The sequence below is a fragment of the Pantoea sp. XAF26B01_ASV70 genome, assembly GCF_054512635.1.
The window spans coordinates 2,342,947-2,573,632 of the sequence record NZ_CM137251.1 but is presented as its reverse complement, the minus strand read 5'-3'; the positions used below and the strand labels follow the sequence as shown (position 1 = coordinate 2,573,632).

The window sequence follows — 230,686 nt, the reverse complement described above, 5'->3', positions numbered from 1 at the left end:
CCGGAAAATAGCGGGCGTCATCATACTGTTCTGAACAGACGCCGAAAGTGATAAAAAAATCACTCATCAGAATGGCAAAGTCCACTTCACTCAGCGGTAACTGCTGCAGATGAAATCCCGCCCGATCCACTTTCCGGAACCAGCCCAGTGCGGTTGGCTGATTGTGGTGCTCAATCAGCGCAATGATGGATTGAGAAAGGTCGTTCATTACCCCACCAGTTTCGCCACGGCCTGCCCGACCTCATCGGCCTTGATCGTTGCCATCGGATGCTGTGAGGCGGTTTTATCCGGGCGGTGAATAATGATGTGCCGATCGCTGTCCTGGCAGGGACCGGTATAACGCGGATTGGCGGTCGAGAACAGGCTGACCGTCGGCGTTTGCGCGGCCACGGCGATGTGCAGTGGACCGGTGTCCCCGGTAACCAGCACATCCAGCGTGCGAATCAGGCTAATCAGGCCGCTGAGATTCGTTTTACCCGCCATCGGGGTCACACGCTGACGGTAGTGCAGGGGCAGGCTTTCAATAAATTCCTGCTCAAGAGGCTGCTCAGCGGCGGTGCCGGTAACGATAATTTCCGTGTCAGGCCAGCGTTCAAGCAAGGCTGTCGCCAGCTGGCTGAAGGAGGCCAGTGGCCAGCGGCGAATATCTTTTGATGCCCCTAACTGAAAACCGATACGGCAATGGTCAGCCTTTGCAGTCGGACTGTTGTTCAGTGCCGGAAGGTGCATCCGGGTCTGCTCTGTCTCTGCGCCCAGGACTTCAATCAGTTTCAGCTTACGCTTGATGGTATGGTCATCGAAATAGCCTGAATAGTGATCGAGATATTTATTTAGCAGAGGCGATTCGCGGCCGTAATGATCGCGCACAATCACCTTACTGCCGGTCAGTACCGAGCTCATAATATCGTAGGGGAAATGGGCGTGTAATATTACTGACAGGTCAGGTTTCTGGCGGCGCAGTTTGAAAAAAAGTGGCAGGAAATTCGCCAGTTTGTTATCCCAGATATAGATCTGATCAAACCAGTTATAACGGCTGACGAGATCCTTATTTTTCTTGCTGGAAACCAGAATAAACTTGCTGGCGGGAAAGCGATTTTTCAGGCTCCAGATAGCCGGCGTATTCATCAGAAAGTCGCCCAGTGCCGTGGTGGAGTAAATCACCACTGTTTGTGGGGCCAGGTCGTGCAAGGCCTGTGGTTTTGTTCTGCTGGAAAATCGAGAATAGAGCGTTAAAAGTCGGTCTATCAGATAAATCTTTTTTTTCTTCACGTCTGAATTCTCTTAAATGTATCAATAATATTTAACAAAAGGTGTTGTGAGTTATTAGAGAATATTTCTGCGACTAAAGTTCATTATTAAGGTTTATTTTTCGCTGCCGTAGAAATTTCGTTTAAATTGTTTCCACAATTTTAATGTTGTTTATTCTGGGTATATATACAGAATTGTGTAAAAGAAGTAAGAGATTATTAAAAAGAGATGGGATGATTCTTATAAAAAGGAAAGTATGGAAAATACTCTGATTTCGGCCATAACTAATAGCAGGTTAATTATTAGCGGAATTATTCTATGACTTCTATCTATTAAAAAACATGCGATAAAACAAACCCCGGCACGTGTGCCGGGGCAGGGTATTACGACTGTGGCTGACCCACCGGGCCTGAACCCAGCGTACCGCCCGGTGACGACTGACCGCTTGGTGCATGAGGGCGGCCATCATCTTTAATTGCGTCGCTCTTCTGCGAGCAGCCCGCCAGAGAGGTTAAGGTCGCTGCAACCAGCAGCAGGGCAGGAATTGTTTTCATAAGGTCACCTTGATGTTGTCAGAAAGAGACGAAACCAGACTAAGCATAGATACTTACCGCATTCTGGCCTGAAAAGGCTTATCTTTCAGATGTTTCTCAGCCGGCGGAGAGAGTCCAGGCAAAAAAAACGGAAGCCAGTGGCTCCCGTTCTGTTGACGTTCAGCGCGATTACTTGCGGCCCAGCAGGAAGCCGATAAATACGCCAACGCCTGCAGCAACGGCCAGACCTGCAACAGGATTGGATTGAACCTGATCCTTGATACAGTCAGCAGCATCGCGGGCAGCATAGCTTGCCTGGTTGGTGTAACGGCGTGCTGCGCCTTTAGCCTGATGCTCAGATGAACCGGTTGCTGCACCCCATTGTTCCTGAACTGCGCCAGCGGCTTCTTTTACTTTATCTTCGATTTTTCCTGACATTTATTGCTCCTTGGTTTTGAGTGAGACCCTCAAAGCGTAGCAAAGATAGTGAATTCTGCTCCTCCAGCGGAGGAAAATGGGCTAAAAAATCATTCCTGGCTGTTAATGGCGCTGCGTTTGCGGGTAAGGGATTTACTGTCTAGCCTTTGGAAAGAGAGGCGCACTCAGGCGCTGCCACAGCCATAGCCAAAGCTACAGCCGGAGGATAAGCAATGAAACGTGATGCACTGAATGATGACGACTATGATGAAGTCTGCCGGGTCATTGGCGATGCGGTCATTGTGCTGTCGGAGCGCGGCCATGACACCCGCCGTGGCGAAATCTACGACCTGCTTAAACGTATACGTCAGCAGCGCGCGCACAGTGAACGGGATGAGCAGCGGATGCTGGATCATGCTATCCGGCTGATTAAGCCAGAGGTTTAGCATAGTGCGGAAACGCTGCGCTACTGCAGCAGCACGCCCTGAATCAGACTGGCCTCAACAATCGTAACCTCATTAATTTTCAGCGCCTGCATATAACCTTCAACCAGTAAGAGATTGCTGACATCAGTGGCCCGGTAGTCGCCCGGGAGTTCACTGTCGCCTTTCCAGACCTGCTGCTGCGACAGCTGACTTAATGTCGTCAGGCTGTAGCGATGGGGTTTGCCCGGTAACTGATTGCGGATTGAAAAACCATGTACGCCGCCGATGCCAATGACCCGACGGCTCGCCAGATCCTGTTTAATCTGCGGACTGACCTCATTAGCGGCATAAAATTGCACAAAGCGCAGTACCGACTGCCGCCAGGAGCCAATCGGATTAGGGGATTTGGCCTCCGGGCTGTTCTTCAGCACCGTCAGAATAAAGTTTTTCAGCGTCACCGAGGCCAGTTTGCCCTGATAGATATCTGCAACCGGCTGACCCGCCTGCTGTCGCCAGGCAGTCATCTGCATCGATCCCCCACCAATATCCCAGACCAGCAGCTGCTCATCACGGATCGCCGGATCGTTAAGCGCGGCTTTAGCGGAGAGGAAACCGAGTTTCGCTTCCTGCTGCTGCGAGATGATGCTGATTTGCGCACCGGTCTGGCGCTGCAACTGATCGATGACCGCCTGACCGTTGCTGGCGTTGCGGAACACCGCCGTGGCAACGCCGCTGATCCGCTGTGGATGAAAGCGCTGTGCCTGCGTTAAAAGCTGCTGCAGGGCGGCGGCACCTTCATGAGTCATTGCCGGGCTGAGCTGATTATCTGTTGAATGCGCTAAGGCCTCGTTCCATGCCACGGCGCGCTGATCCTGATACAGCATCTTTTCGATGCGCAGCTGGCAGACATTGACACGGGCTACCGCAATTTTGGTGGTGCCGGAACCGATATCCAGACCGGCGCGGATTTGCTGGCAGCGATCGGCCTGGGCAGCAGCGGCAAAAAACAGTGAGCAGAACAGCGTGACAGCAGACAGCGCAGCAGAACGCATAGCGACTCCGGGGGCAATGAGGATCAGAGTGAACGGGCGGCGACGCAGGCCGGATAGACGCTCACCAGGAAGTGACGCAGATGATCAAAACACCATTCGGCGTCATCCGCCTGCGGACAATAGAACTGAATAGTGATCTTTTCATAATCGCGCTGACGCTGGCGCAGCGGCGACCAGCTCCAGTCGAGTACCGAGCGGGCATAATTGACCAGCGTCTCGGCGGGCATCTGATGTTGCTGCTCCTGCCCGGTCAGATAGCGATAAAAGTTCGCTTCCAGCTGCAGCGCCTCCTCAAAGCCGTGTTGCGGCAGATCGGGACGAAAAGCCACATCGATAAAGCCACAGACCGCATCTGCCTGCTGCTGCCAGTCGCAGGCCAGGGTCATAAACAGCCCCTCCTGCAGATTGATCTCCTCGACCAGCCGCCGCAGATTCACTGAATGGTTCAGCACCGCGATCTCCTCAAGACGACCGGTTTCCAGCGTCAGATCAAAGCCACAGGGATTCACGGAGCCATCCGCATTGCGGGTGGCGGGGAAGGGGAAGTCGATATAACCGTTGTTATCCAGACGCTTTTCCATCGGGGAGACCTGCTGCTTGACGTTTCCTGACAATAAACCATCTGGCAGCAGGATTCATCCCTTATGGACAGGTCCAGGTGATTTGGGTGTCCTGGTAAGGGTTGATCAGGCGGAACTGCTTATCTGACAGGCGCTGCGCGTAATAGCCCTCAGGCGTGACGGCGGAGGGAACATATTTAAACCGATCCAGCGACTGCAGCGGGCCACTCTTAACGCTGACCTTATCCCGGGTCACGGTGAAGCTATTAACCAGATCAAAAATCACGCCCTGGGTATGCCCCATCGACTGACCATAAATTGTCGAGACCTCACCCGGACATTCCACCCCTTTCGGGCCAGATGAACATCCAGTCACCATCGCGATGAGGATAAAAATGCTGAGACGCATCATGATTTTCTACCTGCTTCAATCCCTGGGAGTTTCGTGGCGCAGAGTCTATCCTGCTGCGTCACTGATTACTTAATCATAGCAGTTTACGCTGCGCTTCCTGTTTGTGATTTGTTTAATCGTTAAGCAACAGGAATGTAAAAGGGTGACTTTGCTTATCAATAAACGTTATTCTTGGCTCCTTTGCGCACCACTTAGGCAAATTCAGGGATAAATGATGAACGAAGAAGAAGCAAGTCTAATGATTATTCGCCATGCGATTGACCAGTTAGAAGCCGATAAGAAGCAACAGGTGATCGCTTGTTCAGCGGATATACGTGCAGCAATGCAGGCTTACGATAGCGAGAATGCCGGGCTGGCACTGATGTTAGTGGCCGCCGAGGTAGCAGCCGAATAATCATATCCGGTCAGTGTGGCAGCCTGTTACGCTGGCCGGATTACTTTATTTTTTCTCAACTTTCAGATTTCTTCGCACGCCGATTCTATCTTTCAATGGTCTTGCTGCGGGTTGCCCCGCGTCCCTTCTCCGTCCTGTGATGTGTTAAGCTAAAAAATCTCAATAAAATCAGCGGAGAAAAAGCATGAAGGCAGCATTAATTGCCCTGGGCCTGCTGGCCTGTCACATCGCACCCGCCTGGAGCGAGACGGAATTTCAGCTTAACTGTCCCGGCCGGACAACCATGACCGTTTCGCGTGCCGAATATGGTTTAACCACGTTAATGTGGCCGCCGGGGCATTTCCAGATTGCTGCCGGTCAGCAGCGTACCCGTTTAGAGGCGGGTGATAAGGTGGCGATTACTCGCTTTCGCAATGGCGATCAGCTGATTGTGAACCAGCGCAGCCAGGCGACCTTTTTTGTCTACCGCGACAGCGATAAACTGCTGCCCTGCAGCCGCAGCGAAAAACGCGATGTTGATGCGTTGAGCCTGGAGCGCTACGACGATCGTCAGCACTCCGATACTTAACCCACGGAGCCACTATGCAACCCGAGATTACCGATAAGGTCACAACGCAGGATCTGGATGAAGTCAGGCTGGGTCTGACTGCGTTCAACAGCAAATATATTAATATTGATGAGATCAGATCGATCGGCGTGTTTATTCGTGATGACCAGGGCAGAAAGCTGGCCGGACTGACCGGATCAACCGCCGGAAACTGGCTGCGGATTGATATGCTGTGGGTGAGTGAGGCGCTACGCGGGCAGGGGGCGGGCAGTAAGCTGATGCAGGCGGCAGAGCAGGAGGCGCGGGATCGCGGCTGCCGCTTTGCCCAGGTGGATACCGCCAGTTTTCAGGCGCGGCCGTTTTATGAAAAGCTCGGCTATACGCTGCGCTTTAGCCTGGATAACTATCCGCGGCATCATCAGCGCCACTATCTGACGAAAGCCCTGTAATCAGAACAACGGTTGCTGACGCAAATCCAGCGGATGCTGTTCTGCTTCATCAATCGCGGCCAGCCAGCTCTGCAGCGTAACTTTTTTCCAGGAGAGATGCCCGCGCGTGGTACTCATCAGCACCACGTCGGGACGCAGGGAGCGGTAAAACTCCAGCGTCTGGCTCAGCTCAGCCGGATTACTGTCCGGCACCAGCACCGTGATCCAGCGGTCATGCGAACGCGTCACGGTATCGCCAACAAACAGATAGGTCAGCCCCAGCGGCGAGGTGTAGAGATAGCTGCAACTGCCCGGTGTGTGTCCTGGCGTTGGCAGCAGATGGAAATCCCCGAAGTGCGTCTCCTGCTGCGAAAAGGTGTCATCAGGCTCAGCAAAACGGCTGATGGGGCCCAGCGATCGGCTATGGCAGTAAAGTGCGCTGCTGAAGCGCTGCTGGATCAGCGCCGCACCGGGCGCGGATTCATGCCAGTGGGTGAGGTAGTGGCGGATCACGCCGCCGGTATCGGCCATGACTTCATGATCGAGCGGATTTTCTACGCGGCCAATCAACAGATTGCCGCGAGGGTGACGCAGCATAAAGCCATGCATCATCAGGTCATTAACGGCATCTTCCACCGGAAATTCCGGGGTTGAGATCCACAAATCGTCATACAACGGCTTCAATGTCGATCTCCTGAAACAAACGCTATTCCCGCAGGACGGGATGCCCGGTCGCCTGCAAACGTGCGTGGCCCTGGCTGACCGCTAATCGTGCGCTGGCACCCAAAGGCAGTGTTACGGTGTCAGCGGCATGACCAAAATCTAATCCACAAATCAGCGGCAGACCGGTGGTGTCACGCAGTCGCTGCCAGACGGTGCTGAAGTCAAACCCGTTGTCATATTCTGTCAGGGCTGTACTGGTGAAGCTGCCGGTAACGATCGCCCGCTGTCGCGCCAGAATGCCGCTCTGCTGCAGCTGAATCAGCATGCGTTCAATGCGGAACGGATGCTCATTCACATCCTCAATCACCAGAATGCCGTTCTCAAACTGCGGCATCCACGGCGTGCCAATCAGTGAGCAGATCATCGCCAGATTCCCGCCCCACAGCGTACCCTGCCATTCACCCTCGTCAGGCGTTTCGCTTTGCCATCTCACCTCTACTGTAGGTGAAGTCAGTGCCTGCCAGAAGTGGTGAAGGGTAAATTCAGATAAGGTCGCGGCGCCGAAGTTACCGGCCAGCATCGGTGCGCTGAAGGTAATCAGGCCGACCTGCGCCAGCAGCGCCAGCTGAATCGCGGTGAAGTCGCTGTGGCCGCACAGCGCCAGCGGCTGATTCAGCAGACGGCGTTGCAGGCCGATGTAGTCGATGGACTCCAGTAACCGGCTGGCACCATAACCGCCACGCACCGCCAGCACCACATCGGGCAGCGTGCTGAGGCTGGCAAGCTGGTTGATATCCGCCAGGCGCTCCGCGTCCGTACCGGCGAAGCGCTGAAAACGGCGGGTGATCACCTGCTCGTTCTCTACCTGATGGCCGGCCGCACGCAGTCGTGCAATGCCCTGCAGCGCCGCAGGCTGATTGTGACAGTAACCGGAGGGGGAGATAAGACGAACTGAACGTGAAATCATCATACTTTCCTGCTGTTAGCGCCTGACTGACGGCGATGATGGCGAAAAGCGCCGCTGAAGTCACGGTACGCGCCGCATTTTCATGCATTTAGGATAAACGGTAATTTTGCTCTCAGGCTGCCTGGGTATGATAGCATTCGCCACAACAGCTACGAGATGAAAAATTGCTGAAAATCCGACACCTTATACTCTCAGCGTTACTCCTGACCGGCTGTGCCAGCGAGCCACCGCACCATGCCGTTAAGCAGCGCAACACGCCATTAACTCAGGCACCGCCGTCCAGCGTCAATGGCACCTGGGCGATGTTTACCGAAGATGCCGCCAGTCATTATGGCGTTGATGAGAAGTTGATCAGCGCCATTATCAGTGTCGAGTCGGGTGGAAATCCGGGCGTGGTGAGCCGTTCAAATGCGGTGGGGCTGATGCAGATTAAAGCTTCGACCGCCGGGCGCGAAGTTTATCGCACGCTGGGCCGTCGTGGTCAGCCGTCGAATGCCGAGTTGCGCGATCCGGCCAAAAATATTGATATCGGCACCGCCTATATCCGCATTCTGCAGAACTCCGCGCTGTCGGGCATCCGCGATCCGCTGACCCTGCGCTATGCCACCATCGTCTCTTATGCCAACGGCGCAGGGGCGTTACTGCGGACTTTCTCCAGCGATCGCGATCGGGCCATTGCGATGATCAATGCGATGTCACCGGATGAGTTCTATCAGCATGTGCAGAACAAGCATCCGGCGGCGCAGGCCCCGCGCTATCTGTGGAAAGTCACCACGGCTTACCGCACTATCTGACCGGTTGTGATGAATCCTGCGGCGTGAGTAGTAGCCGCGCCGTGGGATAGTCGATGATCAGCACCTTGATGTAGCCGCCCAGCAGCGCACCGCGAATCGCCTGCGCTTTCTCTCTTCCGCCTGCCAGCCCGACCACCTGTGGACACTGTTTTACCTGTGCCAGCTCCATACCAATCACCGGATCTTCTTCTGCTTTCAGCACCGGCTGTCCGCAGGCGTCGAAATAGTGCAGACAGATATCGCCTACCGCACCGCGCGCCGCCAGCGTCTGTAGCATCCTGCCATCGTAGTAGTTGCCCGAATTACGTAACAGCGCCGACGGCTCCAGATCGCCAATGCCGACAATCGCCAGGTCGACCTGCTCAAATTTACTCAGCACCTCGGCGACCTCTGCGTTGGCAGAGAGCCGCTGGCGATCGCTGACCGAATGCTCAATCGACTGCGACGGCAGCAGCCAGGCGGGGCAGTTCAGCAGCGCCGCCAGATTTTGCGTCAGAATCGTGGCCTGCACATTGCCGTTAGCCCCGACGCCACCCAGCAGCTGGATCACCCCTTTGCAGGCGCTGTTGAGCGGATGCAGCGCATCCACCATCGCCCGGATTGTGCCGCTCCACGACGAAATACCAATCAGCTCATCGTTTCGCAGTCGGGTCTCCAGATAGTGAGCGGCCGCCGATCCAATCGCCTGCTTAATCTGCAGCGGCGACGCCTGGTCCGGCACATCCACCACAATCGCCTGCGGCAGGTTATAGGTCTGCTCAATGGCCTTTTCCAGCTCAGGATAAACGTTGGCTGGTGGCACCACGCTGATCTTGACCACACCTTCTTTCACGCTGCGATTAAGAATGCGTGAGACAAACGACTGCGATAAGGTCAGCGACTCCGCAATCTCTGACTGCTTCAACCCTTCGACATAGTAAAGGGTGGCAATCTTTACCATCAGTCGCTGTTCATCCTGTTTTGCCATCGGTTTTTCCCTCTCTGATTCTGCCCGGTATTGTTAACCAGGATGATCAAAATCACAACGCAGGCTAATTTGTGATCGTTTTCGCTTTTTAACGATCGCGCATTGGACGGCACGTCAGCGCGGGCGCATAGTCATTATGCATATAAAATCGCGTGTGAATATATATTCAAGCGGAGAAAAATAATGACTCGTCCTCTGATCAAACTGACCCTGCTCGCATCGATGCTCGCCTTTTCAGCGACCGCGCTGGCGGCAGAGCAAGGCCTGCTGGCGATTATCACCCCATCCCATGACAACCCGTTCTTTAAAGCCGAGGCGGAAGGGGCCTTAGCGAAAGCCAAAGAGCTGGGTTACGCCACGCTGGTGGCGTCGCACGATGATGACGTAAACAAGCAAAACCAGCTGATTGAGACCGCGATTGCGCGCAAAGCCAAAGCGATCATTCTTGATAACGCTGGTGCCGACGCCACCGTCGGGCCGGTGCAGAAAGCCAAAGATGCCGGGATCCCGACCTTCCTGATTGACCGGGAGATCAACAAAACCGGCATCGCGGTAGCGCAGATCGTCTCTAACAACTATCAGGGGGCGCAGCTGGGCGCGGAGAAATTTGCGAAATTGCTGGGCGGCAAAGGGGACTATGTTGAACTGCTGGGCAAAGAGTCTGACACCAACGCGGGCGTGCGGTCGCAGGGCTATCACGATGTGCTGGATGACTACAGCGACATGAAAATGGTGGCTCAGCAGAGCGCCAACTGGAGCCAGACCGAAGCCTTCAGCCGCATGGAGACCCTGCTGCAGAAACACCCCAACATCGTTGGCGTCATCTCCGGTAACGACACCATGGCGCTGGGTGCCGAAGCCGCGCTGAAAGCCGCCGGGAAAACATCGGTGATCGTGGTGGGCTTTGATGGCAGCGACTACACCCGCGATTCGATCCTCAACAAAGGCAATATTAAAGCGACGGTGCTGCAGCCGGGCTGGGATCAGGCGCAGATGGCGGTCACGCAGGCGGATTACTACCTGAAGAACGGCAAAGCGCAGAAACAGGAGAAGCAGCTGATGGACTGCGTGCTGATTGACGACAGCAACGCCGCTAAGCTGAAAAACTTCAACCTGGCGAAATAACCATGAAACGGATGCTGGCGGTATTGACCGGTATGGCGCTACTCAGCGCCTGCACCGTGGTGGATCTGGATGCGGACGGTAAGCCGATCCTGCCGAAGGATCCGCACGCGAAACCCAGCTATACCACCCAGACACCGCAGCAGATTGCGGAAGAGACCTGGCAGCCGCGCGTGATGACCACCGCGAACAGCCATGCGCTGAGCTGGGCCGACATGGAGGCGAAAAGTCAGACGGTCAAACCCGGCGGGCGCGAAAGCGTCTTCGTGCGAGCCGGGGGTAAAGCCAGCGCCTTTGATGAGAGTAACCCGCGTGAACGCACGCTGACGCTGATGATTAACGGCAAGCCGGTGGCGGTCAGTGTCGGGCCGGTGCTGCGCAGTAACGCTATCCGGGATGCCGCCGGTTTCCGTTTCGAAGAGTTTACCAATCAGGTGCAGTACGCCCAGCTGACGCGGGCGCTGAACCGTCACGCGGTGAAGCAACTGCCACCGCTGGATGCCAGCTGGGTCAACCAGCCGGTGCAGGCGCTGCTGGCCGTAACCATCGGGCAGAACAGCGTTGAAGATGTGGTAGCGGTTGAGCTGAAGCGGGGGACGCCCTGATGGACGATGAGATCATTCTGCGGGCCGAACAGATATCGATGCTGTTTCCCGGCACGCTGGCGCTGGATCGCGTCGATTATCGGGTCTGGCGCGGCAAAGTTAACGTCATCATCGGTGAGAATGGGGCGGGAAAATCGACCCTGATGAAAATTCTGGCCGGGGTACAGCAGCCCACGGCCGGTTCGCTGTTCCTGAATGGCGAGCCGCTGACGCTGAGCAGCACCCGCGACGCCGCCCGGCACGGCATCGGCATGGTGCACCAGGAGCTGAATCTGTTTGAGAACCTGACGGTGGCTGAAAACCTGTTTCTGGGCCGGGAGATCCAGCGCGGTCTGGCCCCGATCAACGAGGCGGAGCAGGCACGCCGCACCGCCGCGCTGATGGCGCGCCTGGATCAGCCGATTTCACCCCATGAGCGGGTCGGTAATCTCAAAGTGGGTCAGCAGCAGCTGGTCGAGATTGCCAAAGCGCTGGCGGAAGATGCGGACATCCTGATCCTCGACGAGCCGACCTCGGCGCTAAGCAAAACCGAAGTGGAGATCCTGTTCCGGGTGATCCGCGACCTGACGCAGCAGGGCGTTACCGTGATTTACATCTCCCACCGGCTGGAAGAGCTGATGGCGATTGGCGACGTGATCACCATTCTGCGCGACGGGCGCTTTCAGGCCGAAGCGCCGGTCAGCAGCATCGATGTGCCGTGGATCGTGCGTGAGATGCTGGGCAGTGAACCGGTCACCACCTTCCTGCCGGAAGCGCGTGAGTTTGGCGCGCCGGTGCTGGAGGCGCAGCACATTACCTGCGTCAGCCCCAATGGTAATACCCTGGTGGATGACGTCAGTTTTCAGGTGCGGGCCGGGGAAATTGTCGGGATTTACGGGCTGATGGGCGCAGGCCGCACCGAGCTGTTTGAGTGTCTGCTTGGCAGTCAGCGTCACTATCTGGGCAAGCTGTGGCTCGACAGCAAACCGCTGCCGACCCGTCTGGCCACCGCTGACCGTATTCGCATGGGCATGAGTCTGGTGCCGGAAGATCGCAAACGTGCCGGGATTTTCCCGGTCTCATCGGTTGCCAGTAATCTCACCATCGCCAGCCTGTGGCGGCGTCTGTCACATCGCTTTGCCATTGCCCACCAGGCGGAGCAGCAGGCGGTGAGCCAGACGGTGGGCAACCTGGCGATCAAAATCTCCTCGCCGGACGTGGCCATTAGCGCGCTGAGTGGTGGCAACCAGCAGAAAGTGGTGATTGGCCGCGCGCTGCTGACCAATCCGCGTCTGCTGCTGCTGGATGAGCCGAGTCGCGGCATTGATGTCGGTGCAAAAGCAGAGGTGTTTCGCATGATGGTGGCGCTATCGCAGCAGGGCATTGCAGTACTGTTCTCCACCTCGGACCTGAAAGAGATTATGGCGGTAGCCGATCGCATCCTGGTGATGTCGGGCGGCAAACTTACGGCTGATCTTCCCCGCGACCAGGCGGAAGAGGCAGCGCTGGTGAAAGCAAGTGCGCAGGGGTTCTGAGCATGAAAAGCAATGACAGCGTCGCGCTGACCACACTTCCGGCTAAGGCGTTCAGTTCACGTGAAAGCATTCTGCTGCTGCTTCTGAAGCTGCGCACTTTTATTGCGCTGATTCTGATCGTCGGCTTCTTCGCCATCACCGTGCCGGACTTTCTCGCCACCGGCAGCCTGGTGATCATGGTGAAACATATCGCCATCAACGCCTTTCTGGCGCTGGGCATTACCTTTGTCATTATCACCGCGGGAATTGACCTGTCGATTGGGGCAACGCTGGGACTGTGCGGCATGATCGCCGGCTGGCTGATTACCAAAGGCATTGTGCTGCCGATGTTTGGCATCGCCATCTTCCCCAGCGTCTGGGTGATAGTGCCGGTGGTGCTGCTGATCGGCGCGCTGATTGGCGCGGGCAACGGCTGGATCATTACCCGCTACAACGTGGCCCCCTTTATCTGCACCCTCGGCACCATGTACATCCTGCGCGGCGCGGCGATGCTTACCTCCGGTGGCGAGACCTTTCCCGGTCTGCAGGGGAATCCGCTACTGGGCAATACCGGTTTCGATCGGATTGGTGCCGGAACCTTTCTCGGGCTGCCCTACGCCATCTGGATGATGGTGGTGCTGGCGCTGGTGATCGCCTACATCGCCCGTCGCCTGCCGTTTGGCCGTCAGGTCTATGCCATCGGAGACAATGAACGTGCCGCTGAACTGTCGGGTGTGAAAACCCGGCAGGTAAAAATTCTGGTCTACACCCTGTCGGGATTCTGCGCGGCGATTGCTGGCATCGTGGTCTCATCGCAACTGGTCGCCAGCCATCCGGCTAACGGCACCGCGTTTGAGATGAATGCCATTGCCGCCGTGGTGCTGGGTGGCACGTCGCTGGCGGGCGGACGCGGCACCATCCTCGGTACGCTGATTGGTGCGTTCGTCATCGGCTTTCTGGCGGATGGCCTGATCATGATGGGTGTCAGTGAATTCTGGCAGATGGTGATCAAAGGCATCGTGATTATTATCGCGGTGATCATCGATCAGACCCAGAGCCGGATGCAGCAGAAGGCGGCCGTGGTGGCTCAGAAAGCGTTAATCGAGGAGGGGACACCGGCAAAACTCTGACGGGGAAGTGCGTGGAACCAGACAGCGGGTGCCGCTGTGTGATTCTTTCAGCGGACGGCCTGCCCGGTTTAATGAACAGAGTAGCGAACAAAGGGCGGTTCAGTTTATTAGCCCTTTTTTTCAGGCACAAAATTTTTTAACCGACGTGAATATATATTCATAACCGATTTAAAATTCAGAGGTAGTGTATGAATCCTTTCAATCTTCCGGTCGATGACCTTGAGCGCCGGGCGCGGGCAATCCGCCGCCGCATCATCCAGCTTAACGCGGGCAGCCCGGCAGGCGGTCATACCGGCGCTGACCTGTCACAGGTAGAGATCCTCACTGCGCTCTACTTCCGCGTTCTGAACTGCGCCCCGGATCGCACAGACGACGATCAGCGTGACATCTATATCCAGTCCAAAGGGCATGCGGTGGGGGGTTATTACTGCGTGCTGGCGGAAGCGGGCTACTTCCCGACCGACTGGCTGGCAACCTACCAGCATGCCGACTCGCATCTGCCCGGCCATCCGGTACGGCAGAAAACGCCGGGCGTTGAGCTGAACACCGGCGCGCTGGGTCACGGCCTGCCGGTGGCGGTGGGCATCGCTATCGCGGCGAAAAAAGATAACAGCCCGCGCCGCATCTTTGTGGTGACCGGCGATGGTGAACTGGCTGAAGGCAGCAACTGGGAGGCGGCGCTGGTGGCGGCGCATTACGGCCTCGACAACCTGATCATCATCAATGACAAAAACAAGCTGCAACTGGCGGGCGCGACCCGCGACATCATGAACACCGATCCGCTGCCGGAAAAATGGCGCGCCTTCGGGCTGGAGGTCACCGAATGCAACGGCAATGATATGGCGGCGGTGGTCGACACCATTGAAAACCTGCCGAAGAACGGCAAACCGCAGGTGATTGTGGCGCATACCGAGAAGGGATTTGGCGTCTCCTTTATCCAGAGCAAGGCGGAATGGCATCACCGGGTGCCGAAAGGCGAAGAGATCGCACTGGCACTGGAGGAACTGAAAGATGAGTAATGCACAACATTTAGCAAGCGTCATGGTCACGGCCTTTATCGACGCAGTGAATCGCGGTGTGGATCTGGTGCCGGTGGTAGCCGACTCCACGTCGACGGCCAAAATCGCCCCCTTTATCAAGGCCTTTCCCGACCGGCTGATTAACGTCGGCATCGCTGAGCAGACGCTGGTGGGCACGGCGGCCGGTCTGGCGCTGGGCGGCAAGGTCGCAGTGACCTGTAACGCCGCACCATTTCTGGTGTCACGCGCCAATGAGCAGGTAAAAGTCGACGTCTGCTACAACAACACCAACGTCAAACTGTTCGGGCTGAATGCCGGGACCAGCTATGGCCCGTTAGCCAGTACCCATCACAGCATTGATGACATTGCGGTGATGCGTGGTTTCGGCAACATCGAGATCTATGCGCCTTCCTGTCCGCTGGAGTGCCGTCAGATCATCGATTACGCCCTTGAGCATGTCGGGCCGGTCTATATCCGTCTGGATGGCAAAGATCTGCCGCAGCTGCACGAAGAAAGCTACCAGTTCAGGCCGGGCGCGATCGACCTGCTGCGTGAAGGCAGCGACATCGCACTGGTGGCGATGGGCTCAACGGTTCACGAGGTAGTTCACGCTGCTGAGCAACTGGCTGAGCAGGGCATTTCAGCCGGTGTGATCGCGGTTCCATCGATTCGACCTTGTGATACCCAACAGCTGCGCAACCTGTTAAATCACTACCCAGCGGTGATTACCGTAGAGGAGCATAACGTTAATGGGGGTGTCGGCAGCCTGGTGGCCGAAGTGCTGGCGGAAGGCGGCTGCGGCATCCCGCTGTTGCGGCTCGGCATTGCAGATGGGGAATATGCGATTGCCGGCGATCGCGCCTCGACCCGCGCCCATCATGGCATTGATGCCAGTAGCGTGGTGAACAGTGCAGCGCGCATCTGCGCAGGAGCATAAACATGGTGGGACCCCTGATTCTGGCGATCGACGAAGGCACCACCAATGCCAAGGCGATTGCGGTTGATCGTGATGGCCGCGTGGTGGCGCGCGGCAGCCAGAGCTTAACCCTGCAACACCCGCAACCAGGACTAGCTGAGCAGGACCCTGTGGCGATCTGGCAGGCGGTAAAAGAGGCCATTACCCATTGCCTGGCAGCCTGTGGTGGCGCGCCTGTCGCGGCAGTGGCGATCAGTAATCAGCGCGAGTCGGTGCTGATCTGGCAGCGGCGTGACGGCAAGCCGCTGACGCCGCTGGTGAGCTGGCAGGATCGACGATCCGAGTCACTCTGTCGCGACCTGCGTCAGGCGGGCAAAGCACCTCGCATCACCGGTTTGACCGGCCTGGCCGTTGACCCGATGTTTCCGGCCGCCAAGCTGACCGGGATGCTGGCCGCCATTCCCGACGGCGCGGCGCGGGCGGCGGCGGGTGAACTCTGTATCGGCACGGTCGACAGCTGGCTCAGCTGGCAGCTCAGCGCGGGCGAGGTATTTATTACCGATCATGCTAACGCCTCCCGTACTCAACTCTACAGCCTGAATCTTAATGACTGGGACGACGAGCTGCTGACGCTGTTTCAGCTGCCGCGCGCCGCGCTGCCGCGCATCACCGCCTCAGCCAGTGAACAGGGCGTGGTCGCTGTGAGTGATATTCCCGGCTTAGCGCCAGGCACGCCGATTCTGGCGCGCATCGGCGACTCTCATGCCGCCTTACAGGCGCAGCGGCGCGGCGAGTCTGAAGTGGTGAAAGCCACCTACGGCACCGGATCTTCCCTGATGATGTCCATGGCGACGCCGCTGCTGACGGAAAATGGCCTCAGCACCACCGTGGCCTGGCATGACGGCACGCTGCGTTATGCGTTTGAAGGCAACATCACTCACACCGGTTCCGGTGCCGCCTGGCTGGGCAGAATGCTCGGCGTGCAGGAGCCGCGCGAGCTCACCGCGATGGCGCAGCGCTGCGACGACAATCAGGGCATCTATTTTGTCCCGGCGCTCTCTGGCCTGGGCGCGCCCTGGTGGGATCTGCAGGCGCGCGGCATGGTGTGCGGACTGACGGATGCCGCCACACCCGCCGTGCTGGCGCGGGTGGCGCTGGAGTCGATCGTCTGGCAAATCGCCGACGTCTTTTTTGCCATGGAGCAGGCCAGCGGCCAGCAGCTTCCGGCGCTCTGTGTGGATGGCAGCTCCACCGAAAATAGCTGGCTGATGCAGTTACAGGCGGATGTGTTACAGCGGCCGTTGCAGCGGGTGCCTACCGCCGAGGTCTCCGCGCTGGGCGCGGCACTGCTGGCAGGCAAAGTACTGGGATGGTGGCAGCAGGGCAGTGATATGCAGGCGCTGCAGGGCGGCAGCGTCATCATGCCGCGTGAAGAGCACGCGCAGCGTATGCAGGAAAACTATAAAGGCTGGATTGACGCCGTTGCACGCTGTCGTTATCAGCCACATTAATCCTTATCCGGAGCAGAGCCATGTCAACACTTCCTCAGCAGTTAACCTTCGGCGTCATTATTGGCAACCGGGGTTTTTTTCCCAGCTATCTGGTGGGCGAGGCGCGCCAGCAGGCGGTCGCGCTGTTTGAAAAGATGAACATTAATACGGTGATGCTGGATGAGACCCAGACCAACCTGGGCGGCGTCGAGACGCGTCAGGAGGCGAAAACCTGCGCCGCGCTGTTTCGCCAGCATCGCGAAGCGATTCACGGCATTGTGGTGCTGCTGCCTAACTTTGGTGATGAAAAAGCCATCGCGGAAGCGCTGCGTCTCGCCGGGCTGAATGTGCCGGTGCTGGTGCAGGCCGAAGAGGACAATCTGGATAAAATGGGGCTGGCAACCCGCCGTGACAGCTTCTGCGGCAAAATTTCACTCTGCAACAACCTGCGGCAATATGGCATCCCGTTTACGCTGACCCGTCAGCACGTCTGCGCACTGAGCGGCGACGTGTTTATGCAGGATCTGCAGCGGTTCAGCCAGCTCTGTCGGGTGGTGAATGCCATGCGTCGGGTACGCGTCGGGGCAATTGGTGCCCGGCCCGCCGGATTCAACACCGTGCGCTACAGCGAAAAGCTGCTGGAGAAGATGGGCATCGCGGTGGAGACCCTGGATTTATCGGAGATCTTTACCCGCACCAACCGGCTGCGCGATGACGATATCCGCGTGGCAGAGAAGCGTGAAATCCTGGAGGCCAACGCCGATGCGCGGGGTATTCCGGGTGAAAAACTGGTGACCATGGCCAAACTGTTTGTGGTGATCAGCGAGTGGATCAGCGACAACGATATCGATACCACCGCCATCCAGTGCTGGACGTCGTTGCAGGAGAACCTGGGCATTAACGTCTGCTCAATCATGAGCGTGATGTCGGGCCAGCTGATGCCCAGCGCCTGCGAAGTGGATGTGATGGGGGCGCTGTCGATGTATGCGCTCGCCAGTTGCTCGCTGAACCCCGCCTCGCTGGCAGACTGGAACAACAACTTTGGCGACGAGCGGGACAAATGTGTGCTGTTTCACTGCGGTAATTTCGCCAGCGCCAGCCTGGAGTCACCGACCATGGGCACGGCGGATATCATCGGCACCACCGTGGGCAAAGAGAACACCTGTGGCGCAGTGCATGGCCGCATGAAGCAGGGCGATCTGACCTATTTCCGCCTCTCTACCGACGACTTCAGCGGCGAAATCAAAGCCTATGTGGGAGAGGGAATGTCGGTCACCGATCCGCTGGACACGGTAGGTTGCCGTGCGGTGATCCAGGTGCCGCAGCTGGAGACACTGCTGGCGTGGATCTGCCGTAACGGCTTTGAGCATCATGTGGCGATGAACCACTCTGCCACGGCTGGTGTGCTGCAGGAAGCGTTCAGTGAGTATCTCGGCGTGAGCTGCTACCGGCATCAGTAAGCGGTAAGGCGGAACGGCTGAAGGCAAGGGGTGAAGCAGCCGATGCGGTCACGATTCCGCCCGCACCGGCCTGTATGCCCGCCACGCCTGAAAAGGAAGGCGGGCTCTGACTTAGCGCGCCATTCTGCGCACATCGTCATCGTCATTCTGCACCGCAACCAGATCCACCGGCGGCAGATTGCCGCCGCTGAACTCCACCTGACGAATCGGGAAGGCGAAGCGGATATTCCGCTCTTCCAGTGCCGCCATCAGCTGCAGGTTAATCTCCTGCTGAATATCCATGTACTTGTTGTAATCCGCATCCAGCACAAAATAGACCACTTCAAAGGTCAGTTTTGAGTCCTCAAAGGCCAGAAAGTGGGCGCGGTCAAAACGGGTGGTCTCAACGCCCTGGATAATCTCTTTCACCAGCGGGCTGATCTCCCGGACCTGCTCTGACGGCGTGGCATAGCTGATACCAAACTTAAAGACGATGCGGCGCTGCTGCATGCGCTTATAGTTGTGGATCGTCTGCTGCAACAGAATGGTATTTGAGCAGACAATCTGCTCGCCACTCAGGCTGCGCAGTCGGGTGGTTTTCAGGCCGATATGCTCGATGGAACCGGCAATGTCACCAAAGACAATAAAATCGCCATGCTCAAACGGCTTATCAAAGCCTATCGCCAGTGAAGCAAATACATCGCTCAGTACGGTCTGAATCGCCAGCGCAATCGCGATACCCCCGACCCCGAGACTGGCGACCAGTGCGGTAATGTTGATGCCCATGTTCGACAGAATGGCCAGGAACATCATGATCCAGACCACCACCCGCAGCAGAATCCCCAGGATCACCGTAGTGACCGGGTTGCGCACGTGCAGCGGGTCACGCAGCAGACTTTTCAGCCATAGCCGGATGCCACAGTCGAGCCACAGAGCGAGCTGCACAATCAGCGCCAGGAACCAGCCGTGCGCGATGGTGACACTCCACGACGCGGGCAGATCGACAAACTTCAGGGCAATCAGCAGCGAAAAGATCAGCAGCAGGGTCTGGCTGGTACTGCGCAATATCTCCACCAGAATCGCGGTGGCGCGAACATGCCGATGTTCGCTGTAAAGGGCAATCCGGTTGGAGATAAAGCGAATCAGGGTACGTAATATCCAGTAAATCACCAGCGTGGATACCACCACGATGGCGCTGTTTAGCCAGAGTTCCTGATTAAAAAAGAGGGAGTGAAAACGACGTGAAGAGAGCCAGTTTTCCATTGGGGAGGGTCTCCTTGCTGGGTTCCGGTTTAAAAGAAAACAAGCAAGAAGCATAGCCTGGATGCGGCCCACCTGTGTGGCGCATCCGTAAAGCGGTTACTGGAATCGGGTCGATTTATCGCGAGCCAGGCGCTCAAGGGCAAAAATAATCTGCTGAAGCTGCCGCTCCTGCGCCGGGTTCAGCGTGGCAAAACGAAAGCTCAGTCGCGGTGTGATGCGGGTTTCATTTTTGCCGGTTACCACGCTACGCTCGCCAATGCTCAGCAGCTTTACCGGTACGTCAAAATGGCCATACTCGCCCAGCTCGACCCGGAACGGGTTGAAGCTGTCACCATCCTGCAACCCGTCCGGCAGCGCTTCATCCACCAGCACGCCGATACCGCCCAGCGACAGATCCTGCAGACGCAGGCGCGTTTTCCTGCCATCGGGCCACACGGTATAGCACCAGAACTGCGGCTCAAGCGGGGCGCAGACCCGGAAAAACTCACGTCGCTGGATCTGCCACAGCAGGTCTGGCAGCGGCGCGCTGAAAGCGGGTAACCCTTCAAACTCCACGATTTCCAGCGCGGCGAGGCTGAACTCCACCTTAGCGCCGTAGGTTTCCGCAGTGATACTGAGATCGTCGCTGGTCAGGGCATAATCGTTATCCAGATTATTACTGCCGAGGTCAAACAGCAGGCGATCTTCATCGGCAGCCAGCATCCGGCTGATAAACTGCCCACGCGGAAAGCGCACCAGTAATGGCGTCTGCAATCGCAGCAGATCTTTCATAACGCCAAGAACCGCCAGCGTACCACGTTTTAGATATTGTTCCTGGTCGGCTTCTTTCACGTCCTGCTCCACAAGGGGGGTTACTTTATTGATGCTGTTTTTTTTGCCTCGTCTCGGTTATCGGCGCCGCAAAAAAAAGCTTTAGCATGCCATTCATCAATAATAACTGTGAGCAGGCAGGCATTTTTTGAAAAGCGGGTTATACTTATCGCGGTAAACCGCTTGATTAATCAGGCGTTCACGATTTAATCATAAAAAGGAAGGAGTAACAGATGGGTATTATTTCCTGGATCGTCTTTGGCTTAATCGCAGGTATTCTGGCGAAGTGGATTATGCCGGGTAAAGACGGTGGCGGTTTCATTCTGACTATCGTTCTGGGTATTATCGGTGCAGTAGTGGGTGGCTGGATCAGTACGCTGTTTGGCTTCGGCCGCGTCGATGGGTTTAACTTCGGCAGTTTTGTGGTCGCTGTTATCGGTGCCATCGTGGTGCTGTTTATCTACCGCAAAGTACGCAGTTGACCGTAAAGGTTTAAACGAAAAAGGGGACGAAGCGATTCGTCCCCTTTTTTTATCTCTTATTTTGCTATCAGAAGTCGTAACCGACTGTCGCCATTACACTGCGCTCTGCGCCCCAGTAGCAATAGCCCGTGCCGTAACAGCCCGCTACATAGGTACGATCGGTCAGGTTATTGGCATTGACCTGCACCCAGGCACCTTTCAGGCTGCTGTTCCAGACGCCGAGATCGGCCCGCACTGACGCATCAAACAGCGTAACAGACGGCACACGCGTGGTGTTTTCATTGTCCGCCCACTGTTTGCCGATGTAACGCACGCCCGCACCCGCACTCAGACCGTAATCAAACTGATAGTGACCCCAGAGTGCAGCCATGCTGTTGGGTGTGACATATGGCGTATGTCTGTCGTTGCCGTCTACCGACTCTTTAAAGCGCAGATGATTCAGCGTATAGCTCGCCACGGTGCTCAGACGCGGGGTTAACTGATTATGCGCTTCCAGCTCGATGCCCTGTGAATGCACTTTGCCCGATGGCGTATAAGTCGCCGTCAGCACGTCGCGGTTCGCCACATCTTTCTGCGTCAGGTCATAGACCGCCACGCTATAGAGATCGCGGGTGCCGACCGGCTGATATTTCACCCCGGCTTCATACTGCTCGGCGGTAGTCGGCTTCAGCAGGTTGTTGTTGGGATCGGTGAGCGCGGTCGGAGTAATCGCCTGGCTCCAGCTGACGTAAGGCGAGATACCGTTGTCGAAGGCATAGAGCAGTGCTGCGCGGCCGCTGATGTGATCATCCTGACGGCGGTCGCTGCCGCTGTTATTGGCGACAATGCGGTCATAACGACCGGAGAGATCCAGATGCCAGCGATCCAGCTTCATCTCATCCTGCAGATAGAGGCCGGTCTGATAGTAGCGACGGGTTTTATCGGCCCAGGTGTAATCAGGCATGTCGCCAACCTGTTCACCAGTCCGTGCATTAAGCTGGTTGGCCGAGCCGCCAGCGGCAGTGATCTCATTTTTATAACGATGATACTCAGCACCCAGGGTGACGCGGTGCTCCAGCTCGCCGGTATCGAACTCCGCCTGTAAGCGGTTATCGGTGGACCAGGCCGAGAGCGACGAGCGCTCGCCAGAGTAATATCGGTTCAGCAGATCGGGATTCACGCTGTCCCAGCCAATCTGATAGACCTGATCGAGATCGACATTCGAGTGGCTGTAGCTGCCGGTCGAGGAGAATGACCAGACGTCGTTAAAGCGATGGGCGAAATCGAAGCTGTAGATCTGCTCGCGACGCTTGAACTGATCGAGATCGCTGTTGCCCTCATAAAAGCCGTTGCTCAGCTTGTAGCCGTTGTGTTCGGTGAGGCTGCCGTCACCCGGTACCGAACCGTGATAGCCGCCCGACGGATCCTTCTGCAGATAGGCTTTCAGGATCAGATGCGTATCTTCATCCGGCTGCCACATCAGCTGCGGCATCAGCGCATATTTCTCTTCGCGGGTGTGATCGTACTGGGTATCGCTGTTGCGGGTCACGCCGGTCAGGCGAAACGCCCACTGATCGTTGATGGCATTGGTGTAGTCAAACATCGTGCCGGTGGTGGCGTTGCTGCCCGCCTGCAACTGGATGTGACCCTCTTCGCTGAACTGAGGACGCTTGGTCACCATGTTCACCAGTCCGCCCGGCACCGTCTGACCATAGAGCGCAGAAGAGGGGCCTTTGATCACGTCGATGCGCTCAAGGAAGGCGTTATCCACCTGCAGGCCGTTGAAACTGCCGCCGTCGCTCATCAGCCGCATGCCGTCGAGGAAGGTGTTATCGACATCGCCGCCATGGAAGCCACGCAGGGCAATGGTGTCGTAACGGGTCGCGGCGCCGCCGAAGTTGGTGAAGACGCCAGAACTATAGCCCAGCGCCTGATTCAGGGTCAGCGCGCCCTGATCCTGCATCTGCTGACGGGTGACCACGGAAATCGATTGCGGCGTGGTGATGAGCGGACGATCGCTTTTGGTTGCGCCCTGGCTGGTCGTCGCCAGATAGCCCTGGGTCGGCGAGGTCGAATCTTCCTGCGGTTGCGCGGTTACCACCATATCGGCAGCATAACTCAGAGCAGGCGCGGTCAGCGCCAGGGTGCATAGGGGAACATAACCTTTCAGCGACAATGACAGTTTCATCAAAATTCCTTTCTTGGCAAAGGTTCAGGCAGGTGAATAAAAGCTTTGATAGGCAATCTCATTATCATAATGAGAATTATTACCTTTTGTAAATTGGCTGCAATTTTGCCTGTTGATGAAAGAAGGTCAAGTAAAATTCGCGGAAATGAAGTGGGGATACCCCGGCAAGGCCAGAGGTATCCAGAGTGGATTAAGGTTGTGAGGCAGACGCCTGCGGAATATCGTGGGCGCTGTTACAGGTTTTATCTTTCGGGCAGTACTTATCCAGCAGTTTCAGCGTGACGCCGTTGGTCCAGCCGAAGCCATCCTGCAGCGGATATTCACCGCCACCGCCGCCGCCGAGATTTTTGCCATCAACGACATATTTCTCCACCAGCTTATGCTCACGGTCATAGGTGTTCTGAACGTTTTGCAGGAAGCGTAATCCCACCTCTTTCGCCAGTTTTGGCTGGTTGTAATGCTCCAGACCTTCCACAGCAACCCACTGCAGCGGTGCCCAGCCATTGGGTGCATCCCACTGCTGACCGTTGTTCACGGTGGTGGTCACCAGACCACCAGGTTTCAGCAGCTGTTTTTCCACTGCGCTGGCGGTGCTTTCAGCCTGCTTATCGCTGGCGACCTGCAGATAGAGCGGGAACAGCGCGGCAGCAGTCAGCTGAGGATGGACCTGCTTTTTCTGCCAGTCATAATCGGCGTACCAGTTCTGTTTGCTGTCCCACAGATAACGGTTGATTGCCGCCTGGCGCTTCTCCGCGCGATCGGCAAACTGCTTCGCCAGATCGCTCTGCTTGTTCATCTGATAGCCTTTCGACAGGGTCTGCTCCAGATGGAACAGCAGGCTGTTGAGGTCAACCGGGGCCAGCTGCGTGGTACGAATTGTCGACAGGTTATGCGCATCGGTAAACCAGCGCGAACTGAAATCCCAGCCCGACGCCGCACCGGAACGCAGCTCACGGTAGAGTTCGGCTTTATTGCGCTGCGGCGCTTTCTGCGCGGTGGCAATGTCATCCATCCAGGATTCTGTACGTGGCACGTCGCGCGCATCCCAGTAGCGGTTGAGCAGGCTGCCGTCCGCCAGCTTAATCACGCGCTTGCTGGCTGCGCCCGCCGCGACTTTATCGCTGTCTGCCATCCAGTAGTCATACTCTTTCTGCAGCTGCGGCAGATAACGGGTATAGGCTTTGCCGTTATCGTGCGTCGCCAGCAGATCGACCATCAGGCTGAAGAACGGCGGCTGTGACCGGCTCAGATAGTAGCTGCGGTTGCCGTTGGGAATGTGGCCATAGCGGTCGAGCAGCGAGGCGAAGTTATCCACCATATCCTGCACTTTATCCCAGTGCCCGCTCTCGGCCAGCCCCAGCATGGTGAAGTAGCTGTCCCAGTAATAGACTTCGCGGAAGCGCCCGCCTGGCACCACATAGGGTTTGGGCAACGGCAGCAGCGAGTCATACTGACCGGCGCTGCTGGTGGTGCGCGTCAGCACCGGCCACAGGCCATCAATGTGGTCACGCAGGTTTTGTCCGGCTGGCGGCACATATTTGTCACCGGCCGCGGGCAGGGTAAAGTTGGCATCCACAAAACGCTTAAGATCGAAATTGCGCTGTTTCTTCTGCATCTGCCAGTCGGCAAGAATTGAGGCGGGATCGAATTTCGGCACCGCATCCGCAAAGGTCTTTTGATCGGGATAGAACTTCGCCTGTTGCACGGCATTAAACAGCGGTCCTAAACGAACGTCAGGCGGCTGCGGCTGATTATTCAGCATGCGAATGTTGTCGTCGGCCTGGGCAGTGAAGGCGGGTACGCTCAGCAGCAACGTGAGCAGAAAGGGCGCATAACGCTGACGCCGTGGAGCGGCGTTTACCTCAATTTTTGTCATCGGTTTTTCTCCTTGTCCGAAACGCGGCCGCGCGTAACGCATTGACCACAGGACCAACTTTAGACCTTATCTGACCACTTCACCCTGAAGCGAGCCGGAAATGTGAAGCCACGGGAATTATTTTTATGGAAAAAACCGCTTTATTACGCTGGTTTTTTCTTGCTCTCACCCTACTTTTCCCTGACGCTGAAAGAAAAAAAGGAGAGCAGGATGGAGATCATCTGGTATCACCCGTCGCAGTCTGCAGCGGCCTGGATTAACGGTTTACAACAGCGGCTGCCCCAGGCGCGGGTGCGTGCCTGGCAGCCAGGCGATAAGGGTCCGGCTGATTACGCGCTGGTCCGTTCGCCCCCCACAGAAATGCTGCAGGGACGCGCCACCCTGCGCGGCGTCTTTGCGCTGGGGGCAGGCGTGGACGAGATTCTGAAACAGCTGCAGCAGAACCCTGAGATGCTGCCCGACAGCGTGCCACTGTACCGGCTGGAAGATACCGGCATGGCGCGGCAGATGCAGGAGTATGCGGTTCACAGCGTACTGAGCTGGTTCCGTCGTTTTGACGACTACCGTCTCCAGCAGCAGCAACAGTGCTGGCAGCCACTGCCCGCTTACACGCGTGAAAACTTTACTATCGGCATCCTGGGGGCGGGCGTGCTGGGGCAGAGCGTGGCGGAAAGCTTTAAACCCTGGGGATTCCCGTTACGCGTCTGGAGCCGCTCGCCCAAAGCGATCGATGGCGTGACCAGCTTTGCCGGTCGCGATGTATTGCCTGCCTTTCTGCAGGAGACGCGGGTGGTGATCAACCTGCTGCCGAGCACGCAAGAAACCATTAATCTTATCGACCATCACTTTTTACAGCAGCTGCCGCACGGCGCTTTCTTCCTCAACATCGCGCGTGGCGCGCAGGTGGTGGAAGAAGATCTGCTGGCCGCGCTCAATAGCGGGCAGCTGAAAGCGGCGGCGCTGGATGTCTTTCAGGTTGAACCGCTGCCCGAAGCGCATCCGCTCTGGTCACATCCGCGCGTCACGATCACGCCCCATAATGCGGCGGTAACCTTGATCGACGAAGCTATCGACTACATCGCTCGCGCCATCACCCAGGACCAGGCAGGCGAGCCGCCGCAGGGCAGGGTGGATCGTCAGCGCGGCTATTAATGAACCGGCCCCGTCAGGGGCAATCAGCAGGAGAAGAGGATGTATCCGGTAGATCTGCATATGCATACCATCGCCAGCACCCATGCTTACAGCACGCTGCACGACTACGTGACTCAGGCGAAGCAAACCGGCATGAAACTGTTTGCTATTACCGATCACGGCCCCGACATGGCCGACGCGCCGCACTACTGGCACTTCATTAATATGCGCGTCTGGCCGCGCGTGATCGATGGCGTGGGTATTCTGCGCGGTATCGAAGCCAATATTAAAAATCAGCAGGGCGAAATCGACTGTTCCGGCCCGATGCTCGATGCGCTGGATTTGATCGTCGCCGGTTTTCACGAGCCGGTTTATGCGCCGCGCGACCGGAAACATCACACGGATGCGATGATCGCTGCGATGGCGGGCGGGCTGGTCCATATCATCAGTCATCCAGGCAACCCGAAATTCCCGGTCGATATCCCGGCTATCGCCGAGGCAGCCGCGCACTACGATGTGGCGCTGGAGCTGAACAACTCCTCCTTTACCCATTCGCGTCCGGGCAGTGAACCGAACTGCCGGGCTATCGCTGCCGCGGTGCGCGATGCCGGTGGACGGCTGGCATTTGGCTCCGATTCCCATACGGCGTTTACGCTCGGAAATTTTGAACATTGCCTGCGCATCGCCCGCGAGGTGGAATTTCCTGAGGATCGGGTGTTAAATGTCACGCCGCGTCGCCTGCTCGACTTTCTGGAGCTGCGCAGCGGCAAATATATTGCTGAACTGGCTGACTTTTAGCGCCATGCCAGGTAAGCAACACGCTCACCATGATGAAAATCCCCGCTTTTATCTGCGGGGATATAATGACTGAGGCGAGTATTTTACCGTAACGTGTTCTCTTATCAGCCCGGAAAGGGCGTGTGGCAAGACCTGAAGCTTAAAGCTGAGAGAGCACTTAATAACTGAAAAATGGTCTCAATCGTTCGGGTTAGCAATGTCAACGGGGCGGTTCGTCCGGGCGGGTAATGGCGTAAACTTTAAGTTCTACTCTGCTCTTTATTGATCGCGTTAGATCAAAGCGTAGAATTACCACGCCTGGTAACGCGCTTTACTAATTTAATAGTTAACCATGCTAATAGCAAAGCTGAAATTATTATTGCTATGAATAATGCATTCGCTGTTGAAGGGAAAATTTGAAATGGATTTACGATTTCACCGAGCTTCATGTAAGCATCTTCCGAAAGGGTTCTGAAGATGATTTCCGGGATCACTATAAGATAAAATAGAGTAAATACGGTGTATAAAGCCAGCCACTTGATCCTTTTCATAAGCCATTCTCTTTGCATACCTTTCACTTCAGTATACAATCGTTGCATAAGGAATTCTACACAAAGGGATGAGTATGAGCATGTCTTATCTTAAGATTAAACTTCAGGCAGAGCGAACCATTGCGCTTAACTTTGAGAAGGCACTTGCTGAGTTACATCAAACAATGCTTGATACAGGAAGGGGGATTGTGTCTGGCGCTCAACGTGCAAGCGGCTATGGTTCATGCTTTTTTGATGACTACAAGGATGTTTGTAATCAACTTAAGCAGGAAGATTTGCGATACCTGAAGCAACTCAGAATGCTGTTTACCCGGCAGGACGTGGTTTTAGAGATGGTAGAAATATACTTCAGAAAAAAACTGAGCCGTATTGGTGATACAGGCATCCAGAACATACAGAGACTGTTAGCTGAAAAAGCGTCTGATTATGCTTCTGGTAAATTCTCTAAACTTGCTATAGCACAGTTAATCGCGCTCGTTATTACACAATCCCGGGATTTCAAACAGTCACATATTAATGTAATTAATGCTACAAGTTCGTATGCCGTAACCGCTTTTAAATTTTATGGTAAGTTTGAGATTGCCACAAAAGCAGCAAGAAAATTACGCTTCGATGATGCGGAGTATTACTTCGACTTATATAATGCTAATTTAGAAATGTTCTATTATTTGATTGAGCCGGAAATGTCTAAAATAATCTATTTGAAAAATTCAGGTTCCACTAGCGAAGAGCAGATTTTAAATCTACTAAACAAGATTTTAATAAAATGAAGGCGATCCTTCGCTGGCTATATGCCTGGGTAAGTCAATCCTTCTTTGGACTTATACCACCAGCGGCCGGTCTGGTCGGGGCCATTTTTTTTGTAAGCGTTTTTCCTACATATGGTCTGCTGTTCGCTTTTCTATGGATCCTTTTAATTATTTATTTTTGTGGAAAATATTTTCGCTATTACTAGTGGAGGTAAGCCCCCGTATGAAAAGTGCTTTTTATTTTATTCTATTTTTTTATGAAAATTTACGAGTTTGATTAGCCTGTTATTGCATATCTTCATTCCGCCTGGCTAATAGTTCATCAGAATCAGAAGTTGCTGGATGATGTATTCTGAAGTTTTCTATGCAAAATTAACCAGTTGCTTTAAGATTTTTTCTGAAGTATGAACTCACTTTCTGGCTGAGATAGCCAGGTGTAAGGGTGGATTACTCAGAGTCCCGGTCATCGCCGTTGTTAAGACCGCCGATGCCGGTGGACGGCTGGCATTTGGCTCCGATTCCCATACGGCGTTTACGCTCGGAAATTTTGAACATTGCCTGCGCATCGCCCGCGAGGTGGATTTTCCTGAGGATCGGGTGTTAAATGTCACGCCGCGTCGCCTGCTCGACTTTCTGGAGCTGCGCAGCGGCAAACATATTGCTGAACTGGCTGACTTTTAATTTACTTGCCTCAAGGAAATCTGACTCATGAATGAGTTTTCCATTCTGTGCCGCGTGATCGGCTCACTGTTTAATCGTCAGCCGCAGGACCCGCTGCTGGTGCCGCTGTTTACGCTGCTGCGTGAAGGCAAACTGCAGTCGCAGTGGCCGCTGGAGCAGGATGAGCTGCTGACCCGTCTGCAACAGAACAGCGATCCCCAGGCGCTGGCCGCCGATTACAACGCGCTGTTTGTTGGCAGCGATTGCAACGTGCCGCCGTACGCCTCACAGTGGCCGGAAGGCAAAACGGAGCCAGAAGTGCGTGCGTTTTTAACGTCACGCGGAATGCCGCTGAGCGATGCGCCTGCTGATCATTTTGGTGTGCTGATGCTGGCTGCGTCATGGCTGGAAGATCAGTCAGCGGAAGATGAGAGCGCGGCGCAGATGGCGCTGTTTGAAGAGTATCTGCTGCCGTGGTGCGGTGCTTTCCTGGGTAAAGTGGAAGCGCACGCGACCACGGCCTTTTATCGTACTCTTGCCATGCTGAGCCGCGAAGCGATCCAGGCGATGTACAACGAACTGCTGGATAGCAGGGAAGAGACGCCTGACGCCTGATTCACCACGTCGCCGGGTGCGTACCCGGCGCACAGTGCTGAATCATCTTTCTCAATGGGTTCTGGGGGGATTCTCTGGATACGGCGTGCTTTTTTTCGGGCACCTGAACCCTCTCAATCGGCTTACAGGATTAACTGCCCGGGTCGGCAGCCATACAGTTTTGCGAGACGTTCACGCGTCTTTTTCTGCGGCTTACTTTCAATACGCTCCAGTTGAGAGATCGCACTTTGCGTGGTCCCCAACTGCTGAGCCACATCATGCTGGCTAAGCCCCCGCCAGATGCGCCAGGCCGCCTGAAGACTCACTTCCTGCTCAATCATGATCCCTGCAACGTCGTGCGGGATCGTCTCATCGTCGTGCTCGTCAGCCTCCACAGGAATAGTCTCCCATTCGCCATCGCTGGCCGAGAGCAGCCTTTCATATTCCGCCACCGGCAAGACCACAAACTGGGGTTTGCCTGCTTCATCATAGATGTACTGTTTTGACATAGTTTATCCGGGTAATTGTGTGTCGCAGCAGAGGTCGTGAGTGCGTAAGGCTATGCCGGTATCCAAAAAGCTTTAGTAAGTGACGGATGTTCTTCTTGCTACCTCTGTAATTTCCAGAATCACCGGTTCGCCACCGGTTAACGTAAAAAGGACCCGGTAGTTGCCAACCCGCAGCCGATAGTGGTTATCGCTGCCCTGCATTTTTTTAATGTCCAGTGTGACGACCGGGAAACTGACTAACTCACCCACCTTCTGGTAAATGATTTTCTGGTAACGTTTGTCGATCTTCATAAGGTGCTTCAATGCCCGCCTGGACCAGTCTACCCTGACCATTCTGCACCCCGTTTCAATGAACTTCGTCCCTGAGTCATGTGTAAATAATAAGATGTAAATCTAATGCCATCAACATTATTTTTCTAATTATCTAATGACTTGCTTCACCACGTCGCCGGGTGGGTACCCGGCGCACAGCCAGGCGTCGCACAGAGCTGTGGGGTGCCGGGCAGCCAGGCGGCCGCTCGCAGCCTCACTCCAAACCCCCACGGCGTTAATTCGTAACAGGGCAGGTTATCCTTAACCTGCGGCGCAATGCCGGAGCCTGTGCGCTGATCGGTGGGATGCTGCTGCAACAGCCACGCGGTGCGCGCCAGCGACAGCCGGACCTGGCTGCCGTGGCCCTCAGTAATGCGTCGTCGTAATCCCTCCAGCACCGCCGCCGCCAGCAGATAGCCGCTGGCATGATCCAGCGCCTGCACCGGCAGCGGGACCGGTTTGTCGCTCTGCTGCCACTGCATGCCTCTTTCAGCAATGCCGCATCCCATCTGCACCAGACTGTCAAAACCCCGGCGATTGCGCCACGGACCCTGCCAGCCCCAGGCATTGAGGCCGGCATCAACCAGACCGGGTGAGAGGGACTGAAGGGTCTTCGCGTCAAACCCGAGCCGTTCCAGCGCATCTGCCCGATAGCCATGCACCAGCACGTCTGCTTCACGCAGCAGGTGGATAAACTGCTCGCGATCGGCGGGCTGAGTCAGATCCAGCACCGCTCGTCGCTTGCCGCAGCTCATCTCTTCATCCAGCATCGGCTCCTGCCAGCCGGGCGGATCGATGCGCAGCACGCTGGCTCCCAGGCTGGCAAGAAAACGGGTAGCGACCGGCCCGGCAATAATCCGCGTCAGATCCAGTACTTTAATGCCCAGTAAAGGACGAGCTTCGGCCAGCGACCACGCCGGCGCCGCTGCCTGTTGTGTGGTCTGCCAGCTAAACAGCGGTTCGCGCTGCACGGCCTGGCCCTGCGGATGCTGCTGCCAGGCGGCGGCACTGCGCATCTCTGCGGCACAGCCACCCGCATCAATAACGGCCTGCTCCAGTTCGCTGGCCTGCCACTGTTGCACCTGCTGCGCCAGTGCTGCGCGATCGGCGTGCGCGCCCAGCACCCGCTCCATCGCCAGCCGGTGATGTGCGGCGTTGGTGTGCAGACGGATCCAGCCATCCCGGCTGCGATAGTCACCGGCAAACGCATCCCACATCGCGGGTGCCGCGCGATTCAGCGGATGAAAGCTCTGCTGAAACCAGCGTGACGCCAGCCGGACGTTAACGGTGACGGGCGGAGAGAGTTCAGGGCGGGATGTGGCGATAAGCGCAGCAGCAGCCTGCGTTGCCAGACCGATGCTGGTGGCCGCCAGTTCACTGACGGCAAAGGCAGAAGAGAAGGTGGCGCGATCGACGAAGGCGGGGAGAGGCCAGACGACGTCGGGACCTCGCAATCCCTGCTGCATCTGCTGCCAGAGAGAGGCGGCAAGCGGTGAGTCCATGTTGTGCTTCCTGAGAGAGGTAATTTCTCAAGCATAGCACGCGGGATTAACGACGCCGCAGGCGCGGGAAGCGGGCATGCATCCGCAGGCTACGCAGGTTGATTACGGCAATAGCGGTACCAAGGATCACCAGCGACGCACCGATAATCTTGAAGCTGTTAAGGCTGTCGCCCAGCACCACAATGCCCATCAGCACGGATAATACCGGCGTCAGCAGCGAGTAGGGCATGATCAGGTTGACGTTATATTTCTTCAGCAGCATATACCACAGTGTATAGGCGACAATTGACGAGGCGATAGCGCTGTAAAGAATGGCAAACCAGCCGTGCCAGCCCGCATTTTGCAGGGCGTAGAGCTGATGTGATTCCATCAACAGACTGGATGCGCCGACGACAGGAATGGCCAGAAACGCAATCCAGCCGGTCATGGTCAGCGGTTTAATCGGCGGTGACTTTTTCACAATCAGGTTGCTGACAGCCCAGCCGGTGGCGCTGCACAACAACAGACAAAGCACCCACCACGACGGAATCGTCGGGCTGCCGGAGAGCACGACAACGCCGCTCAGCGAGATCATAATGCCCATCAGCTGCACCAGCTTCAGCTTCTCTTTCAGCACCACCATCGCCAGCAGCATGGCAATGGGTGTACCGAGCTGAACCACAATCGCGCCGGTACCGGCATCGGTATAGCGCAGGCCGACAAACAGCAGCGAAAAGTGCATAAAACCGAACGTGAAAGCCAGCAGCAACAGCCAGGGTAGCTGCTGACGGTTAATCCGGCAAAACGGTACCAGTACGATGGCGACGACCACAAAGCGCATAAACGTCAGGAAAAGTGGCGGAAGCTCCAGCAGGCCCCATTTCACCGCAACGTTGTTGAAGGCCCAGATTGAAACCACCATCAGAATCAGAAAAAAATGCCGCACAGCCACGATAATATCCTTTCGATGTTTTTTTGCTTAGCCCGCTAATGATGGCACGAACTGCGGCATTGCAGCCAATCGCAGGGAGAAATTTTCTGCGATTGCGGCGCAGCCTGATGAGACTTTCGGGCGCGTTGCTGGCAGACTGATTTGAAACGACTTCTTAAAGGAACTGATTCGGTATGACCTACACGTCCGCCTTACCCCTTGCGTTAATTCAGCTTGAAGTCCCACCTGCAAACGTTGTCTCAGAGATTGGTGAACAGCCGCGCTGGTTCATCGACGCGTTAAACCTGCAAACCGATGAATACCTGATTGTACGGCCCCATCTGGGCGAGGCGCTACCCGCTTTCGACCAGATTTCCGGGGCGATCCTCAGCGGTTCCTGGGCGATGGTCACCGATCACGCTGAATGGAGCGAACGCAGCGCCGTATGGATTCGCGCAGCGATGGATCACGGCTTGCCGCTGCTGGGGGTCTGCTATGGCCACCAGCTGATGGCCTATGCGCTGGGTGGCGAGGTGGCTGACAACCCCAACGGCTGGGAACGCGGGCTGTTACCAATCAACTGCATGCCGGAGGCGCAGCGCGATCCGCTACTAAAGAAATTGCCACAGGACTTCAGCGTCTGGCTGTCACATCGCCAGTCGGTGATCAGCGCGCCACAACAGGCGCAGGTGCTGGCCGCCTCTGCGCGCGATGGCTGTCAGATTGTCCGTTATTCGCCGCAGGCGCTATCGGTGCAGTTTCATCCTGAATTTTCACGGCACATCATGAACGTTTGTATGCCCAAAGGCTGTACAGAAGATGGGGCAAACGAGATGGAGGGGAAAGACTGGGCGCGTGAGTTGCTGGTGGCGTTCTGGCAACAAACGCGCCCTGCAATGGCGCAAGCTCAGGGTGCGTAGTGACGCGTGCAGCGATAGACCCAGGCGGGTGGCACGTTTTTCATCACCCGCTGTCGCTCCCAGGTGAAGTAGCGCGACAGGTCTGGCTGAGTCAGCGAGGTATACTGGAACTGTACAAAGACGCCGTTGGGCCCGAGCGCGTTATACACCGCACGCAGAATCGCCTCACGCAATTCAGTGGGTAATGAGAGCAGCGGCAGGCCGGAGAAGATCACGTCATATTCTCCGCTCAGGTATTCCGCTGAACAGGTGCGCACCGTCATGCGCGGATCGTTCAGCGCATTAAGCTTATCGGCCAGCGTGCTGCTGATCTCAAAGGCATCCAGCGTGGCATCGGGTGACATCTGCGCCAGTATCTGCCGCGTCAGTACACCGTCGCCAGCGCCGAGTTCGGCAATACGTAACTTTTCAGGCCATTCCACCGACGCAATCATGGTGCGGCACAGCGCCTCTGACGAGGGCGTAATGCTGCCCATCTTGCGCGGGTTGCGGATAAACTGATGCACGAAATTGGCTTTAGCGCGCATCAGGGTAAAAGCTGAAGCCAGCATGCTCATCTCCAGAATGAATTCATCCTCACGTTGACCCCTTTGTGCCGCACAAGTTTCTCTCTGACCAGCCTTTTGGGTAAAAGTCGGAATTATCTAAAGACGAAGCGTAAACACCCATTCCTTCGGGGCGGTCACAGTTTCCGGTTAACAGAACTGACAGGCTCTTGATGATGCTTCATGTTAATAATAAGTTTCATCATTGTTACATCAGTCACCTGTCAGGAGAATGATCATGCGTTATGCCGCCCCCGGAGAACAGGGTTCTCTGATTACCCTACAAAAGAATTATGGCAACTTCATTAATGGTGAATTCGTCGCGCCGGTGAACGGCAACTACTTCACCAATACCTCCCCGGTGAACGGCTCTGCGGCCGGTGAGTTTCCGCGCTCAGACGTTGCCGATGTTGATAACGCTGTGGCTGCTGCTGCGGCGGCGGCGGAAGCCTGGGGCAAGACCTCGCCGCAACAACGCTCGCTGCTGTTACTGAAAATCGCCGATCGGCTGGAACAGCATCTGGAGACGATGGCGGTCTATGAAACCTGGGATAACGGTAAACCGGTTCGCGAAACCCTGGCGGCCGATATGCCGCTGGCCGTCGATCACTTCCGTTACTTTGCCGGTTGTGTCCGGGCGCAGGAGGGCAGTGCCGCCGAGATTGATGAGTTCACCGCCGCCTATCATTTCCATGAGCCGCTGGGCGTGGTAGCGCAGATCATTCCATGGAACTTTCCGCTATTAATGGCGGCGTGGAAACTGGCTCCGGCACTGGGCGCGGGTAACTGTGTGGTGCTGAAACCGGCTGAGCAGACCCCGCTGTCGATCACCGTTTTTGTCGATCTGATTAAAGATCTGCTGCCGCCGGGTGTGCTGAACGTGGTGCATGGGTTCGGCAAAGAGGCGGGTGAAGCGCTCGCCTCCCATTCCGGCATCGCCAAGGTAGCCTTCACCGGCTCTACCGCAACCGGCGGTCATATTCTGGAGCTGGCAGCAAAAAGCCTGATCCCCTCGACCGTTGAGCTGGGCGGTAAATCACCTAACATCTTCTTTGAAGACATCATGCAGGCGGAGGAGAGCTTTATAGAGAAAGCCGCCGAAGGCGTGGTGCTGGGTTTCCTGAATCAGGGCGAAGTCTGTACCTGTCCGTCGCGTGCGCTGGTACAGGAGTCGATCTACGAACCTTTTATGGCAGCCGTGATGAAGCGGGTAAAAACCATCAAACGTGGCGATCCGCTGGATACCGAAACCATGGTGGGCGCGCAGGCGTCGCAGCAGCAGTTTGATAAAATTCTCTCTTATCTTGAGGTTGCCCGACAGGAGGGCGCGGAAGTGCTGGTGGGCGGTGGTGTAGAGAAGCTGGATGACTCACTTAACAGCGGCTACTACATTCAGCCGACACTGCTGAAAGGCAACAACAGCATGCGCGTTTTCCAGGAGGAGATCTTTGGCCCGGTCATTGGCATCACCACCTTTAAAGATGAGGCAGAAGCAATCAGTATCGCCAACGACTCCATCTATGGGTTAGGTGCTGGCGTCTGGACCCGCGATATCAACCGTGCTTATCGGGTGGGCAGGGCGATTAAAGCCGGGCGCGTCTGGACCAACTGTTATCACCTCTATCCGGCGCACGCTGCCTTTGGTGGCTATAAGAAGTCGGGTATCGGGCGTGAGACCCACAAAATGATGCTGGATCACTATCAGCAGACTAAAAACCTGCTGGTCAGCTACAGTATCGAGCCGCTGGGCTTCTTCTAGTTCTGGCCCGCAACCTGCCAGGATAACCCTGCACTCTTCCCTAAGAACCACGCTACGGCGTGGTTTTTTTTGCTCAACATAGCCGGGCATGCTGAGAAGCATCAGAAGCGTGGCGATGGCTGCAATGCCGATAAAGAACAATTAATCAGTCCTTTCTTAAAGCGACGCCGGGCCGTTTTGCGCTTCGCTTATCTCGCTTCACGACCACCTCATCCTCAGCCCTTTCTGAACCGTCCCATATTGAATCAACTTGCTGATTTGTAACCATTATCTCACTTTTTCTTACGCTAAAAACTGCCACGTATTACGGTCACCTCGCCGTTAACCTTCATTACGGTCTGGTGAAGCAGCGCCATTTTTTACATGAGTTTTTTTAATGCTGACTACAGGGGTGTCTGTTTTCTGTGTAAGAATACTTCATAGTTGCTCATCTTGTTAGGAATAATCCTAAGTGAGTGATTAAAAGTAACACATATTTGCACTAAGTAAATTACTTAAACTTTACTTAAGTAAAATCTTATGAAAGTGGCCCGTTGAAATTTTGTCAATCTTCTGTAAACTCGCAGCTTATGTTTACAAAGGAATTGTGATTTCATACCTACGGGCAGGATATACCTGGCTCGTGCGGTAGCTATGAGCTTATACGCATCTTGTAACTTACTGAATGTGATCGTGAAAACAGGAAAATCAGTCAATGCGCTGCGCTTTTTCCTTTTGTCAGCGAATAGCGTCACAACTGTAAATCTGAGTCAATATGTCAGTTTTTCGGCCAGGGATGGCATAAGTAAAGCTTGGGTTTTGCCTTCTTCATCCAATCTGACGCAAAAAAATAGATCATGTTTCTGATCATTTCTTGCCAGCTCAGATTTCTCGCTGCACCTGTCCCGGTCGCCATAGTTGCTTTTTAATAGTTAACGTTAGTTGATCTTTTAAAGTGCCTCGCCATGGCACTTTAACGCTATTTGCTTAAGGTTTTTCTTTTAGGCTGGCACTAAGTGGCGCTCTATCAGCACCACATTCCCGATTTTCATTACTGACAACCGGCCTCTGGCCACTCTCCAGGATATGAATGGAACACAACATGAAAAAAATGGTGAAGCTCCGTATTGCGTTAGGCCTGATGTTTGTTTTTTCTGTCGCGGGTTGTAAAACGCCGCCAAAAATGACGGATGACACGCTGGTCACCAGCACCGTGGATGGCGTGGTGATCAGTCACCGTTATGCGGTTAAACCGCCTGCGCAGTTCAGCCCGGTCAATGAAACCTACCGTGCGCTCTATCCCGCTTCAGTGATGAGCCATCCGAGTTTTGGCGGCAAGGTGGTGGAGACGCTGAAAACCGGCGAAAGCTATACCGTGATTGGTCAGGTAGAGAACAACTGGCTGGCGCTGGGTGAACCCGCTCAGGCGTCAGCAGAACCTGAACCGGGTAAAGCCAGCAGTGCCGTTAAAGAGTCAGCGCCCTCCGCAGCGCCGCAGGCAACCGTTCAGCTGACCGGCTATGTGCCGTTTCGCGCCGTGGTGAAAAGCGAGCTTTACGATCAGACGATCAAGGCTGACCAGCCGAAGCGCCGGGTGCGCAGCAGCAAGAAGAAAACCTGTGTTGCGGTAAACGGTGACAGCACCGCCTGCCAGAACAGCACTAACGGAACCTGGATTATTAACTAATCGCACTAAGCAGGGAGGGCGGGATGATGACAACAACGCAATGGCGTGGGGCGCTGATAGTGCTGCTGACGTGGCTGATGACCGCGTGCAGCAGTACTCCACAGCCCGTTGCCTGGTACAACCTGGACGTTCAGGCGCAAAACCAGGTTAACGGCGGTGCGCCGCTGAAAGTCCGGGTGGTATTACTGACCTCCGATGCGGAGTTTATGTCGGCTGACTTCTACTCCCTGCAAAACCAGTCCGCTACCGCGCTGGGTAATGCTCAACTCAATACGCAACAGTTCTTCCTGACTTCCACTCAGCCCCATAAAACGCTGCGGATTAAGAGTCTGCCCGAGGCGCGCTTCATCGGCATCATGGCGGAATATCAGGCGCTGGATGGCAAGGTCTGGCGACTGTCGCTGCCGGTTCCTGAAGGCGAATCACCCTCATTCTGGGCATTCTGGAAGCGTGACGATGGTGAGCTGAATGCGCGCATCGTGGCGGGGATTAACGGCCTTCGCGTGGAAAAACAGTGATGTCTATGAACAGAGCCGAAAAGGTGGTCTGGACCGAGGGGATGTTTCTGCGTCCTCACCATTTCCAGCAGTCAGAAAATTATCTTCTCAGCACCCTGCGTGAGTGGGGCCAGTCGCAGCGCGCCTATACCTGGGGTTTTTACGATCTGGAGTTCGATGAAGCGCTGCTGCGCCAGGGGAAACTGGCGTTGAGCGCCGCCAGCGGTTGTCTGCCTGACGGCACGTTTTTTGCCTTCAGCCAGCCACAGCACGGTCCGGCCCCGCTTGATCTGCCTGCCTCCGTTGACCGCAGCAAAGTGGTGCTGGCCATTCCGGCACGCCGCAATGGCCGCGAAGCGGTGGCCTTTCAGGAGTCGCAGGATTCTCTGGCGCGCTACCTCGCCTGGGAAGCGGAAGTGGAAGATGACAATGCCCAGGCCGTGGGCAGCGCCACGGTGCAGTTCGGCAAACTGCGTCTGCGGCTGATGCTGGAACAGGATCTGACCGCCGAGTGGACCGCCATGGGCGTGGCTCAGGTGATTGAAAAACGCAGCGACAACCACATCCGGCTCGACAGTGACTACATCCCGCCGATGCTGACGCTTAACAGCAGCCGTCCGCTGCAAAACATGTTCAACGATCTGCACGGGCTGATCCAGCAACGCAGCCAGCAGCTGAGTCAGCGCGCGCCGGGCACCGGTCGTTTTAACAGCGCGGATATGGTCGATTTTATGCTGCTGGCGCTGCTGAATCGTCAGCTTGGCCTGCACACTCATCTGCAACATCTGCCGCTGCTGCATCCTGAAACGCTCTACAGCCACTGGCTGCAACTGGCGGCGGAGCTCAGTACCTGGACGCCAGCCCGCGCGCCCGATGGCCTGCCGCTCTACGATCATGACGATCTGCACAGCTGTTTTAGCCGCCTGTCACTGCTGCTGCGTCAGGGGCTGTCCCAGGTGATGGAAGAGAGCGCGATTCAGCTGCCGCTGATTCAGCGCTCGCACGGTCTTAACGTCGCGACCGTGCCGGAGAGCAGTATGGTGCATGAGTTTGGCTTTGTGCTGGCGGTGAAAGCCAGCGTGCCAGCCGACACCCTCAAAACCCACTTCCCGGCGCAAATGAAAGTCGCCCCGGTCAGCAAAATTCGCGATCTGGTGCAGTTGCAGTTGCCCGGTCTGGCACTTCGGGCCATGCCCGGCGCGCCGCCGCAGATCCCGTGGCATGCCGGATACAGCTATTTCGAACTGGATAAGAACAGCGAGCTATGGAAAGAGATGGAGCGCTCGGGCGCTTTTGCGCTGCATCTTGCCGGTGAGTTTCCAGGTCTGAACATGGAGTTCTGGGCCATTCGTAGTCAGTCAGAATCATAAACTGAGCACGCAGCATGATGCAGGAACAACAAAAATCACACAGCGATCTTGCGCCGGAGGCCAGTCATCAGAATGTGCTGGTCGCGGCGGCCAACCCCCTGATTAACGCCATTCCTCAAATCCGTCACTCGGTATCACATGAAGACCCGGCGCAGCTGCGTCAGCAGCTGATCGATCAGATTCGGCGCTTCGAGCTGAGCTGCCAGCAGTCAGGCCTGGGCTATGAAGTGATCATCGGCGCACGATACTGTCTCTGTACCGCGCTGGATGAGGCGGCGGCGCTGACGCCGTGGGGCAGCCGCGGCGTCTGGACCAGCAATGGTCTGCTGGTCACCTTTCACAATGAAACCTGGGGCGGCGAAAAGTTTTTTCAGCTGCTGGCTAAGCTGTCGCAGAACCCCAGGCGCCACATTCTGATGCTGGAGTTGATCTACTTCTGCCTGCTGCTGGGGTTCGAAGGACGCTACCGGGTGCTGGACAACGGGCGCTCGCAGCTGGAGACCATCAAACAGCGCCTGCTGCAGATGATCAAAAGCGTGCGTGGCAATTATGCAGCGGCGCTGTCTCCGCATCCCACCGATCAGCCGGTCCTGCGCAAATTGTGGCGGCCAATGATCCCGCTGTGGGCCTGTGCGGCGGTGGCGGGGCTGGCGGCCTGTCTGTTCTACATCGTGCTCAACTGGCGTCTCGGCGATTACACCTCGCCGGTACTGGCCCGTATCTATCAGACGGCGCTGCCGGAAGTGAAGATCGGCAACCCTGCGCCACCACCGCCCGCCACGCTGAACCTGCGCGCTTTCCTGAAACCGGAAATTGATGCCGGGCTGGTAGCGGTGCGTGACGAAGCGGACCGCAGCGTGGTGACGCTGAAAGGGGACGGACTATTTGCCTCGGCGGCCACCGAGGTGCGCGGACGTTACACCGACGTAATCCAGCGCATCGCTGCCGCCATGAACAATGTCAGCGGCCAGATTCAGGTGATTGGCTACAGCGATAACGTGCCGATCCGCAGTGCCCGCTTCGCCTCCAACTTTGAGCTTTCGCTGGCGCGTGCCCGGTCAGTACAGACCCTGTTGCAACAGCAGCTGGCGCAGCCGTCACGGGTGAAAGCGGAAGGGCGCGGTGAAAGCAATCCGCTGGTGCCTAATAACAGCGCAGAAAATCGCGCACGTAACCGTCGTGTTGAAATTACCCTGCTGGTGGCGCCGGATGCGACGCATGCCGAACTCAACGGCCTGGCGAGAGGGAACTGATCCATGCTGAATATTCTGTTTGCGGTGCTGACCAGCCGCCTCGCGTGGGGCTTTGTCGGCATTACCGCGCTCTCTTTTATCATCTGGGTAATTGGCCCGGTGTTCTCAATCGTCGATTCGCGCCCGCTTGAGCCGGAGCAGAACCGCATTATCAGTATCGCGCTGCTCTATCTGGTATGGGGCTTAGGCCAGGCGATTCCGCGGCTCTATAACATCTGGCTCAATCGCAAGCTGATGTCGAGCCTTGAAACCGGCAAAAGCGATGCGCCGGAAGCCGATCGTCAGCGCCTGACCAGTGAAGAGCAGGTGCTGGCAGGGCGTTTCTCCGAAGCCACTGACATGCTGAAAAAGGCGCACTTCCAGCGCCACAGCAGCAAGGGCACGCCGTTCTGGGCACAGCGCTTTGGCCGTCAGTATCTCTATCAGCTGCCGTGGTACATGATCATCGGCGCGCCCGGAGCCGGTAAAACCACCGCGCTGGTCAACTCGGGCCTGCAGTTTCCGCTGGCAGATAAGTTCGGCAAGTCGGCGCTGCGCGGCATTGGCGGCACCCGCAACTGCGACTGGTGGTTCACCAATGACGCGGTGCTGCTCGATACCGCCGGGCGCTACAGCACCCAGGAGAGTCAGCAGGAGCGTGATGCCAGCGAATGGCATCATTTTCTCGACCTGCTGCGTAAATATCGCGGACGTCAGCCGATCAACGGCGTGATCGTCACGCTGAGCGTTTCCGACCTGCTGTCGCAGTCGCCTGAGGCGCTGCGTAATCAGGCGCTGGCACTGCGTCAGCGGTTAATGGAGCTGCACGATCGCCTCGGCATCCGTTTCCCGGTCTATGTGCTGGTCACCAAAGCGGACTTGCTCAAAGGGTTCCGCAGCTACTTTGCCTCGCTGGATAAAGCGCAGCGTGAACAAATCTGGGGATTCACCTTTCCCTGGGCGAAAGCGTCCGCCGCCGATTTCGAACTTAACAACCAGTTCCAGCAGGAGTATTCCCTGCTGCAACAGCGTCTGGATGCCGGGCTGGCCGATCGGCTGCTGACGGAAAGCGACGCGCAGGCGCGGGCAGAGAGCTATCTCTTCCCGCAGGAGTTTGCGGCGCTGCGGCCGTTGCTGGCAGACGCGCTGGATACGCTGTTTGCCCGCTCCGATTTTGAAACCCAGTTCGCGCCGCGCGGTATCTACTTTGCCAGCGGCACCCAGGAGGGACTGCCGTTTGACAGGGTGATGGGCGAGCTGAACCGCGCACTGAATCTGCCGGGGCAGCAGGCTGGCGAGTCAGGAAGCTGGGATAAGGTCGATAAAGAGTCGCCCATCCCGCAGAACAAAGGGCAGAGCTTCTTCCTGAAAGGGGTGCTGGAAAATGTGATTTTCCAGGAGTCCGGTCTGGCGGGCAGCAACCGCTGGTGGGAGCTGCGCAACCGCGCCGGACTCTGGTCGGGTTATCTGGCGCTGCTGCTGATATTGCTGGTGGCCGGGGCGCTGTGGCTCACCAGCTACAGTAAAAACAAAGCTTATCTGCAGGAGATGGCCGCTAAAGCGCCGCAGGTTGAACAACTGGGCGATCAGCTTCAGCAGCAGGTCAATGGCGATCTCTTTGCGCTGGTGCCTTATCTCAACACCCTGTTGCACCTGCCGGAGAGCGCCGACTTCTCGCTGGAAGCACCGCCGCTGACGCGCCGCATGGGGCTTTATCGCGGCACCGAGGTCAGCGATGCCACCCGTGCGCTCTACGACAAGGCACTGAAACAGCTGCTGTTGCCGCAGGTGGCGCAGAACATCACCCGCTGGCTGCGTAATGACAACGGCAGTGATGCTGACTACAGCTATGAAGCGCTGAAGGCGTATCAGATGCTCTATCAGCCAAAGCACTATGATGGCAAATTCCTGCAGGCGTGGCTGATGCTCAACCTGTCACGCGAACTGCCGCAGAACGTTACCCAGCAGCAGGTGAAACAGCTGGCATGGCACCTGCAACAGTTGCTGGAGACGCAGATTCACTCGTCGCCGTATGCGAAGGATGAAGCGCTGGTAAAGCGCGAGCAGGCGCTGATTAATCAGATGCCGCTGTCACAGCGCGTCTATGGACGGCTGAAGCGCCTGCTGCAACGTGATGACAGCCTGCAGCCGGTGACGCTGGCGGCGCTGGGTGGCCCCCAGAGCGAGCTGGTGTTTTCCCGCAAAAGCGGTAAATCGGTCAATGACGGTGTGGCGGGTCTCTATACGCCAGATGGCTACTGGCAGCACGTGGATAAGCAGATTGCCCCGGTGACCCAGGCGTTGTATCAGGACGATCTCTGGGTGCTGGGCGGCGCGGCGCCGCAGCAGAAAAGTGAGCAGACGGATCTTGCGGTGCGCCAGCTCTACGTGCAGGACTATATCGGGCAGTGGGAGCAGTTCCTCAGCGACATTCAGCTCAACAGCAGCGCCGATCTCTCGCAACGCATCAACACCGCCCGTTTGCTGTCGGGCAACCATTCGCCGCTGCGCCAGCTGGTGATCAACCTCGGTGGTCTGCTGACGCTGAACCGGGCGCAGCCGGATGAGAAAACCGCGCAGGCAGCAAAGCCGTCGGATAACAGCGCCACCCGCACCCTTGAAGCGCTATTTACCTCGCCCGAGGCCAGTGCCGCGCGCGGACAGGCCGCTACCCAGGCATCCCCGGAGCAGGCCGTCGCGCTGCACTTTGCGCCGGTTCTGGAGCTGGCCCAGCCGCTGCAGCAGGGCAGCAAGGTGCTGGCGGTGGATGACTTCCTGCATCAGATTGACGATCTCTATCGCTACCTTACCGCCGTGCAGGATGCGGCGAACAGCGGGATGCCGCCACCGGCCAGCGATGCCATCAGTCGTCTGCAGGCCAGTGCCGGCCGTCTGCCGGGTTCATTGCAGAACATGGTTTCCAGCATGGCGGTGGGTGCCAGCAGCGACGCACAGCGCCGCGATATGGATAACGTCCGCAAGCGCATCACCATGGAAGTGGGCAGTTTCTGCCGCCAGGCGATCGCCGGTCGTTATCCGCTGGTTCGCTCTGCGCGCAGTGAGGTCACACCAGACGATCTGGCGCGGATGTTTGCACCCGGCAGCGGCATGATGGACAGCTTCTTCCGCGACAACCTGGCCAGCAAAGTCGACACCACCAACGCGGCGTGGCGCTTTACGCCGGGCATTGACGGTAAAACCCTGCCGGGAGGCGAAGCCCTGCTGCGGCCTTTCCAGCAGGCGCAGTCAATCCGCGATGCCTTCTTTGCCAACGGTGCGACCACGCCCGGCTTCCGCGTCACGCTGCGCACGGTAAAAATGGATAACGACATCCTTAACCTGACGCTGGATGTGGATGGGCAGATTTTACGCTACAGCCACGGACCGCAGGCGGTGCAGATGGTCAGCTGGCCCGGCCCCGGCGGCACCAGCCAGGTGCGGATGCAGCTGGGTCTGACCAACGGCACCACCTCCACGCTGGTCACCAGCGGTCCCTGGGCGCTCAATCGCTTCTTTGACCGCGCCCGGCTGACAGCGGCAGGCGGTCTGACCCGCGAAGCGAGTTTCAGCGTGGACGGTCATCAGGTCACGCTGTCGTTCACCCCTGGCAGCATTCGTAACCCGTTCCAGCTTCCCGGCTTTAGCTGCCCCTGAAACAGGACCCGACAATGACTCATTACGCTGCACCCTGCTGGTACGGCAAAGTGCCCAGCGCGGGTGACTTTGTGAAGCGCCGCTTCCCGGACGTGCTCTATCGCCAATGGTCCAGCTGGTTTCAGGTGGGCCTGCATCACTGGCAGAGCAGTCAGGAGAGTGATAACGCCCCGTCGCGCCCGTTCCTTAACGCGCCGGTCTGGAATTTTGTGGTGCCGCCGATGCTGGGCAGCCAGCTGATTCAGATGGGCTGCCTGATTGCCGCGCGTGACAGCGTGGGCCGTAACTACCCACTCTGCGCACTGCGCCACTTCACGCCCGCCGAGTGGTCGCCAGCCCTGCTGGCGCGCTCCGGCGAGTGGTATCAGCAGGTGGGCAATACGCTGTTGCGGGTGGTGCAGGGCGGCGGGTCACCGGAGCAGCTGGATCAGGCGCTGATCAGCATTCCTCAGCCGCAGCCGCCGCAGGAGTCGGACGAGACGTCAGACATTCTCAACGTCATCGGGCATGGCGATACCCCTTCGACACTGAACTGGACACTGCCGGGCGAGAACTTCGACCCGCAGTTCTACACCAGTTTCTGGTGGACCAATCAAAGCGACGGTTTCCCGCTTTATACCCAGGTTCACAGCGGTAATTTTACCGCCCAGCTCTTTTCATTGCTGTTTGATCCGGCCGGTGGGGCAAAGCCGGGACGAAACGGACTTTATCCCCCGATGTTTGAATCCTGAGGCGACACGCATGACGATGAATACAGAGGCTCTGCTGGCTCCGGTCAGCGAGGACAATCCCGGCGGCGATAACCTGGAGTACCACGCTGATTTTCAGGCGATGGAGCAGGCCAGCGCCGGTAAAGCGGAGCAGCAGTTCGGTAATACCATCATTCCGGCAGAACCGGCCGACTGGAACAGAGTCGAGAAGCTGGCGATAGCGCTGCTGGCGCGCAGCAAAGATTTGCGGGTAATGCTGGCGCTGACCCACGCCTGGACCGAACTGAAAGGGCTGCCGGGCTATGCCCAGGGCCTGAAGCTGATTGAACAGGCGTTGTTGCTCTACTGGGAGCCGCTGTGGCCCCGGCTGGAGGAGTTCGGCGAGCAGGATCCCTTCTACCGCATTAATGCGCTGGCGTTGCTGGGTGACAAAACTGATCTGAGCGGCGCGGTGCGTCAGTGCTGGCTGCTGCGCTATCCCTCTGACGGCATCACGCTGCGCGATGCGGCCGCCCTGTGCGACGGCAGTAAAACCGAAGTCGCGGACTATCCTGGCGGCCTGCCGCGTCTGATCGACGAACTGGCGCGCGGCGACCAGCCTGGTATTGAGGCGGTGCTGCAGATTCATGAGCGGCTGCAGACCATCTGCGAAACCGTGACCGAACGACTGGGCGAAGCCGCGGTGCCGGAGCTCACACAGCTGCGCAGACAGATTGCGCTGATCGCTGAACGTTGCCAGGCCACCGATCTCAATGCGCTGATCCCCACAGCCGCCGTGGAACAGCCCGCAGAAACAGCGGCATCGCCTGCACCAGCCAGCCCGCGCGCTGCCGCTGACTGGCGCACGGTGCAGATCAGTTCCCGCGCCGACGCGCAGCTGATGCTGGAGAAAGTGAAGCTCTACTTCACCCAGCATGAGCCGAGTCATCCGGCCCCGCTGATGATCGACCGTGTACAGCGCTTAATCGAGCGCGACTTTCTGGAGATCATCCGCGAACTGGCACCCGACGGCGTACATCAGCTGGAAACCATTTTCGGACGTCGCGATTAAGCAGGCGTGACGCACACACACTCAGCGGGACCTGCGCGCCTGCTGTGACACTTTATCCGCGCATCATGTATGGAGAAAACCATGGCAACAAGCAAATCCAGTGGGCAGAAGTTCATTGCCCGCAATCGCGCGCCTCGCGTTCAGATTGAATATGACGTGGAAATTTATGGCGCGGAACGCAAAATCCAGCTCCCGTTTGTAATGGGCGTGCTGGCGGATCTGGTGGGTAAACCGCTGGAGCCACAGCCAGGCATTGATGACCGTAAATTCATGGAAATCGACATCGACAACTTCGATGAGCGCATGAAAGCACTGAAGCCGCGCGCCGCGTTCCAGGTAGACAATACCCTGAATGGCGAAGGCAAGCTGAACATCGATCTGACCTTTGACAGCATGGATGACTTTTCGCCGGACGCGGTGGCCCGCAATGTGGAGCCGCTGAGCAAGCTGCTGGAAGCGCGTACCCAGCTGGCTAACCTGCTGACCTATATGGACGGCAAAAATGGCGCAGAAGAGCTGATTGGTAAGGTGCTGCAGGATCCTACGCTGCTGCAGGCCCTGACCCATCTGCCAAAGCAGGATGAGGCCACTGAAGGTAAGGAGCCGCAGGCATGACGCAGACTTCACAACAACCGCAGTCGCAGGGCGCAGCCAGTTTCAGTCAGGATGAATTCAGCGCGCTGCTGAATAAAGAGTTCCGGCCAAAAAGCGATCAGGCGCGTGCCGCGGTCGAAAGCGCGGTGAAAACTCTGGCGCAGCAGGCGCTGGAGAACACCGTCACCGTCTCCAGCGATGCCTATCGCACCATTCAGGCGCTGATCGCGGAGATCGACGAAAAGCTGTCGCAGCAGGTGAACCAGATTATTCACCATCCGGAGTTTCAGTCGCTGGAAAGCGCCTGGCGTGGCCTGAGCTATCTGGTGAACAACACTGAAACTGACGAGATGCTGAAAATCCGCTTTATGAGCATCTCCAAGCAGGAGCTGGGTCGTACTCTGAAGCGCTACAAGGGCGCTGGCTGGGATCAAAGCCCGCTGTTCAAGAAAATTTATGAGCAGGAGTATGGTCAGTTCGGCGGCGAGCCGTTTGGCTGCCTGGTGGGCGACTACTACTTCGACCACAGCCCGCAGGATGTTGAGCTGCTGGGTGAGATGGCGCGTATAGGCTCAGCCGCGCACTGTCCGTTTATCACCGGCACCGCGCCCGAAGTGATGCAGATGGAGTCCTGGCAGGAGCTGGCGAATCCACGCGATCTCACCAAAATCTTCCAGAACACCGAATATGCTGCCTGGCGCAGCCTGCGTGAGTCGGAAGATGCACGCTATCTGGGTCTGGTGATGCCGCGCTTCCTGGCGCGTCTGCCTTACGGCATCCGTACCAACCCGGTCGACAGCTTTGACTTTGAAGAGCAGACCGATGGTTCCGATCATGGCAACTATACGTGGAGCAATGCGGCTTACGCGATGGCCGCCAACATCAACCGCTCCTTCAAAGAGTATGGCTGGTGCACCGCAATCCGCGGCGTGGAGTCGGGTGGGGCAGTGGAAAATCTGCCGTGCCACACCTTCCCGAGCGATGACGGCGGCGTGGATATGAAGTGCCCGACCGAAATCGCCATCAGCGATCGTCGTGAAGCCGAACTGGCGAAAAATGGTTTTATGCCGCTGGTACATCGCAAAAACTCTGACTTCGCTGCCTTTATTGGTGCGCAGTCACTGCAGAAGCCGATGGAGTATCACGACGCTGATGCTACCGCCAATGCCCGTCTGGCCGCACGTCTTCCTTACCTGTTCGCCTGCTGCCGTTTCGCGCACTACCTGAAGTGCATCGTGCGCGACAAGATCGGCTCCTTCCGTGAGCGTGATGAAATGGAACGCTGGCTGAACGACTGGGTGATGAACTATGTCGATGGCGATCCGGCTAACTCCTCGCAGGAGACCAAGTCACGCAAGCCGCTGGCGGCTGCCGAGGTGAATGTGGAAGAGCAGGAGGATAATCCTGGCTACTACTCCGCGAAATTCTTCCTGCGTCCGCACTACCAGCTGGAAGGGCTGACGGTTTCTCTGCGTCTGGTCTCTAAGCTGCCGTCGCTTAAAAATGATAATGCATAAGGGCTGAAAGGGAGGCGTGATGCCTGGGATGACCTGGCATCACGTATCCGCTGAGTCACAGAGTTAACAGGAGCAAAGGGTTTTGCGCCTGATGACTGGCAGAAAGGTTGCTGAGATAAATGTCAGGGAGGATGACAGGGTGCTTAAAAAATCAGCTTTGCACTTGCTGCATTATCTGCTGGTTTTTATTTCTTCTCTTATTTTAATCACCTGTGCAGGTTATTACCTTTTCTTCTGTGACTGGAATGTCACGATGATGGGGAAAATAATTAACGGCTTTGTGATTACTATTTCAGTTACTGCATCGTTCGGTTTTTACTGGGCGGCTGAAAAAATAAGAGAAATTTATTGAGTGTTTCTCTTCTTCTCTGTCTCCTTAACCCCTGATCAAAATCCCGATTTTCGTCATGAGAGTTTTATAGATAAATTGCCCGGCCCGGTGCCCGGCAACGCAATATCTGAAATATGGTTTATGACGATATTTCAGAAGCAAGGCAAAGGTAAAATATGGACTGTTTTATTCAGCCCCATGCTTTTCTTTTTGCCATATCCTTGCTTTTTTTGAAAGCAATAATCTCAACCAATAAAGAGTGAAAGATAATGGCTATTGATATGTATCTGAAGGTAGACGGCATTACCGGTGAGTCTAAAGATTCAAACCACACGGGATGGATCGATATTGACTCCTTTTCCTGGGGTGCCAGCCAGCCAGGCAACATGAGTGTGGGTGGCGGTGGCGGTGCGGGTAAAGTTAATTTTAACGACCTGCACATCAACGCCAAAATCGATAAGGCTGTCACCGCGCTGCTCAAGAACTGTGCCAGCGGTAAGCACGTCGCTAAAGTTGAAGTGTCCGTTTGCAAAGCGGGCGGCACACAAATTGAATATACCCGAATCACCCTGGAAGATGTGCTGGTCACTAACGTTCAGTTTGTGGGTTCTGAGCACGACGACACCCTGGGCGTAACCTATGCCTTCCAGGCTTCTAAAGTGAAACAGCAGTACTGGGAGCAGAGCTCTTCCGGTGGTAAAGGCGCAGAAACCAGCGCTGGCTGGGATATCAAAGGCAACAAAGAAGCGTAAGAAGCGATACGCCTCCGGACAGGGGGCGTATCTCTCCTGGCCAGAGAAGTCAGCGTCGTCATGCGCATTCTCCAGCCGGTTTACAAGGACTCTCTGAATCAACAATATTGTGCGGAGATAGTAGATGAGTATTACTGGCTCGGTTGGTGTAGGTGGCCGTAATCAATACGGTGACGTGAAGACAGTACAGCAGTTGTTACAGCGCAATGGATATCCTCAGCTTCGTGCCGATGGCCGAATGGGACCAAAAACCATTGAAGCGATCAAACAGTTTCAATCCCGTTTTATGTCTCGCCCGGATGGCGTTGTCGATATCCATGGGAAGACGTGGAATACGCTTTCTAAACTGTCAGATAGTAATAAAATAAACCCTGCGTCTAATCCACCAGAAAATATAAATAACAATTCTGGTCGCCTTACTGTGAGTGCCGGACAGGTCACGTTCGATGCCGAAGGTAATGACAATCCTCACAGTCCTTATTTTAGCAGGCACATACACTGGCCTGGGGGTAAGTCAGGCGTAACCATTGGTCGAGGTTATGATATGGGGGGAAGAAGTTCAGATGAAGTCTACCTTGATCTTATCCGAGTCGGGGTTGAAGAGCAGCAGGCGAGAACGCTATCTTTAGGTGCCAATAAAAAAGAAACTGCAGCGCAAGTATGGGTAAGAAAAAATAAAATAGAGTGTGGTGTAATTACGCGTGAATCGCAGGCCAGGCTTTTTGAAACTATCTATCCTATATATGTAAGCCGGGCAAGGTCAGTTTATTTATCAAAAACTGCAGAGAATGCTGAAAGAACAAACTGGGATCAGTTAAAGCCGCCGATAAAAGATATCGTTGTAGATTTGGTTTATCAGGGCGCTGGTTTTAAGCTTAACATGCAAGCCGCTATGTATAATGATATTGACAAGCTTGCTGATTTTATTGATAGTTCAAGCATTCTTCAAAAGTATGAGAAAGGCCGTAATCGTGCTCGTTATCTTCGAAGCCGGAAATGAAATGGGAGACTTATGAAAAATTTGTTATTTATCTCGATGTTCGCAACAGGTTTTTTTGCGTTACAGCCTGCGTATGCAACAACGGACTGCGCACAAGGTAATAACGATCAGGAAGTTTATACCTGTGCCCAGAAAAACAGAAACGAAACTGAGCTTGACTTAAATAAAGAATATAAACTCGCTAAAACCAGAGTTGAAACGCTTTTTAAAGGTGACGATAAAGAGTTAAGTCAGTATATGGATACGTTGACTGAAGCTCAACGAGCCTGGCTGAAATATCGAGATAATGACTGTAAGCTGGCTTCTTATGCTGCAGATAAGGGAAGTGATTTAAGTAACGCTAATATTAATATGTGTACTTCTGAACTTAACGAGCAAAGAATTAAAAAGCTGAAGTTAATACCCTATCACTGATAGTAAAAGTACTGTTAACAGTGTTGAGGATTTCACTCTGTGAAGCAGAAAGAAAGCGTTATATGATTTCTTAAAGTTATTTATCAGCCCAGATAAATTCGGGGCTGATAAAAATTTTATTTGCATTAAAAGTTGCTGAGAAAAATATGAAGAGACTACATAAATTGGCTTTAATCACTGTGTCTCTTTGTATCAGCGCTTCAGCGCTCGCTGAAGATACCTGTGCAAAACAGCCTTCAGACGGTGCGCTATTTCAGTGTACTGTTCAGCAGAAGAAGCTGGCGGAAGATGATCTCAACAAAGAATACCAGACGGCTAAAAAACGCATTGTACAGATGTACGGCACGCAGAAAAAACTGGCTGATGACTATGTCGCCACGCTGGTGGATACCCAGCGTAACTGGCTGAAGTATCGTGATGGTCAGTGCAAGCTGGAAGCCTTTGCCGCTGAAGAAGGCAGCAATGCGAATGCGGTTGCCACCAACCTCTGTGTTATCCGCATCGACAAAGAACGCACTGCTATTCTGAAGCAACTGCCTTACTGATTATGTCGTCGTGCTCAGGGTTTACAGGCTGGGCACGATATTCTCTATGAATTTCACTCTCTGCATTACGCTGTAATCCCGTTTTTTCAATGCCGGTAAATAATTCTGTATAAATGATATTTCAGCAGAGTGGTTTCTGGTGATTGTAATGCAATCATCTTTGCAACTATTTTGATGTTTACCCTGTATGTTAATTAAAGATAAGCCGTTAACGCAGCTTCATATTCTTAAATAAATATAATTTTTCTCTGTTTAAAGGATTGAATTAATCCAGTGGCAGAGTATTTAAATAGACAACTCCCAAAATTAAATCCCCCCGCTCTCTATACCCCGCGCCTTTCCCCGAAAGGTGCGCGGTATAGATGCCGAACCGCTAACCGCAGGAATCCGTTATGCGCTTTACGATAATAACGACTAAACCCGGCCAACAGCCGCCGCAAACTCATTGTGATTTCTTTCCGCCTGGCGGCACCATTGGTCGTGGTGTAGATAATAATCTGGTGCTGCCGGATGACGATCGCACACTCTCCCGCCTGCAGGCGATTGTGCATATCACGGCAAATGGCGAATGTCGCCTGACCAACCGTGGCAATGTGACGCGCGTGTTACTCAACGATATTCCGCTGGAACGCGGACGTCAGGTTGAGCTGCAGGATGGAGATATACTGGGCATCGATGATTACCAATTGCTGGTCAGCGATCTCAACAGTGCGCAGCAGCCGCAGAGTGAAAGGGCTGTTCCTCGTCCTGAGCCGGTGCAGTCCGTAGCACCCGCTCGTGAACCGGCAGCGGAAAAAGCCAGCACCACCGCCGCCATTCCCAGCGAAATCTGGGACAGCCTGGCGAAAGAGTTTTCGATTTCGGACGATCTCTCTAAACGCAAAGCTGCGCCAGAGATGCCTGAGGCCCATCCGCTGACTGCGCCCGCTCGTCCTGACCGAAATCCGGAAGATCCGCTGGCTCAGCTGATTAACGATGCGCCGCTGGATTATGGTCAGCAGCCAAAAAACAGCAGCCTGTTTGATGAAGGCGATGCGCTGTTCGGGCAGCAGAGTATTTTTGACGATCGGACGCCAAGCACGCTGTCTGCTCAGCAAAGCACGGCGCCACCGCAGGCTGAAACGCCTGCCGCTGAACTTGATCCGCTGAGCCTGTTTGACGGCGAGAGCAGCACGGATGCGCGCAACCATGATGATCCGCTGGGTCTGATGATGGGCAACGCGGTGCCGCTGGCGCAGCCGGAGCTGACGACGCCGAAACCGGCCACGTTGCATGTGCCACCTCAACCGGTGGCAAAAAATGAGCCGATGGCCGCACGTCCATCGGAGCAGGATCCCGCCAGCCTGAACGACACCGATCACTCACCGTTGTTCAGCTTCGACGAATCACAGCATGAGACTCACAGCCAGCCTCACCCTGAGGCACAGCAGCAGACACCGCTGATTGACGAGGAACTGCCCGGCCAGTCTGACGCGGTAAATCCACAGATCGATTACGGCGGAATTACGCTGCCCACGCCGCAGGCGGTACAGCGTACGCCATCACCGACGCCGAAAGGGCGGTTGCGCATCGATCCCGTAGCTTCCGGTCGCCATCATGCCGCCGCTGCGCACCCGACGACACCCAGCGAAAGCAGCGGTGATGCCCTCAAGGGCGAACTACTGGATGCGTTGCTGGAGGGAATGGGTCTGCGCGACCTGCAACCGACGCCGCAATTTGACCGTGAGCAGATGCTGCAATTCGGACAGATGCTGAGCATGTTTTCTCAGGGTACGGTGGCGCTGCTCTCATCGCGTTCGATCCTCAAGCGCGGGGTGAAGGCAGACATGACGGTGATCCTCGACGACGCCAACAACCCGTTCAAGCTACTGCCTTCGGGCAAAACCGTCTTAATGCAGATGTTTGGCAGCCGGATGCCGGGCTTTATGCCGCCGCGTCAGGCTGTGCGTGATGCGCTGATCGATCTGCAGGCGCACCAGCTGGGCATGATCGCCGGTATCCGCGCCATCATCGCCTCAATGCTGCAATCCTTTAATCCGGAGCAGCTGGAGGAGGAAGCGCGTCAGGCGGGATCGGTGTCACGTATCGGCCTGCCGGGCAGCCGTAAAGCGGCGCTCTGGGAGCATTTTGTTGAGCGCTACGGCGAGACGGCGGGCGAGATTGAAGACGATTTCCATACCCTGTTCGGCGAAGCGTTCCTGCACGCCTATGACCTGGAAGTTAATCAGTACAAAGACTCACAAACCCACACGGATGACGCATGAATATCACTATTGCCTCGACGTCGAATCAGGGCGATCGCGCCAGTAACCAGGATCAGATCGGTGATGTCATCGGTAAGCGCTCGGCCTGCTTTGTGGTCTGCGACGGTGTAGCCGGGTTTCCCGGCGGGGATATCGCGGCATCGATTGCCCGTAGCAGCCTGCTGCAGTCGTTTGATGGCGATGCGCATCTCAATGCGCAGTCGATTCGTAACTACGTCAATCAGGCGAATCACGCCATCCGCCAGCAGCAGAAAGCCAGCAGCGAACACAGCCGGATGGGCACTACGCTGGTCAGCCTGTTCATCGACCGCGACTACCATCTGGCCTGCTGGGCCCATGCAGGCGACAGCCGCCTCTATCTGTTCCGTCGCGGCTATCTCTATCTGGTCACCACCGACCACAGCCTGGTGCAGCAGATGAAAGATGCCGGACATCGCACCGAAGGCATCAACAGCAATCTGCTCTATTTTGCGCTGGGGATGGGCGATGAGCAGCGCGACGCCAGCTACAGCGAGGTGGTCGGGATTGAAGATGGCGACGCCTTTTTACTCTGCACCGATGGTTTCTGGCACGGTGTGACGCTGGAACAGATGCAGCAGTCGCTGCACATGGTGAATACGCCGGAAGAGTGGCTGACGCTGATGCAGCAAATCATCAGGAACGATCAGCCGGATCAGGGGCAGCAGGATAATTTCAGCGCGCTGGCCGTCTGGATTGGATCACCTCAGGACACCACCTTGCTGCACTCGCTCTCTGAAGCGGCGCAGTTCTTCCCTCTGCGAGATTGAGAACGCCAACATGAAATATGGATTACTGGGTCTGGCTGCGCTGCTGCTCAGCACGCAGGCTTATGCTGAAAACTATCGCATCGTACAGTCCCCGGCACAGAAACTGGATGTCTGGATTGATGACGTAAAAAACAATCAGCTGTCGAGCTGGTGTAACAGCACCATTAACCTGCGCATCGTCACCCTGGGTGAAAAAAACGCCGCGGTGTTGAAAGATTTTCTGCCCCGCGTTGCCGGACTGATGGCGTCGCAGTGTAAACCGCTGCAACAGTTGCACTGGCAACTGACCGATGCGCAGGGGAGTGAAATTGCTACTGGCAGCGCCGCCCGTGCGCAGCAGTGGAAAACCGTGGTGACGCCGCCCGCGACGCAGCCGCTCCAGCCGACGGCTACGGCGGTCCCCGCAGACGCACTACGCAACGCCGCTCAGGCCGACACGTCGCCGTGGCTGCAATTCAGTCTGCTGGACGGCTGCCATTTCCGTACCTGGTGGCAGCACCCGGCACAGGGCAGCGCGCTGTTTGTTCCGGCAAATCAGGGGCTGATCTGTGGTTCGGATGGCTGGCTCAGCGGACACAGCCGACTGACGCAACAGGGTAACGGCGCACCAGCGGCAGTCGGCGTGACCTTCCTGCAGGGTTTTCCGGTGATGGGGTTGAGCAATCAGTCGCCCACTGCCGAACTGCACATCACCACGGTCAACAGTGAACGCATGGTGCTGAGCAATGAAAAATCCCCGGACAGCTGGCTGATTCTGCCGTTCAGCAACCGCTTTAACGGCTGGCAGGCAACGCGTCAGGTGGTGGTGCAGATGCCCGTCAGCGAAGCCGCCGATCAGAGTGCGCTGCAGGCGCGTCTGCAGGAAGTCCGTAAAGTCTGGTCGCCGTGGATCAGTGGCGATGCCGCACTGAGCGTGCAGCTGGTGGAAAAACTCCATCCTGAACTGAAAGATCCCGCCGCTGCGGTCTACCGCACTCTTAACTGACGCAAAAGGAGTTTGCATGGAATCCTTACAACACCGTCTGGCCAGCGCCACCCTCGGCGAGACGCTCGCTGACGTGACCCGCCAGATTCAGGCAAATCCGGCGAATGCTGACCTGCGGGCCGCCTTTGTGCAGCTGCTCTGTCTTTCAGGCAACTGGGCGCGCGCGCAGACGCAGCTGCAATCCTGGCTGGCGTTAAGCCCGCAGGCGCAACCGACAGTTAATCTGCTGCAACAGGCGATCGCCGGTGAGCTGCAGCGTGACGCGGTGTTGCGTGGCCAGGCCGACCCGGTGCTGCCGGGCAGCGCCTGGCACTGGTGCGACACGCTGCTGGCCGCCTTGCAGGCCGAAACCGCGGGTGATGTCGCGCGCGGCAGCACGCTGCGGGCTGAAGCGCTTGAGCTCGCGGCGGCCAATCCCGGCACCGCAACGCAGCAGGATCAGCCCACTGCATTCAGCTGGCTGATGGATGGCGACAGCCGTTTCGGGCCAGTGTGTGAAGTCATCAGTCAGGGCCGTTATTACTGGATCCCGTTTGCCGCCATTCGTGAGATGCAGTTTCAGGCACCCGCCAGCGTCACCGATCTGGTGTGGCGTCACACGCGTGTGCAGCTGGTTGATGGCAGTGAGCAGGTGTGCCAGATCCCGGCGCGCTATCCGCTGCTGGCGGCATCTGACGAACGTTTTCTGCGCGCCAGCGTCACCGAATGGCAGCCGCTGGGTGAGGATCCGGACCAGTTTATCGGCCAGGGACAAAAAATGTGGCTCAGCGACAGCGCGGAATTCTCGCTGCTGAGCCTGCTGCAGGTCGCGTTTGACAGCGTTGAGTCCGCCGATGAGCCATGATTCAGGCGCGCAAAACGACGGCTATGCCCAGCTGCATGGCGGCTTTCGCGCGCGTAAAAAACGTGATGCGTTAACCGCCCGCGACAAGCTGCAATCCTCGCTGCTGGATCGCCTGACCGACAACGCGCCGGATAAACAGCAGGAAGCGGACAACAGCATGCTGATCACTCACAGCACGCTGCGCCGTCACGTACTGCGCGATCTGCAGTGGCTGTTCAACACCATCAACAATGAAGCGCAGCAGGATCTCAGCGGCTTTGACCAGGTGCAGCGCTCTGTCTGGAACTTCGGTGTGGCACCGCTGGCCGGGCAGAACGTCTCCGATATCGAATGGCAGGATATGCAGCGCAAAATGACCAACGCCATTCTGCACTTCGAGCCGCGCATCCTGCCGCAGGGTTTACAGGTGCGCTGCGTCAGCGATCTCGGCTCGCTCAGCCTGCACAACGTGCTGTCGATTGAGATCAAAGGGCGGCTCTGGTGCGTGCCTTATCCGCTGGCGTTTCTGTTCCGCACTCAGGTTGATCTGGAGAGCGGCCATTTCGAACTACAGGATGCAGGGTAATCATGGACAGCAATCTGCTCGACTATTACAACCGTGAACTGGCCTACCTGCGTGAGATGGGGGCCGAGTTCGCTGCGCGCTACCCTAAAGTGGCAGGACGTCTTGGCATGCGCGGCATTGACGTGGCGGACCCTTATGTCGAGCGGCTGATGGAAGGTTTTGCCTTCCTGACGTCGCGCGTGCAGCTGAAGATGGATGCGGAGTTTCCGCGTTTCTCGCAGCGTCTGCTGGAGATGATTGCGCCATCCTATCTCTCGCCAACGCCGTCAATCGCGATCGCTCAGCTGACGCCGGACAGCCGCAAAGGCGACATCACCCAGGGCTTTCGCGTGCCGCGCGGCACCATGATGGAGAGCCAGAACCTGAAAAAAACCGGCGTGACCTGCAGCTATACCACCGCGCACGATGTGGTACTGCATCCGCTGCGCATCAGTGAAGCCAGTCTCGGCGGCGTGCCCGGCGATCTGCCCTCTGGCGAGCTGAAACTCGGCGGTCTGGGCGCGGTCAGTGCGCTGCGTATGCGCATCAGCTGCGAAGGGATCTCCTCGCTGAGTCAGCTTAGCGTGGACGATCTGATGCTGTTTCTCAGCGGCCCGGATATCCAGGCACTGAAACTGCTGGAGCTGCTGATGCAGCACCGGGTGGGCATCGTGCTGCAGTCGGTTGAGAAGCGGCCACAGCGTCAGGTGCTGACAGACGACGCGTTACAGCAGCAGGGCTTTGCGCCGGAGCAGGCGCTGCTGCCGGACGATCTGCGCAACTTCGACGGCTATCGTCTGTTGCAGGAGTATTTCGCCTTTCCGGCGCGCTTCCAGTTTATCAGTCTGAGCCAGTTGGCCCCGTTTCTGCGCCGCTGCGACAACGCCATGGCGTTCGACATCATCATTCTGCTCGATAAAGCGGACAGCGCACTGGAAAGCGTGGTCGATCACAGCCATCTGGCGTTGCACTGCACGCCTGTCATCAATCTGTTTCCGAAAACCGCCGAGCGCCTGAAGGTCAGCGACAGCCAGCATGAATATCACCTGGTGGTGGATAACATCCGGCCGCTGGATTATGAGGTGCACTCGGTGCAGCGGCTGTTCGCTACGGTAGAGGGCAAGCGCGAAGAGCAGGTTTTCCGTCCGTTCTGGAGCACCTTCAGCGGTGACCAGGGCGATTACGGTGCCTATTTTTCACTGCGCCGCGAACAGCGTACGCTGTCCGAGCAGGCGCAGCGCTACGGCACGCGCACCGGTTACATCGGCTCAGAAGTCTTTCTGTCGCTGGTGGATGAGCACCACGCGCCGTGGCACGACGAGGTGCGCTATCTCTCCGCTGACGTGATGTGTACCAGCCGCGATCTGCCGCTGATGCTGCAGCAGGATCAGGGCAACTTTGTGATGCCGGACTCCATTCCGGTATCGGAGCTGAAGCTGTGCAAAGGGCCGACGCCTCCGCGTCCGGCGCTGGCCGAGGGACTTTCCGCGTGGCGGCTGATCAGCCATCTGCAGATGAACTACCTCAGCCTGATGGACAGCAGCGACGGAGAAGGCGCGGCGGCGCTGCGTCAGCTGCTGAGCCTCTACGCCAACCTGGCGGAAGCGCCGGTCGCACGTCAGATTGACGGCATCCGCCACTGCACGCTCAGCGCGGTCAACCGCCGCGTGCCGGAGCCGGGCCCGGTGGTGTTTGCGCGCGGTGTCAGCATCACGCTGGAAGTGGATGAGCAGGCGTTTTCGGGTGCCAGCCCGTGGCTGTTCGGCAGCGTGCTGGAGCGGGTCTGTGGCCGCCTTGTGGCGCTCAACAGCTTCACGGAGTTCACCCTGAACAGCCAGCAGCGTGGAGAAGTGGGCTACTGGCCGCCGCGCATGGGCCGGAAAGCGCTGATATGAGTGGCGAAAAGGTGATTTCGCTGCCCCGGCTCACCCGTCTGCCGGATGATTTCTGGCAGCGGGTGATGGCCGCGCCGTGGCGCTACGATCTGTTCCAGCTGCTGCGGCGGCTGGATGCGCAGGGCGGTCAGCGCTATCCGCTGGGCCGTGCGCCGCTGCCGAAGTTCGAATCGGTGCGCATCAGTCAGACACCGTCACTGGCGTTTGCGCCCGCCACCGTCGCCAGCGCCACGCCGCGTGACGAAGCGGGACGTCATGAGCTATCCATCTACAGCTTCGGTCTGTTTGGCCCCAACGGTCCGCTGCCGACCCATCTGACCGAATATGTGCATGAACGTATCGTGCATCATCAGGATCACAGCCTGTCGGCGTTTGCTGACCTGTTTCACCATCGCGCCACGCTGCTTTTTTATCGTGCCTGGGCCGATGCGCAGCCGACCGTGTCGCTGGATCGCCCCGACGACAGTCGCTTCCTTAACTATCTCGCCTGCCTGGCCGGCATCGGTTTACCGGCCCAGCAGCAGGCCAGCTCGCTCAGCCTCCATGCCCGACTGATGCTGGTGGGTCACCTCAGCCGCCACGGCCATGATGCCGAAGGGCTGGTGCGGATTCTGCGCCACTATTTTGGTGTGCCGGTCAGGCTGACGCAGAACCTGCCGCACTGGCTGACGCTGGACAGCCGCGATCAGGCCCGACTGGGCGCGGGACGCCATATGCCCCGGCTGGGCGCTTCTGCATTTCTCGGCGTGGCGGTGCGCGATGTGCAGCACCGTTTTCGCCTGCACCTGGGACCGCTCAGCGCCGCGCAATATGCCCGTTTTCTGCCGGATGCCCCCGGCGCGTGTGAAGTACGCGACTGGGTGCGTCACTACCTCGGCATCGAAATGCAGTGGGATCTCAGCCTGATCCTGGCCGCTGACGAGGTACAGGGTGTGACGCTGGGTGGAGGTGCCCGACTCGGCTATACCAGCTGGCTGGGGCATGCGCCGCAGCCGCAAGATCGTGAAGATTTTATGTTTGAGGTTGAGGCTGCTTCGCGCTAGCCCAGCCGCTTTTCCTGTTACACAGCCTGCGTCTTTCATTGAAGAGAGCCCCCTATGTCAGAAATCAGCCGTGCCGTGCTATTCGGCAAACTGGATACGCTGTTATTTACCTCGCTGGAAAGCGCCACCGCCTTTTGCAAACTGCGCGGCAATCCCTATGTTGAGCTGGTGCACTGGCTGCATCAGCTGATGCAGCAGCAGGATGGCGACTTACAGCAGGTCATCACACATTTTTCACTGGATGAAAAGGCCCTGACTCAGGATATCGTTGCCGCGCTGGATCGCCTGCCGCGCGGTGCCAGTGCGGTCTCCGACCTCTCCGAGCATATCGACAGCGCCGTTGAACGGGCGTGGGTTTACGCCTCGCTGAAATATGGCGCGACCCGCATTCGCGGCGGCCATCTGCTTATCGGCATGCTGAAAACCTTCAACCTGGCCAGCGTGCTGAAAGGCATCTCCGGTCAGTTCAGCCGCGTCAACGCCGATGCGCTGCTGGCGGAGTTCGACACGCTGCTCAGCAACAGCAAGGAAGCACAGCAGGTGCTGAGCGCACCGGCGGATGCTGGCGGCGCACCGCCCGCCGCCAGTGGCAGCACGCTGGCACAATATGCGCAGGACCTGACGGCGCGCGCCCGTGAAGGCCGCATTGATCCGGTAACCGGACGTGACGACGAAATCCGCCAGATGGTCGATATCCTGATGCGTCGCCGCCAGAACAACCCGTTGCTGACCGGCGAAGCGGGCGTCGGCAAAACCGCGGTGGTCGAAGGCCTCGCGCTGCGTATCGCGGCGGGCGATGTGCCTGCGCCGCTGCGCGATGTGCAGCTCTGGCTGCTGGACATCGGCATGCTGCAGGCGGGTGCCGGCATGAAAGGGGAGTTTGAAGCACGACTGCAGGCGCTGATCAATGAGGTGCAGTCCAGCCCGACGCCAATTGTGCTGTTTGTTGATGAGATCCACACCCTGGTCGGTGCAGGCGGTCAGCAGGGCACCGGTGACGCCGCCAACCTGCTGAAACCGGCGCTGGCGCGTGGACAGTTGCGCACCATCGGCGCGACCACCTGGGCGGAATACAAAAAGTACATCGAGAAAGATCCAGCGCTGACCCGTCGCTTCCAGACCGTGCAGGTGCAGGAGCCGGATGAAGCCAGAGCGATTCTGATGCTGCGCAGCACCGTCAGCGCACTGGAGAAACATCATCGGGTGCTGTTGCTGGATGATGCGGTCAGTGCGGCGGTGAAACTGTCGCATCGCTACATTCCGGCGCGCCAGCTGCCTGACAAAGCGGTGGCGCTGCTGGATACCGCCTGCGCCCGCGTGGCAGTTAGCCAGGGCGCGCAGCCCGCGGCGCTGGAAGATTGTCTTCACCGTCTGGCGGCGCTGGAGATTGAAGCGGAGATCATTGAACGTGAAATCCGGGTGGGCCTGGGCGACGCCACCCGCCAGCAGGCGATTGCAGCGCAGCGCACTGCGCTGGAAGCCGAGCGGGATGCGCTGCAACAGCGCTGGCTGCAGGAGCGCGAACTGGTCGAGACGCTGATTGCGTTGCGCGCCCGCTGTGTGACAGAAGAGGATGCGGCGCTGCGTGAACAGCGTGATGCGACGCAGCAGCAGCTTACTGCGCTGCAGGGCGACACGCCGCTGCTGTTTGCCGCCGTCGATGCAGGCGTGGTGGCTGCCGTGGTCTCTGACTGGACCGGTATTCCGCTGGGCAGAATGGTGAAGAATGAGATCGACGCGGTGCTGAATCTGGCCGACACCCTGAACCAGCGGGTCATCGGCCAGCGTCACGGCCTGGATCTGATCGCCAGACGGGTACGCACCTCGCGCGCGCGCCTTGATAATCCCAACAAGCCGGTCGGTGTGTTTATGCTGTGCGGGCCTTCCGGTGTCGGCAAAACCGAAACCGCGCTGGCGCTGGCCGAGTCGCTGTACGGCGGCGAGCAGAACATCATCACCATCAACATGAGTGAGTTTCAGGAGGCGCACACCGTCTCGACGCTGAAAGGCGCACCGCCGGGCTACGTCGGCTACGGCGAGGGCGGCGTGCTGACCGAAGCCGTTCGCCGTCGTCCCTACAGCGTGGTGCTGCTGGATGAGATTGAGAAAGCCCATCCGGATGTGCATGAGCTCTTCTTCCAGGTGTTTGATAAAGGCTGGATGGAGGATGGCGAAGGCCGGCACATCGATTTCCGCAACACCATCATCATTCTGACCTCCAATGTCGGCACGCAGTTAATCAGCGCGATGTGTGCCGATCCTGAACTGATGCCCGATCCCGACGCCCTGAGCACCGCGCTGCGTAAGCCGCTGCTGGAGGTGTTCCCGCCTGCGCTGCTGGGCCGTCTGCTGGTGGTGCCGTATTACCCGCTCAGCGACGCGATGCTGGCGGAGATTGTGCGGCTGCAGCTGGCGCGCATTGTGCGTCGTCTGGCCGAGAACCACGGCATTGAGGCGCAGATCGACGAGTCAGTGGTGAGCCAGATCGTTCAGCGCTGCACCGAAGTCGAGTCGGGCGGTCGCATGGTGGATGCCATCCTCACCAACACGCTGTTGCCACAGATGAGCCAGATCCTGCTGAGCGCCCACGCCCGTGATGAACGCTATCGCCGCGTCGATGTGCGTTGTGAGCAGGGTGAATTTGTCTGCCAGTTCGCGGTTTAAAGCCTGGCTATCAGAGAGTAATCGAATATGTCGGAACATGATCAACCCCTGAATGTCCCCAACGCCTTGCCGCTGGGTTACCGCTTCAATGAGTTTGAAATCAAAGAGGTCATCGGCGGTGGCGGCTTTGGCATCGTCTATCGCGCCTGGGATCACCAGCTGGAACGTGATATCGCCATCAAAGAGTTTATGCCCGCCTCACTGGCAGTGCGCAGCGATGACCTCAACCTGGTGCTGCGCAGCGAACGGTTCAGCAAAACCTTTCACGCCGGACTGAACAGCTTTATCCAGGAGGCGCGGCTGCTGGCGCGCTTTAACCATCCCAACCTGCTGCACGTACTGCGTTTCTGGGTGCAGAACGACACCGCCTACATGGGCACGGTGTTCTACAGCGGCACCACACTCTCGAACTTCAGCGAACGTAATCCGCAGTCGGTAAATGAGGCCTGGATCCGTCGCATGTTGCCACCGCTGCTGGGCGCGATCAAAACCATCCATGAAGCGGGCTATCTGCACCGCGATATCTCGCTGGATAACATCCAGATCCAGAGCAGCGGGGAGCCGATCCTGCTGGACTTCGGGTCGGCGCGTAAAACCATCGGCAATCTGTCGGATGAGAGCGAGACGATGCTGCGTCCCGGCTATGCGCCGATTGAGCAGTACAGCGACAATGATGAGAGTGAGCAGGGCGCGTGGACCGATATTTACGCGCTGGGCGCGGTGCTGCATACCCTGATCACCGGTGCGCCACCGCCGGTCAGCGTGGTGCGCAGCATCGAAGATAACTACCAGCCGCTGGTGCAGCGTCGTATTGCGGGCTACTCGACGGCACTACTCAGCGCCGTCGATCGTGCGCTGGCGCTGAAACCGGAAGATCGTCCGCAGAGCATTGATGATTTTGCTGCGCTGATGGCGCTACCGGAACGTGAACCGGAACCGCTGCTTAGCGCAAAAATCAGCAGGCCGGGCACCATGCTGGTGCCGATTGAAGAAGAAGAGGAGGTGATCAAACCCGCCTCGAAACTGAAAACGCTGCTGGGACACCGCTTTGCACTGCCGGGCCTGGTTGCCGCTGGCGTGCTGGTCGGCCTGGGCGCCGGTCTGCTGATGTCACGCGGTAACGAACAGACACCGCCGGCTGAGACCGCGCAAAACGACGCGCCTGCCGTCACCGTCGCGCCGGTTAACCAGCCGGTTGCCGCGCCTCCGACTCAGACTGAGGCCCCGCCGGATACCGTTGCCAGCACTCCGGCTCAGACGTCTGAGCCCGCGCAGACCGCCGAGCGTGAACCCGATCCACAACCGGCACCACCACCCGCGCCGGTCGCCCAGGTCTATATCCGTCTGCAGCAGGGTGAACGCGTTCAGGTGAACGGTCAGCCGCAGGCGCTGGTGCCGGCGGTGAATGGCTTCGCCACGCTGCAGCTGGCGCCGGGCAACTACACCTTTGCCATCAGCGGCCAGAGTGGCACCCGCGAACAAACGCTGAACATCAGTGAAGAAGGTGTCTGGTTGCTCGATCCACACAGTTAATAGTCAGGGATTACTTATGTTCTCACGCATTACCGCACAGCTGCCGGCGGACGGCCTGCTGTTCCATACGCTTAAGGGCACCGAGACGCTGTCCCGTCCGTTTGTGCTCACCGCTGAACTGCTGGCCACCGACGCGCGCATCGACCGCCACGCCCTGCTGGGGAAGCCGGTGACGTTTACGCTGCCGACCGACGGGCTGATGAACGCGCTGAGCCCGCGCTACCTCAACGGCAAAATCACCCGGGTGGCGGTGCGCAGCCAGGAGCTGAGCGGCACCCGCTACGCGGTCTATGAGCTGACGGTCGAGCCGGACCTGTGGCCGATGAAGCGCGACCGCAACCTGCGCATCTTCCAGAGCCAGACGGTGCCGCAGATTGTGCAGACGCTGCTGAAGGAGTACGGGGTCAATGTGGAGACGCGCCTGGCGGGCAGCTACCGGGTGTGGGAATACTGCGTGCAGTATCAGGAGAGCAGCCTGGACTTTATCAGCCGCCTGATGGAGCTGGAGGGGATTTACTATTTCTTCCGCCACGAGGCGGACAGACACACGCTGGTGCTGTGCGACGCGCCGGACCAGCATCAGGCGTTTCCGGGCTATGAGACCATTGCCTATCACGTCACCCCGTCGGGCGGCGTGGTGACTGAAGAGGGCATCAGCCAGTGGTCGCTGGCGGAAAGCGTGACGCCGGGCATCTACAGTACCGACGACTACGACTTCCGCAAGCCGAACGCCTGGATGCTGCAGGCCCGGCAGAATCCGGCGTCGCCGGTGCCGGGCTCGGTGGACGTTTACGACTGGCCGGGCCATTTTGTCGACCACAGCCACGGCGAGTCCTACGCGCGCATCCGTCAGGAGGTGTGGCAGGCCGAGCACCACAGCGTCAGCGGGTCGGGCACGGCCACCGGCATCGCGCCGGGCTTTACCTTCTCGATCATCAACGCGCCGCACTTCAGCGACAACGGCGAGTATCTGGTGACCTCGGCGATCTATGACTTCGCTGAAAATTCCTACGCCAGCGGCGACACCGGCGACAGCCGTCACAACATCCACTTCACGGTGCTGCCGTCGTCGGTGACTTACCGCACGCCGCCGGAAACGGCGTGGCCGAAAACGCACGGCCCGCAGACGGCGAAGGTGGTGGGACCGAAAGGCGAGTCGATCTGGACCGACCGCTATGGGCGGGTGAAGGTGAAGTTTCACTGGGACCGGCTGGCGAAGGGCGATGACACCAGCTCCTGCTGGGTGCGCGTCTCCAGCGCCTGGGCCGGCCAGGGATTTGGCGGGGTGCAGATCCCGCGAGTGAACGACGAAGTGGTGGTGGACTTCATCAACGGCGATCCGGATCGTCCGCTGATCATCGGCCGGGTTTACAACGAGGCAAGCATGCCGCCGTGGGCGCTGCCGGCGGCAGCGACGCAGATGGGCTTTTTGAGCCGGTCGAAGGATGGCACGGCGGACACCGCGAACGCGTTAAGGTTTGAGGATAAATCGGGTGAGGAACATCTGTGGATTCAGGCGCAGAAGAACATGGATACCCATGTTAAAAACGATGAATCACATAGTGTTGGTGGGGAACGAAGCCACTATGTGGCTAAAAATGAGCTCAACAGGGTTGAAGGTAATCAGATTCAGGCCATAAAAGGCGGAACTGAAATCCTCACTGGCCTGAGTAAAGTTGATGCAGTAGTCGAACAGTATGTTCTGGCGTCGGGATCGCAGTTGAGACTTGTTTCTGGTGAAAGTGCCATTGAGCTCAATGCTAATGGCACAATAAATCTTATTGGAAAAGATTTTAACTTCTTTGTTGAGAACGACGGACATATCACCACTGGCGGTAAACTGAATCTAAATACTTCGGGTGCTAAACCTGGTACGTCTGCGCCAGGTGCAGGTCATAAAGGTGATATTGATGCGGCTGTAAAGGAGAAATTTACGCCGGGAAAGGAGAATAAGGCAGGTGCATTAGCAAGCGCGCCTGCCGACGCGTCACAAAATGCCGGCTTAGCTACGAATACTCAGGGTCCTTCTTTTAGTGGCTTTGGCGCAGATGTAGACAATATGGTTGAGAAATCACCGACCATGAAACAGGACATCACGACCCTCAAAAAGCGCGGCTGGGTTTTTAAGGAAGGGGCTGCAGGTAAAGGTACGTTTGCCGATCGTCAGAGCCGGATTATTACTGTTGATAAAAGTCATATGAACGATGCCGCAAAAGTGGTGCAGTCACTGTCACATGAGAGTGGACATGCATTGTATAAGCCTGATATCAATGTAACCACACGTGAAGCCTACCTGAATAGTGCACTTAGTGATGAAGGGGCAGCAACACTTAACAATATTCGCGTACAGCGCGAAATTATTGCAAATCAGGGCAGAGATATTGGTATAGCTGGCAATTCAGCAAATCAGAAAGGGTACAACGGAATCTATGATTCCCTGAGTAAAGGTGACATAAGCGAAAGCGAAGCCAGGACGCAGATTGGTCGTATATTCGGTAAAGGTGAAAAAACCTCAACTACCAATCAACTTTACGAAGATTACTATGGGGGCTGGTATGATAAAAATTATCCGACAAAGTAAGGTATTTATTTTATTAATGGCTGGTTTCATGTTAAGCGGAATAGTGGAAGCGAAGATGCAAAAAGAAGATATATGGGGTTTTGTTACAAAAATGAGTACCTCCATAAAGAATCTATCTGTGGAACGTATTCATCACGTACCACTGGCGTTTACATTAAAAAGTCAAAATGAGTACATTAATTTCTATCAGGCTAATCCTGTAAAACTACAAGATGCTTCGGAGATTACGGATATTGAATTGCGTTTAAGTAAAACATCTGATGGCATGCCCCCTTTCCTTAGCTTTATTCCTCATGGGAAATGCCTCTCGCTCGATGATGTCAAAAAGCACTATCAGAGTGTTAAGTTAACCGATTATCCTCGGGGGCAGTCTGAAAACGAAGTGACCAGCTATACATCATCCCCAGATATTAATGGACAGGTCATCACGTTTTCATTTTCTGCCAAAAACCCTGATTGCCTGAATAAAATTATTATTACTGCCGATGAGTAAAAGAACGTGATGTTGAATCCATTGCCTCATATTTGAGGCCCTTATGCCTTTACTCCGATAAAAACACAATGATTGTAAATCGTTTTTTCACCAGCCTTATATTTGTGTCTGTTCTCATGGTTTTATCCTGCATTGCCAGGGCCGAATCCAGCACGGAATCGTCTGTTCCTGCCCTTAACGAGGGCGATTTTTCCGTTCTGCTAAACGACTATGCTTTCACTCCCGGAGACACATGGAGCAATGAAAGCTTCGTACGGGCTGGTAAGGCTCTGAGTTCAGTTCTGGCCGGAGAAGTGGCTATCAATAACCAGCAGTACAACTACTTCCAGCATAGCTATGACGGCTTTGAGTTGTTCAGCGCGGCGGCGGTGGGAGATGCCAGCCACACGGTTCTGGCTGAGATCCTACTGGAAAATGCCAATGTGCCGACGTCCCGAAATATAAAGGTAGGCGATAGTCTGGAACAGGTTCAGCAAGCCTATGGACCCGGAAAAGAAGATAACAGTGATAATCAGCACTGGCTTGTCTACCCGTCTGGCGGGAAACAGTTGATGTTTCAGATTGACCAGGGAAAGGTCAGCTGCATCATGTTGAAAACAGACATGGGGGCAGAGCAAAGCGAAATCAGCGCTGACCAGGCTATCAGCGCTGCAACCAAAGCAATTCATACCTGGCAACTGACCACCCTCGATGAGAAATGCCTGCGATACGATCTTGACGACAGCAGTGATGAAAGTTTCTTTGTTATTACGGTTCGTGAAGATAATCACGACGCCAGTTGCGGTGGCGATCCTGATATTACGCATCGACTTTTCGACATTAAAGTTGCGCGTGATAATACACAGATACTCACTAATGCCGATAACGTTGATGGCGAATATCATAGCCTTATTCCACCCGCCACAAACAATTAATAAAACGGATACCCAATATGCATTACCAATTCAATGAGGGCGCCTTTGCGCTTTTTCCTGCTGCCTGGCAGGACACCACCATGAATATTCTCCGCGATGAAGCCAGTGGGCTGGCCTGGGTTGTGAGCCGTGGCGTTATTTCTGAGGGCAGTGATGCGGAAAAAGAGTTCCAGCGTCAGTGGGACACATTGCGGAGTCAGATGGGCCATATCCAGCAGACTGAATTTGTACGTTTGATGGCAGGTGTGGATAACACATTACACGCGGTTGAAGTTGAAACCGTATTTGACCGTAACGGGCAGGCAGTGTGGCAGAAACAGCTGGCTACACAGGTCCCGGATACCAACATCTTAATGATTTTTACGCTCTCAGCCATGCGTCCATTCAATGAAGAGGATGGACAGCGCTGGAGTGCATTTAAACAAAGCCTGAGTCTGAACAATCCACGGAAAGCATAACCTATGGATAACCCTGCTGCCCGCGTGGGCGACGAGATCATTCACTCCAGCATTTTCGCTGATATCACAAGCATTGTTGCGGAAGGTGCGGCCTATGCCGTCATTGGTGCCGCAGTGGGTGCTGCTATCGTCTCGGCAGCGCCCCTGCTGGGTACAGGGGCGGCAGCGGCGAGTGTAGCAGCCGTGGGTAACAGTTGCCTGCTCAGCGGTATTCTGGGTGGTGTACTGGCCAATGCCGTTGGTCTGTCACAAGAGATCAGTAAAGCGGCCGATGGGCTGGGTAACATGATATTCCCGCCGTCACCTGCCGGAGTAATCGCCAGTGGATCAGTGGATGTCTACGTTAATGGTCTTTTAGCCGCACGCGCGGCCGGGATGCTCACGCCTGGCGAGACACCGCCACCGGAACCACAATCGCCGCAGAGCTTCGCGGACTATGGCGGCATGTTGCTCTCTGCGGTCGGCCAGTTTGGCAGTGCAATGTGGCAGCCCACGGTAGCCTCCGCCGATGCGGGCACCTCTCCGCTGGAGCAGGACAAAGTGGCCTGTGAAAAACACAGTGCACCGCAATATCTGGCTCAGGGATCGAAAAGCGTCTTTATCAATGGCCAGCCTGCAGTGCGCGCAAAGGATAAAACCACTTGTGACGCCACCGTGAGCGACGATGTTTCCCCCAATGTCATCATTGGTGGTGAAACCGTCACGGTCAGAGAGATCAAAAGTGGCAAGGTGCCAGGTCTGGCCGTGATGATGATCGGCCTTTCCCTCATCCGTGGTCGCCCCAGTCAGATCATCAAAAACATGCCCTGCGCGCTGGCCGGTGCCGTGGGCGGTATGGCGGCGGACATGGCTATCAATGCGGCCTTCTCGTCGCTGTTTCCGGTTCATGCGGCGACCGGCGTCAAAGTCCTTAATGATGATGCCGAGCGTGATTTTTCCCTCCCCGGACGTTTCCCGCTCAGTTTTCAGCGCAGCTATAACAGTCTGACCCAGCGCGCTGGCCTGTTTGGTCAGGGCTGGGCCACGGTGTTTGACAGCTACCTGACGCTGGAAGGGAATCGGGCAACCTGGTTTGATGACAACGGGCGCGAGCTGAGCTTTGACGTTCCCGGTGACAAAGAGGTGCTTTACAGCATCAGCGAAGGGCTGATGGTACGGCGCAACGAGTCTGGCGATATCGCCATTGCCGATGACGACGGTGCGGTATGGCGTCTTTACAGGCGCACGGCCGCTGATCCGCAGGTGCTGCGCCTGGCTTCACTGAGCGACGAGTACGGTAATGCGCTGGAGATGGGCTGGGATGAACAGGCCCGCCTGGTGCGTATCCATGACGCGCCGCTGGCGATTGACGTCACGCTGCACTACGACGACAAACAGCACGCGCGGCGTCCGACATCAGCCAGCCATTTTGATGGCGATCAGCACTGGCCATTAGCGCGATGGACCTACAATGATCGGGGCCAGCTTACCAGCGTTACTGATGCCGCAGGCGTTGTCTCACGACGCTTCCGTTACAACGACGATGGATTGATGGTCTGGCACCAACTGCCGGGCGGGCTGGAGAGTGAATATCGCTGGCAGAAGCTGGATCACTGGCGCGTTGTAGAAAACCGCACCAACAGCGGTGATGGCTGCCACATGCATTACGATCTTGAGGCGGGCATCACCCGCGTGTCGACCTATGACGGTCAGCAGCGCGAACACCACTGGAATGCCGCGGGCCTCATCACCTGTTTTATCGACGAGCGCGGCGAGAAGTGGCGCTACGAGTGGGATGAAAACGAACTCCTGACGCGTCGCATCGATCCGCTGGGCAACGCGGTGAGCTTCACCTATGACGATCTGGGCAACCGTGTTGAAGAGAAGGATGCTGACGGTGGTGTGCAGGCGGTGCAATGGCTGTCACACCGTTCGTTGCCCACGGTTGTTGCCGGAGCAGACGGTTCCACAACGAAATACTATTACGATCCCCATCACGGCCTTGAACGCGTTGTTGATGCGCTCGGGCAAAGCACGCTCTATCAGCGGGATGAGTTCGGACTGGTTGTCGAAGAGACTGACGCAGCAGGTAATAGCTACCGCCGTGAGTTTAATGATGCCGGCCAGGTTATCCGTGAAACCGACTGTTCAGGGCTGACCACGCGCTACCGTTATCATCCCCTGGGCTGGCTCAGCTGTGTCATCGCGCCGGATGGTGAAGAAACCCGTTATCACTATGATGCAGCAGGCCGTCCTCTTCAGCTGGAACGCGCAGAAGGATGGGAAGAGCGGTTGCACTGGAGTGAAAACGGACTGCCGCTGGCCTATGAGTCGGCTGATGGCAAGCGCAGTGAATTCCGTTACGACAATGTCGGGCGATTGATCGCCAACCGTAATGCACAGGGTGAGACGGTTCAGCGAAGCTGGGACAGCCGTGGCCGGTTGACGGCGCTGCAAAACGAGAACGGCGAGCAGTATCAGTTCGAGTGGGGCGCAGATTCTCTGTTGCTGGCCCAGGTCGGGCTGGATGGTGTTGCCACACGATATGACTATGATGCGGCGGGCCGCACGGTATCACGCACCTTTGCCGCCGGACATCCTCAGTCCATTACCCATCGCTATCACTGGAGCCGTGCGGGGCAACTGCTGGCGCAATCCACGCCGGAAGGCCAGACGCGCTATCACTACAGCGGTGGGGGGCAACTGGGCAAAGTGTCGCAGCATTTGCCGCTGTCTGACACCGAGTGGAGCCAGCAGGCCGAGCAGGAGATTACCTTTGAGTATGATGTGCTGGGCCGCATCGTTGCTGAGCAGGGGGAGCAGGGCGAACTGGCGTGGGAGTATGACGCGCTGGGCAACTGCACTGCCCTGACGCTGCCGGATGGCCGCAACCTGAAGCAGCTTTATTATGGTAGCGGGCATCTGCTGAGCATCGCATTAGACAACCTGCCGGTCACGGAATTTACCCGGGATACACTGCATCGGGAACTCAGCCGGACGCAGGGCGGCCTGACCATGCGCAGTGAATACGATCGCTTAGGCAGACTGCGCCGCCGTGACGTGTTTAAGGGTGACTCACAGCGTCCTGCACCGCGCGTCTGGTCCCGCCGGCGCGACTTCGATTACGGCAACAACCTGATCCGTGAAGAGCGCGACGATAATGCGTTCAGCCAGACATTATGGAACTACGATAACGCCGGCCGGCTGTTGTCACAGGACGGTGCGCAGCCGGGTAATGAACAGTGGCGCTGGGATGGCGCAGGCAACCCGCTGGATCGCCATAGTGCCGCTCATGTCATGCATAACCGCGTCACCGGACTGAACGGTATCCGCTGGCAATATGACATTCATGGCCGTACCACTGAGAAAGATGACGGGCATACCCGCTGGCGATATCGCTATGATGGGGAGCATCGCCTGACGGATGTGATCAGCGAGCCACGGGACCGTAACAAGCCGCGTACAAAGGTGAGTTTCCGCTACGATCCGCTTGGGCGCCGCATCAGTAAAACCAGCCAGCAGCTGTTGCAGGGAAGACCGTCTGGCAACGCCGTCACGACGCGCTTCGTCTGGGAAGGCTACCGCCTGCTGCAGGAAATCCACGACGGCACTCCGCTGACCTACGTTTACAGCGACAGCCAGAGCTATGAACCGCTGGCCCGTATTGATGGCGTGGAAAGCCCGGAGATTTACTGGTTCCATAATGCGGCCAACGGAATGCCGGAGCTGCTGACTGACGGTGAAGGGCAAAAAGCCTGGGAAGGTATCAACAGCCCGTGGGGCAAGCTGCTGCGCGAGTCCAGCCAGCGTGTTCCTGTGGTGGAGCAGAACCTGCGTATGCAGGGCCAGTACCTGGACCGGGAAACCGGACTGCACTACAATCTGTTTCGTTATTATGACCCGGACAGCGGACGGTTTACCCAGCAGGACCCGATAGGGTTGGCGGGCGGGATCAACCTTTACCAGTATGCGCCGAATGCACTGGGTTGGGTGGATCCATGGGGGCTGACAGCATGTGGTGATAAACCAACAAAGCGGTTACCCGAGGCTGAGCAAGGGCAATATAATTACAGAGGGATACATAAAGGTCATCCTGAATGGGATAATGCTTTGAAAGGTAAGGTTGTACCGGGTAATGTAAATTCTAAAATATCTCCTGAAGAGCATAACTTCGGCGGTGTGTCTGGAGATAGTCCATTTACTTCATGGACTGATGATCCTGCTGTTGCGCGAGGGTTCGCTGGTGCAGAGGGTGTTGTGCTCAGAGTTAAAACGGGAGCACCTAAACCAGGTGATGCCTGGTCGTGGGAATATTCCTTTGATGAATGGATGGAGCGAGAGATATTAATGAAAGGAGTTCGGTTTGGTGATGTGGAGGTATTTCTGCCGTGATTGACTTAAAAGCATCCAAGCTTATAGATGAGCATTTTCCTGAGATTTACAAGGGCTTATTGAACAATAATGGCAATAATAAAATTGCTGCCTTTGAATGCAATAAAGAAAATGAATTGCGCTTGATGAAAGTTCATTATGAGAATGCTAAACGCTCAGGATTAAATGCGATAGGCTTAGAAAAGCTAATAACAGAACTGGAGAAAAACCATGAGGATACAGTGTTCCTTATTAACATAAGGAATGAAGGGTATTTTTTTAAATTGTATCTTGGCCAAAATTTACATGAGTTATTAGGATATGTCATTTTAGAGTTAAGGAAGAAAACTGAAGAAGAACTACGCTGGGGGCGTGAAGTTTTGGGTATTAAGAATAAAAATTCTGATATTTAAAAGATTATTTCCGTTTTGGGATTTTCTGTTGCGCTGATATAAGCCGGCCGGGTCGCTGGCATTCGTCATGAATGTCTCGCCAGCGGCCCGGCGTTAAATATTCTATAAGCCATTTTACCTTCTCCTGCTCCAGTCCATAGCCCATCCTTTCTGCCTGCATAAACATCTCCTTTTCCTATGGCTCGCCCCATATTTTAATCTGACCTCCCTCCAATCCTCCTGAAAAACCCATCCATCATCACTATTACCTCTGGCTATAACCTGCCGTTATACCCTCCAGCTAAACAAGCATTCGTCACCTTTCAGAGCGCATGAAATAGTGGTTTCAGAACCTGATCTTTTGGCTGAAACGAGAGACAACATGCTAATCCCACAACCCTATTTACTCTTTCTTGGCGATGTTACCGATCCCCTTGCGGCAAAAACGGCGCGCGGTATTCATATCTGGCGGCCGGAGCAGTGCGTTGGCGAAATTAAACTGCCGGGCTGCACGGTCAGTCTGGGTCTGGATGAACTGGATATTCCCGGCGCCAAAGCGCGCGGAGCGAAAACGCTGGTGCTTGGCACTGCCAATGCCGGGGGCTATCTGCCAGCGCACTGGCTTGAAACGATCAAAGGTGCCATTAAAGCAGGCATGAATGTGGCCAGTGGTCTGCACCATCGGCTGGTAGACGAACCGGAACTGGTGACGCTTGCGCAGGCTTCGGGCGTTGAGCTTTTTGACCTGCGTCATATGCGTCCAGCGCTCAATGTGGGCAGCGGTAAGAAGCGTTCAGGTAAGCGGATACTGACCGTGGGTACAGACTGCTCAGTGGGCAAGATGTACACCTCACTGGCGCTGGAAGCGGCGATGCGTGCGCGCGGCCTGAAAGCTGATTTTCGTGCCACGGGGCAGACCGGGATTCTGGTCGCAGGGGAGGGCATCGCTGTCGATGCGGTCATCGCTGATTTTATTGCCGGTGCAGCAGAAGCGCTTTCACCGGCGAATGACGAGGACCACTGGGACATCGTTGAAGGCCAGGGCTCACTGTTCCACCCCTCTTATGCGGGCGTCAGTATGGGGCTGATGCACGGTGCGCAACCACACTGGCTGGTCATGTGCCATGAAATGGGACGACCTCATATGCGTCATTTGCCACACCAGCCCATGGTCAGCCTGCAGGCGTGCGTTGAAGCCAATCTGCGTGCCGCGCAGGTGACCAGTGAGTCGGTTCAGCTGGCTGGCTTTGCTATCAACACCTCCAATTACAGTGAAGAAGAGGCGCTCGCTTATTGCGCCGAAATCAGCGCTGAGTTTGGCTTACCGGCCACAGATCCGGTGCGTTTTGGTATTGATGAGATCGCCGCACTGCTTCAGGAGCGTGGCTGAAATGAGAAAGTTGCAGATTGATGTGGTGGAGTTGCCGCTGGCGCGACCCTTTGCTATCGCACGCGGTACCCGTACCGCCGTGACGGTCATCCGTGTCACGCTGGAGCAGGAGGGATTCATCGGGCAGGGCGAATGTACACCAACGGCTCGCTACGATGAGACGCCGGATAGCGTTAAGGCCATGCTCGAAGCGGTACGCACTGACATTGAGTCGGGCCTCAGCCATCATGATCTGCAACACCGCTTACCCGCCGGTTCAGCGCGCAACGTGCTGGACTGTGCGCTGTGGCGACTTGATGCCGCACGGGCTAATCAGACGCTGTGGCAAAAGAGCACCTGCTCTCAGCCAGAGTCGGTCGTTACGGCAGAAACCCTTAGCCTCGATACGCAGGAATGTATGGCTCTGGCGGCGGCGGATGCTGTGTCACGTGGCGCCCTCCTGCTCAAAATTAAACTCGACCGTAATGCGATTCTGGAAAAAGTAGCAGCGATTCGCGCGGCGGCACCGCATGCCACGCTCATTATCGATGCCAATGAAGCCTGGTCGGGTCTGGAACTGGAAAGCCTGCTGGTGGCACTGAAGGCCTTCAACATCGCGATGGTGGAGCAACCCCTTCCCGCCGGACAGGACCATGACCTGAAACGTTTCAAACATCCCATACCGGTCTGTGCCGATGAGAGCTGCCATACGCGGGCGGATATTGCCGGATTACGCGATCGCTACGAGATGATCAATATCAAGCTGGATAAGTGCGGTGGCCTGACTGAAGCGCTGGCGATGGTGGATGAAGCCCGGACGCTCAATATGCGCATTATGGTCGGTTGCATGCTGGGCTCGTCACTGGCCATGGAGGCCGCATTGCCCGTCGCGGTTAACGCTGAGTTCGTCGATCTGGATGGCCCCATCTGGCTTGCCGCCGACAGTTCTCCTTTCCTGAGCTACTCCCAAGGCCGTATCTGGCTATAACTCTGTGAGGCGACGATGACGGACACACAACATAGTTCCCCTGCAACCCGCGCTGCCTCTGCCTCTCCCGTGCTGGCGATTCAGGATCTCAGCGTCTCGTTTCATGGACGCAGCGGTGAGAATCAGGCACTCAAAGGCATCCGTTTTGCCATTCATCCAGGTGAAATCGTCGCCGTCGTGGGTGAAAGCGGCTCAGGTAAATCTGTCACGTCGCTGGCTGTGATGGGCTTGCTGGCAAACAGCGGCCGTGTCGATGGCGGCAGCATGCAGTTCCGCGACCGTAGCGGAAAAATGCATGCGTTAGAAACGCTGGATGATGCTCAGCGCCGCACGTTGCGGGGCCGTGAAATGGCGATGATCTTTCAGGAGCCCATGACCTCGCTGAATCCGGTGCTGCGCATTGATGATCAACTTACCGAGGCATTACGCGATCATCAGCAGTGCGACAGAAAGCAGGCCCATACGCGGGTGCGTGAATTGCTGCGACAGGTGCGTATCGCCGATGTGGATCGCGTCATGAAAAGCTATCCTCACTCGCTGTCAGGCGGCATGCGGCAGCGTGTGATGATTGCGCAGGCCCTTGCCTGTGACCCACAACTCCTGATTGCTGACGAGCCTACCACAGCGCTGGATGTCACCGTACAGGCGCGCATTCTCCATATTCTGCGTGAACTGCAACGTGAGAAACAAATGGCGGTGCTGTTTATCACTCATGATATGGGCGTGGTAGCGGAAATCGCCGATCGCGTGGTGGTCATGCTGCGTGGCGAAGTGGTAGAGCAGGGAACCGTGTCTGAGATTTTTGCCGCCCCGCAGCATGCGTATACCAAAGCGTTACTGGCGGCAGTACCAAAACTCGGTGATATGCGGGAACACACATGGCCGCAACGCTTTCCTCTGCCCGGTGCCCGCGAGGCTGTGCAAGGCGAACAGCATACCGCTCGCTATGACGTTGCGCCGCTGCTGGATGTGCGCGGATTAAAAGTCTATTACCCGATTCGCAGCGGCATCTTATCGAGCCTTACTCATCACGTGCATGCGGTTGAGCAGATTGATTTCAGTCTGTGGCCAGGTGAGACCCTGGCCATCGTGGGTGAAAGCGGCTGCGGCAAATCGACAACCGGACGGGCGCTGATGCGCCTTATCAACAGTGAAGCTGAAAGTATTCACTTTGAAGGAAAGGAAATCTCTGACCTGAAAGAGGCAGAATTCCAGCCGCTCCGCCGTGAAATTCAGATGGTGTTTCAGGATCCCTATGCGTCACTGAATCCCCGCCTGACAGTGGGTTTCACCATTGCCGAGCCGTTGCTGTTACATGGCATGGTCTCTTCGCTTGAACAGGCTTCCCCACAGATAGATGCGCTGCTCAAGAGCGTCGGTCTCCTGCCAGAGCACGCGCGTCGTTATCCGCACGAATTTTCTGGCGGTCAGCGTCAGCGTATTGCTATTGCCCGCGCCATGGCGCTGAAACCGAAAGTGATTATTGCTGATGAAGCGGTATCGGCCCTTGATGTCTCGATTCAGGCGCAGGTGGTCAATCTGATGATGGACCTGCAGCAGCAAACGGGCGTGGCATGGATTTTCATCTCTCACGATATGGCGGTCGTCGAGCGTATTGCTAATCGCGTCGCGGTGATGTACCTCGGCCAGATTGTGGAGCTTGGACCGCGCCAGTCGGTATTTAATCAGCCGCAACACCCCTATACCCAACGTCTGCTGGCCTCCGTGCCGGTAGCGGATCCCGAAAATCGTCAGCCCCGTATTTTCGATGACAGCGAAATCCCCTCGCCGTTGCGTAAGGTGGGCGAAACGGTCACTAAAACCCGATATCGGCAGGTTGCCCCCCAGCACTGGGTAGCTGACGGCATTGCATTGCAATAATCCTTAACGACCAGGAGAATTTATGAAAACGCTGTTTCGCCGTACTTCGCTCGCCCTCGCATTGACTACGACGCTGGTCATGACTGCGCAGGCACAGGATCTGCGCATTTCAATGTATGCCGATATCACGGGGCTGGATCCGCACGACACCTCGGATAATGTCAGCTACTCGGTTCAGAGCGGCATCTTTGAGCGCCTGTTCCAGTTTGATTCCCGGATGAAGCTGCAACCGTGGCTGGCGACCGGTTATACCTCTAATGACAGTGCCACCGAATTTACGCTGACGCTGCGCAAAGGCGTTACCTTCCAGGACGGTACCCCTTTTGATGCAGAAGCCGTCAAAGCGAACCTTGATCGTCTGGCAGATCAGAAAAAAGGGCTGAAGCGTAACAGCCTCTACAAAATGATTGATAAGGTCACAGTGCTGGCACCCGACCAGGTAAAAATCGATCTGAATCAGTCGTTCGGGGCCTTTATCAACACCCTGGCGCATCCTTCCGCGGTGATGTGGAGTCCGTCAATTCTTAAGCAATATCCGGACGAAGCGCAGTTGCGACTGCATCCGGTGGGAACCGGTCCGTTTACCTTTGTCGACTGGAAACCGGGCAAAGCCGTTACGCTGGCCAGATATGCAGGTTACTGGCAGCAGGGATGGCCAAAAGTCGACCATGTCATCTTCTCTCCAAGTCCCGAAGATGCGACACGGGTGGCAGCGTTGAAGTCGGGTCAGGTGGACGCCATCTGGCCATTGCCTTCAGACCTCATCGCAGCCGTTCAGCAGGACAGCCACCTCTCCATTCAGCGCGATCCGAGCATTTACCTTTATTACATGGCGATCAACACGCAGCACAAGCCGCTGGCCGATGTTCGGGTGCGTCAGGCGATCAACTATGCGATTGACCGTAATCTGTGGCTGAAAGTGGCCTTTGCCGGTCTGGGCAAACCTGCCACATCCGCGATCCCGGAAGGCGTACAGTTCTATCAGAAACAGAACGATCCTGATTACGGCTATGCGCCGGATAAGGCCAAAGCCTTGCTGAAAGCGGCGGGTTATCCGGAGGGACTGGATCTTAAGCTCTGGGTGACCAACGCCACGGCGAGCGTCCGTGCCGCTCAGGTGCTGAAAGCGCAACTGGCCACGGCGGGCATTCGTGCCACGGTAACACCGATGGATTCTGGCACGCGCAACGCTAAGTTGTGGGGCGTTCAGGACCCGAAAAAGGCGGAGTTTGACCTCTATTATGGCGGCTGGTCGACCTCTACAGGGGATGCTGACTGGGCGCTGCGTCCGCTGTTTGCCACCGAGTCCTGGGTTCCGACCTCGTATAACGTCTCCTACTTCAGTAACGCTGATGCAGACAAAGCGATTGCTGCCGGGCTGGCGACGGCCGATCCGGCAAAGCGTGGCATCGCCTATGCACAAGCGCAAAAGGTGTTGTGGAAAGAAGCACCGGTGGCGTTCCTTGGCACGCCAGACAATCTGGTCGGCAAACGCAACACGCTGAGCGGCGTTTCGATGCTGCCTGATGGCAATTTACTGTTCACTCAGGCGTACTTTAAATAAGACGGTCTCTTCTTCCTCGTCCCCTGTCCGGAACGGATGAGGGACGTGAGGAGGCCAGTCGCACCTCATTTCAGGGAATGGCATGTTTGCATACATCATTCGCCGATTGCTGGAGATGATCCCGGTTTTGCTGGTGGTCTCGTTGCTGGTTTTCGGTTTTATCAAGCTCATGCCGGGCGACCCGGCGCGTATTTATGCCGGACCGGATGCGCCAGTTGAGGCGATCGAAGCGGCGCGTCAGCATCTCGGGCTTAACGATCCGCTGCCGCAGCAGTATTTTCACTGGATCGGCAGCCTGTTGCAGGGCGACCTGGGCACCACGTATCGCACCCAGCAACCGGTGCTGGAGGTGATCAAAGAGGGCTTTATGCCGACGCTGTGGCTCGCCTTAGCCGGTTTTACCTGGTCCGTCATTCTCGGTTTGTTATTCGGCGTGATGGCTGCACTGAAACGTGGAAGATGGCAGGACTGGACGCTGATGAGCGTGGCGGTCGGCGGCATTTCGATGCCAGCCTTCTGGCTGGGGCTGTTGCTCATCCAGTTCGTCGCGATGCCTTTTGGGCTGTTCTCGGTCAGCGGCTTTAACAAGGCCAGCGATATAGTCCTGCCCGCCATCACGCTGGGTTCGTCGGTTGCGGCGGTAATGGCGCGCTTTACCCGTTCGGCGTTTCTTGAGGTGGCGCAGGAAGATTATGTGCGTACCGCCAAAGCCAAAGGGCTGCGTAACCGCCTGGTGACGTGGAAACATGTGATGCGTAATGCGCTCATCCCGGTAATTACCATGCTGGGCTTGCAGTTCGGTTTTCTGCTGGGCGGATCCATCGTGGTGGAGAGTGTTTTCAACTGGCCAGGGTTAGGCTGGTTATTGATTGAGTCGATCAAAGCGCAGGATCAGCCGGTGATTCAGGCGCTGGTGATGCTGTTCGTGTTTGAATTTATTGTGATTAATCTGCTGGTCGATCTGCTTTACGCGGTGGTCAATCCGGCCATTCGTCTGCGACAGGAGCCAAAATGAGTATTCAATCGCTGACTGAAAATCCGCCTCAGATTATTCGTTCGCCGTGGCGCGATTTCCTGCATGCTCTTGTGCGTAACCCTCTGGCGCTGGTCTCAGGCGGGTTTGTGCTGCTGTTGATTGTGGTGGCGATTTTTGCGCCCTGGCTGGCGCCCTGGGATCCCATGGCTCCGGACTGGATGGCGTTATCGTCACCGCCAACGGCGGCACACTGGATGGGGACCGACGAACTGGGGCGCGACCTGCTCAGCCGTATTATCTATGGCGCGCGTATCTCGCTCTATATCGGCGTGCTGTCGGTGACGATCGGCATGCTGGTCGGGGTCATGCTGGGCTTACTGGCGGGCTATTATGGCGGTTGGGTTGATATGCTGATCATGCGCGGTGCCGACGTATTATTCGCGTTTCCCGGCATGTTGCTGGCCATTGCGGTGGTGGCGCTGCTGGGGACGGGTCTGAACAATGTCATTATCGCCGTCGCGGTATTCAGCGTGCCGGTATTTGCCCGCATCGTGCGGGCTTCGACGCTCTCTCTGAAACAGGCTGCCTATGTTGAAGCCGTGCGCTGTGCCGGTGCACCAGACAGAGTCATTATCCTGCGGCATATTCTGCCCGGCACGCTTTCCAGCGTGATTGTCTATTTCACTATGCGCATTGGCACCAGTATTCTGACAGCCGCGGGCCTGAGTTTTATTGGACTGGGTCCGGAGCCTGACGTGCCTGAATGGGGCAATATTCTGGCGATGAGCCGAAGCATGATGATGGCCGGATCGTGGCACATGAGCGTATTTCCGGGGCTGGCGATCTTTATTACCGTGCTGGCATTCAATCTGCTTGGGGATGCGCTGCGCGACACGCTCGATCCAAAACTCAAGGGCTGACTATGGATTTCCAACAATTGCAGCGTGAACTGCTGCTGAACCGCTGGCGTGATCTGCGTCAGCTCGGGCAGCCGCGAAGCGCCTGCGGACCCACTAATCGAATCAGCGATGTTTCGGGCGTGCGTGTCGGACATTGCACGCTGAATGAAGGCGAAAAGCAGACTGGCGTAACCGCTATCGTACCGCCGGGCGACAATCTGTTTCTCACGCCGCTGCCGTGTGGGGTGGAGGTCCTGAACGGCTTTGCGAAACCCGTCGGACTGGTTCAGATAGAGGAGCTTGGCGTGCTTCAGACGCCGATTCTGCTCAGTAACACGCTGGCGGTCGGCACGCTGTTTACCTCGCTGGTGCGGGATGCCATCAGTCGTAACCCGGAACTGGGACGAACACTGCCCACGGTCAACCCGCTGGTGCTGGAGTGCAACGATGGCTGGCTGAATGATATCCAGGCGCTGACCATCACTGAAGCGATGGCGCAGGAGGCATTGCGGACGGCTTCAGCGGGCTTCGAGCGCGGCAGCGTCGGCGCGGGGCGCGGGATGAGCTGTTTCAGCCTGAAAGGGGGAATCGGAACCGCCTCGCGGGTGATTCCCTCACTCAACGCCACGCTTGGCGTGCTGGTGCTGGCCAATTTCGGCGCACTGGAGGCATTAACGCTCGATGGCGTTCGGGCTGGCGAGATGATTGCGCCGCTGCTGGCCGGTGAGTCGCCGCAGCTGGATGCCGGTTCTGTCATCATCATCATGGCGACGGATGCACCGCTGGACGCACGTCAGTTAAAGCGCATCGCGAAGCGAGCCGGTGCCGGCCTGGGACGGCTGGGCAGTTACTGGGGCCACGGCTCAGGCGACATTGCGGTGGCGTTTTCAACGCTACCTCTGCCGCAACCGCCACAGGACGACACGCTGGAGCCGCTGCTTGCTGCAGCGGCAGATGCAACTGAACAGGCTGTACTGGATGCTTTGCTGAGCGCTGAGGCTGTTACCGGCTTTCGCGGTCATCATCGCCCCTCACTGACGCAGATTCTGGATAGATTAACGACATGAAAATTTTTATCTCGGCCGACATTGAAGGCATCGCGGGTGTCATGCGCCCGGAGCAATGTACACCCGGCCACCCGGAACATCAGCTGGCCCGTGGTCTGATGGAGCAGGAAGTGAATGCTGCGATTGAGGGGGCTTTTGCCGGCGGGGCAACGGAAGTGGTGGTGGCAGACAGCCATGCGCAGATGACCAATTTGCGTGCGGAAAATATTGATCCCCGCGCCCGGCTGGTGCAGGGAAAACCCCGTGTCCTGTCGATGGTGGAAGGGATAGAGCAGCAGACGTTCGACGGGCTGTTTCTGGTGGGATTTCACAGCGCAGCAGGTGAACCCGGCGTACTGGCGCATACCATCAACGGCCGGGCATTCTGGCGTATCCATATCAATGGTCTGGTGATGGGAGAAACCGATATTTATGCGGCCGCCGCTGCTGAGCACGGCACGCCATTGCTGCTGGTCACTGGCGACGATCAGTTACAGAGCTGGATTGCGGAACACTACTCAGCGGTTGAATACGTCTGTGTAAAACGCGCCATTTCTCATACCTGCGCGGAATCAATCAGCCCACAAGCGGCACAGCGTGCGATCGCTGCCGCAGCAAGCGCCGCACTGCAACATCCCCCTCAGGTGAGCACGAGCCGCCTGACGGCACCTTACGCTATGCGCCTTCAGGCCACTAAACCGGTGCTGGCCGATCTGTTCAGCCTGATCCCCGGCGTTACGCGCCTGGATGCCGTTACCGTGGCGTATCAGGCGGAGAATATGGAAACGTTAATCAGCTTACTCAGTGCATTCTCCTATCTGGCGAGCACACAGTCATAGCGAAATTATCCCGGGCTGCATGCAACATCAGCCCGTCAAGCGCGCCGTTCCGGTTCTCCTGAAACCGCGCTGCCAGGCACACGCCTGTAGTGCGGACTGTGCATGCGTATCTTCCCTCTGACGAGTCAGGATCGCTGCTGGCTTAAATCCGCGCAACCCGTGCTGCTGACCAGCGCTCCTTTTACTGCACCACGGCAGCACGAACCCCGCTCCCTGCAAAGGCTTCAGTCAGGACTGCCGGGTACGGATGGGGGCGAGACAGGCAGCTGAGCCTGCAACGTTTTTGCGGTACAGTTTTTGCAACAGGGTAATGATTGCTCTCTCACCCTCCGCCCGGACCTGATTATGCAGCCTGTCGGAGAGGCCTTCGTTTTCGGTATTCCATCCAGGGTAAATAGTCATGCGGCTCCGCCATATAGAGGTCTTTCAGGCCATCGTACAGACCGGCAGCATCAGCGCTGCGGCGCGCTTACTCAATGTTTCACAGCCGAATATCAGCCGTGTTCTGAATCATGCTGAACAGCAATTGGGATTTGCGCTGTTTGAGCGACGTATACAGGGAATGAGTGTGACGGCAGAAGGGCGACGTCTCCTGCCTGAAATAGACGATCTCTGCCAGCGCCTGCAATCTATCACCCAGCTCACCGAACAGCTGCGTCGGGGCGAAGGGCAGTTAGTTCGCGTCGGAGCGGCTCACGCTTTTGGTCAGATGGTTTTGGCACCCGCATTAGTCACCTGGCGGCAACAAATGGCCTCGGTCAGTGTCGAACTGGTCACCGAGCACTTTAGTACTTTATGCCAGATGATTCTGGATAATCAGCTCGATTTCGCGCTGGTTTTTGGTCAGCAGGTCGATGCGGATCTTCTGGCTGAACCTCTGTTTCAGTCTTCGATGGTCGCGTTGTTACCGCTCAATCATCCCCGTAATGAACCCGTTACGCTTGCGTGGTTATGCAACAATAATTTACTGATGATGCAGGCTCAGGATCCGCTTGGACGCGTACTTCACCGAGCGCTGCGCGATAAAAAACTGAATCCCGCCGTGTCGTTGTCGATTAAAACCTATTCGGTCATTGCGGATATGGTGCTGGCAGGCGGAGGCACGGGCGTCGTGGATCTCTTCACCGCCTGTCGCTATGCCGAACAGCTAAAGCTGCTACCCATAGCGCAACCCCTGCCGTTTGAAGTGATGCTGATCAGCCGCCGTGACCAGCCACAGTCGCAGTCCACTCTGCAGCTTAAGCAGGTGATCCGTAACAGACTGTGGGAGATCGCCCGGCAGTGTGAAACGCAGTTTATGGCTGGCTGAATAAGCGCCGCTTTCAGGTGAAGAGCAGGGGAAAGGGGGGGCTCAGGCAGCATCAGATTCGTTCGCTGACTTTTGCACCAGAAATCGTGGAGCCCGAACAGTGAATCTTTTTTAAGGTAATGATTCCGGCATTGTTGAAATGTGCTGACAGAGACTATTGAGACGGCGTTGAAATAAAAAATCCACGCAAATGCGTGGATTTAATTGTTTTCTGTGATGGTCATGAGATTCAGTAAAACCCCATGAGACAACAATCTTTAATCAGACGTTGAACAGGAAGTTCATCACATCGCCATCTTTCACGATGTACTCTTTACCTTCTGAACGCATCTTGCCGGCTTCTTTAGCACCTTGCTCGCCTTTATAAGCGATGAAATCTTCAAACGCGATGGTCTGGGCGCGGATAAAGCCTTTCTCGAAGTCGGTGTGGATTTTACCGGCTGCCTGTGGAGCTGTCGCGCCAACCGGGATGGTCCAGGCACGTACTTCTTTCACGCCAGCGGTGAAGTAGGTCTGCAGGTTCAGCAGGGAGTAACCAGCGCGGATAACGCGGTTCAGGCCTGGCTCTTCCAGTCCCAGCTCTGCCATGAACTCGTCACGGTCTTCATCTTCCAGCTCAGCAATGTCCGACTCAACGGCGGCGCACACTGGCACCACGACTGAACCTTCCGCTTCGGCGATAGCGCGCACCTGATCCAGGTACGGGTTGTTCTCGAAACCATCTTCATTGACGTTAGCTATGTACATGGTAGGTTTCAGAGTCAGGAAGCTCAGATAGCGGATTGCCGCTTTGTCGTCCTCATCCAGATTCAGTGAACGCAGCATGCCCGCTTCAGAAAGATGCGGCAGACACTTCTCCAGCGCAGCCAGCTCAGCCTTAGCATCTTTGTCGCCGCCTTTGGCTTTCTTCTGCACGCGCTGAATCGCACGTTCACAGGTTTCAAGATCGGACAGCGCCAGCTCGGTGTTGATCACATCAATATCTTCAGCCGGGTTCACTTTACCCGCCACGTGGATGATGTTGTCGTTTTCAAAGCAGCGCACCACGTGGCCGATCGCTTCGGTTTCACGGATGTTGGTCAGGAACTGGTTGCCCAGACCTTCACCTTTTGACGCGCCTTTTACCAGACCGGCGATATCGACGAATTCCATGGTAGTCGGCACCACGCGCTGCGGCTTAACAATCTCAGAAAGCTGGTCGAGACGCAGGTCAGGCATCGGCACCACGCCCGTGTTTGGCTCAATGGTGCAGAAGGGGAAGTTAGCCGCTTCGATGCCCGCTTTAGTCAGCGCGTTAAACAGAGTGGATTTACCGACGTTCGGCAGGCCCACGATACCGCATTTGAATCCCATGGTTTGATACCCTTTATAACTGGATGGACAGTGCGTTAGAAGGCGGACTGTCGGAGACGAATTGAAAAATTTCGCGCATTATACACGGAATCACGACGATTCGGGCGTTTAAGCAGGCTTGAAGGCGTGCAGCCGGTTCATCGCCTTGATACGATCCTCTTTCAGCCACAGTTCGGTGCAGCGCGCCGCCTCATCAATGGCATCATCAATCAGCTTCTGCTCACTGGCGGGCGGCTTGCCCAGCACAAATCCGGTCACCTTGTTGCGATCGCCGGGATGTCCGATACCGATGCGCAGCCGATGGAAATTGTTGTTGTTGCCCATTTTGCTGATGATATCTTTCAGCCCGTTATGGCCGCCATGCCCGCCGCCCTGCTTGAACTTCGCCACGCCGGGTGGCAGATCGAGTTCATCATGCGCCACCAGGATCTCTTCTGGCGCGATGCGATAAAAGGTCGCCATCGCCGCCACGGCTTTCCCGCTCAGGTTCATAAAGGTGGTCGGCACCAGCAGGCGCACATCCTCTCCGGCTATCGCCAGGCGCGCGGTATAGCCATAGAATTTGCCTTCCTCTTTCAGTGACTGATTGTGGCGCTCAGCCAGTAAATCCAGATACCAGGCACCCGCATTGTGGCGCGTGGCGGCATATTCAGCGCCTGGATTGGCAAGGCCCACAATCAGTTTAATGCTGCTCACAATGATTATCCTGCTGTTATCGCGAAAGGGCGTTAGTTTACTTCGCCACGGGCGAGATGACAAAGTACAAGCAGCGAAATGGTTCATGACGGTGATTAATCATTTTCCATCTGAATCAACAGGCTGCAATCAGGGCCAGTTAATTATTTATGGCTGATGTGTGATCCAGTCCGCAACGTTATCTTCACCCATTGCCTAAGCTTATGGCACTTAACATTGTGTGCGGTTATTGACTCATATGGATGGAGGTGCAGCATGAAACATCAACACTGCCGCGTAGCGGGTAACAGCTTGATGGTACTGGGATTAGTCACAATGGTGCTGGGCGTGGGTTTCTCAATTATGAACCAGCTTCCCTCGCTTGATCTGCCAGATGCACTGGCGCAGGGCGCAATCTTAGGCATCTTTGTTGGTGCAATGATGTGGCTGGTCGGGGCGGGTCTGAGTGGTCGTGAAAAGGTTGAAGATCGTTATTACTGGCATCGTCACTATGACAAACGTTGTCGCCGGTCGCACAATTCTCACCATTAACTGATGCCAGCAGTGACCGGATGCTGCGCGATGCGGTTCCGGCCGCTGGCCTTGGCGTGATAGAGCGCTTTATCCGCCAGTGCGAGTAAATCGTCAAAACTCTGCTGCTGATGTGTGACCGTGGCAAACCCAATGCTGACCGAATAGGCAATTGAATTGGGTTGTGACGCACAGACCTCCCGCCGAATCGTCTCGCACCAGGCCTCTGCCTCTGTTGCCGCCGCCGGAATTATTGCCGCAAACTCCTCTCCGCCCAGTCGCGCAAAACGCCCCTCAGCCGGTATCAATCCTCTGACAATGTCGCAAAAGTGAATCAATATCTGGTCGCCCTGTTGATGGCCATAACGATCGTTAATGCTCTTAAAATGATCCAGATCGAACAGAATCGCGCTAAACGGCCGGTTCTGACGACGGCATCGCACCACAATCTTCTCTGCTTCATTAAATAAAGCCCGACGATTCCAGACGCTGGTCAGAGGATCGTGCATCGAGGCATGTTTTAAGACTGACTGCATCCGTTCATTCACCATGGCCAGGATAGTAAATGTCAGACCAATGACAAACAGAATCGATTCCAGGATGACGTAAATCGAGAAGTTTGATCCGCCAATGGCGCCAGGCAGCGTGCTGGGAATCGCGCTGTCCAGAAACAGGCGAGCCAGGTGAAACAGCAGATGGATCCACAGCAGCAACTGCGCAGGCCAGAAGGTCACCTTTAGCGTGGCACGCGCCAGCCAGACCAGCTGGATCAGTGCCGCGGTATAGGCGATGCAGGCGATGCAGAGCACCAGCACCCGTTTGGGTAAGCTGTAATAGAATGCCGGGAAACAGCAGAGGAGTGCCCAGAGCAGGGCGCCCAGCAGCCAGTGAGTGCCGATGGGCTTGCCGCAGAAGCGCCGGAACGCATTTAACAATCCGCCGTAAGCCAGCATCACTAAAACGTTACCCACTGCAACGGGCAGGAAATGCAGGCCACTGCTGCGCAGGCTACTTAAGAATACCGCAATCAGGGTAAAAACCAGCGACAGGCAGGTGAAGCCGAGAACGCGATCATACTGCGATCCGATCCAGGCAAAAAACATGATGATGCTCAGAAACCCCAGCACATAAAGCTCGCAGACAAATAACGTATAGATATCCAGGCTCATGGCGGTCAGGGTTCTTATGAAAAGTGCGCTGCAAATTACCACTTAACGGCACAGGGCAGAAGCGGGGAACGCGGCGTTTTATCAAAAGAGTGGGTGGCGTTGAAAATAGTCGATTTTGGGGAAATTTATCGCGAAAATATCAGAAAAAGAAGCGTGTTAATCGGGCGCCCGGCAGGCATAAAAAAACCGGGCACAGGGCCCGGTTCCGCGAAGATTAATGCTCGAACATTGCCGAGATTGACTCTTCGTTACTGATGCGGCGAATGGCTTCGGCCAGCATGCCAGATAAGGTCAGCGTGCGCACATTCGGCAGTGACTTAATCTCCTGAGAGAGTGGGATGGTATCGCAGACGATTACCTGGTCGAGCACAGATTTACGCAGGTTTTCAACCGCATTGCCGGAGAAGATCGGGTGGGTCGCGTAAGCAAATACGCGTTTAGCACCACGCTCTTTCAGCGCTTCAGCCGCTTTGCACAGCGTGCCGCCGGTGTCGATCATGTCGTCGACCAGCACGCAGTCGCGGCCAGCAACGTCACCAATGATGTGCATCACCTGAGAAACGTTCGCGCGAGGGCGGCGTTTATCGATGATGGCCATATCGGTGTCGTTCAGCAGTTTAGCGATAGCACGGGCACGTACTACGCCACCAATATCGGGAGAAACAACAATCGGGTTTTCCAGACCGATCTGCATCATATCTTCCAGCAGGATCGGACTGCCAAATACGTTATCAACCGGGACGTCGAAGAAGCCCTGGATCTGCTCGGCGTGCAGGTCAACCGTCAGAACACGGTCAACACCGACGCTGGAAAGGAAGTCTGCCACTACTTTAGCGGTGATAGGTACACGCGCGGAACGCACGCGGCGATCCTGACGGGCATAACCAAAGTAGGGGATGACTGCGGTAATACGACCAGCAGAAGCACGACGCAGCGCGTCGACCATCACAACCAGTTCCATCAGATTATCGTTGGTGGGGGCACAGGTGGACTGGATGATGAAAATATCACCACCGCGTACATTTTCGTTGATCTGTACGCTCACTTCACCATCACTGAAACGTCCTACAGCGGCGTCTCCCAGGCTGGTGTAAAGGCGGTTGGCAATACGTTGTGCTAGTTCCGGGGTGGCGTTACCAGCAAATAGCTTCATATCAGGCACGAGAAGAACCTCAGGCTTTGCGTCCAGAGAATGAACGGCATGACTGTAACCGGCGCGTACGGTCATGTGCGTTCACACGGGTGTGTTGATGCGAAACGTGCAGTGTCCGGAACGTGGTGACACTGTCACGCATTCGCTAATCGCCTCGCAGGGTACGCTGTAGCGGCGAAACATTTACGCCCCGGGCTACAAATGCGCGTACCCCATTCGGGGCAAGCTCCAGCACCTGGCGGGCAGCAGACTCGGTGTCGAATTCAGCAAACACACAAGCGCCCGTGCCAGTCAGGCGTGACGGCGCGTATTCTAGCAGCCAGGAAACAAGCTCATCAACCTCACGAAAACGTTTTCTTACCACTGCTTCACAATCATTGGTGAAGGGTGATGCTAAAAGCGTCGATAAACTGCGCGATGGAGTATCTCGCGTCAGTTCGGGGTCGTTGAATACTACTGGGGTGCTGATATTCACGCCGGGATGGGCGACAAGATACCACTTTTCTTCCGGCTCTGCGGGATGAAGTTGTTCACCCACCCCCTGGGCGAAGGCCGCGAAGCCCTGGACAAACACCGGCACATCCGCGCCCAGCTTCACGCCCATCGCCGCCAGCTCATCCGGCGTGAAGCCGGTTTGCCACAGATGATTCAGCGCCACCAGCACGGTTGCCGCATCAGAGGAGCCGCCACCGAGACCGCCACCCATGGGCAGGTTTTTCTCAACGGCAATCTGCGCGCCCGCGTGAGCGGACAGGCGATTGTTATCCTGCGCCGCCTGTTTCAGCATGTTTGCGGCGCGGACAATCAGGTTATCCGCATCCGCAACGCCTGCCACGGGCGTTAACAGAGTAATCGAGCCGCTTTGATCGACGGTAATCTGCAACTGGTCACCGTAATCAAGAAACTGAAACAGCGTCTGCAGGTTGTGATAGCCGTCGGGACGACGGCCGGTGATGTAGAGAAAAAGATTCAGTTTTGCCGGGGCAGGCCAGTGGGTGATCATTGAACGGTCCAGCCGTCCATACGCAGTTTAATCCGCTGGTCACCCTCTTTCAGCTCCAGGCTCGAAGGCAGCGGCGGGGTGACTTTGCTGTCGTAGCCCGCAATAGAGACTTGCCAGTTCTGACCGTCGCGGCTGTAGTTCAGACTGCTCAGCTGATAGCTCTCGTTGAGCTGATAGTCGGTGGCATCACCTGGCAGACCCATCATCCACTGGCGCAGATTCGCCAGCGGAATGTTCATGCCGGTCAGCTGCGAAATCATTTTCTGCGCATCGTTGCTGACGTAACGCTTGCCTTTGTTATCGACGATCTGTACCACCGAGCCCTGCGCATCCAGCTGCAGTTCGGTGCTGCCCAGCGGATTGGTCAGCAGCAGTCGATAGCGATCGGGCGCGGTCTGCTGCCAGTTGAAGCGGGCATAGACTTTCTGCTTGTCAGAAAGATAGGCAAAGGCGCCGCGGGTCTGATAGTGCGTGACCTTTGAGACCGCCTGCTGATGCTGTTGCCACTGTGGCGCGGTAACGCTGGGGCCCGGGCCTTGCGGTTTGTTGACGCTACAGGCTGCCAGCAGAACGCTGGCAAGGGGCAAAAGGCGCAACAGATTGCGTGGTGAATTAAGCATCAAGTGGTCATCTCCTCGGACACATTTATTATTCGTAACGGATAACGCTAACCGTCCCGGTTTTAACCGTCAATGCTGTTATGCAGCAAATTGAGCACGATCGGGTTAATCTTATTACAGTCATAGCCTTTGTATGGCTTTTCTTGATCTGCCGCATCTTGTAGAATGCGCCTCACAAAACCCTGACATTATTGGGACATCCCAACCAAAACCGCTATGACGCTGCTCGCTCTCGGAATCAATCACAAGACAGCCCCCATTGCTCTGCGCGAACGCGTCTCGTTCGGGCCGGAGACGCTTGAGCAGGCGTTAAACAGCCTGTTATCACAGCCAATGGTGCAGAGCGGCGTGGTGTTGTCCACCTGTAACCGGACTGAACTCTACCTGAGTGTAGAGCAGCAGGCCGACTTACAGGCGCGTCTGGTGAGCTGGTTATGCAATTATCATCAACTGGATGAAGAGGATGTGCGAAACAGCCTCTACTGGCATCAGGATAACGAGGCGGTCAGTCATCTGATGCGCGTTGCCAGTGGGCTCGATTCACTGGTGCTGGGCGAACCGCAGATCCTCGGTCAGGTCAAAAAAGCCTTTGCCGACTCCTCACGCGGTCAGGCGCTGAGCAGTGAACTGGAACGCATGTTCCAGAAAACCTTCTCGGTTGCCAAACGCGTACGTACGGAAACCGATATCGGCGCCAACGCGGTGTCGGTGGCGTTTGCCGCCTGTACGCTGGCCCGTCAGATCTTCGAATCGCTCTCCTCCGTCAATGTCTTGCTGGTTGGCGCAGGTGAGACCATTGAGCTGGTGGCGCGTCATCTGCGTGAACATCAGGTCAAAAATCTGATCATCGCCAACCGTACCCGCGAACGCGCCGAAACGCTGGCGTCGGAAGTGGGTGCAGAGGTGATCACCCTGGCGGAGATCGACGCCCGTCTGGCAGAAGCCGACATTATTATCTCGTCAACCTCCAGTCCGCTACCGATTATCGGTAAGGGGATGATGGAGCGCGCGCTGAAAGCGCGACGTAACAAGCCAATGCTGCTGGTCGATATTGCGGTTCCGCGCGACGTAGAGCCGGAAGTGGGCGACCTGCCTAACGCCTATCTCTACAGCGTGGATGACCTGCAGGCGATCATCGAGCAGAACCTGGCGCAGCGCAAAGCGGCCGCGGTTCAGGCCGAAAGCATCGTGGTTCAGGAAAGCAGCGAATTCATGGCGTGGCTGCGCTCACAGGGCGCGGTGAATACGATCCGTGAATATCGTTCTCAGGCGGAAGAGATCCGCGCTGAGCTGGAAGGCCGTGCGCTGCAGGCGCTGCAGCAGGGTGCCGATCCGCAGAAAGTCATGCAGGAACTGGCGCACAAGCTGACCAACCGTTTAATACACGCTCCAACCAAATCACTTCAGCAGGCCGCCCGCGACGGCGATAATGAACGCCTGCAGATTTTACGCGACAGCCTGGGTCTCGATTAGGCACACCGCTGTCGCCACCTGTTACGGGAATCCCACATTTAAATGAAAACCTCTATAGTTGCCAAACTGGAAGCCCTGCAGGAGCGCCACGAAGAAGTGGAAGCGATGCTGGGCGATGCAGGCGTGATCGCCGATCAGGAGCGTTTCCGTGCGCTGTCACGCGAATATGCTCAGCTGACCGATGTGACCCGTTGCTTCCGCGACTGGCAGCAGGTGCAGGAAGATATCGAAACCGCGCAGCAGATGCTCGACGATCCTGAAATGCGTGACATGGCGCAGGAAGAGTTGCAGGAAGCGCGTGAGAAGAGTGACGTGCTGGAGCAGCAGTTGCAGGTTCTGTTGCTGCCGAAAGATCCCGACGATGAGCGCGCCTGTTTTATCGAAGTGCGCGCCGGAACCGGCGGCGATGAAGCGGCGATTTTCGCCGGCGATCTCTTCCGCATGTACAGCCGCTATGCCGAAGCGCGTCGCTGGCGCGTGGAGATCATCAGCGCCAACGAAGGCGAGCATGGCGGTTACAAAGAAGTGATCGCCCGCGTGACCGGCGAAGGTGCCTATGGACGCCTGAAGTTTGAGTCAGGCGGCCATCGCGTGCAGCGCGTGCCGGAGACCGAATCCCAGGGCCGCATTCACACCTCAGCCTGTACCGTTGCCGTGATGCCGGAAATCCCGGAAGCGGAACTGCCGGAAATCAATGCGGGCGATCTGAAGATCGATACTTTCCGCTCATCCGGCGCAGGCGGTCAGCACGTTAACACCACCGATTCCGCTATTCGTATTACCCACCTGCCAACCGGTATCGTGGTGGAGTGTCAGGACGAACGTTCACAGCATAAAAACAAAGCCAAAGCGCTGGCGGTGCTGGGCTCGCGTATTCATGCTGCAGAGATGGCCCGCCGTCACGCCGCCGAAGCCAGTACCCGACGCAACCTGCTGGGCAGCGGCGATCGTTCTGACCGTAACCGCACCTACAACTTCCCGCAGGGCCGCGTGACCGATCACCGTATCAACCTGACCATCTACCGTCTGGATGAAGTGATGGAAGGGAAACTCGACAGCCTGATTGAGCCGATTGTTCAGGAGTACCAGGCCGATCAGCTGGCGGCGCTGGCTGGTCAGGATTAATGGATATTCGTCACTGGCTGAAACAGGCGGTCGCCACGCTGTGCGGTGGTGACAGTCCGAAGCGTGACGCAGAGATCCTGTTAGGTTTTGTAACCGGCAAATCACGCAGCTGGTTAATCGCCTTTGATGAAACGGTGCTCAGCGATGAGCAGCTGACGCAGCTGGATAGCCTGCTGGCGCGTCGCGCCCGCGGTGAGCCGGTGGCGCATCTGGTGGGCGAACGCGAGTTCTGGTCGCTGCCATTGCGCGTCAATGACGCCACGCTGATCCCGCGCCCGGATACCGAACTGCTGGTTGAACAGGCGCTGGCGCATCTGCCCCCGACACCGGCAACCATTCTGGACATGGGCACCGGCACCGGAGCGATTGCGCTGGCGCTGGCCAGCGAGCGTCCCGATTGTCAGGTCACCGGCGTGGATCGCATTGAAGCCGCCGTTGAGCTGGCGAACAGTAATGCGCAGCAGCTCAGCCTCACCAACACCACCTTTCTGCTCAGTCACTGGTTCCAGGCGCTGACGCCACAGCGCTTTACCCTCATTGTCAGCAACCCACCCTATATAGATGCCAGCGATGTTCATCTGGAGCAGGGCGATGTGCGTTTTGAACCGCGCAGCGCGCTGGTGGCGGATGAAGCGGGACTGGCGGATCTGCGCACGCTGATCGAGCAGGCACCCACGTGGCTGCTGCCGGGTGGCTGGCTGCTGCTGGAACATGGCTGGCAGCAGGGCGAGGCGGTCGCCACGCTGATGCGGCAAAAAGGCTATCACGCCGTGGAAACCGTCGATGATTACGGTGGCAATCCGCGTGTGACCTTAGGCCAGTTCCCTTCATAAAAGCGCTTTGAAAAGGATTCATGATGTTCGCCTTTTATCCCCTGATTAAAAATCTGCACATCTTAACGGTGGTGCTTACCGTGACGCTGTTCCTGCTGCGGTTTTACTGGCTGCGCCGTGGATCGGCAATGATGACGAAACGCTGGGTGCGCATCCTGCCGCACGCTAACGACACCCTGTTACTGCTGACCGGCGTCTCGCTGGTGATGATTACCCACTTCTATCCCTTTACACCGCAAGGAAGCTGGCTGACGGAGAAGCTTTTAGCGGTTATCATCTACATCGCCTTAGGATTTGTGGCATTGAGTCGCCGTCCACGCACTGATCGCACCCGCTGGATCGCTTTTCTGGTAGCGTTAATCGCCCTGGTGGCCATCATTAAGCTGGCGCTGACCAAAATGCCGTTATGGGGATAGCATGACCTCGACCGAACAATTAGATTTCAGCCAGACACCGCTGTGTGAAGCGGTGATTGGTGCCACGCTTGCCATCCGCGCCGATTTCCCGGCGTTGTCGGTGGAAGCACAACTTGCGGCGTTAGTCGCCGAAGCACGTGACTATGTCAGCCATACTGAAGATGCTGACATGCAGCTCGAAAAGCTGCTGGAACTGTTCTATCGCCAGTGGGGATTTTGCGGTGCCAGTGGCGTCTACAATCTTTCTGATGCCCTCTGGATCGACAATGTGCTGAAGACCCGTCGTGGCACGGCGGTGTCACTGGGCGTTATCCTGCTGCACATCGCCGCCGAGCTGGAACTGCCGCTGATGCCGGTGATCTTCCCGACGCAGCTGATTCTGCGCGCCGACTGGATTGATGGCGATAAGTGGATGATCAACCCGTTTAATGGCGAAACCCTTGACCGGCACACGCTGGAAGTGTGGCTCAAAGGCAATATCAGCCCGACAGCGCGTCTGTATGACGATGATCTCGACGAAGCCAAAACCGTCACCGTGATGCGCAAGATGCTCGACACGCTGAAAGCGGCGTTGATGGAAGAGAAGAAGATGGAGCTGGCGCTGAATGTCAGTCAGGTGCTGTTGCGTATCGATCCTGACGATCCCTACGAAATCCGCGATCGCGGTTTGATCTACGCGCAGCTGGAGTGCGAACATATCGCCCTGAATGATTTAACGTACTTCGTTGAGCAGTGTCCTGAAGACCCGGTCAGCGAAATGATCAAAGTTCAGATTCACGCAATCGAACAAAAACAGGTCACGCTGCACTAAGCGGACCCACTGAAAAGGAAAGGGCATGACACAGAAAGTCGTGAGTATTGGCGATATCAAAGTTGCAAACGATCTGCCATTTGTGCTGTTTGGCGGGATGAACGTTCTGGAGTCGCGCGACCTGGCGATGCGCATCTGCGAACACTACGTTACCGTCACCAGTAAGCTTGGTATTCCTTACGTATTCAAAGCGTCATTTGATAAAGCGAACCGCTCCTCAATTCACTCCTATCGTGGCCCAGGCCTGGAAGAGGGGATGAAGATTTTCCAGGAGCTGAAGCAGGCTTTCGGCGTCAAAATTATCACGGATGTGCATGAAGCGTCCCAGGCGCAGCCGGTCTCTGAAGTGGTTGATGTGATCCAGCTGCCCGCGTTCCTGGCGCGTCAGACTGACCTGGTGGAAGCGATGGCGAAAACCGGCGCGGTGATCAACGTCAAGAAGCCCCAGTTCGTCAGCCCGGGTCAGATGGGCAACATCGTTGATAAGTTCGCTGAAGGTGGCAACGAGCAGGTCATCCTGTGCGATCGCGGCAGCAATTTCGGCTACGACAATCTGGTTGTCGACATGCTCGGCTTTAACGTGATGAAGAAAGTCACCAAAAACAGCCCGGTGATTTTCGATGTGACCCATGCGCTGCAGACGCGCGATCCGTTTGGCGCAGCATCAGGCGGTCGTCGTGCTCAGGTGGCTGAGCTGGCGCGTGCCGGTATGGCGGTCGGCATTGCCGGTCTGTTTATCGAAGCGCACCCGGATCCTGAACACGCCCTGTGTGACGGCCCATCCGCGTTGCCGCTGGATAAGCTGGAGCCATTCCTGGTGCAGATGAAAGCGATTGACGATCTGGTGAAAAGCTTCCCGGAACTCGATACGAGCAAATAAGTTTGCAGTAAAAAAGAGCACTGAGTCGCTTAATAAGATTGTGGGAAAGTGCTGCTGGATTCGCTGTGAAATTGAGCCAGTTCAGAGAACAGGGGCAGATCGAAAAGACGCTAAAGCCATCCATGGCCGCTCGGCCCGCGCCGTCCCTGGCGCGGGACGCTTTTCTCCTCTGCCCCTGTTCCCTTCACGTCGAGTTCATCTGTTGCTGCCAGATGTATTTTGACCTGGGTTTTCAACGACAAAAAAAGAGCGATGATTCGCTCTTTTTTTTCGCCTGAAATCCGGTGACGTTACAGCATGATGGTCATCAGATAACCGATAAACAACGCCAGATGCGCGGCTCCATTCAGTACATTTGTGCGTCCGGTCGAGAAGGAGAGCTGACAGAGAATCAGCGACGCCATCATAATCACCATCTGTGGCGGCTCCAGACCAAATATCAGCTCCTGTCCGGTCAGGGTGGCGATAATGGTTACCGCCGGTACCGTGAGTGAGATGGTCGCCAGCACTGAACCAAAGAAGAGGTTCATGGCGCGCTGCACCTGATTCATCAGCACGGCCCTGATCGCCCCCAGGCCTTCCGGTGAGAGGATCAGCAGGGCCACCAGGAAACCGGTAAACTGTGCCGGTGCATTCAGATCCGTCAGCAGGCTTTCCAGCGTATTAGCATTCATCTTGGTCACGGCAATGACCGCAATCAGATGCACGATCAGCCAGCTGGTATGCCAGAAGCTGCTGTGGGCAGACGGTTTGCCATGATGCGGGTCGCCATCATCGCTCTCATCTTCATGCTCATAGACAAACAGGCTCTGGTGGGTTTTGGTCTGAATCAGCAGGAACACGCCATACATCGCCGCTGAAATCGCCGCGATCAGCAGTGCCTGAGTGACAGAGAAATTACCGCCCGGCAGTGCGTTGGGAAACACCAGCACCAGAATCGCCAGGGGAAAGATAGCGATCAGATATTGCTTCACGCCCGCCAGATTCACGTATTGCGTCGCAAACTTATTACCGCCCAGCAGCAGCGCAAAGCCAACCAGTCCACCGGTTACAATCATCACGATCGAATAGAGCGTATCGCGCATCAGCCCGGGTGCGGCATCGCCGGTCGCCATCAGCGCCGAGATCAGGCTCACTTCCAGAATCACCACGGACAGACTCAGGATCAGAGAGCCATAGGGCTCGCCCAGCCGGTGCGCCAGCACGTCGGCATGTCGTACAACGCTAAAGGCGCTGCTCAGAATGGCAACCAGCGCCACTAAGTTGATACCGACTACAATCGGAAATGATGTGGTTGCACCAAAAAAATAGAGTATACCCAGCGTGATAAGGGGCAGTATCAGCGAGAATTCCTTGTGACGTGTTTTTTCATGTGAAGGCATTCACCATCCTCTCTGGTTAATGATTATCCGGACACAGCGAGTGCTGCTGTTAGAAATATAATCAGTTTTAGGGCAGGGCGCAGTTTATCTTTTCACCGGTCCGAACGGGAAAAATTTACTGCTTTTTACTTAAATGCAATAAATGGTCGAAGCGGTATTAACCTGAAGTTATCTCAAATATTGCAATATTAATCAGGCCACAACAATTTCTCTTTAATCATCTATCTGACCGCCAAATGCCGGAAAACCTGCTTATCATTGTAACTTGTGTGGCCTGTTTCTGGTTTTTAATTTGAAGTGGAGATAAGTGGCTGTTTGTATTTTTGTTCTGTTGCGCCAGGCTTAACAGGAATCCATAAACTGAGGAGCCGTTATGCCTTACTCTAAACGAACCGACTTACCTGACAACGTAAAACACGTGCTTCCCGCGCATGCGCAGGATATCTATCAGCAGGCATTTAACAGCGCGTGGGAAGAATATAAAGAGGCTAAGGATCGACGCGGCGATGATTCGCGGGAAGAGGTGGCGCACAAAGTCGCCTGGGCAGCCGTGAAAAAAGAGTATGAGAAAGGTGATGACGATAAGTGGCATCCTAAACGTTAACGCCGTCGCTAGCCTGTTCACGGCAAAGGGCCAGGATTATCTGGCCCTTTTTTTCATCTTCGCTATAAGGTTTATCTGGTTTTTTTTAACCTGCGACCGGAATCACGCTTGTAACCCCGCGCGGAAATAGATTAATGTCAATTTGATGAACGAAACGCAGCGCCGTTTTGGAGATCATGTTACAGGAGCCATTCTGCAGGACGCCGTTGATGTTGAGGAGGTCGCATTGCTTACCCGGGAATTTCTATTAAAAGCGGATTGTAAAACGTCGTTCGGGGATATCGAAGAGGCGTTGCTCTGGAGTTGCGAGCAGCGCGCGGCCTCGCTGGCAGCCACGCTGGCCTGTCGTCCCGATCACAGCCCGGTATGGATCTTTGGTTACGGCTCTCTGATGTGGAACCCGATTTTTGAGGCGGATGAAGTGGCGTCCGGTTCGCTGGAGGGCTGGCACCGTGCTTTCTGCCTGCGGCTGATTGCCGGACGTGGCACCGCCACGCATCCCGGCCGCATGCTGGCGCTGAAGCAGGGCGGCAGAACCACGGGTCTGGCGTTTCGTCTGCCGGAAGAGCGGCTGCATGAAGAGCTGGCGCTGCTGTGGAAGCGTGAGATGATCACCGGCTGCTATCTTCCAACCTGGTGTGAATTAAAGCTGGAGGATGGTCGCAGCGTCACTGCGCTGACCTTTATTATGGATCCGCGTCATCCGCTGTATGAATCGGACTCCTGCCCGGAGGCGATTGCGCCATTAATTGCTGCGGCCAGTGGCCCGCTGGGCTCGAATGCGCAATATCTGTTTGCTCTGGAAGAGGAGCTGACCCGGCGCGGCATGGAGGAGGAGAGTCTGAGCCGGCTGGCCCATCAGGTGCGCACACTTCAGCAAGCCTGCCTGAAGCAGGCCTGAACCGGGGCTTAACCAGAGTAAAAGGGCGCGACAGTGTCGCGCCCTTTTACGAGTCGACTGCGGATTACCGGGCTTAGTTACCCGGATTAATCAGCCAGGTGCCGGGCTTATCGATGTTCAGGGATTGAGTGTGCGTCTCACTGCCATTCTTAACATCAATTTTGTACTGTCCCGCCGCCAGATTCAGCGCGGCAAATCCACTGCTGCCCGGTTTTACCTCGACCGGCTGTCCGTTAAGCACCACGGTTTCACCGCTCTCCAGCTTAAGATAGACGGTCGCCAGCGCGGCCGGAACGGCAGCGGCTGACGGAATTGATGCGGGCGCCTGCGTCATGGCTGAGCTGTTGTTAACCACCTCTGGTGTGGCACTGTGGCGATTCGCCAGCCAGGTGGCGACAACCACGGCCAGAATAGCCACGGCAGCCAGGCCCAGCAATCCAGGCGACAGTTTACGCACCGTGCGCGGCGTCACCGGCTCGGCGGAGGCGGCGGCATGATTCATCGCCATCACCACCGGCGCAGCAGCCTCCACCGGCTCCTCGACCGGCAGAGCAGGCGACTCGCCCGGCACCGGGAAGCTGTTTACCACCGCTTCCACATCACTGACCGGCAGATCAATCAGCGCGGCAAAGGCATCAATCGTTTGTGGGCGATCGCCTGGCTTCATTGCCAGCGCGCAGTCAATGGCATGCAGCAGCGGCAGTGAGTAGCCTTCTGGCTGGCGTTCCACCAGCGGCTGATAATTATCTTCAATGCAGCGCACCACGCTGACCGGCGGCGGATTACCGGTAATCAGGTTATGCAGCACCGCGCCCAGGGCGTAGATATCGGTCCACGGCCCCTGTTCAACTTCACCCTCTTCGCTGTACTGCTCAATCGGCGCAAAGCCAGGTTTAAGCATGATTTCCGTTTCGTCAGAGAGGTTGCCAATCTCTTTACGCGCTGAGCCAAAATCGAGCAGAACCGGCAGCTGGTTCTCCTGAATCTGAATATTGTCGAGCGAGATATCGCGATGCAGATAGCCGGCCTGATGGATGGTGCTGATGGCACCCAACAGCGGCGGCAGCAGGCGGCGGATCCAGGCTTCAGTGATCGACGCCGGGCTGGTTACCTGCCACTCTTTCAGCGTCATACCGCTGTAGTAGAGCGTGCCCATATAGGCTGTGCCGTTCTGCTCCCAGAAGCGCAGCACGTGCAGCAGTCCCGGATGATTAAAGCGAGCCAGCAGACGCGCTTCCTGAATAAAGCTGGTGAGCCCGGCATTAAACAGCTTCTGGAAACGCTCACCGCGCAGCTCCAGCGTTAAATCGGCGGCACGGACTGCCAGCGACACCGGCATGTACTCTTTGATTGCAATAGTGCGTTCAAGCTGGTGATCCCACGCGCGATAGACGATGCCGAAGCCGCCGCCTCCGATCACTTCCTTGATCTCAAACTCATTGAAACGGTATCCGTCAGGCAGGGCATTCGGAACGGTTTTCGGATTATCATTTGCCGACATAGTGAACTCTCTGTACACGGCCTGCTCGCCAGGCTGCGCGGTAATTAATTGATGTTACGCCAGGCACCAATGGCAGGATCAACCAGATCCGCGTGCAGGGTGTCGATGAGTAACACATTCACTTTTTGCTGTGGCATGAAATAGGGCGCCCAGTGGCTGCGCAACGTATCAACTCGCGATTTCACAGCGTCAGCATCCTGCTGCGCAGCATTCTTATCCATCTTTATCAACAGGGCACCATTGAAGCGCCAGACATGTTGTTTGGCATCAAAGGGCAGCACCAGCCAGCTATCATTCGCATCCGGGCGTGTCACAATCATGCGCTGATTGTTCGCGGCGATAACCTCCAGCTTGCTGTCCGGGATCGTCAGATTGGCGATGGGATAGCCCTGATAAAAGGTGACTGCCACCGGCGTTGGGTGGTCAGGGGTCGCCAGCATCAGCTCACTTTTGCCTTCTGCCCAGCCATCAGGTGAGCACTGCTGCTTGCTGACATCCGGGATAAACAGGGTCTGGGCATTTTCATCCCAGGCGGTGCGAAAATGGCAGCCGCTGGGGAGATCAAAATGTTGCAGCGGCGTGCTGTTGGCGGGCCGAGACAGGTCGAGCGGTGCAGCATTACTCTCACTGGCGCTGGCGGTGGCATCTGCCATCACGATAGGACGCCAGTTCTGCAGCTTACTGGCGCTGCCGCTGGCCAGTACGCCACCCTCTTTACTGGTCATCTGCCAGGGCAGCTCGTCCAGTAATCCGCACTGATTAGCGAGCAGGGTGCCGACGCGCGGTAAAAAGGTGGTCAGCACCGCCGAATCCTTACTTTTGCCGGAGACGATGCGCAGTGGCAGCGTCTCTTTGCACCAGTCGTCAGGCGCTTTACTCACCACATTATCGATATAGACCTCCAGCGCCAGGCTGGGGGAGTAGACAACCCGATAATTTTCAGCCTGGGCGTGAAAGGCAATCAGCAGGGTGATGATGCCGGGCAACCACAGTTTCATAAGGATCCTTGGAATCAAAAACGAGGCGGCAGAAAGCGCGCCGAATCAGCCAGTGAATAGAGCAGCGTTGCCTCCTCCGGCTCACCAATCCAGACCGCCAGTGCGCTGAGATTATCTTTCTTAACGTTGCGGCTTACCGCCTGTTCCATCAGAGCCAGCCACTCCTCGCAGGCATTCACCATGCGCAGCGCCTGTTCCATTTCATGACTGGCCAGATTCAGCCAGAAGCCATCGGTGCAGACCAGAAACGCGTCGCCATCCTCCAGCGCAATCTCCTGCGAAAAGCTCACTAAGCGAGGCGGTTCAGCGCCGAGCGCATTATAGAGTAAATTACTGTTAATGCCGGTATTTTCATAGCCCGCTTCTTTCAGTTGCTGGGCCAGACTGTGATCGCGAGTGACCTCATGAAGCACGCCGCGGCGGAAGTGGTAAACCCGGCTGTCACCGGCATGCGCCCACCATGCGCGCTGTTTTTCACGGTCAATAAACAGGGCCGCCAGCGTGGTGCTCATGCGTGAATATTTCGGATTTTTACCCTGTGCCTCATGCAGCGCTAAGCGGCACTGTTCAATCGCCTGATGGGTTATCTCCGGCGTCAGATCGGCGTGCGCCTGTAACTGGCTCAGCAGGGTGTCACGCACCAGCTGCGCCGCCATCTCGCCGCCGGGCAGACCGGCCACGCCATCGCAGACCACAAAACAGGCTTTACGCTCATCCAGCTCTGCGCCGGTGCGATCCTGATTCTCATCGCGTAGCCCCTGCTGGCAGCGGCTGGCAAAAACGATTTTCATGGTTCATCTACCCGCGTCTGAGAGTCCTTATACTGATTCACCTCCATGTCATAGGCATGGAGAAAGGCCTCGCCAAACAGCGTATGGAAATCATCTTCGATCTCTCCGGCCGTACGCTGATAATTACGGGTGAAGTAGTCCCACAGCGCCGCCTTCTTCATGGCGGAAAAGGGCATTTTTGACACCACGCCATCGGCACGCGCCTGCTCCTCCAGCCGCTGCGGATTAAAGGATTGCAGCATCGCCGCAATAATGGCGCGGATACCGGCAATCATCCCCAGCTGGTGGGCCTGCAAATCGACCAGGGCATCGCGTACCGCCTGTTCCGGCGGCATAAACCCGGGCATCTGGCTCTGGTACATCTGCATCAGCACGGTTTTGCCGGAGGGCAGGATCTTGAACGGATTGTTGGCCTCATTCAGGATCATCGTCATGTCCGCTTTGACACCACGCTTGAGAATGGATCGCGAAGAGAGCAGCGCGACGGTGCCCTGGGAAAAGAGGCTCAGCATCCGGCCAGTAATGCGCATCTGCTCTTCATCCACCGGCGTGGCGTGACCGTTGCTCAGCCCCATCCCCTCCAGCAGTGCGGCGATCAGCCGATCCTGATCCACCGGCTGCGCCGTCAGCGCCCGACGCGGTTCGCTGGCCTGGGGGTCGATAGCCAGTCGCGCATCGTTGTGGCGCTCGTGGCGTGAGGGCGTGACCTCACTGACCAGCAGCCGGTCCTCAACCTCATGATGTTCGTGAATGCCCAGCGGATTCGCGGGCTGAGCGCTGTCGCCAGCAAACAGCGCCAGCGGATCGCTCTGCGTGTCGTGGCAGGCGGGGTCTCGTACTTCCAGCGCATAGTCACCGATGCGCAACGCATCGCCATGCTTCAGCACGACCTGCATGCCGCGACCCAGGGTAATGCCGTTATGCTCCACCGGGGTCACGCTGCCCTGGTTCGTCAGACGGCACTCTCCGTCATGCGACAGGTGAACCAGCGCCTGCAGACGCGAAATGGCCCGAGTCTCATCTGGCAGCACCAGATCGTTGTCCTGACTGCGGCCAATGGTGCCGCCAGGCGGTTGAAACGCGACGCTTCTGACCGGAACATCCGTAGTGCATTGCACAATGGTAAATTGCATGAGTTATCCCAGATTGAACGGCAAACGCTTCCGGCCTCACTCGAACATCGGAGGATAGAGGCCATTACGTCCCGGCTGTGAACCTGCCGCCGGGTTAAACAGTAACGAAAACAGTTGCGCGGTGAGGTTGCCGCTGTGCTTGTGGGTCGCGTGGGCAAAACCATCACTGCGGTTACTCCACCAGTAGCTCATATGCTGCTGAGGGTCGAAACGTTCAGCCACTTCACGCCAGCTCAGCGTGCAGGGCAGATCCTGAAAACCGATCACATCCATGATTTCAGAGGGCTTCCTGGCCGGCACCAGCAGCGGTGGCAAAGCCTGTATCTGCTGCTCTAACTGCTCGCCGTTCAGCGGTGTCTGAACCGCCCGTAACAGTGTCGCGCCCAGATCCTGAAACCAGTCACCGGAAATGGTCAGCTGAGCAGGATGCCACTGAGCCAGCGTGAAGCTGTGCAGGGCCAGCAGCGGCCAGGCGCGTCCAACGCGGTCACAGGAGGGCAGCAGACAGCCCATCTGTATCTGCGGTCGGGTCGCGGTAACCGGCAGCACAAAGTTCCACACCGGCGCGTGGAGAAAGTCCGCGCTGTAGGAATACGCCTGCTGATGCCAGTGCATTAATCCCTGCTGGAACCAGTGATTCCACGGGCTAATCTGTTGCTCGCTCAGTCGATGGTGCAGAAAGTCACCGGTCGACGGCAGCTTGCCATACCAGCCGGGGGCCGTGTAAGCAGCCATGTTCACCTCACCATTACTCGCTATGCGAGTTTGATTGCGGGGCCGGGTGCCGCGGCGCTACCGCCAGCATGCCGCCCGCCTGGTCCGCAATTTTCAGATTCTCTGCAAGCTTGCGCATCATCAGTGCATTATCACGTGCATAAGGCGACGACTGAATCTGCTGATCCAGCAGCTGGCTCAGGTGCCAGTCAAGCTGCTGCAGGTCGCGGGCGCTTACCGTATCGGGCAGGGAGCGCTGTAAATTTTGCAGCAGCCAGGCCCGTAAAAACTCGCCATCATAATTACGCGGTTGATAGAGCATCTGATAGGCGCGCAGCGCATTGCGGCTGTAGGCGTTATCATCACCCGGGTCGTTGCGCAGGATATTCGTGATCTGCTGCGCCACACGCGGCAGCAACAAAGACTTAAGCGCATTTTGATAAAGCACCCAGGCGGCATCGCTAATCTGATTACCCCGGTATAAGCCCGCCCGCATAGTAAGCGGCGGATTATCGAGGGAAAAGCGCGCCGAGAGCGGCAACTTCACCAGGTTATTCAGAAAGGGTAGCAGATCAAAAATATTATCAGCAGGCTGATGAATCACCTGCTGACTTTGCTCACGGATAAGTGGTACCCGTGCGGCAACCTGCTGCAGATACTGTTGATTCTGGTAGTAACTGATGCCCCACAGGCTGGAGGCGATCAGCAGGGCGCCTGCCAGCACGCCGTAGCCAATCCAGTGGAACAGCTGATTACGGTACTCCCAGCGGCGATTACTGCCGGCCAGGCCGCTCTCTTTGAATATCAGATCGCTGAGCAGGTCACGAATAAAGAAGCTCTGGCCTTTGTTGCCGGGAATCGGACTGTTGCGATTAACGCTGTCCCAGGCCGCGATCGAGTGATCGCCCGCCTGACGCAACTGCAGTTTGCGGCTCAGTTCACCCATCACCCGATCAAACGGCAGGCCTTCCTGGGTGCCGCTGGTGAAGAAGAGGCCGCGCGGGCTCCAGGCGACCGCATCCTGGTGATCAGAGAAAACGATATCCAGATATTCGTTCAGCAGTGGACGCAGCGAGGCGAACTCCTGCGGGAAGAGGAAGCACTCAGCGCGCTCGTTCAGGTCGCGCTCATGGGTCATCTGCTCCGCCAGTTGTTGCTGGAGCTGCTGTTCCAGCCGCTGAAACTGCTGGCCAAAATGGCGATGCCAGTCATCTTTGTGCGGCTTGCCCAGCTCCCAGTTAAACGTGAAGCCCCAGATAGCATCACGCCGCGCTTTATCAATCGAGCCGAAGTAACTCATAAAGCCTTTCAGCAGATCGGTTTTGGTGACCATCACATAAACCGGGAAGTGAATACCGGTCTGCTGATGCAGTTCTGCCATGCGCTCTCGCAGCGCGCTGGCCTGGGCGAAACGCGCTTCGGCTGAATCACTCAGCAGATCGGCGACGCTGATGGTCATGATCACACCGTTAATCGGCTGGCGGGTGCGATAGCGTTTCAGCAGATTGATAAAACTGTGCCATTCCGCGGCATCTCGCACGCGCTGGCTCTCCTGCAACGCATAACGACCGGCGGTATCAATCAGCACCGCGCTGTCAGTAAACCACCAGTCACAGTTGCGGGTGCCCCCGACGCCGCGAACCGCATTTTTGCCCAGCGTATCGGTCAGCGGGAAATCGAGGCCGGCATTAAACAGTGCGGTGGTTTTACCAGCGCCGGGCGCACCCATGACCAGGTACCAGGGCAGCTGATAGAGATAATTAGCGTTAAAGCGTGAAAGCAGGTTCCCGCTGTGACGACGGCCAAACTGAGTGCGTTTCAGCTGCATCGCAGCTTCGCTGAAGCGCTGGTTGAGCCGCTCTTCGGTCATCTGACGTTCCGCCGGGTCGTCGTTGCCCGACAGCTGAAGCTGGGTCAGTAAGCGGCTGTTGAACCAGGCACGATAGAGCGACGGGATCAGCTGGAACAGGATCCAGAGAAAATAGAGGGCGCTCACGGTGAGCTGGCGTGGCAGCACGGGTTCCAGTGGGCGCGATTCGCCCCATGACCAGAACGGCCCCAGCATCCAGACCAGACAGCTCAGCGCCGTGACGCCAATAAAGCTCCACAGCAGGCGATGCGTTAGCAGCAGGCGAAGGGAGGCGCGCATTATTGTGCTCCTTGATGATTACTGAGCGTTTCAGGCGCGGCAAACAGGGTGATTTCAACGCGGCGGTTGCGGGTGCGGTTTTCGCTGCTGTCGTTGGGCAGCAGCGGATCGCTGTCGCCGCGGCCTTCAGAGCGAACCGTATGACCGTCAGCCAGTTGCAGTTGTAACAACTGGGTGATGGCGCGGGCGCGGGCAAATGAGAACTCATAGCTGGAGGCAAAGCGGCTGTTATCCACCGGATGATCATCGGTAAACACCGACACCAGAATGGTCCCTTTGACATCTTTCATTGCGGTTGAGACGCGGGCCAGCAGGGCGCGCCCGACTGGATTGATCACCGTGCCCTGCTCGGCGAACAGTTTGTCTGCGGGGATGATCACTTTGCTGCCAAAGGCACCATCGCTGACCTCGAGCTGCCCGGCTGCAATCACATCATTCAGGCGCTGACGCAGATCGAGCAGCGCCTGCGGGGAAGAGGGACGACGGCCCGCGGTAATCTGCGGCAGCGGCGTCTGATAGATGGTACGCAGCAGCGGTTCGGCGGCATTGCCGAGACGCCAGTTCAGGCCGCTGTAGATCAGGCAGCCGATCAGCGCGACCAGCATGGCACAGGCCCAGAGCGGCACCATCGGGCGGGCGAGGGTGCTAACCAGCGGATGCACTTCCACCAGTGGCGGTTGCGCTGTCTGGCGCTGGGCACGCGTTTCGTCAATCAGGGTTTTCAGGCGTTTACGGATACCATCGCACTGGGCGCGACCATTTTCACTGCCGCGATAGCGGCCTTCATAGCCCAGCAGCAGGCAGTATTGCACCACATCCAGCAGCCAGAGGTGTTGTTGCGGGCTTTGTGAAATGCGCGACAGCAGTTGAAAGAATTTCTCGCCGCCCCAGCTTTCATTATGGAAGGTCACCAGCATGCCGTTGCCAGACCAGACGCCGCGCGTGCCCCAGGGGGTTTGCGCCGCCGCTTCATCGAGCGCGCTGCAGATGCAGTAACGCGCGCCGATAATCATCTCAAACGGCAGCCCTGCCTGTTTACAGCGTTGTTCAAACTGGCGGATTTCATCGATCAGAGACTGGCGCAGACCCGCAGGGTCATCGTGGGTGGCTGCCTGACGAATTTGCACCACCGCGTTCAGCAGTGGCGCCGCAGCCTGAAGTAAGAGATTCTCATTGCCTGAGGGGGTCGCCTCACGCGCAGGGGATTCCACAGTCATTAATTCGTGATCTTCCAGCCAATGGCAAATCCCTGTACCCGCAGCCCGGGACGGTTCTGCGGGCAATATGCGCCGGATTTCATATTCAGTCTAAGATCCAGGTCGCGGTATCGTTAGTCCGGCAGGCTTTGCTGGCGCCGCCGACGGCCACACAGACCTGTTTCGTTTTGCGGGGACGGGGACGATCGCTCTGCACGGTGGCATCGTAACGGCTGCTCTCTACACCCGCTTTTAATGGCACATAACCGATCAGCGGGCCGTCAGCCTGGTCAGCAATCGCCAGCCAGCTGTGTTCCACATTACCTAATACTTCGAACGGTTTACCCGTTTCGAGATAGCGAACCACTTTGCCGCCGTAATCAGGCGAGGTCATGACGGATGCGCCATAAAGCGCCCGCCAGGTCTGATTGACCGGCTCAAATTCAGTCGGTGCCGCGACAGCGTGTCGATGGACCAGTTTGACGCCGTTAATTTCGCTGGTGACCAGCGTATCGTCAGTGACGGGCGGCGGCGGGGCCTTACAGCCTGCCAGGGTAAGAACCGCCAGCAGCGTTAACGCAAGACTCTTTTTCACCATGTTCCTCGTGATCTCATCAAAGTATCTGCATATTGCCAGGCCCGATGCCAGGAGGCGATCTTTATCGCGCCGCATCGTGCCGAAATTCTGTTTTTAAAAAAAGGGTCAGATTACATCGGGATAGTAACGCATTCAGTTTACCTAAGACTTTTGAGAATTCAAACCATTGCACCCGCTGCTGATGCGTGATAGCAGGCGCTTTACGGGCGGGTTTCGGTATAAGAAAAGCGCCAGGTAATGTGATAGTTAAATCGAACTGAATTATCGCAGAGACAAACTGGTTGAGAACAGTGCCGCGCATTCTGACATGCAATGAATCCGATTGGAAACTATTAAGATTTACTAATAACTTGTTGCCGAAAAAATTTATCAGTTTGCGTTAAGAAACTTATCAAAATCAGATTTTACGCCCCTGCTCAGACCCTCTTTTTTCAGGAAAGCGGCACGCCTTTTGCTTCTGAAAGGTTTTAACCGCACTGAGGTGAGCAATGAGGGACGCCCTGACCTGGCTGCAGGCATCACGCGCGAGCGATATCGCCAGCCTGCAACGTCTTCTGGAAACCGGCGAGCTGATGGCTGCCGTCAGTGAACTGGTCCATCGGTTGCAGCGGGAACGTGGCGCAAACAATCTCTGGATCTGCTCTGACGGAGCGCTGTTCAGCGCCGAACGTCATGCCCGCCAGCAGGAGGTCAGCGCCGGCCTGGAGCATTTTTATCAGGCGCTGCCGGCCGCCATAGCGCAGCCCGGCTACAGCCGCTTCTGCAACCTGATTGCCGCTGCCCTGCAGGCGCTGGCCGGACTGCCTGCGCTGCGCCAGCAAATCAGCCAGCGTGAGCTTGATCAGGCCGCGGCGATGGCCGCCTTTAACCAGGTTATCCGTACTTTACTCAATCTGGTGTTTGAGGCGGCCGACACCGCCAGCTATCCCGGCATCTCCCGTGCACTGATCGCCCTGTTCAGTTTTATGCAGGGCAAAGAACTGGCCGGGCAGGAGCGGGCCATCGGCTCAGCCGGCTTTGCGGCGCGTCAGTTCACCCCCGACCAGCGCAGCCAGATGGTCGCCCTGATTGCGGCACAGGAGCAGAGCTTTATCACCTTCCGGGAGTTTGCTGACAGCGCCGCGTGTGAATCCTGGCAGCCGCTGGCTCAGGCCAGCCGCGACATCGAACGCCTTCGTCGCATCGCCTGCACCGGCGGCCGTTGTGATGAGACCGGCGCGCTGCACTGGTTTTCCCTGCTCTCTGAGCGGCTGGATCAGATGAAAATGCTGGAGGATGCCCTGACGGCGACATTGATGCAGCGCTGCCGGGCTGCCATTGATCAGGCACAACAGCAGGCGGCAGGAACAGTGGTGCAGGGCGACAGCAATTTTTCGCTTTACGTCTCCGGGGCGGACTGGCTGCCTGGCGCGGCGGCGCTCGACAGCGACGGTCTGGCCCCGCAGCTGGGGCGCTCGGTGCTATCGCTGATTGGCGAACAGTCGCAGCGTTTGCAGCAGCAGGCGGATGAACTGGCGGCGATGCGCGCCTCACTGGACGAGCGGCGGGTGATCGATCAGGCCAAACACTGGCTGATGCAGCAGCAGGGTTTCACAGAAGAGGCCGCCTGGCAGGCATTACGCAAAAGTGCGATGAATCAGAATAAGCGGGTACTGGAGATCGCGCAGGCGGTACTGGCGGTAGCGAAGACCCTGAGCAACTAACCCGGATGAGGTAGCTGCACAACCTTTGTGCGTGATCTGCGTCAGAAACGTGCAAAAACGGTTAATTTTTCAACAGTGCGTCACCGCAGATCGGCATTAAGGCTGTTTCGGCGATCTGGCACATCCTTTGCTTAATCCCTATAGAGAGTACGCATTGCTCCCGCCAATGGCGGTGGGGTCAGTGCTTTGGATAAAGGCGTCCATCCGCAGGCTTCGGCTTGTCGGAGGACGCCTTTTTTTATTTCTGTTCAGGGGCAACAAGATGAGCAAAACGCCATTTTCACTGACACGACGTCAGGCGCTGATCTCCGGCGCCGCGCTGGGTGCGGCCTGGATCGTTCCGGGATTACGAAATGCGGTCTGGGCAGCGGGATCAGATGCGCCAGAAAAAGCGCAGGTGCGGGTCGGCTTTATCCCGCTCACTGACTGCGCGCCGGTGGTGATGGCCTCTGTGAAAGGCTTCGACAAAAAGTATGGTCTCACATTGCAGGTCAGCAAAGAGGCGAGCTGGGCGGCGGTGCGCGACAAACTGACCTCCGGTGAGCTGGATGCGGCGCATGTGCTCTACGGCATGATCTACGCCCTGCAACTGGGCGTAGCGGGTCCGCAGCACGACATGGCGAACCTGATGACGCTCAACCATAACGGCCAGGCGATCACCCTGTCGAACCAGCTGAAAGCCAGTGGGGTCACCGATGCGGCCAGCCTGAAAAAGGCCATTGATGGCAGCGCCAAAGGCAGCTTTACCTTCGCCCATACCTTTCCGACCAGCACCCATGCCATGTGGCTCTATTACTGGCTCGCCAATGCGGGCATCCACCCGTTTGATGACGTGCGCACCGTGGTCGTGCCGCCGCCGCAGATGGTGATGAACATGAAAATTGGCAACATGAGCGGCTTCTGCGTTGGTGAGCCGTGGAACCAGCGCGCCATCAGCGACAACATCGGTTTTACCGCCGCCACCAGCCAGCAGATCTGGCCGGAGCATCCGGAAAAAGTGCTCGGCACCCGCGCAGAGTGGGTGAAAGAGAACCCCAACACGGCCCGTGCACTCACCGCCGCTGTGCTGGAGGCCGCGCGCTGGATTGATGCCTCGGACGACAACCGCCGCGAAACCGCGCAGGTGTTAGCCGGCCGCGCCTGGATCAATACCAAAGTGGAGACGTTACAGGGTCGGATGCTCGGTCAGTATCAGAACGGCCTGGGGCAGTCGTGGCAGGACGCTCACCCGATGCGCTTCTTTGACAACGGCAACGTCAGTTTTCCCTGGCTCTCAGACGGCATGTGGTTCCTGACCCAGATGAAACGCTGGGGCCTGCTTGCCAGCGATCCCGACTACCTCGCGGTGGCGCGCCAGATCAACCGCATCGACATCTACAAACAGGCCGCCAGCGCAGTCGGACAGGTTGCACTGCCCGCCAGTGAAATGCGCAGCAGTACCTTCATCGACGGCAAGGTCTGGGATGGCAGCGATCCTGCCGCCTATGCCGCCAGTTTCGCTATCAAACGTTAAGAGAGGTTGCTATGAAAACTGACGCGCGCGCCCTGGCGCAGCCGGTGCAGAGTCACAACAGTGCCACCGTTATTCCGTTACAGGTCACCCCGAAAGCCGCAGCCCGTCCGGCGCGTCTGCGTCCGCTGTTGCAGCGCGCCATTCCCGCCACCGGTGGCCTGTTATTAATGCTGCTGGTGTGGCAGATCGCGGCGCTGTCGCAACCGGGTTTCCCTTCGCCTTACGCCACCTGGCAGGCCGCTCAGGTCCTGTTCGCTGACCCGTTCTACAGCAACGGCCCCAACGATCAGGGCATCGGCTGGAACGTGCTGGCGTCGCTGCAACGCGTCGGCATTGGATTCGGCCTGGCCGCGCTGGTCGGCATTCCGGCGGGCTTTTTAATCGGTCGCTTTAGCTTTATGGCGCAGATGTTCAATCCCGTCATCGCCCTGCTGCGGCCGGTGAGTCCGCTGGCCTGGCTGCCGATTGGCCTGCTGCTGTTTCAGCGCGCCGAGCCTGCCGCCAGCTGGACCATTTTTATCTGTTCGATCTGGCCAATGATCATTAACACCGCCGAAGGGGTACAGCGTATTCCGCAGGATTACCTCAACGTGGCGCGGGTGTTACAGCTTTCTGAGTGGACGGTGATGCGCCGGATCCTGCTGCCCGCCGTGCTGCCCGCGGTGCTGACCGGGGTCCGTCTCTCTATCGGCATCGCCTGGCTGGTGATCGTCGCCGCCGAAATGCTGACCGGCGGACTGGGCATCGGCTTCTGGATCTGGAATGAGTGGAACAACCTCAACGTGGAAAATATTCTGGTCGCCATTCTGGTCATCGGCGTAATCGGGCTGCTGCTGGAACAGGGGCTGATGCTGCTGGTCCGTCGTTTTAGCTGGGATAAATAAGGAGAGCACGATGCAACAGATCATTCGCGTCCAGCAGGTCAGCCAGCGTTTTGCCACCGCCAGCGGCGAGTTTCTGGCGCTGGACAATGTCAGTTTTGATATTCACGAAGGGGAAACCCTGAGCCTGATCGGCCACTCCGGCTGCGGCAAATCGACGCTGCTGAACCTGATTGCCGGTTTAACCCGGCCCAGCAGCGGCGTGCTGCTGTGTGATAACCGCGAAATCACTGGCCCCGGTCCGGAGCGCGCGGTGGTGTTTCAGAACCATTCGCTGCTGCCGTGGCTGACGGCATTTCAGAATGTCGAGCTGGCGGTGCAACAGGTGTTTAAAGGGCGCTTCAGCAAAGCGGAGATGCGTGACTGGATCGAGCACAACCTTAACCGGGTGCAGATGAGCCATGCCATGCACAAGCGGCCCGGCGAAATATCCGGCGGTATGAAGCAACGCGTCGGTATTGCGCGGGCGCTGGCGATGAAGCCACGCGTGCTGCTGCTGGATGAGCCGTTTGGCGCGCTGGACGCCTTAACCCGCGCTCATCTGCAGGACAGCGTGATGCGCATTCAGCAGGAGCTGAACACCACCATCGTGCTGATTACCCATGACGTGGATGAAGCCGTGCTGCTGTCAGACCGGGTGCTGATGATGACTAACGGCCCGGCGGCGCAGGTTGGCGAGATCCTCACTGTCGATCTGCCACGTCCGCGTTCACGGGTGGCGCTGGCGGATGAGCCGCGCTACCACCAGTTGCGACAGAAAGTGCTGCATTTCCTCTATGAAAAACAGACCACTGCGGCGTAAGGAACAGACCATGAAGCAACGGTTGCTGGTGATAGGTAATGGCATGGCGGGAATGCAGATGGTGGAGAGCCTGCTGCAACGTGCACCGCAGCGCTTCGCCATCACGGTCATTGGCCGCGAGCCGCACGGCAATTACAACCGTGTGCTGCTCTCGCCGGTGCTGGCGGGTGAAACGCCGTTCAGTGAAACGCTGATCCACGATCGCGACTGGTATGAGCGGCACGGCGTCACGCTGCTATCCGGCGAAACCGTGCTGCAGGTCGATCTGTCGGCACGTACAGTGCAGACCGATTATCGCCAGCTGGGCTGGGATCGGCTGGTGTTTGCCACCGGTTCACAGCCCCGTTTGCCCGCCATTCCCGGCATCAACGCGGATTGCGTACTGGGTTTTCGCAGTATCGCCGACGTCCGGCAACTCCTGGCGTGCCAGGGACCGGTGGTGGTGTTGGGCGGTGGTTTTCTCGGCATTGAAGCGGCGGCGGCACTCTGTGCCCGTGGGCGTGAGGTTACGCTGGTTCATCACAAACCCTGGCTGCTGGATCGCCAGCTGGATGCAAAGGCGGGCGAGCTGTTGCTGACGGCACTCCAGCAGCGCGGTATCCGCTGCGTGCTGAACAGCGGACTCACGGCGATTGACGAGGCGGGTGTGACGCTGACCAGCGGGCGTCACTGCGCCGCCACGCAGGTGGTGATTGCCATCGGCGTTCAGCCGGAGATAACGCTGGCGCAGGCAGCGGGTCTGCCGTGTCAGCGCGGCATTCTGGTCGATGGGCAGTTACGCACAGCGGTCCCGTCGGTGTACGCCGTAGGCGAGTGCTGCGAAATTGCCGGCGAAACCTTTGGCCTGGTCGCACCCTGCCTGACGCAGGCGCAGATTCTGGCCGCACAGCTGGCGGGGTCGCCACTGGCGGATTTTGTCAGCCAGCCGCAGGCGACGCGGCTCAAAGTCAGTGGCATTTCGCTGTTCAGCGCCGGGGATGTCAGTGAGGCACCCTCCATCAGCAGTTTTGATCCGATCTCCGGCGACTACCGCCGTCTGTTTCTTCGTCAGGGCCGCCTCTGTGGCGTATTGCTCTCTGGCGACACCCGGCAGGGTCCCGCGCTGCTGGCGCGTCTGCTGCACACCGAAGCTGTCACGCTCGAAGCCCTGTTCGATTCCCGTCAACCTGAACCGCAGCCGCAGGCTGCAGAGAGTCCTGAGATGAGTAAACCGGTATTAGCCGTGGTGGGTCACGGCATGGTCAGTCACCACTTTCTTGAACAGCTGGTTGCCCGCGAACTGCATCAGCACTACCACATCGTGGTTTACGGCGAGGAGCGTCAGCAGGCTTACGATCGGGTGCATCTGTCGGACTATTTCAACGGCAAAACGGCCGACGATCTGTCGCTGGTCAGCGCGGACTTTTTTACCCTGCACGGCATCGAACTGCGCAGCGGCTGCGCAGTCGTAGCGATCGATCGTCAGCAGCGCAGTCTGCGTGACAGCGCGGGCAATGAGCTGGCGTGGGATAAGCTGGTGCTGGCTACCGGCTCGCGTGCTTTTGTACCGCCGGTACCGGGCCACGATGGCGAACGCTGCTTTGTCTACCGCACGCTGGATGACCTTGATGCCATTGCTGCCTGCGCCCGCAATAGCCAGCGCGGCATCGTGATTGGCGGCGGCCTGCTGGGTCTGGAGGCGGCGAATGCGCTGCAGCAGCTCGGGCTGGAAACGCATGTGGTGGAGTTTGCGCCACGCCTGATGGCAGTGCAGCTCGATGAGGGCGGGGCGCTGATGCTGCGCCAGAAGATCGATGCGCTGGGCGTCACGGTTCACACCTCAAAACAGACCGAACTGATTGAGCGTCAGACCAACGGTAGCGTGGTGCTGCGCTTTGCTGACGGCAGCAGTTTACCCGGCGATCTGGTGCTGTTCTCCGCCGGTATCCGGCCGCGCGATGAGCTGGCACGTGAAGCGGGCCTGACGCTGGGACCGCGCGGCGGCATTGAGATTAACGATCGCTGCCAGACCAGCGATGAAGAGGTGTTTGCCATTGGTGAATGCGCATTGTGGAACGGTCAGATCTTCGGTCTGGTCGCGCCAGGCTATCAGATGGCACGCGTGCTGGCCGGGCATCTGGCGGCTGAATCCACCGCCTTCAGCGGCGCGGACATGAGTACCAGACTGAAACTGCTGGGGGTGGAGGTGGCGTCGTTTGGTGACGCGCATGGCCGCACGCCGGGCAGTCAGCACTATCACTGGACCGACGGGCCAAAAGGCATCTACAAGAAAATCGTGGTTTCTGCCGACAGCACCCGGCTGCTGGGCGGCGTGCTGGTCGGTGACAGCAGCGACTACGCCACGCTGCTGCAGATGATGCTCAATGAGTTACCGCTGCCTGCCGCGCCAGAAAGCCTTATCCTGCCTGCGCTGTCGGAGGCGCCGAAAGCGCCAGGCGTCGCGGCGTTGCCTGACAGCGCCCAGGTCTGCTCCTGTCACAACGTCAGCAAGGGCGAAATCTGCGCGGCGGTGAAAGGCGGATGCGGTGAGATGAGCAGCATCAAAAGCTGCACCAAAGCGGCTACGGGCTGCGGCGGCTGTGCGGCACTGGTAAAACAGGTGATGGAGTTTGAGCTGGAAAACCTCGGTGTCGAGGTAAAAAAAGATATCTGTGAACATTTCAGCTATTCGCGCCAGGAACTTTATCACCTGGTGCGGGCCGGTGAGTTCAGAACCTTTGATGCGCTGCTGGCGTCGCATGGGCGGGGGCAGGGTTGTGAAGTGTGCAAACCGCTGGTGGCGTCACTGCTCGCCTCATGCTGGAACGACTATCTGCTAAAACCGGCGCATCTGCCGTTGCAGGACACCAACGACCGCTATTTCGCCAATATCCAGAAAGATGGCACCTATTCGGTGGTGCCGCGCGTCCCGGCGGGCGAAATCACGCCGCAGGGGTTGATCGCGATTGGCGAGGTGGCGGCGCGTTACGATCTTTACACCAAAATCACCGGCGGTCAGCGTATCGACCTGTTTGGCGCGCGGCTCGATCAACTGCCTGATATCTGGCAGACGCTACTGGCGGCGGGTTTTGAAACCGGTCACGCCTACGGCAAGTCGCTGCGCACTGTGAAGTCCTGTGTGGGGTCGACCTGGTGCCGCTACGGCGTGCAGGATTCAACCGCTTTCGCCATTGCGCTGGAGAACCGCTACAAGGGGCTGCGCGCCCCACACAAGATCAAGATGGCGGTATCGGGCTGTACCCGCGAATGTGCGGAAGCGCAGAGCAAAGATATCGGGGTGATCGCCACGGAAAAGGGCTGGAATCTCTATGTGTGTGGCAATGGCGGCATGAAGCCGCGCCACGCCGACCTGTTCGCCAGCGATCTCGATGATGCCACGCTGCTGCGTTATGTCGACCGCCTGCTGATGTTCTATATCCGCACCGCAGACAGGCTGCAGCGCACCAGCGTCTGGATGGACAATCTGGAAGGCGGCCTGGACTATCTGCGTCAGGTGGTGATTGAGGATAGCCTCGGTCTGGGCGAGACGCTGGAGCAGGAGATGCAGCGGGTGGTGGACGCGTATCAGTGCGAGTGGCAGACCACGCTGGCGGATCCTTCACGACTTGCGCTGTTTACCCCTACGGTCAACAGCGATCGCCCGGATGAGACGCTGCACTACAGCCGGGTGCGCGGTCAGCGTCAGCCGGAGGCCGTTACCGATCGTCCGCTGTTACCGCCGCCAGCCGAGCCGTGGAGCGCGGTGTGTACACTGGAGGCGATTCCTCAGCAGGCGGGGATCGGGGCGCGACTGGGTAGCGAACGTGTTGCGCTGTTCCGCTTTGGCGATGCGCTTTTTGCGCTGGAAGACCGCGAACCCGGCAGCGACGCCAGCGTGCTCTCACGTGGGATCCTTGGCGATGTGGGCGGCGAGCCGGTGGTGATCTCCCCGCTCTATAAGCAGCGGATACGGTTGCGTGACGGACAGAGCCTGGATAACCCGCAGCATCAGCTGCGCTGCTGGCCGGTGAAGTTGGAAGCGGGTCAGATCTGGCTGGCAAATCGTCCGCTGGATCAGCTGGCGCAGGCATCATGAACAGTACCTGTCCCTATTGCGGCGTCGGCTGTGGCGTCTGCGTCACCCCGCAGGGGGCGCATCAGGCAACCGTGATCGGCGATCCGCACCATCCCGCGAATGCAGGTCGGTTGTGCGTAAAAGGCGCAGCGCTGGGCCAGACCCTGACGCCGCAAGGGCGTTTGCTGAACGCCGAGGTTAACGGGCAGCGCGTCAGCCTGGACGCTGCGCTGGATGCGGCGGCGGCGGGATTGCGGGCGGTTATCGATCAGTATGGCCCGCAGGCGGTGGCGTTTTACGGCTCCGGCCAGCTGTTGACCGAGGATTACTACGTCGCCAATAAGCTGATGAAGGGCTACATCGGTGCAGCCAACATCGATACGAATTCGCGGCTCTGCATGGCGTCGGCGGTGGTCGGTTATAAGCGGGCGCTGGGGGCCGATGCGGTGCCCTGCTGCTATGAGGATCTGGAGCAGGCCGACCTGGTGCTGCTGGTGGGGTCTAATGCTGCCTGGGCGCATCCGGTGGTGTGGCAGCGGCTGATGCAGGCGAAGCTGCAACGTCCGGCGATGTGTATTGTCGTTATCGATCCGCGGCGTACGGCGAGTTGCGATCAGGCCGATCTCCACCTGCCGTTGCGGCCCGGCAGCGATACGGCGTTGTTTTCCGGTCTGCTGCACTGGCTGGCGCAGCAGGATGGCATTGATGCCAGCATGTTGCCGCACCTGAATGGTGTGGACGAGACGCTGACCGCCGCAGCGCAGTGGGGTGTGGCGCGAGTGGCAGAGGCATGTGACTTAACCGTGCAGCAGGTCGCGCACTTTTTCCAGCTTTTCAGCCAGCACGATCGGGTGCTGACGCTATGGTGCATGGGGATTAATCAGTCCGCCACCGGCAGCGACAATAACCAGGCGATTCTTAATCTGCATCTGCTGACGGGCAAAATAGGCCGCGCGGGCTGTGGTCCTTTTTCGCTGACCGGACAGCCAAATGCCATGGGCGGACGGGAGGTGGGTGGCCTGGCGAATCAGCTGGCGGCGCATATGAATTTTACTGAAGCGGATTGCGAACGGGTGCAGCGTTTCTGGCGCAGTCCGGCCATTGCCCGGGAACCGGGACTGACTGCACTGGATCTTTTCCGGGCACTGGCGGATGGCACGGTGAAAGCAGTGTGGATTATGGGCACCAATCCGGCGGTGTCGATGCCTGAGGGCAACCGCGTCGCGCAGGCGCTGGCGGCCTGTCCGCTGGTGATTGTATCAGATGTGATGGCGCAGACCGATACCAGCGCCTTTGCCAATATTCTGCTGCCCGCCCAGGGGTGGGGCGAGAAGAACGGCACGGTGACCAATTCCGAGCGGCGTATTTCACGTCAGCGCGCTTTTGCCGCCGCACCCGGTGACGCCCGGCCTGACTGGTGGTTGCTGTCGCAGGTGGCCAGGCGTTTAGGGTTTGATGAAGGCTTTAACTGGCAGCATCCGGCAGAGATTTTCCGTGAGCATGCGGCGTTGTCAGGTTTCGAGAACCGGGGCGCCAGGGCGTTTGATATCAGCGGCCTGGCGCAATTGAGTAATGCTGACTGGGATGCGCTGCGTCCGGTGCAGTGGCCGGTTAACGCGGCCTGTCCGCAGGGCTGCGCCCGGCTGTTTGGCAATCGTCGGTTTTTTCATCCGGATGGTAAGGCCCGGTTGCGGGTGCCGGCCACGCCGGTTGTCGCCCCGCGCGAACCGGCGTATCCGTTGTTGATGAATACCGGACGGGTGCGCGATCAGTGGCACACCATGACGCGTACCGGGCTGGTGCCGCGTCTGATGCAGCATTGCGATGAACCGTTTGTCGCGCTGCATCCGGCGGATGCGGCAACGTATGGCGTGACGGCGGGCGGACTGGCGCGGGTGCAGTCTGTTCAGGGCTGGATTAGCGTGCGGGTGCGTGTCGATGCCGGGATGCGGCGCGGCGAGCTGTTTGTGCCGATGCACTGGAACCGGCAGTTCAGTCAGCAGAGTCACGTCGATTTACTGGTGGCCGCCCGCGCCTGTCCGTTTTCGGGGCAGCCCGCGCTGAAGCAGACGTCGGTGCGGATTCTGCCGTTGAGGGTGAGCTGGCAGGGCTGGCTATGGCAGCGCGAGATAGCGCAGCCCACAGGGTTGCGTTACTGGGCGCGTACCCCCTATCCGGCGGTGCAGCGTTATGCGGTGGCGGGCGAGGGCTCGCCGCAGGTCTGGCTGGACGGGCAGGTTGTTCTTTCAGGCTGTCACAGGCAGGTTGCGACCGGCAGCGGCAATGATTACCGGTTGCTGGCATGGCGTGACGGCGAGTTGCAGCTGGCGTTTTATGCCGGCTCCGTGTTGCCGTCGATTGATAGTGCGTGGGTCGCAGAGGCCTTTAGTCATGCGCCGCAGGATGCGGCAGGGCGGCACAGTGTACTGGCAGGACAGCCCGCGCAGGGCGCGGCCACGGGACGGATTATTTGCAGTTGTATGGCGGTGGGTGAGCAGACGATTTTACAGGCGGTGGCGCAGGGGTGTCGTACAACTCAGGCGTTGGGCGAAAAGCTAAAGTGCGGCACGCAGTGCGGCTCCTGTATTCCGGAGCTGAAGCAGTTGTTGCTGTCCGAAGTGATGTCGGAGGAATGATGACACGAGCAATTGATTCTCTGGATAAGTTACTGGCCCCGGTGGATGCCGTGTCGCAACAGGGCGCGGTGTGGCTGGTGGGTGCGGGCCCTGGCGATGTGGAACTGCTGACCGTTAAGGCGTTGCGGTTGCTGCAGCGTGCTGAGGTGGTGGTATATGACCGGCTGGTGAGTGACGCGGTGATGGCGGAGGTGCCGGAGCAGGCGTTGTGTATTGATGTGGGTAAGCAGCCGGGGCAGCATGGTCTGAAGCAGGCGCAGATTAATCAGTTGCTGGTGGAACTGGCGCGCAGTGGACGCAATGTAATCCGGCTGAAGGGGGGCGATCCGTTTGTTTTTGGTCGCGGAGGCGAGGAGATGGTGAGCGTGCAGCAGGCCGGGATTCGCTGTGAGGTCGTGCCAGGGATTACGGCGGCTGTGGGCTGTGCGGCAGCCAGCGGAATTCCGTTGACGCATCGGGATTGCGCGCAGTCTTTGCGGTTGATTACCGGGCATGGGCGGAACGGCGAGCCGCAGCTGGAGGCGGCTGCGCTGACGGCGGTGAATCAGACGCTGGTGTTTTATATGGGGTTGAGCTGGAGTGCGTCGATCAGTGCGCAGTTGCAGGCGCAGGGACGTGATGCGGAGACGCCGGTGGCGATTATTGAGAATGGGACCCGGCCCGATCAGCGGGTGTTGATTACCACGCTGGGGGGATTAGCGGAGACGGTGGCGCGGGATAAGCCGGTGTCTCCGTCGTTGCTGATGGTGGGTGAAGTGGTGCGGTTTTATCGGGCGGATTTGCAGGTGCGGGGTGGGGAGACGGTGAGCCGGTGCGTCGTGCAGGAAAGACCTGCCTGATCGCAAAGGGATCCCGCATCCCTGCGGACTGAGCTCGCCATCCCTGGCTCGCACACTTTGCTCTTCAGGCAGGGCTTACCTGCACTGTTGGCATTGGTGCGGGGTTTTGCGGGATCAGGTCTGGATTGAGTGGGCGTATGTCTTGGTGGTAAGGCCGGAACGGTGCGGCAAGACGGTGCGGCAAGACGGTGCGGCGTGCAGGAAAGGCCTGCCTGATCGCAAAGGGATCACGCATCCCTGCAGGCTGGGCTCGCCATCCCTGGCTCGCACACTTTGCTCTTCAGGCAGGCCCTTCCTGCCCGGCTGGCGGCGGTGCGGTTTTTTTTGGGATCAGATCTGGATTGAGTGCGGTTGATGAGAGTGGAAGTGCCCGAGCAGGACGAAAAGAGCAGTCCAGTGTGGGAAGGCAGGTGAGGGTTGGTAAGACGGTGCGTCGTGCAGGAAAGGCCTGCCTGATCGCAAAGGGATCCCGCATCCCTGCGGACTGGGCTCGCCATCCCTGGCTCGCACACTTTGCTCTTCAGGCAGGCCTTACCTGCACGATTAGCGATAGTGCGTGCTTACAGTGGAGGCACCATCGTGCAGGTGCACTGTATAAAAGACGATGGAGCTTTAGCTGGCTTTAAAGCTCCTCCCACGCAGGCAGGTTGTGAACCTTTTTTCGATATGCGTGAAACAGTGCCATTGTTGTACCGAAGAACAGACCTGCGATCAGATTGGGTATCAGCGAATAGTTGTCGTCAGACACGCCCGGAAGAGAAGGCAATAAGAGCAGCAGTGGCATCATCAGCGTGTACATGCTGGCAAACACCACAAGATTGAGCCAGAAAGGAGTGAAACTCGGGGGTGGAAGATGGATATTCATTTTCCATAACAAACGATGTAATGGCGGAGCAGAGTGACTCGGCCATATTTTCTTCGCTGCCATCAGGGCTAAAGCCCGCGCTTTCCTGCGCTCGAAAATCTCGTTTTTCATCGTTTTATCATCCGGTACATCCCTGCTTAGCATTCGCTCTGGAGCGTAACTTAATCCTGTGGCTGTCTGATGACAGCGAGTGGCTGAATCGATGTTGTTTCAACAAGCATTACATCGCCCGCTTCAGCGGCAGCGGGGCCACCAGCACTTTCACGCCTAACGCTTCAAACGCTTTGACCTGTGCAGTGCTGATGCCGCTGTCGGTGATCAGGTAGTGAATATTGCTCCAGTCACAGGGCAGCGCGAACATCGAAACCTTGTCGATTTTGCTGGAGTCAGCGACCACGTAAACCGTGCTGGCGGATTTGATCATCGCCAGCTTTACCTTGATGTCGGTTTCACTGGGGAAGCTCAGGCCCAGACGCGGTGAGATGCAGGCGGTCGCCAGGAAGAGTTTACCGGCCAGCACGTTTTCGAAGAAGCTGGCCGCCTTTTCGCCGGAGGTAGAGAGCGTCGGAAATTTAAAGGTACCGCCGGTCAGCAGGATGTTGATCCCCGGCTCGCCGCCCAGTTTCAGGGCGATATTCACCGCGGTTGTCACGACCGACAGGCGGCGGATGTGGCTGATGGCATCGGTGATCGCGGTGGTCGTGGTGCCGGAATCGAAAATCACCGTGTCGCCATTTTCGATATGCTGCGCCGCCAGCCGGCCAATCGCCTCTTTCTCTTCCAGATGTGTCTGCCGCTCCAGCAGCATCGCCCCGGTATTCTGTTTGCCCGTCATCAGCGTCGCGCCACCATGGTAGCGCTGCACAAAGCCCTGTTTTTGCAGCATGCGAAGGTCGCTGCGTAAGGTGGCTTCGGTCAGTCCAAAGGTCTCCGTCAAAGCTTTAACCGTGACCGTGCCATCCTCACGGATCATCTCCAGAATTTTCTCGCGGCGTTGCTGCATGTCAGCGAACTGCTCACTTTTGCTTTTCAATCGAAATGCTCCCTTTTCCAATAACCTGAGAAGTCGGGCGAACAAGGTCTTTGTGGCTGAGTTTAACGCGCCATTTTTATGAATGCGAGATAGCCTGATCTGCCTTTGGTTTTCGAACGAAAATATAAAATGTGAAGGTTATTGAATCTCTCACGCTTTCCGGATTGCAACCAGCTGCCTTTATTTCGGGACTGGAAGCCAGATCACGTCTTTTCAATCAGATAAGCCGCTTTACAGGGCAGATGGTCGAAATTTGATCTGCTCCACACAACATTTCTTTTCGATAGCTTATATTTTTGTTCGAAAATGAGTGAGTCAACGGCATCGGCAAAAATCTGAGGGGAAGAGTGGGATGAGTGGTGAATATGACGTAAACCTGCGCTACGGCGTGGATACCGCAATGAATCTGGCCGGCAAAGTGGCCGTCGTGACCGGCGGGCTGGGCGGTATCGCGATGGCGACCAATGGCATGTTGCTGGAGAAGGGCGCGAGTCTGGCACTACTCTATCCGCCGTTTGAAGCAGAGAAGGTGGCCAGCCTGAGGGCAGATTTCCCCGTCGAGCGGGTGCAGTTTGTCTGCTGTGACGTTACCGATCCCGCGTCGGTTGAACAGGCTTTTGACGATGTGGTTTCCCACTATGGCCGGATCGATATCCTGGTGAACTGCGCAGGCTACGTGATGCTGCAGCCGGTGATCGAGACCGATTTTGCCGAGTGGCAGAAGCAGATTGCGGTGAATCTCACCGGGCCTTTTCTCTGCTCACAGGCCGCCGCACGGCTGATGATCCGTGCCGGTGCGGGCGGCAAAATTATTAATATCGCCTCCCAGGCGGCATCCATCGCTATCGACAACCATGTCGCCTACACCTCAGCCAAAGCGGGCCTGCTGGGCATGACCAAAGTGATGGCCAAAGAGTTTGCCCCGCATCGCATTAACGTTAACACCCTGTCGCCCACCGTAGTGCTGACGCCGATGGGCGAAAAGGCCTGGCGCGGCGAGAAGGGTGAGCAGATGAAGAAGCTGATTCCGCTCGGACGCTTTGCTTATACCGATGAGATCGCCGCTGCGGTGCTGTTTTTCGCCAGCAACGGCAGCGACATGATCACCGGCGCCGATTTGATGATCGATGGGGGCTTTACCATCTGGTAAGGCCAATCCAGCACCCGGGAATTCATACCCTGCCATAACGATAAGAGAGAACATCATGAAAAACCGTACCTTGCTGTGCACTGCCGTGGCTGCCTGTCTGGTTTCGCAGGCGGCGTTTGCCGCCGAAAAGGGCACCATTATGATTCTGGTTAACTCACTCGATAATCCCTACTACGCCTCCGAAGCCAAAGGCGCCAATCTCAAAGCACAGGAGCTGGGTTACAAAACGACGGTGCTGTCGCACGGCGAAGATGTGAAGAAACAGAGCGAACTAATCGACGCCGCTATCGGTAAAAAAGTGCAGGGTATCGTGCTGGATAACGCCGACTCCACCGCCAGCGTGGCGGCGATTAAAAAAGCCAAAGATGCCGGGATCCCGGTGGTGCTGATCAACCGCGAAATCCCGGTGGATGATGTGGCGCTGGCACAGATCACCCACAACAACTTCCAGGCGGGTTCAGACGTTGCCAACGTCTTTGTTGAAAAGATGGGCGAAAAGGGCAAATACGCCGAACTCGCCTGTAACCTGGCGGATAACAACTGCGTGACACGCTCGAAATCGTTCCATCAGGTGCTGGATCAGTATCCTGATATGCAGAGCGTGGCGCGTCAGGATGCCAAAGGCACGCTGATCGACGGCAAGCGCATTATGGACAGCATCCTGCAGGCGCATCCGGATGTGAAAGGGGTGATCTGCGGTAACGGCCCGGTGGCGCTGGGCGCCATTGCTGCGCTGAAGGCAGCCGGTCGCAACGATGTCATCGTGGTGGGGATTGATGGCAGCAACGACGAACGCGATGCAGTGAAAGCGGGCACGCTGAAAGCCACGGTCATGTTGCAGGCGCAGGCGATTGCCGCTGAAGGGGTGACCGATCTCGATAACTTCATTCAGAAGGGCGTGAAGCCGGAAAAACAGCGGGTGATGTTCCGCGGCATTCTGATTACCCCGGAAAACGCTAAAGGTGTACAGGACTTTAACTACAAGTCGTAATTAAACGCTGTCGCGCCTGCGAAAGCGGGCGCCAGGGAGAAGATGATGTCCCGAAGAGTCTGGCTGACGCTAGTGGTCTTGCTGTTAAGCGGCTGCAAAATTGTGTCGCAGCAGGAGCTGGCTGCCCTGAAAAATCCCCCCAATCCGAAAATGGCGAACATCGACCAGCTCTGGCAGCAGAAACTGGTGCCACAGGTTCAGGCAGAGGCTAAACCGCTGGCGACGCTGATGAAGTCGCTGCAGTCTGCTAAAGACTTCGACAGTGCCTGTCAGAGCTACGGCTATCGTAGTCAGGCTGAGAATCCCTGTGTCTTCAGCGTCTCGGTTAGCGGCGAGGTGACCGCCGTGAATACCACGTCACGGAGCGGGAAGATGACCGTGAAAGATGAATCAGGTGACAGTGTCACTATTCAGGTGGGGCCAATCATTCGCGGTACCGCTTTGCGGGATGTCTACAAAGGCGTGAGCTATCAGGACTTCAATGACCAGGTGCTGTTTGGTGATTACGGCAAGGCGATTAACCAGCACGCCTCCACTCTGATGCAGCAGTTTGCGCCGAAGGTGGGCGATAAAGTGAGGGTTTCCGGCGTGTTCAGCAGCTGGGACATTCCGCAGCAGCTGCCGGATATCACTCCGGCTGCGATCAACCGGCAATAAGGAGCGGCAGATGCAAAATCCTCAACCGCAACAGTCCGGCGACGTGATTATCGAAACGCGCAACGTGTCGCGTCTTTATCCCGGCGTGACCGCGCTCGATCAGGTCAGTTATCGGGTCTACCGCAATAAAGTTAACGTGCTGATCGGTGAGAACGGCGCCGGTAAGTCCACCATGATGAAGATGCTGGCGGGTGTAGAGACGCCGTCCTCGGGCGAGATTCTGCTGGATGGCAAGGTGGTGTCGCTGAACTCCACGCATCAGGCAGAGAAGCAGGGGATCAGTATCATTTTTCAGGAGCTGAATCTGTTTCCCAACATGAACGTGATGGACAACATCTTTATCGCCAATGAGTATTTCCAGCGCGGGGTGATCAATGAAAAGTATCAGTACGCGCTGGCAAAGTCGCTGCTGGAGCGGCTGCAGCTGGATGTCGATCCTTACGCGCCGCTGGGTGAGCTGGGTATTGGTCATCAGCAGCTGGTGGAGATCGCACGGGCGCTGTCGAAGGATACCCGGGTGCTGATCATGGATGAACCGACCAGCGCCCTGAGCCAGTCTGAAGTGAAAGTGCTGTTTAACGTCATCGATCAGCTTAAGCGGCGTGGGGTCACCATTATCTACATTTCTCACCGGCTGGAAGAGCTGATGGAGATTGGCGATCACATCACCATTTTCCGCGATGGCCGTTTTATCAGTGAGCGCGAGGTACGGGACGCCAGCGTGCCGTGGATTATCGCCCAGATGGTGGGTGACAAGAAAAAGCAGTTCGACTATCAGCCTGCGCCACAGGGGGAAACGGTGCTGGAGGTAGAGGGCCTGACTGCGCTGCATCAGAACGGCGGTTACAAGCTTAATGACGTCAGTTTTACGCTGCGCAAAGGCGAGGTGATCGGCATTTATGGCCTGCTGGGGGCCGGACGCACCGAGCTGTTTAAGGGGCTGATTGGCCTGATGCCCTGTCAGTCGGGCCGGGTACGTTTAGCGGGCAGGGATCTGGCGAAACGCAGCTTCCAGCAGCGGCTGAAAAGTGGCATAGCGCTGGTGCCCGAAGATCGCAAAGGCGAAGGGGTGATTGAACTGATGTCGGTCACCGCCAACATGACGCTCTCTGACTTCAGCCTGCGCGGTTTTCGACGTGCGCTGGGGCTGTTGAATCCTGCCAGGGAGCAGCAGCGGGTCAGTGAGATGATCGGCCATCTGGCGATTAAAGTCAGCGATCCCGACCTGCCGGTTACGGCGCTGAGCGGCGGTAATCAGCAGAAGGTGGTGCTGGGTAAAGCGCTGATGACCGGGCCACAGGTGGTGCTGCTGGATGAGCCAACGCGCGGTATCGACGTGGGTGCCAAAACCGACGTCTATCACCTGATTGGCAGTCTGGCACAGCAGGGGCTGGCAGTGATGTTCTCCTCGTCTGAACTGGATGAGGTGATGGCGCTGGCGGACCGCATTTTAGTGATGGCCGATGGCCGGATAACTGCCGATCTGCCGCGCGCAGCGGCGACGCGAGAACATCTGATTGCGGCATCAACCCCGCAGGATTAAGAGCCTGCCCCATCAGGCTACTTTATTTGTCTGTCTGAACCTGGGCAGTGGTCACACAGGCTGCTTTAGCAACCTGAACGCCCGTCAGGGCGGCCCTGAAGGGGCGAGCACAGCGAGTAATCCTGACGTACTGCGTGTACGTGCCGGTTGTTCCGCGCTGTCCGTGTCCAGACTGCCTGAAACCATTACGCCTGGCGGGCCAGGCTCTAAGCTGGCCGGAGAATTTCATGAACCAAAAATATCTGCTCTATATGTACCTGCTCAAGGCCCGCACCTTTATTGCGTTGCTGATTGTGGTCGGCTTTTTCAGCGTGATGGTGCCGAACTTTCTTACCCCCTCTAACCTGCTGATCATGACGCAGCACGTGGCGATTACCGGCCTGCTGGCCATTGGTATGACGCTGGTGATCCTGACCGGCGGTATCGATCTCTCGGTGGGTGCGGTCGCCGGGATCTGCGGCATGGTGGCGGGCGCACTGCTCACCAATGGCATCCCGTTGTGGGGCGGCAATACGCTGTTTCTCAACGTGCCTGAAGTGATTCTGGTGGTGGCCATCTTTGGCGTGCTGGTGGGGCTGATTAACGGCACGGTGATCACCCGACTGGGCGTCGCACCCTTTATCTGCACCCTGGGCATGATGTATGTGGCGCGCGGTGCGGCGTTGCTGTTCAACGACGGCGGCACCTACGCCAACCTGGTGGGAGTGCCCGCGCTGGGCAACACCGGCTTTTCGCTGCTCGGCTCCGGCACCGTACTGGGCGTTTATCTGCCAATCTGGCTGATGCTCGGCTTTTTACTGCTCGGCCTCTACCTGACGCGCAAAACCCCGCTGGGTCGTTACATCTACGCCATTGGCGGCAATGAGTCCGCCGCGCGACTGGCGGGTGTGCCGATTATCAAGGTGAAAGTCTTTGTCTACGCCTTTTCCGGCCTCTGCGCGGGGCTTGTCGGGCTGGTGGTGGCCTCTCAGTTGCAGACTGCGCACCCGATGACCGGCAACATGTTTGAGATGGATGCCATTGGTGCCACCGTGCTGGGCGGCACGGCGCTGGCAGGTGGACGTGGCCGGGTTTCCGGCTCGATTATTGGCGCTTTCGTTATCGTCTTCCTGGCGGATGGCATGGTGATGATGGGCGTCAGCGATTTCTGGCAGATGGTAATCAAAGGTCTGGTGATTGTGACTGCGGTAGTCATCGACCAGTTCCAGCAACGTCTGCAAAGCAAAGTGGTGCTGCTGCGTCGCCATGAAAAAAAGCAGCAGGCAGCCCCCCTTACTGATGTTCGTCACAGTTAACAGGAGCGATTATGAGCCGCGAACAACGTGGAAAAACAGTGGTGATAACCGGTGCCTGTCGTGGCATCGGGGCCGGGATCGCGGCGCGTTTCGCCCGCGACGGGGCCAGGCTGGTGATGGTGTCGAATGCTGACCGGGTGTTCGCTACAGCCGACCAGCTTCAGCAGCAGTATGGCAGTGAGATTCTGGCGCTGCAGGTCGATATCACGGATGAAGCTGCGGTGCAGCAGCTCTATCAGCAGGCCTTTGAACGCTTTGGTCAGATCGACGTCTCGATACAGAATGCGGGCGTGATCACCATCGACCGCTTCGACACCATGCCGAAAAGCGACTTTGAGCGGATTCTGGCGGTTAACACCACCGGCGTCTGGCTTTGCTGCCGTGAAGCGGCGAAATATATGGTGCAGCGGCGCAGTGGCAGCCTGATCAACACCTCATCGGGGCAGGGACGACAGGGCTTTATTTACACGCCGCACTACGCCGCCAGCAAAATGGGGGTGATAGGCATTACCCAGAGTCTGGCGCTGGAGCTGGCGCCGTGGAACATTACGGTCAACGCTTTTTGCCCTGGCATCATTGAGAGTGAGATGTGGGATTACAACGATCGCGTCTGGGGCGAGATCCTCAGCAGCGAGGATAAAACCTACGGTAAAGGGGAGCTGATGGCGGAGTGGGTGAAAAATATTCCGCTGAAGCGTGCCGGTCAGCCGGAAGATGTCGCCGGACTGGTGGCGTTTCTGGCATCAGAGGATGCGCGATACATCACCGGGCAGACCATCAATGTGGATGGCGGGTTGATCTTCTCCTGATGCGGTGAGAGATCGCAGGCCTGCTGTAAACGCAGGCCTTTTTCTGACCCGGACTTTTCTGTTATATGCACAATTCGCCGCTGCTGTCCTGCATCGCCGTCACAATATGTTAAGGTAATAGCTGATGATTTTTGTTTAATTGCAGCTACGAACTAATCAATGTGCCGGGTGACATGATACGGAAAACAGGGGTTCTCTCTTTGATTGCGCTGTCGCTGACTGCCACGCAGAGCGCCCGCGCCTTCCAGACTGAAACAGCGGTGTCAGAGACGCCATTCGACAATCCTGCGCGCTACAGTCAGTCGCTGCCGACGCTCGGCGGTGCCAGCGATCAGGATGAAGAGTGGAGCAAAAAGCTGGCGGCCGTGGCCAAAAGTATCGGTGAAGCGAGTAACAACAGCGACAGCAATGTCACGTTTGGTCAGCAGGCGGGCGTCTGGGCGTTCAATCATCTGCGCGATGAAGTGGCCGATCGGGTTGAGAGCGAAGGGCAGTCACTGCTTTCCCCTTACGGCACCGCGCAGCTGGATCTGAAAGTCGACATGAACGGAAACTTTACCGGCACCGGCGGCGATCTCTTCAGCGCACTGGCCGACGAAAACAGCCGGCTCACCTTCAGCCAGCTTGGTCTGCACGATACCGGCGATGGCCTGGTTGGCAATGCGGGACTGGGGCAACGCTGGGATGCCGGTGACTGGCTGCTGGGTTACAACGGCTTTGTTGACCGCGTGTTCAGCAGCGGCCTGCAGCGCGCCTCTGTGGGCACGGAAGCGTGGAGCGATTCAATGCGCTTCTCGGCCAACTACTATCAGCCGCTTTCCGGCTGGAAAAATCTGGGCGATTCGCAGCAGCAGCGCATGGCGCGCGGCTACGATATTACCAGCCAGAGCTATCTGCCCTTTTATCGTCAGCTGGGCGTTTCGGTGAGCTATCAGCAATATCTGGGTGAGAATGTTGATCTGTTTAACAGCGGCAACCGCTATCACAATCCCTCCGCCATGTCGTTTGGCCTCTCTTACACTCCCGTGCCGCTGGTGACGCTGTCTGCCACCCATAAAACCAGCAGCGCCGGTGAGAGTCAGGATCAGCTGGGGCTGAAACTCAACTATCGCTTTGGCGTGGCGCTGCGACGTCAGCTCGATGCCGGAAACGTCGCGGAGGCGCACTCCCTGCGCGGCAGCCGTTACGATACCGTCACCCGCAGCGATACGCCGGTGCTCGCCTTCCGTCAGCGCAAAACGCTGTCCGTGTTTCTGGCAACCCCGCCCTGGCAGTTAAGCAGTGGCGAGAGTCTGCCGCTGAAGCTGCAGGTGCGCGCCAGCAATGCTATCAAGGCGGTAAGCTGGCAGGGCGATACGCAGGCGCTGAGCCTGACACCTCCGGCCAATAACGCCGATCCGCAGGGCTGGAGTGTGATCTTACCGCAATGGGATCCGTCGCCAGACGCCAGCAACGAATATCGCCTGTCGGTAACGCTGGAGGATAGCAAGCAGCAGCGTGTGACCTCTAACTGGATCACCCTGAAAATTCAGCCACCGATGACCGTGGACGAGGCCCCGCAGAACGATCGTTATGATTTAATGGCACCCGGCAGCACCACACTTTAGTTGGGATGCTTTACTGCACAGAAAGGATTGGGGGGAGTGAATAGCGGTGGTGGTGTGCAGACGGCGTTGTTAACGTCTGCAGGCCCGACAGCGGTTACTGGCAGAGATAAGTTGTCGGGTTGACGAAGGCGCGGGTGCGGCAGAGTGACATCACTATTGATCCTGAAATGAGAGCGGGAATCGCCGGGTGAAAGCAGGAACGACGCTGCGCTGCGGGCAGGGTATTGATATTAAGAAGGCGCGGGCAGCGCCGCCATTTAGCACAGCGGCCCGGTTATCAGTTAACCATGCTCATCACAATACGCACGGCTCTGGCGTAGACTTCTCGCTGACCGTTTACCGACCGTGCCTGCTGATGCTGCAGGAATGCAATTATGTCCTGTAAGCCTGCCGTCTTGCCTGACTTCAGCAGGCTCGATACGGCCTGCCCTACAACGGCATGGACGTCAGCCATATCTGCCGGTTTATCGGTACTCAATTGAAACTCCAGCGCAACCGTTCTGTTGAATAGCACCTGAAGAGGCAATACTCAGGCGATTCAGCTTTATCAGCCTGGTTACAGGTTTTTTATAAGCCGGCATCATGGCAGGGCCTTAAGCAGCTTTTCGCGCAGCGTTGCCACCTGGGTTGTCAGCTCACCGAGTTCACTACAGGCGGTATCCATCACCGAGATCATATCAGCCGGGACGCCAGCCGCCGCGACTTTAAGCTGGTGGCCCAGTTCTGTCAGGGAGATCAGTACCCGGCGCTCATCATTTCCCGTGTCACGCTGGCGGCAGATAATGCCCGCGCTTTCAAGCCGCTTCAGAAGCTGGCTGAGCGTGCCGGAATCAAGCCGGACGCGTGCACCAATATCAGAGACGGTCAGGCGATCTTTCTCCCACAGCACCAGCAGCACCAGATATTGCGGATAGGTCACTCCCAGCGGTTTTAACCGCGACTGATAGAGCTTTGTCATGGCAAGTGAGGCGGAATAGAGCGCAAAGCAGAGAAACTGGTCGATGGTTTCAGGCGCTGCACTGGCGGGAGGCGTATCGGAGATCCCCGCGGGTTCGTCATTCATATCTTTACTCATTCTGAGTCCGGGGTGGGACAGCCAGACCCCAGGCTGTTGGTCAGCCGTGAAATCTCGCGAATAGTATCTCGGGGAGATGTTGATTTCGGCAGCATCTCTTTCTGGTGTAAGACACCAGACTTTTAAGCGCTATCGCAGCGGGAGAAAAAGCCTTTAGCTGCGCCGCCGATTGAAAGTCGGCACAGTATTGAGTCAAATTAAATTGAAGTCAACATAACCGGTCGCAACCCTTGCGCACAACGTGCGCCGGGTGCAACGCAGCTAAGATCGGCAGGACAATTTCAGCATTTAACCCAGGCTGAAGCCGCCCGCCGATACGGCTTATACGGTGAAGGTCTCTACCATACCGCGCAGGTCGCGCGCCTGGGCCAGCAGTGACTGCGATGCAGAAGAGGACTCTTCCACCAGCGCGGCGTTATTCTGCGTGACGCCATCCATCTGACTCACCGCAATACTGACCTGGGAGATGCCCTGCATCTGTTCACCGGAGGAGAGGGAGAGGTTGTCCATAGCATCGGCCAGTTCACCGACGCGGCTGACAATCTTCAGGATGCGCTCACCCGTTCCGGCCGCTACGGTTACGCCATCCTCGACCTGCGTCACGGCCTGCTCAATCAGCTGCTTAATGTCGCGTGCTGCGGTGGCGCTGCGCTGGGCCAGTGAGCGGACTTCACCCGCAACCACGGCAAATCCGCGGCCCTCTTCACCAGCGCGCGCGGCTTCTACGGCGGCGTTGAGCGCAAGAATATTGGTCTGGAAAGCGATGCCTTCAATCACCGACGTAATATCGCGTACCCGAACGGCACTCAGCGAAATGTCATGCATGGTTTCTGACAGGCGCTGGACATCTGCTTCGCCCGCCTGGGCCAGGGTGGCGGCCTCGCGCGCTGAACCGGCAGTCTGCTGCGCGCCCGCGGCGTTGCTTTTTACCGTGGCGGTGAGCTGCTCCATGCTGGCGGCCGTTTCCTGCAGCGCAGCAGCCTGCTGCTCGGTACGGGATGAAAGCTCGGTATTGCCCTGCGAAATCTCATCGGCCGCCAGCGCCACCGAGGCGGATGCCCCTTTGATCTGCGTAACCAGTTCACGCAGGTTGGTCTGCATGCCGCTGAGCGAGGCAAGCAGGCTGGTGCTGTCGCCACGGCGCAGCGTGACCGGCGAGGTGAGATCACCGGCGGCAATCGCAGCAGCCAGCGTCTGAGCCTGCACCGGTTCGCCGCCCAGCTGGCGCATCAGTATCCGCACAATAAACGCGCAGGTGACGACGGCAGCCAGCACGGAGAGCACCGCCAGGATGATCAGTATCCAGGTGGTGCGGGCGATAGCGATGCCGTTATCCACTACCGCATCCCGGCTGCTGCGCATCTCAAGCTCGGTCAGATCGTTTATCGCCTTCAGCAGGCTCTGCTGAGCCGGACGCGCCACCTTTAACAGATAGTCGGTGACCTCCTGCTGACGATTTTCCATCCCCAGTTTCCCGGCGGTCATCAGCGTGGAGAGAGCGGCTTCTTCAGTGGACTCGATTCTGCTCATCGCCTCCCGTCCTGCCTGTCCGGGGTCGGTCTGCATCATGCCTGAGAGTGCTTCGCGGTTGCTGATGTAGAGCGTCCGCTGTTTTTGCAGACGTTCCCATTCTGGCTTCATAGCAACGGGATCGGTCAGCAGAGCAAGGTTACGCACCGCGATTGCCATATCCCGCACGCCACCGCGCATATCCAGCACCGTCTGGTACTTTTTCAAACGGACATTAACCACCTCATCCATACCATCGCGAGCGCTATCCAGCGCGTGAATCGCGGTGCCGGTACAGATAATAAACAGTAGAATAAGCAAGCCAAAACCTGCGCTAAGGCGCGTTGAAATTTTCATCTCTCTTTCCGGGAAAGTTTATTGGATAAACCGGTATCGGCAGGCGAGAGCACTTCTGGAGAGTTACGTTTAACTAAATTGTTCGCTATTTAATTTAACGAAATTAAAAACTGCACGTATACCCACCCCGTTATGCCACAAAAATCGTAATGGGAGTGATAACGAAATTCCGGCCAATATCCTGATAAATCGCTTTTTATCGCTTTGCGAGTGTGCGCCTTTTCGCGCGGTGCAGCCGCGCGATACGCCAGCGTCATAACCCGTTAAAAACACCGGAGTGCACAAATTTAACCGGACGGGCCTGTTAATCTGGCTGCTGCTGCCGATAGAACACTATTCGACATTGATGACGTAACCGACACGCATCGGGCTCCGCAGAACGTCTGCCTCACTGCCTTAAGGCGGGTGAGAACGTGCGAATGCGATGAGTAAAAATAGCGGAGGGGTGATAATTGTCGGCAGCTTAGCAGACATTGTATGAGAAGTACGCCCCGGTTTTTTACTGAAAATTAAAACAAAACTCTGACACTTTCCATCACCGGGAACTAACGCATGCGCCTGAAACTTTTCTGGCTCGCAATGCTGAATATTGCGACCATCATTTTACTCTCCACGCTGTGGGAATTCGGGCTCGAGGCGTGGATCTCCAGCCTGCTGGGCCTGAGCTATGATCCCGATTTTGAAACCAGCGAGCGGCTGCGGTTTATCCTGACCTCCACCTCGTTTGCCGGACTGGCAATGATTATTCCGGCGCTGCTTATCGCGGGTCTGATCCGCAACACGCTGCGTGCGGAAAAAAATGCGCTCAGGCTGGCCGGAACTGATGCGCTGACGGGAGTCATGAACCGCCGATCGTTCACTGCACACATTGCTGCGCTTGATGCCGACGGGACGCCCTACACCCTGACGCTGCTCGACATCAATGACTTTAAGAATATCAATGACCTGAACGGTCATCGTCAGGGCGACGCCACGCTGGTCGCGCTGGCCAATCTGCTGATCGCTTCGGCGGATACCGGGAGTCAGGTGTTTCGCATCGGTGGGGATGAATTTGCCATTGTTGCCCAGGCTTCACAGGCAGATCAGGCGCTGGCCGCCGCCGAAAGCTTCTGCCAGCATGCGGCATCCATCCGGACCGGTCCGCACACCTTCCTGAGCCTTTCAGCAGGCATTGCCAGCTCAGCCTGCACGGGTCAGGCTGATGTGGTGCGGGCGGCGGATCTGGCGTTGTACGAGGCGAAGCAGGATAAGTGCGCCTGTCTGGCACGATTCTCCCCGGACATGGAGCTGCGCTTTCGCCAGCGGGAAAGGCTGGAGCAGGAGGTTGTTGCCGCCGTTAGCGGACATGCCATCGTTCCCTTTCTGCAGCCGCTGGTTTCACTGCGCACCGGTAACATTACCGGCTTTGAGATACTGGCGCGCTGGATCACTGCGTCCGGGCAGACGGTTTCACCTGCAGAGTTTCTGCCAGTGGTGGAGCGGCTGGGGTTGATGGACAGCATGACGGTGGCGCTGCTGCAGGATGCTGTCAGTGCAACCCGGGCATGGCCAGCCGGGCTCTGCCTGTCGCTGAACATTACCCCGGAGCAGTTGCTGAGACCGTCGCTGACCAGCTGTTTGTCCAGCATTATGCAGCATGCCGGGCCGGTAATGCTGGAACTTGAAATCACCGAACAGAATGTCATGGCCATTTCTGACGATGCCCGCCAGGCGATCCGTCTGCTGAAAGAGGCCGGTATCGGAGTGGTGCTGGATGATTTTGGCACCGGCTACTCCAACCTGTCGGTTTTGCTGGGGCTGGGTATTACCAAAATCAAAATTGACCAGACCTTTATCGCCGGAATCGTGACCGGATCTGAGCAGCGAAAAGTGGTGGAAACGCTGCTGGCACTCTGTCAGGGGCTTAATGTGATCATTACTGCAGAGGGCATTGAGGATGTCGCCACGCTGAGGTGGCTGAGAAAGCGCGGCTGTGATTACGGTCAGGGATATCTCTTCAGCCGTCCGGTTCCTGCCGGGCAGGCCACCACGTTGCTGGCGTCCGCTAACGTGGAGGAATTGATGCAGGAAGAGGCGATGGCCGTTAGCTTAGTCAGGTCGCTGGGCTGAAAGCGCGTAACACTCTCTGTGGCCGTGTTTAAAACAAAAAACGGGCCCGGCGGTCAGTGCCGGGCCCGCTGTCACATCAGAACTGGTAAATCAGACCCAGGGCTGTGATGTCGTCGGTCGCCAGGCGAAGCGGATTGTTATCTTTCAACAGGTTGATGCGGTATTCACCATAGACCGACATGTTCTTGTTGAAGTAGTAAGTGGCACCCACGGCGGTGTATTTAATGATGTCGGCATCGCCGATATTCTCAATTTCCTTGCCTTTGGACGAGACGTAACCCACGGACGGACGGAAGCCGTTCAGGAACTGATACTGCGCCACGGCTTCAAAGTTCTGCGCTTTGTTAGCGAAACCGCCAGTAATTGGCGTGGCGTTCAGCGTTTCACCGTACATGGCAGCCAGATAGACCTGGTTCGCATCATATTTCACCGAGGTCGCCCAGTGCTGGGCTTTTTCGCCTTCTCCGCGTGCGGCAGCATTCTGCGCCGTGGTGCGATCCAGGCTGGCAAACGCGCCGGCAAAACTCAGGCCGAAATCGAAGTCATAGGAAGCGGAGAGGGCGAAGCCGTCGCCGTTGGAACGACGCACGCCATCAATGTTACTGCTGCGATCGTTTTTGCCCTGATACTGCGCGGCAAAGTTTAAGCCGTCGACCAGACCAAAGAAATTGCTGTTACGCCAGGTCAGCACACCGGTTGAGCGGCCAGAGAGAAAGGCGTCGGTATAACCGGAGTCGCCGCCGAAGAACGGCAGCATATCGGTATAACTCAGCACGTCATAGACCAGGCCGTAGTTACGACCGTAATCCAGCGAACCTGCCTCGCCAAACTTCAGGCCAGCATAGCCCAGACGGGTACGGTTGGTGGCCTGTGCGTCACTGCCCTCGGAGTTATGCAGACTGTACTGATACTGCCAGAAACCGTAGCCGGTAAGCTGGTCAGTAATCTTTGTCTCGCCTTTGAAGCCAAAGCGGGCATAAGAAGAGGTATCACCATCGTTGTTGTTATCGTCAGAAAAGAGGTGTGACACGTTAATCTTGCCGACCAGATCCAGCTTATTGCCATCCTTGTTATAAACTTCTGCGGCCTGCGCGGAGGAGAGACCGATCAGTAACGGCATGACAGCCGCCAGTAAAGTGCGCTTCATCATTTAATTATTACCCTGTATTCATTAATTATTATTCCCCTGATGTGGGGTGAAAAGAAAATGACACAAAAAGGTAAAACTACAAAGTGCAATAAAAGTAACAAAATGTGATGTCTATATTCAGCTGATGGATAACAGCGAGGAACAGAAGATTAAATTGTAAAGTAATAAGATTTTCTTCTAATAAGTAATTATGAGTTATCTGATTTTATATCTCTATTTATCAATGGATTATGTTTGTATGTAGTGGTCTTAAATGGGCTTTTTTTGTACATTTTTAAATCAATATAACCCCTGATTTAATTATGGGTGATTATCCGCTAAGAATAGCCTTATAAGGCTTTTATCCTAACCATTAGTCTGCGTATTAATATTTGTTCATCTTTATAGAATATTCTTTCTGGCCCGATAATCACCTCCGGAATAATAGTCAGAGTTGCTGATTAAATATTGATCATCCTGTTTATAAAATAGCCTGATAAAGATACGCAGATTAATGTGTCTGCAGGGGGAAATGAAAAACTTTTGTTAAATAAAGCCAGGGTGTTCTGACATTTCCGGGCGAGTTCCCCGCGTAATCGCTGCACCAGCGCGAGGCAAACTGCGCTAAAACAGGGCAGTGGAGGGGCTTTTCTGGAGAGATAATTTATCAGCGATCACAAAAGCGATATTTCATCCCGTGAATGCATAATTCTGCTGTTTAAAACCCGGTTCTGGCGCTGCAATCAGACAACTATTCACTATATATGCAAATTAAATGAATATTGTCAGCATCTAACTCATTGATATTACGTCGTGAAGACCATTTTATGCATTAATTCTCTGGCTGGCACGTTAACTGCACTCTACAGTAGGGCTGCACTACAACATCTTTTAACAATTTTAAAACATAAGCTTTACCCGGCCGGTAAAGTAAAGCAGGAGAGTGGGTTATGGCACTGCACGTTTCACGTCACGATTTCGATCAATGGATGATGCCGGTTTATGCGCCTGCGACTTTTATACCGGTTCGCGCGGAAGGCTCCACCGTCTGGGATCAAAACGGCAAAGATTATATCGACTTCGCCGGTGGCATTGCCGTCAATGCGTTAGGGCATGCGCATCCGGCATTACAACAGGCGCTGCAGGAACAGGCCGCACGTTTATGGCATACCGGTAATGGCTACACCAACGAACCGATCCTGCGGCTGGCGAAGCAGTTGATCGATGCCACCTTCGCTGACCGGGTGTTCTTCTGTAACTCCGGGGCGGAGGCGAACGAAGCGGCGCTGAAACTGGCGCGCAAGGTGGCGCATGATCGTGTGGGTCCGCATAAAAGTGGCATCGTGGCGTTTAAGAATGCATTTCATGGCCGCACCCTGTTTACGGTAACAGCCGGTGGTCAGCCCGCTTACTCAAAAGATTTTGCGCCGCTGCCGCCAGAGATCCAGCATGCCCCGTTTAACGATCTGGCGGCGGCGGCTGAACTGATTAATGACCATACCTGCGCAGTCATTGTTGAACCGATTCAGGGTGAAGGTGGCGTGCTGCCTGCCGATCCGGCGTTTCTGCGTGGATTGCGTGAGCTCTGTGATAAGCATCAGGCTTTGCTGATTTTTGATGAAGTGCAGAGTGGCGTTGGCCGTACCGGTTCACTTTATGCCTACATGCATTATGGCGTCACGCCGGATGTGCTTACCAGCGCCAAAGCGCTGGGCGGCGGCTTCCCGATTGGTGCGATGCTGACGCGCGAAGATCTGGCGCTGGTGATGGGCGTTGGCACCCACGGCACCACCTATGGCGGCAATCCGTTGGCGGGCGCAGTGGCAGGTAAAGTCATGGAGCTGATCAACCAGCCTGAACTGATGGCGGGTGTAACAGAGCGTCACCAGTGGATTGTGGCGGCACTGGATGAGATCAACCAGCGTCTGCATCTGTTCAAAGAAGTGCGCGGTCTTGGCCTGCTGATTGGCGCGGTGCTCAGCGACGATTTTGCCGGTAAAGCCAAAGCGATCAACCTTGCCGCCGCGGAAATGGGCGTCATGGTGCTGATTGCGGGTGCCAATGTGGTGCGTTTTGCCCCGGCGCTGAATATCAGTGAGCAGGAAGTGAAGCTGGGCATGGCCCGCTTTGCCGAAGTGTGTGAAAGCCTGGTGCGAGGGTCAACATCATGATGGTAATCCGTCCGGTTGAACGCGATGACTTAAGCCAGCTGATGGCGCTGGCGGGCAAAACCGGTGGCGGGCTGACCTCGTTGCCGGTTGATAGCGCGACGCTTCAGGCGCGTATCGATCGATCGCTGCAGACCTGGGAGGATTCTCTGCCACGTGCCGAGCAGGGCTATGTCTTTGTGCTGGCCGATAGCGAAGATAACCGCGCCGTCGGCATCTGCGCCATTGAGGTGGCGGTGGGGCTGCAGGATCCCTGGTACAATTTTCGCGTCGGTACCCAGGTGCACGCCTCAAAAGAGCTGAATGTTTATGCCGCGCTGCCCACTCTGTCGCTGAGTAATGACCATACCGGCAGCAGTGAGCTCTGCACGCTGTTTCTCGATCCCGATTACCGTGATGGCAAAAACGGCTATCTGCTGTCGAAGTCACGCTTCCTGTTTATGGCCAATTTCCGTGAACGTTTCACCAACCGGGTGGTGGCCGAGATGCGTGGCGTCAGCGATGAGCAGGGCCATTCGCCGTTCTGGGAGAGCGTCGGCAGCCGCTTCTTCTCTATGGAATTCAGCAAAGCGGATTTCCTTAGTGGCACCGGACAGAAATCGTTTATCGCTGAACTGATGCCGAAACATCCGCTCTACATCGACTACCTGACACCGGAAGCGCAGGCGGTGATTGGACAGGTCCATCCGCAAACCGCGCCTGCACGGGCGGTACTGGAAGCAGAGGGCTTCCGCTACCTCAATTATGTCGACATTTTTGATGGCGGCCCGACACTGGAGTGCGACATCGATCATATCCGCGCCGTGCGTAAAAGCCGGCTGCGCAGCGCAGAACGGGGCGAAAACCCGGCTGATGGCCCGCTCTGTCTGGTTGCCAATAGCGATTATCGCCAGTTCCGTGTAGCGCTGATTCCGGCAAAGGCTGACAGCGACAGCGTGCAACTCACGGATGAACAGATGCGGGCGCTCCATTGCCAGCCGGGCGACAGCCTGCGCGTGGTGACGCTCTGCAAAGAGGAGAAAACAGCATGACACATCTGATAAATGGACAATGGCTGGACGGTGACGCTGAGATTCTGACGAAAGCGGATCCGGTCAGCGGGGAGACGTTATGGCAGGGCCACGCGGCCTCAGCCGCTCAGGTCACCGCAGCCTGTGAGGCGGCGCGCGACGCATTTCCAGCCTGGGCCAGACGCCCGCTGGCGGAACGGCAGGCGATCGTCGAGAAATTTGCCGCCGGGCTTGAGGCGCATAAAACGGCGCTGGCGGAAACCATCGCCCGTGAAACCGGCAAGCCGCGCTGGGAAGCGCTGACCGAAGTGGGCGCGATGATCAACAAAATCGGCTTTTCGGTGAAGGCATACCATAGCCGCACTGGTGAACAGCATGAAGGCGAAAGCTCGCTGCGCCACCGCCCGCATGGGGTACTGGCGGTGTTTGGTCCCTATAACTTCCCGGGACATCTGCCAAACGGCCATATCGTTCCGGCGCTGCTGGCGGGCAACTGTGTGGTATTTAAACCCAGCGAACTGACGCCGCTGACCGCCGAAAAAACCGTTGAGCTCTGGCTGGCTGCGGGCCTGCCTGCCGGCGTGCTGGCACTGTTACAGGGCGGACGTGAGACTGGTCAGGCGCTGGCCAACTGTCAGCAGATTGATGGCCTGCTGTTTACCGGCAGCGCCCATACCGGCTATCAGCTGCATCGCCAGTTTGCCGGTCAGCCTGAAAAGATGCTGGCGCTGGAGATGGGCGGTAACAATGCCCTGATTGTTGAAGATCCGGTGGACACTGATGCGGCTGTCAACATCACGTTGCAGTCAGCCTTTATAACCGCCGGTCAGCGCTGCACCTGCGCGCGGCGTCTGCTGGTCAAACGCGGCGATGCAGGGGATGCGTTTCTGCGGCGGCTGGTGGAGGTGGCGGGGCGACTGCAACCCGCCGCCTGGAATACTGAACCGCAGCCGTTTATGGGCAGCGTGATCTCCACCAGCGCAGCAGAGAAGATTATGGGTGAGTGGCAACGGCGGGTTGAGGCGGGCGGCGAGGTGCTGCTGGCGATGCGCTGGCCGGATCGCCACAGTGCCATCCTGACGCCAGGTATTATCGATTTAACCGGCGTGCAGGGCATTCCGGATGAAGAGGTCTTTGGTCCGCTGTTAGGCGTAGTCCGCTATGAGACATTTGAAGAGGCGATAGCGCTGGCGAACCAGACCCGTTACGGCCTGTCGTGTGGATTGATCTCACCGTCACGTCAGCAGTTTGATCAGCTGCTGCTTGAAGCACGTGCCGGTATCGTTAACTGGAACAAACCGCTGACCGGCGCAGCCAGTACCGCACCGTTTGGCGGCATTGGTGCCTCGGGCAACCATCGCGCCAGCGCCTGGTATGCGGCGGATTACTGCGCCTGGCCAATGGCCTCGCTGGAGACGCCTGACCTGACGCTGCCCGCCACGCTGTCGCCGGGCCTCGATTTCTCCCCCCAGGAGACGACGTCATGAAGGCAACCGAGGCCAACTTTGATGGGCTGGTGGGGTTAACACACCACTATGCCGGGCTGTCGTTTGGCAACGAAGCCTCGACCCGCAATCAGCTGCAGCCGTCGAATCCCCGTCTGGCGGCAAAGCAGGGGTTGCTCAAGATGAAAGCGCTGGCCGATATGGGCTACGTGCAGGGGGTGATTCCGCCGCATGAGCGGCCCAATATTGCGGCGCTGCGCCAGCTCGGCTTTGGTGGCAGCGATGAGCAGGTGCTGGCTGCGGCCGGCAAAACTGCGCCGGGATTACTCTCCGCCGTCAGTTCAGCCTCGGCGATGTGGGTCGCCAATGCTGCCACGGTCTCGCCGTCAGCGGACAGCCTTGATGGCCGGGTTCACCTGACGGTGGCGAACCTTAACAACAAATTCCACCGTGCGATAGAAGCGCCGGAAACGGCCTGGCTGCTGCGTTCCATCTTCTGCGACGATCGCCATTTTGCGGTGCATGATGCCTTGCCGCAGGTGGCGATGTTTGGCGATGAGGGAGCGGCGAACCATAACCGGCTGGGCGGCGCTTATGGTGAGCGCGGCGTGCAGCTGTTTGTCTATGGCCGCGACAGCAGCCATGAGGGCAAAACCCCACAGCGCTATCCGGCACGTCAGACCCGGGAAGCCAGCGAGGCGGTCGCCCGTCTGCATCAGCTCTCACCGGAAAGCGTGCTGTATGCGCAGCAGAATCCTGCGGTGATCGATCAGGGCGTGTTTCATAACGATGTGATTGCGGTGAGTAACCAGCAGATGCTCTTCTGTCACCAGCACGCCTTTGTTAATCAGCCTGAACTGCTGGCGCAGCTTCGGTCGCGCGTTCCCGGTTTTGTGGCACTGGAAGTGCCGGAAAATCGGGTGTCAGTGAAAGATGCGGTGGAGACCTATCTGTTTAACAGTCAGTTGCTGAGCCGTCCCGACGGCACCATGATGCTGGTGCTGCCGGAGGAGTCACGTCAGCATCCGGGTGTCTGGCGCTACCTGTGTGAACAGGTTGAGGCTGACACGCCACTCAAAGCCCTGAAGGTGTTTGATCTGCGCGAAAGCATGTATAACGGGGGTGGTCCAGCCTGCCTGCGTTTGCGGGTGGTGCTGACACCACAGGAGCAGCAGGCAGTGAATCCGGCGGTGCTGATGAACGATCGGCTCTTCAGCACGCTGAATAACTGGGTTGACCGTCATTACCGCGATTGCCTGACCCAGGCCGATCTGGTCGACCCACAATTGCTGCGTGAGGGACGCGACGCGCTGGATGAACTGACGAAGCTGCTAGACTTAGGAAATGTATATGCATTTCAGCAGTGAAGGAGGGGGCAGCACAGGCTGCCGCCTGCTCAGGGCGAAAAGGAGGAACGATGCAGGACTTTTTACAGCAAACGCTCTCCGGCGAGGTGCCGCGTAAGCGTAGTGGTGAAACGGCGCATCTTCGCTGGCAATGGTTGTATCACGGCATACTGTTGATGGAGCCGACGGTGCCGGTTAAACAGGCGCTGGTGCTCTCTGCCGGGATCCACGGCAATGAAACGGCCCCGGTAGAAATGGTGAACCAGCTGGTTAATCCGCTGCTGCGGGGCGAAAAGCCGTTACAGCAGCGCATGCTGGTGATTCTGGGTAATCCCTCAGCGCTACGCACCGGTAAGCGCTATGTGCGTTATGACATTAACCGGCTGTTTGGCGGACGCTGGCAGCAGATTGATGATGGTGATGAGGCACGCCGCGTGCTGCGGCTGGAGCAGGCGCTGGAGACCTTCTGGCAGCTGGGCGAGTGCGATGAGACGCGCTGGCATCTCGACATGCACACGGCTATTCGTGGCTCTTATCATCCTCAGTTCGGCGTAATGCCGCATAATGAACGCCCCTGGCCGCCCACGTTTCTTGACTGGCTGGCCGCTGCCGGGCTGGAAGCGCTGGTGTTCCATCGCTCGCCGGGCGGCACCTTTACCCACTTCAGCTGCGAGCACTTCGGTGCGGCCAGCTGTACCCTGGAGCTGGGCAAAGCGCTGCCGTTTGGCGAAAACGACCTCAGTCATTTCAGTGCGGCACAACAGGCGCTGGCGTCTTTACTCTATGGAGAAGTGCTGCCTGCGGCGGCGGTTAAACCGCGTCACTATCGGGTCGCGCAGCAGATCACCCGACTGAGTGAGCACTTTACGCTGCATATGTCGCCGGAAACGCTGAACTTTACCGCGTTTCCACAGGGGACGTTGCTGGCGGAAGATGGTAGCACCCGCTATTACGTGCAGCAGGCGCGGGAGTATGTGCTGTTCCCTAACCCTAACGTGGCCGCCGGGCTGCGTGCCGGACTGATGCTGATTGAAGAGAGCGAACAGACCCAGGCGCTGCCGGTCTGATAGCGGTTGTTAACAGCGCAGACCCTCGGCGCTAAAAAACCGACAGGAAAAGTGGAAGATCGGCTTCCGCTTTCCTGTCGTAACCCTTACACTCCTCCATGATTTCTGCCAAATTCGCTTTAAATTCATAAATATTTTCAATTCCTCACGCCTTTCTTCTTATTCTCTTCATGATTGCCCGATTTTTATCTTTTATGCTTTCACGGCTTTACTCAGGCTCTGAGTAGTTGACGTTCAGCGTCGTATGCTTGTTTCCGAAGACGCGACAGAGTGCTGTCGTCATTATCATGAATTATAAGGACACTATTATGCGCAAACTGACTTCCCTTTTACTGGCTTCTTCGCTGGCGTTTGGTGCAGCCAGCGCCGTCCATGCAGCCGCTGACAACCTGACTCCACCGCCAGCAGGCAGCGAAAAAGCGATGCACAAGCCGCCAATGCGCCACGGCATGGAGATGATGTTTAAAGGTCTGAACCTGACCGACGCGCAGAAAACTCAGATGCGCGACATCATGAAAGAAAGCCACAAAGATATGAAACGCCCGTCACTGGACGAGCGTCGTGCGGCCCACAGCATTATTGCCTCTGACAGCTTCGACCAGAGCAAAGCAGAAGCACAGGCAGAGAAGATGTCCGCCAATGCCAAAGAGCATGCGCTGAAGATGCTGGAAACCCAGAACAAGCTCTATAACGTGCTGACGCCGGAGCAGAAAAAACAGTACAACGCTAACTTTGAAAAGCGTCTGACTGAGAAAGGCCCGCACGAGGGCAAAATGGCACCGCCAGCAGAACCGGCTGAATAACACTCGTTAAGCGAACGGTCTGAGACCGCCGGCGCTGTCCACTGAAGGTGAGTGGGCAGCGTCGGCGGTTTTTTTATAGTGGCAGAATAGGGTAGGCACCTGACAGAATCGGGCGGCAGAGGATTTTGTAGCCGTCGTGATCAAAACCGCCTTTGGGCCGCTGCAGTTTTCTGGCCTCATCCATGCTGCTGACCGAACCGAGATAGAACCAGTGGTCGATAACGTGGATCTGCGTCATCTCTTTGCCTTCCTCCACCAGCCCCACGGCACCCTGCCATGGCCAGCAGAACACCCGCACGTTTTCCAGCGCCTCCAGCAGTCGATCCTGATGATCGCTGACCGGCTCTTTTCCACAGCAGGCCCCGGCGCAACGGCGCAGTGCCGAGCGGAAGCAGCCTCGCCCCGCACTCAGCGCTTCCAGACCCAGCAGGCCATGACAGAGCTGATACTCATCCGCGAGCTGCTTGAGCCGTTCCAGCGCGGCGAAGCGACTGCGATAGAGCCCAAACAGGTTGGGGGACTGGCTGAAATCGAGGTCTTTTGCGTAGACCACATCCGGTTTGCCGTCGGTAATCTGCAATGAACAGAGCTGCCGGTTTTTGCGCAGTCGCTTATTAAACAGTGGCTGCTGGGTTTTGATCATCTGCGCTTCCAGCAGCAGCGCGCCGAGGTCACCCGCGGTAGGGATCCAGCTTACACGCCGCGACTGACGCAGCATTTTCGCCTCATCCGGGGTGCGGAAATGGGACATCACCCGCGAACGCAGATTCACACTTTTACCGATATAGAGCGGCAGCGACTCACTTTCGCCATGAAAGGTATAGACGCCAGGATGATTTGGCAGGCCTTCCAGCCATTCACGCAGGTGTTCGGGATATTGATAAATTGCATTCGCGTCGGGTTCGGGGCGAAGTATGGCAGAACGTCTGACCAAGATGGACTCCATTTACTGGTTGTCCATACAGCATAACAGGCAGGTGAAATGATCGCCAGTCGTCTGGTTACAGAGACCGTGTTGCCCGCCAGCAGATTAGCGAGCCGAGCGTGATCATCGCCACGCCCTGCCAGAAGGCCAGCGGCGGCGTCAGGCCCAGCCACAGCGATCCCAGCAGGGCCGACAGCACCGGCGTAAAATAGGAGGCGGTGGCCAGCAGCGTCAGATTGCCCTGCTGAATTCCGTGATTCCAGGCGGAATAGGCGATGGCGGTGGAGAGCCCGACAAACAGCACCTCCAGCAGCGGCACCAGCGTAAAGGTCATCGGTGCAGTGTGATCGCTGAAGGCATATTTCAGCCACAGCGCCAGGGCGGTCAGGATAAAAAACAGCGTGACGCCATTGGAACCACGGGCAAAGCGGCGGGTGAGATTATTGTAGAGCGCCCAGGTCAGGGCGGCGATAAAGGCCAGTGCATAGGCGACCGGGTTGCGCAGCATATTCTGCCACAACAGCGCCGGCGATCCGTTGCCGCTGCCTTTCATTACCCAGACGATCCCCAGCAGCGACAGCAGCAGTCCTGGCCACAGCCAGACACGGAAACGCTGCTGATTAAACGGGATCGCCAGCACGATGGTCAGACAGGGCCAGAGATAGTTAATCATCCCCAGTTCCAGCGACTGGCTGCGATCGCTGGCCAGCCCGATGGCCAGCGCCAGACAGATTTCATAGCCGACAAAGAGTACGCCCCCCAGCCACAGGTAGATGGCGGGCATTGCGCCAGGTCTGGGCAGGCCCCGGCTCAGGCAAAGGAGACACGCCGTAGTGGTGTAGATCAGCGCCGCGCCACCGGTGGCGCCAAAGGCTTCACTGACGCTGCGCAGCAGGCCAACGGTCGTACTCCAGAGCAGAATGGCGACAAGCCCGATGAGGGTTGCGCGCGAAACGGTGGCAGGCATGCAGCGATCAACAAAGTCAGTGAGAGAAGCCTCCCTTGCCGCGGCAAGGGAGGGGCAGGATTACTTCCAGAAGTCGTCGAATACCGTGATCGGCGGACGACGTTTGTGCTCGGTTTTCTGATACCAGCCTTCGATGATGCGGGCGCTGTCAGGATTGATGCTTTTGCCTTCCAGGTAGTCATCAATCATCTCATAGGTGACGCCCAGCGCCACTTCATCCTGCAGGCCTGGACGATCATCTTCCAGATCGGCAGTCGGTTTCTTCAGATAGAGATGCTCCGGGCAGCCAAGGTGTTTCAGCAACTGCTTGCCCTGACGCTTGTTCAGGCGGAACAGGGGATTGATGTCCGTGCCGCCATCGCCATACTTGGTGAAGAAACCGGTGACGGCTTCAGCCGCGTGATCGGTGCCGACCACCACGCCTTTGGTCATACCGGCGATGCTGTATTGCGCTTTCATCCGCTCACGGGCTTTTTCATTGCCGCGGACAAAATCGGAAAGCGTAATACCCGCCTCTTTCAGCGCGCGCTCACTGGCCAGCACCGACTCTTTGATGTTTACCACCAGCGAACGGTCGGGTTTGATAAAGGCCAGCGCGTCCTGACAATCCTGCTCATCCGCCTGCACACCATAAGGCAGACGCACGGCAATAAAGGTGTAGTCGTTATCACCGCTCTCCTGACGCAGTTCGGTGATCGCCCGCTGTGCCAGCGCGCCCGCCAGGGTTGAATCCTGACCGCCGCTGATCCCCAGCACCAGCGTTTTCAGGCCGCTGTGACGTTTCAGGTAGGCTTTAAGAAAATCGATGCTGACGCGCACTTCCTGGTCGGCGTCGATAGTGGGCTTCACACCCAGGGCTTCAATAATTTCCTGCTGCAGTGACATGAACTTCTCCTCAGGTCAGTGGCCTGTCGGCTCGATGCGAACGTTTTATTAAAGCTAACGTGCCTTTGCGAAAACAACAAGCCAAAGCGGTAACTGATTACCATGAAACGTTGCGAAATCAGTGAGTTTTTACCTGCGGCAGCGGTTTTTTCGCCAGCACGGTAAACATCAGAATCGCCGTCATAAAGCAGCCAAAAATGGTGGCGCACATGCTCAGCACCGAGGTGCCACCGATGCCGGTAATCGGCACAGTAATCGCACCCAGCGTGAACATCGTGACGCCAATCACCGCGGAGGCGCTACCAGCGCGATGGCCCTGACTCTGCATCGCCAGGGACGAGGCGGTGGTAGCGATAACGCCGTTGCTGGCAATGGTAAAGAACAGTGCCACCAGCAGCAGCGCTAAGGGAGCATGCAGCAGCGCGGCCAGCAGCAGCAGGCTGGAGGCAACAAAGGCCAGCGTCAGTCCGCCTTTCAGCACCCGATATTCGCCCCACAATGGACAGAGGCGGGCGCTGGTCTGTGAAGCAATCACCAGGCCAAACCCGTTGGCCGCAAAGCAGAAGCTAAAGGCCTGGGGCGAAAGACCATAGAGTTGCTGCAGCACGAACGGCGAGGCACCGATGTAGGCGAACATGCCGGACATCATAAATCCCTGGGTCAGGCAGAAGCCCATGAAGGGGCGATGGGTAATCACCTGACCCAATGCCGCGTAGGCGGAGAATATTGATCCTTTACTGCGGCGTGCCTCAGGCAGGGTTTCATGCAGCTTCCAGCGCGCCAGCAGGATCAGCAGAATGGCAATGCCGCCCAGCACCATGAAGATGCCGCGCCAGTTTAAAATCGTCATCAGCACGCCGCCTAATACCGGTGCACCGATCGGTGCCAGACCGTTGACTAGCATCAGCAGAGCGAAGAATCGCGTCAGCTCATGGCCGCTGTACATATCGCGTGCAATTGCCCGTGACAGCACCGCACCGCCCGCACCTGCTAACCCTTCGAACAGCCGCGCCAGCAGCAGCTGGTTAATATCCTGCGCCAGCGCACAGCCCATCGAGGCGATAAATAGCAACACCAGTGACAGGGTCAGCGGGCGCAGGCGGCCGAACTTATCGCTCATCGGGCCAAAGAGCAGCTGGCCAAAGCCGAGACCTAACAGGCCAGCGGTCAGACTCAGCTGCGCGGTAGCGGTTTCAGTGTGCAGGTCCTGGGCCATTTGTGGCAGTGCAGGCAAATAGAGGTCGATGCAGAGCGGGCCCAGTGCGGCCAGCAGGCCCAGCGTAATGGCATAAACCAGACGATTGGAGTGTACAGGGGTCATTTATCCTCGGGATTGTCAGCGATGGGGTAAACAGAAAGCGGGTAAGTCAGTGAAAAACAGCGTCCGGTAACGTGACATTTACGCCGATCTGCGACTGCGCGGATGACGGTGTGGTCTCTGAAAACGGGGCGCTATCGGGTACCTGTTTTGCCGGGCAGTATACGTCTGCGTTGACAGCAAAACAGCCTTCTTTACGAAATCCTGACATTTGGCAGGCCACTAATTGTTCGTCATAAACTTGATAAATCAGCATTTATGTTCCAGGCTTGTTTCCACATGGACAATAAATGAGGAACAACAAGATGAATAAAGTGATGGGATGTATCGCTGCGGCGCTGACACTGGCTGCACTGTCTGGTTGTACGACTTACGATCGTGCGGAAAGCTACGTGACTAAGCCAGTGGTAAAGGATGTTAAAAAGGGTATGACCCGTGATCAGGTTCGTCAGATCGCCGGTACGCCTTCGACTGAAATCACCATGGTTCACGCGCGCGGCACCTGCCAGACTTATGTACTGGGTCAGCGCGACGGTAAAGCTCAGACTTACTTCGTGAGCTATAACGACACCGGCCGTGTCATGAACTACGGCTTCCAGAGCTGTGCGGAATATGACACCGATCCGCAGGTTCAGCAGTAACTCTTAGCACCCCTGAATAGCAAACGGCCCGTCATTATGACGGGCCGTTTTTCGTTGTGGCACTGACTACAAACCTGCCGGACGCGGCACCTCAACATAATCGCCATCTATCTGCCGCTGGTAGAAGTGGCCAGCCTGCACATAGAAGCGTTTGCCGTTAAAGTCGAGTACCCGCATTTCACTGCTGACCCGCGACTCTGCAGGCGGCTCTGCCACCACATACTCATCGCCGTGACGCTGATAATAATTGCCGTTGAGCAGATAGTAGGTCAGTCCGCCTATCAGCACCGCGGTTGCGGCTTCAGGCAAAAAGCGCACCGGTCCGGGTCCGCCCCAGTGTGGCCCGTGGCCGCCATGGCGATCCCATCCACCCGGCGGGCCCCAGTCGCCAGGATGAGCGAAAGCCAGAGCGGGTGTCAAAAGCGTCAGCGTCAGAAGCGAGGCGATTATCTTTTTCATCAGGTGTTCTCCTCATAAGACTGGCTGCAGAATTCGCTTTTTATCGGGCAAAGACAAGCACTAAAGCGGCGATTTTTCGCCTGTTTACCATGCTTAACGCTTTCTTAACGGCGTTGCCATTAATGGGGGGGATTATGGAGAAGAAGGGCGGGAATAACCTGGCGCGGGCGCGCCAGGTTCAAAGCAGATTAGCGGTGCGCCAGTTCGGCGTTGTCGTCGCTTTCCAGGACGCGCTTATCGGTCAGACCTAACCAGCGACTGGTGAGAGAACCGGCGGTCATGGAACCGTTGACGTTCAGGGCTGTACGACCCATATCGATCAGCGGCTCAATGGAGATCAGCAGCGCCACCAGGGTGACCGGCAGGCCCATCGCAGGCAGGACAATCAGCGCCGCGAAGGTTGCACCACCGCCGACACCGGCAACGCCTGCTGAGCTCAGCGTCACGATCCCGACCAGCGTCGCAATCCACAGCGGGTCAAACGGGTTGATCCCGACGGTTGGCGCAACCATCACTGCCAGCATGGTTGGATAGAGACCGGCACAGCCGTTCTGGCCGATAGTGGCACCAAAAGAGGCCGCGAAGCTGGCAATCGACTCAGGCACGCCAAGACGACGGGTCTGGGTTTCCACGCTCAGCGGAATGCTGGCTGCGCTGGAGCGGCTGGTAAAGGCGAAGGTAATAACCGGCCACACTTTACGGAAGAAGCGCATCGGGTTGATACCATTTACCGACAGCAGCAGGGCGTGGACACCAAACATGATGGCCAGACCGAGGTAAGAGGCGACCACAAAGCTGCCCAGCTTGATGATGTCCTGCAGGTTAGAACCGGCAACCACTTTGGTCATCAGCGCCAGCACACCATAAGGTGTCAGCTTCATCACTAAACGCACCAGCTTCATGACCCAGGACTGCAGCGTATCGATCGCGACCAGCACGCGCTGACCTTTAACTTCATCATCTTTCAGCAACTGCAGTGCAGCTACACCCAGGAAGGCGGCGAAGATAACGACGCTGATAATCGAGGTCGGACTGGCTCCGGTCAGATCGGCAAACGGGTTTTTCGGGATAAAGGAGAGCACCAGTTGCGGCACGGTCAGGTCAGCCACTTTGCCGACATAGTTGCTCTGAATCGCACTGAGACGCGCAGTCTCCTGCACGCCCTGAACCAGACCTTCTGCGCTCAGGCCAAACAGGCCGGTCACAAAGACGCCGACCAGCGCCGAGATCGCGGTGGTAAACAGCAGTACGCCAATCGTCAGTACGCTGATTTTCCCCAGCGACGAGGCGTTATGCAGACGGGCGACCGCACTCAGAATGGAAACGAACACCAGCGGCATTACGACCATCTGCAGCAACTGGACATAGCCATTACCGACGATGTTAAACCAGCTGATAGACTCTTTGACCACTGCGCTGTTTTCGCCGTAGATCAACTGCAAAACCAGGCCGAACAGTACGCCGATTACCAGACCGGTCAGCACTTTCTTCGACAGGCTCCAGTTCTGACGGCTGAAGCGAGAGAGCAATACCAGCAGCACCACAAAGGCTACGATATTAAGCGTAAGAGGAAGGTCCATACTGAAACTCCAGAGTAATGCGGCCTTTCGCTCTGGAAAGGCCGCATAATGTTAATCACGAATTAAGACAGCAGGAATGGTAACAGCAGGCGAAGAGGGTGCCTTATATCCAAATGGCATGGTTTATAACTTAAAGGCGTTTTGTGCTGATTTATTGCGCAGTATGACTGGAAATCAACCGTCCGACGCCATTTTGTAGCGTATCGAACAGCTGTGACGGCCAGCCGTTTGCACCAAAAGATGGCATGCCCACCGGAAACCAGAGCGCATATCCCACCAGTCCCAGGCACAACGCCCGTTCAAGCTGGTTGCCTTTCTGACTGCGCAGAATCGGCAGCCGGAAGCGCCAGCGGCAGGGCCACAGCAGCGGAACCCCGGCAGGCGTCAGCATATCGGCCACAATATGGCTAAGGTAGCCCAGCGTCAGACCCTGCAGGACATCAGGCGGTATCGGCGACGACTGGGGCAGGTTTATCTGAAAAAGCCATAAACCGGCGGCTATCGCCAGCAAACTGTGGGTAAAGCCGCGATGGCCGAACGCGCGCGCAATAGGATGAGAGAGCCAGCGCAGTCGCTGTCCCAGCAGAGATTTAGGGTGATCGATATCGGGCAACAGACATGTCAGCAGCGCTGAGGGAACAAGATGCCACCAGTCGGCCTGCGCCAGCACTGGTGTCAGCTCAGCACGCTTCGCAAAGATAGCGCTGGCAATGGCAAAAATGATGTGGCCTTCGCCCGTCATGATAGAACCTGGTTGCAAAGAAAACTGTCGATGCATCCAGTATAGGGATTTATCCAGTAAATGAGAACATGTGACGCTGTAACGAAGCATGAATATTATTAACAAGGCGGACAGCGATGAAACCCTGTCCGCCAGTAAGATTAACGCGCCAGCCAGCCGCCATCCACCGCCAGGGTGTAGCCATTCACGTAGTCAGACGCGGAAGAGGCCAGGAAGACTACCGGGCCCATCATGTCATCCGGCACGCCCCAGCGGCCTGCCGGAATACGCCCCAGAATCTCTTCACTGCGCGACTCATCATTACGAAGCTGTTCCGTATTGTTGGTGGCCATGTAACCGGGAGCGATGGCATTGACGTTAATGCCATGTTTTGCCCACTCGTTCGCCATCAGACGGGTCAGTCCCATCACGGCACTTTTCGACGCCGTATAAGAGGGCACGCGGATACCGCCCTGGAAGGAGAGCATGGAGGCGATATTGATGATCTTGCCGCCATTACCCTGCGCGATAAACTGACGGGCAACCTGCTGCGACAGGAAAAACAGGCTCTTGCTGTTAAGATTCATCACGTCATCCCAGTCCTGCTCGCTGAAATTCAGTGCGTCCTCACGGCGGATAATGCCGGCATTGTTGACCAGAATGTCAATTTTACCGGCAGCGGCCAGCGCCTGTTCAACCACTGAGGCCACCACGCTGGTCTGCATCAGATCGGCCTGTACCGGCCAGAACCGGCGACCCAGCGCCTCCACTTTACTTTGGGTATCATCCGGGCCATCACGATTAACGCCGACGATATCACAACCCGCCTGGGCCAGACCCAGCGCCATACCTTGCCCTAAACCGGTATTACAGCCGGTCACCAGCGCGACTTTACCTTCCAGGTTAAACGTACTCAGTACCATGGTATTTCTCCTCTGCTCAGCGCAGTTCACTGATTTTGACGTGGTCCATGTCATCAAAGACCTGATTCTCACCCACCATGCCCCAGATAAAGGTGTAACGCTGGGTGCCGACACCGGCGTGAATTGACCAGCTGGGTGAGATCACCGCCTGCTCGTTGTGTACCAGCAGATGGCGGGTTTGCTGCGGTTGCCCCATCATGTGGAAGACGGCGCACTCTTCGCTCATATCGAAGTAGAAATAGACTTCCATGCGGCGTTCGTGGGTGTGGCAGGGCATGGTGTTCCACAGGCTGCCTTCATCCAGTTTGGTTAAGCCCATGGTGAGCTGGCAGGTGGGCAACACATCCGGCACGATAAATTTGTTAATGGTGCGGCGATTGGAGGTCGCGGCATCACCCAGCGTCGCGGTGGCCGCTTCCTGCAGCGTGATCTTCTTGTCCGGGAAGGTGCTGTGTGCTGGCGCACTGTTGTAATAGAATTTGGCCGGCTGTGCCGGGTTCAGGCTGCGGAACAGCAGGTTGCGCGCACCTTTGCCGATGTAAAGTGCCTCTTCGTGACCGATTTCCCACGCTTTACCGTCAACTTCTACCAGACCCGGGCCGCCAATATTGATCATACCCAGCTCGCGGCGTTCAAGAAAATAAGCGACGCCCAGCTGTTTTCCCATCTCATCACCGATAGTGACCGGATTATTCACCGGCATGACGCCGCCAATAATGATGCGGTCGATATGGCTGTAGGTCAGGGTGTAATCATCGGCAGTAAATATCTTCTCAATCAGGAACTCGCGGCGCAGTGCTTCAGTGTCGAGTTGCTTAGCGTGATCGCTGTGAATGCTTTGACGAACGTCCATCTCAGGCCTCTCTGCAGGTCAGGTTATTCATGCCCCAAACGGGGACGCTTTTGGCATCTTAGGCAGAGCGGGATGGGAATTCAATAAAAATGAAACGTTGTTTTATTTTTTGCGGGTCAGATCAAGTGACAGGTGCAACAGGCAATAAAAAGCCCGCCATAAGCGGGCTGTTATTATCCCTGCAGATGCTGCAGGCTAAGCTGGGTCAGATTGTCCAGCCGGACATCCGCCAGCGTCCAGCGGGGATCGTCACGGTGTTCAGCGGCGGGCACCACAATCGATCGCATACGCGCTGCTTTGGTGGCTATCATGCCGTTAAACGAATCTTCCAGCGTGACGCAGTTGAGCGGATCGATTGCCAGGCTGGCGGCGGCGTTGAGATAGACCTGCGGATGGGGCTTGCTGTAGGGCAGCGCTTCTGCTGAAGCCAGCACATCGAAATAAGGGCGCAGATTGAAGATCTCCAGCACTTGTTCCAGCATCTTTAGCGGTGATGCGGAGGCAAGGCCGATTTTCAGCCCCTGTTCCCGGCACAGTTGCAGCGCCGTTTCCACGCCCGGCAGCAGTGGCCGCGTCTGATCCACCAGCGTCATGGCGCGCGTAATAATCCGCTCAGTGACCTCCTGCTGAGAGGGGCCATGCCACGGCAGCGTTTCGTACCACATCCGTACAGTCTGATCGATGCGCAGACCCAGGGTATCGGGCATTTCACTGCGACGTGACAGGTCAACATCCAGCGTTGAAAAGATATCCAGCTCAGCCTGATCCCACAGAGGTTCAGAATCGATCAGTAAGCCATCCATATCAAACAGGGCAGCAAGGACAGGGCGGTGATAAGGCATCAGGGGGTCTCCTTTTAAAGTCAGCTTTACCTTAACATCATTCTTTGCTGGCGCACGCTCTGCCCGACAGGCCACGCTTTATTTGGGAAATTTCACCGTTGGCAGGTAAACTGACGGCAAATTGGATTCCGGGTTCAGGAGATATTATGACCTATCAACAGGCTGGCCGTATCGCCATCCTCAAGCGAGTGGCAGGCTGGGTGCTCTTTTTAGTGGCGCTGCTGTCGACCATTATTTCTGTATTGAGCTTTATGTTTAAGCATAGCGAAAAGCAGCCAGGCATTGATGCCGTCATGCTCGATTTCGTCCACGTCATCGTCGACATGCTGCGCTTTAACACGCCATTCCTGAATGTCTTCTGGCATAACTCGCCGGTACCGGAATTTAACGGTCAGATGAACCTGGGTTTCTGGCTAATCTACATTCTGATTTTTGTCGGGCTGGCGCTGGAGTCGTCAGGCGCGCGGATGGGACGTCAGGCGCGTCACGTCAAAGAAGGCATTGAGGATCAGATGATTCTGGAGCAGGCAAAAGGCAGTGAAGGGCGTAGCCGTCAGCAACTGGAAGAGAAGGTGCGCGTACCTCGCCACACCATCTTCCTGCAGATCTTCCCGCTCTATGTCCTGCCGGTGGTGATTGCGATAGCCGGTTATTTTGCGCTGTCGCTGCTGGGCTTTATCTGACCGCGAGCTTTGTCAGGCCGGTCTGGCCTGACTGGCGCCCAGCGCATCCTCATCCAGCAACTGGCCAATGGCGAACTGTGCATCGCCTGGCCAGTGCCCGCCAAAGACGTTAGCCCGGTTGAGCAGATAGTAGAGCTGGTAGACCGGCAGACGCTGCGAAAAACCATCCGGTAGCGGCCACACCGCCTGATAACCGTCGTAAATCTGGCGAGGCAGGTCAGGGTACCAGCTCAGCATGGCTAAATCGCACTCACGGTCGCCCCAGTAGCAGGCAGGGTCGAACAGCCAGGGGCCACTCTCACTGCTGGCGCAGTTAGCCGGCCAGAGATCGCCATGCAGCAGCGACGGCTGCGGATGATGTGACGCGAGCACCCGCTGCACGCAGGCAACGATCAGCTCTGTATCCCCGTACTGAATTCCCTTTTCCGCTGCCAGTTGCAGCTGCCAGCCAATGCGCTGTTCAGCAAAAAAAACCGACCAGCGTCGCAGCCAGCTATTGGGTTGGGGCGTCGTGGTGATGTTATTGTCGAAATCGAGGCCGAACTGCGTCTGCTCGCTCCACTGATGCAGATGCGCCAGTTGCTGACCGAGCTGATATGCACTCTGCTCATCAAGCGGCTGTGGCCTGATATATTCCAGCAGCAGAAAGCTCTCCTCGCGATGATGACCCACACCATAGACTTTAGGCACCCGAACCGTGCCGGTGCGCGCCAGCAAATCCAGCTGGTCTGCTTCCCAGGTAAAGAGCGACAGCATATCGCGGCTGTTACTTTTGACGAAGACGTCGTGATCACCGTAGCGGATCTGCCAGGTGGGATGGATATCACCCCCCGCGAGGGCGTGACGTTGAGTGATTTCGGCGTTGCCTAACTGCTCGCTTAACAGACGACTAATGGCTGACCACATTGGGCTATCCTCGTTATTCGCTGCGTAAGTTCGATTGTATTGCGTAAATATTCACCAAAAACCGCGCAATTGCACCCTTTATTCTGGCGCTGAGGTGGCAGGGCGATGATCGGCAGCATCGCGCAGATACTCTTCGAAGGTCGTGACGGTCACCTCGGGTTCCTGACCCAGCGCGCTTTCACCGGCCGCAGTGACCTGCTGCCGCAGATCCTCAGCCTCCAGCCTGCTGACGATGCCATAGCTGTTCGTACCGAGTTCATGCGGATGGCCGTCGTCATCTGTCATCGTGGTCGTGAAACCTGCGGCGGTCATTGCGCTGGTCAGCTCCAGGATGTCACTTAAGCCCGACTCCTGATAATGAAAGGTCACGATATAGCGGGTTAAGGTGTTACTCATGAGGCACCTCCGGGGAAGGGAAACTGAACTGAGCGTAGACCATGGTGAAAAATCAGGCGAATTATGAAGGAGATGCTGCGTGTGTGACGTGATGCATAGCGTAAATTCGTGTCAGGAGCCAGCAGCATAACGTAAAAATCTTCTGCCGTTGCGTCTGGCTTTTCGTTTGGGCAGCACTATAATGCGCGACGTTAATAAGATGAGTCCCAATTAACAGGGGTTGTCAGGGTGATTCCAGGCATTTTGTGTAAGTTAATAATTTTTTACAAAACTTACCGTAAATTGCATTGAATGCCCGGCAAAACGCTTCAGACTCTCCGTTTTTTAAACAGTCGCACGGATCACATTTAATGAAAGCCTATAACAAGCTGTCTGCTGTTCTTTTGCTCTCCGCCGGAGCTTTTTGTCACCAGGCAATGGCCGATAACGCCGTATTTACGTCAATGGATGACCCTTCAACAGCTAAAAAGCCGTTTGAAGGTTCTGCTGCTGCGGGATATCTGGCGCAAACCGGTAACACCACCAGTTCATCAATGACGGCTCAGACCAATATGACCTGGTATCAGTCATTTATGGCTTACAGCTTGTGGGGTAACGCAGCCAACACCTCGTCAAACGATGAGCGCTCTTCTGAAACTTACAACATCGGTGGTCGTTCACGTTACAACCTCAACTCGTATGACTACCTGTTTGGACAGGCGAGCTGGTTAAGCGATCGTTTCAATGGTTACGATTCACGCGACGTGCTGACAGCCGGTTACGGTCGTCAGATTCTGAATGGACCGGTGCACTCGCTGCGTGCGGAATTGGGTCCGGGTGTACGTTATGACGATTATCACGCGGGTGGTCATCAGACCAAAGCGCTGGGCTATGGCGCAGTCAGCTATCAGTGGCAGCTGACCGACACCACTAAATTTATTCAGGGCGTGTCAGTGCTGAGCAGCTTTGGAGAAGACACCACGGTGAACTCCGAAACCGGTCTGCAGGTGGCGATCAACAGCCACTTCGCGCTGAAGCTGGCTTACAACGTCAGCTGGAACAACAATCCGCCGGAATCGGCACCTGATCGTACCGATACCAAAACCTCAATCATGCTCTCTTACGCAATGTAAGCGCATTTTTGCAGCAGCATTCACAGCGGCCTGACAGTGTGTCAGGCCGCTTTTTTTTGATTTCTCCAGGGCTTAGCGAAAAAGGCATGGGTTTTTCTCGCCGGGGAAAACTGCTATCATCAGCCCCGCACTGCAATCCTGGCGACATTCCGACAATGTGGGTCTGATATCACGCCGGGTCACTAATTTTACATTACGTTGCATGTAGGCTTTCGTGTGGCTTACCACTGCAAATAAGGATATGAAATGCCTGTAATTACGCTTCCTGATGGCAGCCAGCGCGTGTTTGACCGCCCTGTCAGTGTGATGGATATTGCGCTGGACATCGGTCCTGGGCTGGCGAAAGCCTGTATCGCTGGCCGTGTTAACGGTGAACTGGTTGATGCTGTTGATCCCATCACTGAAGATGCCGCCGTAGCGATCATTACCGCTAAAGATGAAGCGGGTCTGGAAATCATCCGTCACTCCTGTGCGCACCTGTTAGGGCATGCGATTAAACAGCTGTGGCCGGATACCAAAATGGCGATTGGCCCGGTCATTGATAACGGCTTCTATTATGATGTCGACATCGATCGTACCCTGACCCAGGAAGATATCGACCTGCTGGAAAAACGCATGCATCAGTTGGCTGAAACCAACTACGATGTGGTGAAGAAGAAGGTCAGCTGGCAGGAAGCTCGCGACGTCTTTGCGGCGCGCGGCGAAATTTACAAGACCACCATTCTTGATGAAAACATCAGCCATGACGATAAGCCTGGCCTGTATCATCACGAAGAATATGTCGACATGTGCCGCGGTCCGCACGTGCCGAACATGCGGTTCTGCCATCATTTTAAACTGCAGAAGATCTCCGGTGCCTACTGGCGCGGCGACAGCAACAACAAAATGCTGCAGCGTATTTATGGCACCGCATGGGCAGACAAAAAGCAGCTGGCAGCCTATCTGCAGCGTCTGGAAGAGGCGGCGAAGCGTGACCATCGTAAGATTGGTAAGCAGCTGGATCTCTACCACATGCAGGAAGAAGCACCAGGCATGGTCTTCTGGCATAATGACGGCTGGACCATCTTCCGCGAGCTGGAAGTGTTTGTCCGCAGCAAGTTAAAAGAGTACCAGTACCAGGAAGTTAAAGGTCCATTCATGATGGATCGCGTCCTGTGGGAAAAAACCGGGCACTGGGAAAACTATAAAGAAGCAATGTTCACCACCTCATCTGAGAACCGTGAATATTGCATCAAACCGATGAACTGTCCTGGGCATGTTCAGATCTTTAATCAGGGTCTGAAATCCTACCGTGACCTGCCGCTGCGTATGGCAGAGTTCGGCAGCTGTCACCGTAATGAACCCTCAGGCGCACTGCACGGCCTGATGCGTGTTCGTGGCTTTACCCAGGATGATGCACACGTCTTCTGTACTGAAGAGCAGGTGCGTGACGAAGTGAACAGCTGTATCCGCATGGTTTATGACATGTACAGCACCTTCGGTTTTGAAAAGATTGTGGTGAAGTTATCCACCCGTCCTGAGAAGCGCATCGGTACGGATGAGATGTGGGATCGTGCCGAGGAAGATCTGGCTGCGGCGCTGAACGAAAACAATATTGAGTTTGAGTTCCAGCCAGGCGAAGGCGCGTTCTACGGTCCTAAAATTGAGTTTACTTTGTACGATTGTCTTGATCGCGCCTGGCAGTGCGGAACAGTTCAGCTAGACTTCTCCCTGCCAAAACGCCTTGAAGCAACCTACGTGGGTGAAAACAATGATCGTCAGACGCCAGTGATGATTCACCGTGCGATTCTGGGGTCAATGGAGCGTTTCATCGGTATTCTGACCGAAGAATTCGCCGGTTTCTTCCCAACCTGGCTGGCACCGCTGCAAGTCGTGGTAATGAATATTACCGACGGACAAGCAGAATATGTTGAGTCTTTGACGCGTAAGCTGCAGAATGCTGGCATTCGTGTGAAGGCAGACTTGAGAAATGAGAAGATAGGCTTTAAAATCCGCGAGCACACATTACGTCGCGTCCCTTATATGTTGGTCTGCGGTGATAAAGAGGTGGAATCTGGCAAAGTTGCCGTTCGCACCCGCCGTGGTAAAGACCTTGGGTCGATGGATGTCGATGTGTTTGTTGAGAAACTTCAACAAGAGATTCGCAGCCGAAATCTTCAACAATTGGAGGAATAAAGTATTAAAGGCGGAAAACGAGTACTACCGACGCGTCCGAACAAAATCAACAGTGAAATCCGCGCAACTGAAGTGCGCTTAACAGGCATGGATGGCGAGCCGATTGGCATTGTCACATTACGCGAAGCTTTGGAAAAAGCCGAGGAAGCGGGCGGCGACTTAGTCGAAATCAGCCCGAATGCCGAACCGCCGGTCTGCCGCATCATGGATTACGGCAAGTTCCTCTATGAAAAAAGCAAATCTTCTAAGGAACAGAAGAAGAAGCAAAAAGTTATTCAGGTTAAGGAAATCAAATTCCGTCCTGGAACCGATGATGGCGACTATCAGGTCAAACTACGCAACCTGATTCGCTTTCTGGAAGAAGGCGATAAAGCCAAAATCACGCTGCGTTTCCGCGGTCGTGAGATGGCGCACCAGCAGATCGGTATGGAAGTGCTTAACCGCGTCCGTAAAGACCTGTGTGAAGATCTGGATTTGGCCATTGTCGAATCCTTCCCTTCGAAGATCGAAGGCCGCCAGATGATCATGGTGCTCGCTCCTAAGAAGAAACAGTAGGCTTTCAAGTAACACTAACCGCGCAGCGTTCGCGCTGTGCGGTTAACTGTTCGCCTGTCTGGGTCATGTTATTAACAATGCGAAGTGGATATTTTTAAAATGCCAAAGATTAAAACTGTACGTGGTGCGGCTAAGCGCTTCCGCAAGACCGCTTCTGGCGGCTTCAAGCGTAAACACGCAAACCTGCGTCATATTCTGACCAAAAAATCTACTAAGCGTAAACGTCACCTGCGCCCTAAAGGCATGGTGTCAAAAGGCGATCTGGGTCTGGTAATTGCCTGCCTGCCGTACGCATAAGTAATTTTTTCATTAAATCAGAATATTAAACAGGAGAGCTAAATGGCTCGTGTAAAACGTGGTGTAGTTGCTCGCGCACGTCACAAAAAAATCTTAAAACAAGCTAAAGGCTATTACGGTGCACGTTCACGTGTTTACCGCGTTGCCTTCCAGGCTGTTATCAAAGCTGGTCAGTATGCTTACCGTGACCGTCGTCAACGTAAGCGTCAGTTCCGTCAGCTGTGGATCGCGCGTATCAACGCAGCGGCTCGTCAGAACGGCATGTCTTACAGCCGTTTCATCAATGGTCTGAAAAAAGCAGCCATTGAGATTGACCGTAAGATCCTGGCCGACATCGCGGTATTCGATAAAGTGGCATTCTCTGCACTGGTCGAAAAAGCGAAATCAGCCCTGGCGTAAGTCAGATGGAAAAGGGAGCTTGCTCCCTTTTTTATTGCCTGTAACTTACGCAAAAGATTGACATTTCCGGCGCTGAGCATTTCAATAGACCCCCTGTATCGCATGACAAGGTAACCGCAAGCATGAACGCTGCTATTTTCTGTTTCTTTTTTTACTTTAGCGCCTGACATCCAGGGGCTTTTGCGCATAAGAAAAGAAACGAAAAATCGCGCTAAAAGCCTCCCTCGTGGAGGCTTTTTTGTTTCTGGCGCTAGCATATTGGACCGGCAGGTCCCAACGAGAACTGACCAGCCTGACTGGAAAAAGAGGAAACTATGTCCCAACTCGCAGAACTGGTGGCCAGCGCCACGGCGGCCATCGACGGGGCGACGGATATCGCCGCCCTTGACGCGGTGCGCGTCGAATACCTGGGTAAGAAAGGACATCTGACACTGCAGATGACTACGTTACGCGAGCTGCCAGCCGAAGAGCGCCCGGCAGCGGGTGCGGTAATCAATGAAGCGAAGCAGCAGGTGACTGAGCGTCTGAATGCGCGCAAAGATGCCCTGGAAGCTGCGGTGCTGAATGCCCGTCTGGCTGAAGAGACCATTGATGTCTCTCTGCCTGGCCGTCGCATTGAGAATGGCGGCCTGCATCCGGTAACCCGCACCATGGATCGCATTGAGACCTTCTTTGGTGAGTTAGGCTTTGGCGTCGTAACCGGTCCAGAAATTGAAGATGATTATCATAACTTCGATGCGCTGAATATTCCTGCCCATCACCCGGCCCGTGCTGATCACGACACCTTCTGGTTTGACGCCACGCGCCTGCTGCGTACCCAGACGTCCGGCGTGCAGATCCGTACCATGAAGGCTCAGCAGCCGCCGATTCGCATTATTGCGCCGGGCCGCGTCTACCGTAACGATTACGATCAGACCCATACCCCGATGTTCCATCAGATGGAAGGGCTGATTGTGGATAAAAACATCAGCTTTACCAACCTGAAAGGCACGCTGCACGATTTCCTGAACAACTTCTTCGAAGAAGATCTGCAGATTCGTTTCCGTCCCTCCTATTTCCCGTTTACTGAGCCATCAGCAGAAGTTGACGTCATGGGTAAAAACGGCAAGTGGCTGGAAGTGCTGGGTTGCGGCATGGTTCACCCTAACGTGCTGCGCAATGTCGGCATCGATCCGGAAGTCTACTCCGGTTTCGCCTTTGGTATGGGCATGGAGCGTCTGACCATGTTGCGCTACGGCGTGACCGATCTGCGTGCCTTCTTTGAAAATGATTTACGTTTCCTCAAACAATTTAAGTAAGGGCAGGATATCCAATGAAATTCAGTGAACTCTGGTTACGCGAATGGGTAAATCCAGCCCTGGACAGCGCTGCGCTGTCTGAACAAATCACTATGGCCGGTCTGGAAGTTGACGGCGTTGATCCGGTTGCCGGTGCCTTCCACGGCGTCGTGGTCGGGGAAGTGGTGGAGTGCGGCCAGCACCCGAATGCAGACAAGCTGCGTGTGACCAAAATCAACGTGGGCGGCGATCGCCTGCTGGATATCGTCTGTGGCGCGCCGAACTGCCGTCAGGGACTGAAAGTCGCGGTCGCCACCGTCGGAGCCGTGCTGCCAGGTGATTTCAAAATCAAAGCGGCCAAACTGCGTGGCGAGCCGTCTGAAGGCATGCTCTGCTCTTTCTCCGAGCTGGGGATTTCCGACGACCACAACGGCATCATCGAACTGCCAGCCGATGCGCCGATTGGCACCGACATCCGCGCCTACCTGCAGCTTGATGACAACACCATCGAAATCAGCGTCACGCCTAACCGCGCTGACTGTCTGGGTCTTATCGGTATCGCCCGTGATGTCGCCGTCCTCAATGGTTTGCCACTGAACGTGCCGGAGATGCAGCCGGTCGCTGCGACGCTGAACGACACTTTCCCGATTCAGGTTGATGCGACAGAAGCCTGTCCACGCTATCTGGGCCGTGTAGTAAAAGGCATAAACGTTGCTGCTGCCACGCCATTGTGGATGAAAGAGAAGCTGCGTCGTTGTGGTATTCGTTCTATCGATCCGGTGGTGGATATCACTAACTACGTTCTGCTGGAGCTGGGTCAGCCGATGCACGCCTTCGATCTCGACCGCATCGACGGTGGTATCGTGGTGCGTATGGCGAAAGAGGGCGAAAAGCTGACGCTGCTGGATGGCACTGAAGCCAGCCTGCAGAGTGATACCTTAGTGATCGCCGATCATCAGAAAGCGCTGGCGATGGCTGGTATCTTTGGTGGCGAACATTCGGGCGTGAACGGCGAAACGCAGAATATCCTGTTCGAGTGCGCTTACTTTGATCCGCTCTCTATTACCGGCCGCGCCCGTCGTCATGGTCTGCATACCGACGCGTCACATCGCTACGAGCGTGGTGTTGACCCGGCGCTGCAACACACCGCGCTGGAGCGTGCTACCCAGCTGCTGCTGTCAATCTGCGGCGGTGAAGCGGGCCCGATCATCGATCAGACTCATCAGGCAGCCCTGCCTGTGCCAGCGACGATCACGCTGCGTCGTGAAAAGCTGGACCGTCTGATTGGCCACGTGATCGCGGATGAGCAGGTGACTGACATTCTGACGCGTCTCGGCTGTGAAGTGACCGTGGGAGAAGGGCAGTGGCAGGCCGTCGCCCCGAGCTGGCGCTTCGATATGGCGATTGAAGAAGATCTGGTTGAAGAAGTGGCTCGTATTTACGGCTACAACAACATTCCGGATGTGCCGGTACAGGCGGGTCTGGTGATGACTCAGCATCGCGAAGCGAATCTGTCGCTGAAGCGCGCGAAAAACCTGCTGGTGGACAAGGGCTATCAGGAAGCGATTACCTATAGTTTCGTCGATCCGAAAATTCAGCAGCTGCTGCACCCGGGTGAAGAGGCGCTGTTGCTGCCGAGCCCAATCTCCAGCGATATGTCGACCATGCGTCTCTCACTCTGGACCGGCCTGCTCAGCGCGGTAGTCTACAACCAGAACCGTCAGCAGAGCCGCGTGCGCCTGTTTGAGAGCGGCTTACGCTTTGTGCCGGATACCCAGGCAGATTTGGGCATCCGTCAGGATCTTATGCTGGCTGGCGTCATCAGCGGTAACCGCGTTGAAGAGCACTGGGATCTGGCGCGTCAGACAGTTGACTTCTATGATTTGAAAGGCGATTTAGAATCGCTGCTCGATTTAACCGGCAAACTGGATGACATCAGCTTCCGTGCTGAAGCGAATCCGGCGTTGCATCCAGGACAGAGCGCGGCGATTTATTTGCATGATGAACATATCGGATTTATCGGCGTGGTTCATCCTGAGCTGGAACGTAAGCTTGATCTCAATGGCCGCACCTTAGTCTTTGAACTGCTTTGGAATAAGGTCGCAGACCGCGTCCTGCCTGACGCGCGCGAGATTTCTCGCTTCCCGGCGAACCGTCGTGATATTGCCGTTGTGGTGGCTGAAAACGTCCCCGCAGCAGATATCATCGCGGAGTGTAAGAAAGTTGGCGTAAATCAGGTAGTTGGCGTAAACTTGTTTGACGTGTACCGCGGTAAGGGCGTTTCTGAGGGCTACAAGAGCCTCGCAATCAGCCTGATTTTGCAGGATACCAGCCGGACACTCGAAGAAGAGGAGATTGCCGCGACCGTTGGCAAATGCGTTGCGGCATTAAAAGAGCGATTCCAGGCAACCTTGAGGGATTGAACCTATGGCGCTTACAAAAGCTGAGATGTCAGAGTACCTGTTTGAGAAACTCGGGCTGAGCAAACGCGATGCCAAAGAGTTAGTAGAGCTGTTTTTCGAAGAGGTACGTCGCGCTTTGGAGAATGGAGAACAGGTAAAACTGTCTGGGTTTGGTAATTTTGACCTGCGTGACAAAAACCAGCGTCCTGGCAGAAACCCGAAAACGGGTGAAGATATTCCGATTACTGCGCGTCGCGTAGTAACGTTCCGCCCAGGACAGAAGCTGAAAAGCCGCGTAGAGAACGCTACACCCAAAGAGACTGACTGAATTTCAGCGTTTCAAAAAGGCCGCGCAAGCGGCCTTTTTTCATGGTTTCAGTACGCAGCAATCCCGCCTCCCGCGCCCGTTAATCTCCCTGGCGGCAAAGAGCAAACCGCCTCATCTGCCTTTCTTTTTTCTGCAATCCCTCTACAATCAAATCTCTGTTTTCTCAGCTAATCCCGCTTATGTCTCTGCTCGACCAGCTCGCGCGCCAGGCCGACCAGCGCGGCCAGAAATGGCTTATTGTGTTAGCACTTATGCTCTCTGCTCTGCTCTGTCTCAGCCTGTGTGCCGGTGACAGCTGGATCGCGCCCTCAGACTGGTTCACGGAAAGCGGCAGGCTCTTTGTCTGGCAGTTGCGGCTGCCCCGCAGTCTGGCGGTGGTGCTGGTCGGTGCGTCGCTGGCGGTATGCGGTGTCGTGATGCAGGCGCTGTTTACAAATCCGCTGGCGGAGCCCGGCCTGCTCGGCGTCTCGAACGGTGCCGGTATTGGCCTGGTGCTCGGCGTGCTGCTGGGTAGCGGTTCGCTGTGGAGCCTTGGGCTGGCGGCGATGGCCGGTGCACTGATAATTACGCTCATCCTGCTGCATTTTGCCCATCGTCAGCTCTCGGTCACCCGGCTATTGCTTACCGGCGTAGCGCTGGGGATTATCTGTAGTGCCATCATGACCTGGGCGGTCTACTTCAGTACCAGCCTCGATCTGCGCCAGTTGATGTACTGGATGATGGGGGGATTCAGCGGGATTGACTGGCGCTATGGCTGGATGATGCTGGCGCTGCTGCCGGTGATGCTGGCCCTGGGAGCGACCGGGCAGATTCTTAATCTGCTGGCGCTGGGCGAGACATCCGCCCGCCAGCTCGGACTGTCTCTCTTCTACTGGCGTAACCTGCTGGTGCTGGCCATGGGCTGGCTGGTCGGCATCAGCGTCGCGATGGCCGGTGCTATTGGCTTTATCGGACTGGTGATCCCGCATCTGCTGCGTATGAGCGGCATCAGCGATCACCGTTATCTGCTGCCGGCATCGGCGCTGGCTGGCGCCGGTGTATTACTGGCAGCCGATATTGTGGCTCGTCTGGCGCTGACGTCGGCGGAATTACCGATAGGCGTCGTGACGGCGACACTGGGCGCGCCGCTGTTTATTATTTTACTGGTGAAATCTTCACGCTAGCTTCGGCTGGCGACTCTGCATCCACAACAGCATCCACAACAGGAAACAGCATGAACATTTATCAAACTGAACTGGTTACGCTCGATGGGGAAAAAACCACGCTGTCACAATGGCAGGGCAAGGTACTGCTGGTGGTCAATGTTGCCTCGAAATGTGGTCTGACGCCGCAATATGAAGAGCTGGAGAACCTGCAGAAAGCCTGGCAGGATCAGGGCTTCAGCGTACTCGGTTTTCCCTGCAACCAGTTTCTGGAGCAGGAGCCGGGCAGCAGTGAGGAGATTAAAACCTTCTGCAGCACCACGTATGGCGTCACGTTCCCGATGTTTGCCAAAACCGAGGTGAATGGCGCAGGCCGTCATCCGCTCTATGCTCAGCTGATTGCGGCCCGACCTGACGCGGTGCGCCCGGAAGGCAGCGGCTTTTACGAGCGCATGGAGAGCAAAGGACGCGCGCCGAAAGAGCAGGGCGACATCCTGTGGAACTTCGAAAAATTCCTTATTGGCCGTGACGGCAGCGTGATCCAGCGTTTTGCACCTGACATGACGCCGGAAGATCCGATCATTCTGGAAACCATTAAGCAGGCGCTGGCAAAATAGATGCTGTTGCGCCTGCAACAGGTCGCCGTCCCCGGACGGCTGCTGCCACTGACCGGTGAGCTTGCCGCCGGTCAGCTGCTGCACGTGGCAGGCCCGAACGGTGCAGGCAAAAGCACCTTACTCAGTGTGATTGCGGGACTGCAACCCGCCTCCGGCACGGTGCTGCTGGACGAACAGCCGCTGAGTGACTGGAACGGCGCGGCGATGGCCCGGGTTCGCGGCTGGCTGCCTCAGCAGCAGGCACCGCTGAGTCAGATGCCGGTCTGGCACTATTTGCGTCTGCATCTGAAACAGGCGGCGGGGCAGACAGACGATCGCCTCAGCAAGCTGCTGAAACGGCTTCAGCTGCAGGATAAGTTATCGCGTTCACTGACCCGGCTCTCCGGTGGTGAATGGCAGCGCGTCAGGCTGGCGGCGGTTTGTGTGCAGATTGATCCCCACATCAATCCACACGGGCGGCTGCTGATCCTTGATGAGCCCATGACCGCGCTGGATATCGCCCAGCAAAAAGCGGTGGACGATCTGATTGCCGACCTGTGCGCGGCGGGCATCAGCGTTATCGCCAGCAGTCACGACCTCAACCACAGCCTGCAACAGGCGGATCGGGTCTGGCTGATGGATAAGGGAGCGTTGATAGCCCAGGGTGAACCGGCTGAGGTTCTGACGCCGCAGCGCCTGACACCGCTCTACCAGATTGCTTTCCGGCAGCTTGAACTCGAAGGACGCACGCTGCTGACCGTATTGCCCTGACACTTGCTACCCGGCGGGCTTTACCGCTACATTAAGCCGGTTGCAACTTCTGATAAGGACATTTGGCGATGCGCCTGGGTTTGCTGATTTTAGTTCTGCTGCTGACGGGATGCAGTCATCACGCTCCGCCGATTAATGGCCGTCTTTCCGATTCGATCACCGTGATTGCGGAACTGAACGATCAGCTCGGTAACTGGCGTGGGACGCCTTATCGCTATGGCGGCATGAGTCGTAACGGGGTTGACTGCTCCGGCTTTGTCTATCTGACTTTCCGCGATAAATTTGCGCTGCAACTGCCGCGCACCACCTCAGCTCAAAGCGATATCGGCACCCGAATCAGCAAAGACGAGCTGCTGCCAGGCGATCTGGTCTTCTTCAAAACCGGTCGCGGGGAGAATGGCCTGCATGTGGGCATTTATGACACCGATAATGCCTTTATTCATGCCTCAACCAGCCAGGGCGTCATCCGCTCCTCGCTCGACAATGTCTACTGGCGAAAAGTGTTCTGGCAGGCCCGTCGTATTTAAACGCAGGTCCGAGGAATCAGACTTAAGTCCAATTTTAAATAGAGTTAAAACAGAGAGTAAAAGGTTTATTTTAAATGACAGTTATTGAGCGTGGGTTTTAATAAACATAATAAACGCTTATTTAATTCCACTAATAACCGCTGTTTTATCGCTACTATTTGGCTTAAGGGTGATCGCCTGCTGCCAAACGGCAATGGAAGAGTAAAGAAGTTCGTCTCTTCAATGATTTGGCACTATTGCCTGCGCCTGACCATTACTATACGATATCCCCATCGCCGCATATTCTGGCATTAAAATGAAAATTCATCTTTCGGCCGACTATCAGTCGGAAATCTGGTTTTATCCTGTCTGTGATGTTAATGGGCGACTGACCGCTGTCGAGCTGGTCACGCAGTTTGTGCATGAAAGTGCCCCCATCACCCTGCCGCAGGATCTGTTGCTGCCGCAGCTCGATGAGTCGCAGCAGCTGCGCCTGCTGCAAAGTCAGATTGGATTGCTGGAGCAGAATCGCGGCTTTTTTGAAGCGCATTCCGTGTCAGCATTTATACGTATTGATGAAGGCATGGCCCGGACGCTGCTGGCCAGCGAATTAGTGATGCGCAAAATAAACCAGTTGCCATTCATTCTGTTGAATATCACTGAAACGTTTCCGCAACTAAAACTGGGAAAAAATAATCCCCTGCTGGCAAGCCTGCATGCTGAGTTTAATTTAGCAATTTCTCATTTCGGCGCGGGTAAGACCCCCTCTAATGCGGTCTACGATAATTTATTCAGCTGCATCTGCCTGGACAAAGAGTTTATTCATTCGCTGGCAAAGCGCGCTTCATTCGTGCCATTTATTCAGAGCATTATCGATAATTTCCGCGCCCATTGTGACCGGCTCATTATTTGTGGCATTGATGACGACGTGCTGCTGGATAAAGTCAGCCAGCTGAGCGGTGCCGAGTTTCAGGGTTCGCTCTTCCCGGTGGTAAAATCTGACGCGCTGCATTCACTGATCTGCGCCGACGATCGTGTGCCATCCGCGCAGCATCCCGGCTGATACTTCCTGTTAATCCCCGCTATCAGCGTTACACTAGAGGACTAACCTTAAGTAACGCTGAGCATCGCATGGGAGAAACAATGTCCTCAGGCAAGGCCTCTTTCGACAACACCTGGTTCCGTGAACTTACCGGGTGTTACACCGCGCTGAACCCCACGCCACTGGCAGGCGGACGCCTGCTGTATCATAACGCACCGCTTGCAGCCTCAATGGGGCTGGATAGCGCGCTCTTTGCCGATAAGGGGCATGCCGTCTGGCACGGTGCCGCACTGCTGCCCGGCATGCAGCCGCTGGCGCAGGTCTACAGCGGCCATCAGTTTGGCGTCTGGGCGGGCCAGCTTGGCGACGGGCGCGGCATTCTGCTGGGTGAGCAGCGTCTGGAGGATGGCAGCAAGCTGGACTGGCATCTCAAGGGCGCAGGCCTGACGCCTTATTCCCGCATGGGCGATGGCCGTGCCGTGATCCGTTCCAGCGTGCGTGAGTTTCTCGCCTCGGAAGCGCTGCATCATCTGGGCATTCCCACCACGCGTGCGCTGACCCTGTCGATAGGTGATGAACCGGTCTACCGCGAAACAACAGAGCGTGGCGCGATGCTGATGCGCATTTCACCGAGTCATCTGCGTTTCGGTCATTTCGAGCATTTCTTTTACAGCCAGCAGCAGGAGAAAGTGCAGCAACTAGCCGACTACGCCATTCGCCATCACTGGCCGCATCTGGACGCTGAAGCAGACCGCTATCAACAGTGGTTTACCGACATTGTGTTACGCACTGCGCGTCTGATTGCGCTGTGGCAGAGCGTGGGCTTTGCTCATGGAGTGATGAACACGGACAACATGTCGATTCTGGGTCTGACCATCGACTATGGCCCCTTTGGTTTTCTGGATGATTATCAGCCTGACTTCATCTGTAATCACAGCGACTATCAGGGGCGCTACAGCTTTGAAAATCAGCCAATGATCGGCATGTGGAATCTTAACCGGCTGGCACATGCGCTGTCGGGTCTGCTGACCACCGAGCAGTTGCGGACGGCACTGAGCGCCTACGAACCTGAACTGATGCGGGTCTGGGGCGAACGGATGCGGGCGAAACTCGGTCTGCTGACGCAGCAGAGCAGCGATAATGAGATTCTGACCGATCTGCTGGCACTGATGACGCAGGAGCATAGCGATCACACCCTGACGTTCCGCCTGCTCAGTGAGACGCAACAGGCTGACAGCCGTTCACCGCTGCGGGATGAGTTTATCGATCGTGAGGCGTTTGATTGCTGGTATCAGCGCTACCGCAGCCGTCTGATGGATGAGCAGGTCAGCGATGCAGAACGTCAGGCCGTGATGAAGGCGGCCAATCCGGCGGTGATTCTGCGCAACTATCTGGCGCAGCAGGCGATTGAAGAGGCGGAGCGGGGAGAGCAGGGGGCGCTGGCACGTCTGCATCAGGCGTTACAGCAACCCTTTAGCGATCAGACAGCCGCTGAATATCGTCAGCGGCCGCCAGACTGGGGCAAAACCCTGGAAGTGAGCTGCTCCAGCTGATGCAGACTCAGAGGCGGTGAGAAACCGCCTCGGCCAGCAGGGCGAGCACCTTTTCGCTCTCCTGCCAGCCGAGGCAGGGATCGGTAATCGACTTGCCATAGACCAGCGGTTCGCCGCTGACGACTTTCTGATTGCCCTCTTCCAGGAAGCTTTCAATCATCACACCAGCAACGGCCTGCGATCCCGCTTTAATCTGTTCTGCCACCTCTGCCGCGACATCCATCTGACGACGATGCTGCTTCAGGCAGTTACCGTGACTGAAGTCGATCACCAGTTGCTGTGGCAGATTAAATGCCGACAGACTTTCGGCTGCGGCGGCGACATCACTGGCATGATAGTTAGGCTGTTTGCCGCCACGCAGGATCACATGACCATGCGGGTTGCCGCTGGTCTGATAGATAGTCATCTGGCCCAGCTTATCGGGCGAAAGGAACATGTGGCTGGCGCGCGCGGCGCGAATCGCATCCACGGCAATCTGTACGTTACCATCGGTGCCGTTTTTAAAGCCGACCGGGCAGGAGAGGGCCGATGCCATTTCGCGGTGGATCTGGCTTTCGGTGGTGCGTGCGCCAATCGCGCCCCAGCTAATCAGATCGGCAATAAACTGGCCGATCACCATATCCAGGAATTCCGTGGCGGTAGGCAGGCCCAGCGCGTTGATATCAATCAGCAGCTGGCGGGCGATGCCTATGCCGCGGTTCACATCGTAGCTCCCATCCAGATCCGGATCGGAGATTAAGCCTTTCCAGCCCACTACGGTGCGCGGCTTTTCAAAGTAGGCACGCATCACAATCTCCAGCCGATCTTCATAGTGGCTGCGTAACGCGTTCAGACGCTCAGCATATTCCAGTGCCGCTTTCGGGTCGTGCAGCGAGCAGGGGCCAATCACCACCAGCAGGCGGGGATCTTCACCCGTCAGAATACGGGCAATACGTTTACGGGCAGCGGTGACATTGTCGGCAATTGCCGGAGAGACAGGATGCTCGGCCGCCAGGCTGGCGGGGGTAATCAGACTACCAATGCGTGCGGTACGCAGTTCGTCGGTTTTGTTCATGGGTTTCTCGAAAACGGTTCTTCGCAGCGGTGAAATACCGGGAAGTGATGGTGGTCACAATAAACCATTAGTCTGCGAATTCAACCCGGAATTTAATAATGAAATCAAAAGCGACGGCAGCGCCGCTTTACAGTTCAGCGCCGGTTACCCATCAGTACATGCGGCGAGTCAGGCCCATAATGTCGAGAATTTTGGTCGCAATCTCCTCCACGGAGTAGTTGGTGCTGTTGAGATAGCGGATCTGATGAGTGCGAAACAGCGCTTCCACTTCGCCCACCTCCAGCCGGCACTGACGCATCGAGGCGTAACGGGTATTTTCCGCCCGCTCCTGACGTATCGCAGCCAGCCGTTCCGGGTCGATGGTCAGCCCGAACAGTTTATTCTGATGCGCGCGCAGCGCGGGCGGGAGTTTAAGGTTATCCATATCGTCGGCAATGAATGGATAGTTGGCGGCGCGAATACCAAACTGCATTGCCAGATAGAGGCTGGTGGGTGTTTTGCCACAGCGCGAGACGCCTAACAGAATCACCTGCGCATCTTCCAGCCCGCGCAGCGAGATGCCGTCATCATGCGCCAGGGTGTAATCGATGGCCGCGATACGTGCGTCATATTTACCCAGGTTACTGGCATCCAGTCCATGGGTACGGTGTGCCACCGGCGCGGGCGATAAACCCAGCTCCTGTTGAAGCGGGGCGACCAGCGCCTGGACGATATCCTGACAAAAGCCGTCACTCTGTACGATGATGTCGCGCACTTCCGGCGTCACGATGGAGAAAAAGACCAGCGGCCGGACACCGCTCTGCTGATAGAGCGCGTTAATCTGGGCTTTAACCGCCAGCGCCCGCTGAACATTTTCCACAAACGGCAGCGTCAGGCTGGTGATATTGACCGGAAACTGCGACAGCACCGCATGACCCAGCACTTCAGCCGTAATGGCCGTACCATCGGAGATATAAAAAACGCTTCTGTCAGTTGTCATAACGAAATCAGCCTCAGACAAGAGTGAGCATTCAGCATGGGCCATGCGATTAAATAAATCATCTCTGATTTTAATTTCTGGAATGTCTGTCCGGATTATTTGTCTGTCGTTTCATCATGATACTAAAAATGAAAGGGTGGCTCGTTGAGCCAGCATTCTTTTTAATCCGTCGTTAAGCCGCAAATAGCCACGCAGTTGTTGCGCAACAAAACAGAATGCTTAAGTGGCTGAAAACCTGCCATTTCCTGTGGCATCAATCATTTAGAGAAAAAAGGCGACTTTGCGCAACAGCAAAATAATGCGCTCACAATTCCGAAACTGTGGCTGAAATTCTGCTTTAACGATTCAACAGATCGTTATTGAGAGGGTGATATGCCAGGCTGAAGACAGATTACTCCCTGTGTCCATTCATTGATAATTGATAAAGGATAAGCTCAATGTCCAGTAAAGGCGAACAGCCACTCGTGCTCTGGTATAACCAGCTTGGCATGCATGATGTTGACCGGGTGGGGGGCAAAAATGCCTCTCTGGGTGAAATGATTACTAATCTGTCGTCGCTGGGCGTTTCCGTGCCCAACGGTTTCGCGACCACATCCTACGCCTTTAACCTGTTCCTCGATCAAAGCGGGCTGAATCAGCGCATTTATGCGCTGCTGGATGAGACCGATATTGATGACGTTGATGCGCTGGCAAAAGCGGGTAAGCAGATTCGTCAGTGGGTCGTGGAGACACCGTTCCTGCCCGAGCTGGAGTCCGCCATTCTGGACGCCTATAAGCAGCTTTCTGCTGATGATGATGCCGCGTCGTTTGCCGTACGCTCCTCTGCAACCGCAGAAGATATGCCTGATGCCTCTTTTGCCGGCCAGCAGGAAACCTTCCTGAATGTACAGGGCATCGACGCCGTCATGGTGGCGGTAAAGCATGTCTTCGCCTCGCTGTTTAATGACCGCGCTATCTCCTACCGCGTGCATCAGGGCTATGACCATCGTGGCGTTGCGCTCTCTGCGGGAATACAGCGCATGGTGCGTTCAGACCTGGCCGCCTCGGGTGTGATGTTCACCATTGATACCGAGTCCGGCTTTGATCAGGTGGTCTTTATCACCGCCGCACTGGGGCTGGGGGAAATGGTGGTGCAGGGTGCCGTTAACCCGGATGAGTTCTATGTGCACAAGCCAACCCTGGCAGCCGATCGTCCGTCGATTGTGCGCCGCAATATGGGCTCGAAAAAGGTTCGCATGGTCTATGCCGATTCCCAGGCGCATGGCGAGCAGGTGCGGATCGAAGATGTGCCTGAGGCCGAACGCGACCGTTTCTGCCTGAGCGATGAGGAAGTGCAGGCGCTGGCGAAGCAGGCGGTGCTGATTGAACAGCATTATCAGCGCCCGATGGATATTGAGTGGGCCAAAGATGGGCACACCGGCAAACTGTTTATTGTTCAGGCGCGCCCTGAAACCGTCCGCTCAAATGGTCAGGTAATGGAGCGTTACACGCTGCAGGGGCAGGGCAGCGTCGTCGTGGAAGGTCGTGCTATCGGTCATCGTATTGGCGCAGGCGTGGTGAAGGTCATCCACGATATCAGCGAAATGAACCGCATTGAAAAAGGCGATGTGCTGGTGACCGACATGACCGACCCGGACTGGGAACCGATCATGAAAAAGGCGTCAGCGATTGTGACTAACCGTGGCGGACGGACCTGTCATGCGGCGATCATCGCGCGTGAGCTGGGCATTCCGGCAGTGGTGGGCTGTGGCGATGCCACCGACCGGCTGAAAGAGGGGCATAACGTCACTGTCTCATGTGCCGAAGGTGATACCGGCTACGTCTACGATCAACTGCTCGACTTCGACGTCACCAGTTCGCAGGTCGATTCACTGCCTGAACTGCCGCTGAAGATCATGATGAACGTGGGCAACCCCGATCGCGCCTTTGATTTCGCCTGTCTGCCTAACGAAGGCGTGGGTCTGGCGCGGCTGGAATTTATCATTAATCGTATGATCGGCGTCCACCCTAAAGCGCTGCTGGAGTTTGACCAACAGACGCCGGAGCTGCAGCAGCAGATCCGTAAAATGATGAAAGGATTTGATGATCCGGTGGAGTTTTACATCGCTCGACTGACTGAAGGAATTGCCACGCTTGGCGCCGCTTTTGCGCCGAAACGCGTAATTGTCCGACTTTCTGACTTTAAAACCAATGAATATGCCAACCTGGTGGGTGGAGAACGCTACGAGCCAGAAGAGGAAAACCCGATGCTGGGATTCCGGGGTGCGGGTCGCTATGTCGCTGACAGCTTCCGGGACTGCTTTGCGCTGGAGTGCGAAGCGGTGAAACGTGTTCGCAACGAGATGGGCCTGACAAACGTCGAGATTATGGTTCCGTTTGTGCGCACCGTTGAGCAGGCGAAGGCTGTGGTGGAAGAGCTGGGGCGTCAGGGACTGAAGCGCGGCGAGAACGGGCTGAAGATCATTATGATGTGCGAGATCCCGTCAAATGCCCTGCTGGCGGATCAGTTCCTGGAGCACTTCGATGGCTTCTCTATTGGCTCAAACGACATGACTCAGCTGACGCTGGGGCTGGACCGCGACTCTGGCGTCGTCTCCGCGCTGTTTGACGAGCGTAACGAAGCCGTGAAAATGCTGCTTTCAATGGCGATAAGGGCGGCGAAGCAGAAGGGGAAATATGTCGGAATCTGCGGGCAGGGACCGTCAGACCATCAGGATTTCGCCGCATGGCTGATGGAAGAGGGCATCGACAGTCTGTCACTGAACCCGGACACGGTGGTGGAGACCTGGGTGAGTCTGGCGCAGTTAAATAAAACAGCCTGATACGGGTTGTTAGCACTCTTCAGGGCCCGCTATGCGGGCCTTTTCTGTTTATATCTGGTCAGATTCAGGCAAAAAAAAAGCCCATCACAGGGGATGGGCAAAGACTACACACAGCAATTCTTTACTCTACTCAGGGGAATGAGATTGTCTGAAAATCATCAGGTTGATTTCGAACATAGGAAACATGTTATTCATACGGCTGGCTGTCGTCTTTAAGAATCCTCTTATTAGTTTAAAGCCAATAATCTTTTGTGACCTTTACTTCGCCATTTGGCTTAAGAAACAGTGCAGAAAGTAATCTTTTTTGGCCCGAAAAGGTCACTTTCAGGCTAAAGGTGGCTTTTTTCTTAAAAATCGCTAATGGAAAACAGAATTTATCTGATCTGAGAGAAGGGGTGCGGTTAATCATCATTAACCGCACTAATCAATGCTTATGGGGGCTAGCGGCGCAGGGGTTATTGCATCTCATCATACAGCAGGCGGGGTATCCTCGTGATCCGCCAGGGCATCAGCCACGGCCAGTTGGTCACTATCCGGGGCAGGCGCTTCATGAACCCAGACGGAAACCAGACGATAAGAGACCGCCAGAACCACTGGCCCGATAAACAGACCAATCATCCCGAACGCAAACAGTCCACCAATAACACCAGAAAGAATCAGGATCATCGGCAGATCGGCACCCATACGGATCAGCATCGGGCGCAGCACGTTATCCATCGTGCCGACCACACAGCTCCAGACCAGCAGCACCGTTCCCCATGTTGTATCTCCGCTCCAGTAGAGGTAGATAATGGCGGGAACCAGCACCAGTAGCGGGCCGAGTTGTACCAGACAGCAGAGGATCATCAGTACCGTCAACAGCGTGGCGTAAGGAATGCCGGAGATCGCCAGACCGATACCGCCCAGCACGCCCTGCACCAGCGCCGTCACTACTACGCCAAGCGCCACGGCACGAATGGACTGCGCCGCCAGCAGTACGGCGGCATCACCGCGCCGTCCCGCCATGCGGAAAGCAAAGTGACGAATGCCCTGGGCAGCCTGTTCGCCACGCCAGTAAAGCAGCACGCTGAACAGTAACATCACGCCCAGATGGATCATAAAGCGTCCGAAATGACCGGCCTGCGCGACAAAAAAGCCGGTGGTACGGCCGATATAGGGCTGTATTTTTGCCATGACGCCGGCACCGCCGCTCGCCACCAGCGTGTCATAACTGACATAAAGCTTTTTGCCGACCATCGGGACATCGTTGAGCCATAACAGTCGCGGCATCATATGCCCCTGGGTAACCCAGGCAATCACCGGCGCGCTGTTATCAATCAGGCTGCTGACCAGCAGGGCGATAGGGATAATAAACAGCAGCAGCAGAAGCAGTGTCATCACGATCACCGCCAGGGAACGGCGTCCCCATAACAGTCGCTGGAATTTCAGCATCAATGGCCAGGTGGCAATCACCACCATGCTGGCCCAGGCAAAGCCCAGAATAAACGGCTGCACGACCCATAAACAGGCGACAATCAGCAGCAGAATGAACATCAGGGTGAAGAGTATTTGCGGTAAATCCATATCCCGGTACTGGCTTTTCATCATTGACTCATAACCTCGTCTTAATCCTTCATTTTCAGGCATTCGGATGCCCGTTTTTATCATGATCTATTTGCTGAGGTTTAAACAGAGTTGCGGAGAAAGGTTTTTGCCTTTTCTGAAAAAAGGGCAGGCGCAGGAAAAATATGATAAAACGAGAAATCGCTAATCTATAAACGCAAACGTTTACAACACCTTCGGTCAGACAATCATGATCCCACAGATTTCGCAGGCACCGGGCCTCGTTCAACTGGTGCTGACGTTCCTTGAGTCGTTGAAAGAGCAGGGTTTTACCGGTGACATGGCAACCAGCTATGCCGACCGTCTCTCACTCTCCACCGATAACAGCATCTATCAATTGCTGCCCGACGCGGCGCTCTTTCCGCGCTCGACTGCGGATGTTGCGCTGCTCGCCCGCGTGGCCGGAGAAGCGCGCTTTGCCAGTCTGGTATTTACCCCGCGCGGCGGCGGTACCGGCACCAACGGTCAGTCGCTGAATCAGGGGATTGTGGTGGATATGTCGCGCTACATGAACCGTATCCTGGAGATCAATACCGATGAGGGCTGGGTGCGGGTTGAAGCGGGGGTGATCAAAGATCAGCTTAACGCCTGGCTGAAGCCATTCGGCTTTTTCTTCTCGCCGGAGTTATCCACCAGTAACCGTGCCACGCTGGGCGGCATGATTAATACCGATGCGTCCGGCCAGGGCTCACTGGTCTATGGCAAAACCTCGGACCATGTGCTGGGCCTGCGCGCCGTGCTGCTGGGCGGCGATATCCTTGATACGCGTCCAATGGCTACCGCGCTGGCTGAAACCCTGGCGCAGACGGCGACTCCCGAAGGCCGGCTCTATCAGCAGGTGCTGACGCGCTGCCGCGAGCATCGTGCGCTGATTCTGGAAAAGTTTCCAAAGCTGAATCGGTTCCTGACCGGATATGACCTGCGCCATGTCTTCAGCGACGATATGCAAACCTTTGACCTGACGCGCCTGCTGTGCGGCGCAGAGGGCACGCTGGCCTTTGTCACGGAAGCGCGGCTTGATATCACGCCGCTGCCTAAAGTGCGCCGACTGGTAAATATCAAATATGACTCCTTTGACTCCGCCCTGCGCAATGCGCCTTTTATGGTGGAAGCGCAGGCGCTCTCGGTAGAGACCGTTGACTCTAAGGTGCTGAACCTGGCGCGCGAAGACATTGTCTGGCACTCGGTGCGCGAATTGATCGCCGATGTACCCGACAAAGAGATGCTGGGTCTGAATATTGTTGAGTTTGCCGGTGACAACGCCGCGCTGATCGATCAGCAGATTGAACAGCTTTGTGGCCGCCTTGACGCACTGATGGCGCAGCAGCAGGGCGGCGTGATTGGCTATCAGTTCTGTAACGACCTGGATGGCATTGAACGCATCTATAACATGCGTAAAAAAGCGGTGGGTCTGTTGGGAAATGCCAAAGGCCGGGCTAAACCGATTCCCTTTGTGGAAGATACCGCGGTTCCACCGGAAAAACTGGCGGACTACATTGTCGAGTTTCGCGCGCTGCTCGACAGCCACGGGCTGAGCTACGGCATGTTTGGTCACGTCGATGCAGGTGTACTGCATGTGCGTCCGGCGCTGGATATGTGCGATCCGCAGCAGGAGATGATGATGAAGCAGATCTCCGACGAAGTCGTAGCGCTGACAGCGCGCTACGGCGGCCTGCTGTGGGGTGAACATGGCAAAGGATTTCGAGCCCAGTACAGTCCGGCATTCTTCGGTGAGACGCTGTTTAACGAATTGCGCCGCATCAAAGCGGCCTTTGATCCGCTCAATCGCCTGAATCCGGGCAAGATCTGTACGCCATTCAACAGTAATGATGAAATGATGCAGGTCGATGCGGTGAAGCGCGGAACCTATGATCGTCAGATCCCGTTAACGGTCCGGGATGAATGGCGTGGCGCGATGGAGTGTAACGGCAACGGGTTGTGTTTTAACTTTGATGCCCGCAGCCCGATGTGTCCCTCCATGAAGATCACCCGCAACCGCATTCACTCGCCCAAAGGGCGGGCAACGCTGACGCGGGAGTGGCTGCGGCTGCTGGCCGGGCAGGGCGTCGATCCGCTCACCCTGGAAAAGCAGCTGCCTGAAAATCGGCTGTCGCTTCGCACCCTGATTACCCGTACCCGCAATAGCTGGCACGCCAGCAAAGGGGAGTATGACTTCTCGCACGAGGTGAAAGAGGCGATGTCGGGCTGTCTGGCCTGCAAAGCCTGCTCCACCCAGTGTCCGATTAAAATTGACGTGCCCGCTTTCCGCTCGCGCTTCTTACAGCTCTACCATACCCGTTATCTGCGTCCGGTCAGCGATCACCTGGTGGCTGCAGTGGAGGGCTACGCGCCGCTGATGGCAAAAGCACCGAAAGTGTTTAACTTCTTCCTGCGCCAGCCGTGGCTGAAAGAGATAAGTAAAACCCATATCGGTATGGTCGATCTGCCTCTGCTTTCGGCCCCAAATCTGAAACAGCAGCTCAGTGGTCATCCCGCCATGAACATGACGCTGGAGCAGCTGGAAGGGCTGTCAGCCGCTGAGCGCGCAAACTGTGTGCTGGTGGTGCAGGATCCTTTTACCAGCTTCTATGAGGCGCAGCTGGTTAACGATTTTGTCAGGCTGATTGAGAAACTGGGCTATCGGCCCGTGCTCCTGCCATTCTCGCCAAATGGCAAAGCGCAACATGTGAAAGGTTTCCTGCAACGTTTCGCCCGCACGGCGTCCCGCACCGCCGATTTCCTGAATCGGGTGGCAAAACTGGGGTTGCCCATGGTCGGTGTCGATCCGGCCACGGTGCTCTGCTATCGCGATGAGTATCGTCAGACGCTGGGCGAATCACGCGGCGACTTTAACGTCCTGCTGGTACATGAGTGGTTAGAGCGTGCACTGGCAGAGCGTGACGTGCAGGCCACGGGCGGAGAATCCTGGTATCTGTTTGCACACTGCACCGAGGTGACCGCGCTGCCCTCCACACCGAATCAGTGGCAGGCGATCTTCTCCCGTTTTGGCGCGAAGCTGGAGAACATCAATGTTGGCTGCTGCGGTATGGCTGGCACCTACGGTCACGAAAGTAAGAACCTTGAAAACTCGCTGGGGATCTACGCGCTCTCCTGGCATCCCCAGCTTCAGCGACTGCCACGCCAGCGCTGCCTGGCCACTGGCTATTCGTGCCGCAGTCAGGTCAAGCGTGTCGAGGGCAACGGAATGCGTCATCCGCTTCAGGCATTGTTAGAGCTAATGTAAAAAAATTGTGCGCGACGTCACGCCCTGGCTGGATTAGAATATCCAGCCTGCGTGACGCATGAAGTCACTTTGCAGCGCAGTGGCCTGGTTCCACTCCCCGACCATTGCCAGTTGATGGCAGAGGCGGGTCAGGGACAATCGCGCCAGTTGATAAGCCTGAAGGCGAAACAGGCGATCGCGATCGCTGTTTCCCATCTCCTGCACCAGTCGGTGATGCAGTTTACCCATGGCATGCAGGTAACTCTGGTCGTCACCGTTCAACTGGCAGATTTCTGCCATATCCTGACAGGCATCGTTAAACTGACGTAGCTGATGAATCGTGCAGTCGGCCCGGTCGAGCTTTGCCTGCGCCATATAAAAGTCGACGGTGATATCACGCACCACAAACTGATATTCGTCGATTTTGTGCTGCAGCCAGGCTGAGACAGAAAGCGTCATAACGCCACCCTGAATGTGAATGATAATAATTATCATATTCAATTGAGCTGTGATTGCAATTGGCGGGCAGAAAAATTTATCGATTTATCCTGCCTGTCGGTATAATCGGAAATAACAATCTGTTTACATCGCAGAAAGGCGTAACCTATCAATAAGCATTTTTATCAAAAATGGTTATTTAAAAAAGAGTGATTTATTAATAGGTTAACACTGGCTTATTTATGCTGACGCGCTCACCACAAGGTGAGCTGAAGAGGCTATGCTTAATAATTAAGCAAATAAAACCGCACAAGATGATTATCCCTGCAAAACAAGAGGTTGAAGTGATTGGTCAGATCACTACCATAGGGGGATAGCCTGAAAAGGTCCGGACTCAAGAGGTATCAACATGGCATCCGTTAATACAGACTCTTTCTCACCCGACGATTTTGTCTGGAAAGGGCTGACGCTGACTGAAACCGCAGCGCAACAAATTCTCAATCTGGCGGCTCAGGACCCCGATGTCAAGGGTCTGCGGCTCGGCGTAAAACAATCCGGCTGCGCCGGTTTTGGTTACGTCATGGATCTGGTGAAAGAGCCAGTCGAGGATGATTTGCAGTTCTCATTCCATGGCGCAACGCTGTTTGTGCCGCTACAGGCGATGCCATTCGTTGATGGCACCGAACTGGACTACGTTCGTGAAGGCCTGAATCAGATTTTTAAATTCAATAACCCTAAAGCTCAGCACGCCTGCGGGTGCGGTGAGAGCTTTGGCGTCGAGTAAGTGAAATATGTCACGACACAGCGAAACATCTGACGATGTACAAATCTGGGAAGGCAAGCTCAACTACAAAGAGGGCTTCTTTACCCAACTGCAAACCGAAGAATTTGCCAACGGCATCAATGAAGATGTGGTGCGGGCGATTTCGGCCAAGCGTAACGAGCCAGAGTGGATGCTGGAGTTTCGTCTTAAAGCGTTTCGTGCCTGGCTTGAAATGGAAGAGCCACACTGGCTGAAAGCGCACTACGAAAAACTCGACTACCAGGATTACAGCTACTACTCCGCGCCTTCCTGCGGCAACTGTGATGACAGCTGCGCATCAGAACCCGGTGCACTGCAGGCTTCAGGCAGCGCGCCAGCCAGCGATTATCTGACACAGGAAGTGGAAAACGCCTTTAATCAGCTGGGTGTCCCGGTGCGTGAAGGCCGTGAAGTGGCGGTTGACGCCATTTTTGACTCCGTTTCGGTGGCGACCACCTATCGCGGCAAGCTGGCGGAGCAGGGAATTATCTTCTGTTCCTTTGGCGAAGCGATTCAGGAGCACCCGGAGCTGGTGAAGCAGTATCTCGGCACGGTTGTTCCGGCGAACGATAACTTCTTTGCGGCGCTGAACTCGGCAGTCGCCTCTGACGGCACCTTCGTTTATATCCCGAAAGGGGTGCGTTGCCCGATGGAGTTGTCGACCTATTTCCGCATCAACGCAGCGAAAACCGGTCAGTTCGAACGCACCATCCTGATTGCCGATGAAGACAGCTACGTCAGCTACATCGAAGGCTGTTCAGCGCCAGTGCGTGACACCTATCAGCTGCACGCGGCCGTGGTGGAAGTCATCATCCACAAAAATGCCGAAGTGAAATATTCGACGGTTCAGAACTGGTTCCCGGGCGGCGAAGGTGAGGGGGGTATCCTGAACTTCGTGACCAAGCGCGCGCTGTGTGAAGGCGACCACAGCAAGATGTCCTGGACACAGTCTGAAACCGGCTCTGCTATCACCTGGAAATATCCAAGCTGCATTCTGCGCGGGGACTATTCAGTGGGTGAATTCTACTCAGTGGCACTGACCAGCGGTCGTCAGCAGGCCGATACCGGCACCAAGATGATCCACATTGGTAAAAACACCAAGTCGACCATCATCTCTAAAGGGATTTCGGCCGGTAAAAGTCAGAACACCTATCGCGGGCTGGTGAAAATCATGCCAACCGCGACCAATGCCCGTAACTTTACGCAGTGTGACTCGATGCTGATCGGTCCTGATTGCGGCGCACATACTTTCCCGTATGTGGAGACCCGCAACAATACCGCTCAGCTTGAGCATGAAGCCACGACATCACGTATCGGCGAAGATCAGATGTTCTACTGTCTGCAACGCGGTATCAGTGAAGAAGACGCCATCTCGATGATCGTGAACGGCTTCTGTAAAGACGTATTCTCGGAGTTGCCACTGGAATTTGCTGTGGAAGCCCAGAAATTGTTAGCCATCAGCCTTGAGCACAGTGTGGGCTGATGCCGTCACACGCGTTGCCGGAAGCAATGTGAAGGAATAAGTATGTTAAGCATTAAAGATTTGCAGGTCAGTGTTGAAGATAAAGCCATTCTGCGTGGCCTGAATCTCGAAATTAAACCCGGCGAAGTGCATGCCATCATGGGCCCGAACGGCTCAGGTAAAAGCACCCTGTCAGCGACGCTGGCAGGCCGTGAAGATTATGAAGTAACCGGCGGTTCGGTCAGCTTCAAAGGTAAAGATCTGCTGGAACTGGCCCCTGAAGAGCGCGCCGGTGAAGGCATCTTTATGGCATTCCAGTATCCGGTAGAAATTCCGGGCGTCAGCAACCAGTTCTTTTTACAGACCTCGGTCAATGCGGTACGCAAATATCGTCAGCAGGAAGAGCTGGATCGCTTCGATTTCCAGGACTTCATTGAAGAGAAAATTGAGCTGCTGAAGATGCCGGCAGATCTGCTGACCCGCTCAGTCAACGTTGGCTTCTCCGGCGGTGAGAAGAAGCGTAACGACATCCTGCAGATGGCGGCACTGGAGCCAGAACTCTGCATCCTGGATGAGACCGACTCAGGCCTGGATATCGATGCGCTGAAAATCGTGGCGAATGGCGTAAACAGCCTGCGCGACGAGAAGCGTGCCTTTATCATCGTGACCCACTACCAGCGTATTCTGGATTACATCAAGCCAGACTTCGTTCATGTTCTGTATCAGGGCAAAATCGTGAAATCTGGCGACTTCTCGCTGGTGAAACAGCTGGAGGAGCAAGGTTATGGCTGGCTTACCGACGAAGAGTGATTCTGCGCTGCAACAGTGGCATCACCTGTTTGAGTCGCGTGGCGACGTGCGTTCTCTGCAGGCACAGCAGCACTGGCAGCAACTGATGCGCGTTGGCCTGCCAACCCGCAAGCACGAAAACTGGAAGTACACGCCGCTGGACACCTTACTGTCACAGCAGTTTGTACTGCCTGACGCGCCGCAGACCCTGAGCGCTGAACAGGTTGATGCACTGGCGCTGCCGCTGGATGCGATCCGTCTGGTCTATGTTGACGGTCAGTTCCAGCCAGCCTTCAGCAGTCGCGACTGCGAACTGTTTGAGGTTCAGCACAGCGTGGCCGCCGAGCGCCGTCCGCTGCCTGCTGCGGTTCAGCCTGAAGTCTTCCTGCATCTGACAGAAAGTCTGGCAGAAGAGGTGACGACCCTGCGTCTGGCACGCGGTAAATCCGCTGCGCGTCCGGTCTATCTGCTGCACATCACCAGCGGTCAGCAGACGGGTATGAACACGGTTCACTATCGTCATCACCTGCAGCTGGAAGAGAGTGCCGAAGCGGAAGTGATTGAGCACTACGTTTCACTGGATGAGCGCGCCCATTTCACCGGCACGCGCTTTACCTTTGCGGTAGGCGACAATGCAAAACTGACGCACACGAAGCTGGCCTTTGAAAGCAGCGCCAGCTATCACTTTGCGCATAACGATCTGGTCATTGGCAATGATGGCCAGGTCAGCAGCACCAGCTTCCTGCTGGGTGCCGGGCTGTCGCGTCACAACACCAGTACCCAGCTGAATGGCGAAAACACCACGCTGGCGATCAACAGCCTGGTGCTGCCGGTGAAACAGGAAGTGGCGGATACCCGTACTTACCTGGAGCACAACAAGGGCCACTGCGTCAGCCGCCAGATGCATAAAACCATCGTGCGCGACAAAGGCCGTGCGGTGTTTAACGGCCACATTAAAGTGGCACAGCATGCACTGAAGACAGACGGGCAGATGACCAACAACAACCTGTTGCTGGGCAAGCTCTCAGAAGTCGATACCAAACCGCAGCTGGAAATTTATGCGGATGACGTCAAGTGCAGCCACGGTGCCACCATCGGTCGTATTGATGATGAGCAGATGTTCTACCTGCGTTCGCGCGGTATTGAGCAGGATGCTGCACAGACCATGATTATTCATGCGTTTGCCGCAGAACTGACCGAAACACTGGAAAATGAGGTGATGCGTCAGGCCGTGCTGCAGCGTATCGCGCAACGTTTTCCCGGAGGCGACATATGATGAACTTCGATCTCGAACGCGTCAGGGCTGATTTTCCTATCCTGAAGCGTGAGGTCAACGGTCATCCGCTGGCCTATCTTGACAGTGCGGCCAGCGCACAGCGTCCACTCTCGGTGATTAACGCCGAGAGTCATTTCTATCAGCACGGCTATGCGGCCGTGCATCGTGGTATCCATACGCTGAGCCAGCAGGCGACCAGCGACATGGAGAACGTGCGCGATCAGGCTGCCCGTTTTATCAATGCGCAGTCACAGGAAGAGATTGTCTTCGTCAAAGGCACCACCGAAGGCATCAATCTGGTGGCGAACACCTGGGGCAGCAGTAACCTCCAGGCTGGCGATAACCTGATCATCACTGAGATGGAGCATCACGCCAATATCGTTCCATGGCAGATGCTGGCCCAGCGCACCGGCGCAGAAGTGCGTGTCCTGCCATTAAATGACAACGGTGAGCTGGCGCTGGAGCAACTGGCGGGGCTGATCGACAGCCGTACGCGGTTGCTGGCGGTGACGCATGTTTCAAACGTGCTCGGCACGGTTAATCCGGTTAAGGCGATCGTTGCTCAGGCAAAAGCCGCTGGCGTGGTAACGCTGGTGGATGGTGCCCAGGCGGTGATGCATGACAAGGTTGATGTGCAGGATATCGGCTGCGACTTCTACGCCTTCTCCAGCCATAAACTCTATGGACCGAACGGCGTGGGTATTCTCTACGGCCGCAAAGCGCTGCTGGATGAGATGCCACCATGGGAAGGGGGCGGTTCAATGATTGAGCGCGTCATGCTGCCTACCGGCACCACCTGGAACAGTGCGCCGTGGCGCTTTGAAGCGGGTACGCCGAACACCGGCGGTATTATCGGCTTTGGTGCGGCGATGGCCTATGTGCAGGCGCTGGGACTGGATACGATTCATCAGCGCGAGACGGCACTGATGAACTATGCGCTCGATAAGCTGGGTACCGTTCCGGATATCCAGATCTACGGGCCGCAGTCACGAGCTGGCGTTATCGCCTTCAATCTCGGTAAACACCACGCCTACGATGTCGGCAGCTTCCTGGATCAATATGGCATTGCCATCCGCACCGGACATCACTGCGCGATGCCGCTGATGCAGCATTACAATGTACCGGCGATGTGCCGTGCCTCCTTCACGTTCTATAACAGTGAAGAGGAAGTGGATCGTCTGGCTGCCGGTTTGACGCGCATTCATCGTCTGCTGGGCGGCTGAACAGTTTTAACGGAGTCACTGATGGCGAATTTGCCTGAAAAAGAGAAACTGGTTCGCAACTTCAACCGTTGCGCTAACTGGGAAGAGAAGTACCTCTACATTATTGAGCTGGGTTCAAAGCTTCCGGAATCTTCTGAAACCTTACACCAGCCGGAGAACGTGATTTCGGGTTGTCAGAGTCAGGTGTGGATCAGAATGACCCCGCAGGCGGATGGTTCCATTGCGTTTGAAGGCGACAGCGATGCCGCTATCGTTAAAGGTTTGATTGCTATCGTATTTAGCCTCTATCAGAACCTGCCGTCCGCCGATATCCTGGCGCTGGATGTGCGCCACTGGTTTGGCGAACTGGCACTGATGCAGCACCTGACGCCCACCCGGTCGCAGGGGCTGGAGGCGATGATTCGGTCTATTCGCCATACCGCTCAGAACCTCAGCTAAGTTACACTCCACAGACGCCATCCGGCGTCTGTTTTTTTATCTGACGAGAAAATTGCATGAAACCTGCTTTACGTTTAGCCGGTGCATTGCTGCTGACCTGCTTTGGGCTCTCTGCACCCGCGTTCGCCACCGAATATCCGCTGCCACCACCTGACAGTCGCCTGATTGGCGAAAACGTCCTGACTCAGGTTCCTGACAATAAACAACCTCTGGAAGCGATTGCGGCGCGCTACCAGGTCGGCCTGCTGAGCATGCTGGAGGCCAATCCCGGTACCGATCCCTGGCTGCCCAAAGCGGGCACCCAGCTGACGGTGCCGCTGCAGATGATCCTGCCCGATACGCCGCGCGAAGGGATTGTGGTGAATCTGGCCGAGCTGCGTCTCTACTACTATCCCAAAGGGGAGGATAAGGTCATTGTCTATCCCATCGGTATTGGCCAGCTGGGTGCAGCCACGCCAGTGATGGTGACGCAGATCAGCCAGAAGATCCCTAATCCCACCTGGACGCCCACGGCGAACATCCGCAAACGCTACGCTAAAGAGGGCATTACGCTGCCTGGCGTGGTCCCCGCCGGACCGGATAACCCGATGGGGCAGTTTGCCATGCGTCTGGCGCGCGGCACCGGCCAGTATCTGATCCATGGCACTAATGCGAAATTCGGCATCGGCATGCGCGTCAGTTCAGGCTGCATCCGTCTGCGTTCAGAAGATATCGAAGCGCTGTTTAATTCAGCCCCGAAAGGGACGCGGGTACAGATCATCAATCAGCCGGTGAAGTACGCTGTAGAGCCGGATGGGAAACGCTACGTGGAAGTGCATCAGCCGCTGTCACGCAACGACAAGGACGATCCACAGACCATGCCGATTGCACTCACTGCCGGAGTGAAGCAGTTTATGAAAAGTGAGAAGAGTGATAGCGCGCTGATTAAAGCCAGCTTAGCGCGACGCTCAGGCATGCCTGTGCTGGTCAGCAGTGGGGAGCCGGTGCAGAGTGATACCGTGCCGCCTGCGGGGCTGGAGAGCGCATCTGTGGGGGCTGATATCCCGGTGACACAGGCTGAGGGCAACGCGGTTCAGCCCTGAACGGATAAGTGCCTGTGAAGGGCACTGAATTCGGAGCAAAAAAAATGGCGCCATAAAGGCGCCATTTTTAAACCAGAACTCTTACTTACGGTAAGAGTGAGCCTGGTTGTCCAGACGCTGGTTAGCGCGTGCTGCGTCATCTTTTGCAGCCTGAACGTCTGAACGCACTGCGTTCACGTCGTTGCTCAGCTGGTCAACTTTAGCGTTCAGAGTCTGAACGTCTGAAGACAGCTGGTCGATTTTAGCGTTGCTTGAGCAACCAGCCAGCATAGTTGAAGCCAGAACTACCGCGCCCAGTACCAGTTTAGTACGATTCATTATTTATACCCTCTAGATTGAGTTAATCTCCATGTAGCGTTACAAGTATTACACAAAGCTTTTTAAGTTGAGAATAAATTTTTGATGAGAAGATGCTTAAATTTGATCGTTCGCTCAAAGAAGCAGCGAATCACAGAATATGATAAAAAAATTTAGCGAAAACAGAGAGATTTAATCGGATTAACCTTAATATTAAGAGTATTTGAATAGTTATTTTCGATTGGAATTTTCTGACATTTGGTTTAAGTAGAAATAAAAAAAAGCGCCCGATAAAGGCGCTTCAAAATAATGGTCAGAGAGCGTTTTACAGAACGTGTACAGAAGCAGTGTTGGTAGTTCCGCTTGGTACTAATGCACCTGACACCAGCACCACGACATCGCCTTTCTGGCCGTAGCCACTTTCCAGCGCCGCTTCTTTACCCAGACGATAGAAATCGTCGGTTGAAGCGATCTCAGTCACCAGACGTGTCTCAATCCCTTTGCTCAGGATCAGCTGACGGGCAGTCATCGGATTGGTGGTCAGCGCCAGGATGGTCGCGTTCGGGAAGTATTTACGTACGGCTTTAGCAGATTTACCCCCTTCGGTAGCAACCACAATCAGTGGCGCTTCCAGCTTCTCAGCGGTCTCTACCGCACCACGGCAGACAGCTTCTGTGATACGCATTTTGCGGTTATCACTCTGGCTGTCGATGCGGGACTTCATCACGCGATCGGTACGCTCACAGATGGTCGCCATGATGGTGACCGACTCCAGCGGATAACGGCCTTTGGCGCTCTCACCTGACAGCATGACAGCATCGGTACCGTCGAGAATGGCGTTCGCCACGTCACCGGCTTCTGCGCGGGTAGGGCGCGGGTTCTTGATCATGGAATCGAGCATCTGGGTAGCCGTGATGACCACTTTGCGTGCTTTATTACATTTTTTGATCATCATCTTCTGCGCGAAGATCACTTCTTCAACCGGGATCTCAACGCCCAGATCGCCACGCGCAACCATGATGCCGTCTGACGCTTCGAGGATTTCGTCGAAGTTGTTCAGGCCTTCCTGGTTTTCGATTTTGGAGATGATCTGGATATGCTCGCCGCCGTTCTGTTTCAGGTGCTCGCGAATTTCCAGCACGTCTGAACGTTTACGGATGAAAGAGGCGGCGACAAAGTCTACGCCCTGCTCACAGCCAAAAATCAGGTCGCGTTTATCTTTTTCGGCCAGTGCTGGCAGCTGGATAGAGACGCCTGGCAGGTTAACGCCTTTGTTTTCGCCCAGATCGCCATTGTTCAGGACTTTACACACCACGGTATTTTCAGTGACTTCGGTCACTTCCATACCAATCAGGCCATCATCGACCAGCACCGTGTTGCCGATTTTCAGGTCAGCAGTGAAACCCGGGTAGGTCACCGCAACGCGCTCGCTGTTGCCAATCACGCTCTGGTCTGTAGTAAAGGTAAAGGTCTGACCCGCTTTCAGAGCCGCATCGTTGCCGCCTTCCAGTTTCATGGTGCGGATTTCAGGGCCTTTGGTATCCAGCAGAATAGCGGCCTGACGGCCGGTTTTTTGCATAACGGTACGCATGTTGGTGATGCGTTGGCCATGCTCAGCGTAGTCGCCGTGAGAGAAGTTAAGACGCATAACATTCATGCCAGCTTCAAGCAGCTGAGTCAGCATCTCTTCGGATTCGGTTTTCGGGCCGATTGTACAAACGATTTTAGTCTTTTTCATGACGGATTTTCTGTAAGTTGTGATGGATGAATAAGGGCGGAATCCGATGGCAGCGCATCGAAGTGAAATTTCTGATTGAGACTGAAAAGGGCAGTACTGAGTAAGAATAGGTGACGAAGGCCAGGCGTGCAGGGAAGTTGTGCGGTTACGGTTGGTAACCACCACGCTGTTGTTGCGCAAATCATTTGAGTTATCGCAGTAAGCACGTGATCGCTGAAACCTTTCAAGTAAGCAACGCGGGACAGTATAGACGCTAAGTATGCGAAAACCAATCAAAAAGCAGAAGGGGGAAGCGATGCAGATCAATAAAAGTGGAGTTGCGCAAGCTGAAGGAATTCTGAAAGTGGTGCGCTCTAATGGACTCGAACCATCGACCCCCACCATGTCAAGGTGGTGCTCTAACCAACTGAGCTAAGAGCGCATACTGAATATTGGTGCGTCCGAGTGGACTCGAACCACCGACCCCCACCATGTCAAGGTGGTGCTCTAACCAACTGAGCTACGGACGCACTTGGTGCGCTCTAATGGACTCGAACCATCGACCCCCACCATGTCAAGGTGGTGCTCTAACCAACTGAGCTAAGAGCGCAACATGCTGTCAGGGCGACAGCGGGGACGAATATTAACGGCAGCGTGTGAGGCTGGCAAGGGGAAAATAGTTTTTTCGCCATGACTGCACAGCAACTGTGCTAACCGTCGTTTTTTTCGTCATTGCGGGCCATGAATGACCCGCCTCGAACGTTATCGCGCTGCACGCGTCAGGATAATCTCCGCCGGTGATTGCTGTAACCGTCTGATGCGCCAGATCATCATCACCGCAGCCGAGGTCAGGCCGATAATAAAGCCGCACCAGAAGCCCGCAGGTCCCATGCGCGGTACCACCCAGTCGGTCAGCGCCAGCAGATAACCGGCGGGCAGCCCCAGCAGCCAGTAAGCGATAAAGGTAATAAAGAAAATCGACCGCGTATCTTTATAGCCGCGCAGGATCCCGCTGCCAATCACCTGTATCGAGTCTGAGAACTGATAAATTGCCGCCAGCAGCATCAACTGTGCCGCCAGCGTCACCACTTCAGGGTTGTCGTTATAGAGCAGGGCAATCTGATGACGAAACGTCACGGTAAAAATGGCGGTCAGCGCCGCCATGCTGATGCCAACCCCCTGGGCGGTCCAGGCCGCGACCCGTGCCTGCTCGGTGGAGCCCTGGCCCAGACGATAACCGACGCGGATGGTGGTCGCGACACCCAGCGACAGCGGCAATACGAACATCAGTGAACTGAAATTCAGCGCAATCTGGTGGCCGGCCACGTTAACGATGCCCAGTGGCGAAACCAGCAGGGCGACCACGGCGAACAGCGTGACCTCAAAGAAGAGTGCCAGTGCCACCGGCAATCCCAGCGTCATCAGGCGGCTCAGAATCGGACGGGAAGGGGGTGACCAGCGGCTCTCCATACGGATATCGCGCATGCTACCCATCCGGCGCACCCAGAAGCGCATGCAGATAAACATCACCCAGTAGACCGAGGCGGTCGCCACGCCGCAGCCGACACCGCCCAGAGCAGGCATGCCGAAGTGGCCATAGATAAAGACATAGTTGAGCGGGATGTTGAACATCAGGCCTAAAAAGCCCAGCACCATGCCGGGTTTGGTTTTCGACAGCCCCTCGCATTGATTGCGGAGCACCTGGAAGAAGAGGTAGCCAGGCGCGCCGAACAGCAGGGCATGCAGATAGCCTTCTGCCTTCAGCGCCAGCACTGGATCGATGTCATGCATCGCCCGGATAAGATAACCGGCATGCCACAACAGCACCATAATCAGCAGGGAGACGAAAAAGGCGAGCCAGTATCCCTGGCGGATCTGTTCACCGATGCGTTCGCGGCGGCCAGAACCATTGAGTTGCGCAACGGTGGGCGTCAATGCAAGCAGAAGACCATGACCAAACAGGATGGCCGGTAGCCAGACAGAGGTACCGACAGCAACGGCGGCCATATCCGTGGCGCTGACTGCGCCGGCCATAATGGTATCCACAAATCCCATTGCGGTTTGAGCCACCTGAGCAAGGATGACCGGAATCGCAAGGGCCAGCAATTGACGCGCTTCTGTTAAATACTTCTGCACGTTAACACCTGACTTATTGAATGAATTAAAAGGGGCAGGAAGCCCGGGGAATTTCGCGAGCTAGTGTAACTGGCGTAACAGAATTCGCCAATCTTTGTCACACAATGCGATTTGCTCCGCTATAAAGCGGCGGTGCGGGCTGAAATCTAACAGCCGACCTGAGCTGTGATAAACTAGCGTAAACTTCGCAGAGGCAAAGACTATGTTTACCGGTATTGTGCAGGGCACCGCAGAAATCGTGTCCATTGAAGAGAAAGAACTGTTTCGCACCCACACTGTCCGCCTGCCGGAAGAGCTCTTACCGGGTCTGGCGCTGGGCGCATCCGTAGCCCATAACGGTTGCTGTTTAACCGTAACGGCAATTGAAGGCGACCGCGTCAGTTTTGATTTAATTAAAGAGACATTGCGGGTGACTAACCTTGGCGATTTACGTCAGGGCGATGTGGTCAATATTGAGCGTGCAGCGAAATTCAGCGATGAAATAGGCGGACACCTGATGTCTGGTCATATTATGACCACCGCTGAAATCTGCAAGATTATCCAGTCAGAACATAACCGCGAAGTCTGGTTTAAAATCCAGGATGCGGCGCAGATGAAATATATTCTGCATAAAGGGTTTGTCGGCATCGACGGTATCAGCCTGACGGTAGGCGATGTGACTAAGACTAAGTTCTGCGTCTATCTGATTCCGGAAACGCTGGAGCGTACCACGCTGGGGGCGAAGACCTTTGGCGACCGGGTGAATATTGAAATCGATCCGCACACGCAGGCAATCGTGGAGACTGTTGAGCGGGTGTTAGCACAGCGCGATGCCGCGGCGGCGATGAGCATCCTGACCGGCCAGTCAACGACAGAGAGTTAATAAAAGGCGCGTAAGCACCGCAGACAGCCCAATCGGTTTTACTCTGTCAGCATTATAAAAGCGCAGGGCGCCGGGTCAGAAGAGGAAAGCGTCCCGCCGCCCGGATAAAAACGCCGGGAGCGTTTTTGAACAACGCAAAGCGTTGGCCCGGCAACGGGCGTACCTCAGGGATGAGGTGCGTAATCGCGTGGGCCGGGCGTGTCAGGGATAACAGGTTTTGCGACTTTCCGATCTGACCCCGTTCCTTGCGCAACGCTCCCTGTTAAAGCAAAACAGGCCCTTCTTTTCAAGTGTTCAGCCGGGGCAGCGCCTTCTTAATTGCCCGCTTTTTAACCCCTACCGCGCCACCCGTAATCCCCCCTCAACGCCGCGACTGAACACGATCTGCCACAGCTGAATATCACGCGCCCGGAAGGCACCGGCACAGGCATTCAGATAATAGGAGAACATCCGCTTAAAGCGTTCGCCATATTTATCGGCCAGCTCTGGCCAGGCCTGCAAAAAGCGTTCATGCCAGGCCATCAGTGTTTTATCGTAGTCTGCGCCGAAGTTGTGCCAGTCTTCCAGAATAAAATGGGGTTCGCTGGCATCGGCCACATGGCGCACCGAAGGCAGGCAGCCGTTGGGGAAGATATATTTATCGATCCAGGGATCGACACTCATATCGGTTTTAATCGCGCCGATGGTGTGAAGCAGGAAAATACCGTCAGGCTTTAAATTACGATCGACCACGTCAAAATAGGTCGCGTAATTTTTCGGTCCGACATGTTCAAACATACCCACCGACACAATACGATCAAACTGCTCATTCAGGTCGCGATAATCCTGCAACAGAATCGTGACGTCTAATCCGCTACAGCGCTGCTGCGCCAGTTTCTGTTGTTCGGCGGAAATCGTTACGCCATGCACTTTAACGCCATAATGACGTGCGGCAAATTCCGCGAGTCCGCCCCAGCCACAGCCGATATCCAGCAGTGTCATTCCGGGTTCCAGCGCTAATTTACGGCATATCATATCCAGCTTGGCTTCCTGCGCCGTCGCCAGTGTCGTCGCCTCTTTCCAGTAGCCACAGGAGTATTGCATGTAGGGATCGAGCATCAGTGAAAAGAGATCGTTGCCCAGGTCGTAATGCTCTTTACCGACAATCCACGCCCGTTTTTTTGACTGCAGATTGGTTAAGCGTGCGGCGGCAATGCGCAGCGTATCTTTGAAGTGATGAGGCAGCTGCTGATCGAGTTTATGTTTAAGTACCTGATGGAAGAAAATATCCAGCCGGTCACACTCCCACCATCCATCCATATAGCTCTCACCGAGCCCAAGAGAGCCCTCCTGCAGAACACGTTTAAAAAAACCAGGATGATTAATATGAATATCCCAGGGACGTGAACCATTAATTTCGATATCCGCTTTTTCCAGCAGTTCATGAACGATGCGATACCAATGGTTTTCTTCGAGGCTCACTTCTTCTGCATAAGATGAACTCATAGATTTTCCACCACCTGTCCAATCTGAACCTGAACAAAGAGTAGCCAATTTATTCAGGCAATGAGAAACGATGCGGATGACTCCGCAAACCGGTTATCTGTGTGATACAGAGGACTGGAACAGCCTGCAGCAGGTCGGGTAAGGTGAGAATAACGCGCGCGAATACCGTCCCGGCAGCAGGGTGCCAATCAGATTATTACGTTATTATATTGTTGATTTATTACAGATTTGTTGACCCGGATGAGTATATGCTCACGCGGGTCAATATTCAATAACTTATTGTTAGGGCGCTAACTAAAAAGTCAGTGTGTTACTGATTATCCTGGCAGGCAGTTTGCGCAGAGGCAACAACAGTTTGTGCGCTTGCGGCACGCTGCATGGCGTAACCCATCAGCGCCAGCACAATTGTCACCGTCATCATCAGTGTGGTGGTAAATAGCGCCTGAGTTAAGCCGGCCGACACCGCCAAACTGGCAGCGAAACAGAGTCCTAACTGCAGTGTATTCTGCAACGCGGCGGCTTTACCGGTAGCGGTCGGAAAGGGCATCAGCGCACTGGACACCACAATCGGATAGATCGCGCCGTTAGCCAGCGCCATACCGCAGAACGGTACCATCAGACTCACCAGCGTGCTGCTGCCAGCAAGCGCAACAGCAAACAGCGCCAGAATGCTCAGGCTGTAGACGGCCAGCAGCCAGGGCAGCAACTGTGCGCCGTTAAAGCGGTTGAGCAGGGTGCGACAGCCGAAGCCACCAATTAAAAAGGCGAGCGTCTGGGGCACATAACTCAGACCGATATCGGCGGGCGACAGACCCAGATCCGCCAGAATAAAGGGCGATCCGGTCAGCCAGGCAAAGAAGCTGGCTGAGCAGGCGGAGTAGATCAGCACGTTGCCGCTGTAGACCCGTGATTTAAGCAGCGTGAAAAAGCCGGGCTGCGCACCTTTTTCTCCCGCGGCCTTGCGCACGGTGGGCAGACGCAGCGTGGTCAGAATCAACGCCACCGCAATCAGGGTCAGCACCAGGAAAATCGAACGCCAGTGGAAGTGGCCGATCAGCCAGGCACCCAGTAGCGGAGCCAGCGCCGGAGAGAGCGCAACCAGCGGCATAATGGTGGCAAAGACTTTGTTAGCGCGCGCTGCAGGGTAGCGATCCACCACCAGCGCCTGCCAGCTTACGGCAGCGGCACAGACGCCAATCGCCTGGACAAAACGCAGCGCCAGCATCAGATAGATATCATTCACCCACAGCATGCCTGCGCAGCCAGCGCCAAACATGGCCAGTCCGGACAGCAGCACCGGTTTACGACCGATGCGATCGGAAAGCGGTCCCCAGAAGAGCTGACCCACGGCGAAGCCGCCCAGGAAGAGACTCATACTGGCGCTGATCAGACCGGGTGAAGTGTTAAAGGTTTGCTGCATCGCACCAAAGGCGGGCAGGTACATATCAGTGGCTAAAAAGCCCAGCATGCTCAGCAGGGCAAGGTAGGGCATAAACCCTTTATTCGACAGCATCTGATTCTCATTTTTGCAGGATAAACGCGGCAGAGTGTAAAAGGTGCGTTTGCTGCTGTGAAACGGTAATATTTGCCGATTGCTGTTAAAATTTTTGAAGGCAGATTATGTGGTCAGAATATGCATTAGAGGTGGTTGACGCTGTCGCCCGTGGAGGAAGCTTCAGCGCCGCCGCGCAGGAGTTACATCGGGTGCCCTCTGCCATCAGCTATACGGTGCGTCAGCTGGAAAACTGGCTGGCGGTACCGCTGTTTGAACGGCAGCATCGCGAAGTGGTTCTGACCCCGGCGGGTGAGCATTTTGTCCGGGAAGGGCGCAGCGTCATCAAAAAAATGCTTGCCACCCGGCGACAGTGTCAGCAGCTGGCTAACGGCTGGCGCGGCCAGCTAAGCATAGCCGTTGACCGTATCGCTAAACCTCAGCGCACCCGACAACTGGTCAAAGATTTCTATCGCCACTTTCCCGATATGGAGCTGATTATCAGCTATGAAGTCTTTAACGGCGTCTGGGATGCGCTGGCCGATGGCCGGGTGGAAGTGGCGATTGGTGCCACTCAGGCGATACCGGTGGGCGGACGCTTTGCTTTTCGGGATATGGGCACGCTTAACTGGCGCTGCGTGGTTGCGCCCGACCATCCTCTGACACAGGCGAGCCAGATAGATGATGACACGCTGCGGAGCTGGCCCTCCCTTGTGCTGGAAGATACTTCTCGCGCACTGCCGCGTCGTATGACATGGACGCTGGATAACCAGCGCCGGCTGGTGGTGCCGGAGTGGCAAACCGGGCTGGAGTGCGTGCAGGCGGGATTGTGTGTGGCGATGGTGCCCGGTCACCTGGCCAGGCCACTGCTCGACAGCGGCGAGCTGGTTGAACTGACGCTGCCGGTGGCGTTTCCGGACAGTCCATGCTGCGTCAGCTGGGCAGAAGATCGCGCATCACCCGCGACAGGCTGGTTGCTCAGCTATCTGGGTGATGCGCAAACGCTTAATCAGGAGTGGTTAAGCGAGCATTAACGGCGATAGTCGCGGAACGGGCCATCGGCCACGGAACGGCGCTCAATCAGCGTGGGATGGACCTCAATCGTTTGTGACACTTCGCGCTTACTGGTAATGCGGTCCAGCAGCATTTCCAGCGCTTTCTCACCCAGCTGGGCTTTAGGCTGATGCACCGTGGTCAGGGCCGGTGCAAAATAGCGGGCGTTGCGCACGTTGTCATAGCCGATCACCGAAATATCCTGGGGGACGCGCAAACCCATCTCGTCGGCGGCGCAAATCGCGCCCATCGCCATGATGTCACCGCCACAGAACACCGCCGTCGGACGCTGCTTCTGCGACAGGATCTGCTGCATCGCCTGATAGCCCGACTCCGGCTCAAAGTCACCCTGCACAATCCACTCGGCGCGTGGCTGAATACCCGCTTCTTCCATCGCCTTCAGGAAACCGGCATGACGTCCGCCACCGGTGTTACGCTCCATCTGGCCGGGGATTGCACCAATATCCCGGTGTCCGCGTTCAATCAGATAGCGTCCCGCCAGATAGCCGCCCTGGAAAGCATTATCCAGTACCGTGTCGGTGAAGTCGGCGCGCGACTCGCCCCAGTCCATCACCACCATCGGGATATTGCGGTTCTCTTCCAGCATCTGCAGCAGATCGTCCGGATATTCAGAGCACATCACCAGCAGCCCATCGACGCGTTTCTGCGCCATCATGCTGAGATAGGCGCGCTGTTTTTGCAGATCGTTATGCGCATTACCCAGAATCAGCGTATAGCCTTTGTCAAAGCAGTGATTTTCAACCGCTTCGATAATTTCAGCGAAATAGGGCGCTTCGCTGGAGGTGGCAAGCAGGCCCAGCGTTTTGGTGTGGTTCACTTTCAGGCTGCGCGCCACGGCGCTCGGCGAGTAGTGCAGTTCTTTAATCGCCTGCCAGACCGCGTTGCGCGTCTCTTCAGCCACAAAGCGGGTTTTATTGATGACGTGCGAAACGGTGGTCGTTGAGACGCCAGCGCGTTTCGCCACATCTTTAATTGTTGCCATGAAAATCGGACTCCGGTGCTTATCTAACTCTATGATAAGCGTAGTGTTAAACGTTTGCGTCTGCTCAGGGTTTTTTCCGCAAAAATGCAGCTTTTAAGGCCAGTCAACAGGCCGCTGGCGGCGTAAAAGCGCCTGAAAACGTGCGCAAACGGAATCAGGGTTGCGCGCGTTGCGCAACAAAGGCGGGATTCTAACAAGGCTGAACGGATAAAACGAGATTTTTACCGGGCCCTGTGGGAAAATGCGATACCCCTACTGATTGTGTGACTAAGGAGCAAGCAATGAGTACCGATCTTAAACTGGCTTTAATGACCACCGCGGGCTGTCTGCTGATGATTGTGGCCTTTAGTTTTACCGCTATTCTGCACTAAAAAAAAAGCCGGGATTATCCCGGCTCTCTTCTGGTTGTTCTGCTGCTCAGCGTATGGTTTTTGGCGTCATCACCCGACGGGCACCAATATAGTGGCGCTGCCAGTAATCTTCTCCTAAAGCGCTGATCTGAATATCTTTGCCGGTGCGTGGCGACTGGATAAACTTGCCATCACCCAGGTAAACGCCGACATGGTCCGCAGTACCACGACCATTGATACGGAAGAAGACCAGATCGCCTTTCTCCAGCGACTCACGCTTGATCGGCGCGGCGTCACGCAGGTGGTACATCTCGTTAGCGGTACGTGGGATCTTAAACTTCACCAGATCTTTATAGGCGTACCAGACCAGGCCGCTGCAATCGAAACCGGTATGGGGAGAGGTGCCGCCCCACTGATAGGGTTTACCCAACTGACCCATCAGCTTGGTCATCGCGGTTTCGCGGGCCTTCTGGTAGCGCTGACGGTGAGATTTGCTCATCTTAATCGTGCCGGTCTCGCTGGTGGTGACCTCAGCGGTTTTCAGCAGGCGCTGATGACCATAACGTTTTTTCTCTTTGTTCTTACTGAGACGGGCGGTTTTTAGCGAGGTCTTCTTAGCAGGCGTCTGTTTCGCGGTGAGTTCGACTTTTTTCAGTTTTTTTGTTTTTAGTTTTTGAACCGGGCTGAGGCGAGTCTTTTTCGTCACCGTTTTGACCGGGCGACGCTTGCGACGCTCATCGTCGCGCGCACTCTTTTTCTCTGCTTTATGCGTACTGACGTTCACCGGCGCGTGAGGCGACGCAGCGGCGATGTTGAAAAACAGTTGCGCAAAGGCCAGCATGAAAAACGTAATGATTAAACGCATAGTCCGTTGATTAGTTAAGTTGTCAGGGCCACTACGCACCGCGACAAAGTTGAGATTAATCTGATCCAGGATCAGCGCCCAGGCCATTCTAGTCCAGTTCTTTTAAAAACTGTAATGCCTTTTAATATTAATCTTTGCAACCCACGCAATTGTGCTGAAAATGAACATTTTCAGCGTCTTATATCAACGAAATTATTACGAATTATTAATCTGTTACCTGCTGTTAATAATCAGGAATTCAGGTGTTCCGGAGCAGGACTTAACAATGATGGCGATTTAATCGGGCAGCGATCAAAATCTCGTTTTCAGTCACGCTGCGAAGTCGCTACAATAAACAAACACGATGTGACGAATTAAGGAAGGCAATTATGAGTACTGTAGAAAAAATTCAGCGCCAGATCGCAGAAAACCCGATCCTGCTGTACATGAAAGGTTCCCCGAAACTGCCAAGCTGCGGTTTCTCTGCACAGGCGGTGCAGGCGCTGTCAGCCTGCGGTGAGCGTTTTGCTTACGTGGATATTCTGCAGAACCCGGACATTCGTGCCGAGATGCCGAAATTCGCTAACTGGCCAACTTTCCCGCAGCTGTGGGTCGATGGCGAGCTGGTCGGTGGATGCGACATCATCGTTGAGATGTTACAGCGTGGTGAACTGCAGACGCTGATCAAAGAGACCGCAGAAAAATTTAAAGAAGCAGAATAAAAAAAGGCCGACATCACGTCGGCCTTTTTCATTGCGGCATCCCTTATGCGGATGTCGTGGCTTCTGCATCGCCTTCCGCGAAGGGCAGTGGCCAGCCGCCTAACCGTTTCCAGCGGTTCACCAGCTCGCAGAACAGCGTTGCCGTCTGCTGAGTGTCATAGAGCGCAGAATGCGCCTGCGTACTGTCAAACTCCATGCCCGCCGCAATACAGGCCTTCGCCAGCACCGTCTGCCCTAAAACCAGCCCGCTCAGGGCCGCGGTGTCAAAGGTGGCAAACGGGTGAAACGGGTTGCGCTTCAGGCTGGCTCGTTCCGCCGCCGCTGACATAAAGTTCAGGTCGAAGGTGGCATTGTGCGCCACCATGATGGCGCGATTGCAGCCGCTGTCTTTAATGCCCTTGCGCACCATTTTGAAAATGGCGTGCAGCGCCTCATATTCACTGACCGCGCCGCGCAGCGGATTGCTGGGATCGATGCCGGTAAAGGCCAGGGCTTCGGGATGCAGCAGCGACCCGACAAAAGGTTCGACGTTGAAATGCAGCGTCTGGTCAATCTGAATCCATCCCTCTTCATCCATCTTCAGCGTGATAGCGGCAATCTCCAGTAACGCATCGGTTTGCGCATTGAAACCCGCGGTTTCAACGTCGATCACCACCGGATAGAAGCCACGGAAACGTTGATTGAGTGCATTAGGGGAATTCGATTCAGACATCAGGATCTCGTTGCAGAAAAAGGGCAGCGCGTATTATGGCAAAAAACGGGGCCGGGTGCAGCAGATGAAGCGCAGAGAAGGGGATTCAGCCCACCCGACCGGGCAGGCTGACAGGCAGGTTTAGTTGCCGAGGCCGTTACCGGCATCTTTGTTTTCGATCAGCTCGATTTTGTAACCATCGGGATCTTCAACAAAGGCAATAATGGTGGAGCCGCCTTTAACCGGGCCAGCTTCACGCGTCACATTGCCGCCATCTTTGCGGATACGTTCGCAGGCCGCTGCTGCGTCATCAACGCCCAGCGCAATATGACCATAGGCATCACCGAGGTCATACTTATCGACGCCCCAGTTGTAGGTCAGTTCGATCACCGCACCTTCGCTCTCGTCGGTGTAGCCAACAAATGCCAGGGTATATTTGTATTCGGTGTTTTCGCTCTGACGCAACACGCGCATGCCCAGCACACGGGTGTAGAAATCGATTGAACGTTGCAGATCGCCAACGCGCAGCATGGTATGAAGTAAACGCATAACATCCTCTTTTAAATAAAACGCCATCGCCCGATGACTCAGGCGCTAAGTATAGCGATGAAAATCGCTATTGAATAATGGCTGCCGTCATCATCCCGGACGGCAGCCCGAACCGGTTACAGCGTTGGGTAGTCGATATAACCTTCCGCGCCGCCGCCGTAGAAGCTTTCCGGACGCTGTGGATTGAGTGGGGCGTCCTGCTGCAGACGCTCAACCAGATCCGGGTTAGCAATGTAATCGCGACCAAACGCAACCGCATCGATCAGACCGCGACCAATCAGGTCATCCGCTTTCTCAACGGTATAGGCACCGGCACCAATGATGGCACCCGGGAAGAGATCACGCACTTTCTGACGGAAAGCGTCGGTATAAGGCTGACCGCCGGCCCAGTCTGGCTCAGAGAGGTGCAGATAGGCGATGTTGCGTTTTGCCAGCTCGCCGATATACCACAGCGCCGCTTCCTCTTCATCCGGGCCGTTGTCCAGATTCTGGAAGCTGCCGATAGGTGAGACGCGAATACCAATGCGATCGGCTGACCAGTTAGCGATCACCGCATCAACCACTTCCAGCGCAAAGCGACCGCGTTTTTCGATGCTGCCGCCATATTCATCAGTACGCTGGTTTGAGCCTGGTGCCAGGAACTGGTGCATCAGGTAACCGTGCGCCGAGTGCAGCTCAAGCAGGTCAAAGTCCGCTTCACGCGCGTTGGCCGCAGCCTGGCCAAAATCTGCCACGATCTGCTTAATCTCTGGCACTGTCAGCTCACGCGGCGTTGAGGTATCTTCGCGATAGACGCTGCCATCTTCAGCACGCAGTGAGGTACGGGTGCCAGCGGCAATCGCCGATGGAGCAACCGGTGCTTTGCCTTCCGGCTGCACGCTGTTATGTGAGATACGACCGGTGTGCCATAACTGTACTGCGGTGTGACCGCCAGCCTGATGCACGCCTTCGTTAATCGCTTTCCACGCTGCAATCTGTGGCTGAGTATGTAAGCCTGGCGCACCGGCATAGCCTTTCGCCTGGAAAGAGATCTGGGTCGCTTCGGTGATGATCAAACCGGCGCTGGCGCGCTGGCGATAATATTCAGCCATCATCGGGGTAGGGATGTCGCCTGGCTCAATGCTGCGCAGACGGGTCAGTGGCGCCATAAATACGCGGTTTGGGACGGTAATTGCACCGACTTTTAGCGGACGAAACAGCTGGGTACTCGCCATAATAGCTCCTGATTAGTAGACCAGTCGTCTACAAACATGTTTTTTAAAAATCAGCGGCGTTCAAGCCACTGTTCGATGGTACTCAATGCCAGACGCAGTGGCTGCGCCTCGCGGGAAATTTTGCTCTGCAGACTGGCACCCAGCCACAGCAGCGACAGCAATTCCGCCATCTGCGCGGGGGGCTGCGGCAGGCTCAGCGACTCCTGCTGCTCTGCGGCAATCAGGGTCCGGGCGTAGAGTGCCGTGATCTTTCCGGCACCCTGCTGCAGTGCATCACGCATTGGTTCTGAGAGATCGCACACCTCAGCGGAAACTTTGACGCCCAGACAGCCTACGATGTGGCCCTGCTGAACAAACAGATCAACGGCAGCACGAAAGTGGTTAAGCAGACGCTCACGCGGCGTGCCTTCGGTCTGGTTAAGCTGCAACGCCACATCCTGCAGGAAACGCGCAAAATAGCGCTCCAGTAACGCCACGCCAAACGCCTCTTTAGAACGGAAGTAGTAGTAGAAGGAGCCTTTCGGCACCGCCGCCTGCGTCAGCAGTTCGCTGAGGCCCATTCCGGTAAAGCCGCGTTGCAGACAGAGTTGCTCACCTGTCTGGAGCAGGTGTTCGCGGGTTTCGTTGCGTTGTAGCGTCTTATTCATGGCAGTGAGATTAGTAGACCAGTCGGTCTAATGCAACGCAACCCTCTCTATTTGGCACAGAGTGTTCACTCCTGAGTCAAAGAACAGGATAATTCTGACTGGGTGGGGCTTACTTCCTGCGCAACCAGGCTACGCTTTTTACTGGACTGTTTATTCTGTGAATCCGGAGGCGTGGTGGCCGAGCAGCTTGAGTTTTTCCCGGTTCCCAGCCCCTGTCGCGGCATCTGCCAGACGGATGCGCGCGGCTACTGCCTGGGATGTTTACGCAGCCGCGATGAGCGGTTCAACTGGCTGCGCTTCAGCGATGCGCAAAAGCGTGAGGTCATTCGTCTTTGTCAGCAGCGGCGTCAGCGTCTGCAACGGCAACAGAAAGGTGAGGAGCCACACGCGCCACAACAGCCGGAGTTATTCTGACGACTTTGCGCTTTCCGTTATACTCTCTGACACGCTAATTTCAGCCAACGCGCAACAGGGAGAACGTCATGTTAGAACCGCAAGCCATCGCTTCACAGGGGCCCGATTTTTCACCGCTGGTCATGGGGTACTGGCGTCTGATGGAGTGGGGGATGTCGCCACAGGAACGGGTCGCCTTTATTGAGCACCATGTGAGGCTCGGCATCACCACCGTTGACCATGCGGACATCTACGGTGACTACCAGTGTGAGGCGGCGTTTGGCGAGGCACTGAAACTGGCACCCGGCTTGCGCGACCAGCTACAGATTGTCACCAAGTGCGGCATCGCCACCCGCGCCCAGCCTGAGCATCAGATAGGCCACTACATTACCGACAAACGTCATATCCTGCAGAGTGCTGAAAACTCACTGCGCCATATCCATACCGACCGTCTCGACCTGCTGCTGATCCATCGTCCCGATCCGCTGATGGAGGCTGACGAGGTGGCCGAAGCCTTTATGGCGCTGCATCACAGCGGCAAGGTTCTGCATTTTGGCGTCTCTAACTTCACACCATCACAGTTTTCCCTGCTGCAATCCCGTCTGCCGTTCTCGCTGGTGACAAATCAGCTGGAGATCTCACCGGTGCAGCAAAATGTGCTGCTGGATGGATCGCTGGATCAGTGTCAGCAGCTGCGTATTCGTCCGATGGCCTGGTCCTGTCTGGGTGGTGGTCGCCTGTTTAACGATCCCCATTTCCAGCCGCTGCGTGACGAACTGGAAGCCGTGCGGCAGGAAACCGGTGCCACCAGCCTGGATCAGGTGGTCTATGCCTGGATACTGATGCTGCCATCGCGCCCGCTGCCAATCATCGGCTCAGGTAAAACGGCGCGGGTCAGCGAAGCCGCCGGAGCACTGAACTTATCCCTGTCGCGTCAGCAGTGGTTCCGTATTCGCAAGGCGGCGCTGGGATTTGATGTGCCCTGAAGCGTAAAACTGCGTCAATCTCCGGCAAAATAGTGCAACAGCGACCAGACTTATCTCAAACCCTGGTATGCAAATGGAGTCACCATGAAAATGAAAGCAGTTGCCCTATTCGCGCTGATCGCCTGCGGTTCAGCACAGGCTGCCAGCGAGCAGGTTACGATCCATCAGGTTACCGCTGAAGGGATTGGGAAATCGCTGGGCACCGTTAAGATTGACGAGACACAGTATGGTCTGCAGTTCACGCCGGATCTGCAGGGCCTTCAGCCGGGCATTCATGGTTTCCATGTTCATGCTAAAGGCAGCTGTGAACCGGGCGAGTCTGAAGGCAAAGTGGTCGCCGCCGGTGCGGCGGGTGGTCACCTTGATCCAGCCAACAGCGGCAAACATCTGGGGCCTTATGCAGAGGGGCACCTGGGCGACCTGCCCGCGGTCTATGTCGATGACAAAGGCAGCGCCACTTATCCGGTGCTGGCGCCGCGTCTGAAATCGTTAAAAGAGATCAAAGGCAAAGCGCTGATGGTGCACGTCGGCGGTGACAATCATGCTGACCATCCTAAACCGCTGGGCGGTGGCGGGGCACGCTACGCCTGCGGTGTAATCTGAGTTTCCGGGCGGCAGGCGATGGCCGCCCGCTTTTCTCCTGCCTGTTTATGAATTGTTGTACCATCCCTGACATTTCCCCCCTATGATATTGATTCAGGTAAGAAAGCGTGATGGGGAAAGGAGCAGGAAAATGAAATTCAAGGGCGCATTACTGCTGTGTCTGCTGCTGGTGGGATGCGATAAACCCAATGATACGCAACTGGTCACCGAAACCGGACGCGAACTGCAGCGCACCATCGATACCAACCCAATGCGTATCACCTGTGAAAAGATCGCGAAGGGTCGTGAATGGCTGAGCCGCAACATGGTGCGTAAGCTGGAAGCGCAGGGTTGCGATCAGGTCTTTCGCAGCGCCACCGAAACCAATTTCACGGATAGCACTATCTATCGCCGCACCATGACGATGGTGTGCGGTGGCATTCATGGTCAGAGTTTTACCGGTACCGAACTGACACGCCGGTTTATCTTCTCACCCGATGAGAAAGTGCTGGTGATTGAACCGATGACCGAAATGGATAAAACCCGCTTCGAAGGCCATAAAACGCTGCAACAGCTGCAGGATGATTTTAACCGGCAACAGCAGCAATATTGCCAGTGATCACTCCGGTACCGCCTGCTTCAGCTGTGCCAGTGAACAGCCTAACCGCCAGATAATCCCCGCCAGCTCGCTGGCCTCGTTGCTTTCCAGTGCCAGTAACGCGGTGATGGTCTCCTCCAGTTGCGTCAGCATTCGATCCAGCGAGCTGTGGCGCACGCCGCGGCTGCTGATAATCTGCTGTAAGTCTTGCAGGCAGTGATCGCGAAACCCCATCAGTGCGGCTGAACCGGCGCGCCATTCACGCAGCTGCCAGACGATATGCGAGCAGTTGAGCAGCACCACGCCCCAGCGCAGTAGCCAGACGCGAGCCTGCTCATCCCGGCTGTGACTGAGCTGGCTGATACGGTGGTAAATCTGCGATTCGAAGCGGCTCTCACTGAGCCGGGGCCGCTGCCGCAGCTGATCGAGAAACGCCAGCCGCAGCGCCCGGATATGCCGTCGGCTGCGCCGCGCATCGGAGCTGGGTCGCAGAATCTGGAACGCCAGCCAGGCGAGCAGCACCCCGCAGACTTTGGCGATGTTATCGTTAAAGAAGTCCTGATAATCCCATGTGGGCGGATTAGTCACCGCGATAAACGAGCCCATAAAGACGATGAACTGTCCCCACATCCCGGCGCGCTGTTTCTGTTGCAGCTTAAAGAGTTGCAGCGTCACCAGCAGCGGGAACAGAAACAGCAAAAACTGCCACAGCTGACTGATCTGCACCATCAGCCCAAACTTCATCACAAAACTAAACGCAAACAGCCACAGCAGGGTCTTCAGCAGCAGCGTGACGCTGCCGCCAGGTGAAGGTGATGAAGCGTAGAGCACACAGGCAATGGCGGTTAAGGTGAGCGCGGCGGCACCGGAAGACCATTGCGTATTGATCCAGAAGGCGCAGCCCAGCACGATAACGCAGAAGGTACGCAGGGCGCTCCAGCCCGCCTCGGCGCTGTCACTGTCGCGCGCCAGCGCCGGAACCGGCGGTGGCTGAAAACGGGTGTCGGCATCGGCGCGATCCAGCAGGCGGATCCAGCGCAGCACGTTGAGGTACATCCAGCAGAAGTAGCGCAGCCGCTGACAAAAAGCGCGCTGCCGGTAGTCGCCATCCGCTGCCGGGGTCACGCTGCGCAGTATTTGCGCCAGACGATATTTATCACACGCCGGTTTCGCCAGCTCCGCCAGCAGTTGTTGCAGCGCCTCAAACAGCGCCTCTGGCGCGTCGGGCCAGTTCAGCAGCATGCGTCGCAGGCTGGAGAGCACGCTGGTGAGTCGCAGCTGCTGGTGCAGCACATAGTTCAGCACGTTGTTCTGTCGGCGAAAGCGGTAGTGGCTCCAGAACGCCTGAATTCGCAGCAGATTCATGGTCAGGATCTGGCTGATGACATTTTCATGCGCGGTCCGGATGGTCTCGCTGGCTGAGGGCTGCAGCAGTAACACCGCATGTTCCAGCAGCCGGGCATGCATCTGTTTCAGTGAGATAATCAGCGTCTCACCATCGGAAGTACTCGGCAGTACCATCATCATCAATCCGGCGCAGAGAATGCCGGAGATCACCTCGCAGACCCGTGCCTGAGCGATAGTCCATAGCGAGGTGATATCGGTGATATTAACGCTGCTAAAGGCGATGATGGCGGCGGTGTAGCCCGCCAGCGAAAAGGCGTAGGCAACGTTATTCTGGTAGTGATTCGCTATGCCGGTACAGAGCGCCAGCCAGCCGGCAATGGCAAAGGTAAACAGCCACGGCTCATTAAGCGTATGTCCGGCGATCAGCAGCGCAGCGCTGGCCCCCATCAGACTGCCAACGATGCGCCCCAGACTTTTACTGATCGCGCCGCCGACGGTGGGAAAACTAATCACGGCGGCAGAGGTCATTGCCCAGTAGGGCTCATCCAGATCCAGTGCGTAGGCGATGCTCAGCGCCAGACACATCGCAATAGCGTTGCGCAACGCATAGCGCCACTGGCCGGCGTTCGCCTTAATCCAGGGCAGTTGATCCCAGGCCAGCCACTGAAAATTCATGGCTGGATGGTGATGGTGCAGCTGGTTCCCGCCACCAGCTCTGCATCGGCAGGAAGCGGGTCGAGACGAATACGCACCGGCACTCGCTGCGCCAGCCGCACCCAGGGCACGTTAGGTTTGATATCGGGCACCAGGCCGCTGTCGGTCTCAATGCTCTGGTCATAGATGGCGCGGCCAATGCTATCCACCTGACCCTGCAGCCGCATGCCATTGCTGTAGAGCACCACCTGGGCCGCTGCGCCTGGGTGAATATGGCGCAGTTTGGTCTCTTCGAAGTAGCCCATTACGTAGTAAGAGTGGCTGTCGACCAGGGCAAACAGAGGCGAACCCGCGGTGGCATAGTTGCCGGGACGCAGCGTCAGATTGGTGATCCAGCCATCCGCCGGTGCGGTCAGCGTCGTCTGCTGCAGATTCCAGCGTGCCCGTTCCCACTCCGCCTGTGCCGCTTTGGTGCTGGCGGCCGCCGCGCCGGCGCTTAATCGCGCGGCATCAAGGTCCTCTGCGGAGATGATGTTGCGCGGCAGGCTGCTGCGACGGTTAAATTCATGCTGCGCTTTCGCGAGATCCGCCTGCGCTTTGCTGAGCTGGGCGGCGGCATTGTCGAGCGCGATCTGCCATGGCACCGGGTCCAGCGTTAACAGCTGCTGGCCCTGATGCACAAACTGATTGTCTTTGACCTTCAGTTGCGTAATCCGGCCCGACACCTGAGGCGTGATATCCACCAGCTCTGCCCGTACTTTCCCGTCACGGGTCCAGGGCGACTGCATGTAGTAGTTCCAGAGCCAGCCACCAGCCAGCAGCGCCAGGGCAAACACAATCAGCGTGGAGAAGTATTTTACCGCGTTAAATTTCATATCGATTATCCGTGACCGATGAGCCAGAGTGCGGCGGTAACGCACAGCACAAACAGGGAGAGATCAAACAGGGTGGGATGCCAGACATCGCCGGAGTAGATCCAGCCACGCACCAGAGGGTGGATCAGCAGCCAGAAAAAGAAGCCGAGGATCACCGCTTTGAATATCGGCGGGAAAAACAGTGAGGCGCCCACCACCAGATCGGTCAGCGGATTCGCACCTGAAAAAGCAGGAGTGAGCACGTGATAGCATCCTTCGTTAACCCAAACGTCAGAGTGAAAGCGCTGCCACGTTATCGTGGCCTGGTCCGGGATTTGTAATTTGTCCTGTAAACTCGCAGAATAGTGTAAAATCTGGCTTGATAGCTAGCAAGCTAATTATAAGGAGATGAAATGGATACGCCCCTCGGAACGGATTTATCTCGCCTGGTGCGCATCTGGCGCGCGTTGATTGATCAGCGGCTGAAGCCGCTTGAGCTGACTCAGACTCACTGGGTGACGTTGCACAATATTCATCAACTGCCGCCCGAACAGTCGCAGATTCAGTTAGCCAAGGCGATTGGTATTGAACAGCCTTCGCTGGTGCGCACGCTGGATCAGCTGGAAGAGAAAGGATTAATCACCCGTTCGACCTGCGCCAACGATCGTCGTGCCAAGCGCATTAAGCTGACGCAGCAGGCCGAGCCGATAATCGAACAGGTTGAGAGTGTGATTGATGAGACGCGGGACGACATTTTGTCCGGCATCAGTCGGGAAGAGATCAGTCAGATGGTGACGCTGATCGCCCGGCTTGAGAAAAACATTCTCGAACTTCAGCATAAAGAGAAATAAAAAAACCGACGCCCAGGCGTCGGTTTTTTGTTTAGCTTCATTAGCGAGGTGAAACCGTCACCTGGCTGCCGTTGGATGCCATCACAACACGCTGGCCAACAGAGTAACGCGTGGCGGCCTGTTTCTGAACCACCATGATGGTGTTGCCATCATCCTTACGGATTTCCAGCTCAACGCCATCGGTTTTATTGACTGCGCCCTGTACGCCCTGGCCTGCTACGCCACCCAGAACCGCACCACCGGCTGTCGCCAGGCTACGTCCGCTGCCGCCACCAATGGTGTTACCCAGGAAGCCACCCAGCACCGCACCACCGATAGCACCGATGACATTGCTCTCATCGCCGCCCTGGATTTTCACCGGACGTACTGAGACTAAGGTACCGTACGAAACGCTCTGCACCTGCTTAGCTTCACTGGCACTGTAGGTATCACCCGACAGCGTACTGGTATTGCTACAACCTGCCAGCATCACACCGGCCAGAGCGACCACAATTACACGCTTAATCATTTGAAACTCCTTTAGTCGAGAAGGTGCCACGTTTACCGCTGTATCCTGCTCACAGTATAAGACACAAACCTGGCAAATTAATCCCTGTCCGAATAAAACACGGCTGGACGAAGCATAGACTATGCAGGATCAACAATAATTCAATCGTGGATTAAAAATAGTCCCATTACGTTATCAGTCAGCACGATTGGATAAAAAGAATTTAATCATAGAATTAGCGATCATTATTTGTCAGGCTAACCGCAGATGAATCGCACCTCCCGCCGGAAGTAAGGAATGGCTATGAAATCAGGACGCTATATTGGGGTAATGTCAGGCACCAGCCTGGATGGAGTGGATGTGGTGCTGGCTGCCATTGATGAAAATATGGTGGCGCAGCAGGCGAGCTACTGCCATCCGATGCCACCAGAACTGCGTCAGGCGATTCTGGCGATATGTCAGGGACAGTCCCTGACGCTGTCGCAGCTCGGCCAGCTTGATACCCGCCTCGGCCAGCTGTTTGCTGAAGCGGTAGTGACATTAATGAAGCGCGAATCGCTTGAAGCCAGCGATATCACGGCGATTGGCTGTCATGGTCAGACCGTCTGGCATGAGCCACAGAGTGACGCACCCAATACGCTGCAGATTGGCGATCATAATCAGATCGTGGTGGCCACCGGCATCACCGTGGTAGGGGATTTCCGCCGCCGTGATATGGCGCTGGGCGGGCAGGGCGCGCCGCTGGTGCCTGCCTTTCATCAGGCGCTGCTGATGGATGCTACGGAACGCCGCATGGTGCTGAATATTGGCGGCATCGCCAATCTCTCGCTGCTGATCCCGGGTCAGCCGGTGCGCGGCTTCGATACCGGCCCCGGCAATATGCTGCTGGACGCCTGGATCTGGCGTAATCAGGCTCAGCCGTATGACAAAGATGCGCAGTGGGCGCGCAGCGGGTCGGTGATTCCGGCACTGCTGGAGGCGCTGCTACGTGAGCCCTGGTTTGCGTTGCCGCCGCCGAAAAGCACCGGGCGCGAACATTTCAACCTCAGCTGGCTGGAGCAGCATCTGCGCTATTTCCCGGGTCTGGCTGCGCAGGATGTGCAGGCTACGCTGGTCGAGCTGACCGCCATCACCATCACGCAGCAGGTGTTACTCAATGATGGCTGCGACCGTCTGCTGGTATGTGGCGGCGGCGGCCGCAATCCGCTGCTGATGGCACGACTGGCAGCCCATCTTCCGGGAACGGAAGTAACGACTACCGATGCGGCGGGTGTCAGTGGTGACGATATGGAAGCGCTGGCGTTTGCCTGGCTGGCTTTCCGCACGCTCTCCGGCCTGCCAGGTAATCTGCCTGCGGTGACGGGCGCACGGGAAAAAAGCGTGATTGGCGCAATTTTTCCGGCGAATTCACTCTATCGACGCTAAGCAGTGAGTCGGGGGCAATCTGCCCCCGCAGGATGACAGGCGGCCGTCAGGCGGCGCCGGAGAGATGCGTCAGGTTGCGAACGCCAGTAATCACCGAGGCAACCATGGTTTCACGTCGGGTAATCACCTCAACCTGATAAAACCGGCTGCGGTAGGCGATGGAATAGATAACGGGATGGTACTTATTACCTTCTCCGTAGCGGGAGTAGTGCGCTTCAAGCGCACGAGTCGCTGCGAGAATATGGGAGGGTTCTTTATCACCGCGGATGATTTGCTTCATTCAGTTCCTCAAATGCTGTCCCTGGAGTCACGTCGCACGCATGGCGCGTAGCGCTGGCCTAAACACTGAACATCTGACTGCTAAACATTTAATCACTGACTGGGTAATGACTGACTCTGCCGCGGGAAGATGACAGAAAGATGATCCCCGGGGCTGTTAACTATTTAGCAGCCACCGGGTGATCCAGCAAGGCAGGAAATTGCAAATTCATCCAAATTGCAGAGGCGGTCAGATCAGCTCCGGCCAGGCTACGGCCGCAACGCCATTGAGTACAGGTTTTGAGAACAGAAAGCCCTGAAACTGGGTCACGCCTGCCGCTTCAAGCCACATCCACTCTTCCGGCTGTTCAATACCCTCGGCGATAACACCGATCTCCAGCGAGGAGCAGCATTTCAGAATGGCATGAATGATCGCCTGCTTCGGCCCACTTTTATGCACATCAGCGATGATGGTTCGGTCGATTTTAATCTTGTCGGGCTGAATGCGCGTCAGCAGCGACAGGCCGGCAAAACCGGCACCGAAATCATCCAGCGCCAGGCTGATGCCGGCCGCCTTCAGCTGCCTGATGGCGGCTTCAAAGGCCTCAGGCTGCGAGATAATTTCATTCTCGGTGAATTCAACCATGATCTGCTCTGGCACCAGTCCCTGCGCAGCAATCTCATCCAGCAAAAACGGGACGGCGTCGGGCACTTCCACCAGCGTCATCGGCAGCAGATTGATCGACAGAGTCATGCCCTCAATCCCCAGCTGCTTCGCCTGGGCGAAGGCGATCTTTTTCGACCTCAGATCGAGCTGATAGAGCTGCTCACGTGACAGTCGGGCAAAATAGTCGAGCGGCGATTCTCCCTGCGGGCCGCGCAGCAGCGCTTCCAGCGAGACGATTTCGCAGGCGAAGGGGTCAACGATCGGCTGAAAAGCAAAGCTGACCTCATCCGCAGCCACCAGCGATGCGTTGCCTTCACGCTGTTCTGACTCGTCACAGATAAACGTCCAGCCGCTGGCGGCCGGGATCTCAAAATAGTTCTCTTTTTCCCGCGCTTCGACAAAGGTGCGCAGGAACTGCAGTGCGCGATCGGCATAGGTCAGCTGATACTTTGTGGTGCACTTTGCCAGCACCGCCTCCAGTACCGTCTCTTTATCATGCAGCCGCAGATCGAACAGCTCCATACCGACGTGGCCAAAACGGCGTGCCGGGGCGTAATCGCGCAGCAGTTCGACCAGATTATGGTGGCGTGGATCCTGGCAAATCCGGCTGTAAACTGCATTGACCGCCGCCTCCGGACCTTCCAGCAGCTGGAAAAAATGCGTGCCATTGAATAATAAAATTCCGGTGACGCTTGAGGATTTATTGATTTTATTCGCTTTCCGCGCCAAACCATTCAGGATCTCAAGCGGCACATGTTCAGTAATGTGGCTGCGATAGATGATTGTCGACAACATAAAGGTTTCCGGAATTTTTTATTTTTTGTTATGGCACCTTACCAGAAGCTTCTTCCGGGGAAAACGAGGGCCAGTACGTCTTTCTCACTCTGACTCTGTTTTAATCAACCGGCAGCGTGGTATTGCCCGTTCCCAGAGAGCGCTGCATAAAAACGGTATCCAGCCAGCGACCCTGTTTAAAACCTACCGAGCGCAGGATACCTGTCATCTCAAAGCCTGCGGCGCGATGTACGGCAATCGAGCCCTGGTTCTCGCTGTCGCCGACGTTGGCGATCAACTGGCGGAACCCTGCCTGCTCAGCCCAGCGGATTACATGGTTTAACAGGCGCGAACCGACTCCGCGCTTCTGAAATCCGGGATCGATATAAATTGAGTCCTCCAGCGTATGCCGGTAGGCATGGCGCGGGCGATAAGGCGTCAGATAACAGAACCCACGCACTTCTCCGTCGCTGACGGCGATAAACCACGGCAGGCCCGCCTGCTGAATCTTCCGCATCCGCTCGCCAATCTCTGCCGCGTCGGGCGGCACTGTCTCAAATGAGCCGGTGCCGTTAAGGACATGCCAGGCGTAGATCTGCTGAATCGCCGTGATGTGGCGTTCATCTGCCTCAAAAATTTCCATTATGCGGTTTTGCCCCGAAAGTCTGCACCTGGTGGAAAAACAACGGTATAGCGGGCGATGTGAGGGCGCAATATAAATATTACGCGCTCATGAAATTTTATGAGTGCGTCGTTCGGCAGGATTATTCCTGGCAGGAAGCAGATAAAAAATCACGTCGGTTTAGTGCCACTACTGAATGGTAATTAAGCCTATTCTGAAAACAGCGTCAGCCGGATGATCCGGGCCGGCATTAAGGCTATTATCTTCGCGGTTCTGATGGGGTTGATTTATTAAATGGAGGCGCAGCGTGATGCGATTTGTTGATTTTCTGAATAGTAAGCAGGGGCTGCGTGCAGCAAGAAATCACTGCTTTGAATTAAATGGTGTGGTACTGGGCCATTTTACTGCGTTATTCCTGCATGATAACCAGATTATCTTTACCAAAGATGGTAAGCAGTGTGCTGTGCCTTATTATCTGGGTCCCGAAGAAGATTTGCTTCAGCAGAAAATAAATCCACGCATTAAAAATATCCGCGCGATCTGAACGGATGCCGCGATGAGTTTATCGCTTCAGCCATAACACCTGCGTAATATTTCCTCATTCTCCGGGCGATAATATTGGCACTGTCTGGTAAATAGCATCGACGCTATTTCTAACTTCCCTGTTTTCTGCCAACCCATTCGTTTACGCCTGCTTATTTAGCCGACTCGCTGCTGTTCTGCGCGGGTGCAATAAACAGCAACAGCAGGGCGCTGACCGCAAACAGCGTCAATGCCGTACTGGCACCCAAAGAGGCGTAGAGCTGACCAAACAGCAGCGATCCCGCTACCTGGCCCACCGCCAGCATAAAAAACAGGATGCCGACGCCGGTCGCCGGATCTTCAGCAGTGGCGCGTGCGCCCCACACCAGCAGCACGCCCGATAGCGTGACGTAACCTGCGCCACAGCAGGCAACCGCGATCGCTAAACCGGTGGATTCGCCCCGACTCCAGGCCAGCACCAGCAGTGGCACTGCCATCCCGCACAGTGAGAGCCGGTATACACCCTTCAGCCCGATACGGGCAGCGACCGGGCCGGTTGCCGCACCCACGATGCCTGCTCCTCCGGCAATCAGCCAGAGTAAGCGGGCGGTCTCTTCATCCACACCGACATGCTGTCGCAGCAGCGCTGACCCAAAGCTCCACCAGGCTGCACTGACCAGACCCGAAATCAACGCAATACTCATCAGCCGATGCATGGAGCGGCGATACAGCCTCTGGTGCCAGTGACGCACTCTGGTGGGACGGCTGGCGGCGTCACCCGATAACACGCGCATCACCGGCAGCACACAGGCCAGCGACAGCAAAGCGAACAGCAGACAGGCGGCACGCCAGCCGCCGGGCAGAACGCTCAGGATGACTACCGTCAGGATAATGCCCGCGCTGGTGCCGGCATTGATCAGGGTATTGATGCGCGGCTGACCCGCAGCAGGAATTCGATCACTTACCGCCGCCGCCAGTGCGGGTGAAGCCAGACCGGCACTCAATCCGGCAATAAAGAGTCCGGCCGCCAGCAGCAGCGTTGATGAGGCACAGGCGAGCAGCAGCAGACCCGCCGTCGCACTGAGTGAGGCCAGCAGCGCCGTCAGCCGGGTGCCATAGCGATCCGCCAGCGCGGCTGCGGTAAGAATGGTGAGGCAATATGCCACAAAGCTGCAGGCTGACAGCATACCCGCCTGCTGCGGGTTGAAGGGGATCTCCGCTGAGATAGCGGGCAGCATCAATCCCCATGAGAAGCGCGCCATGCCATAGGTCACGGCGATCAGGCTGAAGCCGGTCAGCGCCAGCGCGATGGGCGATCTCATCCTGTCGCCCTGTTCTGAAGCAACTGACTGACGACCTGCGCCGCCTGTTGAGCAGCGACGGGACCGGTAATCAGTGCCGTGGTAATGGCACCCTCAAAGAGTATCCAGATAGCATCGCTCAGCGACTTGTCTTCAGCACCGCGCAGATGCGTCACACAATGGGTGATATAAGCCCGCATCGTGGCCCGGAAGGCAAGCGCCTGAGCGGCCAGTTCGCTGTCCCGCTCGGCATACTCTCCCCAGGCTTTCAGAAAAAAGCAGCCCCGGGCACCGTTCGCCTCCGTCCACTCGCCCAGTACCCTGAACAGATGCGCTATCGCATCAGGCTGTTGCGGTGGCAGCAGATCGGCCATAAAGCGCTGCTCGCGCGCGTCGAGTACCGCTGCGGTCAGCGCTTCGCGTGAGGCGAAGTGATGATAAAGCGTGCGGGTAGAGACGCCCGCTTCGCGACAGATATTGTCGGTGCTGGTGGCGTGGAAACCGTGGGTGTAGAAGAGCCGCTCGGCGGCCTGGATGATATCGTTTCTCTTTTTCATGCTTTAAAAGTAAACCGATCGTTTTACTTTTTCAAGCCGGTCGCTGTTAATTACGCCCGCTGGTATTGATAAATCCCTGATGCCAGGGGAGCTGGCGTTCCGCTTAAAGGCACGCTGTACACCGCTTTCACTCTTATTCAGGTTCAGTTTATCAATACTCATAAATACCCCTGCGGGGGTGATATTTTTCAGCTTCTGCTCTAATCATATCTGAGTAGCGCGTCACCTCTGGCGCGCAGATTGATTTTATAAGCTATTGTTTTTAAGGTGTTGTTTTGATTTTTTCTTTTTTAGTGATGCATTAGCAGTATAAATGTAAGCGGGGCGACAGAGAGGGTGAGGGCGTTACAGCGCGTGGAATGCCTGAAGCGATATAAGCAATGAAAAAGGGCATATTCTCAAAGTCAGCCAGACTTACGCAATAAAGTGGTTTTAGGGATAATTCTCAGTTAGTTTAATAAAGCTTCAGATTACAAAAAAAACCTCTTACGAATTTTGGTTCGTTTTTTAAGATACATACAGCAACTATCAGGATGACTACCATGCTCAAAGCCAGCTACTATTATCTGTGCCCGCGTCCCATGGGTGGATGGATTTTACACAAAGAAGGTTGCGTTAATCTGTCAAAGAACGATAAACGCGTTTTTATTGGTTCGCTTTATACCCGCCAGCAGGCGCTGGCCGTGGCGAAAGTTCATCACGCTAATGCCATACTCTGTAATGCCTGTCTGAGCACTTTTATTTGCCCGACCAGCAGCAGCACGGCAATTAAACCGGCACGCGCGGCAACGCCAACCCGCCATACGCCAAAACATTAATTTGTATGCAGGCAGTTATTGTTCTGCTGTGGCAGAAGGATAATAAAGGGAATTAATGCTGCGGGCCGGTTAGAATAAAAAAAGGCAGCGTAAAGACGCTGCCCTGTTCTTTATTTAAGCCTGTTTAGGCTGGCCATTTGAAGCGGTAATTCCGCCATCAACCGGCAGATTAACGCCGGTAATATAACTGGCTTCATCGCTGGCAATAAAGAGAATGGCACGGGCGATATCATCCGCTTCACCGGCCCGGCGCAGTGGAATACGGTCGTAAAAGCGCTCCAGCAGCGCCTGATCCTGTTTGGCATCTTCGGTCAGATCGGTAAAGGTAAAGCCGGGACAGATTGCATTGACCCGTACGCCATCTGCGCCGTAGTCCATCGCCAGCGCACGGGTGAAGTTGGTAATCGCCCCTTTAGCCGCGTTGTAGATGCTCATGCCCCAGTCGCCGCCTAAACCGGAAACGGAAGAGATGTTAACCACGTTGCCTTTGCTCTTTAACAGGGCAGGCATGAAATAGTGTACGCCGTGGAAAACCCCATCAAGGTCAGTTTTCATCAGGGTTTTCCATGCGTCGAGGTCGACTTCATGGATGCGGCCCTGCACGATGACGCCGGCGTTATTTACCAGTACGTCAACACGGCCATACTTCTTCAGCACGGTTTCTGACAGCTGTTTAACCTGTGCGGCTTCTGAGACGTCGCAGGCAGCCACCAGGTGATCGCCTGGCGTCATGTCGGCCAGCGTCTCTTCCAGTTTCTGCGCGGTACGGCCCACCAGCACCACTGATGCACCCTCTTCAGCGAAGCGTTTTGCGCTGGCTTCGCCAATGCCGGATCCGGCACCTGTCACAACCACAACTTTCTGCGTAAATCTGGACATTATGCCTCCTTTTCAGCATCAATTCTCACTGTTAACAACCGGTTAAGCCTGGCAGCGATCGCCAGAAACACAAGCGCAGCGCGAAATGCGCTGCGCCAGATGACTGCTTTTTAACCGGGTGAGCGGCTATGGACGTCTGAACAGGGCGAAGCTGCGTCCTTCCAGTTCGAAATCCTTCTCTTTGGTGATCACCAGACCGCGCTTCTCGGTGTCGCTGGTGGTCAGTTCCAGCACCCAGCCGCCTTCACCAAACTGCGGGATCTGGAACGGTACATTGCCTTCAAACGGATTGAACAGCATCAGGACGTCGTGCCAGATGCCTTCCTCGGTCTGGAGGTCCGGTCGGCCGATATAAACCCCCAGCGTTGAGCCTTCGTCCCACTGCTCAGCCTGCTGGAAGCCGCCACCGGCGTTAAACCATTTGATATCCATGCCATCACGCCAGTTTTCACGGCGCAGTAACGGCTGCTGAGCACGTAACGTCAGGATCTGGCGGGTGAACTCGCGCAGCGCCTCGGCAGATTCCGGCAGGTTATCCCAGTGTACCCAGGAGATTTCGCTGTCCTGGCAGTAGCCATTGTTGTTGCCCATCTGGCTGCGGCCAAACTCGTCGCCCGCCAGCAGCATTGGCGTACCGTGTGAGAAGATCAGCGTGGCGAGGAAGTTGCGCTTCTGACGCTCGCGCACCGCGTTGATGCCTTCATCATCGGTCGGGCCTTCAACTCCGTAGTTGTAAGAGCGGTTGTCGTTGTGGCCGTCGTTGTTGTCTTCGCCATTCTCCGCGTTATGTTTGTCGTTGTACGACACCAGATCGTTGAGGGTGAAGCCATCGTGCGCGGTGATAAAGTTGACGCTGGCCCATGGACGACGACCGTGCTGATCGTAGAGATCGCCGGAACCCAGCAGGCGGGCGGCAAAGTCTGTGGAGACGTTGTTGCCTTTCCAGTAGTCACGCACCGTATCGCGATACTGATCGTTCCATTCTGCCCAGCCTGGCGGGAAGCTGCCCACCTGATAGCCGCCCGGACCGATATCCCAGGGTTCACCAATCAGCTTTTTCTGCGACAGGACCGGGTCCTGCATGATGGCATCGAAGAAGCCGCCGCGCGGGTCAAAACCATCAGGCTCGCGACCGAGAATGGTACCCAGATCGAAACGGAAGCCGTCGATATGCATTGATTCTGACCAGTAACGCAGCGAATCGAGCACCATCTGCAGCACACGCGGATGCGAGGTGTTGACGGTGTTACCGGTACCGGTGTCGTTGATGTAATAGCGATGCTGGTCTGGCAACGTACGGTAATAGGAGAAGTTATCGATGCCTTTAAACGACAGCGTTGGCCCCAGCTCATTCCCCTCGGCGGTGTGGTTGTAAACCACGTCGAGGATCACCTCAATACCGGCATCATGGAAGGCTCGCACCATGTCACGGAAGCCCTGAATGCCGCGCGGCCCAAAGTAGCGGGTGGCGGGGGCAAAGAAGTTCAGCGTGTTATATCCCCAGAAGTTTTTCAACCCTTTATCCAGCAGGTGCTGGTCATCCGGGAACCAGTGTACCGGCAGCAGTTCGACCGAGGTAATGCCCAGGCTTTTGATGTAGTCGACGGTCGATTTGTGGCTCATGCCGTCAAAGGTGCCGCGCATTTCAGGTGGCAGGGCGGTGTTGAGCTGCGTGAAGCCCTTAACGTGGGTTTCATAGATGACGGTTTTCGGCCACGGCACATTCGGGCGGTTTTTATCCTGCCAGTCGAATTCGTTGGGATCGATCACCCGGCACTTTGGCGTAAACGGCGCGCTGTCGCGGCTGTCGAAGGTCAGATCTTTATCGTCATGATAGAGATCGTAAGCGAAGTGCGCCTCGTTCCACGCGATGTCTCCCGCCAGTTCACGGGCGTAGGGATCGAGCAGCAGCTTGTTCGGGTTAAAGCGATGACCATTTTCCGGGTCATAAGGGCCATAAACGCGATAGCCATAGAGCGCGCCGGGCTGCAGGCCTGGAATATAGCCGTGCCATACTTCATGGGTATATTCCGGCAGCTCCAGACGGGCAATTTCCGTTTTACCACTGGGATCGTACAGACAGAGTTCAACCCGCTCGGCGTGGGCGCTGAACAGGGCGAAGTTCACGCCCTGACCATCAAAGTTGGCCCCCAGTAAATGGCTGTATCCCGCCGTAATTTCAAAACGCTGACTGTTTGACATTTATGCCTCGTTATTCAATGAACAGATTGACGCGTAATAAAAAAAGTTCTTTCCGGAATTCACTGTGCCACCAGCACGGCACACCACTGCGATGCCAGCCCGGTAAGCGGCAACTGGTCGCCCGCAGCCACCGTTTTACCGGTCAGCACATCCTGGTAGCGGCGCTGGCCCAGTGCGGTGGGCAGCGCAATGACCGTGTCAGCCCAGCGCGCAGCGGGCGGCTGGTCGAGATTCGCCGGCAACTGGTTAAAGACCCGGCGTGACACAACCACTATCACCGCCTGATCCTGTCCGGTGCGGGCAAAGGCCAGCACATTATTCTGCTGCTCGCCCTCTGCCGACAGTGCCAGATAGTCACCGTGGCGGAACAGGGCAGGCTGCTGCTGACGCAGCGTCAGCAGCTTCACAATCGCCTGCTGATTGACCTGACCGCGCAGCCAGTGCGCCTCGCTGCCGTCGTGCTGTGGCGCGTTAAGCATCGCCGCCAGCGCGTCGAAATCGGGTTCGCGGCGGTTATCGGGATCGACCAGGCTGAAGTCCAGCGCCTCGCTGCCCTGATAAATATCGGGTACGCCAGGCGCCGTAAGCTTCACCACAGTCTGGGTCAGACTGTTGACCAGACCGGCACGCATAAAGGGTTGCAGCGACTGGCAGAAGTCACTGAGGAAGGTGCTGTTGGCGGGCGCAAGCAGGTGACGGGCATAGTCCAGCACTGCCTCCTCATAGGCGTCGTTGTTGTCGGCCCAGTCGGTACGCAGCTTGGCTTCACGCAGCGCTTTTTCCACATAGACCACAAAGCGGGCTTCCAGCGCCGCCAGACCTTCCGCATCCTGCGGCTGCAGGGGGGTTGGCCAGACGCCCGCCAGCGCTTCATACAGCATCCACTCCACGGCCGGTTCGGGTGCCGGACCATCTTTCAGGCGTACGACCTGATCGTGGTTCATCTCCCGCCAGCGGTTGACGCAATCCGCCCAGCGTTGCGGCGCTTCGGTAAGGGTATAGAGTCGCGCACGCGCATCTTCACCGCGCTTGGTGTCGTGCGTGGAGGTGCCCGACAGCGCATCGGGCTGATGTTCGCGCCGCGCCTGCATTTCAGCGTGAAACTGATCCAGCGAGAAGTGGCGCGCCAGCGGTTCAGCGCCGACTTCATTCAGCGCCAGCGCCATGTGCTGACGGAAGAAGAGGGTATCTTCCACCGATTTCGCCATCAGCGGTCCGGTCAGCTGCTGGAAGCGGGTGCGGAATTGCGTGGCATCGTCGCGAGCGGAGTCGGCAACCTCTGCGCGCAGAATATGGGTCAGGAAATCAAGCGCCTGACTGTCGGGCGCATGGGCACTGGCTTTGACCTCGCTGACCACCTGTTGCAACAGCGCGGTGTCGGCTGGGGTCAGGCCCTGCGGCGTACCATAGGTGCGATAGACCGGGAACGCCACCAGCAGTTCACGCAGCGCATTCTTCAGTTCCGCTTCCGGCTGTGGCGTACCTTCTGCGTCGGCAATCTTCAGTGCCAGCTGCAGTAACCGGTTAAATTCACCGGCAAAATTGCGGTTTGCCATCAGCAGTTTGGCGGCGCGCAGCTCCGCTTTCATATCAACGGTTTTACCGATGACGGCCTGATACGCTTTGCGCAGTCCGCTCAGTTGATCGCTGTCGACCAGCAGATTGGCGAGCGCGGCCATAAATTCATATCCGGTGGTGCCGGAAACCGGCCATGCATCAGGCAGCTGTTCATTGTCACCCAGGATTTTCTCCACGGTGAGATAGCAGTCGGGACCGGCAGCCTGGCGTAACTGTTCCAGATAGCCGTGCGGATCGGCCAGGCCATCCACGTGGTCGACGCGTAATCCCTGCACCGCACCGCTATGAACCAGTTCCAGGATCAGCTGATGCGCGGCATCGAAGACCGTTTTGTCTTCCACGCGCACGCCTACCAGACCGGTGACTTCAAAGAAGCGACGGTAGGAGAGATCGTTGGGCGCATCGCGCCACGACATCAGCCGCCACGGCTGCTGGTCATGCAGTTCAGCAATCTCCGCCGCGTCGCGGAGGGCGAGTACCGCTTCTTCCCGATCCTGCCAGGTCTCAGGTGCCAGCGGATAGAAATTGTCGAAGTAGGCCAGCGCCGGTTTGCCGGTCTGCGGATCGCGCTTCACGCTGATCTCGCCGTTGGCCAGCACCGCCTCAAAGGTGTCACCGAGGAACGGCAGCGTCAGGCGGCGTGACCAGTCGATATCGAAGTAATGCGCATAGCGGCTCTTTTCGCCATGCTCAATGACGTCGCGCCACCACGGGTTCTCCAGCGAGGCGGCCATATGGTTAGGCACGATGTCGAGGATCAGCCCCAGCCCGGCCGCTTTCAGCGCAGCAGCCATGCGATCAAATCCTTCACGGCCGCCAATCGACGGCTCGATCTGGTTAACGTCGGTCACGTCATAGCCGTGGGTCGATTCAGCGGTGGCGCTGAAGATCGGTGACGCGTAAAGATGGCTGATACCCAGCTGTTTCAGGTAGGGCACCAGCGCCGCCGCACGGTCAAACGTCATGCCGTTGCGGAACTGAATGCGGTACGTTGCGGTTGGAATATTCATTCTGCTTCTCTCTTAGCCAGGCGAACCACGATAGCGTTGGGAATCAGTTCGCTGGCGGCCTGCGGCCAGGCAAACAGCGTTTCGCCGGGCAGATCGGGGATCGGCTGTGTGCTGTTGCCGACGTTCAGCGCCAGTGACAGCGTGCCCTGCGGGAAGTCCCAGCGCACCGCGAGGAAACCTTCCGCCGTTTTCACCACCTGACCGGCATCGCCACCGGCGGTCTGCAGCAGCGGCACGATATGTTGCTGACGCAGGGCCAGCAGCTGACGCGTCAGCGCCAGCCACTGCTGACCTTCCGGCGTTTCTGTTCGCTGCCAGTTAAGCTTCGACTGTTCAAAGGTGGTGACATCGTTAGGATCCGGCACAGTTTCGCCGTGACCGGCATGGCCTTCAAACTCTCTGGCGCGACCTTCACGCACCGCTTTGGCCAGATCGCCGTGGAAATCGGTGAAGAACAGGAACGGCCGGGTTTCGCCATACTCTTCACCCATAAACAGCAGCGGAATATGAGGCGAGACCAGTAACATCGCCAGCAGTACCTGGGTGCGCTCTGCGCCGGCCAGGCTGATGAGCCTTTCGCCCTGCGCACGGTTGCCCGTCTGGTCATGGTTCTGGATGAAGTCAACAAAGGCGACCGGCGGCTGGCTGCTGCTTTTCACGCCGCGTGGCTCACCCGACTGCGGCGAGACTTCGCCCTGATAGACAAAGCCTTCTGCCAGCGCCCGCGCTACCCGCTGTTCCGGCTGGTCGGCGAAATCCTGGTAATAGGCGTGGCTTTCACCGGTTGCCAGCACATGCACGGCGTTGTGGAAGTCATCGTTCCATTCGCCGGTAAACAGCGGAGCGTCCCCGTTTTCGTCACGCGGATGCAGGAAGGTGACGTTACGGCAATCTTCGGTGGTCAGATGAATAGGGCGGTCGGTAATCGTGGCGCGGATGCGCTCAGCAATGTCATTCAGCACATGCTTGTCGCTGGGATCGTCAATCTGATCGATGGCGTCAAAGCGCAGGCCATCCAGATTAAACTCCTGCAGCCAGTAGAGCGGCGCTTCCACGATATAGCGGCGCACCGCATCAACGTCATAGGCGATACCGGCGCCCCACGGCGTCTGGCGCGCTTTGTGGAAGAAGTCTGGTGAGAGCAGCGGCAGATAGTTGCCCTCCGGGCCGAAGTGGTTCAGCACGATATCCAGCACTACCGACAGACCGTGGCCGTGTGCTGCGTCAATAAAGGCTTTAAAATCATCGGGTGTACCGTAGGCGGCATGCGGTGCATAGAGCAGCACGCCATCGTAGCCCCAGCCGCGATTACCGCCGAACTGCGACACCGGCAGCACTTCAATCATGGTAATGCCGGTTTCAGCCAGCGTTGGCAGCTTCTCAATCGCCGCCCGGAAGGTGCCCTCAGGCGTAAAGGTGCCGATGTGCAGTTCATAGACCACCGACTCCTGCCATGGACGACCCTTCCAGCTCGTGTTCTGCCACTGATAAGCGTCAGGATCGATCACCAGCGACGGGCCATTGACCTCTGCTTTCTGAGCGCGGGCGGCGGGATCGGGCACCGCTGTACCATCGGCCAGCACATAATCATATTCGGCATTGGCTGCCACACCAGCGACCTGAGTTTCAAACCAGCCGTCAGCCTGCGGCGTCATCTCAATGTCTTTACCGGAGAGCCGCAGCGTCACGCGTTGCTGACCGGTTGCCCAGAGGCGGAAACGCACCTCGTCGCTGGCAACCCGTTCAGCGCCCCAACTTTTAAAAAAAGATTTGGATTCCATTCAGTTGCCTCATTTAGCCTGGAAATGCGCGATGGTGGCCACCGCACGAAAAGGATGTCGATGACGCAAGCGTCAAAAAATCTTAAAGCTATCAGCGAGACCAGGAGGCCAGGTGGGCTGGCGCGTCTCTTCAGTCAGAAAGCCGGACTGGTATTCAGCGTGGTGTGGCGGAAAACGGGCCGTGAGACCGCTTCCACGCGGCATACAGAGAGTAATCATAGACTAAGATGTTGCAATCGCAGGGCGGCAGGGGGTGGAGAGGCATTAATTTGCGTTAATTGCTGTGAATCTGCATCCGGCGGGGCGAAAGCAGGAGCCAGGCGCAGAAAAGCCTGCCGGATGGCGCCGATTCGCTATAAGCTTATGCGCGATGGCGCAGGTCGCTCCGGATGACCTGCGGCGCTGAACACTTCAGAAGGATGTTACGTGAGGATAAGAGTTCTGTTAGCCGCGTTGTTGTTGCTGGTCTCCGCCTGTTCTAACCGGGTCGGACACAGGCTGGACAGCAGTAATCTGCAGCAAATTCATGCCGGTCAGACCACCAAAGCCCAGCTGATCGCGCTGTTTGGTCAGCCTGACAGTGAAACACCTTACCCGGACGGGCAGCGGTTGCTGAAGTGGACCTACAGCGAGGCGCGCACCCTGAATACCACCGAAGGGCAGACGCTGACCGTGCAGATGAAAAATGACAAAGTGCTGAATTATGCGCTGAGTAAAAGTTAATGCGCTGAACAAACGTAAATTACGGCGGCGGCAGATCGCCACCGCGCATTCTGGTTACTGCCCGCTGCTCTGCTGTGCATCCCGGCTGTCGGGGCGCGGCTGAGCCAGACGGGCAAAATCGGATCCTGCCGGATGCTGATAAATCTGCAGCTCAAAGTGGCGGGCCATCGCGTAGATATACTCAAAAATCGCTGCCTGAGTATTTTCGTAATCGGCCCAGAAAATAGAGGAGGTGAAGCAGTAGATCTCCACCGGCAATCCATCCGGCGACGGTTTCAGCGGTCGCACCACGATATACATCTCTTTCTGAATGTCGTCACGCTGCGCCAGCCAGGCGGTCAGGTATTTACGGAACACCATCAGATTGGTGATGCCGTTCTCCATAAACCAGCGGTCGCCCACGGCATTGATATCACGCCCATCCAGCAGCTCAGTGATCGATTCGCCAGCGAGGCGGATCTGGCTCATCGCCTGCAGCATCTCCTGATTCACAAAGGTGATCGACTTCTGATCAAGATAAAAGCTGCGCATGATGCGGCGTGCGCCCGAGGAGAACATCGCCTGCCAGTTGGTGTAGGTCTCGGTCAGGAAGTTCTTGGTCGGGATGCGCGAAATGGTGTTGTCCCAGTTGCGGATGGTGATGGTATGCAGGGCAATATCGATCACTTCACCACTGATATTTCTGTCCGGCATCTCAATCCAGTCGCCCAGTTGCAGCACATCGTTAGAGGAGAGCTGAATATTCGCCACCAGCGACAGCAGCGTATGCTGGAAAATCAGCATCAGCACCGCGGCGACCGCACCCAGCGAGGAGATGATAATCGCCGGTGACTTGTTAGACATAATCGCCAGAATCATGATCGCGGCAATAATATGCACCAGAATTTTTCCGATCTGGATATAGCCTTTGATCGAGTGATTCTTGCGTTTTGATTTGCGCGAATAGGAGTTGTTAACAATCTCCAGCACTTCGTTGAAGAAGATCGACAGATAGACAAAAAACAGGATGCCGCAGATGGTCTGAATCGCCACTTTCAGATTTTCAGGCAGGCCCGGCATAAACTGCAGGAAATTGTAGACCACAATCACCGGCACAAAATTTGACAGCTTCTGAGAGAGGCGGACATCTTTATCCAGCGGCACGCCCTTTTTGTGGCTGCTGAAAAAGACCTTCCTGATCACTTTGACGATGAAAAATTTGCAGATCAGGTGAGTGATCATCCCGGCCATAATCAGCAGCAACAGGCTGAAGCTGATCGACAGTACCCTGTTTCCCTCAATAAAACTCATCAGACTCTGAATGTAATGCATGATAACCACGTGCAAAAAAGATAAGGGGCGAATTCAACCACAGCACGGGGACGGTTGTTAAGCGCCGAATGCGTTCAGGCTGAGCCGCACCGCTTTTTTTGCGTAACGGCGCGCTGACAGCACCCTCCATCCTGCGGATTGTTACCTTCTCTGGTGCAACACTCAGATAAACGCCGCGCTGGCCGATAACAGCTTTATCTCCTCTGATATGAGCCTGCGGACATGCTTAAAAATCTTAAAATCACTCACGGTATCGCTGCTGTTCTGGTGGTCTTTGTGGCGTTACTGACCCTGACCGGATTTCTGTTCTATAACGGCGTCTCAAAAGCCGACAAAAACTTCGTGGCGGCAGAGCAGCTTACGCTGCAGCAGCAGCATCTGAGTGACGCGGTAAAAACCCTGATTAAAACCCGCGTCACCATCAACCGCGTGGCAATCCGTTTCCTGAAAAATCAGCAGGATCCAAAATCACTGGCAGCCATGGCTGCGCTGCTGGAGCAGGCTGGAAAGTCTGCTGCTGCTGCCGATGCGGACTTCAAAGCCTGGCAGGCGCTGCCACGCAAAGAGGGTCAGGGTGAAGCCGAGTCGACGCAGGTGCAGACCGCCTACCAGCAGATGCGTGACACCATGCTGGCCTCCATTACCTTTTTGAAGCAGGGCAACTATGCGGGCTACGGCAACCTTGAAGCGCAGGCGGCGCAGGACCAGCTCGACAGTGCCTATGAGGCCTGGCGTGCAGTGAACATCCAGCTGATGAAAGCGTCCTCGGAGCATAACCAGCGTAGCCTGACGGATGCGCTCTGGGCGCTGCTGACTATTGGCCTGATCACCGGCGTGATTGGGGTCGCGGTCTGGATTGGGCTGCAGAAATTGCTGATTGGCCCACTGGGCAGGCTGACCGGCCATATGCGCGCCATTTCGGGCGGCGATCTGACCTCCGATATTCAGCACGAAGGCCGCAATGAGATGGGTCTGCTGATTCAGGAGCTGCAACAGATGCGCGATGCGCTGGTGGTGACCATTACCTCGGTCGATGACGCTACCCGCTCTATCTTTACCGGTGCAGCGGAAATCTCTGCGGGCAGCACCGATCTCTCTTCCCGTACCGAACAGCAGGCTGCCGCACTGGAACAGACCGCAGCCAGTATGGAGCAGCTCACCTCAACGGTGAAACTCAATGCAGACAATGCGCAGCAGGCGACCACGGTAGCGAAAGAGGCTTCAGCCACGGCCCTGCAGGGCGGTGAGACTGTCGCCCGGGTCATCGCCAACATGGATCAGATCAGCGAAAGCTCGAATCAGATCGCCGGTATCATCGCCATTATCGACAGTATTGCCTTCCAGACCAATATTCTGGCGCTGAACGCCGCCGTTGAAGCCGCGCGTGCCGGTGAGCAGGGTCGTGGATTTGCGGTGGTTGCCGGAGAAGTGCGCTCGCTGGCCGGACGCAGCGCCAGCGCCGCGCAGGAGATCCGGGGACTGATTGACCGCTCAGCTGAGCGAATTAAAACCGGTGCCGGTCATGCTTCTCAGGCGGGCGTCGCGATGGAGAGCATCGTGACGTCGGTGAGCCGTGTCACGCAGCTAATCGAAGAGATCGCGGCCTCCTCGACTGAACAGACCCGTGGCATTGAGCAGGTCTGCAAAGCGGTCTCGGAAATGGATGGTGTGACGCAGCAGAACGCCGCGCTGGTGGAGGAGTCCGCGACTGCCGCCGCCTCACTGGAAGAGCAGGCGAGCTACCTGCGTAAAACGGTATCGGTATTCAAAACCGGCACTCTGAAGGCGGCGTTCTCTGCTGCGCCGGTGGCGAAAGCCCTTGCCGTGCCAAAACTTCAGCCTGCCCGCCTGGCGGACAACGATAACTGGCAGACCTTCTGATAAAAAAAACCGCCCCAAGGGCGGTTTTTTATTTTGTGACGCGGCATGCGGCATCGTGCCGCTGACATCAGGCCGGGACGGACTGTGCCTTCTGGCTGCGCGACCAGACGCGGTGCGCTTTCATCGCCTGAGTGAACTCAGACATCAGCGCGCTTTCCGCCGAGTCGCCCTGCACAATACCTTCTTCCTGATCCGCATCCTCCAGACCGAACTGCGCTTTAAAGCGACGCGCTTCGCCCACCAGACCAATCACCTTGAGGTGCTTGTAGGCTTCCAGCAGGAAGTAACGGGCATCGCCGCTCAGCAGCAGGGCATCGATATTGCCATCCGGCACCATCACCGCATCAAAGGTCAGAGAGGGCAGACCGGCGAACGTCGCATCGACCGGCAGCACTGAACCATCATCGGCGCGCACCTGGCCCATATGCGGAGCCAGCAGTTTGGCGTGAACACCCACCGCTTTCAGCGCCTGCAAAATCGCCAGCACATCAGCCGCCTTCACACCATCACTGAGCAGCAGTGCGACCTGGCGACCTTTGATCTCGCCATCCGGAATGGCGTAGAGGCTCAGGCTGTCATCTTTAGTCAGGCCATTCACCGGCGCAGGCGGCTGAATGTTGAGCTGCTCATCCGTCAGAGCGAGTCCCAGGTTATCCGCCACGCCCTGCGCCAGTTTAGTATCGATGCGTGCCAGATGATCTACCACACGCTCACGGATATAAGCACGCGCCACTTTACTCAGTTCAAACGAGTAGGCACCAATGATGTGCTGCTGCTCGACTTCAGTCTGGCTCAGCCAGAACAGGCGCGGCTGCGCATAGTACTCACCAAATGAGGGGCTGCGCTCGCGCACTTTATGGCCCTCAATCCGCTCCTGATAGCTCTCGAAGCCGCCGCCTTCTGCAGCAGGTGGGGTTTCACGCGGCCAGTTATCGTTGATCGAGTTCGGCTCGTAGTTCGCCGGATTGGTGTCGATATCCTGACGATGCATGCCCTGACGCTGGAAGTTATGGTACGGGCAGGTCGGACGGTTGATCGGGATCTCATGGAAGTTCGGTCCGCCCAGACGACTGATCTGCGTATCGGTATAGGAGAACAGACGACCCTGTAGCAGCGGATCGTTGGAGAAATCGAGGCCCGGCACGATATGGCCTGGGTGGAACGCCACCTGCTCGGTTTCAGCAAAGAAGTTGTCCGGGTTACGGTTAAGTACCATCTTGCCGACAATCTCAACCGGCACCAGCGCTTCCGGGATCAGCTTGGTGGCATCCAGAATATCGAAGTCAAATTTGAACTCATCCTCTTCCGGGATCAGCTGCAGGCCCAGTTCATATTCCGGGAAATCACCCGCTTCAATGGCTTCCCACAGATCGCGGCGATGGAAATCGGGATCGCGACCGGTCAGTTTCTGTGACTCGTCCCACAGCAGCGACGCTTTACCGGCCACCGGCTTCCAGTGGAAACGGACAAAGGTCGCTTTACCTTCTGCGTTAATCAGGCGGAAGGTGTGAATACCAAAGCCTTCCATGGTGCGATAGCTGCGCGGAATACCCCGGTCAGACATCGCCCAGATAACGTTGTGCATGGTTTCCGGCTGCAGAGAGACGTAATCCCAGAAGGTGTCATGGGCGCTCTGGCCCTGCGGGATTTCGTTATGCGGTTCCGGCTTAACGGCATGCACAAAGTCAGGGAATTTATGCGCATCCTGAATAAAGAACACCGGCGTGTTGTTGCCCACCAGGTCAAAGACACCCTCTTCGGTGTAGAACTTGGCGGCGAAACCGCGAATGTCACGCACGGTATCAGCCGATCCGGCACCGCCCTGAACTGTGGAGAAACGCACGAAAACCGGCGTGGTCTGCTCGGGATCGCTGAGGAACTGCGCTTTGGTCAGATCTTTCAGGGAGCGGTAAGGCTGAAAATAGCCATGTGCGGCAGAGCCACGGGCGTGAACGATACGTTCCGGGATACGCTCATGGTCAAAGTGCGTGATTTTCTCACGCATAATAAAGTCTTCCAGCAGCGTCGGACCGCGCGAACCGGCACGCAGTGAGTTTTGATCGTTGGCGATGCGTGTGCCCTGGTTGGTGGTGAGGGCGCGGTCGGTGCCGTTTTTGCGGCTGGCTTCAAGCTGGTCAAGTTTGGCGTTGTGCGTCTGAGGCGCTTTCAGGCTGCCTGGGGCGGTGGGCTGCTTGCCTGGCGGAGTTGGTTCGGCTGGGGGCTGATGCGAACCATCTTTTGGTGCCAGTGAACCCAGACCCGGCTCTGAGGATTCCGGACCGGTGGTCGGGGCGCGCTCGCTCAGGGGTTTCTTCTCTGTTTCTTTCGACATTAATTCATGCTCCAGCTGTTATTTTACTTTCGACGACACTAAATATAGAACAACCTGAACAATACTGAGGTTAAATCGGGCATTTAACTGTGACGACTGTGCCTTTTTTGTCCGCCAGAAATGCGCACTTATCTCTCAATCCGGATTATCGCTTCGCTTATTCATGCCTTGTGCCGTCTGGCTTAACGGCATTCCAGCCCGCGCCTGCTATACGGAAAGTGAGCTTTCAGAGGATGCAGAATCTGCCGCCGCTGGAGGCGTTCATTGCCTGATGCAGGGCGTTAACCGATTA

Annotated in this window: 212 protein-coding genes, 3 tRNA genes, 1 other RNA gene, 1 pseudogene and 1 other annotated feature (1 of these 218 cut by a window edge); of the genes and pseudogenes, 129 read left to right on the top strand and 88 right to left on the bottom strand. The window is 56.5% G+C overall.

What is annotated here, in order from left to right; translation table 11 throughout:
* The 4 genes from ACX8ZY_RS12040 to ACX8ZY_RS12025 all read right to left on the bottom strand — a co-directional run.
* Window positions 1-208, bottom strand: the 5' portion of a protein-coding gene (locus ACX8ZY_RS12040) for a DUF1493 family protein (protein WP_158131795.1). 131 nt of this gene lie to the left of the window's left edge; the window shows 208 of its 339 coding nt (coding positions 1-208); it begins with the start codon at window positions 206-208; the stop codon falls past the left edge of the window.
* Window positions 208-1,269 carry a glycosyltransferase family 9 protein gene (locus ACX8ZY_RS12035; RefSeq protein ID WP_421665012.1) on the bottom strand — a complete coding sequence of 354 codons (1,062 nt, stop codon included), beginning with the start codon at window positions 1,267-1,269 and terminating at the stop codon, window positions 208-210. The genes ACX8ZY_RS12040 and ACX8ZY_RS12035 overlap by 1 nt, the downstream gene beginning before the upstream one ends.
* A gap of 362 nt (window positions 1,270-1,631) precedes the next feature.
* Window positions 1,632-1,802, bottom strand: a complete 171-nt coding sequence (locus ACX8ZY_RS12030; RefSeq protein WP_010246238.1) for a hypothetical protein — start codon at window positions 1,800-1,802, stop codon at window positions 1,632-1,634.
* A gap of 168 nt (window positions 1,803-1,970) precedes the next feature.
* On the bottom strand, window positions 1,971-2,219 hold the full coding sequence (locus ACX8ZY_RS12025; protein WP_010246235.1) for an ElaB/YgaM/YqjD family protein: 249 nt from the start codon (window positions 2,217-2,219) through the stop codon (window positions 1,971-1,973).
* A gap of 212 nt (window positions 2,220-2,431) precedes the next feature.
* Here ACX8ZY_RS12025 and ACX8ZY_RS12020 point away from each other — a divergent pair, with 212 nt between their 5' ends.
* Window positions 2,432-2,644, top strand: a complete 213-nt coding sequence (locus ACX8ZY_RS12020; protein WP_010246232.1) for a DUF2767 family protein — start codon at window positions 2,432-2,434, stop codon at window positions 2,642-2,644.
* Window positions 2,645-2,664: 20 nt separating this feature from the next.
* Here ACX8ZY_RS12020 and ACX8ZY_RS12015 read toward each other — a convergent pair whose 3' ends face one another.
* From ACX8ZY_RS12015 to ACX8ZY_RS12005, 3 genes are all read right to left on the bottom strand, one after another.
* On the bottom strand, window positions 2,665-3,675 hold the full coding sequence (locus ACX8ZY_RS12015) for a Ppx/GppA phosphatase family protein (RefSeq protein ID WP_167422806.1): 1,011 nt from the start codon (window positions 3,673-3,675) through the stop codon (window positions 2,665-2,667).
* Window positions 3,676-3,698: 23 nt separating this feature from the next.
* Window positions 3,699-4,256, bottom strand: coding sequence for a hypothetical protein (locus tag ACX8ZY_RS12010; protein ID WP_022625839.1), 558 nt, complete (start codon window positions 4,254-4,256; stop codon window positions 3,699-3,701).
* Window positions 4,257-4,317: 61 nt separating this feature from the next.
* Window positions 4,318-4,647: a hypothetical protein gene (locus tag ACX8ZY_RS12005; RefSeq protein WP_010246223.1), complete on the bottom strand. Its 330-nt coding sequence runs from the start codon at window positions 4,645-4,647 to the stop codon at window positions 4,318-4,320.
* Window positions 4,648-4,861: 214 nt separating this feature from the next.
* Between ACX8ZY_RS12005 and ACX8ZY_RS12000 the strand changes: the two genes are divergently transcribed.
* From ACX8ZY_RS12000 to ACX8ZY_RS11990, 3 genes are all read left to right on the top strand, one after another.
* A complete protein-coding gene (locus ACX8ZY_RS12000) occupies window positions 4,862-5,041 on the top strand; it encodes a hypothetical protein (protein WP_010246220.1) in 180 nt (59 codons plus the stop codon).
* Between the two features lie 184 nt (window positions 5,042-5,225).
* Entirely contained in the window at window positions 5,226-5,609 is a 384-nt protein-coding gene (locus ACX8ZY_RS11995) for a hypothetical protein (protein ID WP_010246217.1), read from the top strand.
* Window positions 5,610-5,623: 14 nt separating this feature from the next.
* Window positions 5,624-6,037 (top strand): GNAT family N-acetyltransferase, encoded by a 414-nt coding sequence (locus ACX8ZY_RS11990; RefSeq protein WP_010669877.1) that lies wholly within the window; start codon window positions 5,624-5,626, stop codon window positions 6,035-6,037.
* Here the strand turns inward: ACX8ZY_RS11990 and ACX8ZY_RS11985 are convergent, their stop codons facing one another.
* Window positions 6,038-6,700, bottom strand: coding sequence for an MBL fold metallo-hydrolase (locus ACX8ZY_RS11985; protein ID WP_010246210.1), 663 nt, complete (start codon window positions 6,698-6,700; stop codon window positions 6,038-6,040).
* A 22-nt stretch (window positions 6,701-6,722) separates the two neighbouring features.
* A complete protein-coding gene (ldcA, locus tag ACX8ZY_RS11980; RefSeq protein ID WP_081115534.1) occupies window positions 6,723-7,646 on the bottom strand; it encodes a muramoyltetrapeptide carboxypeptidase in 924 nt (307 codons plus the stop codon).
* A 164-nt stretch (window positions 7,647-7,810) separates the two neighbouring features.
* Here ldcA and emtA point away from each other — a divergent pair, with 164 nt between their 5' ends.
* On the top strand, window positions 7,811-8,440 hold the full coding sequence (gene emtA, locus ACX8ZY_RS11975; RefSeq protein WP_010246204.1) for a membrane-bound lytic murein transglycosylase EmtA: 630 nt from the start codon (window positions 7,811-7,813) through the stop codon (window positions 8,438-8,440).
* On the opposite strand, the gene ACX8ZY_RS11970 is transcribed toward emtA, so the two are convergent.
* Window positions 8,433-9,407 (bottom strand): sugar-binding transcriptional regulator, encoded by a 975-nt coding sequence (locus ACX8ZY_RS11970; RefSeq protein ID WP_045140498.1) that lies wholly within the window; start codon window positions 9,405-9,407, stop codon window positions 8,433-8,435. The genes emtA and ACX8ZY_RS11970 overlap by 8 nt on opposite strands.
* Before the next feature lie 183 nt (window positions 9,408-9,590).
* Here ACX8ZY_RS11970 and ACX8ZY_RS11965 point away from each other — a divergent pair, with 183 nt between their 5' ends.
* From ACX8ZY_RS11965 to ACX8ZY_RS11930, 8 genes are all read left to right on the top strand, one after another.
* Window positions 9,591-10,532: a D-ribose ABC transporter substrate-binding protein gene (locus ACX8ZY_RS11965; RefSeq protein WP_010246199.1), complete on the top strand. Its 942-nt coding sequence runs from the start codon at window positions 9,591-9,593 to the stop codon at window positions 10,530-10,532.
* Window positions 10,533-10,534: 2 nt separating this feature from the next.
* Entirely contained in the window at window positions 10,535-11,134 is a 600-nt protein-coding gene (locus ACX8ZY_RS11960; RefSeq protein WP_052270923.1) for a DUF2291 family protein, read from the top strand.
* Window positions 11,134-12,648, top strand: a complete 1,515-nt coding sequence (locus ACX8ZY_RS11955; RefSeq protein WP_033786046.1) for a sugar ABC transporter ATP-binding protein — start codon at window positions 11,134-11,136, stop codon at window positions 12,646-12,648. Before ACX8ZY_RS11960 ends, ACX8ZY_RS11955 begins: the two co-directional genes overlap by 1 nt.
* Before the next feature lie 2 nt (window positions 12,649-12,650).
* Window positions 12,651-13,757: an ABC transporter permease gene (locus ACX8ZY_RS11950; RefSeq protein WP_039391650.1), complete on the top strand. Its 1,107-nt coding sequence runs from the start codon at window positions 12,651-12,653 to the stop codon at window positions 13,755-13,757.
* A gap of 188 nt (window positions 13,758-13,945) precedes the next feature.
* A complete protein-coding gene (locus ACX8ZY_RS11945) occupies window positions 13,946-14,776 on the top strand; it encodes a transketolase (protein WP_421665011.1) in 831 nt (276 codons plus the stop codon).
* Entirely contained in the window at window positions 14,769-15,713 is a 945-nt protein-coding gene (locus ACX8ZY_RS11940) for a transketolase family protein (protein ID WP_010669881.1), read from the top strand. The genes ACX8ZY_RS11945 and ACX8ZY_RS11940 overlap by 8 nt, the downstream gene beginning before the upstream one ends.
* 2 nt (window positions 15,714-15,715) lie before the next feature.
* The gene (locus ACX8ZY_RS11935; protein ID WP_421665010.1) at window positions 15,716-17,203 is read left to right on the top strand and encodes an FGGY family carbohydrate kinase; all 1,488 of its coding nucleotides are present in this window, start codon (window positions 15,716-15,718) and stop codon (window positions 17,201-17,203) included.
* A gap of 20 nt (window positions 17,204-17,223) precedes the next feature.
* Entirely contained in the window at window positions 17,224-18,642 is a 1,419-nt protein-coding gene (locus ACX8ZY_RS11930; RefSeq protein ID WP_167422802.1) for an L-fucose/L-arabinose isomerase family protein, read from the top strand.
* A 111-nt stretch (window positions 18,643-18,753) separates the two neighbouring features.
* Here ACX8ZY_RS11930 and ACX8ZY_RS11925 read toward each other — a convergent pair whose 3' ends face one another.
* Window positions 18,754-19,884, bottom strand: a complete 1,131-nt coding sequence (locus ACX8ZY_RS11925; protein WP_193585498.1) for a mechanosensitive ion channel family protein — start codon at window positions 19,882-19,884, stop codon at window positions 18,754-18,756.
* A gap of 96 nt (window positions 19,885-19,980) precedes the next feature.
* Entirely contained in the window at window positions 19,981-20,715 is a 735-nt protein-coding gene (locus ACX8ZY_RS11920; RefSeq protein ID WP_143790609.1) for a flagellar brake protein, read from the bottom strand.
* Window positions 20,716-20,927: 212 nt separating this feature from the next.
* Between ACX8ZY_RS11920 and ACX8ZY_RS11915 the strand changes: the two genes are divergently transcribed.
* Window positions 20,928-21,176 (top strand): GlsB/YeaQ/YmgE family stress response membrane protein, encoded by a 249-nt coding sequence (locus ACX8ZY_RS11915; RefSeq protein ID WP_031375306.1) that lies wholly within the window; start codon window positions 20,928-20,930, stop codon window positions 21,174-21,176.
* 67 nt (window positions 21,177-21,243) lie between these two features.
* Here ACX8ZY_RS11915 and ACX8ZY_RS11910 read toward each other — a convergent pair whose 3' ends face one another.
* Together ACX8ZY_RS11910 and treA are read right to left on the bottom strand one after the other, a co-directional pair.
* Window positions 21,244-23,343 carry a TonB-dependent siderophore receptor gene (locus tag ACX8ZY_RS11910; RefSeq protein WP_459259959.1) on the bottom strand — a complete coding sequence of 700 codons (2,100 nt, stop codon included), beginning with the start codon at window positions 23,341-23,343 and terminating at the stop codon, window positions 21,244-21,246.
* A gap of 190 nt (window positions 23,344-23,533) precedes the next feature.
* A complete protein-coding gene (gene treA, locus ACX8ZY_RS11905) occupies window positions 23,534-25,219 on the bottom strand; it encodes an alpha,alpha-trehalase TreA (protein ID WP_421665008.1) in 1,686 nt (561 codons plus the stop codon).
* Window positions 25,220-25,429: 210 nt separating this feature from the next.
* On the opposite strand from treA, the gene ghrA reads away from it, so the two are divergent.
* From ghrA to ACX8ZY_RS11880, 5 genes and pseudogenes are all read left to right on the top strand, one after another.
* Window positions 25,430-26,371 carry a glyoxylate/hydroxypyruvate reductase GhrA gene (gene ghrA, locus ACX8ZY_RS11900; RefSeq protein ID WP_421665007.1) on the top strand — a complete coding sequence of 314 codons (942 nt, stop codon included), beginning with the start codon at window positions 25,430-25,432 and terminating at the stop codon, window positions 26,369-26,371.
* Between the two features lie 39 nt (window positions 26,372-26,410).
* Complete coding sequence (locus ACX8ZY_RS11895; RefSeq protein WP_187511883.1) at window positions 26,411-27,148, top strand: phosphatase; 738 nt, start codon at window positions 26,411-26,413, stop codon at window positions 27,146-27,148.
* 604 nt (window positions 27,149-27,752) lie between these two features.
* Window positions 27,753-28,448, top strand: a complete 696-nt coding sequence (locus ACX8ZY_RS11890; protein WP_064691199.1) for a hypothetical protein — start codon at window positions 27,753-27,755, stop codon at window positions 28,446-28,448.
* Between the two features lie 465 nt (window positions 28,449-28,913).
* Window positions 28,914-29,108, top strand: a pseudogene (locus ACX8ZY_RS11885) (phosphatase); the annotation flags it as partial.
* 27 nt (window positions 29,109-29,135) lie between these two features.
* Entirely contained in the window at window positions 29,136-29,702 is a 567-nt protein-coding gene (locus ACX8ZY_RS11880; RefSeq protein ID WP_033779385.1) for a TorD/DmsD family molecular chaperone, read from the top strand.
* Between the two features lie 122 nt (window positions 29,703-29,824).
* Here the strand turns inward: ACX8ZY_RS11880 and ACX8ZY_RS11875 are convergent, their stop codons facing one another.
* The 4 genes from ACX8ZY_RS11875 to ACX8ZY_RS11860 form a co-directional block, all read right to left on the bottom strand.
* Window positions 29,825-30,190, bottom strand: a complete 366-nt coding sequence (locus ACX8ZY_RS11875) for a helix-turn-helix domain-containing protein (RefSeq protein WP_010246157.1) — start codon at window positions 30,188-30,190, stop codon at window positions 29,825-29,827.
* A gap of 72 nt (window positions 30,191-30,262) precedes the next feature.
* On the bottom strand, window positions 30,263-30,523 hold the full coding sequence (locus ACX8ZY_RS11870; RefSeq protein ID WP_033757353.1) for a type II toxin-antitoxin system RelE family toxin: 261 nt from the start codon (window positions 30,521-30,523) through the stop codon (window positions 30,263-30,265).
* Between the two features lie 104 nt (window positions 30,524-30,627).
* Window positions 30,628-32,004, bottom strand: coding sequence for a CoA transferase (locus ACX8ZY_RS11865; RefSeq protein ID WP_421664979.1), 1,377 nt, complete (start codon window positions 32,002-32,004; stop codon window positions 30,628-30,630).
* Window positions 32,005-32,050: 46 nt separating this feature from the next.
* Window positions 32,051-32,935, bottom strand: coding sequence for a DMT family transporter (locus ACX8ZY_RS11860; RefSeq protein WP_010669895.1), 885 nt, complete (start codon window positions 32,933-32,935; stop codon window positions 32,051-32,053).
* Window positions 32,936-33,108: 173 nt separating this feature from the next.
* On the opposite strand from ACX8ZY_RS11860, the gene ACX8ZY_RS11855 reads away from it, so the two are divergent.
* Window positions 33,109-33,834: a glutamine amidotransferase gene (locus ACX8ZY_RS11855; protein WP_421664978.1), complete on the top strand. Its 726-nt coding sequence runs from the start codon at window positions 33,109-33,111 to the stop codon at window positions 33,832-33,834.
* Here ACX8ZY_RS11855 and ACX8ZY_RS11850 read toward each other — a convergent pair.
* On the bottom strand, window positions 33,822-34,385 hold the full coding sequence (locus ACX8ZY_RS11850; protein ID WP_022625824.1) for a class I SAM-dependent methyltransferase: 564 nt from the start codon (window positions 34,383-34,385) through the stop codon (window positions 33,822-33,824). The genes ACX8ZY_RS11855 and ACX8ZY_RS11850 overlap by 13 nt on opposite strands.
* A gap of 232 nt (window positions 34,386-34,617) precedes the next feature.
* Here ACX8ZY_RS11850 and exaC point away from each other — a divergent pair, with 232 nt between their 5' ends.
* The 39 genes from exaC (at window position 34,618) to ACX8ZY_RS11655 (ending at window position 84,090) form a co-directional block, all read left to right on the top strand.
* Entirely contained in the window at window positions 34,618-36,138 is a 1,521-nt protein-coding gene (exaC, locus tag ACX8ZY_RS11845; RefSeq protein WP_010669897.1) for an acetaldehyde dehydrogenase ExaC, read from the top strand.
* A 1,069-nt stretch (window positions 36,139-37,207) separates the two neighbouring features.
* Entirely contained in the window at window positions 37,208-37,804 is a 597-nt protein-coding gene (locus ACX8ZY_RS11840; protein ID WP_010669898.1) for a hypothetical protein, read from the top strand.
* 23 nt (window positions 37,805-37,827) lie between these two features.
* On the top strand, window positions 37,828-38,322 hold the full coding sequence (gene tssJ, locus ACX8ZY_RS11835) for a type VI secretion system lipoprotein TssJ (RefSeq protein WP_033779377.1): 495 nt from the start codon (window positions 37,828-37,830) through the stop codon (window positions 38,320-38,322).
* Window positions 38,323-38,327: 5 nt separating this feature from the next.
* The gene (gene tssK / locus ACX8ZY_RS11830) at window positions 38,328-39,671 is read left to right on the top strand and encodes a type VI secretion system baseplate subunit TssK (RefSeq protein ID WP_010246132.1); all 1,344 of its coding nucleotides are present in this window, start codon (window positions 38,328-38,330) and stop codon (window positions 39,669-39,671) included.
* Between the two features lie 14 nt (window positions 39,672-39,685).
* Entirely contained in the window at window positions 39,686-40,924 is a 1,239-nt protein-coding gene (locus ACX8ZY_RS11825) for a DotU family type VI secretion system protein (RefSeq protein ID WP_010246128.1), read from the top strand.
* 3 nt (window positions 40,925-40,927) lie between these two features.
* Window positions 40,928-44,557: a type VI secretion system membrane subunit TssM gene (gene tssM, locus ACX8ZY_RS11820; RefSeq protein ID WP_277971718.1), complete on the top strand. Its 3,630-nt coding sequence runs from the start codon at window positions 40,928-40,930 to the stop codon at window positions 44,555-44,557.
* Between the two features lie 14 nt (window positions 44,558-44,571).
* Complete coding sequence (gene tagF / locus ACX8ZY_RS11815) at window positions 44,572-45,288, top strand: type VI secretion system-associated protein TagF (protein WP_010246121.1); 717 nt, start codon at window positions 44,572-44,574, stop codon at window positions 45,286-45,288.
* A 16-nt stretch (window positions 45,289-45,304) separates the two neighbouring features.
* Window positions 45,305-46,318, top strand: a complete 1,014-nt coding sequence (tssA, locus tag ACX8ZY_RS11810; RefSeq protein WP_031292999.1) for a type VI secretion system protein TssA — start codon at window positions 45,305-45,307, stop codon at window positions 46,316-46,318.
* A gap of 81 nt (window positions 46,319-46,399) precedes the next feature.
* Window positions 46,400-46,933 (top strand): type VI secretion system contractile sheath small subunit, encoded by a 534-nt coding sequence (tssB, locus tag ACX8ZY_RS11805; RefSeq protein WP_010246114.1) that lies wholly within the window; start codon window positions 46,400-46,402, stop codon window positions 46,931-46,933.
* On the top strand, window positions 46,930-48,429 hold the full coding sequence (gene tssC / locus ACX8ZY_RS11800; RefSeq protein WP_010246111.1) for a type VI secretion system contractile sheath large subunit: 1,500 nt from the start codon (window positions 46,930-46,932) through the stop codon (window positions 48,427-48,429). The genes tssB and tssC overlap by 4 nt, the downstream gene beginning before the upstream one ends.
* A gap of 82 nt (window positions 48,430-48,511) precedes the next feature.
* Window positions 48,512-48,781: a hypothetical protein gene (locus ACX8ZY_RS11795; RefSeq protein ID WP_233267943.1), complete on the top strand. Its 270-nt coding sequence runs from the start codon at window positions 48,512-48,514 to the stop codon at window positions 48,779-48,781.
* A 248-nt stretch (window positions 48,782-49,029) separates the two neighbouring features.
* Complete coding sequence (locus ACX8ZY_RS11790) at window positions 49,030-49,512, top strand: Hcp family type VI secretion system effector (RefSeq protein ID WP_033779371.1); 483 nt, start codon at window positions 49,030-49,032, stop codon at window positions 49,510-49,512.
* A 124-nt stretch (window positions 49,513-49,636) separates the two neighbouring features.
* A complete protein-coding gene (locus ACX8ZY_RS11785) occupies window positions 49,637-50,512 on the top strand; it encodes a peptidoglycan-binding protein (protein ID WP_158131778.1) in 876 nt (291 codons plus the stop codon).
* Window positions 50,513-50,524: 12 nt separating this feature from the next.
* Window positions 50,525-50,926, top strand: coding sequence for a lysozyme inhibitor LprI family protein (locus ACX8ZY_RS11780; RefSeq protein ID WP_158131777.1), 402 nt, complete (start codon window positions 50,525-50,527; stop codon window positions 50,924-50,926).
* A gap of 164 nt (window positions 50,927-51,090) precedes the next feature.
* Entirely contained in the window at window positions 51,091-51,471 is a 381-nt protein-coding gene (locus tag ACX8ZY_RS11775) for a lysozyme inhibitor LprI family protein (RefSeq protein ID WP_228379707.1), read from the top strand.
* Window positions 51,472-51,863: 392 nt separating this feature from the next.
* The gene (gene tagH, locus ACX8ZY_RS11770; RefSeq protein WP_158131776.1) at window positions 51,864-53,735 is read left to right on the top strand and encodes a type VI secretion system-associated FHA domain protein TagH; all 1,872 of its coding nucleotides are present in this window, start codon (window positions 51,864-51,866) and stop codon (window positions 53,733-53,735) included.
* The gene (locus ACX8ZY_RS11765) at window positions 53,732-54,523 is read left to right on the top strand and encodes a PP2C family protein-serine/threonine phosphatase (RefSeq protein WP_010246078.1); all 792 of its coding nucleotides are present in this window, start codon (window positions 53,732-53,734) and stop codon (window positions 54,521-54,523) included. The genes tagH (ACX8ZY_RS11770) and ACX8ZY_RS11765 overlap by 4 nt, the downstream gene beginning before the upstream one ends.
* Window positions 54,524-54,533: 10 nt before the next feature.
* Window positions 54,534-55,508 (top strand): hypothetical protein, encoded by a 975-nt coding sequence (locus ACX8ZY_RS11760; RefSeq protein WP_062757462.1) that lies wholly within the window; start codon window positions 54,534-54,536, stop codon window positions 55,506-55,508.
* 16 nt (window positions 55,509-55,524) lie between these two features.
* Entirely contained in the window at window positions 55,525-56,352 is an 828-nt protein-coding gene (locus tag ACX8ZY_RS11755) for a type VI secretion system accessory protein TagJ (RefSeq protein ID WP_062757464.1), read from the top strand.
* Window positions 56,342-56,917 (top strand): type VI secretion system baseplate subunit TssE, encoded by a 576-nt coding sequence (tssE, locus tag ACX8ZY_RS11750; RefSeq protein ID WP_010246069.1) that lies wholly within the window; start codon window positions 56,342-56,344, stop codon window positions 56,915-56,917. Before ACX8ZY_RS11755 ends, tssE begins: the two co-directional genes overlap by 11 nt.
* 2 nt (window positions 56,918-56,919) lie before the next feature.
* Window positions 56,920-58,791, top strand: a complete 1,872-nt coding sequence (tssF, locus tag ACX8ZY_RS11745) for a type VI secretion system baseplate subunit TssF (protein WP_158131775.1) — start codon at window positions 56,920-56,922, stop codon at window positions 58,789-58,791.
* Complete coding sequence (gene tssG, locus ACX8ZY_RS11740) at window positions 58,788-59,834, top strand: type VI secretion system baseplate subunit TssG (RefSeq protein WP_346531920.1); 1,047 nt, start codon at window positions 58,788-58,790, stop codon at window positions 59,832-59,834. The genes tssF and tssG overlap by 4 nt, the downstream gene beginning before the upstream one ends.
* Window positions 59,835-59,888: 54 nt before the next feature.
* Complete coding sequence (tssH, locus tag ACX8ZY_RS11735; RefSeq protein ID WP_337030439.1) at window positions 59,889-62,498, top strand: type VI secretion system ATPase TssH; 2,610 nt, start codon at window positions 59,889-59,891, stop codon at window positions 62,496-62,498.
* A gap of 27 nt (window positions 62,499-62,525) precedes the next feature.
* Window positions 62,526-64,031 (top strand): serine/threonine protein kinase, encoded by a 1,506-nt coding sequence (locus tag ACX8ZY_RS11730; protein WP_158131773.1) that lies wholly within the window; start codon window positions 62,526-62,528, stop codon window positions 64,029-64,031.
* A gap of 16 nt (window positions 64,032-64,047) precedes the next feature.
* A complete protein-coding gene (locus ACX8ZY_RS11725) occupies window positions 64,048-66,612 on the top strand; it encodes a type VI secretion system Vgr family protein (protein WP_421664976.1) in 2,565 nt (854 codons plus the stop codon).
* The gene (locus ACX8ZY_RS11720; RefSeq protein ID WP_233273060.1) at window positions 66,587-67,105 is read left to right on the top strand and encodes a hypothetical protein; all 519 of its coding nucleotides are present in this window, start codon (window positions 66,587-66,589) and stop codon (window positions 67,103-67,105) included. The genes ACX8ZY_RS11725 and ACX8ZY_RS11720 overlap by 26 nt, the downstream gene beginning before the upstream one ends.
* A 68-nt stretch (window positions 67,106-67,173) precedes the next feature.
* Window positions 67,174-68,019 (top strand): hypothetical protein, encoded by an 846-nt coding sequence (locus ACX8ZY_RS11715; protein ID WP_182499955.1) that lies wholly within the window; start codon window positions 67,174-67,176, stop codon window positions 68,017-68,019.
* A 17-nt stretch (window positions 68,020-68,036) separates the two neighbouring features.
* Window positions 68,037-68,477 carry a DcrB-related protein gene (locus ACX8ZY_RS11710; protein WP_083068286.1) on the top strand — a complete coding sequence of 147 codons (441 nt, stop codon included), beginning with the start codon at window positions 68,037-68,039 and terminating at the stop codon, window positions 68,475-68,477.
* Window positions 68,478-68,480: 3 nt separating this feature from the next.
* Window positions 68,481-72,848, top strand: a complete 4,368-nt coding sequence (locus ACX8ZY_RS11705; protein ID WP_459259941.1) for an RHS repeat-associated core domain-containing protein — start codon at window positions 68,481-68,483, stop codon at window positions 72,846-72,848.
* The gene (locus tag ACX8ZY_RS11700) at window positions 72,845-73,240 is read left to right on the top strand and encodes a hypothetical protein (RefSeq protein WP_233267941.1); all 396 of its coding nucleotides are present in this window, start codon (window positions 72,845-72,847) and stop codon (window positions 73,238-73,240) included. The genes ACX8ZY_RS11705 and ACX8ZY_RS11700 overlap by 4 nt, the downstream gene beginning before the upstream one ends.
* Window positions 73,241-73,601: 361 nt before the next feature.
* Window positions 73,602-74,609, top strand: a complete 1,008-nt coding sequence (gene dgcN / locus ACX8ZY_RS11695) for an N-acetyltransferase DgcN (RefSeq protein WP_158149382.1) — start codon at window positions 73,602-73,604, stop codon at window positions 74,607-74,609.
* Between the two features lies 1 nt (window position 74,610).
* Window positions 74,611-75,576: an N-acetyl-D-Glu racemase DgcA gene (gene dgcA, locus ACX8ZY_RS11690; RefSeq protein WP_158131770.1), complete on the top strand. Its 966-nt coding sequence runs from the start codon at window positions 74,611-74,613 to the stop codon at window positions 75,574-75,576.
* Between the two features lie 15 nt (window positions 75,577-75,591).
* Entirely contained in the window at window positions 75,592-77,457 is a 1,866-nt protein-coding gene (locus ACX8ZY_RS11685) for an ABC transporter ATP-binding protein (protein ID WP_158131769.1), read from the top strand.
* A 22-nt stretch (window positions 77,458-77,479) separates the two neighbouring features.
* A complete protein-coding gene (locus ACX8ZY_RS11680; protein ID WP_158131768.1) occupies window positions 77,480-79,021 on the top strand; it encodes a glutathione ABC transporter substrate-binding protein in 1,542 nt (513 codons plus the stop codon).
* A gap of 82 nt (window positions 79,022-79,103) precedes the next feature.
* Entirely contained in the window at window positions 79,104-80,036 is a 933-nt protein-coding gene (locus ACX8ZY_RS11675; protein WP_158131767.1) for an ABC transporter permease, read from the top strand.
* Window positions 80,033-80,917 (top strand): ABC transporter permease subunit, encoded by an 885-nt coding sequence (locus tag ACX8ZY_RS11670; protein ID WP_010669958.1) that lies wholly within the window; start codon window positions 80,033-80,035, stop codon window positions 80,915-80,917. The genes ACX8ZY_RS11675 and ACX8ZY_RS11670 overlap by 4 nt, the downstream gene beginning before the upstream one ends.
* Window positions 80,918-80,919: 2 nt before the next feature.
* Window positions 80,920-81,963, top strand: a complete 1,044-nt coding sequence (locus tag ACX8ZY_RS11665; protein WP_421664973.1) for a DmpA family aminopeptidase — start codon at window positions 80,920-80,922, stop codon at window positions 81,961-81,963.
* Window positions 81,960-82,781, top strand: a complete 822-nt coding sequence (locus tag ACX8ZY_RS11660) for a M55 family metallopeptidase (RefSeq protein ID WP_062757493.1) — start codon at window positions 81,960-81,962, stop codon at window positions 82,779-82,781. The genes ACX8ZY_RS11665 and ACX8ZY_RS11660 overlap by 4 nt, the downstream gene beginning before the upstream one ends.
* Window positions 82,782-83,181: 400 nt before the next feature.
* Window positions 83,182-84,090: a LysR family transcriptional regulator gene (locus ACX8ZY_RS11655; RefSeq protein WP_421664972.1), complete on the top strand. Its 909-nt coding sequence runs from the start codon at window positions 83,182-83,184 to the stop codon at window positions 84,088-84,090.
* Between the two features lie 261 nt (window positions 84,091-84,351).
* On the opposite strand, the gene ychF is transcribed toward ACX8ZY_RS11655, so the two are convergent.
* Together ychF and pth are read right to left on the bottom strand one after the other, a co-directional pair.
* Window positions 84,352-85,443 carry a redox-regulated ATPase YchF gene (gene ychF / locus ACX8ZY_RS11650; RefSeq protein WP_010245885.1) on the bottom strand — a complete coding sequence of 364 codons (1,092 nt, stop codon included), beginning with the start codon at window positions 85,441-85,443 and terminating at the stop codon, window positions 84,352-84,354.
* 108 nt (window positions 85,444-85,551) lie between these two features.
* Window positions 85,552-86,139 carry an aminoacyl-tRNA hydrolase gene (gene pth / locus ACX8ZY_RS11645; protein ID WP_062757497.1) on the bottom strand — a complete coding sequence of 196 codons (588 nt, stop codon included), beginning with the start codon at window positions 86,137-86,139 and terminating at the stop codon, window positions 85,552-85,554.
* A 255-nt stretch (window positions 86,140-86,394) separates the two neighbouring features.
* On the opposite strand from pth, the gene ychH reads away from it, so the two are divergent.
* On the top strand, window positions 86,395-86,670 hold the full coding sequence (gene ychH / locus ACX8ZY_RS11640) for a stress-induced protein YchH (RefSeq protein ID WP_010245880.1): 276 nt from the start codon (window positions 86,395-86,397) through the stop codon (window positions 86,668-86,670).
* Here ychH and ACX8ZY_RS11635 read toward each other — a convergent pair.
* The 4 genes from ACX8ZY_RS11635 to lolB form a co-directional block, all read right to left on the bottom strand.
* Window positions 86,667-87,818, bottom strand: a complete 1,152-nt coding sequence (locus ACX8ZY_RS11635) for a GGDEF domain-containing protein (protein ID WP_061901505.1) — start codon at window positions 87,816-87,818, stop codon at window positions 86,667-86,669. The two genes, ychH and ACX8ZY_RS11635, sit on opposite strands and share 4 nt — an antisense overlap.
* 214 nt (window positions 87,819-88,032) lie before the next feature.
* Entirely contained in the window at window positions 88,033-88,980 is a 948-nt protein-coding gene (gene prs, locus ACX8ZY_RS11630; protein WP_010245874.1) for a ribose-phosphate diphosphokinase, read from the bottom strand.
* A 136-nt stretch (window positions 88,981-89,116) separates the two neighbouring features.
* Complete coding sequence (gene ispE / locus ACX8ZY_RS11625) at window positions 89,117-89,974, bottom strand: 4-(cytidine 5'-diphospho)-2-C-methyl-D-erythritol kinase (RefSeq protein ID WP_010669983.1); 858 nt, start codon at window positions 89,972-89,974, stop codon at window positions 89,117-89,119.
* Window positions 89,971-90,594, bottom strand: coding sequence for a lipoprotein insertase outer membrane protein LolB (gene lolB, locus ACX8ZY_RS11620; RefSeq protein WP_010669984.1), 624 nt, complete (start codon window positions 90,592-90,594; stop codon window positions 89,971-89,973). Before lolB ends, ispE begins: the two co-directional genes overlap by 4 nt.
* A gap of 216 nt (window positions 90,595-90,810) precedes the next feature.
* Between lolB and hemA the strand changes: the two genes are divergently transcribed.
* Genes hemA through kdsA form a run of 6 tightly spaced genes read left to right on the top strand, consistent with a single transcriptional unit; the run spans window position 90,811 to window position 96,132 of the window.
* The gene (gene hemA, locus ACX8ZY_RS11615) at window positions 90,811-92,067 is read left to right on the top strand and encodes a glutamyl-tRNA reductase (RefSeq protein WP_010669985.1); all 1,257 of its coding nucleotides are present in this window, start codon (window positions 90,811-90,813) and stop codon (window positions 92,065-92,067) included.
* A 42-nt stretch (window positions 92,068-92,109) separates the two neighbouring features.
* The gene (prfA, locus tag ACX8ZY_RS11610) at window positions 92,110-93,192 is read left to right on the top strand and encodes a peptide chain release factor 1 (protein ID WP_010245863.1); all 1,083 of its coding nucleotides are present in this window, start codon (window positions 92,110-92,112) and stop codon (window positions 93,190-93,192) included.
* Window positions 93,192-94,025 (top strand): peptide chain release factor N(5)-glutamine methyltransferase, encoded by an 834-nt coding sequence (gene prmC, locus ACX8ZY_RS11605; RefSeq protein ID WP_158131763.1) that lies wholly within the window; start codon window positions 93,192-93,194, stop codon window positions 94,023-94,025. The genes prfA and prmC overlap by 1 nt, the downstream gene beginning before the upstream one ends.
* Window positions 94,026-94,048: 23 nt before the next feature.
* A complete protein-coding gene (locus ACX8ZY_RS11600; protein ID WP_061901503.1) occupies window positions 94,049-94,441 on the top strand; it encodes a SirB2 family protein in 393 nt (130 codons plus the stop codon).
* 1 nt (window position 94,442) lies between these two features.
* Entirely contained in the window at window positions 94,443-95,252 is an 810-nt protein-coding gene (gene sirB1 / locus ACX8ZY_RS11595; protein ID WP_010669988.1) for an invasion regulator SirB1, read from the top strand.
* Between the two features lie 25 nt (window positions 95,253-95,277).
* Window positions 95,278-96,132, top strand: coding sequence for a 3-deoxy-8-phosphooctulonate synthase (gene kdsA / locus ACX8ZY_RS11590; RefSeq protein WP_010669989.1), 855 nt, complete (start codon window positions 95,278-95,280; stop codon window positions 96,130-96,132).
* 290 nt (window positions 96,133-96,422) lie between these two features.
* Here the strand turns inward: kdsA and chaA are convergent, their stop codons facing one another.
* Window positions 96,423-97,514 (bottom strand): sodium-potassium/proton antiporter ChaA, encoded by a 1,092-nt coding sequence (gene chaA / locus ACX8ZY_RS11585; RefSeq protein WP_010669990.1) that lies wholly within the window; start codon window positions 97,512-97,514, stop codon window positions 96,423-96,425.
* A gap of 373 nt (window positions 97,515-97,887) precedes the next feature.
* Here chaA and chaB point away from each other — a divergent pair, with 373 nt between their 5' ends.
* Both chaB and ACX8ZY_RS11575 read left to right on the top strand, forming a co-directional pair.
* Complete coding sequence (gene chaB / locus ACX8ZY_RS11580) at window positions 97,888-98,118, top strand: putative cation transport regulator ChaB (protein WP_010245846.1); 231 nt, start codon at window positions 97,888-97,890, stop codon at window positions 98,116-98,118.
* A 226-nt stretch (window positions 98,119-98,344) separates the two neighbouring features.
* Entirely contained in the window at window positions 98,345-99,019 is a 675-nt protein-coding gene (locus ACX8ZY_RS11575; RefSeq protein WP_421664970.1) for a gamma-glutamylcyclotransferase, read from the top strand.
* Window positions 99,020-99,092: 73 nt separating this feature from the next.
* Here the strand turns inward: ACX8ZY_RS11575 and ACX8ZY_RS11570 are convergent, their stop codons facing one another.
* From ACX8ZY_RS11570 to ACX8ZY_RS11535, 8 genes are all read right to left on the bottom strand, one after another.
* Window positions 99,093-100,520: a serine/threonine protein kinase gene (locus tag ACX8ZY_RS11570; protein WP_158149372.1), complete on the bottom strand. Its 1,428-nt coding sequence runs from the start codon at window positions 100,518-100,520 to the stop codon at window positions 99,093-99,095.
* A 44-nt stretch (window positions 100,521-100,564) separates the two neighbouring features.
* Complete coding sequence (locus ACX8ZY_RS11565; RefSeq protein ID WP_010245838.1) at window positions 100,565-101,518, bottom strand: hypothetical protein; 954 nt, start codon at window positions 101,516-101,518, stop codon at window positions 100,565-100,567.
* Between the two features lie 14 nt (window positions 101,519-101,532).
* A complete protein-coding gene (locus ACX8ZY_RS11560; protein WP_010669994.1) occupies window positions 101,533-102,309 on the bottom strand; it encodes a PP2C family protein-serine/threonine phosphatase in 777 nt (258 codons plus the stop codon).
* Window positions 102,306-103,442, bottom strand: a complete 1,137-nt coding sequence (tagH, locus tag ACX8ZY_RS11555) for a type VI secretion system-associated FHA domain protein TagH (RefSeq protein WP_010245831.1) — start codon at window positions 103,440-103,442, stop codon at window positions 102,306-102,308. The genes ACX8ZY_RS11560 and tagH (ACX8ZY_RS11555) overlap by 4 nt, the downstream gene beginning before the upstream one ends.
* Window positions 103,443-103,478: 36 nt before the next feature.
* Complete coding sequence (gene tagF, locus ACX8ZY_RS11550; RefSeq protein WP_010245828.1) at window positions 103,479-104,177, bottom strand: type VI secretion system-associated protein TagF; 699 nt, start codon at window positions 104,175-104,177, stop codon at window positions 103,479-103,481.
* Window positions 104,178-104,190: 13 nt separating this feature from the next.
* Window positions 104,191-106,305: a type VI secretion system membrane subunit TssM gene (tssM, locus tag ACX8ZY_RS11545; protein ID WP_033771588.1), complete on the bottom strand. Its 2,115-nt coding sequence runs from the start codon at window positions 106,303-106,305 to the stop codon at window positions 104,191-104,193.
* Window positions 106,305-107,522, bottom strand: coding sequence for a type IVB secretion system protein IcmH/DotU (gene icmH / locus ACX8ZY_RS11540; RefSeq protein WP_187505405.1), 1,218 nt, complete (start codon window positions 107,520-107,522; stop codon window positions 106,305-106,307). The genes tssM (ACX8ZY_RS11545) and icmH overlap by 1 nt, the downstream gene beginning before the upstream one ends.
* An 85-nt stretch (window positions 107,523-107,607) precedes the next feature.
* Window positions 107,608-108,099 (bottom strand): hypothetical protein, encoded by a 492-nt coding sequence (locus ACX8ZY_RS11535; RefSeq protein ID WP_010245819.1) that lies wholly within the window; start codon window positions 108,097-108,099, stop codon window positions 107,608-107,610.
* Window positions 108,100-108,587: 488 nt separating this feature from the next.
* Between ACX8ZY_RS11535 and ACX8ZY_RS11530 the strand changes: the two genes are divergently transcribed.
* The 7 genes from ACX8ZY_RS11530 (at window position 108,588) to cobA (ending at window position 120,527) form a co-directional block, all read left to right on the top strand.
* A complete protein-coding gene (locus ACX8ZY_RS11530; protein WP_010245817.1) occupies window positions 108,588-109,802 on the top strand; it encodes a nitrate regulatory protein in 1,215 nt (404 codons plus the stop codon).
* A 262-nt stretch (window positions 109,803-110,064) separates the two neighbouring features.
* Complete coding sequence (locus ACX8ZY_RS11525) at window positions 110,065-111,315, top strand: CmpA/NrtA family ABC transporter substrate-binding protein (protein ID WP_010245814.1); 1,251 nt, start codon at window positions 110,065-110,067, stop codon at window positions 111,313-111,315.
* A gap of 11 nt (window positions 111,316-111,326) precedes the next feature.
* Complete coding sequence (ntrB, locus tag ACX8ZY_RS11520; protein WP_010245811.1) at window positions 111,327-112,199, top strand: nitrate ABC transporter permease; 873 nt, start codon at window positions 111,327-111,329, stop codon at window positions 112,197-112,199.
* Window positions 112,200-112,209: 10 nt separating this feature from the next.
* Window positions 112,210-112,998, top strand: a complete 789-nt coding sequence (locus ACX8ZY_RS11515; protein WP_010245808.1) for an ABC transporter ATP-binding protein — start codon at window positions 112,210-112,212, stop codon at window positions 112,996-112,998.
* A 10-nt stretch (window positions 112,999-113,008) separates the two neighbouring features.
* Window positions 113,009-117,073, top strand: coding sequence for a nitrite reductase large subunit NirB (gene nirB / locus ACX8ZY_RS11510; protein ID WP_158131759.1), 4,065 nt, complete (start codon window positions 113,009-113,011; stop codon window positions 117,071-117,073).
* Window positions 117,070-119,688 carry a nitrate reductase gene (locus ACX8ZY_RS11505; protein WP_010245802.1) on the top strand — a complete coding sequence of 873 codons (2,619 nt, stop codon included), beginning with the start codon at window positions 117,070-117,072 and terminating at the stop codon, window positions 119,686-119,688. Before nirB ends, ACX8ZY_RS11505 begins: the two co-directional genes overlap by 4 nt.
* Complete coding sequence (gene cobA, locus ACX8ZY_RS11500; protein ID WP_010670001.1) at window positions 119,688-120,527, top strand: uroporphyrinogen-III C-methyltransferase; 840 nt, start codon at window positions 119,688-119,690, stop codon at window positions 120,525-120,527. The genes ACX8ZY_RS11505 and cobA overlap by 1 nt, the downstream gene beginning before the upstream one ends.
* A gap of 622 nt (window positions 120,528-121,149) precedes the next feature.
* Here the strand turns inward: cobA and ACX8ZY_RS11495 are convergent.
* Window positions 121,150-121,503: a DUF6404 family protein gene (locus ACX8ZY_RS11495; RefSeq protein WP_233273058.1), complete on the bottom strand. Its 354-nt coding sequence runs from the start codon at window positions 121,501-121,503 to the stop codon at window positions 121,150-121,152.
* Window positions 121,504-121,612: 109 nt separating this feature from the next.
* Window positions 121,613-122,425: a DeoR/GlpR family DNA-binding transcription regulator gene (locus ACX8ZY_RS11490; RefSeq protein ID WP_010245789.1), complete on the bottom strand. Its 813-nt coding sequence runs from the start codon at window positions 122,423-122,425 to the stop codon at window positions 121,613-121,615.
* Window positions 122,426-122,777: 352 nt separating this feature from the next.
* On the opposite strand from ACX8ZY_RS11490, the gene ACX8ZY_RS11485 reads away from it, so the two are divergent.
* The 7 genes from ACX8ZY_RS11485 (at window position 122,778) to ACX8ZY_RS11455 (ending at window position 130,477) form a co-directional block, all read left to right on the top strand.
* A complete protein-coding gene (locus tag ACX8ZY_RS11485) occupies window positions 122,778-123,575 on the top strand; it encodes a GolD/DthD family dehydrogenase (protein WP_010245786.1) in 798 nt (265 codons plus the stop codon).
* Window positions 123,576-123,630: 55 nt separating this feature from the next.
* On the top strand, window positions 123,631-124,566 hold the full coding sequence (locus tag ACX8ZY_RS11480) for a D-ribose ABC transporter substrate-binding protein (protein WP_010670004.1): 936 nt from the start codon (window positions 123,631-123,633) through the stop codon (window positions 124,564-124,566).
* Between the two features lie 45 nt (window positions 124,567-124,611).
* Window positions 124,612-125,223 (top strand): DUF2291 family protein, encoded by a 612-nt coding sequence (locus ACX8ZY_RS11475; RefSeq protein WP_010670005.1) that lies wholly within the window; start codon window positions 124,612-124,614, stop codon window positions 125,221-125,223.
* Window positions 125,224-125,233: 10 nt separating this feature from the next.
* Window positions 125,234-126,766: a sugar ABC transporter ATP-binding protein gene (locus ACX8ZY_RS11470; protein WP_033757441.1), complete on the top strand. Its 1,533-nt coding sequence runs from the start codon at window positions 125,234-125,236 to the stop codon at window positions 126,764-126,766.
* Window positions 126,767-126,993: 227 nt separating this feature from the next.
* Complete coding sequence (locus tag ACX8ZY_RS11465; protein ID WP_010245772.1) at window positions 126,994-128,061, top strand: ABC transporter permease; 1,068 nt, start codon at window positions 126,994-126,996, stop codon at window positions 128,059-128,061.
* Window positions 128,062-128,072: 11 nt separating this feature from the next.
* On the top strand, window positions 128,073-128,870 hold the full coding sequence (locus tag ACX8ZY_RS11460) for an SDR family oxidoreductase (RefSeq protein WP_459259921.1): 798 nt from the start codon (window positions 128,073-128,075) through the stop codon (window positions 128,868-128,870).
* 173 nt (window positions 128,871-129,043) lie between these two features.
* Window positions 129,044-130,477, top strand: coding sequence for a YchO/YchP family invasin (locus ACX8ZY_RS11455; RefSeq protein ID WP_341575977.1), 1,434 nt, complete (start codon window positions 129,044-129,046; stop codon window positions 130,475-130,477).
* A 277-nt stretch (window positions 130,478-130,754) separates the two neighbouring features.
* Here the strand turns inward: ACX8ZY_RS11455 and ACX8ZY_RS11450 are convergent, their stop codons facing one another.
* From ACX8ZY_RS11450 to ACX8ZY_RS11440, 3 genes are all read right to left on the bottom strand, one after another.
* Window positions 130,755-130,955: a hypothetical protein gene (locus tag ACX8ZY_RS11450; protein ID WP_194709459.1), complete on the bottom strand. Its 201-nt coding sequence runs from the start codon at window positions 130,953-130,955 to the stop codon at window positions 130,755-130,757.
* 102 nt (window positions 130,956-131,057) lie between these two features.
* Window positions 131,058-131,552 (bottom strand): MarR family winged helix-turn-helix transcriptional regulator, encoded by a 495-nt coding sequence (locus ACX8ZY_RS11445; protein WP_341575978.1) that lies wholly within the window; start codon window positions 131,550-131,552, stop codon window positions 131,058-131,060.
* A 321-nt stretch (window positions 131,553-131,873) separates the two neighbouring features.
* Window positions 131,874-133,418 carry a methyl-accepting chemotaxis protein gene (locus tag ACX8ZY_RS11440; RefSeq protein WP_045140425.1) on the bottom strand — a complete coding sequence of 515 codons (1,545 nt, stop codon included), beginning with the start codon at window positions 133,416-133,418 and terminating at the stop codon, window positions 131,874-131,876.
* 552 nt (window positions 133,419-133,970) lie between these two features.
* On the opposite strand from ACX8ZY_RS11440, the gene ACX8ZY_RS11435 reads away from it, so the two are divergent.
* Entirely contained in the window at window positions 133,971-135,527 is a 1,557-nt protein-coding gene (locus ACX8ZY_RS11435) for a putative bifunctional diguanylate cyclase/phosphodiesterase (RefSeq protein ID WP_256849326.1), read from the top strand.
* A 76-nt stretch (window positions 135,528-135,603) separates the two neighbouring features.
* Here ACX8ZY_RS11435 and ACX8ZY_RS11430 read toward each other — a convergent pair whose 3' ends face one another.
* Window positions 135,604-136,677 carry a porin gene (locus ACX8ZY_RS11430; RefSeq protein WP_274605608.1) on the bottom strand — a complete coding sequence of 358 codons (1,074 nt, stop codon included), beginning with the start codon at window positions 136,675-136,677 and terminating at the stop codon, window positions 135,604-135,606.
* A gap of 929 nt (window positions 136,678-137,606) precedes the next feature.
* Here ACX8ZY_RS11430 and ACX8ZY_RS11425 point away from each other — a divergent pair.
* The 6 genes from ACX8ZY_RS11425 to spy all read left to right on the top strand — a co-directional run bounded on the left by ACX8ZY_RS11425 (window position 137,607) and on the right by spy (window position 144,495).
* Window positions 137,607-138,827: an aspartate aminotransferase family protein gene (locus ACX8ZY_RS11425; RefSeq protein ID WP_010245746.1), complete on the top strand. Its 1,221-nt coding sequence runs from the start codon at window positions 137,607-137,609 to the stop codon at window positions 138,825-138,827.
* Window positions 138,824-139,855, top strand: coding sequence for an arginine N-succinyltransferase (gene astA, locus ACX8ZY_RS11420; protein WP_421664968.1), 1,032 nt, complete (start codon window positions 138,824-138,826; stop codon window positions 139,853-139,855). The genes ACX8ZY_RS11425 and astA overlap by 4 nt, the downstream gene beginning before the upstream one ends.
* Complete coding sequence (gene astD, locus ACX8ZY_RS11415) at window positions 139,852-141,321, top strand: succinylglutamate-semialdehyde dehydrogenase (protein ID WP_421664967.1); 1,470 nt, start codon at window positions 139,852-139,854, stop codon at window positions 141,319-141,321. Before astA ends, astD begins: the two co-directional genes overlap by 4 nt.
* On the top strand, window positions 141,318-142,646 hold the full coding sequence (gene astB / locus ACX8ZY_RS11410) for an N-succinylarginine dihydrolase (RefSeq protein ID WP_421664966.1): 1,329 nt from the start codon (window positions 141,318-141,320) through the stop codon (window positions 142,644-142,646). The genes astD and astB overlap by 4 nt, the downstream gene beginning before the upstream one ends.
* Before the next feature lie 50 nt (window positions 142,647-142,696).
* Entirely contained in the window at window positions 142,697-143,692 is a 996-nt protein-coding gene (gene astE / locus ACX8ZY_RS11405; protein WP_263053984.1) for a succinylglutamate desuccinylase, read from the top strand.
* A 308-nt stretch (window positions 143,693-144,000) separates the two neighbouring features.
* On the top strand, window positions 144,001-144,495 hold the full coding sequence (gene spy, locus ACX8ZY_RS11400; protein WP_010245731.1) for an ATP-independent periplasmic protein-refolding chaperone Spy: 495 nt from the start codon (window positions 144,001-144,003) through the stop codon (window positions 144,493-144,495).
* Between the two features lie 73 nt (window positions 144,496-144,568).
* Here the strand turns inward: spy and cho are convergent, their stop codons facing one another.
* From cho to ACX8ZY_RS11375, 5 genes are all read right to left on the bottom strand, one after another.
* Window positions 144,569-145,429: an excinuclease Cho gene (cho, locus tag ACX8ZY_RS11395; RefSeq protein WP_022625761.1), complete on the bottom strand. Its 861-nt coding sequence runs from the start codon at window positions 145,427-145,429 to the stop codon at window positions 144,569-144,571.
* 67 nt (window positions 145,430-145,496) lie between these two features.
* Window positions 145,497-146,387 carry an aromatic amino acid DMT transporter YddG gene (yddG, locus tag ACX8ZY_RS11390; protein WP_158131748.1) on the bottom strand — a complete coding sequence of 297 codons (891 nt, stop codon included), beginning with the start codon at window positions 146,385-146,387 and terminating at the stop codon, window positions 145,497-145,499.
* A 60-nt stretch (window positions 146,388-146,447) separates the two neighbouring features.
* Entirely contained in the window at window positions 146,448-147,272 is an 825-nt protein-coding gene (nadE, locus tag ACX8ZY_RS11385) for an ammonia-dependent NAD(+) synthetase (protein WP_010670018.1), read from the bottom strand.
* A gap of 118 nt (window positions 147,273-147,390) precedes the next feature.
* On the bottom strand, window positions 147,391-148,593 hold the full coding sequence (locus ACX8ZY_RS11380) for a multidrug effflux MFS transporter (protein ID WP_033757466.1): 1,203 nt from the start codon (window positions 148,591-148,593) through the stop codon (window positions 147,391-147,393).
* Window positions 148,594-148,639: 46 nt separating this feature from the next.
* Window positions 148,640-148,846 (bottom strand): hypothetical protein, encoded by a 207-nt coding sequence (locus tag ACX8ZY_RS11375; RefSeq protein ID WP_182499979.1) that lies wholly within the window; start codon window positions 148,844-148,846, stop codon window positions 148,640-148,642.
* A 49-nt stretch (window positions 148,847-148,895) separates the two neighbouring features.
* On the opposite strand from ACX8ZY_RS11375, the gene osmE reads away from it, so the two are divergent.
* Window positions 148,896-149,231 carry an osmotically-inducible lipoprotein OsmE gene (gene osmE, locus ACX8ZY_RS11370; RefSeq protein ID WP_010245718.1) on the top strand — a complete coding sequence of 112 codons (336 nt, stop codon included), beginning with the start codon at window positions 148,896-148,898 and terminating at the stop codon, window positions 149,229-149,231.
* A 66-nt stretch (window positions 149,232-149,297) separates the two neighbouring features.
* Here osmE and ACX8ZY_RS11365 read toward each other — a convergent pair whose 3' ends face one another.
* The 6 genes from ACX8ZY_RS11365 to hxpB all read right to left on the bottom strand — a co-directional run bounded on the left by ACX8ZY_RS11365 (window position 149,298) and on the right by hxpB (window position 154,609).
* Complete coding sequence (locus tag ACX8ZY_RS11365; protein WP_033757987.1) at window positions 149,298-149,690, bottom strand: DUF6515 family protein; 393 nt, start codon at window positions 149,688-149,690, stop codon at window positions 149,298-149,300.
* A 188-nt stretch (window positions 149,691-149,878) separates the two neighbouring features.
* On the bottom strand, window positions 149,879-151,270 hold the full coding sequence (locus ACX8ZY_RS11360; protein WP_010670021.1) for an L-cystine transporter: 1,392 nt from the start codon (window positions 151,268-151,270) through the stop codon (window positions 149,879-149,881).
* Window positions 151,271-151,421: 151 nt separating this feature from the next.
* The gene (locus ACX8ZY_RS11355; protein WP_010245708.1) at window positions 151,422-152,012 is read right to left on the bottom strand and encodes a metal-dependent hydrolase; all 591 of its coding nucleotides are present in this window, start codon (window positions 152,010-152,012) and stop codon (window positions 151,422-151,424) included.
* Window positions 152,013-152,152: 140 nt separating this feature from the next.
* Entirely contained in the window at window positions 152,153-152,914 is a 762-nt protein-coding gene (gene kduD / locus ACX8ZY_RS11350; protein WP_010245706.1) for a 2-dehydro-3-deoxy-D-gluconate 5-dehydrogenase KduD, read from the bottom strand.
* A 16-nt stretch (window positions 152,915-152,930) separates the two neighbouring features.
* The gene (kduI, locus tag ACX8ZY_RS11345) at window positions 152,931-153,767 is read right to left on the bottom strand and encodes a 5-dehydro-4-deoxy-D-glucuronate isomerase (protein WP_010245701.1); all 837 of its coding nucleotides are present in this window, start codon (window positions 153,765-153,767) and stop codon (window positions 152,931-152,933) included.
* A 173-nt stretch (window positions 153,768-153,940) separates the two neighbouring features.
* Window positions 153,941-154,609, bottom strand: a complete 669-nt coding sequence (hxpB, locus tag ACX8ZY_RS11340; protein ID WP_010670023.1) for a hexitol phosphatase HxpB — start codon at window positions 154,607-154,609, stop codon at window positions 153,941-153,943.
* Between the two features lie 146 nt (window positions 154,610-154,755).
* Here hxpB and ACX8ZY_RS11335 point away from each other — a divergent pair, with 146 nt between their 5' ends.
* Entirely contained in the window at window positions 154,756-155,292 is a 537-nt protein-coding gene (locus ACX8ZY_RS11335) for a YniB family protein (protein ID WP_010245694.1), read from the top strand.
* Between the two features lie 12 nt (window positions 155,293-155,304).
* On the opposite strand, the gene ACX8ZY_RS11330 is transcribed toward ACX8ZY_RS11335, so the two are convergent.
* The gene (locus ACX8ZY_RS11330; RefSeq protein WP_033757473.1) at window positions 155,305-156,198 is read right to left on the bottom strand and encodes a fructosamine kinase family protein; all 894 of its coding nucleotides are present in this window, start codon (window positions 156,196-156,198) and stop codon (window positions 155,305-155,307) included.
* Window positions 156,199-156,276: 78 nt separating this feature from the next.
* Window positions 156,277-156,594 carry a type V toxin-antitoxin system endoribonuclease antitoxin GhoS gene (gene ghoS / locus ACX8ZY_RS11325; RefSeq protein WP_163639473.1) on the bottom strand — a complete coding sequence of 106 codons (318 nt, stop codon included), beginning with the start codon at window positions 156,592-156,594 and terminating at the stop codon, window positions 156,277-156,279.
* 350 nt (window positions 156,595-156,944) lie between these two features.
* On the opposite strand from ghoS, the gene ACX8ZY_RS11320 reads away from it, so the two are divergent.
* The 15 genes from ACX8ZY_RS11320 (at window position 156,945) to ACX8ZY_RS11250 (ending at window position 170,749) form a co-directional block, all read left to right on the top strand.
* A complete protein-coding gene (locus ACX8ZY_RS11320) occupies window positions 156,945-157,706 on the top strand; it encodes a DUF481 domain-containing protein (RefSeq protein WP_459259908.1) in 762 nt (253 codons plus the stop codon).
* A gap of 246 nt (window positions 157,707-157,952) precedes the next feature.
* Window positions 157,953-159,881, top strand: coding sequence for a threonine--tRNA ligase (gene thrS / locus ACX8ZY_RS11315; RefSeq protein ID WP_010245687.1), 1,929 nt, complete (start codon window positions 157,953-157,955; stop codon window positions 159,879-159,881).
* 3 nt (window positions 159,882-159,884) lie between these two features.
* Window positions 159,885-160,436, top strand: a complete 552-nt coding sequence (infC, locus tag ACX8ZY_RS11310) for a translation initiation factor IF-3 (protein ID WP_029519030.1) — start codon at window positions 159,885-159,887, stop codon at window positions 160,434-160,436.
* Between the two features lie 99 nt (window positions 160,437-160,535).
* Window positions 160,536-160,733: a 50S ribosomal protein L35 gene (rpmI, locus tag ACX8ZY_RS11305; RefSeq protein WP_010245683.1), complete on the top strand. Its 198-nt coding sequence runs from the start codon at window positions 160,536-160,538 to the stop codon at window positions 160,731-160,733.
* A gap of 42 nt (window positions 160,734-160,775) precedes the next feature.
* The gene (gene rplT / locus ACX8ZY_RS11300) at window positions 160,776-161,132 is read left to right on the top strand and encodes a 50S ribosomal protein L20 (protein ID WP_003853267.1); all 357 of its coding nucleotides are present in this window, start codon (window positions 160,776-160,778) and stop codon (window positions 161,130-161,132) included.
* A gap of 117 nt (window positions 161,133-161,249) precedes the next feature.
* Window positions 161,250-161,375: a sequence feature (Phe leader region), on the top strand.
* The gene (gene pheM, locus ACX8ZY_RS11295; RefSeq protein ID WP_421665378.1) at window positions 161,255-161,299 is read left to right on the top strand and encodes a pheST operon leader peptide PheM; all 45 of its coding nucleotides are present in this window, start codon (window positions 161,255-161,257) and stop codon (window positions 161,297-161,299) included. It overlaps the preceding feature by 45 nt.
* A 71-nt stretch (window positions 161,376-161,446) precedes the next feature.
* Complete coding sequence (pheS, locus tag ACX8ZY_RS11290) at window positions 161,447-162,430, top strand: phenylalanine--tRNA ligase subunit alpha (protein ID WP_010245680.1); 984 nt, start codon at window positions 161,447-161,449, stop codon at window positions 162,428-162,430.
* A 14-nt stretch (window positions 162,431-162,444) separates the two neighbouring features.
* On the top strand, window positions 162,445-164,832 hold the full coding sequence (gene pheT / locus ACX8ZY_RS11285) for a phenylalanine--tRNA ligase subunit beta (RefSeq protein ID WP_062757528.1): 2,388 nt from the start codon (window positions 162,445-162,447) through the stop codon (window positions 164,830-164,832).
* Between the two features lie 4 nt (window positions 164,833-164,836).
* Window positions 164,837-165,139 carry an integration host factor subunit alpha gene (gene ihfA, locus ACX8ZY_RS11280; protein ID WP_003853259.1) on the top strand — a complete coding sequence of 101 codons (303 nt, stop codon included), beginning with the start codon at window positions 164,837-164,839 and terminating at the stop codon, window positions 165,137-165,139.
* A gap of 179 nt (window positions 165,140-165,318) precedes the next feature.
* Window positions 165,319-166,302 (top strand): vitamin B12 ABC transporter permease BtuC, encoded by a 984-nt coding sequence (gene btuC, locus ACX8ZY_RS11275; protein ID WP_033771623.1) that lies wholly within the window; start codon window positions 165,319-165,321, stop codon window positions 166,300-166,302.
* A gap of 50 nt (window positions 166,303-166,352) precedes the next feature.
* On the top strand, window positions 166,353-166,898 hold the full coding sequence (locus ACX8ZY_RS11270; protein WP_010670029.1) for a glutathione peroxidase: 546 nt from the start codon (window positions 166,353-166,355) through the stop codon (window positions 166,896-166,898).
* Window positions 166,899-167,648 carry a vitamin B12 ABC transporter ATP-binding protein BtuD gene (gene btuD / locus ACX8ZY_RS11265; protein WP_421664965.1) on the top strand — a complete coding sequence of 250 codons (750 nt, stop codon included), beginning with the start codon at window positions 166,899-166,901 and terminating at the stop codon, window positions 167,646-167,648.
* Between the two features lie 68 nt (window positions 167,649-167,716).
* Window positions 167,717-168,175, top strand: coding sequence for a C40 family peptidase (locus ACX8ZY_RS11260; protein ID WP_010245666.1), 459 nt, complete (start codon window positions 167,717-167,719; stop codon window positions 168,173-168,175).
* A gap of 295 nt (window positions 168,176-168,470) precedes the next feature.
* On the top strand, window positions 168,471-169,217 hold the full coding sequence (locus ACX8ZY_RS11255; RefSeq protein ID WP_187495615.1) for an EAL domain-containing protein: 747 nt from the start codon (window positions 168,471-168,473) through the stop codon (window positions 169,215-169,217).
* Between the two features lie 80 nt (window positions 169,218-169,297).
* A complete protein-coding gene (locus ACX8ZY_RS11250) occupies window positions 169,298-170,749 on the top strand; it encodes a protein adenylyltransferase SelO (RefSeq protein ID WP_421664964.1) in 1,452 nt (483 codons plus the stop codon).
* A 7-nt stretch (window positions 170,750-170,756) separates the two neighbouring features.
* Here the strand turns inward: ACX8ZY_RS11250 and ACX8ZY_RS11245 are convergent, their stop codons facing one another.
* On the bottom strand, window positions 170,757-171,803 hold the full coding sequence (locus ACX8ZY_RS11245; protein ID WP_159226378.1) for a 3-deoxy-7-phosphoheptulonate synthase: 1,047 nt from the start codon (window positions 171,801-171,803) through the stop codon (window positions 170,757-170,759).
* Between the two features lie 151 nt (window positions 171,804-171,954).
* Window positions 171,955-172,782, bottom strand: coding sequence for a posphoenolpyruvate synthetase regulatory kinase/phosphorylase PpsR (gene ppsR / locus ACX8ZY_RS11240; RefSeq protein ID WP_010245652.1), 828 nt, complete (start codon window positions 172,780-172,782; stop codon window positions 171,955-171,957).
* A gap of 437 nt (window positions 172,783-173,219) precedes the next feature.
* On the opposite strand from ppsR, the gene ppsA reads away from it, so the two are divergent.
* Window positions 173,220-175,604: a phosphoenolpyruvate synthase gene (ppsA, locus tag ACX8ZY_RS11235; protein WP_010245649.1), complete on the top strand. Its 2,385-nt coding sequence runs from the start codon at window positions 173,220-173,222 to the stop codon at window positions 175,602-175,604.
* 69 nt (window positions 175,605-175,673) lie between these two features.
* On the opposite strand, the gene rprA is transcribed toward ppsA, so the two are convergent.
* Window positions 175,674-175,781, bottom strand: an RNA gene (rprA, locus tag ACX8ZY_RS11230) — antisense sRNA RprA.
* 291 nt (window positions 175,782-176,072) lie between these two features.
* Complete coding sequence (ydiK, locus tag ACX8ZY_RS11225; protein WP_033771631.1) at window positions 176,073-177,191, bottom strand: AI-2E family transporter YdiK; 1,119 nt, start codon at window positions 177,189-177,191, stop codon at window positions 176,073-176,075.
* A 205-nt stretch (window positions 177,192-177,396) separates the two neighbouring features.
* Here ydiK and ydiJ point away from each other — a divergent pair, with 205 nt between their 5' ends.
* The gene (ydiJ, locus tag ACX8ZY_RS11220) at window positions 177,397-180,450 is read left to right on the top strand and encodes a D-2-hydroxyglutarate dehydrogenase YdiJ (protein ID WP_425021022.1); all 3,054 of its coding nucleotides are present in this window, start codon (window positions 177,397-177,399) and stop codon (window positions 180,448-180,450) included.
* A 33-nt stretch (window positions 180,451-180,483) separates the two neighbouring features.
* Here the strand turns inward: ydiJ and ACX8ZY_RS11215 are convergent, their stop codons facing one another.
* A complete protein-coding gene (locus ACX8ZY_RS11215; protein ID WP_236351768.1) occupies window positions 180,484-180,888 on the bottom strand; it encodes a hypothetical protein in 405 nt (134 codons plus the stop codon).
* 388 nt (window positions 180,889-181,276) lie between these two features.
* Between ACX8ZY_RS11215 and sufA the strand changes: the two genes are divergently transcribed.
* Genes sufA through ACX8ZY_RS11180 form a run of 7 tightly spaced genes read left to right on the top strand, consistent with a single transcriptional unit; the run spans window position 181,277 to window position 187,939 of the window.
* On the top strand, window positions 181,277-181,651 hold the full coding sequence (sufA, locus tag ACX8ZY_RS11210; protein ID WP_010245637.1) for a Fe-S cluster assembly scaffold SufA: 375 nt from the start codon (window positions 181,277-181,279) through the stop codon (window positions 181,649-181,651).
* Window positions 181,652-181,658: 7 nt separating this feature from the next.
* Complete coding sequence (sufB, locus tag ACX8ZY_RS11205) at window positions 181,659-183,152, top strand: Fe-S cluster assembly protein SufB (protein ID WP_010245634.1); 1,494 nt, start codon at window positions 181,659-181,661, stop codon at window positions 183,150-183,152.
* A 42-nt stretch (window positions 183,153-183,194) separates the two neighbouring features.
* Window positions 183,195-183,941, top strand: a complete 747-nt coding sequence (gene sufC, locus ACX8ZY_RS11200; RefSeq protein ID WP_010245631.1) for a Fe-S cluster assembly ATPase SufC — start codon at window positions 183,195-183,197, stop codon at window positions 183,939-183,941.
* Window positions 183,916-185,196, top strand: a complete 1,281-nt coding sequence (gene sufD / locus ACX8ZY_RS11195) for a Fe-S cluster assembly protein SufD (RefSeq protein WP_052271702.1) — start codon at window positions 183,916-183,918, stop codon at window positions 185,194-185,196. The genes sufC and sufD overlap by 26 nt, the downstream gene beginning before the upstream one ends.
* On the top strand, window positions 185,196-186,419 hold the full coding sequence (gene sufS / locus ACX8ZY_RS11190) for a cysteine desulfurase SufS (protein ID WP_033779783.1): 1,224 nt from the start codon (window positions 185,196-185,198) through the stop codon (window positions 186,417-186,419). The genes sufD and sufS overlap by 1 nt, the downstream gene beginning before the upstream one ends.
* Window positions 186,420-186,440: 21 nt before the next feature.
* Window positions 186,441-186,857, top strand: coding sequence for a cysteine desulfuration protein SufE (gene sufE / locus ACX8ZY_RS11185; RefSeq protein ID WP_459259897.1), 417 nt, complete (start codon window positions 186,441-186,443; stop codon window positions 186,855-186,857).
* 56 nt (window positions 186,858-186,913) lie between these two features.
* Window positions 186,914-187,939: a L,D-transpeptidase family protein gene (locus tag ACX8ZY_RS11180; RefSeq protein ID WP_010245620.1), complete on the top strand. Its 1,026-nt coding sequence runs from the start codon at window positions 186,914-186,916 to the stop codon at window positions 187,937-187,939.
* Window positions 187,940-188,020: 81 nt separating this feature from the next.
* Here ACX8ZY_RS11180 and ACX8ZY_RS11175 read toward each other — a convergent pair whose 3' ends face one another.
* From ACX8ZY_RS11175 to ACX8ZY_RS11150, 6 genes are all read right to left on the bottom strand, one after another.
* Window positions 188,021-188,257, bottom strand: a complete 237-nt coding sequence (locus ACX8ZY_RS11175) for a major outer membrane lipoprotein (protein ID WP_003853216.1) — start codon at window positions 188,255-188,257, stop codon at window positions 188,021-188,023.
* 304 nt (window positions 188,258-188,561) lie between these two features.
* Complete coding sequence (pykF, locus tag ACX8ZY_RS11170; RefSeq protein WP_421664962.1) at window positions 188,562-189,974, bottom strand: pyruvate kinase PykF; 1,413 nt, start codon at window positions 189,972-189,974, stop codon at window positions 188,562-188,564.
* 344 nt (window positions 189,975-190,318) lie between these two features.
* Window positions 190,319-190,395 (bottom strand) — tRNA-Val (locus tag ACX8ZY_RS11165).
* 11 nt (window positions 190,396-190,406) lie between these two features.
* Window positions 190,407-190,483 (bottom strand) — tRNA-Val (locus tag ACX8ZY_RS11160).
* Window positions 190,484-190,486: 3 nt separating this feature from the next.
* Window positions 190,487-190,563, bottom strand: a tRNA-Val gene (locus ACX8ZY_RS11155).
* Window positions 190,564-190,715: 152 nt separating this feature from the next.
* The gene (locus tag ACX8ZY_RS11150) at window positions 190,716-192,089 is read right to left on the bottom strand and encodes an MATE family efflux transporter (RefSeq protein WP_022625743.1); all 1,374 of its coding nucleotides are present in this window, start codon (window positions 192,087-192,089) and stop codon (window positions 190,716-190,718) included.
* A 202-nt stretch (window positions 192,090-192,291) separates the two neighbouring features.
* Between ACX8ZY_RS11150 and ACX8ZY_RS11145 the strand changes: the two genes are divergently transcribed.
* Window positions 192,292-192,951 (top strand): riboflavin synthase subunit alpha, encoded by a 660-nt coding sequence (locus ACX8ZY_RS11145; protein ID WP_421664961.1) that lies wholly within the window; start codon window positions 192,292-192,294, stop codon window positions 192,949-192,951.
* Window positions 192,952-193,287: 336 nt separating this feature from the next.
* On the opposite strand, the gene cfa is transcribed toward ACX8ZY_RS11145, so the two are convergent.
* Window positions 193,288-194,436 (bottom strand): cyclopropane fatty acyl phospholipid synthase, encoded by a 1,149-nt coding sequence (cfa, locus tag ACX8ZY_RS11140; RefSeq protein ID WP_045140412.1) that lies wholly within the window; start codon window positions 194,434-194,436, stop codon window positions 193,288-193,290.
* A 310-nt stretch (window positions 194,437-194,746) separates the two neighbouring features.
* Window positions 194,747-195,949, bottom strand: a complete 1,203-nt coding sequence (punC, locus tag ACX8ZY_RS11135; protein WP_062757543.1) for a purine nucleoside transporter PunC — start codon at window positions 195,947-195,949, stop codon at window positions 194,747-194,749.
* A 107-nt stretch (window positions 195,950-196,056) separates the two neighbouring features.
* On the opposite strand from punC, the gene punR reads away from it, so the two are divergent.
* Complete coding sequence (punR, locus tag ACX8ZY_RS11130; RefSeq protein WP_010245598.1) at window positions 196,057-196,962, top strand: DNA-binding transcriptional activator PunR; 906 nt, start codon at window positions 196,057-196,059, stop codon at window positions 196,960-196,962.
* On the opposite strand, the gene purR is transcribed toward punR, so the two are convergent.
* On the bottom strand, window positions 196,959-197,984 hold the full coding sequence (purR, locus tag ACX8ZY_RS11125; RefSeq protein ID WP_010245595.1) for an HTH-type transcriptional repressor PurR: 1,026 nt from the start codon (window positions 197,982-197,984) through the stop codon (window positions 196,959-196,961). The two genes, punR and purR, sit on opposite strands and share 4 nt — an antisense overlap.
* Before the next feature lie 281 nt (window positions 197,985-198,265).
* Here purR and cydH point away from each other — a divergent pair, with 281 nt between their 5' ends.
* Window positions 198,266-198,355, top strand: coding sequence for a cytochrome bd-I oxidase subunit CydH (gene cydH, locus ACX8ZY_RS11120; protein ID WP_010245592.1), 90 nt, complete (start codon window positions 198,266-198,268; stop codon window positions 198,353-198,355).
* A gap of 46 nt (window positions 198,356-198,401) precedes the next feature.
* Here the strand turns inward: cydH and ACX8ZY_RS11115 are convergent, their stop codons facing one another.
* Window positions 198,402-199,199 carry a C40 family peptidase gene (locus ACX8ZY_RS11115; protein WP_010245589.1) on the bottom strand — a complete coding sequence of 266 codons (798 nt, stop codon included), beginning with the start codon at window positions 199,197-199,199 and terminating at the stop codon, window positions 198,402-198,404.
* Between the two features lie 365 nt (window positions 199,200-199,564).
* Here ACX8ZY_RS11115 and ACX8ZY_RS11110 point away from each other — a divergent pair, with 365 nt between their 5' ends.
* Window positions 199,565-199,900 carry a Grx4 family monothiol glutaredoxin gene (locus tag ACX8ZY_RS11110; RefSeq protein WP_170933470.1) on the top strand — a complete coding sequence of 112 codons (336 nt, stop codon included), beginning with the start codon at window positions 199,565-199,567 and terminating at the stop codon, window positions 199,898-199,900.
* 43 nt (window positions 199,901-199,943) lie between these two features.
* Here ACX8ZY_RS11110 and rnt read toward each other — a convergent pair whose 3' ends face one another.
* The 4 genes from rnt to ACX8ZY_RS11090 form a co-directional block, all read right to left on the bottom strand.
* Entirely contained in the window at window positions 199,944-200,612 is a 669-nt protein-coding gene (gene rnt, locus ACX8ZY_RS11105; protein ID WP_010245582.1) for a ribonuclease T, read from the bottom strand.
* 120 nt (window positions 200,613-200,732) lie between these two features.
* The gene (gloA, locus tag ACX8ZY_RS11100; protein WP_010245580.1) at window positions 200,733-201,140 is read right to left on the bottom strand and encodes a lactoylglutathione lyase; all 408 of its coding nucleotides are present in this window, start codon (window positions 201,138-201,140) and stop codon (window positions 200,733-200,735) included.
* Window positions 201,141-201,256: 116 nt separating this feature from the next.
* Complete coding sequence (gene nemA, locus ACX8ZY_RS11095; RefSeq protein ID WP_010245578.1) at window positions 201,257-202,354, bottom strand: alkene reductase; 1,098 nt, start codon at window positions 202,352-202,354, stop codon at window positions 201,257-201,259.
* Window positions 202,355-202,404: 50 nt separating this feature from the next.
* Complete coding sequence (locus ACX8ZY_RS11090; protein WP_010245576.1) at window positions 202,405-203,001, bottom strand: TetR/AcrR family transcriptional regulator; 597 nt, start codon at window positions 202,999-203,001, stop codon at window positions 202,405-202,407.
* A 174-nt stretch (window positions 203,002-203,175) separates the two neighbouring features.
* On the opposite strand from ACX8ZY_RS11090, the gene ACX8ZY_RS11085 reads away from it, so the two are divergent.
* From ACX8ZY_RS11085 to ACX8ZY_RS11070, 4 genes are all read left to right on the top strand, one after another.
* Window positions 203,176-203,415 carry a DUF1289 domain-containing protein gene (locus ACX8ZY_RS11085; protein WP_010245573.1) on the top strand — a complete coding sequence of 80 codons (240 nt, stop codon included), beginning with the start codon at window positions 203,176-203,178 and terminating at the stop codon, window positions 203,413-203,415.
* Window positions 203,416-203,483: 68 nt separating this feature from the next.
* Window positions 203,484-204,380, top strand: coding sequence for an aldo/keto reductase (locus tag ACX8ZY_RS11080; RefSeq protein WP_421664960.1), 897 nt, complete (start codon window positions 203,484-203,486; stop codon window positions 204,378-204,380).
* 84 nt (window positions 204,381-204,464) lie between these two features.
* Window positions 204,465-204,983, top strand: coding sequence for a superoxide dismutase family protein (gene sodC / locus ACX8ZY_RS11075; RefSeq protein ID WP_010245567.1), 519 nt, complete (start codon window positions 204,465-204,467; stop codon window positions 204,981-204,983).
* A gap of 130 nt (window positions 204,984-205,113) precedes the next feature.
* Window positions 205,114-205,581 (top strand): hypothetical protein, encoded by a 468-nt coding sequence (locus tag ACX8ZY_RS11070; RefSeq protein WP_010245563.1) that lies wholly within the window; start codon window positions 205,114-205,116, stop codon window positions 205,579-205,581.
* On the opposite strand, the gene ACX8ZY_RS11065 is transcribed toward ACX8ZY_RS11070, so the two are convergent.
* Genes ACX8ZY_RS11065 through ACX8ZY_RS11055 form a run of 3 tightly spaced genes read right to left on the bottom strand, consistent with a single transcriptional unit; the run spans window position 205,582 to window position 208,678 of the window.
* Entirely contained in the window at window positions 205,582-207,582 is a 2,001-nt protein-coding gene (locus tag ACX8ZY_RS11065; RefSeq protein WP_421664959.1) for an FUSC family protein, read from the bottom strand.
* The gene (locus ACX8ZY_RS11060) at window positions 207,579-208,436 is read right to left on the bottom strand and encodes an efflux RND transporter periplasmic adaptor subunit (protein WP_033767106.1); all 858 of its coding nucleotides are present in this window, start codon (window positions 208,434-208,436) and stop codon (window positions 207,579-207,581) included. Before ACX8ZY_RS11060 ends, ACX8ZY_RS11065 begins: the two co-directional genes overlap by 4 nt.
* 5 nt (window positions 208,437-208,441) lie before the next feature.
* Complete coding sequence (locus ACX8ZY_RS11055; RefSeq protein WP_010245554.1) at window positions 208,442-208,678, bottom strand: DUF1656 domain-containing protein; 237 nt, start codon at window positions 208,676-208,678, stop codon at window positions 208,442-208,444.
* A 150-nt stretch (window positions 208,679-208,828) separates the two neighbouring features.
* On the opposite strand from ACX8ZY_RS11055, the gene slyA reads away from it, so the two are divergent.
* Window positions 208,829-209,266 (top strand): transcriptional regulator SlyA, encoded by a 438-nt coding sequence (gene slyA, locus ACX8ZY_RS11050; protein WP_010245551.1) that lies wholly within the window; start codon window positions 208,829-208,831, stop codon window positions 209,264-209,266.
* A 40-nt stretch (window positions 209,267-209,306) separates the two neighbouring features.
* Here the strand turns inward: slyA and slyB are convergent, their stop codons facing one another.
* A complete protein-coding gene (slyB, locus tag ACX8ZY_RS11045) occupies window positions 209,307-209,774 on the bottom strand; it encodes an outer membrane lipoprotein SlyB (protein WP_010245548.1) in 468 nt (155 codons plus the stop codon).
* Window positions 209,775-210,056: 282 nt separating this feature from the next.
* Between slyB and anmK the strand changes: the two genes are divergently transcribed.
* Window positions 210,057-211,178 carry an anhydro-N-acetylmuramic acid kinase gene (anmK, locus tag ACX8ZY_RS11040; protein WP_421665377.1) on the top strand — a complete coding sequence of 374 codons (1,122 nt, stop codon included), beginning with the start codon at window positions 210,057-210,059 and terminating at the stop codon, window positions 211,176-211,178.
* A 46-nt stretch (window positions 211,179-211,224) separates the two neighbouring features.
* On the opposite strand, the gene ACX8ZY_RS11035 is transcribed toward anmK, so the two are convergent.
* The 3 genes from ACX8ZY_RS11035 to ACX8ZY_RS11025 form a co-directional block, all read right to left on the bottom strand.
* A complete protein-coding gene (locus tag ACX8ZY_RS11035; RefSeq protein ID WP_010245542.1) occupies window positions 211,225-211,458 on the bottom strand; it encodes a DUF4060 family protein in 234 nt (77 codons plus the stop codon).
* A 228-nt stretch (window positions 211,459-211,686) separates the two neighbouring features.
* Complete coding sequence (locus ACX8ZY_RS11030) at window positions 211,687-212,898, bottom strand: diguanylate phosphodiesterase (protein ID WP_033757504.1); 1,212 nt, start codon at window positions 212,896-212,898, stop codon at window positions 211,687-211,689.
* Between the two features lie 100 nt (window positions 212,899-212,998).
* Entirely contained in the window at window positions 212,999-213,520 is a 522-nt protein-coding gene (locus tag ACX8ZY_RS11025) for a GNAT family N-acetyltransferase (protein WP_061901480.1), read from the bottom strand.
* A 289-nt stretch (window positions 213,521-213,809) separates the two neighbouring features.
* Between ACX8ZY_RS11025 and ACX8ZY_RS11020 the strand changes: the two genes are divergently transcribed.
* On the top strand, window positions 213,810-214,043 hold the full coding sequence (locus ACX8ZY_RS11020; RefSeq protein WP_010670048.1) for a hypothetical protein: 234 nt from the start codon (window positions 213,810-213,812) through the stop codon (window positions 214,041-214,043).
* Window positions 214,044-214,194: 151 nt separating this feature from the next.
* Here ACX8ZY_RS11020 and ACX8ZY_RS11015 read toward each other — a convergent pair whose 3' ends face one another.
* The 3 genes from ACX8ZY_RS11015 to ACX8ZY_RS11005 are packed head-to-tail and all read right to left on the bottom strand — an operon-like array spanning window position 214,195 to window position 216,041.
* A complete protein-coding gene (locus ACX8ZY_RS11015) occupies window positions 214,195-215,343 on the bottom strand; it encodes an MFS transporter (protein WP_258992125.1) in 1,149 nt (382 codons plus the stop codon).
* A complete protein-coding gene (locus tag ACX8ZY_RS11010; protein WP_158131736.1) occupies window positions 215,340-215,879 on the bottom strand; it encodes a TetR/AcrR family transcriptional regulator in 540 nt (179 codons plus the stop codon). Before ACX8ZY_RS11010 ends, ACX8ZY_RS11015 begins: the two co-directional genes overlap by 4 nt.
* A gap of 3 nt (window positions 215,880-215,882) precedes the next feature.
* Window positions 215,883-216,041 (bottom strand): hypothetical protein, encoded by a 159-nt coding sequence (locus ACX8ZY_RS11005; RefSeq protein ID WP_158131735.1) that lies wholly within the window; start codon window positions 216,039-216,041, stop codon window positions 215,883-215,885.
* A 380-nt stretch (window positions 216,042-216,421) separates the two neighbouring features.
* On the opposite strand from ACX8ZY_RS11005, the gene ACX8ZY_RS11000 reads away from it, so the two are divergent.
* The gene (locus tag ACX8ZY_RS11000; RefSeq protein WP_010670051.1) at window positions 216,422-216,697 is read left to right on the top strand and encodes a hypothetical protein; all 276 of its coding nucleotides are present in this window, start codon (window positions 216,422-216,424) and stop codon (window positions 216,695-216,697) included.
* Between the two features lie 114 nt (window positions 216,698-216,811).
* Here the strand turns inward: ACX8ZY_RS11000 and budC are convergent, their stop codons facing one another.
* The 4 genes from budC to treZ form a co-directional block, all read right to left on the bottom strand.
* The gene (gene budC / locus ACX8ZY_RS10995; RefSeq protein WP_010245522.1) at window positions 216,812-217,576 is read right to left on the bottom strand and encodes a meso-2,3-butanediol dehydrogenase; all 765 of its coding nucleotides are present in this window, start codon (window positions 217,574-217,576) and stop codon (window positions 216,812-216,814) included.
* 126 nt (window positions 217,577-217,702) lie between these two features.
* Window positions 217,703-219,778 (bottom strand): glycogen debranching protein GlgX, encoded by a 2,076-nt coding sequence (glgX, locus tag ACX8ZY_RS10990; protein WP_045140403.1) that lies wholly within the window; start codon window positions 219,776-219,778, stop codon window positions 217,703-217,705.
* A gap of 59 nt (window positions 219,779-219,837) precedes the next feature.
* Window positions 219,838-222,366, bottom strand: coding sequence for a malto-oligosyltrehalose synthase (gene treY / locus ACX8ZY_RS10985; protein ID WP_459259883.1), 2,529 nt, complete (start codon window positions 222,364-222,366; stop codon window positions 219,838-219,840).
* Window positions 222,363-224,147 carry a malto-oligosyltrehalose trehalohydrolase gene (treZ, locus tag ACX8ZY_RS10980; protein WP_022625730.1) on the bottom strand — a complete coding sequence of 595 codons (1,785 nt, stop codon included), beginning with the start codon at window positions 224,145-224,147 and terminating at the stop codon, window positions 222,363-222,365. The genes treY and treZ overlap by 4 nt, the downstream gene beginning before the upstream one ends.
* A gap of 426 nt (window positions 224,148-224,573) precedes the next feature.
* Between treZ and ACX8ZY_RS10975 the strand changes: the two genes are divergently transcribed.
* Window positions 224,574-224,870, top strand: a complete 297-nt coding sequence (locus ACX8ZY_RS10975) for a hypothetical protein (RefSeq protein ID WP_421664957.1) — start codon at window positions 224,574-224,576, stop codon at window positions 224,868-224,870.
* Between the two features lie 54 nt (window positions 224,871-224,924).
* On the opposite strand, the gene ACX8ZY_RS10970 is transcribed toward ACX8ZY_RS10975, so the two are convergent.
* Window positions 224,925-226,181 carry a mechanosensitive ion channel family protein gene (locus tag ACX8ZY_RS10970; protein ID WP_154210607.1) on the bottom strand — a complete coding sequence of 419 codons (1,257 nt, stop codon included), beginning with the start codon at window positions 226,179-226,181 and terminating at the stop codon, window positions 224,925-224,927.
* Window positions 226,182-226,403: 222 nt separating this feature from the next.
* On the opposite strand from ACX8ZY_RS10970, the gene ACX8ZY_RS10965 reads away from it, so the two are divergent.
* Window positions 226,404-228,062, top strand: coding sequence for a methyl-accepting chemotaxis protein (locus ACX8ZY_RS10965; RefSeq protein WP_421664956.1), 1,659 nt, complete (start codon window positions 226,404-226,406; stop codon window positions 228,060-228,062).
* Window positions 228,063-228,129: 67 nt separating this feature from the next.
* On the opposite strand, the gene katE is transcribed toward ACX8ZY_RS10965, so the two are convergent.
* Window positions 228,130-230,394 (bottom strand): catalase HPII, encoded by a 2,265-nt coding sequence (katE, locus tag ACX8ZY_RS10960; protein WP_010245500.1) that lies wholly within the window; start codon window positions 230,392-230,394, stop codon window positions 228,130-228,132.
* Window positions 230,395-230,686: the final 292 nt, after the last annotated feature.

Coding starts and splice junctions, on each gene's coding strand:
- ACX8ZY_RS11365 (WP_033757987.1), bottom strand. CDS start 149,690: ATGAAAAAGATAATCGCCTCGCTTCTGACGCTGACGCTTTTGACACCC.
- sufS (WP_033779783.1), top strand. CDS start 185,196: ATGAACTTCGATCTCGAACGCGTCAGGGCTGATTTTCCTATCCTGAAG.
- btuD (WP_421664965.1), top strand. CDS start 166,899: ATGCTGTTGCGCCTGCAACAGGTCGCCGTCCCCGGACGGCTGCTGCCA.
- ACX8ZY_RS12010 (WP_022625839.1), bottom strand. CDS start 4,256: ATGGAAAAGCGTCTGGATAACAACGGTTATATCGACTTCCCCTTCCCC.
- ACX8ZY_RS11505 (WP_010245802.1), top strand. CDS start 117,070: ATGAACAGTACCTGTCCCTATTGCGGCGTCGGCTGTGGCGTCTGCGTC.
- sufC (WP_010245631.1), top strand. CDS start 183,195: ATGTTAAGCATTAAAGATTTGCAGGTCAGTGTTGAAGATAAAGCCATT.
- ACX8ZY_RS11665 (WP_421664973.1), top strand. CDS start 80,920: ATGGATTTCCAACAATTGCAGCGTGAACTGCTGCTGAACCGCTGGCGT.
- ACX8ZY_RS11600 (WP_061901503.1), top strand. CDS start 94,049: ATGTTCGCCTTTTATCCCCTGATTAAAAATCTGCACATCTTAACGGTG.
- ACX8ZY_RS11180 (WP_010245620.1), top strand. CDS start 186,914: ATGAAACCTGCTTTACGTTTAGCCGGTGCATTGCTGCTGACCTGCTTT.
- ACX8ZY_RS11720 (WP_233273060.1), top strand. CDS start 66,587: ATGATAAAAATTATCCGACAAAGTAAGGTATTTATTTTATTAATGGCT.
- ACX8ZY_RS11435 (WP_256849326.1), top strand. CDS start 133,971: ATGCGCCTGAAACTTTTCTGGCTCGCAATGCTGAATATTGCGACCATC.
- tagF (WP_010246121.1), top strand. CDS start 44,572: ATGACTCATTACGCTGCACCCTGCTGGTACGGCAAAGTGCCCAGCGCG.
- ACX8ZY_RS11460 (WP_459259921.1), top strand. CDS start 128,073: ATGAGCCGCGAACAACGTGGAAAAACAGTGGTGATAACCGGTGCCTGT.
- ACX8ZY_RS11330 (WP_033757473.1), bottom strand. CDS start 156,198: ATGTGGTCAGCCATTAGTCGTCTGTTAAGCGAGCAGTTAGGCAACGCC.
- nadE (WP_010670018.1), bottom strand. CDS start 147,272: ATGTCACTGCAGCAGGAAATTATTGAAGCCCTGGGTGTGAAGCCCACT.
- hxpB (WP_010670023.1), bottom strand. CDS start 154,609: ATGCCTTATCACCGCCCTGTCCTTGCTGCCCTGTTTGATATGGATGGC.
- ACX8ZY_RS10970 (WP_154210607.1), bottom strand. CDS start 226,181: ATGCATTACATTCAGAGTCTGATGAGTTTTATTGAGGGAAACAGGGTA.
- exaC (WP_010669897.1), top strand. CDS start 34,618: ATGCGTTATGCCGCCCCCGGAGAACAGGGTTCTCTGATTACCCTACAA.
- ACX8ZY_RS12030 (WP_010246238.1), bottom strand. CDS start 1,802: ATGAAAACAATTCCTGCCCTGCTGCTGGTTGCAGCGACCTTAACCTCT.
- ACX8ZY_RS11375 (WP_182499979.1), bottom strand. CDS start 148,846: ATGCTGATTTATCAAGTTTATGACGAACAATTAGTGGCCTGCCAAATG.
- ACX8ZY_RS11660 (WP_062757493.1), top strand. CDS start 81,960: ATGAAAATTTTTATCTCGGCCGACATTGAAGGCATCGCGGGTGTCATG.
- slyB (WP_010245548.1), bottom strand. CDS start 209,774: ATGATTAAGCGTGTAATTGTGGTCGCTCTGGCCGGTGTGATGCTGGCA.
- ACX8ZY_RS11880 (WP_033779385.1), top strand. CDS start 29,136: ATGAATGAGTTTTCCATTCTGTGCCGCGTGATCGGCTCACTGTTTAAT.
- ACX8ZY_RS11515 (WP_010245808.1), top strand. CDS start 112,210: ATGCAACAGATCATTCGCGTCCAGCAGGTCAGCCAGCGTTTTGCCACC.
- slyA (WP_010245551.1), top strand. CDS start 208,829: ATGGATACGCCCCTCGGAACGGATTTATCTCGCCTGGTGCGCATCTGG.
- ACX8ZY_RS11840 (WP_010669898.1), top strand. CDS start 37,208: ATGGAACACAACATGAAAAAAATGGTGAAGCTCCGTATTGCGTTAGGC.
- ACX8ZY_RS11470 (WP_033757441.1), top strand. CDS start 125,234: ATGCAAAATCCTCAACCGCAACAGTCCGGCGACGTGATTATCGAAACG.
- glgX (WP_045140403.1), bottom strand. CDS start 219,778: ATGTCAAACAGTCAGCGTTTTGAAATTACGGCGGGATACAGCCATTTA.
- rnt (WP_010245582.1), bottom strand. CDS start 200,612: ATGTCTGAATCGAATTCCCCTAATGCACTCAATCAACGTTTCCGTGGC.
- sirB1 (WP_010669988.1), top strand. CDS start 94,443: ATGACCTCGACCGAACAATTAGATTTCAGCCAGACACCGCTGTGTGAA.
- nirB (WP_158131759.1), top strand. CDS start 113,009: ATGAAGCAACGGTTGCTGGTGATAGGTAATGGCATGGCGGGAATGCAG.
- ACX8ZY_RS11485 (WP_010245786.1), top strand. CDS start 122,778: ATGAGTGGTGAATATGACGTAAACCTGCGCTACGGCGTGGATACCGCA.
- ACX8ZY_RS11675 (WP_158131767.1), top strand. CDS start 79,104: ATGTTTGCATACATCATTCGCCGATTGCTGGAGATGATCCCGGTTTTG.
- treY (WP_459259883.1), bottom strand. CDS start 222,366: ATGAATATTCCAACCGCAACGTACCGCATTCAGTTCCGCAACGGCATG.
- ACX8ZY_RS12000 (WP_010246220.1), top strand. CDS start 4,862: ATGAACGAAGAAGAAGCAAGTCTAATGATTATTCGCCATGCGATTGAC.
- ACX8ZY_RS11945 (WP_421665011.1), top strand. CDS start 13,946: ATGAATCCTTTCAATCTTCCGGTCGATGACCTTGAGCGCCGGGCGCGG.
- ACX8ZY_RS11360 (WP_010670021.1), bottom strand. CDS start 151,270: ATGGACCTTCCTCTTACGCTTAATATCGTAGCCTTTGTGGTGCTGCTG.
- kduD (WP_010245706.1), bottom strand. CDS start 152,914: ATGGTACTGAGTACGTTTAACCTGGAAGGTAAAGTCGCGCTGGTGACC.
- icmH (WP_187505405.1), bottom strand. CDS start 107,522: ATGACTGTGGAATCCCCTGCGCGTGAGGCGACCCCCTCAGGCAATGAG.
- ACX8ZY_RS11245 (WP_159226378.1), bottom strand. CDS start 171,803: ATGAACAAAACCGACGAACTGCGTACCGCACGCATTGGTAGTCTGATT.
- yddG (WP_158131748.1), bottom strand. CDS start 146,387: ATGCCTGCCACCGTTTCGCGCGCAACCCTCATCGGGCTTGTCGCCATT.
- cydH (WP_010245592.1), top strand. CDS start 198,266: ATGAGTACCGATCTTAAACTGGCTTTAATGACCACCGCGGGCTGTCTG.
- ACX8ZY_RS11465 (WP_010245772.1), top strand. CDS start 126,994: ATGAACCAAAAATATCTGCTCTATATGTACCTGCTCAAGGCCCGCACC.
- tssA (WP_031292999.1), top strand. CDS start 45,305: ATGAATACAGAGGCTCTGCTGGCTCCGGTCAGCGAGGACAATCCCGGC.
- ntrB (WP_010245811.1), top strand. CDS start 111,327: ATGAAAACTGACGCGCGCGCCCTGGCGCAGCCGGTGCAGAGTCACAAC.
- sodC (WP_010245567.1), top strand. CDS start 204,465: ATGAAAATGAAAGCAGTTGCCCTATTCGCGCTGATCGCCTGCGGTTCA.
- rplT (WP_003853267.1), top strand. CDS start 160,776: ATGGCTCGTGTAAAACGTGGTGTAGTTGCTCGCGCACGTCACAAAAAA.
- ACX8ZY_RS11090 (WP_010245576.1), bottom strand. CDS start 203,001: ATGAATAAGACGCTACAACGCAACGAAACCCGCGAACACCTGCTCCAG.
- ldcA (WP_081115534.1), bottom strand. CDS start 7,646: ATGATTTCACGTTCAGTTCGTCTTATCTCCCCCTCCGGTTACTGTCAC.
- ACX8ZY_RS11005 (WP_158131735.1), bottom strand. CDS start 216,041: ATGAGTATTGATAAACTGAACCTGAATAAGAGTGAAAGCGGTGTACAG.
- tagH (WP_158131776.1), top strand. CDS start 51,864: ATGCGCTTTACGATAATAACGACTAAACCCGGCCAACAGCCGCCGCAA.
- ACX8ZY_RS11940 (WP_010669881.1), top strand. CDS start 14,769: ATGAGTAATGCACAACATTTAGCAAGCGTCATGGTCACGGCCTTTATC.
- ACX8ZY_RS11855 (WP_421664978.1), top strand. CDS start 33,109: ATGACCTACACGTCCGCCTTACCCCTTGCGTTAATTCAGCTTGAAGTC.
- ACX8ZY_RS11990 (WP_010669877.1), top strand. CDS start 5,624: ATGCAACCCGAGATTACCGATAAGGTCACAACGCAGGATCTGGATGAA.
- sufD (WP_052271702.1), top strand. CDS start 183,916: ATGGCTGGCTTACCGACGAAGAGTGATTCTGCGCTGCAACAGTGGCAT.
- kduI (WP_010245701.1), bottom strand. CDS start 153,767: ATGGACGTTCGTCAAAGCATTCACAGCGATCACGCTAAGCAACTCGAC.
- ACX8ZY_RS11950 (WP_039391650.1), top strand. CDS start 12,651: ATGAAAAGCAATGACAGCGTCGCGCTGACCACACTTCCGGCTAAGGCG.
- ACX8ZY_RS11455 (WP_341575977.1), top strand. CDS start 129,044: ATGATACGGAAAACAGGGGTTCTCTCTTTGATTGCGCTGTCGCTGACT.
- ACX8ZY_RS11930 (WP_167422802.1), top strand. CDS start 17,224: ATGTCAACACTTCCTCAGCAGTTAACCTTCGGCGTCATTATTGGCAAC.
- treZ (WP_022625730.1), bottom strand. CDS start 224,147: ATGGAATCCAAATCTTTTTTTAAAAGTTGGGGCGCTGAACGGGTTGCC.
- purR (WP_010245595.1), bottom strand. CDS start 197,984: ATGGCAACAATTAAAGATGTGGCGAAACGCGCTGGCGTCTCAACGACC.
- budC (WP_010245522.1), bottom strand. CDS start 217,576: ATGTCCAGATTTACGCAGAAAGTTGTGGTTGTGACAGGTGCCGGATCC.
- ACX8ZY_RS11785 (WP_158131778.1), top strand. CDS start 49,637: ATGAGTATTACTGGCTCGGTTGGTGTAGGTGGCCGTAATCAATACGGT.
- ACX8ZY_RS11445 (WP_341575978.1), bottom strand. CDS start 131,552: ATGAGTAAAGATATGAATGACGAACCCGCGGGGATCTCCGATACGCCT.
- sufB (WP_010245634.1), top strand. CDS start 181,659: ATGTCACGACACAGCGAAACATCTGACGATGTACAAATCTGGGAAGGC.
- ACX8ZY_RS11960 (WP_052270923.1), top strand. CDS start 10,535: ATGAAACGGATGCTGGCGGTATTGACCGGTATGGCGCTACTCAGCGCC.
- tagH (WP_010245831.1), bottom strand. CDS start 103,442: ATGCAATTTACCATTGTGCAATGCACTACGGATGTTCCGGTCAGAAGC.
- anmK (WP_421665377.1), top strand. CDS start 210,057: ATGAAATCAGGACGCTATATTGGGGTAATGTCAGGCACCAGCCTGGAT.
- pykF (WP_421664962.1), bottom strand. CDS start 189,974: ATGAAAAAGACTAAAATCGTTTGTACAATCGGCCCGAAAACCGAATCC.
- ACX8ZY_RS11710 (WP_083068286.1), top strand. CDS start 68,037: ATGCATTACCAATTCAATGAGGGCGCCTTTGCGCTTTTTCCTGCTGCC.
- lolB (WP_010669984.1), bottom strand. CDS start 90,594: ATGCTTAATTCACCACGCAATCTGTTGCGCCTTTTGCCCCTTGCCAGC.
- ACX8ZY_RS11355 (WP_010245708.1), bottom strand. CDS start 152,012: ATGACGGGCGAAGGCCACATCATTTTTGCCATTGCCAGCGCTATCTTT.
- ACX8ZY_RS11870 (WP_033757353.1), bottom strand. CDS start 30,523: ATGGTCAGGGTAGACTGGTCCAGGCGGGCATTGAAGCACCTTATGAAG.
- ACX8ZY_RS11780 (WP_158131777.1), top strand. CDS start 50,525: ATGAAAAATTTGTTATTTATCTCGATGTTCGCAACAGGTTTTTTTGCG.
- tssF (WP_158131775.1), top strand. CDS start 56,920: ATGGACAGCAATCTGCTCGACTATTACAACCGTGAACTGGCCTACCTG.
- ACX8ZY_RS11895 (WP_187511883.1), top strand. CDS start 26,411: ATGTATCCGGTAGATCTGCATATGCATACCATCGCCAGCACCCATGCT.
- tagF (WP_010245828.1), bottom strand. CDS start 104,177: ATGGCTGCTTACACGGCCCCCGGCTGGTATGGCAAGCTGCCGTCGACC.
- ACX8ZY_RS11260 (WP_010245666.1), top strand. CDS start 167,717: ATGCGCCTGGGTTTGCTGATTTTAGTTCTGCTGCTGACGGGATGCAGT.
- ACX8ZY_RS11475 (WP_010670005.1), top strand. CDS start 124,612: ATGTCCCGAAGAGTCTGGCTGACGCTAGTGGTCTTGCTGTTAAGCGGC.
- ACX8ZY_RS11925 (WP_193585498.1), bottom strand. CDS start 19,884: ATGGAAAACTGGCTCTCTTCACGTCGTTTTCACTCCCTCTTTTTTAAT.
- tssM (WP_277971718.1), top strand. CDS start 40,928: ATGCTGAATATTCTGTTTGCGGTGCTGACCAGCCGCCTCGCGTGGGGC.
- ppsR (WP_010245652.1), bottom strand. CDS start 172,782: ATGACAACTGACAGAAGCGTTTTTTATATCTCCGATGGTACGGCCATT.
- katE (WP_010245500.1), bottom strand. CDS start 230,394: ATGTCGAAAGAAACAGAGAAGAAACCCCTGAGCGAGCGCGCCCCGACC.
- treA (WP_421665008.1), bottom strand. CDS start 25,219: ATGACAAAAATTGAGGTAAACGCCGCTCCACGGCGTCAGCGTTATGCG.
- sufA (WP_010245637.1), top strand. CDS start 181,277: ATGGCATCCGTTAATACAGACTCTTTCTCACCCGACGATTTTGTCTGG.
- ghrA (WP_421665007.1), top strand. CDS start 25,430: ATGGAGATCATCTGGTATCACCCGTCGCAGTCTGCAGCGGCCTGGATT.
- ACX8ZY_RS11890 (WP_064691199.1), top strand. CDS start 27,753: ATGAGCATGTCTTATCTTAAGATTAAACTTCAGGCAGAGCGAACCATT.
- kdsA (WP_010669989.1), top strand. CDS start 95,278: ATGACACAGAAAGTCGTGAGTATTGGCGATATCAAAGTTGCAAACGAT.
- ACX8ZY_RS11955 (WP_033786046.1), top strand. CDS start 11,134: ATGGACGATGAGATCATTCTGCGGGCCGAACAGATATCGATGCTGTTT.
- ACX8ZY_RS11030 (WP_033757504.1), bottom strand. CDS start 212,898: ATGTTGTCGACAATCATCTATCGCAGCCACATTACTGAACATGTGCCG.
- tssJ (WP_033779377.1), top strand. CDS start 37,828: ATGATGACAACAACGCAATGGCGTGGGGCGCTGATAGTGCTGCTGACG.
- chaA (WP_010669990.1), bottom strand. CDS start 97,514: ATGCCTTCACATGAAAAAACACGTCACAAGGAATTCTCGCTGATACTG.
- ydiJ (WP_425021022.1), top strand. CDS start 177,397: ATGATCCCACAGATTTCGCAGGCACCGGGCCTCGTTCAACTGGTGCTG.
- ACX8ZY_RS11525 (WP_010245814.1), top strand. CDS start 110,065: ATGAGCAAAACGCCATTTTCACTGACACGACGTCAGGCGCTGATCTCC.
- ispE (WP_010669983.1), bottom strand. CDS start 89,974: ATGATCACCCACTGGCCTGCCCCGGCAAAACTGAATCTTTTTCTCTAC.
- ACX8ZY_RS11270 (WP_010670029.1), top strand. CDS start 166,353: ATGAACATTTATCAAACTGAACTGGTTACGCTCGATGGGGAAAAAACC.
- tssM (WP_033771588.1), bottom strand. CDS start 106,305: ATGCGCGCCTCCCTTCGCCTGCTGCTAACGCATCGCCTGCTGTGGAGC.
- ACX8ZY_RS11760 (WP_062757462.1), top strand. CDS start 54,534: ATGAAATATGGATTACTGGGTCTGGCTGCGCTGCTGCTCAGCACGCAG.
- pheS (WP_010245680.1), top strand. CDS start 161,447: ATGTCCCAACTCGCAGAACTGGTGGCCAGCGCCACGGCGGCCATCGAC.
- ACX8ZY_RS11320 (WP_459259908.1), top strand. CDS start 156,945: ATGAAAGCCTATAACAAGCTGTCTGCTGTTCTTTTGCTCTCCGCCGGA.
- rpmI (WP_010245683.1), top strand. CDS start 160,536: ATGCCAAAGATTAAAACTGTACGTGGTGCGGCTAAGCGCTTCCGCAAG.
- ACX8ZY_RS11430 (WP_274605608.1), bottom strand. CDS start 136,677: ATGATGAAGCGCACTTTACTGGCGGCTGTCATGCCGTTACTGATCGGT.
- punR (WP_010245598.1), top strand. CDS start 196,057: ATGTGGTCAGAATATGCATTAGAGGTGGTTGACGCTGTCGCCCGTGGA.
- thrS (WP_010245687.1), top strand. CDS start 157,953: ATGCCTGTAATTACGCTTCCTGATGGCAGCCAGCGCGTGTTTGACCGC.
- ACX8ZY_RS11115 (WP_010245589.1), bottom strand. CDS start 199,199: ATGCGTTTAATCATTACGTTTTTCATGCTGGCCTTTGCGCAACTGTTT.
- ACX8ZY_RS11060 (WP_033767106.1), bottom strand. CDS start 208,436: ATGAAATTTAACGCGGTAAAATACTTCTCCACGCTGATTGTGTTTGCC.
- ACX8ZY_RS11020 (WP_010670048.1), top strand. CDS start 213,810: ATGCGATTTGTTGATTTTCTGAATAGTAAGCAGGGGCTGCGTGCAGCA.
- ACX8ZY_RS11250 (WP_421664964.1), top strand. CDS start 169,298: ATGTCCTCAGGCAAGGCCTCTTTCGACAACACCTGGTTCCGTGAACTT.
- ACX8ZY_RS11035 (WP_010245542.1), bottom strand. CDS start 211,458: ATGAAGCAAATCATCCGCGGTGATAAAGAACCCTCCCATATTCTCGCA.
- hemA (WP_010669985.1), top strand. CDS start 90,811: ATGACGCTGCTCGCTCTCGGAATCAATCACAAGACAGCCCCCATTGCT.
- ACX8ZY_RS11380 (WP_033757466.1), bottom strand. CDS start 148,593: ATGACCCCTGTACACTCCAATCGTCTGGTTTATGCCATTACGCTGGGC.
- ACX8ZY_RS12015 (WP_167422806.1), bottom strand. CDS start 3,675: ATGCGTTCTGCTGCGCTGTCTGCTGTCACGCTGTTCTGCTCACTGTTT.
- ACX8ZY_RS11015 (WP_258992125.1), bottom strand. CDS start 215,343: ATGAGATCGCCCATCGCGCTGGCGCTGACCGGCTTCAGCCTGATCGCC.
- tssK (WP_010246132.1), top strand. CDS start 38,328: ATGAACAGAGCCGAAAAGGTGGTCTGGACCGAGGGGATGTTTCTGCGT.
- astD (WP_421664967.1), top strand. CDS start 139,852: ATGACACATCTGATAAATGGACAATGGCTGGACGGTGACGCTGAGATT.
- ACX8ZY_RS11255 (WP_187495615.1), top strand. CDS start 168,471: ATGAAAATTCATCTTTCGGCCGACTATCAGTCGGAAATCTGGTTTTAT.
- ACX8ZY_RS11915 (WP_031375306.1), top strand. CDS start 20,928: ATGGGTATTATTTCCTGGATCGTCTTTGGCTTAATCGCAGGTATTCTG.
- ACX8ZY_RS11705 (WP_459259941.1), top strand. CDS start 68,481: ATGGATAACCCTGCTGCCCGCGTGGGCGACGAGATCATTCACTCCAGC.
- ychH (WP_010245880.1), top strand. CDS start 86,395: ATGAAACATCAACACTGCCGCGTAGCGGGTAACAGCTTGATGGTACTG.
- ACX8ZY_RS11145 (WP_421664961.1), top strand. CDS start 192,292: ATGTTTACCGGTATTGTGCAGGGCACCGCAGAAATCGTGTCCATTGAA.
- ACX8ZY_RS11560 (WP_010669994.1), bottom strand. CDS start 102,309: ATGAAAATCGTTTTTGCCAGCCGCTGCCAGCAGGGGCTACGCGATGAG.
- ACX8ZY_RS11070 (WP_010245563.1), top strand. CDS start 205,114: ATGAAATTCAAGGGCGCATTACTGCTGTGTCTGCTGCTGGTGGGATGC.
- ghoS (WP_163639473.1), bottom strand. CDS start 156,594: ATGAGTAACACCTTAACCCGCTATATCGTGACCTTTCATTATCAGGAG.
- ACX8ZY_RS11730 (WP_158131773.1), top strand. CDS start 62,526: ATGTCGGAACATGATCAACCCCTGAATGTCCCCAACGCCTTGCCGCTG.
- ACX8ZY_RS11080 (WP_421664960.1), top strand. CDS start 203,484: ATGTTAGAACCGCAAGCCATCGCTTCACAGGGGCCCGATTTTTCACCG.
- ACX8ZY_RS12025 (WP_010246235.1), bottom strand. CDS start 2,219: ATGTCAGGAAAAATCGAAGATAAAGTAAAAGAAGCCGCTGGCGCAGTT.
- prmC (WP_158131763.1), top strand. CDS start 93,192: ATGGATATTCGTCACTGGCTGAAACAGGCGGTCGCCACGCTGTGCGGT.
- ACX8ZY_RS11000 (WP_010670051.1), top strand. CDS start 216,422: ATGCTCAAAGCCAGCTACTATTATCTGTGCCCGCGTCCCATGGGTGGA.
- ACX8ZY_RS11065 (WP_421664959.1), bottom strand. CDS start 207,582: ATGAATTTTCAGTGGCTGGCCTGGGATCAACTGCCCTGGATTAAGGCG.
- cobA (WP_010670001.1), top strand. CDS start 119,688: ATGACACGAGCAATTGATTCTCTGGATAAGTTACTGGCCCCGGTGGAT.
- ACX8ZY_RS11680 (WP_158131768.1), top strand. CDS start 77,480: ATGAAAACGCTGTTTCGCCGTACTTCGCTCGCCCTCGCATTGACTACG.
- ACX8ZY_RS11725 (WP_421664976.1), top strand. CDS start 64,048: ATGTTCTCACGCATTACCGCACAGCTGCCGGCGGACGGCCTGCTGTTC.
- spy (WP_010245731.1), top strand. CDS start 144,001: ATGCGCAAACTGACTTCCCTTTTACTGGCTTCTTCGCTGGCGTTTGGT.
- tssC (WP_010246111.1), top strand. CDS start 46,930: ATGACGCAGACTTCACAACAACCGCAGTCGCAGGGCGCAGCCAGTTTC.
- pheT (WP_062757528.1), top strand. CDS start 162,445: ATGAAATTCAGTGAACTCTGGTTACGCGAATGGGTAAATCCAGCCCTG.
- ACX8ZY_RS11865 (WP_421664979.1), bottom strand. CDS start 32,004: ATGGACTCACCGCTTGCCGCCTCTCTCTGGCAGCAGATGCAGCAGGGA.
- ACX8ZY_RS12020 (WP_010246232.1), top strand. CDS start 2,432: ATGAAACGTGATGCACTGAATGATGACGACTATGATGAAGTCTGCCGG.
- ACX8ZY_RS11715 (WP_182499955.1), top strand. CDS start 67,174: ATGATTGTAAATCGTTTTTTCACCAGCCTTATATTTGTGTCTGTTCTC.
- gloA (WP_010245580.1), bottom strand. CDS start 201,140: ATGCGTTTACTTCATACCATGCTGCGCGTTGGCGATCTGCAACGTTCA.
- ACX8ZY_RS11935 (WP_421665010.1), top strand. CDS start 15,716: ATGGTGGGACCCCTGATTCTGGCGATCGACGAAGGCACCACCAATGCC.
- ACX8ZY_RS11655 (WP_421664972.1), top strand. CDS start 83,182: ATGCGGCTCCGCCATATAGAGGTCTTTCAGGCCATCGTACAGACCGGC.
- ACX8ZY_RS11910 (WP_459259959.1), bottom strand. CDS start 23,343: ATGAAACTGTCATTGTCGCTGAAAGGTTATGTTCCCCTATGCACCCTG.
- chaB (WP_010245846.1), top strand. CDS start 97,888: ATGCCTTACTCTAAACGAACCGACTTACCTGACAACGTAAAACACGTG.
- ACX8ZY_RS11565 (WP_010245838.1), bottom strand. CDS start 101,518: ATGAAACTGTGGTTGCCCGGCATCATCACCCTGCTGATTGCCTTTCAC.
- ACX8ZY_RS11685 (WP_158131769.1), top strand. CDS start 75,592: ATGACGGACACACAACATAGTTCCCCTGCAACCCGCGCTGCCTCTGCC.
- ACX8ZY_RS11635 (WP_061901505.1), bottom strand. CDS start 87,818: ATGAGCCTGGATATCTATACGTTATTTGTCTGCGAGCTTTATGTGCTG.
- ACX8ZY_RS11335 (WP_010245694.1), top strand. CDS start 154,756: ATGACCTATCAACAGGCTGGCCGTATCGCCATCCTCAAGCGAGTGGCA.
- ACX8ZY_RS11440 (WP_045140425.1), bottom strand. CDS start 133,418: ATGAAAATTTCAACGCGCCTTAGCGCAGGTTTTGGCTTGCTTATTCTA.
- ACX8ZY_RS11535 (WP_010245819.1), bottom strand. CDS start 108,099: ATGGTGAAAAAGAGTCTTGCGTTAACGCTGCTGGCGGTTCTTACCCTG.
- ihfA (WP_003853259.1), top strand. CDS start 164,837: ATGGCGCTTACAAAAGCTGAGATGTCAGAGTACCTGTTTGAGAAACTC.
- ACX8ZY_RS11570 (WP_158149372.1), bottom strand. CDS start 100,520: ATGTCGGCAAATGATAATCCGAAAACCGTTCCGAATGCCCTGCCTGAC.
- tssE (WP_010246069.1), top strand. CDS start 56,342: ATGAGCCATGATTCAGGCGCGCAAAACGACGGCTATGCCCAGCTGCAT.
- astA (WP_421664968.1), top strand. CDS start 138,824: ATGATGGTAATCCGTCCGGTTGAACGCGATGACTTAAGCCAGCTGATG.
- btuC (WP_033771623.1), top strand. CDS start 165,319: ATGTCTCTGCTCGACCAGCTCGCGCGCCAGGCCGACCAGCGCGGCCAG.
- ACX8ZY_RS11480 (WP_010670004.1), top strand. CDS start 123,631: ATGAAAAACCGTACCTTGCTGTGCACTGCCGTGGCTGCCTGTCTGGTT.
- osmE (WP_010245718.1), top strand. CDS start 148,896: ATGAATAAAGTGATGGGATGTATCGCTGCGGCGCTGACACTGGCTGCA.
- ACX8ZY_RS11010 (WP_158131736.1), bottom strand. CDS start 215,879: ATGAAAAAGAGAAACGATATCATCCAGGCCGCCGAGCGGCTCTTCTAC.
- ACX8ZY_RS12005 (WP_010246223.1), bottom strand. CDS start 4,647: ATGATGCGTCTCAGCATTTTTATCCTCATCGCGATGGTGACTGGATGT.
- tssH (WP_337030439.1), top strand. CDS start 59,889: ATGTCAGAAATCAGCCGTGCCGTGCTATTCGGCAAACTGGATACGCTG.
- ACX8ZY_RS10965 (WP_421664956.1), top strand. CDS start 226,404: ATGCTTAAAAATCTTAAAATCACTCACGGTATCGCTGCTGTTCTGGTG.
- ydiK (WP_033771631.1), bottom strand. CDS start 177,191: ATGATGAAAAGCCAGTACCGGGATATGGATTTACCGCAAATACTCTTC.
- prfA (WP_010245863.1), top strand. CDS start 92,110: ATGAAAACCTCTATAGTTGCCAAACTGGAAGCCCTGCAGGAGCGCCAC.
- cfa (WP_045140412.1), bottom strand. CDS start 194,436: ATGAGTTCATCTTATGCAGAAGAAGTGAGCCTCGAAGAAAACCATTGG.
- ACX8ZY_RS11965 (WP_010246199.1), top strand. CDS start 9,591: ATGACTCGTCCTCTGATCAAACTGACCCTGCTCGCATCGATGCTCGCC.
- ACX8ZY_RS11670 (WP_010669958.1), top strand. CDS start 80,033: ATGAGTATTCAATCGCTGACTGAAAATCCGCCTCAGATTATTCGTTCG.
- ACX8ZY_RS11995 (WP_010246217.1), top strand. CDS start 5,226: ATGAAGGCAGCATTAATTGCCCTGGGCCTGCTGGCCTGTCACATCGCA.
- ACX8ZY_RS11175 (WP_003853216.1), bottom strand. CDS start 188,257: ATGAATCGTACTAAACTGGTACTGGGCGCGGTAGTTCTGGCTTCAACT.
- nemA (WP_010245578.1), bottom strand. CDS start 202,354: ATGGCGAGTACCCAGCTGTTTCGTCCGCTAAAAGTCGGTGCAATTACC.
- ACX8ZY_RS11765 (WP_010246078.1), top strand. CDS start 53,732: ATGAATATCACTATTGCCTCGACGTCGAATCAGGGCGATCGCGCCAGT.
- ACX8ZY_RS11495 (WP_233273058.1), bottom strand. CDS start 121,503: ATGAAAAACGAGATTTTCGAGCGCAGGAAAGCGCGGGCTTTAGCCCTG.
- sufE (WP_459259897.1), top strand. CDS start 186,441: ATGGCGAATTTGCCTGAAAAAGAGAAACTGGTTCGCAACTTCAACCGT.
- ychF (WP_010245885.1), bottom strand. CDS start 85,443: ATGGGATTCAAATGCGGTATCGTGGGCCTGCCGAACGTCGGTAAATCC.
- ppsA (WP_010245649.1), top strand. CDS start 173,220: ATGTCCAGTAAAGGCGAACAGCCACTCGTGCTCTGGTATAACCAGCTT.
- ACX8ZY_RS11790 (WP_033779371.1), top strand. CDS start 49,030: ATGGCTATTGATATGTATCTGAAGGTAGACGGCATTACCGGTGAGTCT.
- ACX8ZY_RS11425 (WP_010245746.1), top strand. CDS start 137,607: ATGGCACTGCACGTTTCACGTCACGATTTCGATCAATGGATGATGCCG.
- ACX8ZY_RS11825 (WP_010246128.1), top strand. CDS start 39,686: ATGATGCAGGAACAACAAAAATCACACAGCGATCTTGCGCCGGAGGCC.
- ACX8ZY_RS11850 (WP_022625824.1), bottom strand. CDS start 34,385: ATGCTGGCTTCAGCTTTTACCCTGATGCGCGCTAAAGCCAATTTCGTG.
- dgcN (WP_158149382.1), top strand. CDS start 73,602: ATGCTAATCCCACAACCCTATTTACTCTTTCTTGGCGATGTTACCGAT.
- dgcA (WP_158131770.1), top strand. CDS start 74,611: ATGAGAAAGTTGCAGATTGATGTGGTGGAGTTGCCGCTGGCGCGACCC.
- punC (WP_062757543.1), bottom strand. CDS start 195,949: ATGCTGTCGAATAAAGGGTTTATGCCCTACCTTGCCCTGCTGAGCATG.
- ACX8ZY_RS11530 (WP_010245817.1), top strand. CDS start 108,588: ATGAGGGACGCCCTGACCTGGCTGCAGGCATCACGCGCGAGCGATATC.
- astB (WP_421664966.1), top strand. CDS start 141,318: ATGAAGGCAACCGAGGCCAACTTTGATGGGCTGGTGGGGTTAACACAC.
- tssG (WP_346531920.1), top strand. CDS start 58,788: ATGAGTGGCGAAAAGGTGATTTCGCTGCCCCGGCTCACCCGTCTGCCG.
- tssB (WP_010246114.1), top strand. CDS start 46,400: ATGGCAACAAGCAAATCCAGTGGGCAGAAGTTCATTGCCCGCAATCGC.
- ACX8ZY_RS11875 (WP_010246157.1), bottom strand. CDS start 30,190: ATGTCAAAACAGTACATCTATGATGAAGCAGGCAAACCCCAGTTTGTG.
- ACX8ZY_RS11755 (WP_062757464.1), top strand. CDS start 55,525: ATGGAATCCTTACAACACCGTCTGGCCAGCGCCACCCTCGGCGAGACG.
- ACX8ZY_RS11970 (WP_045140498.1), bottom strand. CDS start 9,407: ATGGCAAAACAGGATGAACAGCGACTGATGGTAAAGATTGCCACCCTT.
- ACX8ZY_RS11215 (WP_236351768.1), bottom strand. CDS start 180,888: ATGACGCTTTCTGTCTCAGCCTGGCTGCAGCACAAAATCGACGAATAT.
- astE (WP_263053984.1), top strand. CDS start 142,697: ATGCAGGACTTTTTACAGCAAACGCTCTCCGGCGAGGTGCCGCGTAAG.
- ACX8ZY_RS11025 (WP_061901480.1), bottom strand. CDS start 213,520: ATGGAAATTTTTGAGGCAGATGAACGCCACATCACGGCGATTCAGCAG.